General features: G+C 61.1%; 204 protein-coding genes, 2 tRNA genes, 1 other RNA gene and 3 pseudogenes (2 of these 210 cut by a window edge). 114 read left to right on the plus strand and 96 right to left on the minus strand.

Annotated elements, in window-relative coordinates:
* The 7 genes from folK to KDB76_RS24675 all read left to right on the plus strand — a co-directional run.
* Positions 1-436, plus strand: the 3' portion of a protein-coding gene (gene folK, locus KDB76_RS24645; RefSeq protein WP_013974273.1) for a 2-amino-4-hydroxy-6-hydroxymethyldihydropteridine diphosphokinase. Its footprint begins 44 nt before the window's first position; the window shows 436 of its 480 coding nt (coding positions 45-480); the start codon falls outside the window, past its left edge; the stop codon is at positions 434-436.
* A gap of 262 nt (positions 437-698) precedes the next feature.
* Positions 699-1499, plus strand: coding sequence for a 3-methyl-2-oxobutanoate hydroxymethyltransferase (gene panB, locus KDB76_RS24650; protein WP_023661348.1), 801 nt, complete (start codon positions 699-701; stop codon positions 1497-1499).
* Positions 1496-2359: a pantoate--beta-alanine ligase gene (gene panC / locus KDB76_RS24655; RefSeq protein ID WP_013974275.1), complete on the plus strand. Its 864-nt coding sequence runs from the start codon at positions 1496-1498 to the stop codon at positions 2357-2359. Before panB ends, panC begins: the two co-directional genes overlap by 4 nt.
* A gap of 263 nt (positions 2360-2622) precedes the next feature.
* Positions 2623-4287, plus strand: a complete 1665-nt coding sequence (gene pgi / locus KDB76_RS24660; protein WP_024087758.1) for a glucose-6-phosphate isomerase — start codon at positions 2623-2625, stop codon at positions 4285-4287.
* Positions 4288-4423: 136 nt separating this feature from the next.
* Complete coding sequence (gene acs / locus KDB76_RS24665; RefSeq protein WP_013974278.1) at positions 4424-6358, plus strand: acetate--CoA ligase; 1935 nt, start codon at positions 4424-4426, stop codon at positions 6356-6358.
* A 42-nt stretch (positions 6359-6400) separates the two neighbouring features.
* Positions 6401-7270 carry an oxygenase MpaB family protein gene (locus tag KDB76_RS24670; RefSeq protein WP_013974279.1) on the plus strand — a complete coding sequence of 290 codons (870 nt, stop codon included), beginning with the start codon at positions 6401-6403 and terminating at the stop codon, positions 7268-7270.
* A gap of 78 nt (positions 7271-7348) precedes the next feature.
* Positions 7349-10285 (plus strand): DUF748 domain-containing protein, encoded by a 2937-nt coding sequence (locus KDB76_RS24675; RefSeq protein WP_013974280.1) that lies wholly within the window; start codon positions 7349-7351, stop codon positions 10283-10285.
* Positions 10286-10406: 121 nt separating this feature from the next.
* Here KDB76_RS24675 and KDB76_RS24680 read toward each other — a convergent pair whose 3' ends face one another.
* Complete coding sequence (locus KDB76_RS24680; RefSeq protein ID WP_010955354.1) at positions 10407-10820, minus strand: VOC family protein; 414 nt, start codon at positions 10818-10820, stop codon at positions 10407-10409.
* Positions 10821-10880: 60 nt separating this feature from the next.
* Here KDB76_RS24680 and KDB76_RS24685 point away from each other — a divergent pair.
* Positions 10881-11185: pseudogene (locus tag KDB76_RS24685) on the plus strand (putative quinol monooxygenase).
* Positions 11186-11263: 78 nt separating this feature from the next.
* Here KDB76_RS24685 and KDB76_RS24690 read toward each other — a convergent pair.
* From KDB76_RS24690 to rlmE, 16 genes are all read right to left on the minus strand, one after another.
* Positions 11264-11614, minus strand: a complete 351-nt coding sequence (locus KDB76_RS24690; RefSeq protein WP_013974282.1) for a BON domain-containing protein — start codon at positions 11612-11614, stop codon at positions 11264-11266.
* 263 nt (positions 11615-11877) lie between these two features.
* Entirely contained in the window at positions 11878-13983 is a 2106-nt protein-coding gene (pnp, locus tag KDB76_RS24695) for a polyribonucleotide nucleotidyltransferase (protein ID WP_013974283.1), read from the minus strand.
* Between the two features lie 250 nt (positions 13984-14233).
* The gene (gene rpsO / locus KDB76_RS24700; RefSeq protein WP_003249971.1) at positions 14234-14503 is read right to left on the minus strand and encodes a 30S ribosomal protein S15; all 270 of its coding nucleotides are present in this window, start codon (positions 14501-14503) and stop codon (positions 14234-14236) included.
* A 147-nt stretch (positions 14504-14650) separates the two neighbouring features.
* On the minus strand, positions 14651-15568 hold the full coding sequence (truB, locus tag KDB76_RS24705; protein ID WP_013974284.1) for a tRNA pseudouridine(55) synthase TruB: 918 nt from the start codon (positions 15566-15568) through the stop codon (positions 14651-14653).
* Positions 15569-15571: 3 nt separating this feature from the next.
* Positions 15572-15970, minus strand: coding sequence for a 30S ribosome-binding factor RbfA (gene rbfA, locus KDB76_RS24710; RefSeq protein WP_003258061.1), 399 nt, complete (start codon positions 15968-15970; stop codon positions 15572-15574).
* 116 nt (positions 15971-16086) lie between these two features.
* On the minus strand, positions 16087-18627 hold the full coding sequence (infB, locus tag KDB76_RS24715) for a translation initiation factor IF-2 (RefSeq protein WP_024087764.1): 2541 nt from the start codon (positions 18625-18627) through the stop codon (positions 16087-16089).
* 27 nt (positions 18628-18654) lie between these two features.
* A complete protein-coding gene (nusA, locus tag KDB76_RS24720) occupies positions 18655-20136 on the minus strand; it encodes a transcription termination factor NusA (RefSeq protein WP_003258062.1) in 1482 nt (493 codons plus the stop codon).
* A 59-nt stretch (positions 20137-20195) separates the two neighbouring features.
* Positions 20196-20654 carry a ribosome maturation factor RimP gene (rimP, locus tag KDB76_RS24725; protein ID WP_003249960.1) on the minus strand — a complete coding sequence of 153 codons (459 nt, stop codon included), beginning with the start codon at positions 20652-20654 and terminating at the stop codon, positions 20196-20198.
* Positions 20655-20784: 130 nt separating this feature from the next.
* Positions 20785-20861: transfer RNA gene (locus KDB76_RS24730), tRNA-Met, on the minus strand.
* 100 nt (positions 20862-20961) lie between these two features.
* Positions 20962-21047, minus strand: a tRNA-Leu gene (locus tag KDB76_RS24735).
* Between the two features lie 21 nt (positions 21048-21068).
* Positions 21069-21467: a preprotein translocase subunit SecG gene (gene secG / locus KDB76_RS24740; protein ID WP_015271857.1), complete on the minus strand. Its 399-nt coding sequence runs from the start codon at positions 21465-21467 to the stop codon at positions 21069-21071.
* Positions 21468-21471: 4 nt separating this feature from the next.
* Positions 21472-22227 carry a triose-phosphate isomerase gene (tpiA, locus tag KDB76_RS24745; protein ID WP_023661275.1) on the minus strand — a complete coding sequence of 252 codons (756 nt, stop codon included), beginning with the start codon at positions 22225-22227 and terminating at the stop codon, positions 21472-21474.
* A gap of 65 nt (positions 22228-22292) precedes the next feature.
* A complete protein-coding gene (glmM, locus tag KDB76_RS24750) occupies positions 22293-23633 on the minus strand; it encodes a phosphoglucosamine mutase (protein ID WP_038410155.1) in 1341 nt (446 codons plus the stop codon).
* 16 nt (positions 23634-23649) lie between these two features.
* Positions 23650-24501, minus strand: coding sequence for a dihydropteroate synthase (gene folP / locus KDB76_RS24755; protein ID WP_024087765.1), 852 nt, complete (start codon positions 24499-24501; stop codon positions 23650-23652).
* 8 nt (positions 24502-24509) lie between these two features.
* Entirely contained in the window at positions 24510-26414 is a 1905-nt protein-coding gene (gene ftsH / locus KDB76_RS24760; RefSeq protein ID WP_015271861.1) for an ATP-dependent zinc metalloprotease FtsH, read from the minus strand.
* Between the two features lie 203 nt (positions 26415-26617).
* Positions 26618-27244: a 23S rRNA (uridine(2552)-2'-O)-methyltransferase RlmE gene (rlmE, locus tag KDB76_RS24765; RefSeq protein ID WP_024087766.1), complete on the minus strand. Its 627-nt coding sequence runs from the start codon at positions 27242-27244 to the stop codon at positions 26618-26620.
* Between the two features lie 102 nt (positions 27245-27346).
* Here rlmE and yhbY point away from each other — a divergent pair, with 102 nt between their 5' ends.
* On the plus strand, positions 27347-27655 hold the full coding sequence (gene yhbY, locus KDB76_RS24770; protein WP_003249945.1) for a ribosome assembly RNA-binding protein YhbY: 309 nt from the start codon (positions 27347-27349) through the stop codon (positions 27653-27655).
* Positions 27656-27796: 141 nt separating this feature from the next.
* Here the strand turns inward: yhbY and KDB76_RS24775 are convergent, their stop codons facing one another.
* The 8 genes from KDB76_RS24775 to grpE form a co-directional block, all read right to left on the minus strand.
* A complete protein-coding gene (locus KDB76_RS24775) occupies positions 27797-28237 on the minus strand; it encodes a hypothetical protein (RefSeq protein ID WP_049798463.1) in 441 nt (146 codons plus the stop codon).
* Positions 28215-28697, minus strand: coding sequence for a transcription elongation factor GreA (gene greA, locus KDB76_RS24780; RefSeq protein ID WP_013974292.1), 483 nt, complete (start codon positions 28695-28697; stop codon positions 28215-28217). Before greA ends, KDB76_RS24775 begins: the two co-directional genes overlap by 23 nt.
* Positions 28694-31915 (minus strand): carbamoyl-phosphate synthase large subunit, encoded by a 3222-nt coding sequence (carB, locus tag KDB76_RS24785; RefSeq protein WP_024087768.1) that lies wholly within the window; start codon positions 31913-31915, stop codon positions 28694-28696. The genes greA and carB overlap by 4 nt, the downstream gene beginning before the upstream one ends.
* Positions 31916-32020: 105 nt before the next feature.
* Positions 32021-33157 carry a glutamine-hydrolyzing carbamoyl-phosphate synthase small subunit gene (carA, locus tag KDB76_RS24790; RefSeq protein WP_013974294.1) on the minus strand — a complete coding sequence of 379 codons (1137 nt, stop codon included), beginning with the start codon at positions 33155-33157 and terminating at the stop codon, positions 32021-32023.
* Positions 33158-33482: 325 nt separating this feature from the next.
* A complete protein-coding gene (gene dapB / locus KDB76_RS24795) occupies positions 33483-34289 on the minus strand; it encodes a 4-hydroxy-tetrahydrodipicolinate reductase (RefSeq protein WP_013974295.1) in 807 nt (268 codons plus the stop codon).
* 13 nt (positions 34290-34302) lie between these two features.
* Positions 34303-35427 carry a molecular chaperone DnaJ gene (gene dnaJ, locus KDB76_RS24800; protein WP_013974296.1) on the minus strand — a complete coding sequence of 375 codons (1125 nt, stop codon included), beginning with the start codon at positions 35425-35427 and terminating at the stop codon, positions 34303-34305.
* Positions 35428-35624: 197 nt separating this feature from the next.
* Entirely contained in the window at positions 35625-37550 is a 1926-nt protein-coding gene (dnaK, locus tag KDB76_RS24805; protein WP_015271867.1) for a molecular chaperone DnaK, read from the minus strand.
* Between the two features lie 101 nt (positions 37551-37651).
* Complete coding sequence (grpE, locus tag KDB76_RS24810; protein WP_003258073.1) at positions 37652-38209, minus strand: nucleotide exchange factor GrpE; 558 nt, start codon at positions 38207-38209, stop codon at positions 37652-37654.
* Positions 38210-38400: 191 nt separating this feature from the next.
* Between grpE and recN the strand changes: the two genes are divergently transcribed.
* Positions 38401-40074: a DNA repair protein RecN gene (recN, locus tag KDB76_RS24815; RefSeq protein ID WP_024087769.1), complete on the plus strand. Its 1674-nt coding sequence runs from the start codon at positions 38401-38403 to the stop codon at positions 40072-40074.
* A 188-nt stretch (positions 40075-40262) separates the two neighbouring features.
* Here the strand turns inward: recN and fur are convergent, their stop codons facing one another.
* Complete coding sequence (gene fur / locus KDB76_RS24820) at positions 40263-40667, minus strand: ferric iron uptake transcriptional regulator (RefSeq protein WP_015271870.1); 405 nt, start codon at positions 40665-40667, stop codon at positions 40263-40265.
* Positions 40668-40764: 97 nt separating this feature from the next.
* On the opposite strand from fur, the gene bamE reads away from it, so the two are divergent.
* Positions 40765-41298 (plus strand): outer membrane protein assembly factor BamE, encoded by a 534-nt coding sequence (bamE, locus tag KDB76_RS24825; RefSeq protein ID WP_015271871.1) that lies wholly within the window; start codon positions 40765-40767, stop codon positions 41296-41298.
* Between the two features lie 61 nt (positions 41299-41359).
* Here bamE and KDB76_RS24830 read toward each other — a convergent pair whose 3' ends face one another.
* Positions 41360-41794 (minus strand): type II toxin-antitoxin system RatA family toxin, encoded by a 435-nt coding sequence (locus tag KDB76_RS24830; RefSeq protein WP_003258078.1) that lies wholly within the window; start codon positions 41792-41794, stop codon positions 41360-41362.
* 162 nt (positions 41795-41956) lie between these two features.
* Here KDB76_RS24830 and smpB point away from each other — a divergent pair, with 162 nt between their 5' ends.
* The gene (gene smpB, locus KDB76_RS24835) at positions 41957-42439 is read left to right on the plus strand and encodes an SsrA-binding protein SmpB (protein ID WP_013974300.1); all 483 of its coding nucleotides are present in this window, start codon (positions 41957-41959) and stop codon (positions 42437-42439) included.
* 135 nt (positions 42440-42574) lie between these two features.
* On the opposite strand, the gene KDB76_RS24840 is transcribed toward smpB, so the two are convergent.
* Positions 42575-43342 (minus strand): FCD domain-containing protein, encoded by a 768-nt coding sequence (locus KDB76_RS24840; RefSeq protein ID WP_013974301.1) that lies wholly within the window; start codon positions 43340-43342, stop codon positions 42575-42577.
* Positions 43343-43598: 256 nt separating this feature from the next.
* Between KDB76_RS24840 and KDB76_RS24845 the strand changes: the two genes are divergently transcribed.
* The 13 genes and pseudogenes from KDB76_RS24845 to KDB76_RS24905 form a co-directional block, all read left to right on the plus strand.
* Positions 43599-45269 carry a lactate permease LctP family transporter gene (locus KDB76_RS24845; RefSeq protein WP_024087770.1) on the plus strand — a complete coding sequence of 557 codons (1671 nt, stop codon included), beginning with the start codon at positions 43599-43601 and terminating at the stop codon, positions 45267-45269.
* Between the two features lie 62 nt (positions 45270-45331).
* A complete protein-coding gene (lldD, locus tag KDB76_RS24850) occupies positions 45332-46477 on the plus strand; it encodes an FMN-dependent L-lactate dehydrogenase LldD (RefSeq protein WP_013974303.1) in 1146 nt (381 codons plus the stop codon).
* A gap of 75 nt (positions 46478-46552) precedes the next feature.
* Positions 46553-49363 carry an FAD-binding and (Fe-S)-binding domain-containing protein gene (locus KDB76_RS24855; protein WP_024087771.1) on the plus strand — a complete coding sequence of 937 codons (2811 nt, stop codon included), beginning with the start codon at positions 46553-46555 and terminating at the stop codon, positions 49361-49363.
* Between the two features lie 275 nt (positions 49364-49638).
* A complete protein-coding gene (locus KDB76_RS24860) occupies positions 49639-49935 on the plus strand; it encodes a hypothetical protein (protein WP_013974305.1) in 297 nt (98 codons plus the stop codon).
* Positions 49936-50034: 99 nt separating this feature from the next.
* Positions 50035-50429: a transfer-messenger RNA gene (ssrA, locus tag KDB76_RS24865) on the plus strand.
* 184 nt (positions 50430-50613) lie between these two features.
* A complete protein-coding gene (locus tag KDB76_RS24870) occupies positions 50614-51870 on the plus strand; it encodes an integrase domain-containing protein (RefSeq protein ID WP_024947374.1) in 1257 nt (418 codons plus the stop codon).
* A gap of 352 nt (positions 51871-52222) precedes the next feature.
* A complete protein-coding gene (locus KDB76_RS24875) occupies positions 52223-52552 on the plus strand; it encodes a hypothetical protein (protein WP_024947375.1) in 330 nt (109 codons plus the stop codon).
* 71 nt (positions 52553-52623) lie between these two features.
* Complete coding sequence (locus KDB76_RS24880; protein WP_024947376.1) at positions 52624-53592, plus strand: DUF932 domain-containing protein; 969 nt, start codon at positions 52624-52626, stop codon at positions 53590-53592.
* A 79-nt stretch (positions 53593-53671) separates the two neighbouring features.
* Positions 53672-54676, plus strand: coding sequence for a lambda-exonuclease family protein (locus tag KDB76_RS24885; protein ID WP_212632200.1), 1005 nt, complete (start codon positions 53672-53674; stop codon positions 54674-54676).
* Between the two features lie 89 nt (positions 54677-54765).
* The gene (locus KDB76_RS24890) at positions 54766-55722 is read left to right on the plus strand and encodes a hydrolase or metal-binding protein (RefSeq protein WP_212632201.1); all 957 of its coding nucleotides are present in this window, start codon (positions 54766-54768) and stop codon (positions 55720-55722) included.
* The gene (gene radC / locus KDB76_RS24895; protein ID WP_181126754.1) at positions 55719-56216 is read left to right on the plus strand and encodes a DNA repair protein RadC; all 498 of its coding nucleotides are present in this window, start codon (positions 55719-55721) and stop codon (positions 56214-56216) included. The genes KDB76_RS24890 and radC (KDB76_RS24895) overlap by 4 nt, the downstream gene beginning before the upstream one ends.
* A gap of 16 nt (positions 56217-56232) precedes the next feature.
* The gene (locus KDB76_RS24900; protein ID WP_181126753.1) at positions 56233-56415 is read left to right on the plus strand and encodes a hypothetical protein; all 183 of its coding nucleotides are present in this window, start codon (positions 56233-56235) and stop codon (positions 56413-56415) included.
* A 1338-nt stretch (positions 56416-57753) separates the two neighbouring features.
* Positions 57754-58017: pseudogene (locus tag KDB76_RS24905) on the plus strand (IS5/IS1182 family transposase); the annotation flags it as partial.
* Between the two features lie 332 nt (positions 58018-58349).
* On the opposite strand, the gene KDB76_RS24910 reads toward KDB76_RS24905, so the two are convergent.
* Genes KDB76_RS24910 through KDB76_RS24920 form a run of 3 tightly spaced genes read right to left on the minus strand, consistent with a single transcriptional unit; the run spans position 58350 to position 61494 of the window.
* Positions 58350-58496 (minus strand): hypothetical protein, encoded by a 147-nt coding sequence (locus KDB76_RS24910; protein WP_181126752.1) that lies wholly within the window; start codon positions 58494-58496, stop codon positions 58350-58352.
* A gap of 17 nt (positions 58497-58513) precedes the next feature.
* Positions 58514-59548, minus strand: coding sequence for a DUF4105 domain-containing protein (locus tag KDB76_RS24915; RefSeq protein WP_181126751.1), 1035 nt, complete (start codon positions 59546-59548; stop codon positions 58514-58516).
* Positions 59545-61494: an alpha/beta fold hydrolase gene (locus KDB76_RS24920; RefSeq protein WP_249206209.1), complete on the minus strand. Its 1950-nt coding sequence runs from the start codon at positions 61492-61494 to the stop codon at positions 59545-59547. The genes KDB76_RS24915 and KDB76_RS24920 overlap by 4 nt, the downstream gene beginning before the upstream one ends.
* 201 nt (positions 61495-61695) lie before the next feature.
* On the opposite strand from KDB76_RS24920, the gene phaR reads away from it, so the two are divergent.
* Positions 61696-62226 carry a polyhydroxyalkanoate synthesis repressor PhaR gene (phaR, locus tag KDB76_RS24925; protein ID WP_181126750.1) on the plus strand — a complete coding sequence of 177 codons (531 nt, stop codon included), beginning with the start codon at positions 61696-61698 and terminating at the stop codon, positions 62224-62226.
* Positions 62227-62290: 64 nt separating this feature from the next.
* Here phaR and KDB76_RS24930 read toward each other — a convergent pair.
* Together KDB76_RS24930 and phaP are read right to left on the minus strand one after the other, a co-directional pair.
* Positions 62291-62806 (minus strand): annotated as a pseudogene (locus KDB76_RS24930) (acyloxyacyl hydrolase).
* Positions 62807-62887: 81 nt separating this feature from the next.
* The gene (gene phaP, locus KDB76_RS24935) at positions 62888-63454 is read right to left on the minus strand and encodes a TIGR01841 family phasin (protein ID WP_181126749.1); all 567 of its coding nucleotides are present in this window, start codon (positions 63452-63454) and stop codon (positions 62888-62890) included.
* 258 nt (positions 63455-63712) lie between these two features.
* Here phaP and KDB76_RS24940 point away from each other — a divergent pair, with 258 nt between their 5' ends.
* From KDB76_RS24940 to gltS, 5 genes are all read left to right on the plus strand, one after another.
* A complete protein-coding gene (locus KDB76_RS24940; protein ID WP_181126759.1) occupies positions 63713-66187 on the plus strand; it encodes a DUF3141 domain-containing protein in 2475 nt (824 codons plus the stop codon).
* On the plus strand, positions 66184-67107 hold the full coding sequence (locus KDB76_RS24945) for a bifunctional enoyl-CoA hydratase/phosphate acetyltransferase (protein WP_181126748.1): 924 nt from the start codon (positions 66184-66186) through the stop codon (positions 67105-67107). The genes KDB76_RS24940 and KDB76_RS24945 overlap by 4 nt, the downstream gene beginning before the upstream one ends.
* Positions 67104-68312: an acetate/propionate family kinase gene (locus tag KDB76_RS24950; protein WP_181126747.1), complete on the plus strand. Its 1209-nt coding sequence runs from the start codon at positions 67104-67106 to the stop codon at positions 68310-68312. The genes KDB76_RS24945 and KDB76_RS24950 overlap by 4 nt, the downstream gene beginning before the upstream one ends.
* Positions 68309-69088, plus strand: coding sequence for an enoyl-ACP reductase FabI (gene fabI / locus KDB76_RS24955; protein ID WP_181126746.1), 780 nt, complete (start codon positions 68309-68311; stop codon positions 69086-69088). The genes KDB76_RS24950 and fabI overlap by 4 nt, the downstream gene beginning before the upstream one ends.
* A gap of 170 nt (positions 69089-69258) precedes the next feature.
* A complete protein-coding gene (gene gltS, locus KDB76_RS24960) occupies positions 69259-70479 on the plus strand; it encodes a sodium/glutamate symporter (RefSeq protein WP_181126745.1) in 1221 nt (406 codons plus the stop codon).
* A gap of 10 nt (positions 70480-70489) precedes the next feature.
* Here gltS and KDB76_RS24965 read toward each other — a convergent pair whose 3' ends face one another.
* A complete protein-coding gene (locus tag KDB76_RS24965) occupies positions 70490-71515 on the minus strand; it encodes an AraC family transcriptional regulator (protein WP_249206210.1) in 1026 nt (341 codons plus the stop codon).
* 230 nt (positions 71516-71745) lie between these two features.
* Here KDB76_RS24965 and phbB point away from each other — a divergent pair, with 230 nt between their 5' ends.
* From phbB to KDB76_RS25015, 10 genes are all read left to right on the plus strand, one after another.
* Complete coding sequence (gene phbB, locus KDB76_RS24970) at positions 71746-72489, plus strand: acetoacetyl-CoA reductase (protein WP_181126744.1); 744 nt, start codon at positions 71746-71748, stop codon at positions 72487-72489.
* Positions 72490-72750: 261 nt separating this feature from the next.
* Positions 72751-74466, plus strand: coding sequence for a class I poly(R)-hydroxyalkanoic acid synthase (phaC, locus tag KDB76_RS24975; RefSeq protein WP_181126743.1), 1716 nt, complete (start codon positions 72751-72753; stop codon positions 74464-74466).
* A 58-nt stretch (positions 74467-74524) separates the two neighbouring features.
* The gene (locus KDB76_RS24980; protein WP_181126742.1) at positions 74525-75454 is read left to right on the plus strand and encodes a ketoacyl-ACP synthase III; all 930 of its coding nucleotides are present in this window, start codon (positions 74525-74527) and stop codon (positions 75452-75454) included.
* A 240-nt stretch (positions 75455-75694) separates the two neighbouring features.
* Positions 75695-77149, plus strand: coding sequence for an efflux transporter outer membrane subunit (locus KDB76_RS24985; protein ID WP_181126741.1), 1455 nt, complete (start codon positions 75695-75697; stop codon positions 77147-77149).
* 11 nt (positions 77150-77160) lie between these two features.
* Entirely contained in the window at positions 77161-78240 is a 1080-nt protein-coding gene (locus KDB76_RS24990; RefSeq protein WP_181126740.1) for an efflux RND transporter periplasmic adaptor subunit, read from the plus strand.
* A gap of 3 nt (positions 78241-78243) precedes the next feature.
* Positions 78244-80991, plus strand: coding sequence for a ribosome-associated ATPase/putative transporter RbbA (gene rbbA / locus KDB76_RS24995; protein ID WP_212632202.1), 2748 nt, complete (start codon positions 78244-78246; stop codon positions 80989-80991).
* 1 nt (position 80992) lies between these two features.
* Positions 80993-82117, plus strand: coding sequence for an ABC transporter permease (locus tag KDB76_RS25000; protein WP_181126738.1), 1125 nt, complete (start codon positions 80993-80995; stop codon positions 82115-82117).
* A 99-nt stretch (positions 82118-82216) separates the two neighbouring features.
* Entirely contained in the window at positions 82217-82432 is a 216-nt protein-coding gene (locus tag KDB76_RS25005; RefSeq protein ID WP_181126737.1) for a YgdI/YgdR family lipoprotein, read from the plus strand.
* Between the two features lie 109 nt (positions 82433-82541).
* The gene (locus tag KDB76_RS25010; RefSeq protein WP_181126736.1) at positions 82542-82955 is read left to right on the plus strand and encodes a DUF4398 domain-containing protein; all 414 of its coding nucleotides are present in this window, start codon (positions 82542-82544) and stop codon (positions 82953-82955) included.
* 50 nt (positions 82956-83005) lie between these two features.
* Positions 83006-83785 carry an OmpA family protein gene (locus KDB76_RS25015; RefSeq protein WP_181126735.1) on the plus strand — a complete coding sequence of 260 codons (780 nt, stop codon included), beginning with the start codon at positions 83006-83008 and terminating at the stop codon, positions 83783-83785.
* Positions 83786-84109: 324 nt separating this feature from the next.
* On the opposite strand, the gene KDB76_RS25020 is transcribed toward KDB76_RS25015, so the two are convergent.
* Positions 84110-84766, minus strand: coding sequence for an inovirus Gp2 family protein (locus KDB76_RS25020; protein ID WP_181126734.1), 657 nt, complete (start codon positions 84764-84766; stop codon positions 84110-84112).
* Positions 84767-85241: 475 nt separating this feature from the next.
* Positions 85242-85442, minus strand: a complete 201-nt coding sequence (locus KDB76_RS25025; RefSeq protein WP_181126733.1) for an AlpA family transcriptional regulator — start codon at positions 85440-85442, stop codon at positions 85242-85244.
* A 322-nt stretch (positions 85443-85764) separates the two neighbouring features.
* On the opposite strand from KDB76_RS25025, the gene KDB76_RS25030 reads away from it, so the two are divergent.
* The 8 genes from KDB76_RS25030 (at position 85765) to KDB76_RS25065 (ending at position 95865) form a co-directional block, all read left to right on the plus strand.
* Positions 85765-86613: a hypothetical protein gene (locus KDB76_RS25030; RefSeq protein ID WP_181126732.1), complete on the plus strand. Its 849-nt coding sequence runs from the start codon at positions 85765-85767 to the stop codon at positions 86611-86613.
* A 190-nt stretch (positions 86614-86803) separates the two neighbouring features.
* On the plus strand, positions 86804-87127 hold the full coding sequence (locus KDB76_RS25035) for a hypothetical protein (protein ID WP_181126731.1): 324 nt from the start codon (positions 86804-86806) through the stop codon (positions 87125-87127).
* Positions 87128-87238: 111 nt separating this feature from the next.
* Positions 87239-88207, plus strand: a complete 969-nt coding sequence (locus KDB76_RS25040; RefSeq protein ID WP_212632203.1) for a DUF932 domain-containing protein — start codon at positions 87239-87241, stop codon at positions 88205-88207.
* 75 nt (positions 88208-88282) lie between these two features.
* Entirely contained in the window at positions 88283-89287 is a 1005-nt protein-coding gene (locus tag KDB76_RS25045) for a lambda-exonuclease family protein (RefSeq protein ID WP_024947259.1), read from the plus strand.
* A 77-nt stretch (positions 89288-89364) separates the two neighbouring features.
* Complete coding sequence (locus tag KDB76_RS25050) at positions 89365-90279, plus strand: hypothetical protein (protein WP_024947258.1); 915 nt, start codon at positions 89365-89367, stop codon at positions 90277-90279.
* A 49-nt stretch (positions 90280-90328) separates the two neighbouring features.
* Positions 90329-90826 (plus strand): DNA repair protein RadC, encoded by a 498-nt coding sequence (gene radC, locus KDB76_RS25055; protein ID WP_024947257.1) that lies wholly within the window; start codon positions 90329-90331, stop codon positions 90824-90826.
* Between the two features lie 282 nt (positions 90827-91108).
* Positions 91109-91411: a hypothetical protein gene (locus tag KDB76_RS25060; protein ID WP_060489792.1), complete on the plus strand. Its 303-nt coding sequence runs from the start codon at positions 91109-91111 to the stop codon at positions 91409-91411.
* Between the two features lie 623 nt (positions 91412-92034).
* A complete protein-coding gene (locus KDB76_RS25065; RefSeq protein ID WP_049887274.1) occupies positions 92035-95865 on the plus strand; it encodes a DNA methyltransferase in 3831 nt (1276 codons plus the stop codon).
* Here the strand turns inward: KDB76_RS25065 and KDB76_RS25070 are convergent.
* A complete protein-coding gene (locus KDB76_RS25070) occupies positions 95848-97350 on the minus strand; it encodes a DUF2357 domain-containing protein (protein WP_212632204.1) in 1503 nt (500 codons plus the stop codon). The two genes, KDB76_RS25065 and KDB76_RS25070, sit on opposite strands and share 18 nt — an antisense overlap.
* Positions 97351-97424: 74 nt before the next feature.
* Positions 97425-99308 (minus strand): hypothetical protein, encoded by a 1884-nt coding sequence (locus tag KDB76_RS25075; RefSeq protein WP_024947255.1) that lies wholly within the window; start codon positions 99306-99308, stop codon positions 97425-97427.
* A 41-nt stretch (positions 99309-99349) separates the two neighbouring features.
* Between KDB76_RS25075 and KDB76_RS25080 the strand changes: the two genes are divergently transcribed.
* Positions 99350-99781 carry a GTPase domain-containing protein gene (locus KDB76_RS25080; RefSeq protein WP_170870245.1) on the plus strand — a complete coding sequence of 144 codons (432 nt, stop codon included), beginning with the start codon at positions 99350-99352 and terminating at the stop codon, positions 99779-99781.
* A 6-nt stretch (positions 99782-99787) separates the two neighbouring features.
* Positions 99788-100042: a hypothetical protein gene (locus KDB76_RS25085; protein ID WP_024947253.1), complete on the plus strand. Its 255-nt coding sequence runs from the start codon at positions 99788-99790 to the stop codon at positions 100040-100042.
* Positions 100043-100315: 273 nt separating this feature from the next.
* Here the strand turns inward: KDB76_RS25085 and KDB76_RS25090 are convergent, their stop codons facing one another.
* Genes KDB76_RS25090 through KDB76_RS25100 form a run of 3 tightly spaced genes read right to left on the minus strand, consistent with a single transcriptional unit; the run spans position 100316 to position 101882 of the window.
* Positions 100316-100516 (minus strand): hypothetical protein, encoded by a 201-nt coding sequence (locus tag KDB76_RS25090; RefSeq protein WP_024947252.1) that lies wholly within the window; start codon positions 100514-100516, stop codon positions 100316-100318.
* 46 nt (positions 100517-100562) lie between these two features.
* Positions 100563-101615: an ADP-ribosylglycohydrolase family protein gene (locus tag KDB76_RS25095; protein ID WP_024947251.1), complete on the minus strand. Its 1053-nt coding sequence runs from the start codon at positions 101613-101615 to the stop codon at positions 100563-100565.
* Positions 101616-101624: 9 nt separating this feature from the next.
* Positions 101625-101882 carry a hypothetical protein gene (locus KDB76_RS25100; RefSeq protein WP_024947250.1) on the minus strand — a complete coding sequence of 86 codons (258 nt, stop codon included), beginning with the start codon at positions 101880-101882 and terminating at the stop codon, positions 101625-101627.
* A 119-nt stretch (positions 101883-102001) separates the two neighbouring features.
* Between KDB76_RS25100 and KDB76_RS25105 the strand changes: the two genes are divergently transcribed.
* A complete protein-coding gene (locus KDB76_RS25105; protein ID WP_024947249.1) occupies positions 102002-102877 on the plus strand; it encodes a WYL domain-containing protein in 876 nt (291 codons plus the stop codon).
* Positions 102878-103072: 195 nt separating this feature from the next.
* On the opposite strand, the gene KDB76_RS25110 is transcribed toward KDB76_RS25105, so the two are convergent.
* The 3 genes from KDB76_RS25110 to KDB76_RS25120 all read right to left on the minus strand — a co-directional run bounded on the left by KDB76_RS25110 (position 103073) and on the right by KDB76_RS25120 (position 108646).
* On the minus strand, positions 103073-103285 hold the full coding sequence (locus tag KDB76_RS25110) for a hypothetical protein (RefSeq protein ID WP_212632205.1): 213 nt from the start codon (positions 103283-103285) through the stop codon (positions 103073-103075).
* Between the two features lie 229 nt (positions 103286-103514).
* On the minus strand, positions 103515-106925 hold the full coding sequence (locus tag KDB76_RS25115) for a TM0106 family RecB-like putative nuclease (RefSeq protein WP_024947247.1): 3411 nt from the start codon (positions 106923-106925) through the stop codon (positions 103515-103517).
* Between the two features lie 65 nt (positions 106926-106990).
* The gene (locus KDB76_RS25120) at positions 106991-108646 is read right to left on the minus strand and encodes a hypothetical protein (protein ID WP_230852925.1); all 1656 of its coding nucleotides are present in this window, start codon (positions 108644-108646) and stop codon (positions 106991-106993) included.
* Positions 108647-108691: 45 nt separating this feature from the next.
* On the opposite strand from KDB76_RS25120, the gene KDB76_RS25125 reads away from it, so the two are divergent.
* Complete coding sequence (locus KDB76_RS25125; RefSeq protein ID WP_033968774.1) at positions 108692-109339, plus strand: HEPN domain-containing protein; 648 nt, start codon at positions 108692-108694, stop codon at positions 109337-109339.
* Between the two features lie 239 nt (positions 109340-109578).
* Here KDB76_RS25125 and KDB76_RS25130 read toward each other — a convergent pair whose 3' ends face one another.
* Both KDB76_RS25130 and KDB76_RS25135 read right to left on the minus strand, forming a co-directional pair.
* Positions 109579-110247, minus strand: a complete 669-nt coding sequence (locus KDB76_RS25130) for an inovirus Gp2 family protein (RefSeq protein ID WP_024947928.1) — start codon at positions 110245-110247, stop codon at positions 109579-109581.
* 489 nt (positions 110248-110736) lie between these two features.
* Positions 110737-110916: an AlpA family transcriptional regulator gene (locus KDB76_RS25135; RefSeq protein ID WP_023442851.1), complete on the minus strand. Its 180-nt coding sequence runs from the start codon at positions 110914-110916 to the stop codon at positions 110737-110739.
* A 628-nt stretch (positions 110917-111544) separates the two neighbouring features.
* Here KDB76_RS25135 and istA point away from each other — a divergent pair.
* Positions 111545-113059 carry an IS21 family transposase gene (gene istA, locus KDB76_RS25140; protein WP_038410324.1) on the plus strand — a complete coding sequence of 505 codons (1515 nt, stop codon included), beginning with the start codon at positions 111545-111547 and terminating at the stop codon, positions 113057-113059.
* Positions 113060-113079: 20 nt separating this feature from the next.
* Entirely contained in the window at positions 113080-113835 is a 756-nt protein-coding gene (istB, locus tag KDB76_RS25145; RefSeq protein ID WP_038410325.1) for an IS21-like element ISPre4 family helper ATPase IstB, read from the plus strand.
* On the opposite strand, the gene KDB76_RS25150 is transcribed toward istB, so the two are convergent.
* A complete protein-coding gene (locus tag KDB76_RS25150; protein WP_212632288.1) occupies positions 113827-114504 on the minus strand; it encodes a hypothetical protein in 678 nt (225 codons plus the stop codon). The genes istB and KDB76_RS25150 overlap by 9 nt on opposite strands.
* Before the next feature lie 661 nt (positions 114505-115165).
* On the opposite strand from KDB76_RS25150, the gene KDB76_RS25155 reads away from it, so the two are divergent.
* A complete protein-coding gene (locus KDB76_RS25155) occupies positions 115166-115846 on the plus strand; it encodes a hypothetical protein (protein ID WP_125940083.1) in 681 nt (226 codons plus the stop codon).
* Between the two features lie 1639 nt (positions 115847-117485).
* Here the strand turns inward: KDB76_RS25155 and KDB76_RS25160 are convergent.
* The gene (locus KDB76_RS25160; protein WP_038410157.1) at positions 117486-119024 is read right to left on the minus strand and encodes an MFS transporter; all 1539 of its coding nucleotides are present in this window, start codon (positions 119022-119024) and stop codon (positions 117486-117488) included.
* 271 nt (positions 119025-119295) lie between these two features.
* On the opposite strand from KDB76_RS25160, the gene KDB76_RS25165 reads away from it, so the two are divergent.
* The gene (locus KDB76_RS25165; RefSeq protein WP_024087774.1) at positions 119296-120159 is read left to right on the plus strand and encodes a LysR family transcriptional regulator; all 864 of its coding nucleotides are present in this window, start codon (positions 119296-119298) and stop codon (positions 120157-120159) included.
* Positions 120160-120216: 57 nt separating this feature from the next.
* On the opposite strand, the gene gabP is transcribed toward KDB76_RS25165, so the two are convergent.
* From gabP to KDB76_RS25180, 3 genes are all read right to left on the minus strand, one after another.
* Positions 120217-121608: a GABA permease gene (gabP, locus tag KDB76_RS25170; protein ID WP_024087775.1), complete on the minus strand. Its 1392-nt coding sequence runs from the start codon at positions 121606-121608 to the stop codon at positions 120217-120219.
* 417 nt (positions 121609-122025) lie between these two features.
* Positions 122026-123372 carry a glucarate dehydratase gene (gene gudD, locus KDB76_RS25175; protein WP_024087776.1) on the minus strand — a complete coding sequence of 449 codons (1347 nt, stop codon included), beginning with the start codon at positions 123370-123372 and terminating at the stop codon, positions 122026-122028.
* Positions 123373-123391: 19 nt separating this feature from the next.
* Entirely contained in the window at positions 123392-124744 is a 1353-nt protein-coding gene (locus tag KDB76_RS25180) for an MFS transporter (protein WP_024087777.1), read from the minus strand.
* 261 nt (positions 124745-125005) lie between these two features.
* Here KDB76_RS25180 and KDB76_RS25185 point away from each other — a divergent pair, with 261 nt between their 5' ends.
* Positions 125006-125707, plus strand: coding sequence for a FadR/GntR family transcriptional regulator (locus KDB76_RS25185; protein ID WP_013974312.1), 702 nt, complete (start codon positions 125006-125008; stop codon positions 125705-125707).
* Between the two features lie 24 nt (positions 125708-125731).
* On the opposite strand, the gene KDB76_RS25190 is transcribed toward KDB76_RS25185, so the two are convergent.
* From KDB76_RS25190 to KDB76_RS25205, 4 genes are all read right to left on the minus strand, one after another.
* Entirely contained in the window at positions 125732-126742 is a 1011-nt protein-coding gene (locus KDB76_RS25190) for an NAD(P)-dependent alcohol dehydrogenase (protein ID WP_013974313.1), read from the minus strand.
* A gap of 164 nt (positions 126743-126906) precedes the next feature.
* Positions 126907-127497 (minus strand): HAD family hydrolase, encoded by a 591-nt coding sequence (locus tag KDB76_RS25195; RefSeq protein ID WP_013974314.1) that lies wholly within the window; start codon positions 127495-127497, stop codon positions 126907-126909.
* Complete coding sequence (gene tesB / locus KDB76_RS25200) at positions 127494-128363, minus strand: acyl-CoA thioesterase II (protein WP_015271912.1); 870 nt, start codon at positions 128361-128363, stop codon at positions 127494-127496. The genes KDB76_RS25195 and tesB overlap by 4 nt, the downstream gene beginning before the upstream one ends.
* Before the next feature lie 147 nt (positions 128364-128510).
* Positions 128511-129080, minus strand: a complete 570-nt coding sequence (locus KDB76_RS25205) for a GNAT family N-acetyltransferase (protein ID WP_013974316.1) — start codon at positions 129078-129080, stop codon at positions 128511-128513.
* A 179-nt stretch (positions 129081-129259) separates the two neighbouring features.
* On the opposite strand from KDB76_RS25205, the gene KDB76_RS25210 reads away from it, so the two are divergent.
* The 3 genes from KDB76_RS25210 to KDB76_RS25220 all read left to right on the plus strand — a co-directional run bounded on the left by KDB76_RS25210 (position 129260) and on the right by KDB76_RS25220 (position 132490).
* A complete protein-coding gene (locus tag KDB76_RS25210) occupies positions 129260-129946 on the plus strand; it encodes a phosphohistidine phosphatase (protein WP_013974317.1) in 687 nt (228 codons plus the stop codon).
* A 239-nt stretch (positions 129947-130185) separates the two neighbouring features.
* Positions 130186-131100 carry a histone deacetylase gene (locus tag KDB76_RS25215; protein WP_013974318.1) on the plus strand — a complete coding sequence of 305 codons (915 nt, stop codon included), beginning with the start codon at positions 130186-130188 and terminating at the stop codon, positions 131098-131100.
* A 148-nt stretch (positions 131101-131248) separates the two neighbouring features.
* Positions 131249-132490 carry a TIGR03862 family flavoprotein gene (locus KDB76_RS25220; RefSeq protein ID WP_023662019.1) on the plus strand — a complete coding sequence of 414 codons (1242 nt, stop codon included), beginning with the start codon at positions 131249-131251 and terminating at the stop codon, positions 132488-132490.
* A 116-nt stretch (positions 132491-132606) separates the two neighbouring features.
* Here the strand turns inward: KDB76_RS25220 and KDB76_RS25225 are convergent, their stop codons facing one another.
* Positions 132607-133938 carry a DEAD/DEAH box helicase gene (locus KDB76_RS25225; protein WP_013974320.1) on the minus strand — a complete coding sequence of 444 codons (1332 nt, stop codon included), beginning with the start codon at positions 133936-133938 and terminating at the stop codon, positions 132607-132609.
* A 55-nt stretch (positions 133939-133993) separates the two neighbouring features.
* Positions 133994-134914, minus strand: a complete 921-nt coding sequence (yedA, locus tag KDB76_RS25230; RefSeq protein WP_013974321.1) for a drug/metabolite exporter YedA — start codon at positions 134912-134914, stop codon at positions 133994-133996.
* Between the two features lie 154 nt (positions 134915-135068).
* Between yedA and KDB76_RS25235 the strand changes: the two genes are divergently transcribed.
* Positions 135069-135518, plus strand: a complete 450-nt coding sequence (locus KDB76_RS25235) for an Lrp/AsnC family transcriptional regulator (protein ID WP_013974322.1) — start codon at positions 135069-135071, stop codon at positions 135516-135518.
* On the opposite strand, the gene KDB76_RS25240 is transcribed toward KDB76_RS25235, so the two are convergent.
* From KDB76_RS25240 to KDB76_RS25250, 3 genes are all read right to left on the minus strand, one after another.
* On the minus strand, positions 135515-136120 hold the full coding sequence (locus KDB76_RS25240) for a 3'-5' exonuclease (RefSeq protein WP_013974323.1): 606 nt from the start codon (positions 136118-136120) through the stop codon (positions 135515-135517). The genes KDB76_RS25235 and KDB76_RS25240 overlap by 4 nt on opposite strands.
* An 8-nt stretch (positions 136121-136128) precedes the next feature.
* Positions 136129-136608, minus strand: coding sequence for an NYN domain-containing protein (locus KDB76_RS25245; RefSeq protein ID WP_004576858.1), 480 nt, complete (start codon positions 136606-136608; stop codon positions 136129-136131).
* Between the two features lie 162 nt (positions 136609-136770).
* A complete protein-coding gene (locus tag KDB76_RS25250) occupies positions 136771-137526 on the minus strand; it encodes a DUF2076 domain-containing protein (protein WP_013974324.1) in 756 nt (251 codons plus the stop codon).
* A 166-nt stretch (positions 137527-137692) separates the two neighbouring features.
* On the opposite strand from KDB76_RS25250, the gene KDB76_RS25255 reads away from it, so the two are divergent.
* The 3 genes from KDB76_RS25255 (at position 137693) to KDB76_RS25265 (ending at position 140128) form a co-directional block, all read left to right on the plus strand.
* Positions 137693-138349, plus strand: coding sequence for a YciC family protein (locus tag KDB76_RS25255; RefSeq protein ID WP_013974325.1), 657 nt, complete (start codon positions 137693-137695; stop codon positions 138347-138349).
* Positions 138350-138492: 143 nt separating this feature from the next.
* Positions 138493-139473 (plus strand): IS5-like element ISPa26 family transposase, encoded by a 981-nt coding sequence (locus tag KDB76_RS25260; RefSeq protein WP_024086516.1) that lies wholly within the window; start codon positions 138493-138495, stop codon positions 139471-139473.
* A 160-nt stretch (positions 139474-139633) separates the two neighbouring features.
* Positions 139634-140128, plus strand: a complete 495-nt coding sequence (locus tag KDB76_RS25265; protein WP_023662659.1) for a hypothetical protein — start codon at positions 139634-139636, stop codon at positions 140126-140128.
* Positions 140129-140279: 151 nt separating this feature from the next.
* Here KDB76_RS25265 and hrpB read toward each other — a convergent pair whose 3' ends face one another.
* The gene (gene hrpB / locus KDB76_RS25270; protein WP_013974327.1) at positions 140280-142808 is read right to left on the minus strand and encodes an ATP-dependent helicase HrpB; all 2529 of its coding nucleotides are present in this window, start codon (positions 142806-142808) and stop codon (positions 140280-140282) included.
* A 116-nt stretch (positions 142809-142924) separates the two neighbouring features.
* Here hrpB and KDB76_RS25275 point away from each other — a divergent pair, with 116 nt between their 5' ends.
* A complete protein-coding gene (locus KDB76_RS25275; protein ID WP_013974328.1) occupies positions 142925-143344 on the plus strand; it encodes a hypothetical protein in 420 nt (139 codons plus the stop codon).
* Between the two features lie 29 nt (positions 143345-143373).
* Positions 143374-144246, plus strand: a complete 873-nt coding sequence (locus KDB76_RS25280) for a cation diffusion facilitator family transporter (RefSeq protein ID WP_013974329.1) — start codon at positions 143374-143376, stop codon at positions 144244-144246.
* Between the two features lie 77 nt (positions 144247-144323).
* Here KDB76_RS25280 and KDB76_RS25285 read toward each other — a convergent pair whose 3' ends face one another.
* Positions 144324-145109: a DUF6515 family protein gene (locus KDB76_RS25285; protein WP_023662474.1), complete on the minus strand. Its 786-nt coding sequence runs from the start codon at positions 145107-145109 to the stop codon at positions 144324-144326.
* A 395-nt stretch (positions 145110-145504) separates the two neighbouring features.
* Here KDB76_RS25285 and KDB76_RS25290 point away from each other — a divergent pair, with 395 nt between their 5' ends.
* The gene (locus KDB76_RS25290) at positions 145505-145981 is read left to right on the plus strand and encodes an Lrp/AsnC family transcriptional regulator (protein WP_003249795.1); all 477 of its coding nucleotides are present in this window, start codon (positions 145505-145507) and stop codon (positions 145979-145981) included.
* Positions 145982-146035: 54 nt separating this feature from the next.
* The gene (locus KDB76_RS25295; protein ID WP_013974331.1) at positions 146036-146239 is read left to right on the plus strand and encodes a DUF2788 domain-containing protein; all 204 of its coding nucleotides are present in this window, start codon (positions 146036-146038) and stop codon (positions 146237-146239) included.
* A gap of 112 nt (positions 146240-146351) precedes the next feature.
* On the opposite strand, the gene KDB76_RS25300 is transcribed toward KDB76_RS25295, so the two are convergent.
* The 3 genes from KDB76_RS25300 to KDB76_RS25310 form a co-directional block, all read right to left on the minus strand.
* On the minus strand, positions 146352-146984 hold the full coding sequence (locus KDB76_RS25300; RefSeq protein WP_013974332.1) for a pseudouridine synthase: 633 nt from the start codon (positions 146982-146984) through the stop codon (positions 146352-146354).
* A gap of 6 nt (positions 146985-146990) precedes the next feature.
* Positions 146991-148454, minus strand: coding sequence for an AMP nucleosidase (amn, locus tag KDB76_RS25305; protein ID WP_015271928.1), 1464 nt, complete (start codon positions 148452-148454; stop codon positions 146991-146993).
* 177 nt (positions 148455-148631) lie between these two features.
* Positions 148632-150284: an acyl-CoA dehydrogenase family protein gene (locus KDB76_RS25310; protein ID WP_013974334.1), complete on the minus strand. Its 1653-nt coding sequence runs from the start codon at positions 150282-150284 to the stop codon at positions 148632-148634.
* Positions 150285-150538: 254 nt separating this feature from the next.
* Here KDB76_RS25310 and KDB76_RS25315 point away from each other — a divergent pair, with 254 nt between their 5' ends.
* Positions 150539-151945: a PAAR domain-containing protein gene (locus KDB76_RS25315; RefSeq protein ID WP_080708192.1), complete on the plus strand. Its 1407-nt coding sequence runs from the start codon at positions 150539-150541 to the stop codon at positions 151943-151945.
* A 591-nt stretch (positions 151946-152536) separates the two neighbouring features.
* Here the strand turns inward: KDB76_RS25315 and KDB76_RS25320 are convergent.
* Positions 152537-152797 (minus strand): DUF3077 domain-containing protein, encoded by a 261-nt coding sequence (locus KDB76_RS25320; protein ID WP_003257593.1) that lies wholly within the window; start codon positions 152795-152797, stop codon positions 152537-152539.
* A 488-nt stretch (positions 152798-153285) separates the two neighbouring features.
* Entirely contained in the window at positions 153286-155274 is a 1989-nt protein-coding gene (locus KDB76_RS25325; protein WP_038410158.1) for a hybrid sensor histidine kinase/response regulator, read from the minus strand.
* A gap of 265 nt (positions 155275-155539) precedes the next feature.
* Here KDB76_RS25325 and KDB76_RS25330 point away from each other — a divergent pair, with 265 nt between their 5' ends.
* The 4 genes from KDB76_RS25330 (at position 155540) to KDB76_RS25345 (ending at position 159074) form a co-directional block, all read left to right on the plus strand.
* Positions 155540-156337 (plus strand): hydroxymethylpyrimidine/phosphomethylpyrimidine kinase, encoded by a 798-nt coding sequence (locus tag KDB76_RS25330; RefSeq protein WP_024087784.1) that lies wholly within the window; start codon positions 155540-155542, stop codon positions 156335-156337.
* Positions 156338-156350: 13 nt separating this feature from the next.
* Positions 156351-156974: a thiamine phosphate synthase gene (gene thiE, locus KDB76_RS25335; protein ID WP_013974338.1), complete on the plus strand. Its 624-nt coding sequence runs from the start codon at positions 156351-156353 to the stop codon at positions 156972-156974.
* A gap of 14 nt (positions 156975-156988) precedes the next feature.
* The gene (gene hemL, locus KDB76_RS25340) at positions 156989-158272 is read left to right on the plus strand and encodes a glutamate-1-semialdehyde 2,1-aminomutase (RefSeq protein ID WP_013974339.1); all 1284 of its coding nucleotides are present in this window, start codon (positions 156989-156991) and stop codon (positions 158270-158272) included.
* A gap of 256 nt (positions 158273-158528) precedes the next feature.
* On the plus strand, positions 158529-159074 hold the full coding sequence (locus KDB76_RS25345) for a sel1 repeat family protein (RefSeq protein ID WP_003257587.1): 546 nt from the start codon (positions 158529-158531) through the stop codon (positions 159072-159074).
* Between the two features lie 3 nt (positions 159075-159077).
* Here KDB76_RS25345 and KDB76_RS25350 read toward each other — a convergent pair whose 3' ends face one another.
* Entirely contained in the window at positions 159078-159404 is a 327-nt protein-coding gene (locus KDB76_RS25350; protein WP_013974341.1) for a DUF1820 family protein, read from the minus strand.
* Positions 159405-159572: 168 nt separating this feature from the next.
* Here KDB76_RS25350 and KDB76_RS25355 point away from each other — a divergent pair, with 168 nt between their 5' ends.
* The 4 genes from KDB76_RS25355 to lnt are packed head-to-tail and all read left to right on the plus strand — an operon-like array spanning position 159573 to position 163428.
* Positions 159573-160571: a PhoH family protein gene (locus tag KDB76_RS25355; RefSeq protein WP_013974342.1), complete on the plus strand. Its 999-nt coding sequence runs from the start codon at positions 159573-159575 to the stop codon at positions 160569-160571.
* A complete protein-coding gene (ybeY, locus tag KDB76_RS25360) occupies positions 160564-161037 on the plus strand; it encodes an rRNA maturation RNase YbeY (RefSeq protein ID WP_013974343.1) in 474 nt (157 codons plus the stop codon). Before KDB76_RS25355 ends, ybeY begins: the two co-directional genes overlap by 8 nt.
* Before the next feature lie 25 nt (positions 161038-161062).
* A complete protein-coding gene (locus tag KDB76_RS25365; RefSeq protein WP_003257584.1) occupies positions 161063-161902 on the plus strand; it encodes an HlyC/CorC family transporter in 840 nt (279 codons plus the stop codon).
* A gap of 8 nt (positions 161903-161910) precedes the next feature.
* A complete protein-coding gene (gene lnt, locus KDB76_RS25370) occupies positions 161911-163428 on the plus strand; it encodes an apolipoprotein N-acyltransferase (protein ID WP_038410159.1) in 1518 nt (505 codons plus the stop codon).
* A 125-nt stretch (positions 163429-163553) separates the two neighbouring features.
* Here the strand turns inward: lnt and KDB76_RS25375 are convergent, their stop codons facing one another.
* Both KDB76_RS25375 and KDB76_RS25380 read right to left on the minus strand, forming a co-directional pair.
* Complete coding sequence (locus KDB76_RS25375) at positions 163554-164315, minus strand: ElyC/SanA/YdcF family protein (RefSeq protein ID WP_013974345.1); 762 nt, start codon at positions 164313-164315, stop codon at positions 163554-163556.
* Positions 164316-164450: 135 nt separating this feature from the next.
* Complete coding sequence (locus tag KDB76_RS25380) at positions 164451-164765, minus strand: hypothetical protein (RefSeq protein ID WP_003257582.1); 315 nt, start codon at positions 164763-164765, stop codon at positions 164451-164453.
* A gap of 227 nt (positions 164766-164992) precedes the next feature.
* On the opposite strand from KDB76_RS25380, the gene leuS reads away from it, so the two are divergent.
* From leuS to KDB76_RS25405, 5 genes are all read left to right on the plus strand, one after another.
* Entirely contained in the window at positions 164993-167599 is a 2607-nt protein-coding gene (gene leuS, locus KDB76_RS25385; RefSeq protein ID WP_038410160.1) for a leucine--tRNA ligase, read from the plus strand.
* 60 nt (positions 167600-167659) lie between these two features.
* The gene (gene lptE / locus KDB76_RS25390) at positions 167660-168265 is read left to right on the plus strand and encodes an LPS assembly lipoprotein LptE (protein WP_024087788.1); all 606 of its coding nucleotides are present in this window, start codon (positions 167660-167662) and stop codon (positions 168263-168265) included.
* 39 nt (positions 168266-168304) lie between these two features.
* The gene (holA, locus tag KDB76_RS25395; RefSeq protein ID WP_013974348.1) at positions 168305-169342 is read left to right on the plus strand and encodes a DNA polymerase III subunit delta; all 1038 of its coding nucleotides are present in this window, start codon (positions 168305-168307) and stop codon (positions 169340-169342) included.
* A gap of 204 nt (positions 169343-169546) precedes the next feature.
* Positions 169547-169711 carry an alternative ribosome rescue factor ArfA gene (gene arfA / locus KDB76_RS25400; protein WP_003257578.1) on the plus strand — a complete coding sequence of 55 codons (165 nt, stop codon included), beginning with the start codon at positions 169547-169549 and terminating at the stop codon, positions 169709-169711.
* Between the two features lie 60 nt (positions 169712-169771).
* A complete protein-coding gene (locus tag KDB76_RS25405) occupies positions 169772-171085 on the plus strand; it encodes a lytic murein transglycosylase (protein ID WP_013974349.1) in 1314 nt (437 codons plus the stop codon).
* Between the two features lie 121 nt (positions 171086-171206).
* Here the strand turns inward: KDB76_RS25405 and KDB76_RS25410 are convergent, their stop codons facing one another.
* The 13 genes from KDB76_RS25410 to KDB76_RS25470 form a co-directional block, all read right to left on the minus strand.
* Positions 171207-172145 carry an LD-carboxypeptidase gene (locus tag KDB76_RS25410; protein WP_013974350.1) on the minus strand — a complete coding sequence of 313 codons (939 nt, stop codon included), beginning with the start codon at positions 172143-172145 and terminating at the stop codon, positions 171207-171209.
* An 87-nt stretch (positions 172146-172232) separates the two neighbouring features.
* Positions 172233-173249: a lipoyl synthase gene (lipA, locus tag KDB76_RS25415; RefSeq protein WP_003257574.1), complete on the minus strand. Its 1017-nt coding sequence runs from the start codon at positions 173247-173249 to the stop codon at positions 172233-172235.
* Positions 173250-173251: 2 nt separating this feature from the next.
* A complete protein-coding gene (gene lipB, locus KDB76_RS25420) occupies positions 173252-173899 on the minus strand; it encodes a lipoyl(octanoyl) transferase LipB (RefSeq protein WP_013974352.1) in 648 nt (215 codons plus the stop codon).
* Entirely contained in the window at positions 173899-174174 is a 276-nt protein-coding gene (locus tag KDB76_RS25425; protein ID WP_003249736.1) for a DUF493 domain-containing protein, read from the minus strand. Before KDB76_RS25425 ends, lipB begins: the two co-directional genes overlap by 1 nt.
* 73 nt (positions 174175-174247) lie before the next feature.
* On the minus strand, positions 174248-175408 hold the full coding sequence (locus tag KDB76_RS25430; RefSeq protein WP_013974353.1) for a D-alanyl-D-alanine carboxypeptidase family protein: 1161 nt from the start codon (positions 175406-175408) through the stop codon (positions 174248-174250).
* A 269-nt stretch (positions 175409-175677) separates the two neighbouring features.
* Positions 175678-176679: a septal ring lytic transglycosylase RlpA family protein gene (locus KDB76_RS25435; protein WP_013974354.1), complete on the minus strand. Its 1002-nt coding sequence runs from the start codon at positions 176677-176679 to the stop codon at positions 175678-175680.
* Positions 176679-177689 carry a lytic murein transglycosylase B gene (gene mltB / locus KDB76_RS25440; RefSeq protein ID WP_038410161.1) on the minus strand — a complete coding sequence of 337 codons (1011 nt, stop codon included), beginning with the start codon at positions 177687-177689 and terminating at the stop codon, positions 176679-176681. The genes KDB76_RS25435 and mltB overlap by 1 nt, the downstream gene beginning before the upstream one ends.
* Before the next feature lie 17 nt (positions 177690-177706).
* Positions 177707-178810, minus strand: coding sequence for a rod shape-determining protein RodA (gene rodA, locus KDB76_RS25445; protein ID WP_015271941.1), 1104 nt, complete (start codon positions 178808-178810; stop codon positions 177707-177709).
* A 38-nt stretch (positions 178811-178848) separates the two neighbouring features.
* Positions 178849-180738 (minus strand): penicillin-binding protein 2, encoded by a 1890-nt coding sequence (gene mrdA / locus KDB76_RS25450; protein WP_015271942.1) that lies wholly within the window; start codon positions 180736-180738, stop codon positions 178849-178851.
* A gap of 16 nt (positions 180739-180754) precedes the next feature.
* Entirely contained in the window at positions 180755-181222 is a 468-nt protein-coding gene (gene rlmH / locus KDB76_RS25455) for a 23S rRNA (pseudouridine(1915)-N(3))-methyltransferase RlmH (RefSeq protein WP_003249722.1), read from the minus strand.
* 10 nt (positions 181223-181232) lie between these two features.
* Positions 181233-181652, minus strand: a complete 420-nt coding sequence (gene rsfS, locus KDB76_RS25460; protein ID WP_013974359.1) for a ribosome silencing factor — start codon at positions 181650-181652, stop codon at positions 181233-181235.
* Between the two features lie 43 nt (positions 181653-181695).
* Entirely contained in the window at positions 181696-182355 is a 660-nt protein-coding gene (nadD, locus tag KDB76_RS25465) for a nicotinate-nucleotide adenylyltransferase (RefSeq protein ID WP_013974360.1), read from the minus strand.
* A gap of 1 nt (position 182356) precedes the next feature.
* Positions 182357-183628 (minus strand): glutamate-5-semialdehyde dehydrogenase, encoded by a 1272-nt coding sequence (locus KDB76_RS25470; protein WP_003257568.1) that lies wholly within the window; start codon positions 183626-183628, stop codon positions 182357-182359.
* Between the two features lie 330 nt (positions 183629-183958).
* On the opposite strand from KDB76_RS25470, the gene KDB76_RS25475 reads away from it, so the two are divergent.
* Positions 183959-184627: a DNA-3-methyladenine glycosylase gene (locus tag KDB76_RS25475; protein ID WP_013974362.1), complete on the plus strand. Its 669-nt coding sequence runs from the start codon at positions 183959-183961 to the stop codon at positions 184625-184627.
* Positions 184628-184630: 3 nt separating this feature from the next.
* Positions 184631-185947, plus strand: a complete 1317-nt coding sequence (locus KDB76_RS25480) for a bifunctional DedA family/phosphatase PAP2 family protein (protein ID WP_013974363.1) — start codon at positions 184631-184633, stop codon at positions 185945-185947.
* 128 nt (positions 185948-186075) lie between these two features.
* Here KDB76_RS25480 and KDB76_RS25485 read toward each other — a convergent pair whose 3' ends face one another.
* Genes KDB76_RS25485 through KDB76_RS25495 form a run of 3 tightly spaced genes read right to left on the minus strand, consistent with a single transcriptional unit; the run spans position 186076 to position 187751 of the window.
* A complete protein-coding gene (locus tag KDB76_RS25485) occupies positions 186076-186666 on the minus strand; it encodes an LON peptidase substrate-binding domain-containing protein (protein WP_013974364.1) in 591 nt (196 codons plus the stop codon).
* Between the two features lie 9 nt (positions 186667-186675).
* Entirely contained in the window at positions 186676-187392 is a 717-nt protein-coding gene (locus tag KDB76_RS25490) for an LrgB family protein (protein WP_013974365.1), read from the minus strand.
* A complete protein-coding gene (locus KDB76_RS25495; RefSeq protein ID WP_003257558.1) occupies positions 187389-187751 on the minus strand; it encodes a CidA/LrgA family protein in 363 nt (120 codons plus the stop codon). Before KDB76_RS25495 ends, KDB76_RS25490 begins: the two co-directional genes overlap by 4 nt.
* Before the next feature lie 143 nt (positions 187752-187894).
* On the opposite strand from KDB76_RS25495, the gene KDB76_RS25500 reads away from it, so the two are divergent.
* The 9 genes from KDB76_RS25500 to KDB76_RS25540 all read left to right on the plus strand — a co-directional run bounded on the left by KDB76_RS25500 (position 187895) and on the right by KDB76_RS25540 (position 199280).
* A complete protein-coding gene (locus KDB76_RS25500; RefSeq protein WP_024087792.1) occupies positions 187895-188350 on the plus strand; it encodes a MaoC family dehydratase in 456 nt (151 codons plus the stop codon).
* A 252-nt stretch (positions 188351-188602) separates the two neighbouring features.
* Positions 188603-189481 carry a 50S ribosomal protein L11 methyltransferase gene (gene prmA, locus KDB76_RS25505; protein ID WP_024087793.1) on the plus strand — a complete coding sequence of 293 codons (879 nt, stop codon included), beginning with the start codon at positions 188603-188605 and terminating at the stop codon, positions 189479-189481.
* A 42-nt stretch (positions 189482-189523) separates the two neighbouring features.
* Positions 189524-190885 carry a DUF3426 domain-containing protein gene (locus tag KDB76_RS25510; protein WP_038410162.1) on the plus strand — a complete coding sequence of 454 codons (1362 nt, stop codon included), beginning with the start codon at positions 189524-189526 and terminating at the stop codon, positions 190883-190885.
* A 254-nt stretch (positions 190886-191139) separates the two neighbouring features.
* Positions 191140-192153 (plus strand): tRNA dihydrouridine synthase DusB, encoded by a 1014-nt coding sequence (gene dusB, locus KDB76_RS25515; protein WP_013974369.1) that lies wholly within the window; start codon positions 191140-191142, stop codon positions 192151-192153.
* A complete protein-coding gene (gene fis / locus KDB76_RS25520; RefSeq protein ID WP_012274390.1) occupies positions 192150-192470 on the plus strand; it encodes a DNA-binding transcriptional regulator Fis in 321 nt (106 codons plus the stop codon). Before dusB ends, fis begins: the two co-directional genes overlap by 4 nt.
* A gap of 81 nt (positions 192471-192551) precedes the next feature.
* Positions 192552-194159, plus strand: coding sequence for a bifunctional phosphoribosylaminoimidazolecarboxamide formyltransferase/IMP cyclohydrolase (gene purH / locus KDB76_RS25525; RefSeq protein ID WP_013974371.1), 1608 nt, complete (start codon positions 192552-192554; stop codon positions 194157-194159).
* Positions 194160-194294: 135 nt separating this feature from the next.
* Positions 194295-195590, plus strand: a complete 1296-nt coding sequence (gene purD, locus KDB76_RS25530; RefSeq protein ID WP_013974372.1) for a phosphoribosylamine--glycine ligase — start codon at positions 194295-194297, stop codon at positions 195588-195590.
* A 144-nt stretch (positions 195591-195734) separates the two neighbouring features.
* Positions 195735-198506 (plus strand): hybrid sensor histidine kinase/response regulator, encoded by a 2772-nt coding sequence (locus KDB76_RS25535; protein ID WP_038410163.1) that lies wholly within the window; start codon positions 195735-195737, stop codon positions 198504-198506.
* A 177-nt stretch (positions 198507-198683) separates the two neighbouring features.
* On the plus strand, positions 198684-199280 hold the full coding sequence (locus KDB76_RS25540; protein WP_013974374.1) for a MarC family protein: 597 nt from the start codon (positions 198684-198686) through the stop codon (positions 199278-199280).
* A 7-nt stretch (positions 199281-199287) separates the two neighbouring features.
* Here KDB76_RS25540 and KDB76_RS25545 read toward each other — a convergent pair whose 3' ends face one another.
* From KDB76_RS25545 to cobG, 6 genes are all read right to left on the minus strand, one after another.
* Complete coding sequence (locus KDB76_RS25545; protein ID WP_049798464.1) at positions 199288-199917, minus strand: hypothetical protein; 630 nt, start codon at positions 199915-199917, stop codon at positions 199288-199290.
* 83 nt (positions 199918-200000) lie between these two features.
* A complete protein-coding gene (locus tag KDB76_RS25550) occupies positions 200001-200681 on the minus strand; it encodes a hypothetical protein (protein ID WP_023662437.1) in 681 nt (226 codons plus the stop codon).
* Between the two features lie 93 nt (positions 200682-200774).
* Complete coding sequence (gene cobJ / locus KDB76_RS25555; RefSeq protein ID WP_080708194.1) at positions 200775-202472, minus strand: precorrin-3B C(17)-methyltransferase; 1698 nt, start codon at positions 202470-202472, stop codon at positions 200775-200777.
* Positions 202460-203194, minus strand: a complete 735-nt coding sequence (locus tag KDB76_RS25560; RefSeq protein ID WP_013974378.1) for a precorrin-2 C(20)-methyltransferase — start codon at positions 203192-203194, stop codon at positions 202460-202462. Before KDB76_RS25560 ends, cobJ begins: the two co-directional genes overlap by 13 nt.
* A complete protein-coding gene (locus tag KDB76_RS25565) occupies positions 203191-203817 on the minus strand; it encodes a precorrin-8X methylmutase (RefSeq protein WP_003257545.1) in 627 nt (208 codons plus the stop codon). The genes KDB76_RS25560 and KDB76_RS25565 overlap by 4 nt, the downstream gene beginning before the upstream one ends.
* The gene (cobG, locus tag KDB76_RS25570; RefSeq protein WP_024087797.1) at positions 203810-205141 is read right to left on the minus strand and encodes a precorrin-3B synthase; all 1332 of its coding nucleotides are present in this window, start codon (positions 205139-205141) and stop codon (positions 203810-203812) included. The genes KDB76_RS25565 and cobG overlap by 8 nt, the downstream gene beginning before the upstream one ends.
* Positions 205142-205385: 244 nt before the next feature.
* Between cobG and KDB76_RS25575 the strand changes: the two genes are divergently transcribed.
* From KDB76_RS25575 to KDB76_RS25665, 19 genes are all read left to right on the plus strand, one after another.
* Positions 205386-206597, plus strand: coding sequence for a bifunctional cobalt-precorrin-7 (C(5))-methyltransferase/cobalt-precorrin-6B (C(15))-methyltransferase (locus KDB76_RS25575; protein ID WP_038410165.1), 1212 nt, complete (start codon positions 205386-205388; stop codon positions 206595-206597).
* Positions 206590-207684, plus strand: a complete 1095-nt coding sequence (locus tag KDB76_RS25580) for a cobalt-precorrin-5B (C(1))-methyltransferase (RefSeq protein WP_013974382.1) — start codon at positions 206590-206592, stop codon at positions 207682-207684. Before KDB76_RS25575 ends, KDB76_RS25580 begins: the two co-directional genes overlap by 8 nt.
* A complete protein-coding gene (locus KDB76_RS25585) occupies positions 207681-208406 on the plus strand; it encodes a cobalt-precorrin-6A reductase (protein ID WP_013974383.1) in 726 nt (241 codons plus the stop codon). The genes KDB76_RS25580 and KDB76_RS25585 overlap by 4 nt, the downstream gene beginning before the upstream one ends.
* 253 nt (positions 208407-208659) lie before the next feature.
* Positions 208660-209097: an NfeD family protein gene (locus KDB76_RS25590; protein ID WP_003257542.1), complete on the plus strand. Its 438-nt coding sequence runs from the start codon at positions 208660-208662 to the stop codon at positions 209095-209097.
* A gap of 26 nt (positions 209098-209123) precedes the next feature.
* Positions 209124-209978 (plus strand): SPFH domain-containing protein, encoded by an 855-nt coding sequence (locus KDB76_RS25595; RefSeq protein WP_013974384.1) that lies wholly within the window; start codon positions 209124-209126, stop codon positions 209976-209978.
* A 239-nt stretch (positions 209979-210217) separates the two neighbouring features.
* Positions 210218-211165 (plus strand): IS110 family transposase, encoded by a 948-nt coding sequence (locus tag KDB76_RS25600; RefSeq protein WP_038408539.1) that lies wholly within the window; start codon positions 210218-210220, stop codon positions 211163-211165.
* 114 nt (positions 211166-211279) lie between these two features.
* A protein-coding gene (locus KDB76_RS25605) for an IS3 family transposase (protein ID WP_249206211.1) occupies positions 211280-212631 on the plus strand; the annotation gives its coding sequence in 2 pieces (ribosomal slippage) (positions 211280-211757 and positions 211757-212631; 1353 coding nt in all).
* 170 nt (positions 212632-212801) lie between these two features.
* A complete protein-coding gene (locus KDB76_RS25610; RefSeq protein WP_024087799.1) occupies positions 212802-213191 on the plus strand; it encodes a DUF2946 domain-containing protein in 390 nt (129 codons plus the stop codon).
* A gap of 47 nt (positions 213192-213238) precedes the next feature.
* Complete coding sequence (locus KDB76_RS25615) at positions 213239-213724, plus strand: copper chaperone PCu(A)C (RefSeq protein ID WP_003257539.1); 486 nt, start codon at positions 213239-213241, stop codon at positions 213722-213724.
* Positions 213725-213747: 23 nt separating this feature from the next.
* Positions 213748-214179 (plus strand): DUF2946 domain-containing protein, encoded by a 432-nt coding sequence (locus KDB76_RS25620; RefSeq protein WP_024087800.1) that lies wholly within the window; start codon positions 213748-213750, stop codon positions 214177-214179.
* A gap of 68 nt (positions 214180-214247) precedes the next feature.
* Positions 214248-216299, plus strand: a complete 2052-nt coding sequence (locus KDB76_RS25625; RefSeq protein WP_024087801.1) for a TonB-dependent copper receptor — start codon at positions 214248-214250, stop codon at positions 216297-216299.
* Positions 216300-216357: 58 nt separating this feature from the next.
* Positions 216358-217725, plus strand: a complete 1368-nt coding sequence (locus tag KDB76_RS25630) for a PepSY domain-containing protein (protein ID WP_013974388.1) — start codon at positions 216358-216360, stop codon at positions 217723-217725.
* A 225-nt stretch (positions 217726-217950) separates the two neighbouring features.
* The gene (gene cycA, locus KDB76_RS25635) at positions 217951-219357 is read left to right on the plus strand and encodes a D-serine/D-alanine/glycine transporter (RefSeq protein WP_013974389.1); all 1407 of its coding nucleotides are present in this window, start codon (positions 217951-217953) and stop codon (positions 219355-219357) included.
* Positions 219358-219543: 186 nt separating this feature from the next.
* Positions 219544-220809 (plus strand): urea ABC transporter substrate-binding protein, encoded by a 1266-nt coding sequence (gene urtA / locus KDB76_RS25640; RefSeq protein WP_013974390.1) that lies wholly within the window; start codon positions 219544-219546, stop codon positions 220807-220809.
* Between the two features lie 173 nt (positions 220810-220982).
* Complete coding sequence (urtB, locus tag KDB76_RS25645) at positions 220983-222437, plus strand: urea ABC transporter permease subunit UrtB (protein WP_230396941.1); 1455 nt, start codon at positions 220983-220985, stop codon at positions 222435-222437.
* Entirely contained in the window at positions 222437-223516 is a 1080-nt protein-coding gene (urtC, locus tag KDB76_RS25650; protein WP_013974392.1) for an urea ABC transporter permease subunit UrtC, read from the plus strand. The genes urtB and urtC overlap by 1 nt, the downstream gene beginning before the upstream one ends.
* The gene (urtD, locus tag KDB76_RS25655; protein WP_025340801.1) at positions 223513-224370 is read left to right on the plus strand and encodes an urea ABC transporter ATP-binding protein UrtD; all 858 of its coding nucleotides are present in this window, start codon (positions 223513-223515) and stop codon (positions 224368-224370) included. The genes urtC and urtD overlap by 4 nt, the downstream gene beginning before the upstream one ends.
* Before the next feature lie 137 nt (positions 224371-224507).
* Positions 224508-225206: an urea ABC transporter ATP-binding subunit UrtE gene (gene urtE / locus KDB76_RS25660; protein ID WP_023660838.1), complete on the plus strand. Its 699-nt coding sequence runs from the start codon at positions 224508-224510 to the stop codon at positions 225204-225206.
* Between the two features lie 31 nt (positions 225207-225237).
* Positions 225238-225753: a GNAT family N-acetyltransferase gene (locus KDB76_RS25665; RefSeq protein ID WP_023660837.1), complete on the plus strand. Its 516-nt coding sequence runs from the start codon at positions 225238-225240 to the stop codon at positions 225751-225753.
* A 126-nt stretch (positions 225754-225879) separates the two neighbouring features.
* On the opposite strand, the gene KDB76_RS25670 is transcribed toward KDB76_RS25665, so the two are convergent.
* Both KDB76_RS25670 and cbpA read right to left on the minus strand, forming a co-directional pair.
* The gene (locus KDB76_RS25670) at positions 225880-226185 is read right to left on the minus strand and encodes a chaperone modulator CbpM (RefSeq protein ID WP_023660836.1); all 306 of its coding nucleotides are present in this window, start codon (positions 226183-226185) and stop codon (positions 225880-225882) included.
* A gap of 2 nt (positions 226186-226187) precedes the next feature.
* Positions 226188-227141, minus strand: a complete 954-nt coding sequence (cbpA, locus tag KDB76_RS25675) for a curved DNA-binding protein (RefSeq protein WP_013974397.1) — start codon at positions 227139-227141, stop codon at positions 226188-226190.
* A gap of 164 nt (positions 227142-227305) precedes the next feature.
* Between cbpA and KDB76_RS25680 the strand changes: the two genes are divergently transcribed.
* Complete coding sequence (locus KDB76_RS25680; RefSeq protein ID WP_013974398.1) at positions 227306-228577, plus strand: Hsp70 family protein; 1272 nt, start codon at positions 227306-227308, stop codon at positions 228575-228577.
* 135 nt (positions 228578-228712) lie between these two features.
* On the opposite strand, the gene KDB76_RS25685 is transcribed toward KDB76_RS25680, so the two are convergent.
* The gene (locus KDB76_RS25685) at positions 228713-229720 is read right to left on the minus strand and encodes a membrane protein (RefSeq protein ID WP_013974399.1); all 1008 of its coding nucleotides are present in this window, start codon (positions 229718-229720) and stop codon (positions 228713-228715) included.
* A 71-nt stretch (positions 229721-229791) separates the two neighbouring features.
* On the minus strand, positions 229792-230037 hold the 3' portion of the coding sequence (locus tag KDB76_RS25690) for a PsiF family protein (protein ID WP_003258250.1). Its footprint extends 42 nt past the window's final position; the window shows 246 of its 288 coding nt (coding positions 43-288); the start codon falls outside the window, past its right edge; the stop codon is at positions 229792-229794.

The following is a 230037-nucleotide window of genomic DNA, read 5'->3' on the forward strand; positions in this document are numbered from 1 at the left end:
ACCTGCCGAGCAGCTGCGCAGCGCCTTGCAGGCCCTCGACCAGGTCGAAGCCACACGCCTGGTGGCGGCCTCGGCCCTGTATACCAGCGATTCGCTGCTGCCCGGCCAGCCGCGCTACACCAACGCCGTCGCCGCCCTGGACACCGCCCTGCCACCGCTGGCCCTGCTCGATGCACTGCAGGCCATCGAGAACGATCAGGGCCGCGTGCGCAAGGAACGCTGGGGCCCGCGCACACTGGACCTGGACATCCTGCTGTTCGGCGACCAGGTGCTCGATGAGCCGCGCCTGAAAGTGCCGCATTACCACATGCATGCCCGGCCTTTTGTGCTGTACCCGCTGGCGGAACTGGTACCGGGCGATTTTCGCCTGGCCGACGGCCGCGCCCTTGCGCAACTGCTTGACGACTGCCCGTTCGTCGGCCTGGAACGCCTGTAAACCGGGCGTTCCAGCCTTGCACACTGGCGCGGTAACGCCAGTAACACCCTGATCGTAACAATGCGGTAACAGGGTGATTGACTTCCCCCACCTCGCTCACGACTATAGGCGTCCCGTGTGGCACCAAAGTGCCGCATACCCGTATTTAGGCCCGGACGGACCTGTGCCCGAACATCACGCGCGATGATGTGCCGCTCCGGAAAATGACTACACGCGTTGAATGCAGTCGTTTCTTACAGCGCCTGAACGAGGAATTTCCTACATGCCTGAAGTAACCCTGACCACCCTCAATGGCCTCAAGGCCAAGGGTGAAAAAATCACCATGCTGACCTGCTACGACGCGACCTTCGCCAAGGCTGCCAGCCAGGCCGGTGTCGAAGTGTTGCTGGTGGGCGACTCGCTGGGCATGGTCCTGCAAGGCCACGACAGCACACTGCCGGTGACCACCGCAGACATGGCCTACCATACAGCCAGCGTTAAACGTGGCAACGACGGTGCGCTGATCCTTGCCGACCTGCCGTTCATGGCGCACGCTACACCAGAGCTGGCCTTTGCCAACAGCGCCACGCTGATGCAGGCCGGCGCCCACATGATCAAGATCGAAGGCGCTGCCTGGCTGGCCGAGACCATCCGCCTGCTGGCCGAGCGTGGCGTGCCAGTATGCGCGCACATGGGCCTGACACCGCAGACTGTCAACGTGATGGGCGGCTACAAGGTCCAGGGCCGCCAGGAAGCCCAGGCCCGGCAGATGCGCGCCGACGCGATCGCCCTGGAACAGGCCGGTGCAGCCATGCTGCTGCTCGAATGCGTGCCCAGCGAACTGGCGGCGGAAATCACCAGTGCCGTATCCATCCCGGTGATCGGCATTGGGGCTGGCAACGGCACCGATGGCCAGGTCCTGGTCCTGCACGACATGCTCGGCCTGTCGCTGAGCGGTCGCGTACCGAAGTTCGTGAAGAACTTCATGCAAGGCCAGCCGGATATCCACAGCGCCCTCGTCGCTTACGTCGAGGCGGTCAAGCAAGTCAGCTTCCCAGGCAGCGAACACGGGTTCAGTGCATGAATACAGTCAAGACCGTCCGTGAACTGCGCGCCGCAGTCGCCCGCGCCCGCGGTGAAGGCAAGCGCATCGGCTTCGTGCCTACCATGGGCAACCTGCACAGCGGCCATGCCGCCCTGGTGACCAAGGCTGCACAGCGCGCCGATTTCGTGGTCGCCAGCATCTTCGTCAACCCGCTGCAGTTCGGCGCCAACGAAGACCTCGACAAGTACCCGCGCACCCTGGCCGCCGACCAGGAGCGCCTGCTCCAGGCTGGCTGCAATCTGCTGTTCGCGCCCAGCGTCGAAGAGATGTACCCCGACGGCATGAGCGTGCAAACCCGCGTCAGCGTACCCCACCTTTCCGAAGGCCTGTGCGGCGCCAGCCGGCCCGGTCATTTCGAAGGCGTAGCCACCGTGGTCAGCAAGCTGTTCAACATGGTCCAGCCCGACCTTGCCGTGTTCGGTGAAAAGGACTTCCAGCAGCTGGCGGTGATCCGCGCCATGGTGCGCGACCTGAACATGCCGATCCAGATCATCGGCGAGCCCACCGTGCGGGCCGAGGACGGCCTGGCGCTGTCGTCGCGTAACGGCTACCTCACGCCGGAGCAGCGTGCTACGGCACCTGCGCTGTACCGCACGCTGCAGCATATCGCTGGAGCCATCCGCCATGGCCAGCGGGACTTTGCCGCACTGGTTGCCGAAGGCAAGGCGCAGTTGACCGCCGCGGGTTTCCGCCCGGATTACCTTGAGGTGCGTCATGCGGTAAGCCTGCGACCCGCGATGATCGATGATCGTGATCTGGTGGTGATTGCGGCGGCTTACCTGGGTAACACACGGTTGATCGACAACCTGTACCTTCATCTGGAAGAGAAGACCGCGTAACGGCCCGGGGCTGCCTTGCAGCCCATTCGCCGGCAAGCCAGCTCCCACCCCGACCGCATCGGCCTCGAGCCATGCGCTATCCCTGTGGGAGCTGGCTTGCCGGCGATGAGGCCAGTACAGGCAATACAAGACAGTTGCTTCCCCCAAATTCCCCCGCCTTACCCATTCCCTGCAAGTGGCCTTTGCCTATAATGGTGCCAGCCTGAACCCGGCAATGAGTGCCGTGTCCAAGGTCTCATCACGCACCAAGGGAACCCCGCGCAATGGCGTATTACCGTACACCCCACGATGTCACGGCCCTGCCCGCCTGGCAGGCGCTTCAGCAACACCGCGACGCCATGCAAGGTTTCAGCATGCGCGAAGCCTTCGCCGCCGATACCAAGCGCTTCGAGCAGTTTTCCTTGAGCTGCTGCGGCCTGTTCCTCGACTACTCGAAAAACCTGATCACCGAACAAAGCCGCGACCTGCTCGTGAACCTGGCCAACGAAGTGGGCCTGCAGGACGCCATCAAGTCGATGTTCAGTGGCGAAATCATCAACGCCTCCGAAGGTCGCCCGGTGCTGCACACCGCCCTGCGCCGGCCGGTAGGCGACAAGCTCAGCGTCAACGGCGTGAACGTCATGCCGGAAGTACACAAGGTACTCAACCAGATCACCGAACTGGTCGGCCGCATTCACGACGGGCTGTGGCGCGGCTACAGCGAAAAACCGATCACCGACGTGGTCAACATCGGCATCGGCGGCTCGTTCCTCGGCCCCGAACTGGTGTCCGAGGCGCTGCTGCCCTACGCCCAGCGCGGCGTGCGCTGCCACTACCTGGCGAACATCGACGGCAGTGAGTTCCACGAGCTGTCGGCCAACCTGCGCGCCGAAACCACCCTGTTCATCGTCTCGTCGAAGTCGTTCAACACCCTCGAGACCTTGAAGAACGCAATGGCCGCGCGTACCTGGTACCTGGCCCAGGGCGGCTCGGAAGCCGAGCTGTATCGCCACTTCATCGCCGTTTCCAGTAACAAGGCCGCCGCCGTGGCCTTCGGCATCCGCGAAGAAAACATCTTCCCGATGTGGGACTGGGTGGGCGGGCGCTACTCGCTGTGGTCGGCCATCGGCCTGCCGATCGCCCTGGCCATCGGTACCGCCAACTTCAAGGAACTGCTGTCCGGTGCCTACACCATGGACCAGCACTTCCAGACCGCGCCGTTCGACAAGAACATGCCGGTGCTGCTGGCCCTGCTGGGCGTGTGGTACGGCAACTTCTGGGGCGCCCAGAGTCACGCGATCCTGCCGTACGACCACTACCTGCGCAACATCACCAAGCACCTGCAACAGCTGGACATGGAGTCCAACGGCAAGAGCGTGCTGCAGGACGGCACCCCGGTGAAGACCGACACCGGTCCGGTTATCTGGGGCGGCGTCGGCTGCAACGGCCAGCATGCCTACCACCAGCTGCTGCACCAGGGCACTCAGCTGATTCCGGCCGACTTCATCGTGCCGGTGGTGAGCTTCAACCCGGTGGCCGACCATCATCAGTGGCTGTACGCCAACTGCCTGTCGCAGAGCCAGGCGCTGATGTTGGGCAAAACCCGCGAGGAAGCCGAGGCAGAGCTGCGTGGCAAAGGCCTGAACGAAGCGGACATCGAAAAGCTGGCCCCGCACAAGGTGATCCCGGGCAACCGCCCGAGCAACACCCTGGTGGTGGAACGCATCAGCCCGCGCCGCCTGGGCGCGCTGGTGGCGATGTACGAGCACAAGGTGTTCGTGCAGAGCGTGATCTGGGGCATCAACGCTTTCGACCAGTGGGGCGTGGAGCTGGGCAAAGAATTGGGCAAGGGCGTTTACCAACGCCTGGTCGGCAGCCTGGAAGACAGCGCCGAAGATGGTTCCACCCAAGGCCTGATCAACTACTTCCGCGGCCGTCACCGCGGTTGATCTGAAACCTTCGCCAACTTCTTCGCGGGCTCGCCCGCGAAGAGGCCGGCTCAGGTTGAACACCTCTCCCAGCTACACTGTCCTATCGAATAGCCGTTGCAGTCCATCGCCCCTTACAAGAGCAGGACCACCCGCCATGTTCGATATCCGCAACTACCCCCAGGCCCTGGCCGTCAGCCAGTCCGCCGCCCTCACCCCCGACGAGTACCGCCGCCTCTACCGCCAGTCGGTGGATGACCCCGACACCTTCTGGGCCGAACAGGCCAAGCGCCTGGAATGGATCAAACCCTGGTCGAGCGTGCAGCAATGCGACCTGAAGACCGGCAGCGCCCGCTGGTTCGACGGCGCCCAGCTCAACGTCAGCTACAACTGCATCGACCGCCACCTGGCCCGACGCGGCGAACAGACCGCCCTGCTGTGGGAAGGCGATGACCCCAAGGATTCCAAGGCCATCACCTACCGCGAACTGCACCGCCAGGTCTGCCGCCTGGCCAATGCACTGAAAGCACGCGGGGTGAAGAAAGGCGACAGGGTGTGCATCTACATGCCGATGATCCCCGAGGCCGCCTTCGCCATGCTTGCCTGCACCCGCATCGGTGCCATCCACTCGGTGGTGTTCGGCGGCTTCTCGCCCGATGCCTTGCGCGACCGTATCCTCGATGCCGACTGCCGTACGGTGATCACCGCCGATGAAGGTGTGCGCGGCGGCAAACGCATCCCACTGAAACAGAACGTCGACAAGGCCCTGGCCAGCTGCCCCGCGGTCAGCAGCGTATTCGTGGTGCGCCGTACCGGCGGCGATGTCGTCTGGGCCGAAGGCCGTGACCTCTGGTACCACGAGGCAACGGAAAAAGCCGGCGACGACTGCGTTCCCGAGCCGATGGGTGCAGAAGACCCGCTGTTCATCCTCTACACCTCCGGCAGCACCGGCAAACCCAAAGGCGTGCTGCACACTACCGGCGGCTACCTGCTGCAGGCCACCCTCACCTTCAAGGTGGTGTTCGACTACCGTGATGGCGAGGTGTTCTGGTGCACCGCCGATGTCGGCTGGGTGACCGGCCACAGCTACATCGTCTATGGTCCGCTGGCCAATGGCGCGATCTCGCTGATGTTCGAAGGCGTGCCCAACTACCCGGACACCTCGCGCTTCTGGCAAGTGGTGGACAAACACAAGGTGAACATCTTCTACACCGCCCCGACCGCCCTGCGCGCGCTGATGCGCGAGGGCTCCGCGCCGCTGCAGAGTACTTCACGCCAGAGCCTGCGCCTGCTGGGCAGCGTCGGCGAGCCGATCAACCCGGAAGCCTGGGAGTGGTATTTCGAAGAAGTCGGGCAAAAGCGCTGCCCCATCGTCGATACCTGGTGGCAGACCGAGACAGGCGGCATCATGCTCACCCCGCTGCCCGGCTCGCAGTCGCTCAAGCCCGGCTGTGCCACCCAGCCCATGTTCGGCGTACAACCAGTGCTGCTGGACGAAAAGGGCAAGCTCATCGAGGGCCCCGGTGCCGGCCTGCTGGCGATCAAGGCCAGCTGGCCCGGGCAGATCCGAAGTGTCTATGGCGACCATCAGCGCATGGTCGACACCTACTTCAAGCCGATGCCCGGCTATTACTTCACCGGCGACGGTGCCCGCCGCGATGCCGATGGAGACTACTGGATCACCGGGCGTATCGATGACGTGATCAACGTTTCCGGTCACCGTATCGGTACCGCCGAAGTGGAAAGCGCGCTGGTGCTGCATGACAGCGTTGCCGAAGCGGCGGTGGTCGGTTACCCCCACGACCTCAAGGGCCAAGGCGTTTACGCTTTCGTCACACCGATGAATGGTGTAACGCCGGACGACGCGCTCAAGGCCGAGCTACTGGCCCTGGTCAGCAAGGAAATCGGCAGTTTCGCCAAACCCGAGCTGATCCAGTGGGCTCCGGCGCTGCCCAAGACACGCTCAGGCAAGATCATGCGGCGTATACTGCGCAAGATCGCCTGCAACGAACTCGACAACCTGGGCGATACCTCGACCCTGGCCGACCCCAGCGTGGTGCAGGGCCTGATCGACAAACGCCTCAACCAGTAACCGGCGGCCGTTGCCCATGGCCGCCCTGAACCACAGGTCGCCATGGAAGCCCTTCGCCGCCGCATCGAAACCCAGGTCATGAGCCTTACAGGGCTGGCCCTCGGCCAGCTCGACCTGGAATCGCCCAAAGGCGACCCCGGCCTGTTCGGCCCGCACAGCATCAGCTGGCGGGTACATGGCGACTTCCCGAGCATGCTGGTCGGTGGCATCAGTGCCCTCATGCTGCAGTTGCTGCACCCACTGGCCCTGGCCGGGGTGTGGGACCATTCCAACTTCCGTGAAGACCTGCTCGGCCGCCTGCGCCGCACCAGCCAATTCATCTCCGGCACCACCTTCGGCGCCACCCGCGATGCCGAGTGGCTGATCGACAAGGTGCGCACCATCCACCTGCAGGTGACAGGCACCGCGCCGGATGGCCGCCCATATGCGGCCAGCGACCCTGACCTGCTGACCTGGGTGCACGTGGCGGAAGTCAGCAGCTTTCTCGCCGCCCACCTGCGTTACCGCAACCCGCAACTAGCGCGCGCCGAGCAGGATGCCTACTACGCAGAGATCGCATTGATTGCCGAGCGCCTTGGCGCCCGCGACGTGCCGCGCTCGTGCCAGCAGGTCGAGGACTATCTGCAGCACATGCGCCCACAGTTGCACTGCGACGCCCGCAGCCATGAGGTGGTCGGCATCCTGCTCGATGCCCCCGCCCCCAGCCGCCTGGCACAGCCGGTGGGCAAGCTGATGCTACACGCCGGCATCGACCTGCTGCCGGCCTGGGCCCAGACCATGCTCGGGCTACAGCACGGTCCGTTGCAGCGGCGCATGATCCGCCTGGGCCTGCAACGCACTGCGCCAGTACTGCGCTGGGCGATGCGCGACGGCTCGGCGCACCGGGCCAAACGGCGCATGGGTATCGAATGAGGTCAACTGGTCGCCTCAGCGGAACTGATTTAACGTGCCATACTCCAAGCTCTCCTGCTTAGACAGACGAAGCGACACATGTACAAAGGATTGACTCGCGCCGCTGGCGCACTGCTGGCCCTGGTAGCCCTCTACAGCCTTCTTGGCTTTTTCGTTCTCCCCGGTGTCGCGCTGCGCATCGCCAACCAACAGTTGGCCCAGTACGCAACCGTGCCTGCCCACCTCGATCGGATCGAACTCAACCCCTTCAGCCTCGAGCTGACACTGTGGGGCCTGCAGATCGGCGAGCCTGGCAAGGAGCAGGTCGGCTTCGACCGGCTGTACGCCAATCTTTCGCTCGACAGTCTATGGAGCGGTGCCCTGCACCTGGACGCAGTGGAACTGGTCAAACCGCGCAACGAAGTGCTGTTCGCCAAGGACGGTACTCTCAACCTGACCCGCCTGTTCAAACTGCCAGCCAGCGAAGCCAAGCCTGACGAGCCACCCAGCGACCCGTTCCCGCTACGCATCGGCAGCATCAAGCTCAGCGATGGTTACCTGCACTTCGAGGACCTGCGCCCGAGCGAGCCGATCGAGTTCCTCTACGACAACATGAACCTGGAGCTGAAAAACCTCAGCACCCTGCCCAACGACAATGCCGACATGACCCTGGTGGCCATCGGCCCCAACGGCGGGCGCATCGACTGGAAAGGCACCCTTAGCCTGGCGCCAATCGCCTCTGAAGGCACACTGAAGATCACCGAAGGCAAGATGAAGGCATTCTGGCCCTATGTGCGCGATGCCGTGCCACTGGTGCTGGAAGACGGCGTGGTCAGCCTCGACACCCACTACAAGCTCAACCTCGCCAAGCAGACCGAACTGTTGCTGGACAACGCGTCGGTGCGCATCGCCCCGTTTGCCATCAAGGCCCCGGATGGCCGCCCGCTGGCACGCCTGGCCAGCCTGGAAGTAAGCGAAACCTCGGTCGATCTGGTCAAGCAGCTGGTCACCGTGGGCAAGATCCGCAGCGAAAAACTGGAAACCTGGGCCGCGCTGGAAAAGGACGGCCAGCTCGACTGGCAGAAACTGTTCGCCAGCCAGCCGGCCAAGGCTACGCCGAAGGAAAAGGCCGAACCGGCCGCCGCCGAGCCCACGCCCGAACAGCAAGCCGCCAAGGAGCCGAGCAAACCCTGGCAGGTGCTGCTCAAGGACGTGCAACTGCGTAACTACCTGGTGCACCTGGCAGACCGTACTCAGAAGGAGCCGGTGGCCCTCGACGTCGGCCCGCTCAACGCCGACCTGCAAGGTTTCGACAGTCTCAACAAGTCGCCCTTCAACCTCAAGCTCGATACCGGCGTGGGCAAGCAAGGCAAGCTTCAGGCGGCCGGCCAGGTCAACCTGGCGCCCATCTGGGCCAAGCTGGACGTGAGCACCCGCGATATCGACCTGCGAGTGGCCCAGGCCTATATCAGCCCGTTCATCCTGCTGGAGCTGCGCAGCGGCATGCTCGCCAGCGACCTCAAGGTCGACCTGAAGAACACCGCACCACTGGCCTTCAGTGTCACCGGCAAGGCACAGGTCAGCCAGCTGCACACCCTCGACACCATCAAGAGCCGTGACTTCGTCAAATGGCAACAGGTGAACGTCGACGGCCTGTCCTACGTGCACGGCGATGCGCTGTCGATCGACAAAGTGACCCTGCTGCAACCCTATGCGCGTTTCATCATCAACGAAGACCGCACGACCAACATCAACGACCTGCTGATCCCGCAGCCGGCCGGCGCCCCGGCGACCAGCCAGTCCAAGCCGGCCTCCGCCGGCAACGACAAGCCGCTAGGCATCCACATCGGCCAGATCGACATCAACGACGGCTCGGCCAACTTCGCCGACCTGTCCCTCACCCCCAACTTCGCCACGGCCATCCAGCAGCTGAGCGGCCGGATCGGCACCATCGACAATCGCAAGCCGGTGCCGGCCAAGGTCGACGTCAAGGGTAAGGTCGACCGCTACGCGCCGGTCACCATCAAAGGCGCCCTCAACCCGTTCAACCCGCTGGCCAGCCTGGATATCGCCACCAGCTTCAAGCGGGTCGAGCTGACCACACTCACACCCTACTCCGGCAAGTTCGCCGGCTTCCGTATCCGCAAGGGCCGGCTCAACCTCGACCTGCATTACCTGATCACCAATGGCCAGCTGAAGGCCGAGAACAAGGTGGTGGTTGAGCAGTTGCAGTTGGGCGAGAAGGTCGACAGCCCGGACGCAGTGGACCTCCCTATCCGCCTGGCGGTGGCACTGCTGAAGGATACCGAAGGCAAGATCTCGATCGAGCTGCCAGTATCTGGAGACCTCAACAACCCGCAGTTCAGCGTGATGCCGATCGTCTGGCAAACCCTGCGCAACCTGGTGTTGCGTGCGGCGCAAGCGCCGTTCAAGTTCATTGGCGGGCTAGTTGCCGGCGGTGGCTCGGAAGATCTGGGCAATGTGTCCTTCGCCCCGGGCTCCAGCGAGCTTAGTGGCGACGCCCAGGCATCGTTGGACAAATTGGCGTCGGCCCTGAAGGAACGCCCGGAGCTGCGCCTGGAAATCGAAGGCACCAGCGCCCAGGCCAGCGACGGCCCGCTGATCGCCCAGCAGCGCCTGGAGCGTGAGTACCAGGCCACCTGGTACAAGATCCTGCAGCGCCGCGGTGACAAGGTGCCGGCCAATGCCTCGATGCTGGTGGTCGACGACAGCGAAAAACCGGCGATGCTCGAAGGCATCTACCGTAACCGCCTGAAGCAACAGCCGCCTGCGGAATGGGAGCAACTGGGCCGCGACGAGCGCACCGCCAAGCTGCGCGAGGCGGTGATCAAGTCCTGGGCCGAAAGTACTGCGCTGCTGCGCACACTTGGCCAGGAGCGGGCCAGCAGCATCAAGGATTACCTGGTAGACAAAGGCCAGCTGGAAGATGACCGGGTGTACTTCATCGATACCAGTCTGGGCCAGGCCGAGAGCGATGGTCGGGTGGTGACGCCGATGCATCTGGATGCCGAATAACTTCTACTAGCAGGTCTGGCCTCTTCGCGGGCTTGCCCGCTCCCACAGGTACTGCACAGGCCTTGAACTGTGTACGGTCCTTGTGGGAGCGGGCAAGCCCGCGAAGAGGCCGGTACAGGCTTCACACCAACCGCTGCCCCGACACCGCCGGGTGGTACAACGGCTGCACCTTGTTCCCTGCCGGGTCCAGCAGGTGGAAGCTGCGCGCCCCGTCACCATGGTTGAACGGCCGGTCCAGCAGGGTCACGCCATGGGCCTTGAAATACTGGTACCAGGCCTCCAGCTCCTCCACGCTATCGACGATGAACCCATAGTGGTCCAGGGTCTGCAAACCATTGGCCGCCCCTGCCCCGCGCCCCAGCGACAGGTTGTCGTTACCACAAGTGAGATATACCAGGTCTTCGTTGGCGCGGTTCAGCACCTCCATGCCCAGCACATCGACGTAGAAGCGTTCGCACTCCTCCAGGTTGGGCACCAACAAGGCAATATGGCGCAGGCCGTTCAGGCGACCAGGGCGTGCAGGCAATTCGGACATTGGCGAAGCTCCATTTTTGTATACAATTCAGTTGAGAATTTAAAACAAAAGGAGAGCCTTGTGTATAGCCTGTTCATCAAGACCCGAGTGAAGCCCGGTTGCGCCGAGGATTTTCTCACTGCGATCAAGGTCAATGCCGCAGCCTCTCAGTCGCCACTGAACCTGGTTGCCTGGCATTCGATGTGTCGCAAGACCGGGTCGACCCGGAGTTGATCTACCTGTACGAGATCTACCGCGACGATGCAGCCTATGAAGCGCATACCCAGACCGCGCACTTTCGCGATAGCCGGCCATTGGTCGAGCCGCTGATCGTCGAGCAAGAATGCTTCGAGAGTGATGTGATCGCGCGTAACCCGGTGTACTAGCCGCCAATGAAAAGCCCCGGCAAATAGCCGGGGCTCGGAGCGAAGGTGGCCAAATCCGTTTGGCCGACGGGACATTCCTTATTCGGCTTTCAGGCCGTCAGACATGACGCTTTTTACGCCTTTGATGTTCTTGGTGATGCGTACTGCTTCTTCTTTCTGGGATTGAGTGATCGCCACGTCAGACGACAGCGAGACGACGCCTTGGCTGGTCTCGACTTTGATGTCGCTGCCTGGAATACCTTTTTCAGTCAGCAGGTCCGCTTTCACCTTGGTAGTGATCCAGGTGTCGGAACCTTCCTGCTTGGCGTTATCCACGGTGTTGGCAGCCAACATGACTGGAGCCTGGGTTGGCTCCGCAGCGAATGCGCCGTTAGCCATGGTCAGGGTCAGGGCGGTAGCAGTAGCGGCAGCAATGGCGAACTTCTTCATGTGAGTCACTCCTGTTTTTCGAAAGGTCTGCGCCGTATGTCCTGGCGTCAGATATGGAGGTAGTTGCATGCGCTGTGCCAGCTTTTCCGTCTCGCTTGTTTCCTTTCAAATCAATAAGTTAGCGAAAAACCAGCATTCCCGTCGTCGTGCATTTTGCAATCTGCACGGTAAACCTGCATGCAAGATGCAAGTCCGCAAAAGGTTCCCTTTCGCCCATGAAAAAAGGGCCCCGAAGGGCCCTTTTCCTGTTGCGTGGCGGTCGCTTAGACGCCCGAGGCCTTCGCCGCGGCAACGTCCTTGATCGACAGCTTGATACGGCCGCGGTTATCCACGTCCAGTACCAGTACTTCGACTTCCTGGCCTTCTTTCAGGATGTCGGTGACTTTCTCGACGCGAGCATCGCTCAGCATGGAGATGTGCACCAGGCCGTCCTTGCCAGGCAGGATGTTTACGAACGCACCGAAGTCGACGATGCGCTCGACCTTGCCGACGTAGATCTTGCCGATCTCGGCTTCGGCGGTAATGCCCAGGATGCGTTGCTTGGCAGCATCTGCCGCTTCCTTGGTTTCGCCGAAGATCTTGATCGAGCCATCGTCTTCGATGTCGATCGAAGCCTTGGTCTCTTCGCAGATGGCGCGAATGGTGGCGCCGCCTTTACCGATGACGTCACGGATCTTGTCGGTGTCGATCTTCATCGCGATCATGGTCGGGGCGTTGGCCGACAGCTCGCTACGCGACTGGGCGATGATCTGGTTCATCTGGCCGAGGATATTCAGGCGCGCTTCCAGGGCCTGGCCCAGGGCGATCTCCATGATCTCTTCGGTGATACCGTTGATCTTGATGTCCATCTGCAGCGCGGTAACACCCTTGGCGGTACCGGCTACCTTGAAGTCCATGTCGCCCAGGTGGTCTTCGTCACCCAGGATGTCGGTCAGGACGGCGAACTTGTCACCTTCCTTGACCAGGCCCATGGCGATACCGGCAACCGGTGCCTTCATCGGTACACCAGCGTCCATCAGGGCCAGGGAAGCACCACAGACCGAAGCCATGGAGCTGGAACCATTGGATTCGGTGATTTCCGATACCACGCGGATGGTGTACGGGAACTCGCTGTCGCTCGGCAGCATGGCCTGCACGCCACGACGGGCCAGGCGGCCGTGGCCGATTTCACGACGGCCAGCGCCGCCCATGCGACCGCACTCACCCACCGAGAATGGCGGGAAGTTGTAGTGCAGCATGAACGGGTCTTTTTTCTCGCCTTCCAGGGTGTCCAGCAGCTGGGCGTCACGGGCAGTACCCAGGGTCGCAACGACCAGGGCCTGGGTTTCGCCACGGGTGAACAGCGCCGAACCGTGAGTCTTTGGCAAGACGCCGACTTCGATGTTCAGCGGGCGCACGGTGCGGGTGTCACGGCCGTCGATACGCGGTTTGCCGTTGACGATGTTCTCACGGACGGTGCGGTATTCCAGCTCGCCGAAGATTTCCTTGATGGCGCCGGCGGACGGGCCGGTCTCTTCGTTGCTCAGACGGGCAACAGCCTCGTCGCGCAGCTGGCCCAGGCGATTGTAGCGGTCAGCCTTCTGGGTGATGGTGTAGGCCTGCGAAACGGCTTCGCCGAACTCGGCGCGTACCAGGTTCATCAGCTCGACGTTGGCCGGGGCTGGCTGCCAGTCCCAGGTCGGCTTGCCGGCTTCGGCAGCCAGTTCCTTGACGGCCTGGATCACGGCCTGGAATTCGTCGTGGGCGAACAGCACGGCGCCCAGCATCTGGTCTTCGGTCAGCTCTTTGGCTTCCGACTCAACCATCAGTACAGCCGATTCGGTACCGGCAACGACCATGTCCAGGCTCGAGGCAGCCAGTTGCTCGTAGGTCGGGTTCAGCAGGTAGCCGGTGCTTTCGTGGAAGGCAACGCGAGCGGCGCCGATCGGGCCTTCGAAAGGAATGCCGGAGATGGCCAGGGCGGCCGAGGTACCGATCATCGCAGCGATGTCCGGGTCGGTCTTCTTGCTGGTGGAAACCACGGTGCAGACAACCTGCACTTCGTTCATGAAGCCTTCCGGGAACAGCGGACGGATCGGACGGTCGATCAGGCGCGAGGTCAGGGTCTCTTTCTCGGAAGGACGGCCTTCACGCTTGAAGAAGCCACCCGGGATCTTGCCGGCGGCGTAGGTCTTTTCCTGGTAGTGGACCGACAGCGGGAAGAAGCCCTTGCCTGGATCGGCCTGTTTGGCACCGACCACGGTCACCAGCACGGTGACGTCGTTGTCGACGGTAACCAGCACGGCGCCGGTTGCCTGACGGGCAATACGGCCCGTTTCGAGAGTAACGGTCGACTGACCGAACTGGAATGTCTTGATTACCGGGTTCACGGTTTCCTACCTTTTTTCAGTGGCTCTGGGGGAACTGGTTTCTTGCGAATTCTTGGGCAGAACGGGGAATCGGCCCCATTGACCGTCCAGATACAACACGAGGCTGGGAGCCTGGCACCAAGCGGAAAATCCGCTCAGCATTGCCAGGCTGCCAACCTCGGAGATACGCGTGGCGTGTCCAACGGCAGCACTGCAAAACAGCCCTGCCGAAGCCTGCGACACGCCATGCACACCACTGGCCAGGCCGCTATTAGCGACGCAGACCCAGGCGACCGATCAGGGCGCTGTAACGAGTGGTGTCTTTGCCCTTCAGGTAGTCCAGCAGCTTACGACGCTGGTTGACCATACGGATCAGACCACGACGGGAGTGGTGGTCTTTATCGTTGGCCTTGAAGTGGCCTTGCAGCTTGTTGATGTTGGCGGTCAGCAGAGCAACCTGCACTTCCGGGCTACCGGTATCGCCGGCGGCTTGCTGGTATTCGGCAACGATCTGAGCTTTTTCTTCAACGCTGAGGGCCATTTGGCTTCTCCTGATAACGGATCCCGCATGCGGGGTCCAATAGGCCAGGGACAAATCCCTGTATTAATAAAAAAGGTGTGACCGTGCCTACTGACAGCCACCCTTGGTGCCGTGGGGCCTGGCAATTGCCCGACCCCGCGGTTTCGGTCATTCCGACCGAATCAGCCGACGCGGCGCAATGCGCCCGTCTTCGCTCACTTCACCGATACCGATGAAGCGCGCATTGTGATCCTGTACCCGGACCATGCCAAATTGCGGCGCGTCCGGCGCGCGTACCGCCTGCCCATGCAGCCAGTAAAACGCACTGTGCTCGGACAGGCACACCAGTGGCCAGTCCTGCAGGCCGCTGTCCGAAGGCATCAGGAAGCGGTCGAGCGCTTCGTTGCCACCTTCGGCGTGGGCCTGTTCGAGTTCCTCGAGGGTGACCGTCTGTGCCAGCGCGAAAGGCCCGGCCTGGGTCCTGCGCAGCTCGGCGACATAGGCGCCACAGCCAAGGGCCTCACCGATATCCTCCACCAGGGTGCGGATATAGGTGCCTTTGCTGCATCCTACGCTCAGCCTTGCACGGGTGCCTTCGCACTCGAGCAACTCCAAGCGGCCAATAGTAACAGAACGCGCCTCGCGCTCCACTACCTCTCCTGCACGTGCCAGCTTGTAAAGCGGCTGGCCATCACGCTTGAGCGCCGAGTACATCGGCGGTATCTGGCTGATCTGGCCACGAAAACGCGGCAGCAGGGCCTCGATGTCGGCGCGACCAACGGTCACCTCACGGGTCTGCAGCACTTCACCTTCGGCATCGCCGGTGTTGGTAGTCTGCCCCATCTGCATGACCGTTTCGTAGCCCTTGTCGGAATCGAGCAGGTACTGCGAAAACTTGGTCGCTTCGCCAAAGCACAGCGGCAGCACGCCGGTTGCCAGCGGATCGAGGCTGCCGGTGTGACCGGCCTTTTCCGCATTGAGCAGCCAGCGCACCTTTTGCAGGGCGGCGTTGGAGGTGAAGCCCAGCGGCTTGTCGAGCAGGATGATGCCGCTGACGTTGCGGCGGATACGTTTGACCTGGGCCACCGCTTACTCCTCGGCGTCCAGCTTGTCGGCATCCTTGTGCAGACGGTCTTCGGCGACCGCGCGCTCGATCAGTGCCGACAGGTGGGCACCACGGCTGACGCTTTCGTCGAAGTGGAAGTGCAGTTGCGGCACGCTGCGCAGTTGCATCACACGGCCCAGGTGCAGGCGCAGGAAGCTCGCGGCGCTGGTCAGGGCCTTGAGGGTCTGCGGTACGGCGTCGGCGCCGTCCTGGCCCATCACGGTGATGAACACCTTGGCGTGGCCAAGATCACGGCTGACATCGACGGCAGTGATGGTCACCAGGCCGACGCGCGGGTCTTTGACTTCACGGCGGATCAGCTCCGACAGCTCGCGCTGCATCTGGTCGCCGATGCGTTGGGTACGGCTATATTCTTTTGCCATTCTTGCTACCTGTAACTTAAAGCGGCAAACGCCCGGTCAGGCTGAAGCCTGACCGGGCGCTACCTACTGAGGCGCTGCCCACCGCCCTGCGGCGGGGGCTGGCGCCCTGCTCACCCTTAAAGGGTACGAGCAACCTGGACTTTCTCGAAGACTTCGATCTTGTCGCCGACCTTGACGTCGTTGTAGCTCTTCACGCCAATACCGCACTCCATGCCGTTACGTACTTCGGAGGCGTCGTCCTTGAAGCGACGCAGCGACTCCAGCTCGCCTTCGAAGATCACAACGTCTTCGCGCAGTACGCGGATCGGACGGTTGCGGTACACGGTACCCTCGATGACCATACAGCCAGCGATGGCGCCGAACTTCGGCGAACGGAACACGTCACGTACTTCGGCGACACCCAGGATGTTCTCGCGAACATCGCTGCCGAGCATGCCGGTCAGGGCCTTCTTGACGTCTTCGATGATGTCGTAGATCACGTTGTAGTAACGCATATCCAGACCTTCCTGCTCGACGATCTTGCGCGCGCCGGCATCGGCACGCACGTTGAAGCCGAACAGTACTGCATTCGAAGCCAGCGCCAGGTTGGCGTCGCTTTCGGTGATACCACCGACGCCGCCACCGATCACGCGCACCTGAACTTCGTCGTTGCCCAGGCCCGACAGCGAACCCTGCAGTGCTTCCAGGGAACCACGCACGTCGGTCTTGAGGACGATGTTGAGGGTCTTCTTCTCTTCCTGACCCATGGTCTCGAAGATGTTTTCCAGCTTGCCGGCGTGAGCACGGGCCAGCTTGACCTCGCGGTACTTGCCTTGACGGAACAGGGCAACTTCACGGGCCTTCTTCTCGTCGGCAACCACGGACAGCTCGTCACCGGCTTCCGGGGTACCGTCCAGGCCGAGGATTTCGACCGGGATCGAAGGGCCGGCTTCCTTCACAGGCTTGCCGTTCTCGTCGAGCATGGCGCGCACGCGGCCATAGTTGGATCCGCACAGGACCATGTCGCCCTGACGCAGGGTACCGTCCTGAACCAGGATGGTCGCCACCGGGCCACGGCCCTTGTCCAGGCGAGATTCGACAACCACACCACGACCTGGAGCGGTCGGGGTAGCGGTCAGTTCCAGGATCTCGGCCTGCAGCAGTACAGCCTCGAGCAGTTCGTCGACGCCGGTACCCATCTTGGCCGAAACCTTGACGAACGGAGTATCACCACCCCAGTCCTCGGAGGTCACGCCTTCGACAGCAAGCTCGTTGCGGATGCGATCGATATCGGCACCCGGCTTGTCGATCTTGTTCACTGCAACCACCAGCGGAACGCCAGCTGCCTTGGCATGCTGAACGGCTTCGCGGGTTTGCGGCATCACGCCGTCGTCCGCCGCCACCACCAGGATGACGATGTCGGTAGCCTTGGCACCACGGGCACGCATTGCGGTGAACGCAGCGTGGCCTGGGGTATCGAGGAAGGTGACCATGCCGCGGTCGGTTTCCACGTGGTAGGCACCGATGTGCTGGGTAATACCACCGGCTTCGCCAGCGGCAACCTTGGCACGACGGATGTAGTCGAGCAGCGAGGTCTTACCGTGGTCAACGTGACCCATGACGGTAACGACCGGCGCACGCGATTCGACTTCACCTTCGAACTTCAGCGATTCGGCCAGGGAGTCTTCCAGGGCGGTATCGCTGACCAGGGTCACTTTGTGGCCCAGTTCTTCGGCGACCAGCTGAGCGGTTTCCTGGTCGAGCACCTGGTTGATGGTGACCGGGGTACCCAGCTTGAACATGAACTTGACCACTTCAGCGGCCTTGACCGACATCTGTTGGGCCAGTTCCGAGACGGTGATGGTCTCGCCGATGGTCACGTCACGGATGACTGGACCGGTCGGGTTCTGGAAGCCGTGCTGGTTGCGCTTCTTCAGCTTGCTCTTGCCACCGCGGCCACGGCGTACGCCATCGCTCTCTTCATCGGTGGTGCGCGGCGCGGCACGAGGAGTAGGAGCCTTTTCCTTCTCCTTGACCTTGACCTTGATCGACACGCGCGGGGCCTCGCCACGACGCTCGCCACCACGACGGTCTTCGTCACGGGTGCGGCCTTCGTTGCGACGAGCTTCGTCCTTCTTGCGCTCGGCAGCACGGGCTGCGGCGTCTTCGGACGCCGGGGCGTCGGCAACTACCGGGGCCGGGGCAGCGGCAGGTGCCGCCTCTGGCTTGGCGGCAGGCGCAGGGGCTGCAGCAGCGGTTTCGGCGGCCTGACGGCGAGCCTGCTCTTCGTTGCGCTGGCGAACTTCGGCCTCGACCTTCTCGCGAGCGGCGTTTTCAGCCGCGCGGCGCTCTTCCAGCTCACGCTTCTGCTCAGCCTGGATTTCTTCCGGGCTGCGCTGCACGAATACTTTCTTCTTGCGTACTTCTACGCTGATGCTCTTGCTACCGGCGACACGCAGGGTGCTGGTGGTTTTGCGCTGCAAGGTAATCTTGCGAGGCTCTTCCGCCTTGCTCTTGTGGCTGCTCTTCAAATGAGTCAGCAAGGTCTGCTTCTCATTGTCGGTCACTACCTGACCGGCGTCGGTGTGCGGCAGACCTGCCTCACGCATCTGCTGCAGCAGGCGCTCTACCGGTGCCTCGACCTCTTGGGCCAGTTCTTTCACCGTGACTTGCGTCATGCACTTCTCTCCTCAGGCCGCGCCTAATTACTCGAACCAGTGGGCTCGGGCGGCCATGATCAACTTGCCGGCACGCTCTTCGTCGATGCCGTCGATGTCGAGCAGATCGTCGATCGACTGCTCGGCCAGGTCTTCGCGGTTAACCACGCCGCGCACCGCCAGTTCCGCCGCCAGGTCCTTGTCCATACCCTCGAGGGAGAGCAGGTCGTCAGCCGGATGGGCGTCTGCCAGTTTTTCTTCGGTAGCGATGGCCTTGGTCAACAAACGGTCCTTGGCTCGAGCGCGGAGCTCGTTGACGATATCTTCGTCAAAGCCATCGATGTTGAGCATTTCTTCCAACGGTACGTAGGCAATTTCTTCGAGGCTGGTGAAGCCTTCGTCGACCAGCACTTGGGCCAGCTCCTCGTCGACTTCCAGTTCATCGATGAAATTGCGCAGGATGTCACCGGTTTCGGCCTGCTGCTTGGCCTGGATGTCCTTCTCGGTCATCACGTTCAGGGTCCAGCCGGTCAGCTGACTGGCCAGGCGAACGTTCTGACCGCCACGACCAATGGCCTGGGCCAGGTTGTCCTCGGCAACGGCGATGTCCATGGCATGGGCATCTTCATCAACGATGATCGCCGCGACTTCAGCCGGCGACATGGCGTTGATGACGAACTGCGCCGGGTTATCGTCCCACAGGACGATATCCACACGCTCACCACCCAACTCCCCGGATACGGCCTGGACGCGCGAACCACGCATGCCGATACAGGCGCCTTGCGGGTCGATGCGCTTGTCCTTGGAGCGGACGGCGATCTTGGCTCGCGAACCCGGATCACGGGATGCAGCCATGACTTCGATGAGGCCCTCGGCAATTTCCGGCACTTCGATGCGGAAAAGCTCGATCAGCATCTGTGGCGCGGTGCGCGACAGGATCAGCTGTGGGCCACGGTTCTCGGTGCGAATTTCCTTGAGCAGCGCACGCAGGCGCACGCCAACACGGAAGGTCTCGCGCGGAATGATGTCTTCGCGGGCCAGCAGGGCCTCGGCGTTGTTGCCCAGGTCAACGATGACGTTGTCGCGGGTAACCTTTTTGACGGTACCGGAGATGATCTCGCCAACGCGCTCGCGGTAGGCATCGACCACCTGGGCACGCTCGGCCTCACGGACCTTCTGCACGATGACCTGCTTGGCGGTCTGGGCGGCAATACGACCGAATTCGATGGACTCGATCTTCTCTTCGATCACGTCACCAACCTTGGCTTCAGGGTGGGTTTCGTGAATCTTGCTCAACCAGGTCTCGATCGCCGGATCATCAAGATCGGCTTCGTCGACCACGGTCCAGCGACGGAAGGTCTCGTAGCTACCGGTGTGGCGGTTGATTTCCACACGCAGGTCGACTTCGTCTTCAAAACGTTTTTTGGTTGCAGTGGCCAGTGCCACTTCCAGCGCTTCGAAAATGACGCCGGGCGGTACACCTTTTTCGTTGGATACCGATTCAACAACCAGCAGTACTTCTTTGCTCATCGTACGCCTCGCCTTGCGCAAGCCATTGGGCCCGGATAGTCCGCCGGGCCCGGCACGTCTCAGTCAAAACTGGGAATAATATTGGCCTTGTCGATCGAGTCGATCGGCAACAGGAATTCTTGATTGTCCACCTGGACCACCACATCCTGCTCCTCCACACCGCGGAGAAGGCCCTGGAAGTTACGACGACCCTCGAAGGGTGAGCGCAGCTTGATCTTCACTTGTTCGCCGGCATGCGAGGCAAACTGTTCCAGAGTGAACAGTGGGCGATCCATGCCTGGAGAAGACACCTCGAGGGTGTATTCACTGCTGATCGGATCTTCCACATCGAGAATTGCGCTGGCCTGACGGCTGACCGCTTCGCAGTCGTCCACCAGGATGCCGCCTTCCTTGTCGATGTAGATGCGCAGTACCGAATGCTTACCCTGGGAAACGTATTCGATCCCCCAGCATTGATAGCCCAGACCCTCGACAACCGGGGCCAACAAGGCCTGCAACTGTTCTAGCTTGCTCGACACCTGAACCCCCTCGTGCATGCTGTGCAAATAAAAAATGGGCGAAGCGCCCATCCCTGAAAGCGCCGTTGGACAACGACGCCGAAAACTGTTCGGTTAGCAAAAAGCCCCTGAAAAGGGGCTCCGCTGAAGCTGGTTGCGGGGGCTGGATTTGAACCAACGACCTTCGGGTTATGAGCCCGACGAGCTACCAAGCTGCTCCACCCCGCGACAAAGCTGGGGCAAAAGTATAAGACCGAACCCTCTTGAGGGTCAAATCCGAACCTTCACCTGCAAGAAAGCCCGCTAAAGCGGGCTCTCAAGCTTTAATTGGTACCGAGAAGGGGACTCGAACCCCTACACCCTATGGGCACAACCACCTCAAGGTTGCGTGTCTACCAATTCCACCACCTCGGCAATACTACTACTTGAAACCCGTTACTTCTGCTCTTGTGCCGGAGGAGGTACATCACCCGTGTTAGGAGTGGTTTCGCTCTTCTGCTGCTGGAGCACCGGTACATCATCATTAACTGCCGGTTTCTGCGGCTCTTTCACTTCTAGCACTGCTGGATCTGGAAGACCTGCTTGGCTAAGCTGGTGAGCTTGTTGCTTCGCGAAGTATCCTAACCCAAGTGCTGTCAAAAAGAAAGTGGCAGCGAGTATAGCAGTTAATTTACTCAGAAACGTTGCAGAACCCTGGCTCCCGAACACGGTATTTGAAGCACCCGCGCCGAAAGATGCACCTGCTTCCGCACCTTTACCCTGTTGCAACAGAACCAGCACTACAAGCGACAGCGCTGCCAACAGATGAAAAACAACGATGACTGTTTCCAGCATTTGTTCAGTTTCCTGCGGCGCGACAAATTGCACCGAATTCGTCTGCGTTCAGGGAAGCTCCACCAATGAGCCCCCCATCGATATCCGGCATGCCGAACAGTTCGGCCGCATTGGCCGCCTTCACGCTGCCGCCGTAGAGCAACTGCACCTTCGCAGCCACTTCAGCATCTTTTGCCGCCAACTGGCTACGGATGGCTGCGTGCACATCCTGGGCCTGCTGTGGCGTGGCCGTAAGGCCGGTACCGATGGCCCATACAGGCTCATAGGCAATTACTGCATTGGCAAAAGCCTTAACACCGAATGCCTCGATGATACTGCTTAGTTGACGCCCGACAACTTCGAGCGTTTTGCCAGCCTCACGCTCTTCAAGGGTTTCCCCGATGCAAAGCACTGGCTTCAAACCTTTGGCCTGGGCCGCTGCAAACTTGCGATTGAGCACTTCGTCGGTTTCACCAATGATCTGGCGACGCTCCGAATGACCAATCAACACCAACTTGCAGCCTGCTTCAACCAGCTGTTCCGGAGCAACTTCTCCGGTCAGCGCACCCTGTTCGGGTTGTACTGCAGAATTCTGTGCGCCGACAGTAATTTCCTTACCTGCCAGGCCATCGATCACTTGATTGATGAACAAGGCCGGTGGAAATACAACGACTTCCACTCCGCTCGGCAAGGCCAGATTTCTCAAGCCTTCGGTCAGCTCAGCGACGCTAGCGCGGGTACCGTGCATCTTCCAGTTACCAGCTACCATAGGGCGACGCATGCTTTACCTCGTCGGTCAAAGTGGGCGCAGATAGTACCCAACCCTATCTGCGCTGGCAAGCGCCTTCAGACACAAACTTCGCCGACCAGTTTGGCCAACGCTTCTGCGTGCGCACGCACCTGGCTTTCGTCCTCGCCCTCGACCATCACCCGCACCAACGGCTCGGTACCGGATTTTCGCAGCAGCACGCGGCCGCGGCCTGCCAAAGCCTCGGTCACCTTGGCGCTGGCCTCCTTGACCGCCGGGTGCTCCAGCGGGTCGACCTTGCTGGCGCCATAGCGCACGTTGATAAGCACCTGCGGGCACTTGCGCAGGGCCTGACGAGCCTGCGCCAGAGTTTCGCCACGGCGCTTGAATGCCATCAATACCTGCAGCGCTGCGATGATCGCATCACCGGTGGTGGTGTGGTTGCAGCAAACGACGTGCCCGGAGTTTTCGCCACCGACCAGCCACTCACGCTCCAGCAGCTCTGCCATGACGTAACGGTCACCGACCTTCGCCCGCACGAACGGAACATCCAGTTCCTTCAGCGCAAGCTCCAGGCCCAGGTTGCTCATCAGCGTGCCCACCACCCCGCCCTGCAGCTTTCCACGCTCCTGCAGGTCGCGAGCAATGATGAACAGCAGTTCGTCACCATCAACGATGGCGCCGGTGTGGTCGACCATCAGCACGCGGTCGCCATCACCGTCGAAGGCGATGCCCAGGTCGGCATGACCGACCAGCACGGCAGCCTGCAGCGATTCGATGTGAGTCGAGCCACAGCCTTCGTTGATGTTCAGGCCGTCTGGCTGGGCATGCAGCACGGTCACTTCGGCACCCAGCTCGCGGAAAACGCTTGGCGCGACCTTGTAGGTGGCACCGTGGGCGCAATCGACAACCAGCTTGAGGCCGTCGAAGCTGGTGCTGGTCGGCACACTGCTCTTGCAGAACTCGATGTAGCGGCCGGCTGCATCGTTGATGCGCGAAACCTTGCCCAGCTTGCCCGACTCGACAACGGTCATCGGCTGATCGAGCAATTCCTCGATCATCAACTCGACTTCGTCCGGTAGCTTGGTCCCTTGGCCCGAGAAGAACTTGATGCCATTGTCATCGTGCGGGTTGTGCGAGGCGCTGATGACGATGCCGGCTTCGGCGTGGAAGGTACGCGTCAGGTAGGCGATGGCCGGCGTAGGCATCGGCCCGAGCAGCATCACATCGGCACCTGCCGCGGACAGGCCGGCTTCGAGTGCGGACTCGAACATGTAGCCGGAGATACGCGTGTCCTTGCCAACCAGCACTCGGCAGTGGCCTTGCTTGCGGAAGGCCATGCCGGCCGCCCAGCCAAGCTTCAGCATGAAGTCAGGCGTGATCGGGTATTCGCCGACGCGGCCACGAATGCCGTCGGTACCAAAGTATTTTCTGCTCATAGGGACTCCAATGTTCTTATTCGGCGTTTTGCACCGCAGCGATCATGCGCACCACATCAACGGTTTCGGCTACGTCATGGACACGAAGGATGCTCGCCCCCTTGGTCATGGCCAACGCCGCCAGCGCAAGGCTGCCATACAACCGCTCGCCAACCGGACGTTCCAGCGTCAGGCCGATCATGCTCTTGCGTGAAACACCCACCAGCAGCGGGCGCCCAAGGCGATAGAGCGCTTCCATGTGCTTGAACAGGCTCAGATTGTGCGCCAGTGTCTTGGCGAAACCGAAGCCCGGATCAAGGATGATTCTGTTTGCGTCGATGCCCGCCGCGGCGCAGGCGACCATTCGCTGTTCAAGGTAGCGCGTAACATCGGCGGTCACATCTTCGTAATGCGGGTCGTCCTGCATGTTACCCGGCTCGCCACGCATGTGCATGAGGCACACCGGCAGGCCGGTATCCGCGGCTGCGTCCAGGGCGCCATCGCGCTCCAGGGCACGCACGTCGTTGATCAACCCTGCACCGAGGCGCGCCGATTCACGCATGACGGCTGGCGTGGAGGTATCGACCGAGATGACCACGTCGAGTCGGCTGTTGATCGCCTCGACCATGGGGGCCACCCGCTCCAGCTCCTCGGTCACCGATACCGCGCGCGCACCCGGCCGCGTGGACTCTCCGCCGATGTCGATCAGCGTGGCGCCTGCGGCAACCATCGCTTCGGCATGACGCAACGCCTCATCACGCTGGTTGAAGCGCCCGCCATCGGAGAAGGAATCAGGGGTGATATTGAGAATACCCATGACATGGGTACGCGACAAATCAAGAACCCGATTGCCGCAAGGCAACCGGGTCGGGTACTGCACTGAGCTCATAGATGCCCTTAGTGTTGAGCCGCTGGACCGCCGATCGGCGATTCCGGGCGATCACCCTGGGCAGCTGGTTTGCCCGAAGCCGAGTCATCATCCCAGTCGCGCGGTTCGCGGGGGGTACGGCCAGCCATGATATCGTCAATCTGCTCGGCGTCGATGGTCTCGTACTTCATCAGCGCTTCGGCCATGGCATCGAGCTTGTCACGGTTGTCGGTGAGCAGCTGCTTGGCCGTGGCGTAGCACTGGTCGATGATGCTGCGCACTTCCGAGTCGATCAGCTTGGCGGTTTCGCCGGAAACGCTGGCGTGCTGGCTCGCAGCACTGCGACCCAGGAACACCTCGCCTTCTTCCTCGGCGTACATCAGCGGCCCGAGTTTTTCGGAAAGGCCCCACTTGGTCACCATGTTGCGGGCGATCTGGCTGGCACGCATGATGTCGTTGGACGCACCGGTAGTGACGCCGTCGAAGCCCAAGGTCATTTCCTCGGCAATACGGCCCCCGTACAGCGAGCAGATCTGGCTGATCAGTGCGCGCTTGGACAGGCTGTAGCGGTCTTCTTCCGGCAAGAACATGGTCACGCCCAGGGCACGGCCACGCGGAATGATCGAAACCTTGTAGACCGGATCGTGCTCAGGCACCAGGCGACCGACAATGGCGTGGCCAGCCTCGTGGTAGGCAGTGTTCTGCTTTTCTTTCTCGGACATGACCATGGTCTTGCGCTCGGCGCCCATCATGATCTTGTCCTTGGCCAGTTCGAACTCTTTCATTTCGACCAAGCGCTTGTTGGCGCGCGCGGCAAACAGCGAGGCCTCGTTGACCAGGTTGGCCAGGTCCGCACCGGAGAAGCCAGGGGTACCACGGGCAATGACCGCCGGGTTGACGTTCTCGCCGACCGGCACCTTGCGCATGTGTACCTTGAGGATCTGTTCGCGACCACGAATGTCCGGCAGGCCCACCACCACCTGACGGTCGAAGCGGCCGGGGCGCAGCAGCGCCGGGTCGAGCACGTCCGGACGGTTGGTAGCGGCGATGACGATGATGCCATCGTTCATCTCGAAGCCGTCCATCTCCACCAGCAACTGGTTGAGGGTTTGCTCACGTTCGTCGTGACCGCCACCCATACCAGCGCCACGGTGGCGACCAACGGCGTCGATCTCGTCGATGAAGATGATGCACGGGGCGTGCTTCTTGGCCTGTTCGAACATGTCGCGCACACGGCTGGCACCGACACCGACGAACATTTCCACGAAGTCCGAACCGGAAATGGTGAAGAAAGGCACCTTCGCCTCGCCGGCGATGGCCTTGGCTAGCAAGGTCTTACCGGTACCGGGCGGGCCTACCATCAGCACGCCACGCGGGATACGGCCGCCCAGGCGCTGGAACTTGCCCGGGTCGCGCAGGAACTCGACCAGCTCGCCGACTTCTTCCTTGGCTTCGTCGCAACCTGCAACGTCGGCCAGGGTGGTCTTGACCTGGTCTTCGGACAACAGGCGCGCCTTGCTCTTGCCGAAGCTCATCGGCCCGCCCTTGCCCCCCGCTCCGCCCTGCATCTGGCGCATGAAGAACATGAACACGGCGATGATCACCAGGATCGGGAAGCTCGCTACCAGCAGCTGTGTCCAGATGCTCTGCTGCTCAGGCTGCTTGCCTTCGATGATGACGTGATTGTCGACCAGGTCGCCGATCAGGCCGTTGTCAGTAATGGCCGGACGCACGGTCTTGAAATTGTCGCCATCGGCGCGCTTGCCGGTGATGATGTAGCCGTCGACGGTCACACGCTCGACCTTGCCATCCTTGACCTGCTGGATGAAGTCGGAATAGTTGAGGGTCTGCGGCTCGTTAGGGCTGGAGAAGTTGTTCATCACTGTCACCAGGACAGCTGCGATGATCAACCACAGGATCAGATTCTTTGCCATGTCGTTCAATTCGCTACCCTCTGAGGTCGGCGCACGACGCAGCCGTTCCTCGCATGATATTCATCGCCCTAACTTACTACATTACCTACGCAGCCGCAGGCACCGTCTGTAACCCTTTGTGAAAGCTAGACTACACGAAGTTCGGACGATCCTGACGCGGCGGCCGATTGGAAATAACTATCGGCCACCACGCTTCACGCCTTTCATGCCCCTTTGAAACCCCTGGCCAGCAGGTACTGCTCGCGGGAACGGTCACGCGACGACGACGGCTTGCGCATCTGTACCTTGTCGAACTTGCTGCGCACGTCCTTGAGGTACACGTCAAAACCTTCGCCCTGGAAAATCTTGATCAGGAAATCGCCGCCGGGCTTTAGCACGCGGGTTGCCAGATCGAGGGCCAGCTCGCAGAGGAACATGGCACGCGGCATGTCCACCGCAGGCGTACCACTCATATTGGGGGCCATGTCTGAAATCACAAGGTCTACGTGCGAATCGCCGACGGCCTCGAGAATGCGCTGCAGCACTTCATCCTGGGTGAAATCGCCCTGGATGAAGGTCACATCAGGGATCGAGTCCATCTCCAGGATGTCGGACGCGATCAGGCGGCCCTGGCCACCAATCAGACGACTGGTCACCTGCGACCAGCCACCAGGAGCAGCGCCGAGATCGATCACGCTCATACCTGGGCGGATCAGCCGGTCCTTTTCCTGGATCTCCAGCAGTTTGTAGCTCGCACGCGAGCGGTAGCCGTCCTTTTGTGCCTGTTTCACAAAAGGATCGTTGAAATGCTCTCGCAGCCAGTTTGCGCTGCTTTTGGAACGTTGTACCACGGGGCACCTCGATGATATGCGTCGTGATTGACTGGGCGGAGCCGGTGGCCCTCGGGTAAAATGCCGGTCAATTTTACAGAATCAGACGGAAAGGGTCAGATTATGCCGCTCAATAACGAGCAGAAGAAGCAATACAAGTCCATTGGTCATGACCTAAAGCCGGTCCTGATCGTCGCTGGCAACGGTTTGAATGAAGGCGTCATCGCCGAACTGGAGCGCGCCTTGGTCGACCATGAGCTGATCAAGGTCGAAATTCGCTCGGAAGACCGCGAAGAGCGCGCCGAGACCATTGCCGAACTGTGCAAGGCCGGCCGTGCCGAACTGGTGCAGACCATCGGCAAGAAAGCGCTGATCTACCGCAAGAACCCACAGCCGAACAAGCAACTGTCCAATATCCACCGTTACAAGTAACGGCAAAGGGGCTGCTGCGCAGCCCATCGCCGGCAAGCCAGCTCCCACAGGTACGGCGCATGGCCTGAATTCGATGCGGTCGGTGTGGGCGCCGGCTTCCCGGCGATGGGCCGCTAAGCGGCCCCAGCGATCTCGAGCCGCTTAGCGGCGCACCTTGACCGGAACCGGCTGGGCCACCAGCACGATGCCGGAAAAGCCCAGCACCAGGAAACAGAGCAGCTGCCAGCGCTCGCCAACGGAAATACCGTAGCGCAAGGTGTAATACCCCACGCAGGCACCGAAGCCGAGCAACAGCATCTGGCCACGGAACTGCTGCCACCAGGCCGACAGGCCGTCCACCCTTGCCAGCACCGCCAGCTGGGTCAACAAGCCAAGCAGCGCCACACCGATCAACCAGCGGTCGATCTGCCCGGCGATATCCTGCACCAGCAGCGGCGCCAGGCCACTGACCTTGAGCGCGGGCACCAACCCCACGTGAAACACCCACAAGCCACCGACCCAGAAAACCTGGGCCAGCTGCCATAGGATCCCCTCGAGTGATGGCGCCCGCAGGCGCCGGTCAGATGTGCTTGACTTCGACAATCTCGTACTCGACCGTGCCGCTAGGCGTCTTGACGACGACAGTATCACCTTCTTCCTTGCCGATGATGGCACGGGCAATCGGCGCTCCGCTCGAGAGCTTGCCCTGTTTAACGTCGGCTTCATCCTCGCCGACGATCTGGTAGGACACCTCTTCATCGGTTTCGGTGTTGGCCAGTACCACGGTGGTACCGAAAATCACCTTGCCGGTGTGAGGGATGGTAGTCACGTCGATCACCACCGAGTTCTGCAGGCGGCCTTCGATATCGCGGATACGTGCCTCGACCATGCCCTGCTCTTCACGGGCGGCATGGTATTCGGCGTTTTCCTTGAGGTCGCCCAGTTCACGTGCTTCGCCGATGGCCTGGCTCAGGCGCGGGCGCTCGGTCTTGCTCAGGAACAGGTGCTCCTCTTCCAGGGCGCGAGCGCCCTGGACGGTCATCGGGTACTTGGTAATGCTCATGCTTTCAGTCCTGCATGCAGATCCTGCAGACGACGAACGGTCTTTTCCGGACCGAATTTCAGCGCCTCGCAGATGGCTTCACCGGCCGCAATGGTAGTGGTGCAGTAAATCTTGTGCTGCAGCGCATTGCGACGAATCGAGTAGGAATCGGCGATCGACTGGCGGCCTTCGGTGGTGTTGATGATCAGCGACACTTCGTCGTTCTTGATCATGTCGACCACGTGCGGGCGACCTTCGGTCACCTTGTTCACACGGCGCACTTTCAGGCCAGCCGCTTCGATAACCTTGGCAGTGCCGGCAGTTGCAACCACTTCGAAGCCCAGGGTGATCAGGTCGCGGGCAACGCCAGCCACTTGCGGCTTGTCGTCGTCACGCACGCTGATGAATGCGGTACCGCCGGTCGGCAGTACTTCGCTGGCACCCATCTGGGCCTTGGCGAAGGCTTCACCGAAGCTGTCACCGACACCCATGACTTCACCGGTCGATTTCATCTCAGGGCCGAGGATCGGGTCAACCCCCGGGAACTTGGCGAACGGGAAGACGGCTTCCTTGACGCTGTAGAAGTTCGGGATGATTTCCTGGGTGAAGCCCAGCTCTTTCAGGGTTTTGCCGGCCATGACGCGGGCCGCGATCATCGCCAGGGAGGTGCCGATGCACTTGGAGACGAACGGCACGGTACGCGAGGCGCGCGGGTTGACTTCAATCACGTAGATCTTGTCGCCCTGCAGGGCCAGTTGCACGTTCATCAGGCCGACCACGCCCAGCTCCAGGGCCATTTTCTTGACCTGTACGCGGACTTCGTCCTGCACTTCCTTGCTCAGCGAGTACGGTGGCAGGGAGCATGCCGAGTCGCCGGAGTGAACGCCGGCCTGCTCGATGTGCTGCATGATGGCGCCGATCACCACATCGGTGCCGTCGCACACCGCATCCACGTCCATCTCGATGGCGCAGTTGAGGAAGTGGTCGAGCAGTACCGGGCTGTCGTTGGACACCTGCACAGCTTCGCGCAGGTAGCGCTTGAGCTCGTCCAGCTCGTAGACGATTTCCATGGCACGGCCGCCCAGTACGTAGGACGGGCGCACTACCAGCGGATAGCCGATGCCGCCAGCAGCGCTGATGGCTTCTTCTTCGCTGCGCACGGTGGCGTTTGGCGGCTGCAGCAGGCTCAGGCGCTGAACCATCTGCTGGAAGCGCTCGCGGTCTTCAGCGCGGTCGATGGCATCCGGGCTGGTACCGATGATCGGTACGCCAGCTTCTTCCAGGGCGCGGGCCAGTTTCAGCGGGGTCTGGCCACCGTAGTGGACAATCACGCCTTTCGGCTTTTCGACGCGGCACACTTCCAGCACGTCTTCCAGGGTCAGCGGCTCGAAGTACAGGCGGTCGGAAGTGTCGTAGTCGGTGGAGACGGTTTCCGGGTTGCAGTTGACCATGATGGTCTCGTAACCGTCTTCACGCAGCGCCAGTGCGGCGTGTACGCAGCAGTAGTCGAACTCGATACCCTGGCCGATACGGTTAGGGCCGCCACCCAGGATCATGATCTTGTCGCGGGTCGACGGGTTGGCCTCGCACTCTTCCTCATAGGTGGAGTACAGGTAGGCGGTGTCGGTAGCGAATTCGGCAGCGCAGGTGTCGACGCGCTTGTACACCGGGAACACTTCCAGCTTGTGGCGGTGACGGCGCAGGTTCTTGTCGGTGATACCCAACAGCTTGGCCAGGCGCTGGTCAGAGAAGCCCTTGCGCTTGAGGCGCAGCATGTAGTCCTTGTCGATCGACGACAGGGCCAGGGTCTTGACCTTCTCTTCTTCCTTGATCAGGTCTTCCATCTGCACCAGGAACCACATGTCGATGCCGGTCAGGTCGAAGATCTGCTCGCAGGTCATGCCGGCACGCATGGCGTCAGCCACGTACCAGATACGCTCGGCGCCCGGTACGGTCAGCTCGCGCTTGAGGATGCTGCTGGCTTCAGGGTTGGCCAGGTCGACTTTCGGGTCGAGGCCGCAGGCGCCGACTTCCAGGCCGCGCAGAGCTTTCTGCAGAGACTCCTGGAAGGTACGGCCGATGGCCATGACTTCACCCACGGACTTCATCTGGGTGGTCAGGCGGGCGTCGGCTTTCGGGAATTTCTCGAAGGCGAAGCGCGGCAGCTTGGTGACGACGTAGTCGATCGACGGCTCGAAGGAGGCCGGGGTGCGGCCGCCGGTGATGTCGTTCTGCAGTTCGTCGAGGGTGTAACCGACAGCCAGCTTGGCAGCGATCTTGGCGATCGGGAAGCCAGTGGCCTTGGAGGCCAGCGCCGAGGAACGCGAAACGCGCGGGTTCATCTCGATCACGACCATGCGGCCTGTGTTCGGGCAGATACCGAACTGAACGTTGGAGCCGCCGGTTTCAACACCGATTTCACGCAGCACCGCCAGGGAGGCGTTGCGCATGATCTGGTATTCCTTGTCGGTCAGGGTCTGTGCCGGGGCGACAGTGATCGAGTCACCGGTGTGCACACCCATCGGATCGAAGTTCTCGATCGAGCAGACGATGATGCAGTTGTCCTTCTTGTCGCGGACAACCTCCATCTCGTATTCCTTCCAGCCGATCAGCGATTCGTCGATCAGCAGTTCCTTGGTCGGCGACAGGTCCAGGCCACGGGCGCAGATTTCTTCGAATTCTTCACGGTTGTAGGCGATACCACCACCGGTGCCGCCCATGGTGAACGACGGACGGATGATGCACGGGAAGCCCAGGCGCTCGAGGACGGCGTTGGCTTCTTCCATGCTGTGGGCGATACCGGAGCGCGGGCACTCCAGGCCGATGTCCTTCATGGCCTTGTCGAAGCGCGAGCGGTCTTCGGCCTTGTCGATGGTGTCGGCATTGGCACCGATCATTTCCACGCCGAACTTTTCCAGAACGCCGTGGCGCTCCAGGTCCAGGGCGCAGTTCAGTGCAGTCTGGCCACCCATGGTCGGCAACAGTGCGTCCGGGCGCTCTTTCTCGATGATCTTGGCCACCGACTGCCACTTGATCGGCTCGATGTAGGTGGCGTCGGCCATGGCCGGGTCGGTCATGATGGTGGCTGGGTTGGAGTTCACCAGGATGACGCGGAAACCTTCCTCGCGCAGGGCTTTACAGGCCTGGGCGCCGGAGTAGTCGAATTCGCAGGCCTGGCCGATCACGATCGGGCCAGCGCCAAGAATCAGGATGCTTTTGATGTCTGTACGTTTTGGCATGGTTGTCACTCAAATCCGGGGTCAGTCGGCAAGCCGCTTTGAACAATCTGGGTCAGGCGCTTCCGGGCGCGGCGCAAGCCGGCCCGGGGCCTTGAAGCAGGATGCTCAGCGGCGCTTGGCCATGGCATCGATGAAACGATCGAACAGTGGCGCGACGTCGGTCGGGCCTGGGCTCGCTTCAGGGTGGCCCTGGAAGCTGAACGCGCTCTTGTCGGTGCGCTCGATACCCTGCAGGGTGCCGTCGAACAGCGACTTGTGGATGGCGCGGACGTTACCCGGCAGGGTGGCCTCGTCAACGGCAAAGCCGTGGTTCTGGCTGGTGATCATGACCACACCGGTGTCCAGATCCTGGACCGGATGGTTGGCACCGTGGTGGCCATGGCCCATTTTCACGGTCTTGGCGCCAGAAGCCAGGGCCAGCAGCTGGTGGCCCAGGCAGATACCGAATACCGGGATCTCGGTCTCGAGGATTTCCTTGATCGCCTGGATGGCGTAGTCGCAAGGCTCGGGGTCACCAGGGCCGTTGGACAGGAAAACGCCGTCCGGGTTGAGTGCCAGCACTTCGCTGGCCGGAGTCTGGGCCGGCACCACGGTCACGCGGCAGCCACGGGCAACCAGCATGCGCAGGATGTTCAGCTTGACGCCGTAGTCGAAGGCGACCACGTGGTAAGGCAGGTCAGCGGCTTCGATGGTCGGATGGCTGTCGGTCTTCAGCTCCCACACGCTGGAGCGCCACTCGTAGCGTTCCTTGGTGGAAACGACCTTGGCCAGATCCATGCCCTTCAGGCCCGGGAAGGCGCGGGCAGCGGCGATGGCGGCTTCTTCGCTGATGTTGTCACCGGCGAGGATGCAACCGTTCTGAGCGCCCTTTTCACGCAGGATTCGGGTCAGGCGACGGGTGTCGATGCCGGCGATGGCGACGACGTTGTTGGCCTTGAGGTACTCAGGCAGCGACTGGGTGTTACGCCAGTTGCTGGCCAGCAGCGGCAGGTCACGAATGACCAGGCCAGCGGACCAGACGCGGTTCGACTCGGCGTCTTCCGGGGTAGTACCGGTATTGCCGATGTGCGGGTAGGTCAGGGTAACGATTTGCTGCGCATAGGAAGGGTCTGTAAGGATTTCCTGGTAGCCGGTCATAGCGGTGTTGAATACCACCTCACCAACGGTCTGACCGTCGGCACCGATAGCTTCACCGCGGAAAATACTGCCGTCGGCAAGGGCGAGTATGGCTGGCTTTGTCAAGAAGACCTCCCGTAAATCAAGCATGAAAGGGCGATCGCAGGTTGCAAAAAAGCGGAGTGACGTATGGACACGTCACCCCGCTTTCATGTGCTGAATTCAATTCGCTGCGCGCTTTTAGTGGACACACTAAAGCTGTAGCTTACAGAAAAGTGCGTTTTCGGTCTACCGCGGATGTGCCTCTAAAACACATCAATGCGACAGGCTGACATCTGTGCCGGCTTCTTCGCGGGTAAACCCGCTCCTACAGGGATAGAGCCATGCCTGGGCAACGCTGTACCTGTAGGAGCGGGTTTACCCGCGAAGAAGCCAACACAGTTCAAACTGCTTAACGCAGCTCGAGCACATCCTGCATGTCGTACAGGCCAGGCTCGCGCCCGTCCAGCCACAGCGCCGCACGCACGGCGCCCTTGGCAAAGGTCATGCGGCTGGAAGCCTTGTGGGTAATCTCGACGCGCTCGCCTTCAGCGGCGAACAGCACGGTATGATCACCCACCACATCTCCAGCACGCACGGTGGCGAAGCCGATGGTCTGACGCTCACGTGCACCGGTCTGCCCTTCACGGCCATACACGGCCACTTCCTGCAGGTTGCGACCCAGCGCCTGGGCAACCACTTCACCCATGCGCAGCGCGGTGCCCGACGGCGCATCGACCTTGTGCCGGTGGTGCGCTTCGAGGATTTCGATATCCACATCGTCACCCAGCACGCGCGCTGCGGTATCCAGCAGCTTAAGGCACAGGTTGACGCCGACGCTGAAGTTGGCGGCAAAAACGATCGGGATTTCCTTGCCGGCTTCGGCCAACTGCTGCTTCTCTTCCGGCGTGAAGCCAGTAGTGCCAATGACCATGGCCTTGCCCGCCTTGCGGCAGAACGCCAGGTTCTTAAGGGTCACCGAAGGGTGTGTGAAATCGATCAGCACGTCGAACTCGTCGACCACCTTGGACAGGTCGTCGGAAATCGGCACACCAATACGACCCAGGGCCGCCAACTCACCGGCATCAGCCCCAACCAGCGAGCTGTCCGGGCGGTCTATCGCCGCCGTCAGGCCCGCTTGGGGGGCCTGTTGCTGCACGGCCTCGACGAGGGTCTTGCCCATCCGCCCTGCCGCGCCCATCACTGCAATACGTCGCATAGCCATTTCCTTGTCAGAGATCGCCGAAGAAGCGCTTCACGCCATCGAACCAGCCACTGGCCTTGGGCGAGTGAGAGCTATCGCCTTCCAGCGAATCACGCAGCTCTTCGAGCAACTCGCGCTGACGACGGCTGAGATTGACCGGGGTTTCCACCGCTACACGACAGAGCAGGTCGCCCGCACCACCACCGCGCACCGGAGCAACACCCTTGCCGCGCAGGCGGAACTGCTTGCCGGTCTGGGTACCCTCCGGGATCTTCAGCTTCACCCGACCATCGAGGGTCGGCACCTCCAGTTCGCCACCCAAGGCAGCATCGGTGTAGCTGATTGGCACTTCGCAGTACAGGTGCTTGCCATCACGCTGGAAGATCTCGTGCTCACGCACGTTGATCACTACATACAGGTCGCCGGTCGGGCCACCATGGGTACCAGCCTCGCCCTCGCCCGACAGGCGGATGCGGTCGCCAGTATCGACACCTGCCGGCACCTTGACCGACAGCGTCTTGTATTCCTCGACACGGCCTTCGCCGTGGCACGAGGTGCATGGGTCGGTAATGATCTTGCCCTGGCCATGGCAGCGCGGGCAGGTCTGCTGTACCGAGAAGAAGCCTTGCTGCATGCGCACCTGGCCGATACCGCCACAAGTCGGGCAGGTAGATGGGGTCGAGCCCTTCTTGGCACCGGAGCCGTCGCACGGCTGGCAGTTGACCAGCGTGGGCACACGGATGCTGACCGTGGTGCCACGTACCGCTTCTTCCAGGTTCAGTTCCAGGGTGTAGCGCAGGTCACTGCCGCGCTGAGCACCACCACGCGAGCCGCCACGGCCACCCCCGAAGAAGTCGCTGAACACATCACCGAAGATGTCGGAGAAGTTGGCACCACCGAAACCGGCGCCACCACCACCCATGCTTGGATCCACACCCGCATGACCGTACTGGTCGAACGCAGCACGCTTGCTGGCGTCAGACAGCACTTCGTAGGCCTCGTTGGCCTCCTTGAACTTGTCTTCCGACTCTTTGTCGCCTGGGTTGCGGTCCGGATGGTACTTCATCGCCAGGCGACGGTAAGCCTTCTTGAGGTCTGATTCGCTGGCGCCGCGCTCGACACCCAATACCTCATAATAATCACGCTTGGACATAGGTCATTTGCACCTTGTTGGGCGTCTGGCATCTACGCCGCGCCATCAGCACCCGCCATTTGCCCACCAGGGCCACTGACAGATGCTGTAAAAATTCTCGAATTCCAGATACGCCAACGCGGGAGCAAGCCCCCGCGCGGCGACATCCTACCAGCTCACCACCAAACGGCGGTGAACTGGCCGACAACATGCAGGGATTACTGCTTGTTGTTGTCTTTCACTTCTTCGAACTCAGCGTCAACCACGTCATCGTGCTTGGCTTCCGGCTCGGCCTGCTGTGCGCCGCCCTGAGGCTGTTCGGCCGACTGCTCGGCGTACATCTTCTGGGCAACCGGCGCCGAAACCTTGGACAGCTCCTCGACCTTGGCGTCGATGGCAGCCTTGTCGTCGCCTTTGACAGCGGCTTCCAGGGCAACAACGGCAGCCTCGATGGCGGCTTTCTCTTCAGCGGTAACCTTGTCACCAGCGTCAGCGACCATCTTGCGGGTCGAGTGAACCAGCGCGTCACCCTGGTTACGGGCAGCGGCCAGCTCTTCGAACTTGCGGTCTTCCTCGGCGTTGGCCTCGGCGTCACGCACCATGCGCTCGATCTCTTCGTCCGACAGGCCGGAGTTGGCCTTGATCACGATCGACTGCGACTTGCCAGTGGCCTTGTCCTTGGCACTGACGTGCAGGATGCCGTTGGCGTCGATGTCGAAGGTTACTTCGATCTGTGGAACGCCACGTGGAGCCGGCGGAATGTCAGCCAGGTCGAACTTGCCCAGCGACTTGTTCTGTGCAGCCTGCTTGCGCTCACCCTGCAGCACGTGAATGGTCACGGCACCCTGGTTGTCGTCGGCAGTCGAGAACACCTGCGACTTCTTGGTCGGGATGGTGGTGTTCTTCTCGATCAGCGAAGTCATCACGCCACCCATGGTTTCGATACCAAGGGTCAGCGGGCTGACGTCCAGCAGCAGTACGTCTTTGACGTCACCAGCCAGCACCGCGCCCTGGATAGCAGCACCCATGGCCACGGCTTCGTCCGGGTTGACGTCCTTGCGCGCTTCTTTACCGAAGAAGTCGGCAACGGCTTTCTGCACCAGCGGCATACGGGTCTGGCCACCGACCAGGATCACGTCGTCGATCTTGCTTGCATCGATACCGGCGTCCTTCAGGGCGATACGGCAAGGCTCGATGGTACGGGCAACCAGGTCTTCGACCAGCGATTCCAGCTTGGCGCGGGAAATCTTCACGTTCAGGTGCTTCGGACCGGTAGCGTCTGCAGTGATGTACGGCAGGTTTACGTCGGTCGACTGAGCGGAGGACAGTTCGATCTTGGCCTTTTCAGCGGCTTCTTTCAGGCGCTGCAGTGCCAGCGGATCGTTCTTCAGGTCCATGCCGGACTCTTTCTTGAACTCGTCGACGAGGTAGTCGATCAGGCGCATGTCGAAGTCTTCGCCACCCAGGAAGGTGTCGCCATTGGTAGCCAGTACTTCGAACTGATGCTCACCATCGACTTCGGCAATCTCGATGACCGAAACGTCGAAGGTACCACCACCCAGGTCATAAACGATGACGGTGTGGTCGCCCTTGGCCTTGTCCATGCCGTAAGCCAGTGCAGCGGCAGTCGGCTCGTTGATGATGCGTTTTACATCCAGGCCAGCGATGCGACCGGCATCCTTGGTGGCCTGACGCTGACTGTCATTGAAGTAGGCCGGAACGGTGATGACCGCTTCGGTAACTGGCTCGCCGAGGTAGTCTTCGGCGGTTTTCTTCATTTTTTTCAGGACTTCGGCGCTAATCTGCGGCGGAGCCATGTCCTTGCCACTGGCCTGTACCCAGGCGTCGCCATTGCTGGCCTTGACGATCTTGTAAGGCACCAGCTTGATGTCTTTCTGTACAACATCTTCTTCGAAGCGGCGGCCGATCAGGCGCTTCACTGCGAACAGAGTGTTGTGCGGGTTGGTGACCGCCTGACGCTTGGCCGACTGACCAACCAGGATTTCGCCGTCATTGGCGTAGGCCACGATCGAAGGGGTGGTACGCGCACCTTCGGCGTTTTCGATGACCTTGACGTTACCGTTTTCCAGAACAGAGACGCACGAGTTGGTGGTCCCCAGGTCGATACCGATGATTTTACCCATGTTAACTCTCCCGAAACTTGAATTTGGTAGCAGCGACTACTTTGGCCAACTGCGGTAATACTTGAAGGCTTGACACCTAGATGGGGATGCCCGGATGGATTTCAAGCCTTTTCATTGATCGAGGGTTGCGCCGCGCTTGGCGCCTTGCTGACCACCACCATGGCGGGGCGCAGCAGGCGACCGTTGAGCAGATAGCCCTTCTGGAACACGTTCAGCACGCTGTTCGGCTCCACTTCGGCGTTTTCCTGCATGGCCATGGCCTGGTGGTGCTCAGGGTTGAACGGCTGGCCGTGCGGGTCGACTGCTTCGAGGTTGTAGCGCTTGAGAGTGTCCTGGAACATCTTCAGGGTCAGCTCGACACCCTCGCGGATCTGCTTGACGTGCTCATCGTCGGCACTGGAGTGCGCCAGGGCCAGTTCCAGGCTGTCGATCACCGGCAGCAGGTCGCCCGAGAACTTCTCGAGGGCAAACTTGTGGGCTTTCTCGACATCCTGCTCGGCACGACGACGAGCGTTCTGCACGTCGGCAACGGCGCGCAGCGCCTGGTCCTTGGCGGCGGCCAGCTGCTCTTCGAGTTCCAGGACGCGGGCATCGGCAGCATTACCTGCACCGGTCTCTTCGACGTTAAGGTCTTTCTCGTTCAGCTGTTCGTCAGCCATGGGGTCTCTCCTGCGCAATTTTGTGGACTGCGAGCCAGGCTCGCCTTTGATGTCGGCTATATGGGGCCGGAAAAACCAGCTTCAAGGGGCAAGGTCGTTTTCCCGGCTGCAACACAATCTGCCAAGGGGCATTGGCAGGCCTGAAAAAAGTACTGTATAAATAACCAGACCTGACTTTCGGGAGCCGCCCCATGCTGGTGCACCTGTCCATTCACAACTACGCCATCGTCGAGCACCTCGACCTCGAGATCGCCCGAGGCATGTCCGTCATCACCGGTGAGACCGGTGCAGGCAAATCGATCATGCTCGATGCCCTCGGTCTGGCCCTGGGCGACCGGGCCGACAGTGGCGTGGTGCGCCCCGGCACGGACAAGGCAGACATCCTCGCCACCTTCGACCTGGTGGACATCCCCGAGGCGCATGCCTGGTTGGCCGAGCGTGACCTGGACAACGACGGCCTGTGCATCCTGCGCCGGGTGATCACCGCCGAAGGCCGCAGCCGCGGCTACATCAATGGCACCCCCTGCCCGCTCGGCGACCTCAAGGCACTGGGCGAGCTGCTGATCGATATCCACAGCCAGCACGAGCACCAGTCACTACTCAAGACCGACACCCATCGCCGCCTGCTCGACGAGTACGCCGGCGCCATCGACCTGGCCCGTCAGGTACAGCTGGCGGCCAAGCGCTGGAACCAGACCCGCCTGGAGCTGGAGCGCCTGTCCAACTCCGGCGATGAGCAGCGCGCCCGCCATCAGCTGCTGAGCTACCAGCTGGAGGAACTGGACAACCTCGGCCTGGGTGAATACGAACTGGAGCAGTTGGAGCAGGAACACAAGAACCTGACCAGCGCCGAAGCCTTGTTCGGCATCTGCCGCCAGGTCATCGACCAGTGCAGCGAAAGCGATTCGGGCAACGTGCTCAGCGCCCTCACCTCCAGCCTCAACCGCCTGGGTGCCGCCCCCAACTCGCCAAAGGCACTGGGCGAAGCGGCCAACCTGATCGCCAGCGCGCAGATTCAGGTCGAGGAAGCCGTGGGCGAGCTCAATCGTTTCCTCGACAACTTCGACGCCGATCCCATACGCCTGCAGGCATTGGAAGAACGCCTCGACACTATCTATACGCTGGCACGCAAACACCGAGTGCACCCAACCGAACTGCCCCACCTGCAGCAGCAACTGATGGAAGAGCTGGAGGGCCTGAACGCTAGTGATGAGTCGATCGAGCGATTGGGTGAAGAACTGGCCGCTTTTGCCCAGCATTATAAAGAGAAGGCGCTCGAGCTCAGCGCGCTGCGCCAGCAGGCCGCCCAACAGTTGGCGGTGGCCGTCGAGCAGGAGATCCAGCGCCTGGGCATGCCTGGCGGGCGCTTCTGTATCGCACTCACACCCAATGAAGGAGCAGACCTTTCGCCCCATGGCCTGGAGCAGATCGAGCTACTGGTCAGCGCCAACCCTGGCCAACCGCTCAAGGGCCTGGCCAAGGTGGCCTCAGGCGGTGAACTGTCCCGCATCAGCCTGGCGATCCAGGTGATTACCGCGCAGACCTCGCGCATTCCCACCCTGGTGTTCGACGAAGTCGACGTCGGTATCGGCGGGCCTACTGCCGAAATCGTCGGCCAATTGCTGCGCCGCCTGGGCGAGCGAGGCCAGGTGCTGACCGTAACCCACCTGCCGCAAGTAGCAGCACAAGGTCATCACCACCTGTTCGTACACAAGGTGCGCAATAGCGACACTACCCACACCGCCGTGGCCAACCTGGGCAAGCGCGAGCGGGTCGAGGAAGTGGCAAGGATGCTGGGCGGCATAGACCTGACCAAGGAATCCCTGGCGCATGCGCGCAAGATGGTGGTGAGCGGCAAGGCTTGAACCCTTTTTCAGGCCCATTCGCGGGTAAACCCGCTCCCACAGGATATTCACCGGACCTGAGCCTGCGCAGTACCTGTGGGAGCGGGTTTACCCGCGAAGAGGCCGGCACAAACGACACCGCTCTCTGCCTCAGAAAGCACAAAGACGACCCGAAGGTCGCCTTTGCCATTCATAACGATAAGAAATCGTTACTTCTTTTTACGCACATACAGGACCAGATTGTGGTCCACCAGCTCGTAGCCATGCTCGGCCACGATTTCGCGCTGGCGTTTCTCGATCTCGGCATCCATGAACTCGATGACTTCACTGGTCTCCACGTTGACCATATGGTCGTGATGACCGCCATCGGCCAGTTCGAACACCGCATGACCGCCGTCGAAGTTGTGGCGAACCACCAGACCCGCCGCTTCGAACTGGGTCAGTACGCGGTAGACGGTGGCCAGGCCTACGTCCTCGCCAGCCTCCATCAGCGCCTTGTAGACATCCTCGGCGCTCATGTGACGCTGCTCGGTGGAGTCGAGCATCTGAAGGATCTTGACTCGAGGCAGGGTCACCTTGAGACCGGCTTTGCGCAATTCGCTATTTTCAACCATGGTCAGCTTTCTCGCCGATGCTGCTTCGCAGCTTCTCTTAATACGGGTATGATCGGGGTTTACGTTGTCCAGCCAAGATAGTGGAAGTCGCCCACCGATGCAAAACACCAAGCTCTTGCTAACCAGCCTCACCCTAGTGGGACTGCTCGCACTCGCCGGTTGCTCGTTTCCCGGGGTTTACAAAATCGACATCCAGCAGGGCAATGTCGTTACGCAAGACATGATAGACCAATTGCGCCCCGGAATGACCCGCCGGCAAGTAAGGTTTATCATGGGTAACCCGCTAATCCAGGACACCTTCAACACCAACCGCTGGGATTACCTGTACAGCCTGCAGCCAGGCGGCGGCAAACGCCAGCAAGAACGCATGAGCGTGTTCTTCAACGAAAGCGACCAGTTGGTGAGCCTGTCCGGCGACTTCATGCCAGGCGTCAGCCGCGACCAGGAAATCCTCGGCGGCAGCAGCGACACCACGGTCAGCCCGGCCAACCAGCCAGAGCAGCCAACCGCGCAGCCTGAAGAAAAACCGGCCAAGCCAGGTTCGGTGGAAGAATCCATCCAGCGCGAAATCGACACCATCGAGACCACCCCGGTCCCGACTCCAGCGCCGCTGGAAACCTCGCCTCAATAAGCGGCGAGCAGATACAAAAAAGCCCGGACCTGGTCCGGGCTTTTTGTTGCCGCTGTTTCAGTCAGGCATTCAGTTGCTTGGCACGCTGGCAAAACGCATCCACCAGCGTATTTGCCGCCTGGTTGAACAGCGGCCCCAAAGTCGCACGCACCAGCGGGCCAGCATAGTCGAACGAAAGGTCCAGGCTGATCTTGCAGGCCTTTTCACCCAGCGGCTTGAACACCCAAAGGCCATGCAACTGGGTGAACGGCCCCTCCTCTAGGTTCATCTCGATAGACTGCCCCGGCACCAGTACATTGCGCGTGACGAAGTGCTGGCTCATGCCGCCCTTGGCCACTTCGAGCTTGGCACGCATGTGCGTGTCGCTGGCTTCGATCACCGTCGAGGCCGAGCACCAAGGCAGAAACTGCGGGTAGCTGGCCACATCGTTGACCAGATCGTAGAGCGCCTGGGCGGGATACGGCAGCAGGGCGGAGCGTTGAATATGGGTAGTCATCCAGGCATCACTTCCAAGGCTGGGTGGCGGCGCTTCGCAGCGTGCCGAAAACAAGTTCTGTCGCAAAGACAGCGGCTGTATTGTCCGGTATTCATTGCAGTGGCTCAAGCACACCGAAATCCCATAGCCGACGACGCGGCGACTGCCTATAATGCCGCCCCTATGGCTAAACAAAAGAAACATCCGACCGGGACCATCGCGCAGAACAAGAAGGCGCGACACGATTACTTCATCGAACACAAGTTCGAGGCCGGGCTGGTCCTGTCCGGCTGGGAAGTAAAAAGCCTGCGAGCCGGCAAGGCGCACCTGACTGACAGCTATGTGCTGCTGAAGGACGGTGAGGCCTGGCTGTTCGGCAGCCACATCACCCCGCTGACCACGGCCAGCACCCACGTCATCGCCGACCCCATCCGCACTCGCAAGCTGCTGCTGAACAAGCGCGAACTCGAGCGCCTGGAAGCGGCCGTGGCGCAAAAAGGCTACACCTGCGTGGCCCTGGCGCTGTACTGGAGCAAGCACCTGATCAAGTGCGAAATCGCACTGGGCAAGGGCAAGAAGGAATTCGACAAGCGCGACACCATGCGCGAGCGCGATTCCAACCGCGAGCTGCAGCGGGCTGTGCGGAACAAGGGCAAGGAAGAGTAATACCTCTTCTTCAGCCTGCTCCGGCCTCTTCGCGGGTAAACCCGCTCCCACAGGATTCACACTGAGTTCAGATTCGGTGCGGTCTCTGTGGGAGCGGGTTTACCCGCGAAGAGGCCAGCACTGCCAGTACAAATCTCAACGCCCGCTACGCCGCTCCGCCCGCGCCACTCGCTGCGCTTCTTCATGCGCCTCTTCCAGTACCTCCTGCACATACAGAATGTGCCGGCTGGACACTTCCCGCGCATCCTCCGCCCTGCCCTCGACTATCGCCAGGTACAGCTCCCGGTGCTGGCTGATCAGCATGTCCCGAGTCTCGGTCCGTTGCTGGTACATGCCGCCGATGTTGGTCACCACGTTGCGCTTGAGCAGGTCGAACAAGCCCCGAATGGTGTGCAGCAACACGGCATTATGGCTAGCCTCGGCAATCGCCAGGTGGAAGCGCGCATCGGCCGCGCCTTCCTCCGCCCGAGTCACTTCGTCGGCCCTGGCATAACAGTCCTGCAGCGCATCGAAGGCCGCCTTGAGGCGTGCCCGGTCCGGCTGGGTGGCGCGCTGGGCCGCGTAGTAGGCGCAGGACGCCTCCAGGGTATGGCGGAATTCGAGCAGGTCACGCTGCGCCTCGGCACTGTGTTCAAGCAGTTGCAGCAATGGGTCGCTGAAAGTGGACCCCAGAGACTCGGCGACAAAATTGCCCCCACCCTGGCGGCTGACCAGCAGCCCCTTGGCCACCAGCTTCTGGATCGCCTCACGCAGTGATGGGCGGGACACGCCGAACTGCTCGGCAAGGACGCGCTCGGCCGGCAGCCGCTGACCAGACGTCAGCGTACCTTCCAGAATCATCCCTTCCAACCGATCGACGATGTCGTCGGACAGGCGCCGTTGGCGGACCTGATCAAAAACCATCACATGCTCTCCACAAACCCCCGGCAGATTTCAGGGGGCGCCTATTCTCGCCGATCCGGGCCTTGCAAACACCCACCAGCCGACGATTTTCCCCGCCCATCAGATGCCCACTCATCGACACACGACCAAAGTTTTGCACGGGACAAATTGACACACCCACGAAGACGCTTTTAACCTAGCGCCCAGCCATTGTAAATTGGTCTTACCAATTATCCAATGCCAGTGCCTGACCAACAACAATTAGGGGCCACCCCATATGCAAACCTGGCAACAAATCTATAGTCCGCTTGGTAGTCTTGGCCTGTCCGCACTGGCGGCGGTCATTCCCATCGTCTTCTTCTTCCTTGCCCTCGCCGTGTTCCGCCTCAAAGGCCACGTGGCCGGCAGCATCACCCTCGCATTGTCGATCCTGGTGGCGATCTTCGCCTTCCAGATGCCTGTCGACATGGCATTCGCCGCTGCAGGTTATGGCTTCCTCTACGGCCTCTGGCCGATTGCCTGGATCATCGTTGCCGCGGTGTTCCTGTACAAACTCACGGTCAAGAGCGGCCAGTTCGAAGTGATCCGCAGCTCGGTGCTGTCGATTACCGACGACCAGCGCCTGCAAGTGCTGCTGATCGGTTTCTGCTTCGGTGCCTTCCTGGAAGGTGCGGCGGGCTTTGGTGCACCGGTGGCAATCACTGCCGCGCTGCTGGTGGGCCTGGGCTTCAACCCGCTGTACGCCGCCGGCCTGTGCCTGATCGCCAACACCGCGCCAGTGGCCTTTGGCGCCCTGGGCATCCCGATCATCGTGGCCGGCCAGGTTACCGGTATCGACGCCTTCCACATTGGCGCCATGACCGGTCGCCAGCTGCCGCTGCTGTCGCTGTTCGTACCGTTCTGGCTGGTATTCATGATGGACGGCCTGCGTGGCGTGAAGGAAACCTGGCCTGCCGCCCTGGTCGCCGGCTTGAGCTTCGCCGTCACCCAGTACTTCACCTCGAACTTCATCGGCCCGGAGCTTCCGGACATCACCTCGGCCCTGGCCAGCCTGATCGCCCTGACCCTGTTCCTGAAAGTCTGGCAGCCAAAGCGTTCGTTCGCCGAAGCCAAGGGCAGCGTCGGTGCCGCCGTGGTCCAGCCAAGCGGCAGCAAACCAAGCCCCTACAGCTTTGGCGAGATCTTCAAGGCCTGGTCGCCGTTCCTGATCCTCACTGTGCTGGTCACCATCTGGACCCTGAAACCGTTCAAGGCGGCCTTCGCCCCGGGCGGCGCGATGTACAACTTCGTGTTCAACTTCGCTATCCCGCACCTCGACCAACTGGTGATCAAGTCCGCACCGATCGTCGCCGCGCCAACCGCCATGCCAGCGGTGTTCAAGCTCGACCCGATCTCTGCCACCGGCACCGCGATCTTCCTCTCGGCGCTGATCTCCATGGCCGTGCTGAAGATCAACTTCAAAACTGGTCTGACCACTTTCAAGGAAACCTTCTGGGAGCTGCGCTGGCCAATCCTGTCGATCGGCATGGTGCTGGCCTTCGCCTTCGTCACCAACTACTCGGGCATGTCCTCGACCATGGCCCTGGTGCTGGCCGGTACCGGTGCCGCGTTCCCGTTCTTCTCGCCGTTCCTCGGCTGGCTGGGTGTGTTCCTGACCGGTTCCGACACCTCGTCCAACGCCCTGTTCAGCTCGTTGCAGGCCACCACCGCGCACCAGATCGGGGTCAACGACACTCTGCTGGTAGCGGCCAACACCAGCGGCGGCGTGACCGGCAAGATGATCTCGCCGCAGTCGATCGCCGTGGCTTGCGCCGCCACCGGCCTGGTTGGCAAGGAATCCGACCTGTTCCGCTTTACCGTCAAGCACAGCCTGTTCTTCGCCACCATCGTCGGCCTGATCACCCTGATCCAGGCCTATTGGCTGACCGGCATGCTGGTTCATCACTAAAGTGAAAGGGGCCGGGCGCCATCGCGCGCCCGGCGATCCCACACGCAACGCTGCGAGAATCCATGATCATTTCTGCCTCTACCGACTATCGCGCCGCGGCCCAACGCAAGCTGCCTCCCTTCCTGTTCCACTATGCCGACGGCGGCGCCTACGCCGAGCACACCCTGCGCCACAACGTCTCGGACCTGGCCAGCATTGCCCTGCGTCAGCGCGTGCTGAAGAACATGTCCGAGCTCAGCCTGCAGACCAAGCTGTTCGACGAAACCCTGAGCATGCCGGTGGCCCTGGCCCCGGTCGGCCTCACCGGCATGTACGCCCGCCGTGGTGAAGTGCAGGCGGCACGTGCGGCGGCGGCCCACGGCATTCCGTTCACCATGTCCACGGTGTCGGTGTGCCCGATCGAAGAAGTGGCCCCGGCCATCGACCGGCCGATGTGGTTCCAGCTGTACGTTCTCAAGGACCGCGGCTTCATGCGCAACGCCCTGGAGCGGGCCAAGGCCGCCGGGGTCAAGACCCTGGTGTTCACTGTCGACATGCCGACACCCGGCGCCCGCTACCGCGACGCCCATTCTGGCATGAGCGGCAAGAACGGCCCGCTGCGCCGCGTGCTACAAGCCATGACCCACCCCGAGTGGGCATGGGATGTCGGCGTGATGGGGCGCCCACACGACCTGGGCAACATTTCCACCTACCGTGGCAACCCCACCGGCCTTGCCGACTACATCGGCTGGCTGGCCAACAACTTCGACCCGTCGATCTCCTGGAAAGACCTGGAGTGGATCCGCGAGTTCTGGGACGGCCCGATGATCATCAAAGGCATTCTCGATGCCGATGACGCCCGCGATGCGGTCAGGTTCGGTGCCGACGGCATCGTCGTGTCCAACCACGGCGGCCGCCAGCTCGACGGCGTGCTGTCCAGCGCCCGCGCCCTGCCGGCAATTGCCGATGCGGTCAAAGGTGACCTGAAGATCCTCGCCGATTCCGGCATCCGCAGCGGCCTCGACGTGGTGCGCATGATCGCCCTGGGCGCCGATACCGTACTGATCGGCCGCGCCTTCCTCTACGCCCTTGCCGTGCACGGCCAGGCCGGGGTGAAAAACCTGCTGGAGCTGTTCGAAAAGGAAATGCGCGTAGCGATGGTGCTGACCGGCGCCAAGTCGATCAGCGAGATCACCCGCGACTCGCTGGTACGCGAACTGGGCGCCTGACCGCCCGCAAGAACGACCGCCTGATTGACCCGGGGCATGTGGCGCACAGACGCCACGGCCCCGCGAGGAGACTGCATGAGCCTGCCCGCCGCGTTCCTGCGTGATGCCGAGCGCCTGATCCCCGCCGAACGCCGCTTCGACGACCCCACCTCCACCCTGGCCTTCGGCACCGATGCCAGCTTCTACCGGCTGATCCCCAAGCTGGTGGTGCGCGTCGAGTCAGAAGACGAAGTGGTCGGCCTGATCAAACTGGCCCAGCGCGAGCGGGTGCCGGTCACCTTCCGCGCCGCCGGCACCAGCCTGTCCGGCCAGGCCATCAGCGACTCGGTGCTGATCGTGCTGGGCGATAACTGGAACGGCCGCGAAATCCGCGGCCAAGGCGAGCAGATCCGCTTGCAGCCCGGCGTCATCGGCGCCCAGGCCAATGCCTGGCTGGCTCCCTTCGGGCGCAAGATCGGCCCCGACCCGGCGTCGATCAACGCCTGCAAGATTGGCGGCATCGTCGCCAACAACGCCAGCGGCATGTGCTGCGGCACCGCGCAGAACACCTACCACACCCTGGCCGGCCTGCGCCTGGTGCTGGCCGACGGCACGCGCCTGGACAGCGAAGACCCGGCCAGCGTCGCCGCGTTCGAGGCCAGCCACGCCGGCCTGCTGGAAGCACTGGCCCGCCTGGGCCGCGAGACCCGCGCCAACACTGCGCTCGCCGAGCGCATCCGGCACAAATACCGGCTGAAGAACACCACTGGCCTATCGCTGAACGCATTGGTGGACTACGACCAACCGCTGGATATCCTGCAGCACCTGTTGGTCGGCTCCGAAGGCACCCTGGGCTTCATCAGTGCCGTCACCTACGACACCGTGCCCGACCACCCGCACAAAGCCAGCGCACTGCTGGTTTTCCCCAGCGTGGAAAGCTGCTGCCGCGCGGTGACCGTTCTCAAGCGCCAGCCGGTCTCGGCCGTTGAACTGCTCGACCGCCGCAGCCTTCGCTCGGTGCAGAACATGCCCGGCATGCCTCTGTGGGTAAAAGGCCTGTCGGACAACGCCTGCGCCCTGCTGATCGAGTCCCGTGCCGCCAGCCAGAGCCTGCTGCATGAACAGCTGCAACAGGTGATGGCCTCGATCGCCGACTTCCCACTGGAACAGCAGGTGGACTTCAGCGAAGACCCCGCCGTGTACAACCAGCTGTGGAAGATCCGCAAGGACACCTTCCCCGCCGTCGGCGCCGTACGCCAGACCGGCACCACCGTCATCATCGAAGACGTCACCTTCCCCATCGAGCAACTGGCCGAAGGCGTCAACCGACTGATCCAGCTGTTCGACAAGCATCGCTACGATGAAGCGATCATTTTCGGCCACGCCCTGGAAGGCAACCTGCACTTCGTCTTCACCCAGGGTTTCAACAGCGCCGAGGAAGTCGCCCGCTACCAGGCCTTCATGGACGATGTGGCGCAACTGGTGGCGGTGGAGTTCGGCGGCTCGCTCAAGGCCGAGCACGGCACCGGGCGCAACATGGCACCGTTCGTGGAGCTGGAGTGGGGCCACGACGCCTACCAACTGATGTGGAAGCTCAAGCGCCTGCTCGACCCCAACGGCATCCTCAACCCCGACGTGGTGCTCAGTGAAGACCCGGACATCCACCTGAAAAACCTCAAGCCGCTGCCCGCTGCCGACGAGATCGTCGACAAGTGCATCGAGTGCGGCTTCTGCGAACCGGTGTGCCCTTCCAAAGGCCTGACCCTCAGCCCACGTCAGCGCATCGTCATGTGGCGTGACATCCAGGCCAAACAGCGCGCCGGCATCGACACCCGGGAATTGCGCCAGACCTACCAGTACCAGGGCATCGACACCTGCGCCGCCACCGGCCTGTGCGCCCAGCGCTGCCCGGTTGGCATCAACACCGGCGAACTGGTGAAGAAACTGCGCAGCCAGGCCGCCGAACACGAAAAAACCGCCGACTGGCTAGCCGAACACTTCCACACCGCCCTGGGCGGCGCGCGCCTGACCCTGACCGCCGCCAATACCGCACGCAAGCTGCTCGGCGCCCCACGCCTGGGCCGCCTGAGCGCCTCGCTGAACAAAGCCAGCAAAGGCCGCCTGCCAAAGTGGACCCCGGCGATGCCACAACCACTGCGCCCACTGGACTTTGGCCCGGCCAGCAACGACGCCCGCCCTCGCGTGGTGTACCTGGCTGCCTGCGTCTCGCGGGTGATGGGCCCGGCCTATGCCGACCGCGAGCAGAGTTCGCTGCTGGACAAGACCCGCGCCCTGCTGGAAAAGGCCGGCTACCAGGTGGTGTTCCCTGACAACGCCGACAGCCTGTGCTGCGGCCAACCGTTCGCCTCGAAGGGCTACCCCGAGCAGGCCGAGCACAAACGCCAGGAACTGATTGCCGCCCTGCTGCACGCCAGCCGCGGCGGCCTCGACCCTATCTACTGCGATACAAGCCCCTGCACCCTGCGCCTGGTGCAGGACCTGGGCGACACCCGGCTGGACCTGTACGACCCAGTGCGCTTCATCCGCACCCACCTGCTCGAACGCCTGGAGTTCACCCCCCAGGACGAACCAGTGGCCGTGCATGTGACCTGCAGCACCCAGCACCTGGGCGAAAGCCAGGCGCTGATCGACCTGGCGCGGCGTTGCAGCAAACAGGTGGTGATCCCGGAGGGCATACACTGCTGCGGCTTTGCCGGTGACAAAGGCTTCACCACCCCCGAGCTCAACGCCCACTCGCTGCGCAGCCTGAAGGATGCGGTGCAATATTGCAGCGAAGGCATCTCCACCAGCCGCACCTGCGAGATCGGCCTGTCCAGCCATAGTGGCATCGATTACCACGGGCTGGTCTACCTGGTAGACCGCGTCACCCGGCCGCGTAGCATATGACCGTTTAACGCAAAACCTGATAGCTGCCGCAATCCCTGTGGGAGCGGGCAAGCCCGCGAACACCGGCGCAGCCGGTGCCATACACCGCGCAGCCTGCTTCGCGGGCATGCCCGCTCCCACAGGTACCGCGCCGGCTTTGGGCACACGCTGTACCTGTAGGAGCGGCTTCAGCCGCGAACACCGGCAAAGCCGGTGCCATCCCGATTGAACCCCCGCCAATCCCCCGCAGTCCATCCTTACAGGCCCACCTTCCAGAGGCCCAGAAGGAGACTCCCATGAAAGGTACCGCGCTTTCGGCCCTGTTCGCGGCCGCCACCCTGCTGGCTTCGCCGGTATTCGCCGCCGAAGACCTCTGCACCGCCAACCTGCAAAAGATCGACGACAGCATGGCCACCGCCGGCGCTACCTCCGAAGGCCTGGACAAGGCCATCACCGAGCACGTCGACAAAGCCAAGGCTGCCCAGGCATCGGGGGACACCAAGGAATGCATCGCCATCACCAGCAAAGTCCTGGAGCGGTTGGAAAAAACGGAGAAAGGCAGCGGCACCAGCGGCGGCGGTAGCGGCGCGTGAGCCCAAAAGCGGGCGACCGGACCGGCTGTCGACGTCGCCCGCGCAATGGCGTATACTCCGCCTCACGTACCGTAAGGTGCGTTAGCCAAGAGCTAGTGTGGGGCCGATCAGGATTCGACGCCGGTAGCGAAACTCTAGGTGCATGCCGAGTTGGTAACAGAACTCGTAAATCCACTGTTGCAACTTTCTATAGTTGCCAATGACGAAAACTTCGAGGCGGAGTACGCTCTCGCTGCGTAAGCAGCCGAGCCCGACCTTCTGGTAGCTTCGGCTCCAGCAATCATCAGGGGATGCCTGTAAACCCGAAATGATTGTCATACAGAACAGGATCGTCGTGTAGCACGTTGGGGGCAAAGCGACTAAAACTTACCCAACTCGTCCAAAGCACCCTGCCCGTCGGGCGGCTGCGGATTAACTCAGTAGACACGGCTAAGCATGTAGTACCGACAGCGGAGTACTGGCGGACGGGGGTTCAAATCCCCCCGGCTCCACCACATTTACATCTAAAGACGTCCACGGACGTCTTTTTTTGTGCCTGAAAGACAGTGAATACGCGGCTTTCAAGGCGATGGGTGTCCACGGACGTCCATGAGCAGCTACACCTTTTGGCATTCCAAATGGCATTCCAAGCCCGTAGGTGCTAATTTTTGGAATGCCAAAATCAAGTCTGGAATGCCAATGTGCGCACAAGCTACCCGCCTCTCTGAACTCAAAGTCAAATCTGCCAAGCCTGCTGAAAAGGACTACGTCCTATTTGATGGCGGCGGACTTCAAATGCGAGTGAGAAGCAATGGCTCTAAGCTATGGAACTTCAACTATCGACACCCTGTGACGAAGAAGCGGATCAACATGGGACTGGGAACCTTCCCCGAAGTCTCGTTAGCGCAAGCACGCAAGGGTTCCGTTGAAGCGAGGGAAGCACTTGCCCACGGCATCGACCCTAAAGAGAGGCGGGATGCTGTGCTGCAAGCTAAACAAGCTGCGACTGAGCACACATTCCAGAATGTGGCGACGTCCTGGTATGAATTGAAGAAGGATGCTGTGACGCCGGCCTACGCTGAGGACATCTGGCGCTCGCTAACATTGCACATATTCCCGGACTTGGGCTCCACACCGATCTCAGCCATAAGCGCACCGCAAGTCATCAATCTACTCCGGCCACTCGAAACCAAGGGCAGCCTTGAAACCGTGAAGCGGCTGACGCAGCGGCTCAACGAGATCATGACCTACGGGGTCAACTCGGGACTGATTCACGCGAACCCACTCAGCGGTATCCGCGCCGTCTTCAAGAAACCGAAAAAGAAAAACATGGCGGCACTCCCCCCCGATGAGCTGAAAGAGCTAATGGTGGCAATCGCCAATGCCAGCATAAAAAGAACAACCCGCTGCCTGATCGAGTGGCAGCTCCACACCATGACCCGGCCAGCCGAGGCAGCAACCACCCGCTGGGCAGATATCGACATCGAGAAGAAGATCTGGACGATTCCTGCGGAGCGCATGAAGAAGCGCCGTGCGCACATTATCCCGCTCACGGAGCAGGCTCTTGCACTTTTAGAGGCGATCACGCCCTACAGTGGACATCGGGAATTTGTGTTCCCCGCAGACCGAAACCCTCGTACCCACTGCAACAGCCAAACCGCCAACATGGCACTAAAGCGCATGGGTTTTGAAGGGCGCTTGGTAAGCCATGGGATGCGCTCAATGGCGAGCACCATCCTCAACGAGCACGGCTGGGATCCTGAATTGATCGAGGTTGCACTTGCCCACGTCGATAAAGACGAGGTACGTAGCGCGTACAACCGAGCAGATTACATAGAACGCAGACGCCCTCTGATGGCATGGTGGAGCAACCACATTCAGGAAGCGGCAACAGGCAACCTGTCGGTGTCAGCTACCAGAGAACATCAAGATAAAAAGGTCGTCTCGATACGTTGACCTAACGTCAGATCCTCGCCAAAAGCGGGCTACGGACATGACGCTATCTCACAGGGTACCTGCTCAAAACTGAACCACAGACCCATGTGCTGTGGTTCACCTGGATCAGTTTTCGCTCAGAACCGCCAGCGCTCCACTTCTTCAGAATTTCATTTTCTACTTTCCTCGCCCTTCTCAAGGCCTGAGGGACCAATATCCGATTACCTCTACAGCGCTAGATTAATCGAGATTGGATCCAAAAATATTTCAAACCTATATCACCTCAATGAACGCCCCGCAGTATCGACTGCTGCTGGGGATTTGGCCTGCCAGCTTCTACCTCGGCACGCTCATCACTTGAGAGGATCTACATATGTATACCCCTTGCCCAAGCTGTAATTCAGGACGTGTCATCACGAAAAATCTCGGTAAACAAACGGGCGGATTAATTGGCGCTGCAGGCGGTGCAGCCAGTGGTGCCGCCGGTGCCCTGTCAGGTGCGGAAGCCGGCGCGGTACTGGGTGTAGTCGGTGGGCCGGTGGGCATTGCGATCGGCAGCATCGCCGGGGCGATTTTGGGTGGTCTGTTTGGCGGGGTCGCGGGGGGCATTGCCGGGGCCACGCTGGGCGAGCAGATCGACGACAAGGTGCTGGCCAATTACCAATGTCTGGAGTGCGGTTACAGCTTTAGCGTCAACCGTTAAGCCGTTGTGAACAGGCGTCGTTCGTTGATGAAACGACGCTCTTTCCCCTTCATTCGTAAGGAATCATTCTCATGGCTCATCTCGTTGAAACCATGGCCTACGCTGGCGCTACTCCCTGGCATGGCCTGGGCAACAACCTGCCCCGTAAACAACCGATTGAGGTATGGCAGCGTGAAGCCGGCATGGACTGGCAGATTCTAGAAAGCCCAGTGCACTTCAAGTCAGACGCGGTCGGCCACCTGGGCGCCATCCACTCCTTTCCCGAGCAGAAGGTGCTTTACCGTTCCGACACCAAGGCCCCTCTGTCGGTCGTCTCGCAGCGCTATCACACCGTGCAACCGCGCGAGGTACTGGAGTTCTACCGCGATCTCACCGAAGTCTCCGGCTACGAGTTGGAAACCGCAGGTGTACTCAAAGGTGGGCGCAAGTTCTGGGCACTGGCACGTACCGGGCAAGGTGCAGAGCTGAAGGGCAACGACCAGGTCAACGGCTACCTCCTGCTGGCCACCTCCTGCGATGGCACCCTGGCCACCACTGCAACGCCAACCACCGTGCGCGTGGTATGCAACAACACCCTGACCATCGCCTTGGATGGCAGCAGCCGCGCAATCAAAGTACCGCACAACACTCGCTTTGACCCGAAGACAGTGAAGAGGCAACTGGGCATCGCAGTCTCGCAATGGGACGAGTTTATGTACCGTATGCGCGTGCTGTCCGAGCGCAAGGTGCAGTGGCATGAGGCATTGGGCTACTTCATGAACGTGATGTGTGAGACCAGCCCGACCGGCGCTCTGCCGGAGCAACTGCCCAACGAGCGCGCTCTGCGAAAGATACAGGAGCTTTATGAAGGCCGTGGTCGCGGTAGCCAGCTGGACTCGGCACGCGGCACCGCCTGGGGCTTGCTCAATGCCGTGACCGAGTACGTCGATCACGAGCGCCGGGCACGCAGCACGGAGTATCGCCTCGACTCTGCATGGTTCGGCCAAGGCGCCCAGATCAAGCAACGCGCCTTGGATACAGCCCTGCAACTGGTTGCCTGACCTTTTACCAACCCCACCCCATAACGCCCGACCCGCTTCGTTGCAGGTCGGGCGTTTCTATTTCTGCAAGGTGAATGCTATGAAAGCCACTTCATTGAATCGCAACATCAGCAAGCCTCGTCCGGCTCTGCGCTTGGTAAGCACCAAGGAACTGCCACGCGAGGACTGGCTGCAGATCCGCAAGCAAGGCATCGGCAGCTCTGATGCGGCCGCTGCCGTGGGTCTCAACCCCTATAAATCGCAGCTGGAACTCTGGATGGAGAAGACAGGCCGCGATGCCGGTATGCCCAAGGCTGATCCTCTGGATGAGGAAAGCCCGATGTACTGGGGCAACGTGCTGGAGCCCATCGTGGCCTGGCATTACAGCAAGCGCACGAAGAACAAGGTACGGCGCATAAACGCTGTGCTGCAGCATCCTGATCCGGAGTTGCCCTGGATGCTGGCCAACATCGACCGTGAGATTATCGGGGCCGACGATGTGCAGATCCTCGAATGCAAGACAGCCGGCATAAACGGGGCACGCCTCTGGAAAGAGGGCGTGCCGGAGTATGTGCAGCTGCAGGTGATGCACCAGCTCGCGGTCACCGGCAAGCAGGCGGCAGATGTGGCAGTACTGCTCGGCGGCCAGACGCTGGAGATCCATCGCATCGAGCGGGACGAGCAGATGATTGCCCGCCTGATCGAGCTGGAACGCCAGTTCTGGCAGCACGTGGAAACCGACACACCCCCGCCGGCCGATGGCACCGCTTCCGCCGAATCGGCCCTGCGCTGCCTCTACCCGGAAGACAACAGCCTGGTCGCCGACTTCAGCAACCATGCCGGACTGACCGCTGCCTTCATCGAGCTCAAGGCCGTTCGCCAGTCGATTGCCAACATGGAGAAGCGCGAGGCCGAGCTCAAGCAGATGCTGCAGCAGGCCATGGGCAGTGCCAGCCGGGCAGATTTCTCCAGCGGCTACGTCAGTTGGCGCAAAGCCAAGGACAGTGTTGGCCTCGATGTCGCTCAGTTGCTCCAGGACAAGCCCTACCTGCAGGCCAGGTACCCACTGCTGAAGCCCGGTGCGCGGCGCTTCCTGGTCGGCTGATTTTCACTTCCCTCACTCCCTTCCCCCTTGGCCAGTCCATGCAGTTCGCGCTGCGTGGCTGGCCTTTTTTCATTTCCAGGAGAACCTCCATGCTGAAAGGCTTAGCCCTGACGCCCCCAGTGCTCGGGCGGATTTCCATCGGCAAGATCATCGAGAAGAACGGCAAGCGCCTGCCGGAAAAGGATGACCAGTTCACCATCACCTCCCAGGTACAAGGCAAGGACGGCTGGCTGCTGCACCCGCTAAACGACGAGCTGCGTCAGGGTAAGGACGACAAGCCGCGCAGCATCCCGGTGCGCCTGCTGTTCAACGAGCCGGAGTTGAACTTTCGTGCCGACTACACCCTGTTTGATCGGCAGTCCGGACGACCGCTGTGCGTGGGCAACGGTGAGACCTGCAAGCGCATCACCCAAGACGGTATGCAGTCGCTACCCTGCCCTTCGCCGGATGCCTGCCCATTGGCCAAGGGTAATGCCTGCAGGCCCTTCGGACGGCTGAACGTGGTCATTGGCGATGAGGATCCGCTCGGGAGCTTTGTATTTCGCACCACCGGCTTCAACAGCATCCGCACCCTCGCCGCCCGGCTGCATTACTTCCAGGCCATCTCCGGAGACCGGCTGGCGTATTTGCCATTAGAGCTACGCCTGCGCGGTAAATCCACCCGCCAGAGCCATAGCACGCCGATCTTCTACGTCGACATCACCGTGCGAACGGGTATGACAGTGGAGGAAGCCTTGCAGGCAGCCCGCCAACTGGAGGAGAGCCGCCTGGCCGCTGGTTTCGACCAGGCCGCACTGGATGCGGCTGCTCGGCAAGGATTCGGCAATGGCGCTTTCGAGGAAGACATCGAGGAAGGTGGCAGCGTCTTTGAAGAGTTCTACCCCGAAACGATCACGCCCACAGATAAACCGAAAGCCTCCGCTACACGCCCTTCTCTCGCCGAGAAACTGGAGTCCCAAGCCAGGCTCAACGCCCAGCCACCCCCTCCCAATAACCATTCGGTAGAGGTCGCTTGCGACTCACTGCTCGAAGGAGTGCGCCTATGAAATTCCAGAAAATAAAAGCTGGTGAAGACGCCGGTAGCTACATCGTTAACTCACCGGTGACCGAAACAGAGATTCTCCGCTTAGCCCTACAACTGACAGCGCGAAGAATGTCCAAAGGAAAACCACTTACTGATCCGCTGCAAGTGGCTGAACATTTGCAAATGTTATTACAGGATTACGAGCATGAAGTGTTTGCAGTTTTGATGCTCGATACCAAATATCGCGTCATCGCGTTTGAAGAGGTGTTCCGCGGCACAGTTGACAGCGCCCGTATTTACCCTCGAGAAGTCGTCAAGTTAGTGCTGAGCCACAATAGCTCCGCCGTCATCCTCGTCCACAATCACCCCTCAGGTGATCCGACGCCTAGCTCAGAGGACCGGTTAATCACTCAGACACTAAAGACCGCGCTCGACCTGATTGGCACTCGCACGCTGGATCATATTGTCGTTGGCAGTGAAGGTTATGTATCTCTCGCCCAGTTAGGTTGGATCTAGAAAAAGGCTATTACTGATGAACCTGATCCGTTTCCTAGGACTTCTCTTCGTATTCATTTGCATTCTGGCCGGAAGCGCCATCGTCATCGCGCTATCGGTGCTCGCTATACGGTTCTGGCTCATCCTGCTGATCTTGGCGTTAGCCCTAGCGATGTTCAATTGGCTACTTAGACGAATCGGAATCAAAATTCGCTCTTGATACGAACCTTAACTTCTGGCTACCAATGCGACTTAAAGGAATCTCTGCATGATTACACGATGCTTGATCTGCAACTCATCCGTAGTCCTCACCAGAGAAACAGCCGAAACCCTGCTACGCACCTTGGAAATGCGGAAAATCTTTATTCAAGGAATTCAGCATGCATCTACCGAAGCGAAAACACCACCCTCTGATCTCCACTGCGAGAGTCCATTGAGCCACCTCCTACAACTCCTTCAGAAGGGATTATCCAAGATCGATATATCGGAAAAATCTACCAACGATTTCATTACAGACGTCCATCGCTTTCACTTTTTAGGCAACGATTGCCTTTGCCTACGCTGCGGATCGAAATACGATAACCAACCGTTACCAACGTCATAATGTCCATCCTTTCCACGGCCACTAGGTCGTGGAAAGGATGGACATATTATTTTTCAACTTTAATCGTCTAGCTTGTTCCTGACCTAATATTGCTCCAAGTGCGGACCAACCCTGAAAATCAGAAATCTACTCGCTTTTTATCACTGTCACACGTATTTCTCAACACACCCAAAACCTTCCGCGCACCTGCAATAGGTTAGCAAATTTAATTTAACGCTTTATTCTTTCTCTGGCAGAGTCCTGGGCTGACGCCTTATCTGCGGAGGGACTATCACTATGATTAATAAATAACTTATCTAGAAACACCACATTCAAAGCCATCTCTTGACCTCCGAAGCTGTACTTGCGATTTCTTTCTGCCCCTCCACGCCAAAGTCTCCTCTATCCCATGCTGGTGGACTTACGAGAATCCCTAGGAAAACTCCGATCAAGTCAGCACCGGCAGCCTGACCTATGCTGAAAAAGCGCTCCGTTCATCCACGCCAACAAGCCTTGCCCATGAGTCAGATGAGCTTCTCAGGTTTCGAATATCCCGGTAAGCGCAAGCAAACCCGTCGCGAGCGTTTCCTGGCCGAGATGGAACAGGTCGTATGATCTGTGATGCTGTACCGAAGATGGGATTAGACCTTCCGGAGTCGGATTGCAGGAGCAGGCCTCAAACCACCCGGTGCTGCTGCATTCAAAGGTGCGGTGGCGAGCGACCGATGAAAAGTCACCCTATGATGATGGCAAGTGAGTATGGAGAAGATGAGCGAAAGCAAACCTTCCGATAACGCATCGTTATTCCCTAAGAGGGTGTAGACAAAATAAAGTAAGCTGCTTGTCCCTCGCCTACGCAGCATTGCACCATGCCTAAAACCGGACGCCCGCCCGTAATCGCTGCGGAGCATTACCCTCTGCTGACCAGACTCGCTCATGCGCAGCCCTATTCCAGCCAAGCCGAACTGGCGAAAGCATTCCATGCTGATCCAAGTCATACGAGGCCCGAACAATCGGCGCACCGGGAAATGGCATTCAGAACAAGGCGATTTGTTCACGGCAGCACCGTCTCCAAGCGGTTTTGTGGTGATGCCCAAGCGCTGGGTAGTACAACGGACTCACGCCTGGAATGAGCGCGCGAGGCGGTTGATCATGCACCACGATCGGTTGATGGATGTGAGTGCGGCATGGGTGTGGCTGGCCGAGGCTCGGATGCTTGCTCGTCGACTTACTACTTGATTTTGTCTACACCCTCCTAGGAGTTGAGCCGCGCCAGTGATGCCACAAACTCGATATGAGCTACCCGCCTCCACTGACTGGCCTAGTAAAGATCTGAGGTTCTCCAGCGCAGTGTGGAGCGGTAACTCACCGGCTTGCAACTGACGCGTGCAGTTTACATTGCGTTAGCAACGCATGAGCGCTGCCAAGAGCTTCTCCTCTGGCAGCGTTTCCAATAATTCCAGGCGCAAAACCTGGAGTGCCATTTCCAGCAGTGATGCTCCGTCGGGTTGGATATACATACGCTAGTCTAGAAGTCCACCGCAACGGAAGATATACACAGATTGGTTCAATCAGCTGAGCTCGAGGTAAAATTTGTAGCCGAGAGTCGCGAACATGATGCCGATACCCACAGCCATCATTACAATACCGTAATCTCTATTTCGGCGGCTGTAGCCAATCACCAGAAACACGAACCCCAGACAAATCAGGCCGATCATTATTTCAAGCTCTCGCATCAGTCTCTACTCTCATTGTTGTGGTTAGCACCATTCAGAGCCGCCCAGCCGGGCACATCACTGCGGATCTTCCAGGAGAAATCCGCTGCATCATTGGCAATGCGGGCACGTTCAGTGAACCGTCCGCGCTGGCGAAGTTCATCGAGGCTGTAGCCGTCCTGCAGGCCATGGACAGACATGACGTATGCTGGCAGATAGCCTGTCAGTAGCAGGCGATAGTCGACCGGCAGGCCACCGATGATCGTCTGTAGCATGTCGAAGACGATGGTGGTGCAATTGGCCGTGATCGTATTGTAGAAGCGAGGCTGCTCGACCAGGGTGTTAGCCTGCTGCATGTAGGAAAGCAGCAACGCCCGCATCGCCTCGGGGGGCATGTCGATACGGTACAAATAGCTTTCTTCATCGCGCACATTTGTACGCACGCGCAAGGCATCACGCTCATCCGCGGCCACGATGCTCAGCTCGAACTGCTTGAAGAAGCCGCCAATCTCCGAATACGCCTCGCCCTTTTCCTTGCGCACCTCCACGGTAAACGTCAGAAAACGACCATCGTCGAAACCGAAGGAAACCAGCACATGGGCAATGGCCGACATGCCCCAGTAGGACGTGATCAGATCGACTGAAACGAGACGGTCGAGGTCGTAGCGGCGCGTTTCCCAGGCTATGCCATAGTCCGCATCGCTGCGCCAGTCGAAATTGCGCACGTTATGCAGAGTCAACTGGCCACCCGCGATCTCGCCATGGGTCATCTGGGCAACATCATCCGCCCAAATGCGCTGGTTCGACGGTTCCAGGCCGTTCCACCAGATCAACAGTAGCGCAAAGGACAACGCACAACCGCCGAGCGCCAGAACAACTCGACCGCGCCATAGCATGACCTGCAGGATGCCGCCGAGCAGGCACCAACCCGCGATCAACATCCAGGCAACGCCGCCCGGGGCCTGATAGGCCAGCGCTAGCGCGCCCCAGGCACTGATCAACAACAGGGCCAGCGACAGCACCCCGCGTACCAGAATACGCAGCAGACGGCTCATGGTGCGCGCATCTCGGCCACTTTGGGTGCGGCCAGTCCATCGAGGTGCTCATGCAGCACCCGGCGGATCTCGATGATCGCCTGCGGTGTTTCCTGCACGCTGTGCCAGGACGGCACGACCAGCTCCGAGTCGGCATCGACCAGGTGGGAGCTGGCATAGGGCACCACGCCATCGCTGGAGAGCAGCACATCCAGATCCGGGGTATAGTTGCCGATGATCGAGTGGTAGTGCACCCGCGGCGAAATGGGCAGCTCCGCTGCTGCCTTGACGAAGGGGTCCTGGTTGCTCAGGTTGTCGATACTGTTGAGCGGTCGCACCAGCGCCACCGGGGCGGCGGAATTGGGATCGACCAGCAACTGGGTGACCTCCTTGAAGCGGGTAAGCATCGACACCGGCATTTTCACCAGGCCCGCCGCCCAACGTGACACGCGGTTCTCGGCGAACGGAGTACCACGGTGCGGGGCTGCGGCGAAAATGGCCCGGCTTACCTGGGGCAACGGCTCGAAGTACAGGTAAGGGCCGAGGCTCGCCTTGGCCTTTTTCAGGCGTGCCCCCTTGATCTCGTAGCTACTCAGCATGGCATCCCACATCTGGTCACCCGACGAGGATAGCATCAACCGCGACAACACCCCGCCCATGCTGTGCCCCACCAGCACCATCTCGTGGCTGGCCTTGGCCGTGCCTTCGGGATCGAAATTCGCCAGGGTCTGCTCGATGGCCTGGCGAATGGCCTTGTTGTTGACGGCCAGCGGCAGATTGGTCGGATAGTAGACCTGCCAGATCTGGTAATTGCGGCGCAGCCCCTCATCGCCCAACACTTCGTTGGCCACGTTGATCCAGGCTTCCGGGCTACTGGCCAGGCCGTGCAGCATGACAACGACGCGCCGGTCCGGATCGAAGGGCTGCAGCAGGTAGACATGGGGCTTCTCCAGTACCTCGCCGCGTCCCACCAAGGTCAACAACGACTGTCTGGCAAAGCCCGAACGGGCCAGCCACAGGCCATAGCCCGAGGTGAAATTGGCCGCCAGCGGTGCCTGCATGCCAGCCATTTCCACGCTATCCTGGCGATAGGGGTCGTAACCGATTACCTCCACCTGATAGGTGCTCAAGACCTGCTCCAGCGTTTCCCCGGGGAAACGGGCCACAGCAGTGATCGCCGGAAACGGTGTTTCGCTCCACGACAGCTCGTCGCTGCTCTTGTTCACCACACGCTTGGCGGTCACCGCCACCAGCTCGGCTCCCAGACCGTCACGGCGGTACTGGTTGCGCAACCCGCCGAAGGATAGGGAGGCAGCGGGAATCAGCTCCTTGGGCAGGAGGCGGTCATCGGCCAGCCTCACGTCGGTCATATGGCCACTGATCGTCCAGCGTCCGGGTTTGAGGCGGAAATTACCCCGTGTGTCCTCGGGTGAAGGCGGGTGGCCGCGATAGCGCTCGAATACCTCGGTCAATGCCTGCTGTACGGAAAAGTTGTAATAATCACGCACCTGGGTCTGCCGGTCCTCCAACGCACGCTGGCTCGGGGTTCGGCGGGTCAGAAAGAGATAGGCATAGGCGTAACGGGCGCTCTCCAGATAGGCATCGATACGGGTCTCGGCCGCCATCACCTTGCTGCCGTCCTGGGCCTCCTTGAGCCACAGCTCAGCCAGAGAGGAAAGCCGCTGCTCGTCGCCCAGGCCCCTGGTGCCATCCAACGCCTGGCGACAGGCCGGCAGGTCCGCAAGGCAGCCCTTCTCGTCGGAGCCAACCACCTGCAAGGCAGCCACCGCCGACGCGCTGAGGTTGCCGGTCGTCAACACATCGCCACGGCGGAGGGCCAGGTAGTCGTTATTGCTGACCGCAGTCACCTTGACCCCGGCACAGCCAGCCAGTACCGCAGCCGACAAGACAAGCGACACCAGGCGCCGCGCCTGGTGGATGATGGAAAAAACGATCAGGGTATTCACAGTCAACTCATCACTTAAAATGGAGATTTAGCGGGCCACACGCTGCAACGAAACACTCGGCGCGCATCATGTATGTCACCATAATGATAATGTTCAAAGCATGTCCGGACTGACCAGGGAACGCTCGAGCATCCATCCTTGGCACCGGGTTACCCTCATTGAGTTACACTAAATACGATCGTTGCTTTGTTTGAGAACACCATGTCAAACCAGAACCGCCCGCGCCTGATCAAGAAGTACCCCAATCGCCGCTTGTACGATACTCACAGCAGCTGCCATGTGACCCTGGCCGATCTCCGGCAAATGGTCATTGACGAAATCCCCTTCCTGATCGTCGATGCGAAAAGCGGTGAAGACCTGACCCGCAGCATTCTGATGCAAATCATCCAGGAAGCAGAAAGCGGCGGTGAGCCAATTTTCTCCAGCGACATGCTCAAAAGCATCATTCGCTTCTACGGTCCGCTTCAGGGCATGTTCGGCGGTTACCTGGAAACAAGCATCCAGGCTATCATCGATATTCAAACGCAGACCGGTGCGCAATCCTCTCAGGCATGGAGTGAATTCATGCATAAACAGATGCCTGTGATGCAGGACATGATGCAGAAGTACATCGACCAGTCGAAGAGTCTCTATCTGAACACCCAAAATCTGTTCGGCCTATTCGGCAATATGTCTGCCGGAAGAAAAGCCGATAACAGCGAGTCAGATAACAACAATGACGACAAGGAGTAGCCTGGCTGCCCTTACTCAGGTGCCCGGATCAGTCTCGCCCACGCCGCGGCATGCCATGCACCAATCAGAATGACAAGCGGTAGTGCAGTGAATAGTTTTCCACACCGTTATTGGGCTTCTTGATACTGGCGTTGGAATAGTGGATGCCACGAATACCAACCTAGTGGCCACCATTGAAACGCAGCCCCAAACCAAGACGATCTTCAAACTGAAATGCAGAGCCCAGCTTGTTATCTTCGATGCGCGCATGCTCGAACGCAGCAATACCAATGCCCGCCTCGATGTAACGCCTGACCGCTTGCCCTGCGAACTCGTATACAAATACCGGCGCCAACGATAGGCTGTGATTGCCCGATGTCTCGTCGCCTTCCCAGTAGGTCTAACCGGCATCCCAGTAGCCGCTCAAACTGCCAACCAAACTCTCAAACCAACGGCTCGCGAAATTCCACTGGGCACTGACGCGATAAGTCATGGTCGACTCGCCCGTTTGCCCGACCGCCGCACTGAAATCGGCAGCCCTGGCCTCAGCCAGAGAGCATGCAAGGACTAAGGCGGCAACCACCGCACAACCTTTTTTCATAGACAGCCCTCTCTAGTTCTATAAGGCGCAACATGAAACGGGAGCGCCGATTCATCATCGGTAGCCCCCTAAAGAACTAATTCAGGACTGTTCGCGAGTACCAGCCGATGCCTTGCCAGTTGCCTGGCCGGCAGCGGAAGCTGCAGCAGCAACGCCGCTTTCGGCTATTTCACTGGCCTGTTTGGCTGCTTTCTGCGCGCTTTCATAGACGCTGCCTGCAGTTTGCAGTGCCGACTTGAACGCAGCGACCAGAGATTCCGAACCCGCGGGTGCGTTCTTGGCAACCGCCTCTACCAACTCCTGAGCCTGCTTGGTACCGGCCTCGACCTGACGCTCGACCAGTTTGGCGATTTCCGCCTGAGTACCGGACACCAGCTCATACACCTGGCGGCTCAATTCCTGTACGCGCTCGGCCTGATGCGTCGGCTGGGCGAGGGCTGCCTGCCACTCCATGAAAGCCTGCGGGTCACGCGCCGCCGAAAACTTGCGCAGGCTTTCGAACTGCGCGTCGCTGCTGGCCCGTAGCGTCTTGACCTGCAACTGGCCGAGCTGCTCGGCGCCTTCAAACAATTTTCCAGCAATCTGCTGCAGCAGATCAAGGCTGGACTTCTGAGACTGAGCCAGTTTTTCAGTATCGAACAAGGACATGTCGAGCCTCCTGGGCTTTGCTGATATCGACTCGATCACACTCATCTTTTGACCAAGCCTATTGGGCGCCCCTGCCACTCAGCGACGCACACCGATTATTGCATCGCAAAAAATATACCACAAGAAAATTTTGTGCACCGCAAAAATTCTTTGCCCGAGCTCACTGATTTGGTTATAAAAGCCTCAGCGAATCGCTTGCTCTCAACCGTAAACCCGGTGTTGGCAGCTGAGGATAGTGACCAGATACGGGAGACTACCATGATCAAGACTAATGATTTTGCGACGCACGAGGAGAGATTTTCCTCCTTCACCAATCTGTTTACCCACATAACGCGACTGCAAGAAATACACTTGGATGCGTTTCTAAAGTCTCTTACGCAGCGCAACAAGGAACTGCTTGCTCCGATCCGCGATGGCGACCTGACGCTGCCAAACATCAACCAGTGGTGGGAGTATCAGCAAGACCTTGGCCAACGCACCTTGCTGCTCTGGGACACCCTGCGTCAAAGGGGAGACAACACGTTGGCCCACGAGCGCGCCGGCTACCCACTGCTTCTCAAATTTGATTACGAGATCGTGATCGACGGTCACGACTTGCCTCATCCAGTCAACTATTCCCTGTTGCGGATACTACCTGGGGCGGACCATGTAATAGACGAACAACGTCGCCCAGTCGTCATCATTGATCCTCGCGGTGGGCACGGAGCCGGAATAGGTGGTTTCAAGGAGGACTCGGAAGTCGGCGAGAGCCTGCGCGCTGGGCACCCAACCTATTTCATCGCCTTCAGCCATATGCCCGAACCAGCACAAACCCTGCTCGACATTGGTGAGGCCGAAGCACGCTTCATCGAAAAAGTCAGAACCCTCCACCCTGAGTCAGATAAGCCCGTAGTAATCGGTAACTGCCAAGCCGGCTGGGCACTGATGGGCCTGGCAGCATCCCGCCCGGAACTACCAGGCCTGGTGATCATCAACGGAGCGCCGCTTTCCTACTGGGCAGGGGTCAACGGACGTAACCCGATGCGTTATGCCGGCGGCCTGCTTGGCGGTGCTTGGATGACCCGGCTCGGCAGTGATATGGGCAATGGGCGCTTCGACGGTACCTGGCTGGTCAGCAACTTCGAAAACCTCAACCCAGCCAATACGCTGTGGAGCAAGTACTATAACCTGTTCAGCAATATCGACAGCGAAGCACCGCGTTTTCTTGAGTTCGAGCGCTGGTGGGGTAGCCCCAGCATGTTCAACAGCGAGGAAATCGAAACCATCGTCGACGACCTGTTTATCGGCAACCGTCTGGCCAACGGGTTGTCGCGCCCCAGCACCGGTATCGATTTACGCCGTATCGAAGCGCCAGTCGTCGTGTTCTGCTCCTACGGCGACAACATCACCCCACCCCAGCAGGCGCTCAACTGGATTGCCGACGTCTACCCCAGCGATCTGGCTCTGCGTAGCGCCGGGCGCACCATCGTCTACCTACGCCATGCCAGCATCGGTCACCTGGGTATCTTTGTCTCCGGCAAGGTAGCGCGACGCGAGCATCGCCAACTGCTCGGGGCGATTGAGGCCATCGGATCGCTGCCACCAGGCCTGTTCGAGCTGATCATCGACGACCTGCCGCAACAAGACTCAGACGAGATGCGCTTCGCCGTGCACTTCGAGCAACGCAGCATCGCCGACATTCTGAACGATGATAGCGATGGTCGTGACGACGAACGCGAGTTCGCACTTGCACAGCGTGTATCTGAGGTCAACAGCGCATTTTATGACTGGATGGTGCGTCCATGGATCCGCCAACTGATTAACGAGCCAGTTGCCGAGGCCCTGCGCCGTCTGCACCCCTTCCATCTACAGCAGGTAGGCTGGAGCAGTCTCAACCCGGCGCTCTGGTGGTTGGCCGGAAGCGCTGCACTGATACGCGAAAACCGTCGACCAAGCGCCCAGGACAACCCCTTGCTCGCCTGGCAACAAGGTTTCTCCCGTCTACTGGAAGCACAACTGGATACCTATCGCGATGGCCGTGACGCAGGCCAGGAACTGCTCTTTCATAGCGTCTATGGTGGCCTAAGCACCCTGACCGGCGGCAAACAGCCAGCAACCCTGGAGGATCGTGCTCCGCAATGGGATAAGACGCTGACCACCCGCCTGCTTGACGAACTCCCCCATGGTAGCAGCCTGGAAGGGCTGATTCGCATCCTGTTCCTGGTTGGCCAGAGCGATCCCAGGGTCAGCAAAGAGCGTATCGAACAACTCGTCCATCAGGGCCGGGCATTGATCGAGGCGCTCAATGTGGATCCAGTGCGACTGCACAATAGCTACAACCTCCAGGGATTACTGACTTTCGCCCATCCCAAGGAAAGCCTGGAAACCCTGCCGCTGCTGATCCCCGTGCCCGAGCGCCAGCACGTTCTAGACGCCACCTTGTACTTGCTACCGGAACTAACAGACGGTGCAGGCCCAGCAGCGGCACAGTGGCGCGAGCTGCACCGCGTACTGAAATGCCCTGAGCCACAGTTCAAGCAAGTGGCTACACAGCCGAGCAGCAGCAAGGATGTCGCGACCCAGGCTGCATTGCCTGCACTCGAACCGGAAAGCGTCACCCGTGCAGCCGCGACAGCAGAGAAGGCCGCCGTGAAGGCAGCGGTCAAGCGCAGAACAACCAGCACCAAGAGTAATCCGCAAGAGAATACGACAGCGGCGCAGAAACGCGCGAAAGGCCAGGGTGAACAGCCATGAACCAAGACCATTTTGCCGGACTGCTGCAGCGCTGCGATGACCTGCCAGCACGCCCCACCGCCGTCATTCATCCGTGTGAGGCCGGCGCACTGCAAGGCGCACTGGAAGCCGCCCGCCTGGGCCTGATCGAGCCCATCCTGGTTGGCCCCCGAAACAGGATCGAGGCCACCGCCACAGCGGCAGGCCTAGATCTCGGCGGAATACCCGTGGAAGATGTACCGCATAGCCACGCCGCCGCCGAACGCGGCGTGGCTCTGGTACGCGAAGGCCGCGCCGAAATGCTGATGAAAGGCAGCCTGCACAGCGACGAACTACTTCATGCCGTGCTCGCTAGGGACTCGGGGCTGCGTACCGATCGACGCCTAGGTCACGTGTTCGCTATGAATGTACCCAGCTACCACAAGCCGCTATTCATCACCGATGCTGCGGTCAACATCCTCCCCAATCTGTACGAAAAAGCTGACTTGTGCCGCAACGCGATCGATCTGCTGCATGCCCTGGGCATCGAGCGGCCCAAGGTCGCTCTGATCTCGGCGGTGGAGACGATCACACCACAGCTGACATCGACGCTGGACGCCGCCGCACTGGTACTGATGTCCTTGCGTGGACAAATCAACGGTGCCCTGCTCGACGGACCGCTGGCCTTCGACAACGCCATCAGCGCACAGGCGGCCCAGACCAAGGGCATCCGTTCTGAGGTTTCCGGCGACCCGGACATCCTCTTGGTACCGAATATGGAGGCAGGCAATATCCTGGCCAAGCAACTGATTTATCTGAGTGCTGCCGAGGCTGCCGGGCTGGTGCTTGGTGCCCAGGTCCCGATCGTCTTCACCAGCCGTTCCGACAGCCCGCGCTCGCGCATCGCCAGTTGCGCACTGGCTCTGCTGCTAGCCAGCACGCAATCAGGGGCATCAACATGAGAGCGGCCGACACAGAACGCATCCTCACCATCAATGCCGGCTCGTCGAGCTTGCGCATCGGCTTGTTCGCTGCTCAGTACGGACAGGATCAGCCAACGCTGCTGGCTCGCGGAAAGCTGGACGGCATCGGCACCCGCCCATGCCTGCAGGCCAGCCGCGCCGACGGCAGCCAGCTGCTCGAACAGGAGTTTCCGGTCGCACAGGTTGCGAACATGCCCGCAGCATTCCGTCTTGTTGCCCTGGAACTGACTAAGAACTTGAGCGATGAGCCGCCGAGCCTGATCAGCCACCGTGTAGTACATGGCGGTGCAAGGTTCAGTGCGCCACAACGAGTAGATTCCGCACTGTTGGCGCAACTGCGAGAACTTGAACCTCTGGCTCCCCTGCACCAGCCCTACAACCTGGCACCGATCCAGGCCATCCTCGACGACAGTCCCGGCCTGGTCCAGATCGCCTGCTTCGACACCGCCTTTCATAGCGGACGCTCCCAGCTCAGCCAGTTGTTCGCCCTGCCCTACCCGCTGTATCAGCAAGGCATACGCCGTTATGGCTTCCATGGACTGTCATTCGAGTACGTCAGCCGACGCCTGAAAGAGGTGGCACCGGAACTCGCCAACGGCAAGGTGGTGATCGCCCACCTAGGCAATGGCGCCAGCCTGTGCGCCATCGAAGGCGGACGCAGCATCGAAGTGACCACCAGTTTCAGCGCCCTGGACGGCCTGCCCATGGGTAGCCGCTGCGGCGCGCTTGATCCAGGGGTGCTGCTTCACTTGCTGGCCAATGGCGAAGACGCCCAGAGCCTGGAGCAGTTGCTCTACCAGCGTTCCGGGCTGCTCGGTATTTCCGGTGTCAGCAGCGACATGCGCACTCTACGCGCCAGCCAGGCGCCCCAGGCCTTCCTGGCCATCGACTACTACGCCTACCGCATCGTCCAGGAGGTCGGGCGTCTGGCCGCCAGCCTCGGCGGGCTGGACGCGCTGGTGTTTACCGCCGGCATTGGTGAGAAAGATGCCGAGCTGCGCACCCAGGTGATCACGCGCCTGGCCCCGCTGTTCGACCTGCACCTCGATGAGCAGGCCAACCGCCAACATGCTGAACGCATCTCAAGCACGAGGAGCGCCAGAGCGGTGCTGGTAATACCCACCGACGAGGAAAGCATGCTCGCCAGGCATGCCTGGCAACTGCACTGTAAGGAACAATCATGAGCCTGATTGAAAATCTGTCCCTGCGCGGCAAACGCGGCTTGGTGGTCGGCATAGCCAACTCACAATCAATTGCCTGGGGCTGCGCCCAAGCATTGCACGAGCTAGGCGCGGAACTGGCGATAACCTGGCTAAACGACAAGGCTCAAGCTCATGTCGAGCCTTTAGCTAGCCAAGTTAACGCTTCGTTGACACAGGCCCTAGATGTCACCCACCCAGGAGAGCTTGAAGCCCTTTTCAAGCGTATTAGTGAGCAGTGGGGCAGGCTGGATTTCATCGTCCATTCTCTGGCCAGCGCGCCCAAAGATGAAATTCACGGACGCTTACTGGACAGCTCTAGCGCTGGATTCCAGCAGGCCATGGATATTTCCTGCCACTCCTTTATCCGCATGGCACGCCTGGCTGAGCCTCTGATGGAAAATGGCGGCAGCCTGATAACCATGAGTTATCTAGGCGCCCAGGAGACAGTCGAGGGCTACGCACTGATGGGGCCGATCAAGGCCGCTCTGGAATCTAGCGTCCGCTACCTGGCCGACGAACTGGGGTCTCGTAGTATCCGTGTTCACGCCATCTCACCCGGACCTATGCCGACCCGTGCAGCATCCGGCTTAAGAGATTTCGACAATCTGTTAAAGACATCGGCCCTTCGCGCGCCGCTACGTCGCTTGGTTAGTCTTGAGGAGGTCGGTGGCCTGTGTGCCTGGCTGATCAGCAATGCTAGCCGGGGACAGACTGGCGGCGTCCACTTCGTCGATGGTGGACTCAATATTCGCGCCTGATACGCGAATATCGAGTCCGTCCCCTTACCTTAAAAACCGGGATTTGTAGGAGCAATTTGGCTTCTACAAAAAGCCGCTACACCGTAGCTGACTAGCACTTGCCTTAGATGCCGCTCTCATTGCCGCATTATCAATGCAGATAGCTTTCAACGGCCTGACAAGGACTCCACATGCAGGGCACTGCTCTTTCGATTGATGGAATGGTCAGCTTCACCCTGGCGATCATGCTGCTGTTTCTGGGCAAAAGTCTCACCCAGCGCCACGAGCTATTGCGCCGTTACAGCATCCCTGAACCGGTGATCGGCGGCTTTTGCTGTGCAGCGGTCACCGCACTGCTGTACTTCACACTGGATATCGAAGTGAACTTCGAGCTGGAAGTGCGAGATGTGCTGCTGCTCTATTTCTTCGCTGCCATAGGTCTAAAGTCGGATATCCGCAATCTGGTCAAAGGCGGGCGACCACTGCTGATTCTGGTTCTGCTCGCCAGCCTGTTTATTGTCTTGCAAAATCTGCTGGGCATGGGCGTAGCAAGTGCCTTCGGCATGCCAGCCACCGCAGGACTGATGCTGGGCTCAGTCTCGCTGACCGGAGGGGTTGGGACAACTCTAGCCTGGGCACCGATTTTCAGCGAACGCTTGGGCGTCGAGAACGCGATGGAGCTGGGTATTGCGAGCAACACCGTTGGCCTGATCGCGGCCTGCTGTATTGGCGGCCCCATCGCCAAGTACCTCATTTCTCGCCACAAACTAATCCCCTCTCACAATCCGAATCTGGACGTCGGGGTACCGATGAGCCAAGCATCTAGCGTCAGCCCCATGAGCTATTACGATGTGCTATGGGCATGGATGTGGTTGAACTTGGCACTGATGCTGGGCCAAGGTATCAATCTGCTATTGCTCAATAGCGGCATCATTCTTCCAACCTTCGTCAGTTGCCTGATGGCCGGCATCCTGATCCATAACCTCATGCTTGGTGTCATTGGCAGCGAAAAGATGAAAAGCTGGAGCGGAGCCAGCCAAGGCATGGCACTCATTTCCGATATCTGCCTGGGCATGTTCCTGACCATGGCGCTGATGGGGCTGCAAATCTGGCAACTGAGTGGTGTGCTGGTCTTTGTACTCACCGTTCTGACTCTGCAGGTGCTGCTGACCATCCTCTACACGACGCTGGTGGTGTTCCGCTGCATGGGGCACAACTACGAGTCTAGCGTGATCGCCTCCGGTTTTGGTGGCATCGCTCTGGGTTCCACCGCCACGGCTGTAGCCAACATGACCGCAGTTACTCTGCGATACGGTGCAGCACATCAGGCATTCATCATCGTGCCGCTGGTTTGCGGTTTCTTCATCGATATCGTCAACGCGGTGATCATCGGCCTCATGAGCGGAGCCTGAACACTCGGGATCAACTCACAGCCGAATCCCTGACCAATTGCGTCCGATAGCGACCCGGCGGCATACCGTACCAACGCAGACAGGCCTTGTGGAAACTGCTCGATTCCTTGAAGCCCAGAAGCTCACCCACCCGCGACAGGTTGTAGGTATTGTTCCGCAAGTAGTACTCAGCCAGTTGCTGGCGCACCTCATCCAGTATGTCCTTGAAGTGAGTCCCTTCACCGAGCAAGCCCCGTTGCAGGGTACGCTTGCTGATGTTCATACAGACAGCCACCGCTTCCATGTCACAGGACCCCAGGTTGAGACGTTCGAGGAGCAGTCCGCGCACACGGGCGCTATAGGCGGTAAGTCGTAGTTGTGCCATCCGATGCCTGGCGAGATCGCCATGAAGCAAGGCCAGCGCCTCATTGCTGCTGCTCAGGGGACGTTGTAACGCCTTGCGGTCAAACAGAAGACTGACGCGCGGCGCCCCAAATTTAAGTTCACAAGCGAACAACCGCTGGTGCTCGGTAATATCCAGGGGTTGAGGATACGTGAATTCGACTTCCAGCAATTTCGGCAAGTTTTTGCCCGTAAGCCAGCGGCAGAAGCCAAGCACCGAAGCCAACCCGGCATCCTCTAATGACCTGGGTTTGCTTAACTCGGAATCGGGCTGCTCGATGTGCCAAAAACGCAGACCATCGCCCTCCTCCGAGAGTCCAAGCGTAACACTGTTGCTCAACAGGGGGGCAAACTGCACCATGTGCTCTATCGCCTGCCGCAGGTTCGCACTGGACATCATCACGTAACCAACCAGTTGGAAGCTACCCGGAAGAAAATGCCGGTAAGCACTCAGGCCGATATCCACATTCCTGGATACCTCCGCAACCAATGCCATCAATCGATAGACATCTGCCCGACGCACGAGACTGTCCAGCCCCGTCAGCCCCCCCACATTGATGCCCACACGTTGGCACAGAGAAGTGGAGTCGAGACCTTCGCCCTCCATGAGGTTCACCAGTTGAGCAACGAACCCGGCATTGATCTTGTATGTCACCCATGAATCTCCATCCAACATCCTGAAGGCGGCAGGCTAAAGCTCTAAAACAATTGCTCTTATGATACAGATCAACATCTGCAACTCTCCACGAAAAATAGCCTGAGAAGCCTCTAGCTGGAAGCTAAGGACATTTAGCTGGCACCTCGGGACGTTGCCGGAAGTACGCCGGCACCCGATGATTGTAGCCGCCTGCCTTAAGCCCGGTTCAATCAACGAGGAATTCTGCAATGACAGTTGAGCGCGTCGCCCTTATCACGGGGGGAATGGGTGGTATCGGTACTGCGATCAGCCAGCGCCTACACAAAGATGGTTTTACCGTAATCGTCGGCTGCAACCCCGACTCCAGCCGCAAGAGTGCCTGGATTGCCCAGCAACTCGAAGCTGGTTATCACTTTCATTGCTTGGACTTCAATATATGTGACTGGGATAGTACCCATACGGCCCTGGAAGCCGTACGCCAGAATATCGGCCCAGTCGATGTACTGGTGAACAATGCCGGCATCACTCGCGACGCCTCCTTCCGCAAGCTGACTTTGGAAAACTGGAAGGCTGTGATCGACACAAATCTCAATGGCCTGTTCAACACGACCAAGCAGGTTATCGAGAGCATGCTGGAGCGTCGCTGGGGACGGATCATCAACATCGCCTCGATCAACGGCCAGCGCGGCCAGTTCGGGCAAACCAACTATTCGGCGGCCAAGGCCGGTGTCCATGGTTTCAGCATGGCCCTGGCACGCGAGGTAAGTGGCAAGGGCGTGACCGTCAACACCGTCTCCCCCGGCTACATCGAAACCAACATGACCGCCGCCATCCGCCCTGACATTCTTGCGGACATGATCGCCGCCACCCCAGTCGGACGCCTGGGTCATCCGGAAGAAATTGCTTCCCTGGTGGCCTGGCTAGCTTCGGATGAGTCTGCCTACGCAACCGGTGCTGATTTCTCGGTCAACGGCGGCATGAACATGCAATGAAGGACTCATGCTGCAGACACCGCTTTGTGCTCTCGACTATCGGGAACTGGCTTGTTGCTGCTACGAGAAATAGTCAGACGTAACGCACATAAGGGCCAACCCAGCGCAGCATTAGCGACTATGTAACATAGCCCTAAATTTCGAATATCAACGCTTTATCGCCCCGGGGAAACCACCACCCCCTCATTTCCCCCTGCTTGGGCGTCCCGCGTTTGCTTGCGAATGCGGTTTTATTTTCAGTAACAGGACATCTGGCAGCCCATGGACAGCAATGCACATACCTTCAGTAGTTACTGGTCTGGACAAGCCCCATTCATTGCTAGCCTTGGCCTCCAGCAACTGCGGTTGTGGCTGGCGAAAAACCCCTGGTTCAGCGACTACGACCAGAGTACCTGGTTCGAGGTCCCTGCCGAGCAGCTCGAACGTCTGCAACTCGACTACCAGCAGGAATGTCTCGCCCTGACCCAGAGCCTGTTTGCGGCCCAGCCTTTCAATTTCAGCGACCCACGCTTCGCCAGCGAGAGTTGGAGTGAACCCCTGTTTGGTGCCTTGGCCGCTGCCTATTTGCTCAATTCTAGCTACCTAACTCGCCTGGTAGCACTACTGCCCATAAAGGCGAAAAAACCCCGTCGGCGGCTGGACTATCTAGTCGAGCAAGCGATTGCTGCCAGCGCCCCCAGCAATTTCTTGGCAAGCAACCCAGATGCTCTGAAGAGACTAGTGGAAACCTCGGGTGCCAGCCTGCAAGCCGGCGCTCTCCACCTGCTCGGCGATGTTCAGGAAGGCAAATTGCGCCAGTGCGACGCGGGCGACTTTGAAGTAGGCGTCAACCTGGCGATCACCCCTGGCGAAGTAGTCTTTGAAAACACTATCTTCCAGTTGATCCAGTACCGTCCTGCAGGCGACAGCCAGTATCAGACGCCGTTATTTATCGTTCCTCCGGCAATCAATAAGTACTACATTCTCGACATGCGGCCAGAGAACTCGCTGGTGCGCCACCTGGTGGAACAAGGCCACTCGGTGTTCCTTATGTCCTGGCGTAACTTCGGCCAGGAACAAGCCAATCTGGGCTGGGGTGACTTGGTCCAGGATGGCGTCATCAGTGCACTGCGGGTGAGCCGGGCGATCAGCGGGGTACGCTGTCTCAACTGCCTAGGCTTTTGCGTCGGCGGCACCCTGCTAAGCAGCGCCCTCGCAGTGCTCGCCGACCGCGGCGACCAGGATGTGGCCAGCTTGAGCTTGCTGGCAACCTTTCTCGATTACCAGGATACCGGACCGATCGATGTATTCGTCGATGAGCAATTGGTGGCTTACCGGGAGCGTACCATCGGTGGCCTGAACGGCAGCGTGGGTCTATTTCGTGGAGAAGACATGGGCAACACCTTCTCCCTGCTACGCCCTAACGACCTGTGGTGGAACTACCATGTCAACAAATACCTCAAGGGTCAGAAACCCCGAGCGCTCGACCTGCTGTTCTGGAACAACGACAGCACCAACCTGCCCGGCCCCATGTATTGCTGGTACCTGCGCCACACCTATCTGCAGAACGACTTGAAGTCCGGCGATCTGCAAATCTGTGGCAGCCGACTGGATCTGAGCCAGATCAAGGCCCCCGCCTACCTGCTCGGCACCAAGGAAGACCATATCGTTCCCTGGCGCAGCGCCTACGCCAGCTCTGCCCTGCTTGCCGGCCCCTGCCGCTTCGTGCTCGCCGCTTCGGGGCATATTGCCGGCGTGATCAACCCGCCCGCCCAAAACAAACGCCACTACTGGATCAACGAAGACACTCCGGCCAGCCCGGACGACTGGTTCGCCAGTACCACCCAGCAGCCGGGCAGTTGGTGGAATGACTGGTTCGACTGGCTCGCCGGTCACTCAGGAGAGCGCCAGAGTGCAACGAGCAGCCTCGGGAGTGCCGAGTACCCCCCTTTGGAACCTGCGCCGGGTCGCTACGTCATGACCAAGAGCCAGCAATAGAGCGCACTCTCGACAGCCCCAAAACCTGCCATCAAAACCCGACACCCTTGGAACTTCTATGATCGGAATAAAAGGTATTGCCAGCTATATCCCGTCTGGGCGGGTCGATAACATCGCCCAAGCAGCATCTTTCGAGCGTGACGAAGCGTTCGTCATGTCCAAGATCGGAACAAGCACGCTCGCGCTGAAGGCAGCGCACGAAGAGACCTCAGACCTCGGTGCCGCAGCTTTGCGCAACCTGTTGGCTCGCAATCCCGGACTCAAGGCCAGCGATATCGACGCGCTGGTTGTCGTGACCCAGAACGGCGACGGTGAGGGACTGCCACACACCTCTACCATAGTCCAGCACAAGGCGGGGCTGCCCACAACGACCGCTTGCTTCGATATCGCCCTGGGCTGCTCCGGTTTCGTCTACGGGCTTTATGCACTCAAGGGCTTCATGCAGGCGGCAAACCTGAAAAATAGCGTGCTGATCACCGCCGACCCCTACTCGAAGCAAATCGACCATGCAGACCGCGCTACAGCCTTGTTATTTGGCGACGCAGCGACCGCGACCTGGATCGGCGAAGACCCGATCTGGAACCTTGGCCCAGTCCGTTTTGGCAGCGACGGCGGCGGTGCCGAATACCTGATGCGCAAGGATGGCCTGTTCCGCATGAATGGCCGTCAGGTGCTGGAGTTCGCCGATGCCAATGTCGTTGCACAGATCGACGAGGTGCTGGAACTGGACGGCCTGACACTGGATGCGGTGGACGCCGTTCTGTTGCATCAGGGCAGCGCCACCATCGTCGACCTGCTCACCCAGCGCCTGGGCAAGCAAGGCCACAAGGTCATCAAAGATCTGAGCGACGTGGGTAATACCGTGTCCTCAAGCATTCCGCTGCTAATAACACGTCACGTCGAGGACTCGGACTGGAGCACCCTGCTGATCAGCGGCTTTGGCGTCGGTCTGTCGTGGGGCTCCGCCGTACTGCATCGCAACCGGTGAAGACGAGAACCGATCAGCAACGCTCATCTGAAAACCGAATCATCAACGTGGGGCTGGACCAATGAGGCCGGCACTCCGGCGAGCAGGCTCAGGCATCAATCCACCCTTACGAACTCAGCGATTAGCAGTGGCAAACTTATGAAATCACCACAATCAGCCCAGATGCACTCCACAGGATTGGCGAGCCCCTCTGATCGATCACCGCGCTCGACACTGGCCACGCCCAGCGTTTGCCTGCGCATGGGCATCTCTGGTCTGCTCGCTACCGCTCTCAGCGGCTGCCTCTCGCTGAGCCCCGAACTACAGACGCCACCGGCACCGGTGCCACAAAGCTGGCAGGCGAGCCGGCTGGATGGAGCCGACGTCGCACGCGAGGAGCACAACCAGCCCTGGCGCAGTTATTTCACCGACCCGGTTCTGCAACGTTTGATCGAAACCGCACTCGACAACAACCGCGATCTACGCAGCGCCATACTGCGCGTCGAAGAGTCCCGGACTGCCTTCGCCATCCAGCGTAGTGAGCGCTTTCCGGAAATTACCATCGACGCTCAAGGCGCTCGCTCGCGTCTGCCCGGAGACCTCAACCTCACGGAGCGCACACGGGTTGCCGGTGACTACCGTGCGCAAGTGGGTCTGAACAGTTGGGAGCTGGATCTCTGGGGTCGCGTGCGCAGCCTCGAAGATGCCGCCCTGCAGAGCTGGCTGGCCACCGAAGCGGCGCAGCAGGCCGTGCGCATCGCCCTGATCACCGAGGTCGCCGACATCTACCTTGGCCTGCGCGAACTGGACGAACGCATTAGCAAGGCACACCAAAGCGTCATCAGCCGCGAAGAGTCATATCGCATCTTCAGCCGTCGCTATCAGGTCGGTGCCACTGCCAAGCTGGAGCTGACCCAGGTACAAACCCTGCTGACCCAGGCCCAGTCCCTGCTCGCCCAACTGGAACAGGCACGTGATAACCAGATAAATGCCCTGCGCCTGCTGGTCGGTGGCGATCCTGGGGCTCTGCCACAGCAAGGCGTGTTTGACGAAACCACCGTTCTGGCCGAACTGGCTCCCGGCCTGTCCTCGGATCTGTTGGAGAACCGACCCGACATCATCGCTGCCGAACATCGCCTGCGTGCAGCCAATGCCAATATCGGCGCGGCCCGTGCGGCGTTCTTTCCACGCATCGCGCTGACCGGCGGCTGGGGTACGGCGAGTGCCGATCTCGACGGTCTGTTCGACTCTGGTAGCCGTGCCTGGAGCTTCGTGCCCACACTTTCCCTACCAATCTTCGACGGTGGCCGCCGGCGCGCCAACCTTGAATTAAGCGAAGTGCGCCGTGATCTTGCCATCGCATCGTATGAACAAAGCATCCAGACCGCCTTCCGCGAGGTGGCTGATGCGCTCTCGGCGCGGCACTGGCAAACCCGTCAACTGGCAATCCAGCGGACCGCCCAGGAGGCCCAAGCCGAACGCGCACGCCTTGCCCAGTTGCGTTACGACAACGGTTCGGCAGCTTATCTGGAAGTCCTCGATGCCCAGCGTGACCTGCTGGATAGCGAACAACAACTAGTGAGCTCGCGGCGCGCCCTGCTTTCCAGCCAGATCGAACTGTACAGCGCCCTGGGCGGCGATACCCGTGCCGGGGACGCCAGCGCCGCGCAAAGCCCTAGGCGCCCCTCGGCACCCGCCCCCATTGAACAAGACTGATCGAGCGAACCATGAACAACCCATCCCCCCTGAAAAACAAAATCGTGCTCGGTCTGCTGGCCGCTGGTGTCATCACTCTGGCCTGGTGGGGCTGGCAGAAGTTTGCGGACGATGGTCCGGGTGAAGGCTTCGTCAGCGGCAACGGGCGCATCGAAGCCACAGAGATCGATATCGCCAGCAAACTGGCCGGGCGCATCGAAGATATCCAGGTCTATGAAGGCGACTTCGTCAAAGCCGGGCAGCCGCTGGTACGGATGCAACTCGATGTCCTGCAGGCCCAGCGCGACGAGGCGATGGCAGCCCTGCGCCAGGCCGAGCAGTCCGTTGCGGCGACTGAAGCACAGGTCGCGCTGAAGGAAAGCGATGTGCTTGCCGCTGAGGCACTGGTGGTCCAGCGCGAGGCTGAATTGGTCGCCGCACAACGGCGCCTGACGCGCTCGCAAACACTCTCGAAGGAAGGAGCTGCCTCGCTTCAGGAGCTGGACGATGACCTCGCCTCGGTACGTGCCGCGCAGGCCGTACTGGCAGCCGCCAAAGCACAGACCAAGGCAGCCGGCGCTGCAGTGAATGCCGCCAAGGCGCAGCAGGTCGGGGCCCAATTCTCGGTCACTGCCGCCGCGGCCAGCGTGGCCCGCATCGAGGCAGACATCCGCGACAGTGAACTCAAGGCCCCGCGTGACGGTCGCGTGCAGTTCCGCGTAGCCCAGCCCGGTGAGGTGCTTCCTGCTGGCGGTCGTGTGCTCAACGTCATCGACCTGTCTGACGTGTACATGACCTTCTTCTTGCCCAATGAGATCGCTGGGAGGGTCGCTCTGGGCACACAGGTGCGCATCGTCCTCGATGCTGCACCCGACATGCCCATCCCGGCTACGGTCTCCTTTGTCGCCAGTCAGGCCCAGTTCACCCCCAAGACCGTGGAAACAGCCTCTGAGCGGCAAAAGCTGATGTTCCGCGTCAAGGCGCAGATTGCTCCAGAACTCCTGCGTCAGCACCTGGAACAGGTCAAGACCGGACTCCCTGGCGTCGCCTGGGTCAAGCTTGACGCCACCACTGCCTGGCCTGCCTTCCTGTCCACACAACTGGTGCAATGACCGATGACCCAGGCACAAGAGTCTCGCGCCAGCGTCGCGCGCGTCAGTCAGGTCAGCCTGCACTATGGCAAAACCCTGGCACTCGACGCCCTCGACCTGGACCTACCGGCCGGCGGCATGATCGGCCTGATCGGCCCCGATGGCGTAGGTAAATCCAGCCTGATGTCACTGTTGGCAGGTGCCCGCGTAATCCAGGATGGGCAAATCGAGGTGCTGGGCGGTAACATGGCCGACAAGCGTCATCGTGACGCCGCTTGCCCACGAATCGCCTACATGCCGCAAGGCTTGGGCAAGAACCTCTACCCAACGCTGTCGGTCGAGGAAAACCTGCAGTTTTTCGCACGCCTGTTTGGTCACGGCGTGGATGAACGGCGCCGACGTATTGATGACCTTACAAACAGCACCGGCCTGCAATCATTCCTCAATCGGCCAGCCGGGAAACTCTCCGGTGGCATGAAGCAAAAGCTCGGACTGTGTTGTGCGTTGATCCATGATCCAGACTTCCTGCTACTGGACGAGCCGACCACCGGTGTCGACCCACTTGCCCGAGCGCAATTCTGGGAACTGATTGAGCGCATTCGCGGCGAACGTCCCAGCATGAGCGTACTGGTTGCCACTGCTTACATGGATGAGGCGCAGCGCTTCGACTGGCTGGTAGCAATGGACGACGGCCGCGTTCTGGCCACCGGCACACCCACGCAGATGTTGGAGCGCACCCAAAGTGCAAGCCTCGAAGAAGCCTTCATCCGCCTGCTCCCCGAGCACAAGACGCGCGGTCACCAACCCGTGGTGATCCCGCCACTGGAAAGTAGCGAGAATGACATCGCGATTGAGGCGCAGGGGCTGACCATGCGCTTCGGTGACTTCATTGCCGTCGATAATGTGTCCTTCCGCATCCGCCGTGGTGAAATCTTCGGTTTCCTCGGCTCCAACGGCTGCGGTAAATCCACCACCATGAAGATGCTGACCGGCCTGTTGCCGGCCAGCGCCGGACAGGCCTGGTTGTTCGGCCAGGAAATCGACCCCAGGGACATAGACACGCGCCGGCGCGTGGGCTATATGTCGCAGGCCTTTTCACTCTATGGCGAACTGACCGTACAGCAGAACCTGGAGCTGCATGCGCAGCTCTTTCACGTCCCCGATACCGAGGTCGCCGGGCGCGTGGACGAGATGGTCGAGCGCTTCGGCCTGCAAGACATTCTTGACCGACTGCCCGATGCAATCCCTCTGGGTATGCGCCAACGCCTGTCACTCGCGGTCGCCATGGTGCACAAGCCTGAGCTGCTGATCCTCGATGAGCCGACCTCCGGCGTGGACCCGGTGGCGCGTGACAATTTCTGGCGCCTGCTGGTGGAGCTGTCGCGCCGCGACAAAGTCACCATCTTCATCTCCACCCATTTCATGAACGAGGCCGAGCGTTGCGATCGCATGTCGATGATGCATGCGGGCAAGGTACTCGACAGCGACGTCCCTGCACGATTGGTAGAAAAGCGCGGTGCCCGAAACCTGGAGGAAGCCTTCATCGGCTACCTGATCGAGGCCAGCGGCACCACTCAGGCCGCCGAACCAAGCCAGGTGCCAGCACCACCAACGGCAGCGCCGCAGCCACCGCCAAAACAACGGGCATTCAGCCTCCAGCGGCTGCTCAGCTACAGTTGGCGCGAAGCGCTGGAACTGCAACGTGACCCAGTACGCGCGACCCTGGCGCTGGGGGGCTCCCTGCTGCTGATGCTGGTGATGGGCTTCGGCATCACCATGGATGTCGAAGACTTGAACTATGCAGTGCTTGATCGTGACCAGACCACTTTCAGCCAGAACTACGCGCTGAGTCTATCCGGCTCCTCGCGCTACTTTGTCGAACAACCGCCACTGAGCGACTATGAAGACCTGGATCGGCGCATGCGTCGTGGCGAGATATCCCTCGCTGTGGAAATCCCCCCCGGCTTCGGTCGTGATCTGCTGCGCGGTCGCCAGGTCGAGATCGGTGCCTGGATCGACGGTTCCATGCCGCAACGCGCCGAGACCATTCAGGGTTACGTAAAGGGTATTCATCAGCACTGGCTGCAGGCACAGGCCGCGGAGCAGCTGGGCGGCCCTGCTCGTGGTTCTGCGATAATCGAAAATCGCTACCGCTACAACCCGGACATCGAAAGCTTGAAAGCAATGGTCCCGGCGGTCATACCGCTGCTGCTGCTCATGCTGCCAGCGATGCTCACCGCACTGGCCGTCGTGCGGGAGAAGGAGCTGGGATCGATCATCAACCTGTACGTCAGTCCGATCACCCGCACCGAGTTTCTGCTCGGCAAGCAACTGCCCTATGTACTGCTGGCCATGATCAACTTCCTGTGCATGAGTCTGCTTGCCGTCACGCTGTTCGGGGTTCCGATTACCGGCAGCTTTGCCACATTGACGCTGGCAACGCTGCTATTTGTGGTGATCGCAACCGGCATGGGATTACTCGCCTCAACGATCACCAGCAGCCAGATTGCCGCGATGTTCTTCGCCATGATTGGTACGATGCTGCCGGCAACACAACTGTCCGGACTGATCAACCCGGTTGCGTCCATGGAAGGCGTGAGCCGCCTGTTTGGCGAAATCTACCCGGCCACGCATATCTTCACCATCAGCCGTGGCGTGTTCAGTAAAGCACTGGGCTACGCAGACCTGCGCGGCGCGTTTGTGCCATTGCTGGTGGCGGTTCCAGTCATACTGGGGCTGTCCGTGGCCCTTCTGAAAAAGCAGGAACGCTGACATGAGGAAGCTGAGAAACGTCCTGCGTCTGGGCCGTAAGGAATTATGGAGCCTGCGGCGCGACCCAATGATGCTGTTGCTGATCGTCTATGTGTTCACCGTCTCCATCTACACCTCGGCCACCGCGCTGCCCGATACCCTGAGCAACGCGTCCATCGCCATCGTCGATGAGGACCAGTCGCCGCTGTCACAACGCATCGCCTCGGCGTTCTACCCGCCTAAATTCCTGTCCCCCCAGATAATCACACTAGATGAGATGGACAGCGGCATGGACAGCGGCGAGTTCACCTTCGTGCTCAACATTCCGGTGGGTTTTCAGCGCGACGTTTTGGCCGGGCGCACTCCGGCAATCCAGCTCAACGTCGATGCCACGCGCATGAGCCAGGCCTTCTCAGGCAACGGCTACATCCAGCAGATGGTCATGGAAGAGATCGAGGAGTTCGTGCAGCGCTACCGAGACAAGACGACCCTGCCCGTGGAGTTGAGCTTGCGCGCGCGCTTTAACCCAACACTGGAAAAGTCCTGGTTCGGCGGTATTGTCGAGATCATCAACACCGTGGCCATGCTCTCCATCATCCTGGTTGGCGCGGCCCTGATCCGCGAGCGCGAGCACGGTACCATCGAACACCTGCTGGTCATGCCCGTCACGCCTGGCGAGATCATGATCTCAAAGGTCTGGTCGATGAGCCTAGTAGTCCTGCTGGCCACCTTTCTATCACTCACACTGGTCATTCGGGGCTTCCTGCATGTGCCGATCGAAGGCTCGATTGCACTGTTCCTTATCGGAGTATTCCTGTGCCTATTCGCCATGACCTCGCTGGGCATCTATATGGCAACACTGGCCCGCAGCATGCCGCAGTTCGGCCTGTTGCTGATGCTCACCCTGATGCCGCTTAACATGCTATCGGGCGGCAGCACACCGCGCGAAAGCATGCCGCAACTGGTGCAGGACATAATGCTAATTGCACCGACCACCCATTTCGTCGACATAGGCCAATCTATCCTGTTCCGCGGCGCAGGCCTGGAAGTGGTCTGGAAACCCTTCATGGCACTGTTTTTCATAGGTGTTACATTGTTCATGCTAGCACTACAACGCTTTCAAAAGACAATTAGCCAAATGGCATAATTGATCGTGTGTTCCTCCTCGCAAAACTGGCTAATTCACAATTCGCATGCTGAAAATTTCATTGTATATTCCCATTATCTTTAACCCTGGAGTTTCATCATGAAGAAATCGCTCTTAGTGACCTGCGCTATTAGTTTTGGGCTGCTTGCGGGGTGCTCAACCCCCTCACTCATCGTGCTTAACGACGGCAAAGAGATTCAAACCCTGTCTACGCCCCGATATGATCAAAAAACTGGTTTCTATGAGTTCAAACAACCTGATGGCAAGCTTCAGCGCTTAAACAAAGAACAGGTGCGCACCATCAAGGACCTTTGACGCTACACACTTCCCCAAACAACTTGAATACTCAAAACTTAACTTTCATCCAGAAAGCTGGCCAGGCCTAGCCCCCAGTTCGAGAGCAATAACTTTAGGAGTGCTTCATATGGATCTAATTACACCCACACCTCTGGCATCCACTACCTCCATTAAATTCCTCAAAGGGCTCAAGCGAGCAACGATGGTACTGACTGTCGCAATAGCAGTTTCTGGCTGTGCTGGTAATCCGCCAACAGCCCAGTATGCCGTAACTCAATCCTCTGTGAGTTCCGCTGTGAGTGCTGGCGGTACCGAGTTCGCCGCCGTGGAAATGAAAGCGGCTCAGGACAAGTTCAAGCAGGCCGAAATCGCCATGCATGACAAGAAATACGACGACGCCAAGCGTCTGGCCGAGCAGGCTGAATGGGACGCACGCCTAGCCGAACGCAAGGCCCAGGCGGCCAAGGCCCAGAAGGCCGTGCAGGATGCCAGCCAGGGCGTTCAGGACGTACGTGAGGAAGGCCTGCGCAGCGCTCAGTGAGCCCTGCCCCGCCACCCTTAGACTTCGCACACGATCAAAGGATGAACACTATGCGCAATTACGTCATGATTCCCGCCCTGCTGGCCCTGAGCGTCGGCCTTGCTGCCTGCTCGCACGATCCTAACGCCAATCTGGAAGCGGCCCGCACCAACTTCTCCGCGCTGCAAAGCGACCCGCAGTCGAGCAAGGTTGCGGCACTGGAAACCAAAGACGCCCAGGACTGGCTGAACAAGGCCGACAAGGCCTACATGGACCGTGAAGACCAGAAGAAGGTCGACCAGTTGGCCTACCTGACCAACCAGCGTGTCGAAGTGGCCAAGCAGACCATTGCCCTGCGCACCGCTGAAGGTGAGCTGAAAAACGCCTCGGCCCAGCGCGCCCAGGCCAAACTGGACGCTCGCGACGCACAGATCGCGAAGCTGCAGGACAGCCTCAACGCCAAGCAGACCGATCGCGGTACGCTGGTAACCTTCGGCGACGTGCTGTTCGACTTCAACAAGGCCGAACTCAAGAGCAACGCCTACCCGAACATCACCAAGCTGGCCCAGTTCCTCCAGGAAAACCCGGAGCGCAAGGTGATTGTCGAGGGCTACACCGACAGCGTCGGCTCGGCCAACTACAATCAGACCCTGTCCGAGCGCCGCGCCGGTGCCGTACGTTTGGCGCTGGTACGTGCAGGAGTCCACGCAGCCCGCATCGTGTCACAGGGTCATGGTAAGGAATACCCGGTTGCAGACAACAGCAGCGACTCAGGCCGTGCACAAAACCGCCGGGTCGAAGTAACGATCTCCAACGACAGTCAACCAGTAACACCGCGCGAGCCCAAATAGTCCTAAATCTACTCACAGCACGCCTCCCTTAGCGTTCGGAAGTTAATGGTGTTCACCAATGTTTAAGTGAACACCACTTCCATCCCTACAAACGCACCTTTTAACTGCGCCGGTAGTTCGAACCGTCTGGTTAGTAAAAAGTGGGCAGTCCTGAACTAGTAATAGTTACACCGTACTGACTCTATCCGTATTAGCCTGTGGAAGCCGGAAATCGGTCCCGAGCGTGCCCCCAGTGCTCTCACGAGTTCATAGCGAAATCGTCAACTGAAACAAATCCGACATCTATCCTCTGTCTTTAAAGTCCTTCGACTTTCAAGACTGCTATCAACCTCGACTGCATCCGAAACCATGCTGGCCATTTCCATAAGCCTTGGAAGCAACCTTGCAAAGATAACTGGCACGGTGGAACAAGTCGGCCAATGCTCCGTTGTCCTCATGATCCACTCTGTACACCGGGTTGTCTGGTATCTCCACCAAACCTGCCACCTGATTGACCTGAAGCCCCAAAGCACTGGCCCAAGCCTCCTGCAAGCGACTGATCATGTTGGGATTGTCTGACTGCAGCTTACCAACCGTGTAGAAGGCGTCTCGATTGAGCAGAATCAGAACGTGATAATGCGGGCGTTGCCTTGTCCCCTCCTCCCTGACCCATACGTAACGGACCTTACTTCCATGAGCATACGGATTCCGCTCACAAGCCTTCAGTCGGTTGTGCTCGATCTTAGCCTTGAACGACTCAATAAACCTGCTGATGACCTGGTTGGTGTATGCATAATCAGGCAAGTCGATACCGATTGGCAGACGTAGATCGATTCTAAAGGCTAACAGCCTCGGATACTGGCTAAGCGTGTTTTCAACGGTGCGTTTCAATGCAGCCAAGTACTCAGCTACAAATGGCCCCTTCTCGATCATGACTGGAAGACCTTCAAACAGATCGCCAGCGTGAATGTGAAGGTTGGTGTTATCGGGATGACGCAGCATGGTAACCACTCTCTTTGCTAAGACTCATATACTCAGCAAGCGTGGTATTTATTTACGAGTTACACGGTGCCAACCATCCCTACCCAAACATCCTGCACATCACCTAGCCTGAAGAGAGAATCACTAGGGAGATAAGTGCTTGGGTAGCATGTGAAGCAATGGGTAGATTCTAGCCACCAAGGTGTTTGCCAGGAGGTAGATAAACTTCAGATAGCCAACACCATGCTAGGCATTGGATAGATACAGATATTCAGTAGTATGAGCAGGCACTAGCCACTCCCACATCATGATGGATAGTTATATATAAAAGCATATTACCCATACCGAAAACAAAACGACACCATACTCCCCGTTAATGCCCGCCAAACCATTATAAAAATCAGCAAACACCTCATTCATTCAACTCCAGTAAAAAACCATCATGATCCGACATCAACCGGATCATGATGGCGACTATGCTCGTCAACGCAAATTATCAGCTAGCCAGGCCTAAAGCTTTATCACGCTCAGCCACCTTAGCGAGAATCCAGTCGTGAACTTCGCTTTCTAGCCAGCCGACGCATCGATCCCCTAACGGCACCGGAATTGGAAACTGACCTTCTGCGATGTACTTATAAATCGTGGATCGGGAAAGACCAGTAAGATCCATGACCTCTTTCAGGCGGATTATCCTCATGAACGTAGCTCCTGTATTCGTCCAGAGGATTGGCAAGGCCAGTAAAATTTGACGGACGACGAACCCACCCCACACCTTGTCGGCACGCCGCCCTCTCGCCATCCGTCCATTGCCTCCTACCCTCAACACCCTTCTGGGGGATAATGCTCGTCTCAGAGGACTTGCCTTTTTCAAACGTAAATAGCCACAAACACACCTACAGACCCAGTGAAATCGTGTACTTAAGAAAATTTTGTACTACTAGAGTGCACCTAGATTGACTCAATAATCACGATAGGGTAAATCTAGCTTCACCCTTGAGCTTGCATAGAGTGATCCTAGTATGGCGATACGTTACAACGATGAGTTAAGCCAGGTTCTCGGCGATTCCGAGTACAGCGAGCGCCATGACATATGGCTTTGGTACACACTCGTTTTCTTCGAACAAAGTTTCAATAAAGAAGCACTCCCAGACTATGGAATGCGAGATAAGATGGCTCGATACCTCCAAGCAAACCAATGGAAGGTCGATCCACTATTGCAGAGAAGACGAGAGCAACTCACCCCCAAGAAACACCTAGAGTGGATCACGAATGAACGCCGACTAGTGGAATGGCTAACAAAAGAAATTCAAAACTCAACCAAGCACAGCCAACTTAACTTCCCATTCAATCTTTCTGGAAGGGATCTCCCTATAGCAATACTTGACGTCTGGGAACGAGACCTTACCGAAAAGACATCTCTAATCAAAAATCTGGAGCAGCGGTGGCGCGAGCACAAAGCCCACGACAAAAAATACTCATGGTTTAAAGACGACAGTCAAAAATGCTCACTCGCTTACGAGTGGCTACAAAAGAACACATACCTCTCCATCTTCCGCACGCCCATCGAAACATATGAGGACCTACTGATCTTTTTCGACAACGCGAACTACACTTCCGAACAAGAAGAACTTTATATTGGGAAAATTAAAAAACTATGGAACCAAAGAAAATACAGAAGCACATTAAAGGGAAAGTCACAGTATAACTTTGTCCTGTCAGACAAGACCGTGGAGATGCTAGACAAAATTTCAGAACAACACGAAATCAGTCGAGCACGAGCACTAGAAATACTCGTAGAGATAGAGGCTAAAAAAGGCTTATACATCTCAGAAAAGCTGCAAAACTCTAAACTGCTTCGCAACACTTAGCCCAAACCATGCATAACGACCGAAAACATACCAACGCCAAGTCTATCAATGCTAAGAAGGCAACCACTCCAGCCAGAAACCACCAGCAAATTAGATTCAAATAATTTTCAAACCTATATCATTAATTTGAAGGCCTAGCAGTAGGCCTTCTCCCGCGGTTAAATCGGCCTGATATAGGAAAATTTCTCTCATGAACTGTCCCGTATGTAGTTCTGCACGCATTGCAACGAAGTATCTCGGCAAAAAGGCCGGTGGTGTCATCGGATCGATTGGTGGTGCCGCCAGTGGCGTGTCCAGCGTACTAGCAGGTGCCGAGGCTGGCGCGACTGTCGGTGCTTTTGCCGGCCCTGTCGGCATTGCCCTGGGCGGTATCACCGGAGCCATCTTCGGAGGGCTCGTAGGTGGCGCCACCGGAGCGGTAGCTGGTGCAGCGATTGGCTCTCAAATCGATGAGAGAGTGTTGAACAATCACCAGTGCCTGGAATGCGGGCACGAGTTCAGCCTCTACGACTGACGCCCCACGATCCCTATTCCGCTTATTCGCCCCCTTTCCACTCCCTATTTCTGCCGGTGCTGTGCAATGCGCAGCGCTTTATGCCGGCTATTGCTCAAAGGAATATCTCCCATGGCTCATCAAATCGAACAAATGGCTTATGTTGGGACTACCCCCTGGCACGGCCTGGGCAACAATCTGCCGCGTAAACAATCCATTGAAGTCTGGCAGCGCGAAGCCGGTATGAACTGGCAAATCTTGGAAAGCCCTGTGCACTTCAAGTCGGATGCCGTCGGCCACCTGGGGGCCATTCACTCCTTCCCTGAACAAAAGGTCCTCTACCGCTCAGACACCAAGGCACCGTTGTCGGTGGTTTCCCAGCGCTATCACACGGTACAACCTCGGGAGGTCTTGGAATTCTACCGCGACCTGACCGAGGTCTCCGGCTACGAGCTGGAAACAGCCGGCGTGCTCAAGGGCGGTCGTAAGTTCTGGGCGCTGGCGCGTACCGGGCAAGGTGCAGAGCTGAAGGGCAACGACCAGGTCAACGGCTACCTCCTGCTGGCCACCTCCTGCGATGGCACCCTGGCCACCACTGCAACGCCAACCACCGTGCGCGTGGTATGCAACAACACCCTGACCATCGCCTTGGATGGCAGCAGCCGCGCAATCAAAGTACCGCACAACACTCGCTTTGACCCGAAGACAGTGAAGAGGCAACTGGGCATCGCAGTCTCGCAATGGGACGAGTTTATGTACCGTATGCGCGTGCTGTCCGAGCGCAAGGTGCAGTGGCATGAGGCATTGGGCTACTTCATGAACGTGATGTGTGAGACCAGCCCGACCGGCGCTCTGCCGGAGCAACTGCCCAACGAGCGCGCTCTGCGAAAGATACAGGAGCTTTATGAAGGCCGTGGTCGCGGTAGCCAGCTGGACTCGGCGCGCGGCACCGCCTGGGGCCTGCTCAACGCCGTGACCGAATACGTCGACCACGAGCGCCGTGCGCGCAGCAACGAGTACCGCATGGACTCGGCCTGGTTCGGCCAAGGCGCGCAGATCAAGCAACGCGCCCTGGATGCCGCGCTGCAGCTCGCCGCTTAACCCTTACTCACATCAACCCTCACGCCCGGTCAGCCTTGTGCTGGTCGGGCGTTTTTATGTCTGCAGGTGAATCCCATGAAAGCAACGTCATTGAACGGCAGCACCGGCAAGAAACGCCCTGCCCTGCGCCTGGTCAGCACCAAGGAGCTGCCGCGCGAGGACTGGCTGCAGATCCGCAAGCAGGGCATCGGCAGTTCGGATGCCGCCTCTGCGGTGGGACTGAATCCCTACAAGTCGCAGTTGGAGCTGTGGCTAGAGAAGACCGGTCGCGATGCTGGGCTACCGAAGGCCGATCCTCACGATGAGGAAAGCCCGCTGTACTGGGGCAATGTGCTGGAGCCCATCGTGGCTTGGCACTACAGCAAGCGCAGCCAACACAAGGTTCGACGGATCAACGCTGTACTACAGCATCCCGATCCGGCGCTCCCCTGGATGCTCGCCAATATCGACCGCGAGGTGATAGGTGCCGACGATGTTCAGATCCTTGAATGCAAGACTGCCGGCATAAACGGGGCACGCCTCTGGAAAGAGGGCGTGCCCGAATATGTGCAATTACAAGTCATGCACCAGCTCGCAGTCACTGGCAAGCAGGCCGCTGATGTGGCCGTGCTGCTCGGTGGCCAGCATCTGGAAATCCATCGCATCACACGCGACGAGGCGCTGATTGCTCGACTGATTGACCTAGAACGGCTGTTCTGGGATTACGTCGTCAGCGACACCCCTCCACCGGCAGATGGCACAGCGTCTGCGGAAGCGGCATTGCGCTGCCTCTACCCCGAGGATAACGGACAGACCCTGGACTTCAGCCAGCACACGGCGCTGACCAGCACCTTCCTGGAACTCAAGTCTGTTCGTCAGCACATTGCTCAGCAGGAAACGCGTGAGGCGCAGCTCAAGCAGGTTCTGCAGCAGGCTATGGGGGAAGCCACCCGTGCAGAGTTTGCCGAGGGCTACATCAGCTGGAAGAAATCCAAGGACAGCATTGGTCTGGATGTCGAACAGATGCTCAAAGACAAGCCCTACCTGCAGGTTCGCTACCCCAAGGCCAAAGCAGGCACTCGTCGCTTCCTGCTCGCCTGAAACAACCTGCTCACCCTAGCCACCCGGACCGTTCACGTCCCGGTGGCTTTTTTATTTTCAGATCAAGGAGCACCACCATGCTCAAAGGTTTAGCAATCACTCCGCCGGTACTCGGGCGCATTTCCATCGGTAAGGTCGTCGAGAAAAACGGCAAGCGCCTGCCCGAGAAAGATGATCAGTTCACCATCACCTCGCAAGTCCAGAGCCGTGACGGCTGGTTACTGCATCCACTCAATGAGGAACTGCGCAATGGCCAGGATGGCAAGCTGCGCAGCATTCCGATCCGATTGCTGTTCAACGAACCGGACCTCAACTTTCGCGCGGACTACAGCCTGTTCGACCGTACCACCGGCAGACCGCTATGCGTCGGCAACGGTGAAACGTGCAAGCGTTTGACCAAGGACGGCATTCAGTCGCTGCCCTGCCCTTCACCCGATGGCTGCCCAATGGCCCAAGGCAATGCCTGTAAGCCTTACGGTCGGCTGAACGTGGTGATTGGCGATGACGACCCACTGGGCAGTTTTGTCTTCCGGACCACTGGATTCAACAGCATCCGCACCTTGGCAGCGCGCCTGCATTACCTGCAAGCCATCTCTGGCAATCGCCTGGCCTGCCTGCCATTGGATCTGCGTCTGCGTGGCAAATCCACCCGTCAGAGCCACGGCACGCCGATATTCTACGTCGATATCACGGTGCGCAGTGGACTGCCCCTAGAAGAGGCCTTGCTCGCCGCCAAGCAACTGGAGAAAACCCGGCAAGCCTCGGGCTTTGACCAGAGCTCCTTGGATCACGCAGCCCGGCAAGGTTTTAACAATGGCGCGTTTGAAGACAGCGAGGAGGACAGTGGCGCCATTGTCGAAGAGTTCTTTCCCGCTGCTGAAACCCCACCCAGCAACGCAGAGGCCAAACCGGCGGCGCCGTCAAAGCCCTCACTGGCTCAGAAGCTGGAGGCTCAGGCTATCGAGCCCAGCACTAGGCCTTCCGTTCAGTAACGCTCTGCTCAACCTCCCCAGCCTTCCCCATTCTTACAGGAATACCGTCATGAAATATCACAAGCTCAAAGCCGGTGAAGCGAGTGGCACCTACGTCATGGAGTCCCCCGTCACCGAGGCCGACATCCTGCAGATGGCGCAACAACTGGCCATGAGTCGTCTGTCTAAAGGCCGGGCACTGACTGAGCCGAAGCAGGTGTTCAGTCACCTGCAAACACTGCTGCAGTACCACGAGTATGAAGTCTTTGCCCTAGTGCTGCTCGACTCCAAACACCGGGTCATAGGCTTTAGAGAACTGTTCAGAGGTACGCTGGATGGGGCTAGCGTGTACCCACGAGAAGTGGTCAAGATCGCCTTGGAGCACAACGCTGCGGCCATCATTATGGTGCACAATCACCCCTCCGGCGACCCAGAACCCAGCCAAGCCGATCATACGCTGACCACCACCCTCAAGAACGCTCTGAACATGGTCGGCATTCGCATCCTGGATCATGTGGTGGTGGGCCATGACGGTTGTGTCTCGTTGGCTGAGCGAGGGTACCTGTAACCGAAGAGCTAATCATTCCGACCGATGGACTACCCTTGGCCAGGGTAGCCCTCGGTGCAGTATTCCCTCACATCCTGCTTTTTATTTTTTATGCTGCCCGCTTTGTAATGGGTCAAGCTGACCAACCGCGCGGTTAGCGTGGCGGAGGATTCGCACCTGTCCCCCCAGAGCAATCGCATCACAGAGGCGGCTTTTCATCACCGCAATTGGCTCCAGTTTCTATCCAAACACCGACGACTCAGGCAAAATCCATTTCCCGCTCTTAATTGCATCCTGCAAAACATGAAACTCCTCAACACCTATGACGACCGTGATGAAGCCGAAGATGCAGCGGAGAAGCTGACTGGCAACAAGCGCCTAGCCAGTGAGCGCGATGGTACTGTTGTGATTTACAACCTATTCGGTATCCCTACCTGGGGGAATTTCCTTCGCCTTGGAATGTATAACTTAGATGAGTTAAAAGCACTCCTGGACCGCCGTGACAGTTGGCAAGCGACTCATCAGGCACGCCACGCTGAGATTATCGCAACGCTGCAGACGGTGGCGAAGAATTACGGAGTGGGTATTCCAAAGCACTGGCTTTAATAGCCCCCTTGGCCAAGGTATACCGACAATCAGCGATGCGCCAAGCCCTGAGACAGCAGATTGAGAGATCGCTGGCCTGCTGCTCAGGCAGCATAATCCGTAGGTATTCAGGAAGGCTAACGGATCATTCTTTCCTCAGATGAATGATCGAGACTATCAGCGCAGCCGAGTACTGGACACTACGTAGCGCGCCGACGAACAGACATCCATTCCGAACACCTTTGATCCTAGACTACCGGCTGCAACCGGCGAACCAAGACCGCCGCGACCGGCCTCCTCGCACCTCGCCTTGTCGTAGCACATCTGCTGGTCGATGCTTTCGACGCTCTACATTAGCTGTGCTGCCCTATTCACTGAACTCCAGCTGAGTACCGCCTCACCACCTGGGACGAAGGCAAGCACGCGAAGCCGCTGCCGGCGTATCCCTCTACCCTTTCGTTCAGAGGGAGCATCCCCGCCACCACCTGCGAGATACCCGCGCATAGACAGGCCTTTCAGCTACATGGCAAAGGTTGACAAGATTTGTTAACCTCTAGCCCATGGATTCTCAAATTCTCGGTAGCAACCACATGAAGCCTTGGTCAGCAGGAAATGCAATAAAATCTAGACGCAAGTCTTTGAATATGTCCCTGGAAAGCCTGGGAGAGAAGCTAGGCGTTAGCAAGTCCTTCATGAGTTACGTCGAGTCAGACGAGCGCTCCCTTAGTGAGGAGCAGGCGTCGATTCTGTCGGGCATCGTAGGCATCCCCGCAGACCTCCTCCTCCTTAGCGCGGGCCGACTTCCAACGGATGTAAGAGAGGCAATCTCATCTGATGCCGCTGAGGTGACGGCGTCCGTACGGCAGCATTTTGAGCAACACGCGATCGAATATCCCGACCGCCCAACACGCCCACTTCCCTCCGTGTCGACCTTGAAGGAAAATATCTCCACTTCAGACATCCCCGAGCGCGTCGCAGTCAGCAAATCCACGACCGAGTACCGGGCTCACAGCTATCACACCAAGGTTCCCCCCGAGGCGATCCGCCCCTTCATTCGAGCCCTTTCCAAGCCTGGGGACCTTGTTCTTGACCCTTTCTCGGGATCAGGGATGACCGGTGTCGCAGCACTGATGGAAGGCCGCAATGCACTTCTCTCCGATTTATCCCCTGCTGCAGTCCATATATCCAGAAACTATACGACGCCTTGCGATCCAAAAGAGTTCTCCAGCGCCCTACAAAAAGTGGCGGAGCAAGTCGATCCGACCATGCGCTGGCTGTACCAGCCCATAATGCAGCCTGGTCAGACCATCGAATACACAACCTGGAGTGATGTTTTCTGTTGTGGTGAATGCCAGAAAGATATCCTCTATTGGGACGTCGTCCATACAGCGGGCGGGACCGACGCGCGCGGGCTTACCTGCCCACACTGCGACACCTATCTGCGAAAAAGCGATCTCGTCTGGGTATCGGAAATACCCGTGCAGACTCATGTATCCGCCGGAAGCACTCGAATCTCCTCCCACGTGCCGACTCAGCATGAAATGGAATTGATAGAGGAGGCAAATGAAGCTCCTATTCCCCATTGGATACCCCGAGTGCCGTTCGGGTCCGACCGTGAGATGTGGAGAGCTTCCCACACTGGCATGGGCATATCCGAGGTCAGTCATTTCTTCACCAAGCGAAACCTGCATGCCCTTGCTGCGCTTCGCCATGCGATTGTCACCACCTCAGAAGGACGTATCCGCGAGGCCTTGATGTTCGCTTTCACGGCTTGCATCAACCGGGCTTCTCGCCGTTATCAATGGAACGCAAAGCGACCAACGAATGTCATGACGGGGACCCTGTATATCTCCTCGCTACGATACGAGTGGAATGTCTGGAGTCTGTTCCGGAGAAAAGCTGCTGACGTAAAAAGGTACTTTGAACGTTTCCCCAAAACATCGACCACCGCTCAGGTTATGCACAGGTCAGCAACAGACCTCTCATGCTTGCCCGATGGTTCAGTGTCCATGGTCTTCATGGACCCGCCATTTGGATCCAACATTTTCTACGCGGACAGTTCCCTGTTATGGGAAGCATGGCTTGGCTCCCTAACCGACAACACCGAGGAGATAGTGGTCAATAAGAGCCGTGGCAGAGTGGGTGGCGGAAAGACCATGGACGATTACGGCCACTTGATGACGAAAGCCTTTTCCGAAGTGGCGAGGGTTTTGAAGCCGGGCGGCTACGCAGTGCTCGCCTTCTCGAACTCCGACGACCAAATATGGATGGAAATACAAAAAGCTATGGCCGCGGCAAAGCTCGAAACTGACACGGTGCATATCCTAGATAAGGGGCAGCCGTCGATCAAAGGCGTGAAAGGGGTTACGGGCAAAGAGAGCGTCACAACGCTCGATCTTCTCATCACCATGAGAAAGCCTGCATACACCGTCGAGGACATAAGCAACAATACGGCCTCGTCGGCCTTCGTTGACAGCGCCGTCAAGAACGCCCTCCTTAGTGGTGGCAGTCGAACAGACGATATTTATTCATCCGTGATCCAAGCACTACTCGCAGGCAACTACAGCCTCTCCGGTATTACAATGCCAAACATTGCGAAACGGTGCGCTCGTCTAGGAGCAAGGGAAGTCGCGGGCAAGTGGACGCTGGAAAACACGCAGTCCCTGGAGCAACGCGACTTTGTTAAAGAGTACCTTTCGATAAAGGACAGTCTTCCCATCGCGACGCTAAGCACAACCCCTAAGAAGGCGCCTGCTGCGCCTCTCGTTCCTGGCGGACGCAATAGCGCGCTCTACACGGCTCACAGTTACCACACGAAGGTTCCGCCCGAAGCGATAATCCCTTTCATCGAACACTTCACAAAACCGGGGGATGTGGTCTTGGACCCGTTTTGCGGTTCAGGCATGACTGGAGTCGCAGCAGCCCTGACTAGTCGTCAGGCGATCCTCAACGATTTATCTCCAGCCGCCACCCACCTTGCCTGGAACCACACTCACCCGTGCGATCCGTCGGACCTCGAAGTCGCATTCGCCGAAATCGAGGCCAAAGTGGGCGAGCGGATGGGTGAGATCTATGGCACCACGGATGAGAACGGAGCGCCAGCGCTGCTCCATTGGACCATGTGGAGCAGCCGACACAAGTGCCCCCATTGCGGAAAGATTTTTGCACTCTGGGATGCCATTGATCGTTCGGAAGGCCGCATAGGGTCAACCATCACCTGCCCTCTTTGCGAACATGAAGTGGTGCGAAAAAAGCTCCCCACGATCGACTCCGTGCCCGCCTGGCTTGCTTATAAAACGAAAGACGGCCGGAGACTGGAGCGCAAGGCTGAGAAAAAGGACATCGCGAAGGCTCTCGCGTTTTCAAGAGGTGATATCGAGGACTGGTTCCCCTCAGTTGACATCGGCCCGGACAGGGAAATGTATATCCGCTGCGCACTTCAAAACAAAAATGTTCGGGAGATAGCGGATTTCTACACGGATCGGAACCTACTCGCATTGTCACTGATTTGGAAGGCCATTGGTGAGATCACAGATAAGCGCAAGCGTCTGGCTATGGCCTTCGCCTTCACCAACACGGCATGGCACGGGACGCGCATGCGCCGCTACAACGCACGCGGAGGCCAACGCCCACTTACTGGAACGCTATACATTCCGCAGCTTTCCTCAGAGTGCAATGTTTTTGAAGTTATGCGAAACAAGATCGCACAATTGAAAAAATACTATGCAGCCTTCCAACCGACGGCAAAGCAAATGCCGTTCGTCTTAAATGGAAGCGCCACGAATCTCTCGGCCCTACAGGACGGGAGTATCGATTATGTATTCACTGACCCACCTTTCGGCTCAAATCTTTTTTACGCCGACTGCAACCTGATCTGGGAGTCCTGGCTGGGCAGAATCACAGACCCCACCAACGAAGCGGTTGTGAACAAGTCACTGACAGAATCTGCTGGCGGTAAAAGCTTGGAGGGGTACGAAGCCTTGATGACGGGCGCGATGCGCGAGATCGCACGAGTGCTCAAACCGGGCGGCTGGGCCACCGTAGTTTTTCACAATACCGACGGGGGGGTCTGGGCAGCTCTTCAGAGCGCCGCAAAAGAAGCTGGTTTTGAATTTCACGAGGCCGCATCTTTAGACCGCAAACAACAGAGCCACAAGGGCTACAAGGGACGGAGTGGGCAGGAAGATGTAGCCCATTTCGACGTGGTAATGAACCTACGCAAACCTGAGAGGGTCAAGGCGGCCCCAGCGAATAAGACGACCAAGGCCTTTAACCTGCAGGAGCTAGTTGCCGAGCTTGCAGCTGACCCCGTGTTTGCTGCCCGAGGCGTTCAGGGGATCCATGCTGAAGTGATGCGCCGCATGGCCTCCACGGATGCCAGCAACTTTGTCGACTTCTCGGAAATTCGGGAAATGCTGGAGAAATCGTCCCAACCAGGAACGGCGCCAAAGGGACAACTATCCTTGATCGACTAGCACCTGCACCAAGTCCATTAACGTCGATGAATCAGCGCCTTCCGGCCTCGCCGGAATGGCGCCAACACCGTCAAATACCGCAATCCCTCCAGGGCTTTGTCGTCGGCCTCCGCCCCTCTCATAAAACATGAACTCGCTGCCTGGATAAACAATGAAAGCTGCCTTCAAGTCCGAGATCGCATCCCTGTACGTGTGCATTTTGTAGAGGTCGGCGCGGACGAATGTTGCATCTTCATCCTGCGAATCTTCTAGTGAAGGTAACCACTCCAGGCGGTACTTCGCATCGAAAGCGTAGCGAGCCCCATTCAGGATAACAACAACGTCAGGGCGTAGAGGGGTAGAGTAGGCAGAGCCTGCCGACCGGGTGTAGGACGGATTGAAGGCAACGCTTACACCGTCCGACAGCGACACTGTAAGGCTACGAGCAAGGCCTTCGCCCAAGTCATTGCGCGAAACCGCCACTTCTCTGGATGAACTCCCAGTTGCCGCACAAACGGCTTGTAGCACCTTGAGAAATACCCAATATTCGTATAACAGCGCGATATCTTTGCCTTGTATAAATCGCTCAACCTCACCCTCCGCACCGGGCAATGCCTGGTGCACTCCCAGTTGCAACCAAAGGTCCAGTATATCCTTGTAGCCATCCCCTTTACCGAGTGCCTGGGTAGGACCAGCGAATGCCGTTAGAACTCCTACCTCAGAGAGAAATGGTGATCTTACGGCGGCCTCTAGGATGGAGGCCATTACCCGGCAATCTGCTCGCATCTGGGCATGAATATTGGATTCATCAAGAAACCGGTAAACGATGACCAAACACTCTCCGATAAAGTGCTTGATAAAGCGGTTCTCGGGAGTGTCATAGGACAGGCGCCGTGATGATATCGATACTCTAGTTGGGTAGTGCTCAACTGGGGGCTCACCGATCCCGAGCGCCTGAGCCAACGGACTGCCGGAAACAGCGTCAAAGCGGCGTACCGCAACGAGCCGTTCAGGATGAGTGAATATGTCCGTGACAGAGCGTGAATCGAAATTTCGTGCCCGCTCAATGGGCACTACCGGCCGCTCAAGCAAAAACCTCCGAGTGGGGCTCCGCTCTACGATTGCAAAGAAATCCTGTAAGCGCTGCCCTGGCTCCCGCCTAATGATGACATCCCGAAGAAGCTGCAACTGGTGAAACGGAACGGACGGCTGTTGTTCGCCAGATGCGGCTGCGGAAAATCCCGAGGGCGATCGCCAGCCAAACACCAAACTTGAGGATAAACGGGAAACCTCCTCAAGCAAGCCAGAAACTCCGCTGTCGCCGAGTTTGGTTGAAATCACTCGAAGCTTAACACCAGCCAGGAAGGCCGTCCCCACAAAGTTTTTAAAGGCTAGAACGCCTGTCCTGTCAGTAATGGGGTCATAGCCGACTTCAACCAGCGCCCCGACCTCCAAGGAGGAGCCGGGCTCCGGGAACTCGATAACGTACTCGACATTCTCCAACAAGACGACCACATCACCGGCAAATGCCTGGGCCGCCTCCTTGCCGCGTCGAGGTCGATAGATAAATGCTATCTTAGTCACTTGAAGAAGGTCACAAAGCCGAATTCCCGCAAGCGCTCCAGCATTTCAAATCCCCGGCTGTACGAGTTCGGCAGCCTAGCGACGTCCTCGCGCGTGATCGTTCGAGTATCCTGGGCGGGGCCCGGCATGGATAAGTCGCGCAGATACCAGAGAAGCGTGCAAAGGGTTGCCTCCAGCCGTGCGCGGTTACCCTGAATACGCGGAAGGACCTTCTGCAGAAGAGCACCGTCCAGCGCCCTTAGCATCATAGTGTCTTCATCATCCTCGGGAAGAATACGGTTATAGATCTCCATGAAAAGGCTGATTTCAGCGGCGGATCTATAGCCAAAGTGAAGCTGGGCTCTTTCCATTATCCGATTGATTGCAACTAGATGATCGTGCGTCTCTTGCGGCAGAGCCTGAAATGTCTCGGTTGTGGCCAGCCGGAAGAGCGGAAGCGTGTCCGGGAAGCGGTAGCCATGTTCTTCAGTCGCAGCAATACCGCGGCGCATGCCATCCAAATCAACGTCATTGAATTCAATGACCATCGAGCGGTCCAGTACCTTGGGACTGAAACCAAAAGTTGTTTCATCGACGTTCACCGTGCCCGTCACGATTAGATTAGTCGGTATGGCAAGCGCGCTCGGAACGCTAATATCCGAGGAGTCGCTATCGCCCCCACCAAGTAAGCTGGCTTTTGCTTCAGCGTGACGATGCAATGGGATCGGTTGCTGGCTGATCGTTCCGTCCGGCTGGAGCCGCCTGCTTTCCGAGCACGCCAACCAATCGCTGAAATAGTGCTCTACACGCGCTAGGTTCATTTCGTCAAGGAGCATGAAAAAGCGCGGCGCCGCTGCTTTGACAGTAGACTCTTCCAGAGAAGCAGAGGCTCTAAGCATAAGGTCTAGAGCCAACGTGGACTCGTATCGACCCGAAATGGGGTTCACGAAGCCCATAATCGACTGATTATCGATCCAGTCTGGCCTAACAGGAACCAGGGCAAAACGATCTCTCTCGGGCTCGACACTACCGGCTACGAAAACAAACTCATTTCCAACCTCTGGGTCAGAGACCACCGATGTAGCCGTTCGAGTGGTCCTTGACACAGAGTAAAATTCAGCTACCAACTCTGCCATCTTTGATTTCCCCGTGCCGCTGACTCCAGCAAGGATCACGAACGGCTTGGCGGCAATGGAGGCGACATACCTTGCCAACAGGTCTGGCTCAAAGTGAAACCCTCTGTCTAGACAGAACTGCCAAAGTGAGACATTGCCATTTACGTTAGTGTCGGACACCCTGGCTGCCCCCATCGCACCTGATAGCAATGCATTGTGGTTGGTTAGATACTCGGGAAAAAACTCTGGTTTGAGGGTCAAAATGTTGGCTGTTCCGAAAGCGACCCCGCTCTTAGTAATGTGATGCATCCCTTCGACAAGCGCTGCTTGGATGTCCTGTTCACTCACCTGAACGGAGGGGGATCCTTTCCCCTTTTCCATACGTTTTTCGAGCCATCTCCTGTCGTAAGCCACCAGAACCCGCCGACTTGGAGAATAACCCATTACTAGATCGATGAAGCCACCATGATCCATTCCCTCCTCACTAGAGGGGGCGTTGGTGATTTGGATTCGGAACTCCTTGTCGTCCCTCCCTCCTCCACCGTGAGTGATATCGAACACCCACAGGCGAACCCTCCGTTCAATGCCCGCGATATCCGTCCACTTCAGCTTCACCGGATTTTTCGGCGAACTGGGGCGCTGGATGCAGGCATATCCGGAAGCGGCAAAGCCACTGGTCATTTCCTGTAGCTGTTGTATTGAGAGGGACATCAATCTCGTCTTTTTTAGCTGGAAGTCGATGGTGCCGATACTCTCAGCTCTGAATCTTCGGGTAAAGGCACCCATGAAGGCATAACGCCACTTTACCTACCTTCTCTTGCTATGTGTTGAGCAGAGGGAGCCCGCTGTGGCATCCCACCCTCCAGCAAGGACGAGCAGCGAAGTCTCCACACGCACTGAGCCGATGGTGTATCAACCGCTGCCTGTTCCGTTATGTTGATAACCACTGCGCTGACCCGGAGCTGTTCGGCAACCTGTGCATCATCGATACGCCCGGCTACAATCCGGGTACCACGGGTGGGGCCGCAGCCTCCGACCGTAGCACTGCAGCCTCCCTGGTCAATCAGGCCTCGGCGCTGGTCTGGGTCATCGGCCTTGACCCGGCCGGGACCATCGACCAGTCCGACATCGAGTCCACGCCGTTCCGCGCAGAGTCGCTGTATATCGTGTTGAACAAGGCGGATGTGAAGTCTCAGGACGATATTCTTGAGATCATGCAGCAAGTAGCCGACGACCTGAGTTTCGCGGGTATCGAGTAGGCCGGCATGTACGCCTATTCGTCCACGCGCAAGAAAGACTACCCCTCCAGCGGCCTGGCGTTCGAGCAGTTCCTGCACTCGATCAACCGTAAAGTGGATGTAGTCGGTAAGGTTAACAGCAAGCTCGATACCGTATTCGATGCCTACAAGCAGGCCATCCAGGCCGATATTGCGCAACTGGAAGGCCGCAAGGGCGAGTTCAATGCGTTCAAGCTCGATGCGCTGGAAATAGGCGGAACGGCGCTGTTTGACAGAAATTGATCGAGCATTCCCCATCTCTGAGCAAATGTTCGATTCTTCCGGGCTGGAAAAACTCGTTGATGAATGCGAAGGCCTTCGTCGAACGCTCAAGCCGGCCGCTCGAAAAGCCCTGGAGGTTTGCGAACTCGTTCGCACCAGAACCTCTGTCGAGTCTGATGACTTCCTTCGCAACTCGAATACGCCGGTAAACGCCGGCACACAGAGTGTTAATAACCCAGGCCTGCCTGCTGGCAGCCCGTTGCTGGCCAGGGCGCTGAACCCTGGCCTGTGCGCTCAAAATCGCCGCCGCGCCAGCAACTCCGCCAACGCCCCTTCAAGCCACCCTGCGGTGCGCATCTTCAGTGCCTTGCTCCCGCACCTCGGGCACTGGTCAAACCACTCGCCGGGCATCAGCGCATCACTTTGCAGTGCCACTGTCTTTGTCCAACCGCATCCTTCACATTCAAAGGTGAAGGGCCTGGGTTTGATGGGCATTCTAAAGCTCCTTGGTCTCTTCGCTGATGTATTGCCATCGGTGCATTCAACTGCCCGGATAAGCCAATTCGATCTGCTCGTCGAACGCGCCACCCAACCCGCAGTAATCACGTGGAACACGCTCAAGATCCTCGGCTACCTGCACGATCACCTGGCGCAGTTCCAGGCGTTCGAACCAGCGGGCAGGAATGGCAGCAGCACCATACTGGGCACCCAACAAGTGCCCGGCGACAAGCCCTGTGCTGTTGCTATCGCCACTGTGATTCACCGCCGTGATCACCCCTTCTTCGAGTGATCGTGCTGTCAGCGCACACCACAGTCCAATCGCCAGCGCCTGCTCGGCAACCCACCCACCGCCAAGGTCGCCAATGCGTTGCGGGGTGGGTGTATAGCCCTCGTAGTAGAAAAACAGCACGCGCTCGATGAGGCTGCGCGTTTCTTCCATACCAGGTACTTGCCCATATTTGGCCAAGCTTTGAGTTACCGCGTGTTCCAGGCTGTCTTGTCTTTCGACAACACGCTGAAGAATGTCGGCGAATAGCCCTGCCGCCAGGTAGCCCGTCGGATGCCCGTGCGTCAGGCGTCCAGACTGCGCCGCGTAGTCAAATGCATTGGCAAAGAATGCACAGGGTGCAACACGTACCAAGGCGCCGCAGCCCTTGCTGTTGTTCTCGGCAACCGCTCCCAACCGCGCGCTGGCCTTTAGTGCATTCAGGCAAGTTGTGCCTGGGGAGCGACGAGACCAGAGTTCGACTTGCTTGATCAGCCAGCCATCTGTGACGATCGGTATCGCAGAGGGGTAATCCTGGGTCATCAGCCAGCGCAGCAACGCTTGGTGAACAATGCTCGGGACATGGCACGCCTGCCGTAAACTGCCAAGCACAAAAGCGCGCAGCAAACCTTCTGCGGTGAACAGCATCATCTGCGTTTCGTCGCTGATGGCGCCGGTGTTGCCGTAAGCCGGGGCAAAATCAATGATGCCCTGCGGACCGAACTTGGCTTCGATGGCAGGCCACTCAAGAAACTCCACGGGGGCGCCAAGCGCGTCTCCGACAGCACCACCCAGCAGGCAGCCTTTGATCCGTTCAAGTCTGTTCATGCACTTCCCTTATCGCTCTGCAGAGATCAAGTTCTGCAAAATCACCAGCTTGCTTTGCAACTGCTCGATGTGCGCTTTCTCAGCACGCAGTGCCGAACGTAGCTCCCGGTTTTCCATCTCCCAGATCCGCGCCCAACGTGCGTCCTGGCGGCAGGCAAGCGCCACGTGCCAGATTTCTCGCAACCTCAGGTACTGCATCAGGAGCACCGTCAGGATCACCCCGATCAACACCAACGCCCCTGTCGAAACCGCTTCAGACATAGTCATGTCCACATCCTTTCGTGACTTCAATTTATTTCGAAGACAGACACACGATATGTAGTGATCAACGACAGGTCTATAATGTAGACCTATACAGGTAAAGTATTCGCGCACATGGAGAGGGTATGAAACGCAAGCAATCTGTTGAACAGGTACGCTGGGACCTGGCACTTCGCTATCGTTTGATCGAGACCGTTGCCTGGTGGGAAGGCAGGCTGACCACGGGGCACTTGATGCAGAGCTTTGGCATCAGCCGCCAGCAGGCATCCAAGGACATCAATACCTACATCACCGAGCATGCGCCCAAAAACTTGACATATGACAAGCAGCTCAAGGGGTATGTGCCGAGCAAGCAGTTCAAACCCCTGTTCATCGACGACAGTGCCAGCGCCTATTTGCACCTGCTCTATCAGAACAATGAGCGTGCCCCGCACATTGATGGATTGGCACTGGCCTATGCGCACACCAAGGTGTTGGAAGTGCCCGATCGCCCCATTCGACCGGAGATTCTGCGCCCCTTGCTCAAGGCCTGCCGCGAAGGCCTGCGCCTGGAAACCGAGTACGTGTCGTTCAATACCCCGAACGTAGAGGTTCGCCTCATCGCCCCTCACACGCTGGTGTACACCGGCATGCGCTGGCATGTGCGGGCCTACTGCGAAAAGAATGGCCAGTACCGCGACTTCGTGCTAAGCCGTCTGCGCGGGCAGCCGGACCTGCTAGACGAATCGCCGAATACACGGGAGCTGGATGAAGACTGGAATGTCGAGATTCCGGTTATCTTCGAGCCCGATGGGCGATTGAACGAGGCGCAGAAGGCAATCATCGAAACCGACTTCGGGATGACGCAAGGACAATTGGTGGTGCCCAGCCGCAGGGCCTTGGTGAAGTATGTGTTGCAGCGTTATCAGATCGACCCGCGCAACCTGGCGACGAGCCCTGAAGCCCAGCAAGTTGTAGTGAGCAACCTCAAGGAATTGAGGCCGTGGCTGATGAATGACTGACGCTCAAATCTCCGAGACGAGGGGCATGACGCCCCTCGTCGATGGCCGGCTCGTGCTCGTTCAGCCGCAGGTGTATCTGCTCAACCCTATTCGGAGAACGACTCACTAGCGGCCAGCCAAGAAGAGATCCAGCCGTCGAGGATTTCAGCCAAACCGGCTGACGACATCTGTATCAACAGTCAGGTTTGTCCCCAGTCACTGTAGTTTCCGCACCACGCCTTGGGCCTCGATGATCATGCGGTCGAGCAGAGCGAGCATGTCATCGACATCAATTTCCTGAAAGCAGCCCTTCGCCTCCTGCTCCAGGATCATGGCGGCGAATTCCTCGCTGTATTCGACCTCATCCTCGGTTCTAACTTGCGCGGGACCTGGGTCATCCGAGTGACCATCCCCTTGGTCATTACACATCACGAACCTCGCATTGAAATGGGACCTTAGCTGAACGGTCGCGCCAACTTGGCCCAAGCAGACACCCGTTGGAAGCAGAAAAAGGACGGAGTTGTCGACGTTATCGGCGTTTGTCAGGCCGAATCGGAAGCACGTCGGTCCAACTCCTGTTTCATCTCCATGTATTCACGGACAAACTCGTAGCCCTTCTTGGCAACGACGATAACACCGATAATTGCGAACAGATTTTTCATAGCAAAACCTCTTGGTATTGACGGGTTTCGTCGAGCGTTCCGTACCTGACCGCCATGCACAAGCCGTTGACCAAGTTCATGTCTTGCGGCGTCTGGCAACGAATGGCCGTCAGATCAGGACTGGCGACAATACAAGCTAGCGACTTCGCCCGGCTGACCGCTACATTCAAACGGTTTTTCGAGTACAGGAAGCCGATGTCCCTGGGCAGGTAGTCTTCATTCGACGTCGCCATCGAGACGATGACAATCTCTGCCTCTTGCCCCTGAAACTTATCCACAGTGCCGACGCGCGCACCCGCCGGCAGCACCTGCTTCAACAGCTGTACCTGCAAATTATAGGGCGCCACGACCAGGATGTTTTCGAGAGACACAGCGTGCTCCTCGCCGGTGTTATCCACATAGCGCTGCTGCAGAAAGTACGTGTACAGCGCTTTGATGTACGCGGCTTCTTCATCGGAACTCTGGCCGTTGCCGTCGTGCTCCACAGAGCAAAACATCAGTCCGCTGCCCGGTACATCTGGCCGCTGGCCATCCAGTCGCAACACCTGCCGCTCGGTTCCTGGTGCCGACGACAGTTGACCTTCGTACACCGCATGAGAAATGAATGAGCAAACGTGCGGATGCATCCGCCAGGTTTGCGCCAGAAACACCCCACGATCAGGCGCAATGGTGGGCGTGCCATCCAGCAGATAATCGAGGATAGAGTCACCGGAACGGCCAGGGTGCACGCCTTGCACTGGTTGCGACAATTGCATCTGGTCGCCCATCAAGACGATGTTGCGTGCCGCAATGCCCATGGTAACCAGGTTCGCCACGCTCACTTGACCGGCCTCGTCGATGAAGAGGTAATCCAACGCCTCGGTGAAGGTCTCGTCGGCAAATAGCCAGGCAGTACCCGCAGTCAGGTCAATTCCCGGCCCCCAGGCATCAAGGAAATCCTTTTTGTCTTCGATGGAGCGAATGCAGCAACCAGTGAACTCAGTGCCCTCTCCCTCCGATGACTTTTTCAACCCCTTGAATGCAACGCCCTCTGCTTGTGCACGAGACTCAACAGCAGACAACAGGTTGTTGATGGCATAGTGCGAATTGGAGGTCACACCGATGCGCTTGCCTGCTTTGAGCAGGTCAACAATCACGTGCGAGCCCGTGTAGGTCTTGCCGGCACCCGGCGGCCCTTGAATAAACAGCACGCTGTTCTCAAGATTGCGTACCACCTGCTTGATGGCATCCGTCGTCGTCAGGCGTGGATCCAGTAGTGGCGCACCCGGCTGGACGTCTTTCACCCGCGGAGCGCATCGATGGAGAAAGTCCGACACCGCCTGGAAGCGCTGCTCACCGGCCAGGACGCTGTCGGCATAGCGAAACAGTGCCTCGCGCAGCGAAGTCGATGGAATCGGCCTGCCGGGAATCATGTCGAAGTCATCCGGTGGCGCTTTGTTCGCGGTGGCTTTGAACATCGCCAGACACGCGTTACTGTCCAGGTTAACCAACTGCACATTGGCCAGGGACTCGGTGATGACGCCTTGGGAACCCGTGCGCATCTTGCTTTCTTGAGGTTCGAAACTGTATTCAAACAGAAATGATTTCTTGATCGGTTCGGGCGGCGTTTTTGTACGCCGCAAACCGGCCAGGCTCTCGATATCCTCCAGCAGCTCCTCAGTGGTCATGTCCTGACGGCTGAACAACTGCCACCATGTCGGCTTGTCTGCCCGACGGTGGAAGTCGAGCAGCTGGAAGGTGAGCAACCTGACTTGATCCGCTTCGCTCAGGGCACATTCGGCGGCGGGCAAGCCAGCGAGCAAGCGATCGCGATAGCTTTCCAGACGAACCTCAATCTCCTTTTGTTCCGCTACAGCTTTCTCGCTTTCTGTTTCAGGCTCGGAGAGAGCGCTCGCATCCGACGGTTTAATGCTCAAAAGCCAGTTGCGCAGAAGATAGGTGGATAGCACGTCGTCTTCGTTGTACCGCTCGATCTGCTTGAGCAACGCCGACTCGCCAGTCTCTTTCCAACGCTCATAAAACACGATGCTCGCACCGGCATTGGTAACGTCGCCGTCTCGCTGCCCCATGTAAAAATGCTCGATGTTCTTGATCGAGTAGCTGGGCTCAGACACCCGGATCGCTTCGCGCACAACCTTGTAGAGGTCGATCAGCTTGCCGTTGCGCAGCAACCAGTCCACTTGTGCCTCGCGTGTACCGTGCTGGCTCATCAGGCGCTTGATGGCCGTCTCTTCATAGCTGGCATAGTGGTAGATATGTGCGCTGGGGTAACGCTTGAGGTGAGCGATGACCCAGTCGATGAACTGCTCGAACGCGATCTTTTCTGCCTCTCGGCTATGGGCCCAGAAAGGTTTGAAGGATTGCTGGCCACCTTCGTCGATATACAGACCGAAGAGATATTCCAGGCCGCCCTCCTCCAGCGGATTGCCCTCCATGTCGAAGAACAGATCGCCCTCAACCGCCGTGGGCATTCGGTTAAAACCCCGCCTCTTCCCCACGACCGGCAGAAACTCGAACAACGGGCCATCGCTGGAGCGCCCCTGGAACTGCAAACGTGCCTGATGGCGCAACTTGCCCAGCGACTCCACTTGCAACTTGGGGATGCGCAAGTCATCGGTACTGTTCGCCAACTGCTGCAATGTGGTCACACCACCAGCCTGCAATTTCTTGATTTGCGATCGGCTGATGCCGGCGACTGCCGAGAGGTGATCGTCTTGCAGCCGTTGTTCGTCACAGCGATCGCGCCACACACAAAACCCGCAATGCCCGCATGGCTCCGGGTACGTCACAGGTTGTCCGTGACTGTTCACGAACGCCGTGAAACGCTGCAGCACTTGCTCCAGATAATCGGCGTAGTCAGCGACCCGAAACGCCTGCTCCGTACGCGCAGAATCACCCAGTACGACATACATGAACTGCGGCTGTATGCCCTGGATCGCAATCAGCATTCGCGAGTAAAGCGCAACCTGTACAAGGAACTTGGCCTTTGCAGACTTGGCCAGCTTGGTGTCGATCACCTCATAGCTATGATCGCCCAGCGTCGACGCCCGCGGCACCTTACGCAGGAAGTCGGCATGCCCAATAAAGGCACCTTCCTGGAGCGAAGCCTGGAAGATGATGTCCGCACCAGCCTTCATGGCCTCAATGGTCAGTTCCACCCGCCGCGCGAAACTCGGATTGCCCTCGGCAATGTCGACTACGTGAGCATTTTCGCGTTTGAGTCGTTCAAGAAACGTCGCTTCATGAGCGAGCCCCTTGCCCTGGATCAGGCGGTTCTGCTCGCTTGCCGGCGCTTTTTCCATAGGGGCAACAAGATGCTGAAGGTCCAGTGCCGTTAGGTGCTGGCACTCCAGAAAACCACAGATGTCTGAGGCGGAATACAACTGAACGCCGTTCCGGGTTTGCATGGTTGTATTCCACCCTGTGAAAGGCCAAGGGGCACATGGTGCTGCGCAAATGTTGCGTGTGTTGCTCAGGCGTCGAGCGAGCAGTCCTGGTAAAACTGCTCGAACAGACTCGTTGGCGAGTGCTGCGCATCAAGCAGGCCGAAGTGTGTGCCCACGTTACGCCCCAGGGCCATGAGTGTCCTTGCAGAGTTCTCGGTACCGGCATAGCCGGCACTCACGATGTAGTCGACACGATCCTTGTCGGTCGTCGCTCGCGCATACGCGTTGCCCGTGATCAACACATCCACCAAGCAGACACTGACGCGCTCATCACCGACTGTGAACGGCTCGAGGGCCTCGGTAGCCAGGGCCGCACGCAATCCGTCCTCACCACCGGCAACGATGCGCTCAAGCTGTGCAAGCGGTCGGCCGAACAAGTCGAACTCTTCAATGGAAAACGGGAAACAGTAGCCCTGTGCAGTGGTACGCGTGAGCGGCTTCTCGTCACGCGGCTGGGCCACCAGCCATTCAACAAACGAGGTTTTGTTATCGAGAGCACCGCTGTAGCGGAAGGCCAGATAATCCTTGAGAACCTGGCTGAAAGGATGCCCCGTGGGCACCCAATTATTGCCTCCACGCTCGCAGTCCTGCGCCTCGACTTCTGGCTTACCCGCTATGGAATTAGACGCCAGCGCCAGACCAAAGCAGCGAAGGTCATAGCCAAGCATGAACAGGCTGGCCTCGAAGGCATGGCAACGCGCGGGGAGAGTCCCTTGCCCAGCAAACCAATTGGTACGCTCGAGCAGCGCTCGAATAATCCAGCCCAAGCGCACTTGCCAACGCGCCCACTCGGCATAGTCGATCGTCGAAAACTGCGGCGCCGCCACGCTGTTCAAGAACGCTCCTGGGTTGCGGATCTGGCTGCCTCGCGCGCCGCCGGACGGGAACATCAGCAAGGGTTTACCACGCCCCGCCCACTGCTGGCGAAACAGCGAATACAACATGGCAATCGCAGCGCCCACACGGCTGTCATAGATTGGAGAACCAGACAAATCGAGCAAGGCGTGAATCTTGGTCAGGCCAGAATCGAAACGCTCGACACTGCTAGCGTCGAGGTCATCCAGGTCATTGTCACCGTCGAGCGTCATGAGTCCGGCCATCTTTTTCAGGTAGCCCGACAACTCGTCTTTGGCCTCCAACCGGTGCAAGAACGGAATGGCGCCCCGCACGCCGCCCCAACGAAGAATCTGCAAACACGCCTGAAGCGCTTGTTGCTCATCACCAGCGTTGACCGCACTCGTCAGCCACTCACGCAGTTTCCCCAAAGAGCGTTGGGTTTCAGCCCAGGTTTCAGACTCAACCACACTCTGGTTGGAGTCGTGCCAGCTTGCCTTCCAGCGATAGTGCTCAAGTACCCGCTCAATCCCCTGGACTTCAACCGTCAAACCGCCAGGTACAAACTTGCTGGACTTGAAGCGCAGCTTGAACGTGAGCGCCGGCAAGTTGGCTGCCAGCCATGCAACGAAAGATTCCACTTCGGGTTGTGCCAGGAACTGTTCACGCTTCATGCAGGTCGCCTTGCGGGCAATGTCGAATGGCCATACCCTAAGCAAAATGGCAGACCACGTCCACGTTGTCTGTTCATACAGGTAAACAAATTGAGCAGGTTCTAATGCCCTGAATAGACGCTTTTCAACGCCAGCGGCGATTGGCCCGGCCACCTGTAAAGTTTTCAGGCACACGCTACCTCTTTACCGACCGCCCACGACTTCAAGGATCGGCACTTAATGGACCATCAAGCACTCAAAGCCCGTCACCGCCAGGAACGTGAAGGCCACCATCCCAACCTCACCTTGCGCGTTCATCGCGCATTAAGCTGGCTGAATCGCGCCGAGCAGGCGGATGATCTTGATGGGCGCTTTATCTTTCTGTGGATCGCCTTCAACTCTGCCTATGCCACGGACATTGATGAGCAGTTCCGACTTTCCGAGCAGTCCACGTTCAAGGCGTTCCTGGACAAACTCTGTGCGCTAGACACAGCCAACCTGATCGAGAACCTGGTCTGGTCCGAGTTCTCAGGCAGTATCCGCGCATTGCTGGACAACCCCTACGTATTTCAGAGTTTCTGGGACAACCAGAACGGCAAGATCAGCGAGCAACAGTGGACCGAGCGGTTTGCCAGCGGTCGACGAGCAGCGCAGCAAGCGTTAGCCAACCGCAATACCCCAGCAGTACTCGGTGTTCTGTTCAATCGAATCTATACATTGCGTAACCAGGTAATGCATGGGGGCGCAACCTGGAACAGCAGTGTGAACCGGGATCAACTGCGCGACTGCTCGAACCTCCTCGGCAAGCTGGTGCCTGTGATTATTTTGCTGATGTTGGATAACCCGGAAACGCTATGGGGTGATGCTTGTTATCCGGTTGTTGCTTAGGCAGACCACATTCCAATCCCGCGATGACCGGTGACAAACCAAGTGATTCCGCTTGCTGCTTACACTGAGTGGAAGGCGTTCACACGCGTTTGAATATGCGCGAATGCTTTGCCTGTAGGAAGTCAACGCAACAAGAATTTGAATTCGGGGCTCGAATTTGTCCTCAGTGACAAAGCCCTCCAAGCCCTCAGGTCAGTTTGCCTTCCTGAGGGCTGGACTGGGAACAAGCTACTTACCCTCTATCCTCGGCTGAATCCGAAGCCATGAGCGCCCTCCCCATAACGCTTCGTCGCAGCTTTACAAAGGTAGCTGGCACGATGAAACAGATCAGGTAAGTAATCCACATTCCCTGGCCGGACCTCCCGGTCTACTCGGTATTCCGCATTAGACGGGATATGTACCAAGCCCCTCACTTGCTCAACCTCGCACTTCAACGCACTGGCCCAAGCCTCCTGCATGCGGCTGATCATGTTCGGCCTCTGTGGCTGCAACCGCCCGATTGTGTAGTAGGCGTCCCTGTTGAGCAGGATCAGCAGGTGGTAATGCTGTCGCCCTGCCTCGCTCCTCTCTCTCGCCCATACGTAACGTACCCTGCAGTCATGGGCGTACTTGTTCTGCTCACGTGCTTTCTCACGATTGTGCTCAATTTTTGCTTTGAACGACTCGATGAACCTACTAATCACACGGTTTGACAACGCATCATCCGGAATACCCCCAAAACGCGGAAGACGCAGGTCCACCCTGAACGCAATCACCCTAGGATACTGATCAAGTGCAAGTTTGATGGTGCGACTCAGGGCTTCAAGGTATCCAAGTATAAAAGGGCCTTTTTCACCCATTATCGGCAGGCCCTGAAAAGTATCTGCTGAGTACAAACGAAGATTACGGTTCTCTGAAAAACGACGCATGGTTACTACCTACTCTACTGAAGTTCATATCTTCAGTCGGCTTGATAGTTATTTACACGTTCACCGCAACCCATTGAGCTAGACCTCAACGAGCTCATCACGCAGATACCAAAGTTCAATATCGATCACCTAAACCATACTGCCAACCGCAAGGTATAAAGTAGACATTCATGATAGATACCAGTTAGAGGGACATCTATGACCTTAACCTAATGATTCAATATCAGGCCCTACATGAGTGATAGGCAGGAGTTATTAAACAGTAGTGCTTAGAACACTAAAGCATACTACCCGCACCGAAAGCTCCAAAAGCATAAACCCTAGAGAAAGTTAAAGCATTCCTGTTCAGAGCCAGAAAAACAACGCCACCAAAAGGTCCGGCAAAAAAACATCATGTCCGGGAGTCAACCGGACATGATGTTTTCATTGAAAGAAAATAAAGCAAACAAGAAGCAGACCAGCTGCCAAGAACAAGCCCATCAAGACCTACTAATTTCGCTCAACTAGCCTAGACTGAATCCAGGAATGAACCTCTGACTCCAACCAGCCAACAGAGCGCCCGCCTAACGAAATAGGCTTCGGAAATATCCCTTCAGCAACGTACTTATACACCGTAGATCGGGCCAGACCAGTAATTTCAATAACTGTTTTCATTCGAAGTATGCGCATGACCAACTCCTCAAATCCGTACACAGGATCTAGGAGGCCGGTAAAGAGTTACTGACCATTACTGGCATACAGAGCGATTTACCCCCGATACCGATAGCGCGTGGGAGTATGAACCTGAAAAAGAAGGCCAAAACGATAACGGTCAATCTCAGGCATCTCCTCCTCACTTGAAAACCTCTCACACGTAGGCTCGCCAAGATTGCTCTCATTCATGACATAGCACTCTCCTGCTCGAAAACTATTACCAGGAACAATCAACAGAGACCGGCCAACAGCAAACCGCCCAAAGTATGTACCGGGCTCAAAACTCGGCAGGATCTGCAACCCGGCAATTTCGTACGCAAAACCCTTAGCACTTAAAACCAAACTCTGCACACGCCGAGCCATCAAAACAGCGACTACATGGGGATTCCACGCGCACTTGGACACCCATTCCACGAACACTTGGACAGTGATTCCACGCTGACTTGGACACCCATTCCACGGTCACTTGGACACTGATTCCACGAGCACTTGGACAGTGAGCGCTCACTGATCAGCCCCAAGCTCAGGCAGGCAGCAACGCAGGACTATTCACTACCATCGACCTCTTTTTCGAAGCGAAGAGGTCGTCGTGGAGCGTTTATCCATGCGTAAAATCCGAGAGGTACTACGCCTAAAGTTCGACGCCGGCCTGTCCGTGCGCAAGATCGCCGCAAGCCTGCAAATCAGTAGCGGCAGTGCTGGCAATTACCTGCACCGGTTCAACGCCTGCGGGCTGACTTGGCCAACGTCATTGTCGGATGCCGAGCTAGAACGGCTTCTGTTCCCACCGGCCCCAACAGTACCCAGCGATCAACGCCCGATACCAGACTGGGCATGGGTGCACACCGAACTACGCCGCCCCGGCGTAACCCTGGCCCTGCTCTGGCAGGAGTACCGGCTCAGCCACCCGCAAGGCTTCCAATACAGCTGGTTCTGCGAGCACTACCGCTTGTGGGCCGCCAAGGTCGACGTGGCCATGCGCCAGGAGCACCGCGCCGGCGAGAAGTTGTTCGTCGATTACGCGGGCCAAACCGTACCGGTCATCGACCGGCAGACCGGTGAAATCCGCCAGGCCCAGGTTTTCGTCGCTGTTCTCGGAGCATCCAGTTACACCTTCGCCGAAGCCACCTGGTCACAAACGCTGCCTGACTGGCTGGGCTCGCACGCGCGCTGCTTAGCGTTTCTCGGAGCGGCCCCGCAGATCCTGGTGCCCGACAACTTGCGCAGCGGCGTCAGCAAGGCGCATCGCTACGAGCCCGACATCAACCCCAGCTACCGCGACCTGGCCGAGCATTACGGCATCGCCGTCGTGCCTGCCCGTGCGCGTAAGCCCAAGGACAAAGCCAAGGTCGAGGTCGGCGTCCAGGTGGTTGAACGCTGGATCCTCGCGGCATTGCGCAACCGCCAGTTCTTCTCGCTGGGCGAACTCAACACCGCTATCGCACTGCTGCTGGATCGGCTCAACCACAAGCCCTTCAAAAAGCTGCCCGGCTCACGCCGGTCGGCCTTCGAAGCCATCGACCAACCTGCGTTGCAGGCCTTACCGGAACAGCCCTACGTCTACGCTGAATGGAAAAAGGTACGCGTCCACATCGACTACCACGTCGAAGTGGACGGCCACTTCTACTCGGTGCCGTACCAACTGGTGAAGCACCAGCTCGAAGTGCGCCTGACCGCCCAGACCGTCGAGTGCTTCCACGCGAACCAGCGTGTGGCCAGCCACCGCCGCTCGCCGCACAAAGGCCGCCACACCACGCAAACCGAGCACATGCCCAAGAGCCATCGCGAGCATGCCGAATGGACACCGCAGCGACTGATCCGCTGGGCCGAGCAGACAGGGCCCAACACCGCTGGCGTCATCGCCTACATCCTCGAACGCCGAATCCACCCGCAGCATGGCTTCCGCGCATGCCTGGGCATCCTGCGCCTGAGCAAACAGCACGGCGAAGCGCGGCTGGAGGCCGCTTGCCAGCGTGCGCTGGCACTGGGCGCGTGCAGCTACAAAAGCCTTGAATCGATCCTGCGCCAAGGGCTGGAACGGCTGCCGCTGGCCCAGCAAAACCTGCCCCTGCTGCCCGACGAACACACCAACCTGCGCGGCCCCGGCTACTACCACTGACCTGCAAAAGGAACCTTGAAATGCTACCGAACCCCACCCTGGACAAGCTGCAAACCCTGCGCCTGCACGGCATGATCAAAGCGCTGAGCGAGCAACAGGCGACGCCCGACATCAACGACCTGAGCTTCGACGAACGCCTCGGCCTGATGGTCGACCGCGAGCTGACCGAGCGTGAAAACACACGCCTCACGACCCGCCTCAAGGCTGCTCGGCTGCGCCACAACGCCTGCCTGGAGGACATCGACTACCGCAGCCCTCGTGGGCTGGACAAGTCGCTGATCCTGCAACTGGGCAGCGGCCAATGGCTGCGCGATGGCCTGAACCTGATCATCGGCGGCCCCACCGGCGTGGGCAAAACCTGGCTTGCCTGCGCCCTGGCCCACAAGGCCTGCCGCGATGGTTACAGCGTGCGCTACCTACGCCTGCCACGCCTGATGGAAGAGCTGGGCTTAGCCCACGGTGATGGGCGCTTCGCCAAACTGATGACGGGGTATGCCAAGACGGACTTGCTGATCCTGGACGACTGGGGCCTGGCGCCGTTTACCGCAGCGCAACGGCGCGACATGCTCGAGCTGCTGGACGACCGCTACGGCAGCCGCTCGACGTTGGTGACCAGCCAGATGCCGGTGGACAAATGGCATGCACTGATCGGCGATCCGACCCTGGGCGATGCAATCCTCGACCGGCTGGTGCACAACGCTTATCGGATCGAACTGAAGGGTGAATCGATGCGTAAGCGCACGACGAAATTGACGGTGGCAGGGGCTTCAGACTAACAATGCAACCCTGCGTCGCTGCGCTCCGACTGCCTGTCCAAGTGGACGTGGATCAGGTGTCCAAGTGCGCGTGGAACGAGTGTCCAAATGAGCGCGGGCTGGGTGTCCAAGTGTCGTGGAATCCGCAACTACATAAACGAACTCAAAAAACAGCTCGCTTCGAAGGACATCATCCTTGAAATCTCGCCCTGTGCCCGTTCCTTTACTGAAATCTTTCTTGATTCGCAGTTGCAATTCATCATCAGAATTAAACTGACCTAGTTCCAAGGCTTTCCAATGCTTGGACAGTAGCCCTGACGCGTACTCCTCCAATCTAACCTGAAGCGCCCTCGACGAGCTTCTATCCTTGGCTAAAGAAGAAAACAACCCCGCCAGCGCATTAAATCTATCGCTATCAGGCAGTATTCCAGAAAACTTTTTATGCCTCTCGAATTCCAGCCCTTTGCCAAGCCCCGCAGAGCCAATGATGGCTGCAACCTCACTCATCTCCCCCGAATCCCCACTGGATTTCGAGACGAAAGTTAGCACGATCGCTCCCGAACTACCTTTTTGAAAAAACCCATGATGAAAATTAATAAAGTAAACTGACTTTGAAACGCCCAATACAACAGATGTTGCAACACCCGGAATCACCCCTCTCATGACCCTCAGAGCGATCAGCTTGTGCACCTGGGCCTTTATTCGATCTCGATTCAGACCAGTAGCCTGGGACAACCTGGATACTCCGATTCCCCGTACAATCCCAAATTGATCGGCGTATAGAAGCAGAGTGGACAGTAGCAACCGATTACAAACACTCAAGCCACCCTTACAATTTTCCGCAGAAGGGTTCAGTACGTGATCAATTCTCGGTCTATTTATCACATTGAGCTTTTTGTTTTCGTCTTCTAACAACCTAGACAACTTACTTGACGCCCGATACCCACTCTTGGGGCGTCCCCGCCCGCAGACGATAGGTGTGCGTATCAAAAGATCTTCGGCCACCAATTCAGCCAGAGCGCTAGATACCACACGATCCGTAGCACCTGAGGCCTTGGCTAACTCCTTAACCCCGATTGTGATCGACTCCCACAGCCCGTACAGCTGCACGAACCTTACAAGGACAAGCTTCGTCTCAGGGCTGATCCCAGCCAATTCCATCCCCAACAGAACGCAGTGCATCACCCACCCTCACCTTTTCAGGAAGGCAGCTATTAAATCGCAGAATAACACCCTGTTTCAAGAGCATAAAAAATAGACTACGCTACTACGTAACGTCACTCCGTAACGCAACATTAAAAATCATTCTATATAACCTTTAGTTCTAATAAACGCATTAGCGAGGGATTCATTGAAAAAAGCACAAAACAGACTTGGATGGATAGAAAAAGACAACCCAAACATGCTGAAGTGGGCCATCCGATACCTAAACAACCACAGAGCAAATATTCCCGAGCAAACCACCTACGACGGGCTTATAAGGGAATCTGAGAAATGGCCTGAAAGCAGTGAAATACGAGAGCTTTTAAGAAAAATGAAAGGCGCCTGGCGCCAAAAGAAACTGAGAGAAAGCCTAAATGGGAAAAAGCCCAGCAACTTCATACTTTCGACTTCAGCAAAAAAATGCCTGGAAAATTTAGCCAAATCAAGACGCAGCAACATAACTGAAACACTGGAATGGTTAATTAAAAATGGACTTGAAGTAAAAAGCCAATACCGCGACCAACTCAACGAATTAAACAAGTCCCACCGCAAACAACTCGACAGTTATCAAGTAGCAGCTGTCACTCTCACTGAAAAACTAAGCGAAGCCCTAACCGAAAGCTGCAAATTAACGCTTCAAATTGAAACACTAACCCCTTCCCCAGAAAGTCTCCCAACCCCACAAAAGGACCAGATCGAAAAACTTTTCAGAAAGAAAAAATCAACACTCTTGAAATCAAATACAATCATCAAAAGAGACGCCATACGAACACACGAAAGACAGATACAACCAACAACCCATTACCTTGAGCAGGAGCAGGAGCAATGAAGAGATCATAGAAATCACCCGACCAGTTTTGCAACCGAAAAATCATCAATAACCAGGACGATAGGCGCGCCCTGCGCTCAGCATTTTATATCCGTTTTATAGTTATCCTGTGATCGTTTTTTATTTCGGCACAGCACTGTAATTACACCGGCAATTTTCAATAAAACTCACTTGCCAGCCCGATGCTTCCTACTTCTGAAGATACGACTTGGAGAAGCACCAAGACCAATCTTTAGCATGTCATCCACCACCTTCTTACGGACTTCCCTAGCCTGACCACTGGTACCAAATCACACCCATACTGGGAAAGCACCCCTGCCATAACCAAGTTTTCAGAAGTATTCCCTCAAGTCTATTACGGGAGATGCTGTGCTATCACTTTAGGTAGTCTTGAAGGAAGCTCCGCCAGTTTAGCAGCACTAGTTAGATCCATTTTTTAGTAATTTCAAAATCCTCAAGGACCATCTTCATATAGACGACAAGAAAACACTTAAAAGCTAAACCTCGATCAAAGTTTTCCGAGCCTGCTCTTCATTGATTGGCCATTTCAGCCAAGATACCCCCAACACCTGAGCGTTTGGACCGACAGAAAAATTCCGAGGTAGCAGCTAATAGAAAATACAAATTCTTTATGCCTCGCAAGGTGGGTGCCTTCAGGGTGAAGACTGACCCATCGCATATATTCGTAAGCGTCAAGAAAGGTCATACTAATCGCATGACTAGCTCATTACAGTCGGGCGAAAGCCAATTTCCTGCTAGAAATTGAGTGATCAACCACCAAGGACATCCTTATACAACCAAAAACGAAGACATCAATCACGCTTTATCATTCATGACCATAGCGTCGGCCATGTAAGCCTAAGACTTCATCATCTGACGAAACTCGGCGAGATATCCAGCCTGATTATAACTTGTCCGGATTTTTTGCTTCTCTCGGCATGCGCCAATTCACGCTCGATCACGTCCGAGCGAGATCCCATCTAGTTGAGCATGGTCCAGGCGCTGGCGCGAATGCCATGGGCTGAAAAGCCGATGCGGTCCTTACCATTCAATGCGTTCGGGTGTTCGACTCAATGCCGTTGCTGTCATGCACTCGTTCGGCTTGCGATAGTTAGGAAATAGCAGCCGACGCCCTACATACAGGTGGGCAGCTCACGTAGCAACTCGACCGCCGGAAGACGTCATTCGACAGGATCCAGATCAAACCCCGGTCACTGCGCGCATCAGCCAGGCCGATCTCCAGGTAAGTGGTAAAGGAACGATATAGCAAAAGCACCACATCAAGACGCCCCAGGGTACCAAGCAAATCCTATCGGCATTCCAAATGGCATTCCAACGAAAAAAATCAACCTATATTATTTATTAAAATCAATATCTTAAACAATCTGTTCAGATTACCCCGGCCCACCAAATTCCAAAGAAGAAGACGCCCTCGGGCGTCTTTTTTTGTGCCTGGATTTTGGGTTGTGCGAGCCCACAAAGTCAGAATCAGGCTTTTCCGCATAGGGCGTTTCCCAAAGATACTCCCTGCGCCGGTTTGCTCTTCACCGGTCTCTCAACCCAAACACGGCTTCCACCACGTGAGTGACAGCAAGCGCTGGTCGCCCCAGTCGCCAGGTCGTGATGCCCGCCGCCAGCTTCATGATTGCCTCTCAGCCAGCAACACTTCCGGCACGGCCGGCAGCGGCCGGCTCAGCAACACGCCAACCAGCATCGCGAACAGCAGCGCCGCCACACCGGCGACCTGCAACACGGCTTCGAAGCCCCCGACGAACGCCTGGCGGGCCAAGGGTGCCACCGTTTCCCGCAACCTGGGCTCAAGCAACGCCAACGCCGCCTGCAAATCACCCGGGGCAACCCGGGTAGCCATCGCGGAAACCTGGCCCGATTGCCCAGGCGCCACGGCAGCCATGGCCTCATACAGCAACTGCCCACTACGTGCAGCCAGCACACCACCCAACCCACCGATGGCCAGCACGATCGCCCCGAACCGCGTGGTTGTACTCAACCCCGAAGCCATGCCGGTACGCTCACGCGGTACGCAAGCCATGATGTTCTTCTGCGTATCGCCATTCAGCAGCCCGGCACCGGCACCCAGCACCAGGCTTGCCAGGGCGAATGTACCGTAACCGCCTTGCTGAGTGGCCCAGGCACACAGCAGGTTACCCGCCCCGACCAAAACCAGGCCGAGTGCGAATACCTGCGCCGGGCTCAAGTGTGCAGCCAGACGCATGCCCAGGCGTGGCGTCAGCAGCATGGCCACGGCAAACGGCAGCATGCCCGCCCCTGCGGCCAGGGCCGACAGCTGCAGGCCGTTCTGCAAGTAAAGCGGCAGCAGGGTCATCATCACCTGGGCGCAGGCAGCATAGGCAAACATCCCCAGCAAGGCGCCAACGAAGCGCCCGCTGCGCATCAGCCGCAGGTCGATCATCGGCCGTTCCTGGCTGCGCTCGACCATGACGAACAGGCCGAACAGGAAGGCGCTGATCACCAGCCGTCCCAGGGTTTGCGCACTGCCCCAGCCCACCTGGTTGGCATCGATCATTGCCCAGATCAGGTAACCCAGGCTGCCGGCGAAAGTCAGGCTGCCCCATGGGTCGAGCCGGGCCGCAGCGCTGTCACGGGACTCTTCGACACTGCGCAGCACCATCACTGCGAGCACTGCCACCAACGGCAGGTTGATGTAGAAGATCCAGCGCCAGCCAAGGGTGCTGGCGATCAACCCGCCCAGCAGCGGCGCAAAGGTGATGGTGGCGCCCATGCAGGCGCCCCAGAAGGCCCAGGCGCGCATGCGTTCCTGGGGTTGGTGGAAGCGATTGCCGATCGCGGCCAGGGCCGAGGTCAGCAGCAATGCCGCGCCAACGCCCTTGGCTGCCCTGGCCAGGTCGAGGAACAGCAGGTTGGGCGCCGCGCCACAGGCCAGCGAGGCGAGGCCGAACAGGGCCAGGCCGAGCAGCAGCATGCGGCGGCGACCAAAGCGGTCGGCCAGGCTGCCAGCGGGCAGCAGGCAGGCGGCAAAGGCCAGCAGGTAGGCGCTGACCACCCATTCGATATCGGCAAACGAGCCGGACAGGTCGCGGGCGATGCTGGGCAGGCTGACCGCGACGATGTTGGTGTCGAGGATGATCAGGGCACAGACCAGGGAGGCGGTGAGCAGGGTGAAACGCGCAGAGGGCATGGTGAGGCTCCGGATGCAGGGCTGGTTGGTCAAATCGCCGGGGCTGCCCTGCAGCCCATCGCAGGCAAGCCAGCTCCTACAGGGACCGCACCGCCTTCGAGGATTGCGCAATACCTGTACCTGCGATGGACTGCAAAGCGGTCCCCTGCAATTCCCAGGCAGCCTTTGCCGCCAAGCCACCAGCCTTGTAGTGTTGGCCTCACCATAACGCCAACAGCCCCCGGGCTTGTTAGCCACGGCGGCTTGCGTCATTACCCTGCAGGTAACACCCATGGAAATCCGCCATTTCCGCTACTTCCTCTGCGTCGCCCGCCACGGTCATTTCACCCGTGCCGCCGAACAGCTGGGCATCGCCCCGCCCACGCTCAGCCGGCAGATCCAGGACATGGAGCGCGAACTGGGCGTGCGCCTGTTCGAGCGCAACCAGCGCGAGGTCAACCTCACCGCAGCGGGCCAGGCGCTTTTGATCGAGGCCGAACATGCCGTGCGCCAGTTCGATGCTGCACAACTGGGCGCGCAACGGGCCGCCCGAGGCGAAAGCGGGCGCATCGAACTGGGCTATGTGGCTTCGGCCGCGTACTCGGGCATGCTCCAACAGCAAGTCAGCCGCTACAGCGAAACCTGCCCCGGCGTACGCCTGAACATTCGCGAACTGCCCATGGCCGAACTGCCCGGTATGGTCCGCGACGGCCTGCTTGACCTTGCCTATGTGCGCTCGCCGATGGAGCTGCCCGAGGAACTCGAAGCTATCGCCTTGCACCAGGAAGGTTTCGTCCTCGCCCTGCCCGCCAGCTCACGGATAAATGAAGTGCCGCAGATCCCGGCCTCGCGCCTGGCCAATGAAACCTTCATCCTGCCCGAACAGATCTCCGGCACGCTGGAAGTGGCAGCACAAGGTGGTTTCGTCCCGAGGCTCGGCCCTCAGCCGGGCAGCCTGGTGGCGGTGATCACCCTGGTGTCACTCGGCCAAGGCATCGCAGTGGTGCCGGAATCGGTGGTGCAGCGCATCAGCCTGCCGCAGGTGCACTACCGGCGTATTGTCGACTGCCAGGCCAGCTCGTGGCTTAGCCTGATCCACCGGCGCTTCGAGAAAGCGCCGGCGGCAATCAGATACATCAAGATGATGAAAGGCTGAAAAAACAAAGGGCACCCATCCACTGGTGCCCTTTGCCCTACCGCCAGGTGAACTCAATCACCCCATCGAACGCACCCCCACAGGTTGCGCATTGCCCCGCGTGGTCACGATCCCCAGGAAGGAAATCACGATCGCCAGGCCCAATGTCGAGCTCACCTCTGCCCGGTGTTCAGGCGTGAACATCATGACCGCCAGTGCGCCGCCAATGAACAGGATCACCGCCCAGGTCAGGTACGGGAACAGCCACATGCGGAACTTCAGCTCGGTTTTTTCCCGCTCCAGGCGACGACGCATGCGCAGCTGCGAAATCGCGATGACCATGTACACCAGCAAGGCAATAGCACCGGAGCTGGCCAGCAGGAACTCGAACACACCCTTCGGCGCGAAGTAATTGAGGATGGCAATGGCCGCGCCGATCAACGTGCTGCCGAATACCGCAGCGCGTGGCACACCGACCTTGGAGGTCTTGTTGAGCATGGCCGGTGCGTCACCGCGCTTGGCCAGCGAGTACATCATCCGCGAGGCAATGTAGATCGAAGAGTTCATGCAGCTGGTCACTGCCACTAGCACCACCAGGTCGACCATGAAGGCCGCGTTGGGGATGTTCATGATCTCCAGCGCACGCTGGTAGGAGCCCACCACCGCCAGTTGCGGGTCGTTCCACGGCACTACCGAAATGATCACGAAGATCGACAGGATGTAGAAGGTACTGATGCGCCAGATCACCGAGCGAGTGGCCTTGGCGATGTTGCGCGACGGGTCGCTCGATTCGGACGCGGCGATGGTCACCGCTTCGGTGCCGATGAAGCTGAACATCACGGTGATGAACGCACCAACCACGGCCGACCAGCCCTTCGGCGCGAAGCCGCCGTGCTCGGCCATCAAGCTGCTCAGGCCACTGACCTCGCGGTTGGGCAGCCAGCCCATAAGTGCGGCGAAACCCAGGCCGATGAAACCGAGAATGGCCGTGACCTTGAGAATGGCGAACCAGAACTCGAACTCACCGTACTTGGCCACGCTGAACAGGTTGGTACCAGCCAGCAGCAGCACCGAAGCCAGGGCGAATATCCAGCTGTCCACCTGCGGGAACCAGGCGTTCAGCACATGCCCGGCGGCCAGCGCTTCGATCGGGATTACCAGTACCCAGAACCACCAGTACAGCCAACCGATGGTGTAGCCGGCCCAGCGGCCGATGGCCTGCTCGGCGTAGGTGGAAAACGATCCGGTGTCCGGGTGTGCCACGGCCATTTCGCCGAGCATGCGCATGACCAGTACCACCAAGGTCCCGGCCACGAAATAGGAAATTATGGTAGCTGGCCCGGCTGCCGCGATGGCGTGGCCAGAACCGACGAAAAGTCCGGCGCCGATGATGCCGGCGATGGACAGCATCGTTACGTGACGTGGCTTGAAACCTTGTGCAAGGTTGCCATCAGATCCCACGGTGTTCATTGATGTTGTTCTCTTTTTACTGACACAAGGATGGACGGGCAGGTGTAGGCGAAAATATCTCCTTTGAAATCAATAAGTCGACACGTTACTCGCGCTCTGTTGTTGATATTTGGCACGCGTCACAGAGCAACGTGTCAGTGCAGGTCGGGCTTCATTTAAGCCCCGCAGGGCTGTGGGAAATTACACCAGAACGCCCCGGAACTGTTCGATCACGACAGGCATCCCCATTAACGTCAGAAGTCGCGAATGGCATACCCGATCCCGTCACCAGGCCGTCTGGAGCTTTTGTATTTCATTTGGGAGTGTTGTGGCTGTACTGGCCCTTTCGCGGGCTCGCCCGCTCCCACAGGTACTCCACCCCCTCAAACCTGTGGCGTACCTGTGGGAGCGGGCAAGCCCGCGAAGAGGCCAGCAGCCTCAACGCACCAGGCAAGGCCGCTTGTTATCGAAGCTCCACCCCGGAATCAGGAACTGCATTGCCACGCTGTCATCCCGCGCGCCCAACCCCATGTTGCGGTAGCACTCATGCGCCTTGGCCAACTGGTCTTCATCCAGCTCCACCCCAAGCCCCGGCCGCGCCGGCACGTGCACATGCCCGTCGACGATGCGCAGTGGTTCGCGGGTCAGGCGCTGGCCGTCCTGCCAGATCCAGTGAGTGTCGATGGCAGTGATTTCACCCGGTGCCGCAGCCGCCACCTGGGTGAACATTGCCAGCGAGATGTCGAAGTGGTTGTTGGAATGCGAACCCCAGGTCAGCCCCCAGTCGTTGCACATCTGCGCCACCCGTACCGAACCCTGCAAGGTCCAGAAGTGCGGGTCGGCCAGCGGAATGTCCACCGACTGCAACTGGATCGCATGGCCCATCTGCCGCCAGTCGGTAGCGATCATGTTGGTGGCGGTGGGCAGGCCGGTGGCACGGCGGAACTCGGCCATCACCTCACGGCCCGAGTAGCCGTTCTCGGCACCGCACGGGTCTTCGGCGTAGGCCAGCACATCGTGCTTGTCGCGGCACAGGGCAATGGCCTCCTTCAATGACCAGGCACCATTCGGGTCGAGGGTGATGCGGGCTTCGGGGAACCGTTCGGCCAGCGCCGTTACCGCTTCCATCTCCTCCTCCCCGCGCAACACCCCGCCCTTGAGCTTGAAGTCGCTGAAGCCATAGCGCGCCTTGGCGGCCTCGGCCAGGCGCACTACCGCGTCCGGGGTCAGGGCCTTTTCGTGGCGCAGGCGGAACCAGTCGTCCTCGGCATCGGCTTCGTTGCGGTATGCCAGGTCGGTCTGCTGGCGGTCGCCGATGTAGAACAGGTAACCGAGCATCTTCACCGCCTCGCGTTGCTGCCCCTCCCCCAGCAGTGCCGCCATCGGCACGTTCAGGTGCTGGCCGAGCAGGTCGAGCAGCGCAGACTCGATGGCCGTGACCGCATGCACGGTGATGCGCAGGTCGAAGGTCTGCAGGCCGCGACCAGCCGAGTCAAGGTTGGCGAAGGTCTGGCGCATGGCATTGAGCACGCGCTGGTAATGGCCGATCGGCTGGCCGACCACCAGGCTGCGGGCGTCCTCCAGTGTCTGGCGGATCTTCTCGCCGCCGGGCACCTCGCCCAACCCGGTATTGCCGGCGCTGTCACGCAGCACCACCACGTTGCGGGTGAAGAACGGGCCATGGGCACCACTGAGGTTGAGCAGCATGCTGTCGTGCCCGGCGACAGGGATCACGCGCAGATCAGTGACCACGGGGGTGCTGGTGTGAAGGGTCTGCATGTTCATGGTTGTTGTCTCGCAATCATCAATGGCTCTGACCCAGGGCCGAAGGGGCCTTGAGGTCATCGGAAGGGACGCCCTTTGGGCGAGTGCGTACGAAAAAGATGGCAATGGCCGCCAGCACCGAGGTCACTGCCAGGCCGTACAGGCCGCCCTGGATCGAACCGGTCTGCTGCTCCAGCAGGCCGAAGGTGGTAGGGGCGACGAAGCCGCCGAGGTTGCCGACCGAGTTGATCAACGCGATCACCGCTGCGGCGATGCGGGCATCCAGGTAGCCCTGCGGGATCGGCCAGAACAGCGACGATGCCGACTTGAAACCGATGGCCGCGAAGCACACCGCGACAAAGGCGAACACCGGCCCACCCGTGGTGGACATGAACATGCCGATGGCAGCGATCACCAGCGCACCTGCGACCCAGGCCTGCTGGAACTTCCAGCGCGCCGAGCCGGCGGCGAAGGCATACATGGCCAGGATCGAGATCAACCACGGGATCGAGTTGAAGAAGCCGACCTGCAGGTCGCTGAGGTCACCCATGCGCTTGATGATGCTCGGCAGCCAGAAGGTGGCGGCGTAAATGGTCAGCTGGATGCAGAAGTAGATCAGGCAGAACAGCAGGATCTGGCGGTCCTTGAGCAGGCTCCAGGCCGATGGCCTGACCGCGCCGACCGCTTCGCGCTCAAGTTGCTCGCGATCGATGGCGGCCACCAGTGCTTCCTGCTCGGCCTGGCTCAGCCACTTGGCGTCCTGCGGCCTGGAGTCGAGCCAGAAGAACACGAAGAAGCACAGCGCCACCGAGGCCATGCCTTCGATGAACAGCATCCACTGCCAGCCATGCATGCCCAGGCCCTGGATCTGCATCAGCGCGCCGGCCAGCGGCCCGGAAATCAGCGACGCCAATGCCGAGCCGCTGAGGAAGATGGCAATCGCCTTGCCACGCTCGGCGGCCGGCAACCAGCGGGTGAAGTAGTAGATCACCCCGGGGAAGAAGCCCGCTTCGGCAACGCCCAGCAGAAAGCGCAGCACGTAGAACTGGGTTTCGTTCTGCACGAAGGCCATGGCCGTGGCCACCAGCCCCCAGGTGAACATGATGCGGGTCAGCCACAACCGTGCGCCGACCTTCTGCAGCAGCATGTTCGAGGGCACCTCGAACAGCGCGTAGCCGATGAAGAACAGGCCGGCGCCAAAGCCATAGGCGGCGGCGCTGATGCCCAGGTCGCTTTCCAGATGGGGGCGGACGAAGCCGATGTTGACGCGGTCCAGGTAGTTGACGATGAACATGATGACGAACAGCGGCAGGACGTGGCGCTTGACCTTGGACACGGCGCTGGCCAGGGCGTCGCCTTCATTCCGGGCAGACGGAGCGAGGGTATCGTTCACTTGCGGATCTCCCACTAATTGTTTTTGTGCGGGTCGAGGTTGTCTGACATGACAGTGGGGAGGAGCATATGCGCAGCGAAGTTGTACGACAAGATCAGCAACATCGGTAAAATCACAAAATACAAGCTACCGCAAAGCCTATATGCGTCGATCTTGCAAAAACAGACAAACTACTCGCTGACTTGACCACAGGAAAAATCGACAAAAAATATTTATATCGATTAACTTGTCGTACAAGTACAACAACAATCGGATCACACCATGGCCACCGAACAAGCCCACAAACGCGGCCACAGCCGTGCCCATGACCTGGTCTCCAGCCTGACCCAACAGATCTTGCTGGGTACCTTCAAGCCAGGCGACAAGTTGCCCTCGGAAAACAGCCTGGTGCGCGAGCATGGGGTCAGCCGCACCGTGGTCCGCGAGGCCCTGTCGAAATTGCAGGCCTCGGGGCTGGTTGAGCCACGCCACGGTATCGGTACGTTCGTGATGGAGCGCCAGGCCCAGGCCGGCCTGCGCATCGCTGCGGAAAGCGCGGCGAATGTGCGCGACCTGCTGGAGCTGCGCATCGGCCTCGAAGGCCAGGCCGCCGCCTTGGCCGCGCTACGCCGTGACGAGGGGCACCTGAGGCGCATGCGCCAGGCGCTGGATGACTACCAGGACCTGGCCGCCGCCGGCGACAGCTGTATCGAGGCCGACCGGCGCTTTCACCTGCTGATTGCCGAGGCCACTGGCAACCTGTACTTCACTGAAATGCTGTTGCAGCTGGGCAACGGCCTGATACCGCGCAACCGCATGGCTCTGGCCGAACGCAGCGGGGCGAAGCTGGCGCGGCAGGCGTACCTGGCCAACCTCGAGCATGATGCGATCCTCAATGCCATCCGCCGGCAGGACCCGGACGCGGCGCGGGCGGCGGTGTGCCTGCACCTGTCCAATAGCCGCGACCGGTTGTTGCCGGACTAGGGACCGCTACGCGGCCCCCAGCCATTACCAGGTCAGGCAGATCTTGCCGAAATGCCGGTTGCTCTCCTGATAACGGAACGCCTCGACGATCTGCTCCAGCTCGAAATGCTTGTCCACCACCGGCCGCAGGCCGTTGGCATCGATCGCCCGCACCATCGCCTGCTGCTGGGCGCGGCTGCCCACCAGCACGCCTTGCAGGCGTATCTGCCGCACCAGCGCCTGCACCAGCGGCAACTGCCCGGCCACGCCGGTGAGGATGCCGATCAACGACACATGCCCACCAATGCGCGCGGCGATCATCGATTGCTCCAGCGTCGCCGGGCCACCCACTTCGATCACATGGTCGACGCCGCGGTTGCCGGTCAGCTCGCGCACTTTCTCACCCCACGCCGGAGTGCTCTTGTAGTTGATCAGGTGGTCGGCACCCAGGGCCTTCAGGCGCTCCAGCTTGGCGTCGCTGGACGAGGTAGCGATCACCGTCGCGCCGGCCAGCTTGGCAAACTGCAGGGCGAAGATCGATACACCGCCGGTGCCCTGCACCAGCACCGTATCGCCGGGTTTGAGGTGGTCGTCGCACATCAGCGCGCGCCAGGCCGTGAGACCGGCCGTGGTCAGAGTGGAAGCTTCGGCATGGCTGAAGCCCTTGGGCGCCAAGGTGAAGGCACTGGCACGAGCAGTGACCTGTTCACGGGCGTAACCATCGATACCGTCGCCGGGCACCTTGGCGAAGCCTTCCACATTTGCCTGGCCGTCGAGCCAGTCGGGGAAGAAGGTACTGACCACATTGTCACCGACCTGGAACTCGGTGACGCCGCTACCCACCGCGACCACTTCGCCAGCGCCATCGGCCATGGGGATGCGCCGCTCGCTCGGGCCCCACATGCCGCTGACAACGGCGAAATCGTGGTAGTTGAGAGAGCTGGCGTGCAGGCGCACGGTGATTTCACCGGCCTGGGGTGCGAGAGCCTCGCTGGTACCGACCTCGACCTTGTCGTAGCCGCCGCCGGGTTTTACGTAGATGGCCTTGCTGGTCATGGGTAGGTCTCCGTTCAGGGAATAGATTGGGGTTCAGCATAGACAGGTCCGGCCTCTTCGCGGGTGAACCCGCTCCCACAGGTTGAGTGCTGGACTTGAGCTCGGCGCGGTCCCTGTGGGAGCGGGTTTACCCGCGAAGAGGCCCGCACAGGCGACACAAAAACTCAGCCCAGCATCACCTTCAATGCCCGGCAATCGGCCGCATGCCAATCCACCAGTTCCGGCCACGGATTGTCCGGCAGGTTCACCAGCACCGTGCGCGCCCCTGCGGCACGCCCACAGTCCAAATCAAACCGGTAATCCCCCACCATCACCAGCTCACCCGGTGTCACACCCCAGGCATTGGCAATCTTCAGCAGCCCATCCGGGCTTGGCTTGGGCGCCGCTTCGTCACGCCCCAGAATGTGCTCCACCGGGAAGCAGTCCGCCAGGCCGATGGCCTCCAGCGTCACATGCGCCAACTCACGGGCATTGCGGGTCAGAATGCCCAGCCGGCAACCACGCTGGGCCAGTTCGCGCACCAGTTCCACCGCCCCGGTGGCCGCCGTGGAGGCAATCGCCAGGTCACGCTCGTGCTCCAGCAGCCAGGCATGCTTGGCCGCCGCCTCGTCCGCCGGCAAGGCTGCCAGGTGGGTGAGGATGTCGTGCTCGGCCGGGATATCCAGCGCTACGCGGATGGCGGCAAAATCGTGCACGGCCACGGTCAGGGTGCCGTCCATGTCGAACACCCAGTTGCGCACCTCGCCCAGGCTCATGCCCAGTCCTTGCGGTGGCGAATCAGGCCTTCCTGGCACGACGACGCCACCAGTTGCCCGGCCTGGTTGAAAATGCTGCCGCGGCAGAAGCCACGGGCATTGCCCGCCCAGGGGCTGTCGGTGGCATACAGCAGCCACTCGTCGGCACGCAGGTTGCCATGGAACCACAGCGAATGGTCGAGGCTGGCGATCTGCATGTCACGCTGCCACACCGATTTGCCATGGGGCAGCAACGAAGTGGTCAGCAGGCCGAAGTCCGAGGCGTAGGCCAGCAGGTATTTGTGCAGGGCGGGGATATCAGGCAGGTTGCCGTCGGCGCGGAACCAGGCGTACTTCACCGGGTCGCCAGCCTGGGGGTTGAATGGGTCGCGCTCGGTGACCGGGCGAATCTCGATCGGCTTGGCGCACAGCACCTTGTCGCGAATGCGCTCGGGCAACTGGTCAGCCATGGCCCGGGCCAGCTCGACTTCAGTGGGCAGGTTCTCCGGGCCGACCACATCGGGCATCTGCGCCTGGTGCTCGAAGCCTTCCTCGTCGTACTGGAACGAGGCGCTGCAGGTGAAGATTGGCTGGCCCTTCTGAATAGCCGTCACCCGCCGGGTGCTGAAGCTGCCACCATCGCGCACGCGGTCCACCGAATACACCACCGGCAGGCTGGCATCGCCAGGGCGCAGGAAGTAGCCGTGCAACGAATGCACATGGCGTGCATCCTCGACCGTCTGGCTGGCCGCCGACAACGATTGGCCCAGTACCTGCCCGCCGTAAAGCTGGCGAAAGCCCAGGTCCTGGCTGCGTCCACGGAACAGGTTCTCCTCGATGGACTCGAGGCTCAACAGGTCGACCAGGTCGTCCAACACATGACTCATCGGGGGTTCTCCGTAGGAGCGAGTCTTGCTCGCGATGCGCCGCCCAGGCGGCGCTCGATCTCATAGGCGCTGAACATCTTGCGGCAAGCGCCCTCCATTAGGGAAATGATACAGGGTTTGTCATTCGCGCCGGGCATTGCCATGCATTCAGGCGCGCAGGGTACGCTCCCAGTGAGCGCGGTCGATGCGGTACAGCACATGCGGGCGCAGCGGATGGCCCACGGGCAGGCGCGGGTGTTCGAAACTGCCATTCAGGTCCTGCTGCATACCGATGGCCTGCATGACCTTCTGCGAGGGCAGGTTGCTCTCGCTAGTGAACGACACCACTTCCTCCAGGCGCAATTGGGCGAAAGCACAGCGCAGGCATGTCCACGCCGCCTCGCTGGCGAAACCCAGGCCCCAGTGGCGGCGTGCCAGGCGCCAGCCGATCTCCACCGCCGGCGCAAAATCGGCATCGAAGCCCACGTGCAGCAACCCGGTCATGCCGATGAAGGCACCACTGTCCTTGCGCTCCAGAGCCCACAGACCAAAGCCGTACTCATTGAAATGCCCGCGCACGCGGCCGATCAGCGCGGCTGCCTCCAGGCGTGTCAGCGGCGCCGGGAAGTAGCGCATCACCTGCGGGTCGGCACACAGGGCGGCGAACTCGCGCAGGTCGTCGTCGTGCCATTGGCGCAGTACCAGCCGCGCGCTTTCCAGTTGCAGGATAGGGGTCATCGGGCGTGCTCCGGTTTTACCGTCTTGCAGTTTACAGCGTAGGCGCGGGTGCAGGTTTCACCCAACCGGCGCGCCCGAATGCAATTTTCACACGCCCTTCACCGCCGCCCGACAGGCCAGTTGGCAGGATGCCAGCCAACACCGCCGCGCCAGCCGCGACCATGCCAACGGAGCAACGCATGCTATCGAGCAACACCCTTGGACACCCTACCATCCACGCCCGGCGCAAGCGACGCCTGACCCGCAAAGCCCTCGGTGCCGCCCTTGGCCTGTGCATGGTCGTGGCGGCGTTGAGCACCTGGCTGGCGACGAGGACGCATATCGTGGACCTTGGCAACGAACGGCAATTGAGTGACAGCGGCCTGCTGCAGGACTGGGCCGACGGTGCGGTGATCGTGATGATCCGCCACGCCGAGCGCTGCGACAGCGCCCCCGGCCCGTGCCTGGACGACCCCACCGGCATAACGGTGGCCGGCAGCCAGGCTGCCGGGCGTGTTGGCCAAGGGATGCACCAGTTGGGCCTTAACAACGCCGATATGCTCAGCAGCCCGAAACTGCGCACACGGCAAACCGCGCATTTCATCCTTGGCCAGGCGGTGGCCAGTGAGGGCTGGCTGGAAAGCTGTGACAGCCAGTTCGCCAGCGAAGCGCTGGCACACAAACGACCGGGGCATAACCTGGTACTGGTGACCCACAACGGCTGCATCGACCATTTTGCCCGCCAGCAGAAAGTTGCGGGGGGTGAGCGTGAGAGCGGCTATGCCAGTGCGCTGTTCGTTTCGGTGGATGGCAATGGCAAAACACGCATCCTCGGCCGCCTGAACGAGCCGGACTGGCAACGGGTGCTGGCCAGTACCACGAAATAACGCCCCTCGTGGCATACACGCCCTGTAGGAGCGGCCTTGCGTCGCGAAAGGGCTGCGTAGCAGGCCCGGCAATTTGTGCATTTGCGCTGATACCCCGGGGCTGCTGCGCAGCCCTTTCGCGACGCGAGGCCGCTCCTACAAAGGCCGGTGCTGGCCAGGAGATTGATGCCTGGCAGGTTCTCCCACAGCAGTCTCCAGCCATGGCAAGATCAGCACTGGCCCCGATTGCGACCCCACCCATGCCGTTGCCGCTGATCTACCACGAAGACTACAGCCCGGAGTTCCCTGCCGAACACCGCTTCCCCATGGACAAGTTCCGCCTGCTGCACGACCACTTGATCGACAGCGGGCTGACCACCGACCAAGCCCTGCTGCGCCCGGACATCTGCCCCAACGACATCCTCGCCCTGGCCCACGACCGCAGCTACATCGAGCGCTACATGAACGGTGACCTGTCACGCGAGGACCAGCGCCGCCTCGGCCTGCCCTGGAGCGAGGCCCTGGCCCGGCGTACCGTGCGCGCCGTAGGCGGCTCGCTGCTGAGCGCCGAGATGGCGCTGCAGCAAGGCATCGCCTGCCACCTTGCCGGCGGCACCCACCACGCCCATTACGACCATCCTGCCGGCTTCTGCATCTTCAACGACCTGGCCGTGATCAGCCGCTACCTGCTGGAGGCTGGCCGGGTACACCGGGTGCTGATCTTCGACTGCGATGTGCATCAGGGTGACGGCACCGCGCGCATCCTGCACGACACACCAGACGCCATCACCGTGTCGCTGCACTGCGAACAGAACTTCCCGGCGCGCAAGGCGCAAAGCGATTGGGACATCCCCCTGCCCCGTGGCATGGGCGACATGGCCTACCTGAAGGTGGTGGACGACGCCCTCAACTACCTGCTGCCACTCTATCGACCCGACCTGGTGCTGTACGACGCCGGGGTCGATGTGCACAAGGACGACGCCCTGGGCTATCTGCAACTGACCGATGCAGGCGTTGCCGCCCGTGACGAAGCGGTGCTGCGCCACTGCCTGGGCCGCGACATCCCGGTGGTGGGCGTGATCGGCGGTGGCTACAGCAAGGACCGCGCAGCCCTGGCCAGGCGCCATGGCATCCTTCATCACAGTGCGGCACGCGTAATCGGTTGTTCACAATGACTGTGGAACCGCTTGTGGATAACCTGCGGGAAAGGCGCTGCAGCCCTTTACAGGCAAGGCCTGCAAAGCTCTGATCATTTTTTGAGCAGTGCTTCCACAGGCCGCGCTGCGCTAGAATGCGCCTCTTTTCCACAGCCTGCTTCCCACCATGCCTGATCTGAGCCCCGCCTCCCCTCCCCTCGCAGTCGTCATCGGCGGCGGCCCAGCCGGCCTGATGGCCGCCGAAGCACTGGCCCAGGCGGGCCTGGCGGTCGAGGTGTTCGATGCCATGCCTTCGGTGGGTCGCAAGTTCCTGCTGGCGGGTGTCGGTGGCATGAACATCACCCATTCCGAGCCCTACCCGGCGTTCGTCAGCCGGTATGCCGAGCGCCAGGGCGAAATCGCCGCGCTGCTGCACGACTTCGATGCCGACGCCTTGCGCCAGTGGATTCACGGCCTGGGCATCGAAACCTTCGTCGGCACCTCGGGCCGGGTGTTCCCCACCGACATGAAAGCCGCGCCACTGCTGCGCGCCTGGCTCAAGCGACTGCGCGACAACGGAGTAGTTATCCACACCCGTCACCGCTGGCTGGGCTGGAATGCCGAAGGTGCATTGCGGATTGCTTATCCACAAGGCGAGAGGCTGGTGAAGGCCGCCGTGGTGGTGCTGGCGCTGGGTGGCGGCAGCTGGGCGCGACTAGGCTCGGACGGTAGTTGGCAGCCGCTGCTCGCCGAACGGGCTGTGGATATCTCGCCCTTGCAGCCCAGCAACTGTGGTTTTGAAGTGGCAGGCTGGAGCCCGCTGCTCAAGGACAAGTTCGCCGGTGCGCCGTTGAAGAACATTGCCCTTAGCGTTCCTGGCAGCGTGCCGCGCAAGGGCGAGTTCATCCTCACCGCGCAGGGTGTGGAAGGCAGCCTGGTGTATGCATGGTCAGCGCCGGTGCGCGAGGCCATCAACCGTGAGGGCCACGGGGTGTTGCTGCTCGACCTGTTGCCGGACAAGCCTGTGGACAAGATTGCCCAGGCGCTGGCCAAACCACGGGGTTCGCGCTCCATGGCCAAGCACCTGCACAGCCAGCTGGGTATCGATGGGGTCAAGGCTGCGCTGCTGCGCGAGCTGACCGATCAGGCGACCTTTGCCGATCCTGGGGCCTTGGCGAGGGCGATCAAGGCATTGCCGATCACGCTGGTGCGCACGCGGCCGCTGGATGAAGCGATCAGCAGCGCGGGTGGGGTGCGTTTCGAGGGGCTGGATGAAGGCTTGATGGTCAAGGGCATGCCGGGGGTGTTCTGTGCAGGCGAGATGCTGGACTGGGAGGCGCCGACTGGGGGGTATCTGCTGACAGCGTGCTTTGCCAGCGGCTTGCGCGCCGGGCGGGCGGCGGCGGATTGGCTTAAATCCAAAGGTTGACACTGTCCCCTGTGGGAGCGGGTTTACCCGCGAACACGGGCGAAGCCCGTGCCATGCACCGAGTCGCATTCTTCGCGGGTAAACCCGCTCCCACAGAGTCCGCGTACACTGCAAATCTACGGCTTACGCTTGCGCGCCCCACCATTGAAGCTCGGCACCTTGCGCACTGCCTTCACCGCCGGCTCCGCACTGCCTGATTCAGCGCTGTCCATCCAGCGCCCCAAGCCGCGCTTGGCGCTGTTTTCCTTCGGCTTCTTGGGCTTCTTCGGCTTCTTGATCACCTGGCCACTGGCGTCGGTCATCGGCACCCGGTGGTCAGGGATGAAGTCCGGCTCTTCATGACGCGGCAGGGTCTGCCGCGTCAGCACTTCGATCGCCGCCAGCAGCTGCACTTCATCGGCACACACCAGCGAGATAGCCTCGCCCTTGTTGCCCGCCCGCCCGGTACGCCCGATGCGGTGCACGTAATCCTCAGCAACGATCGGCAGGTCAAGGTTGACCACCAGCGGCAAGTCATCGATATCCAGGCCGCGGGCCGCCACATCGGTCGCCACCAGCACCTGGATTTCGCGGGCCTTGAAGCTGTCCAGCGCGCGCTGGCGAGTGGCCTGCGGGCGGTCACCGTGGATACCGTCGGCATTCACACCCTCGGCCAGCAAGCGCTCCACCAGTTGATCGACGCCATTACGGGTCTTGGCGAACACCAGCACCTGCTTCCAGCGCTGCTTGCGCAGCAGGTGGCAGAACAGGTCGACCTTGCGTTTTTTATCCACAGGCACCAGCCACTGCTTGACGCTGGTGGCCGTGGCATTGCGCGGGCTGACTTCGATGCTCAGCGGGTCGTTCAGGGCTAGCCCCGCCAGCATGCGGATCTGGTCGGAAAAAGTGGCGGAGAACAGCAACGTCTGGCGCTTGCGTGGCAGCGCGGCGTACACCGACTGCAGCTCTTCGGCAAAGCCCAGGTCGAGCATGCGGTCGGCTTCGTCCAGCACCAGGGTCTGCACCTGGTTGAACTTCACGGCGTTCTGCCGGAACAGGTCGAGCAAGCGCCCCGGGGTGGCCACCAGCAGGTCGACGCCACGGCGCAGGCGCATCATCTGCGGGTTGATGCTGACCCCGCCATACACCGCGTAGGTGCTCAGCGGCAGGTTCTCGGCATACTCGCGCACATTGTTGTGCACCTGCTCGGCCAACTCACGAGTGGGCACCAGCACCAGCGCGCGGATCGAGTTGCTGGCCACCTTTTCGCCTTCCAGCGCCAGGCGCTGCAGCACAGGCAGGGCAAAGCCCGCGGTCTTGCCGGTGCCGGTCTGGGCCGCGGCCATCAGGTCGCGGCCGGCCAGCACAGCGGGGATGGCCTTGGCCTGCACCGGGGTCGGGGTGGTGTAGTCCAGTTGCTGCAGGGTGCGCAGCAGCGGTTCGATCAGGCCGAGTTTGGCGAAATTCATGGCAATACCGTCAGGGGGTTCAGCGAAGGCGGCAAGTTTACCGCATCACCCCTGCCTACTTGCAGATTTCGCCTTTCAACGGCTGCGACGGCTCAGGTGCCTTGCGCCACTGCGGCAGGCCGATCAGCACCACCGCGCCGATGATCACCGCCATGGCCACACATTCTTCGGCACCAATCTGCTCACCGGCAAAGACGATGCCCAGCAGCACGGCCACCGCCGGGTTGACGTAGGCATAGCTGGTGGCAGCTGCGGGGCGCACGTGCTTGAGCAAGTACATGTAGGCACTGAACGCCAGGATCGAACCGAAGAACACCAGGTAGGCCAGTGCCCCCCAGCCGGCAGCGGTCGGCATCTGCGTCATGCGCTCGCCAGACAGCGCGCTGCCGAGCAGCAACACAGCGCCACCAACGAGCATTTCCGCGGCGCTGGCCATGGGCCCCTGGGGCAGCGGCAAGGTCTTGCTCCACACCGAGCCGAACGCCCACGACGCCGCCGCAAAGATGATCAGCGCCGCGCCAATCGGGCTTGCCTGAAGGTTGGAGCCCAGGTTCAGCAGGCCGATACCCACCAACCCGAGGGCGATCCCCGCCCACTCCAGCTTCGAATTGCGGTGCCCGAACAGCAGGCCGAACAGCAACGTGAACAGCGGCACCGTCGCCACCGCCAGCGCAGCGACGCCAGAGGCCACACCGGCATGCTCGGCCACGGTCACGCCGCCGTTACCACAGCTGAGCAGCAGGAAACCGATCGCCCCCGCAGCCCGCCACTGCGGCCAGGTCGGTGCCGGCACACCGCGCCAGCGCAAGAAGCCATACAGCAGGCCCCCGGCAATCAGGAAGCGCACCCCGGCCATGAGCATCGGTGGCCAGCTCTCGACGCCTATGCGAATGAACAGGTAGGTGGAGCCCCAGACCAGGTACAAGGCCAGGAAAGCGCCAATGAGCAACAACGGGAAGCGACGGGAGGCAGGCATGGGAAACACTCGAAATCCGTTTACGGGTGGCTTAGTTTAGAAAGGCCATCGTGTAAACTTAAGTTACAAAACAGCTTTAAATTACCCGAACACTTTGCATTGCATGGTTATTCGGATGCTTTTCAATCGAATCGAAACCAGGCAGGAATAACCCATGGACAAGTACGACCGCATGCTGCTCGCCGCCCTGCTCGACAATGGCCGCGCCACCTTCGCGCAACTGGCGCGCCAGGTGAACCTGTCGGCGCCGGCGGTGGCCGAGCGGGTGGCCAAGCTCGAGGCCAGCGGGGTTATCACCGGCTACCAGGCCAAGGTCGACATGAGCAAGATCGGCCTGCCGATCCAGTGCGTGATCGAACTGCGCCTGGCCAGCCACGGCAACCAGCAGGCCTACGAAGCGTTGACCCAGATCCCCCAATTGACCGAATGCCATCGGGTAACCGGCGACCCCTGCGTCATCATGCAGGCAGCGGTGGGTTCGATGCCGGAGCTGGAAGAGCTGATCAACCGGGTCGCGCAGTTCGGCTTCAGCAAGACCTCGATCATTCTCTCAAGCGCTGTGGAGCGGCGGGTACCGCTGGGGCAACTGGAGAAGAAGCCCTAACAGTACCTGGCCAGAGCTTCACGAACCTTGGCGGCCGGGGTTTTCTGCAGGCGGCAGAGCAGGTCGTGCGAAAGCTGCTGTACACCGTGGCTCTGGCGCAGCACGCCAGCCAAGTGTTGCAGCAGGTTGGCGGCCATTTCGGCATCGGCCATGGCACGGTGCGCGGTACCGGTATCCGGCAGCCCGGCCCAGCGGGTCAAGGTGCCCAGCTTGTGGTTCGGTGCCGCCGGCAAAAGGCGCCGTGACAGCAGCAGGGAACAGGCGAAGGCCTGGCTGCGGCTACGGCCGATGCGGCTCAGTTCGTAGTCCCAAAACTTCTGGTCGAAGGCGGCATTGTGTGCCAGCAGCGGGGTACCACCAACGAACTCGGCCACTTCGTTCATCACCTTGTCCACCGGCGGCGCACTGCGCAGCATGGCGGTGGTGATGCCAGTGAGCCCGGCGACGAAGGCCGGTACCGGCACGCCCGCGTTCATCAAGCTCTGATAGCGCTCGACGATGCGCCCGCCCTCCAGCATCACCACCGCCACCTCAGTGGCGCGGCAGCCGGCGCCGGGGCTGATGCCGGTGGTTTCAAAGTCGATGACAGCGATACGTTCCATGAAAAATCTCAGTGTTTTAGCAACAGCGCACCCTCGATGGGCACATAACGGGTGGCGGCACGGATCAGCGACAGTGCGGTAAGCCCGGGCACACCATACACCACTGCCTCGGTGCCATGGCGCTGTATCACCCGCTCCAGCAGCAGATCGAAATCGCCGTCGCCGGAGGCCAGTACCACTTGGTCGACGCGGCTGGCGGCGTCGATCACATCCAGGGTAATACCCACATCCCAGTCACCTTTGGCCGAGCCATCGCTGCGCTGGATGAAGGGCTTGAGGCGCACATCGAAACCGAGATTGCGCAGGATCTGCTGGAACTGCTGCTGCTTGCTGTCGCCCCGGTCGATGGCATAGGCCACGGCCTCGACGATCTGGCCTTCGCGGCTGACATCGGCCCACAGGGCGGTGTAGTTGAAATGGCAGCCGTGGGCCTGGCGCACGGTGTAGTAGAGGTTCTGCACATCGGCGAACAGCGCGATCTTTTTCACCTTGGAACCCCTTGGTCGGCCTGGAATGCTGGGGGCTGCCTTGCAGCCCTTTCGCGACACAAGGCCGCTCCTACAGGGGTTCGCGTACCCTTGCAGGAGCGGCCTTGCGTCGCGAAAGGGGCGCAAAGCGCCCCTAAAATTGCCAGCAGTATGCCAGACCTGTCAGACGTACGAATCGTCGTCCGAGAAGAACCCGCCATCATCGCTGCCATAATCGCTGTCGGCATAACCACCCTGGTCGCTGCCCCAACCACTGTTGTCAGCCACCTGCTGCTGCGCCCCCGAGTCGTTCCAGCCTCCGCTGTCGCTGGCAGGCGCCGGCTCTTCCTTGATCACCTCTACCACCTCCTCCGGCTGCGAGTTGTGGTTGAACAGGCTGCTGATGCCCTGCGCCAGCAACACACCACCCGCCACACCGGCCGCAGTCTGCATCGCACCGCCGAGGAAGCTGCTGGCACCACTGCGTGCCGGCGCAGCACCGAAGCCAGGCTGCTGCACTTGCGGCTGGGAAAAGCCCGGCGCCAACGGCTCACGCCAGCCACCGCCAGATGCCACGGGGGCTGCAGCGGGACGCTGCGGTTGCACGGCCGGGGCCGCATTGCGCCCAGACGAACCAAAGATGCTGGACAGGAAACCACCACCGCCATTGCTCGGCGCGCTGCCGGCACGGGCGGCCTCGGCCTGGGCACGGGCCTGCTTCAGTTCGGCTTCCAGTTGCTTGTTCTGCTCGTCGAGGCGCTTGATCGCAGCCTCCTGCACCAGGATCGCCTGGGCCATGTAATAAGGCGCCGCCGGCTGCTGACGCACATGTTCCTCGATGCATGCCTGGGCCTGCGCATCACGTGGCTGGCTCGGGTCTTCGGCTTGCTTGAGGCGGCCGAACAGGCCGTCGATCAGGGTTTGTTCTTCAGTATTCATGGGGCGACCTCGTGGGGTAGCGGACAACGGACAGCGTCAAAGATGGGGCGTACAGGCGTGGGATTCAATCACCGGCGGCGTGAAACTTTTTTCAGCAAGTGACAGCCCCAGGCCTGCTTTGGGCTAAAGTTATGCCCCTGTTTTTACTGCCATGCGATGTAGACCGATGAACCCGCTGAGCGTCCTGCGCGACTCCCTGTACTTCTTCCGCCGCCACCTGCCGAACATCCTCCAGCTGTGCCTGCCGCTGGTGGTGCTGGAAGCCTTGCTCACCCAGCTGCTGTACCGGCAGATGGGCGACCAGGCATCGCCGGCCTACGGCATGCTGATCAGCCTGCTGTTCTACCCGCTGTACAGCGCCGCGCTGATCTTGTACCTCGACACCCGCAGCAACGGCCAGGAAATCGCCAAGCGAGACCTGTTCGCCCGCGCCGTGCAACTGTGGCCGCAGCTGGCCCTGCTGATCCTGATCAGCTCGCTGCTGATCATGGCCGGCCTGGCGCTGTTCATCTTCCCGGGCGTGTGGATCATGATCAACCTGGTGTTCGCCGAGTACCTGCTGGTACTGCGCGGCCTGCCGGTGGTGCAGTCGATGCGCGAGAGCGCACGCATGACCACCGGACACTTCATGCGCATCATGATCTGCGTGCTGGGGGTGCTGGCACCGATCTGGCTGATCGACGGGCTATTGCTGATGGCTTTTCCCGAACCCGCAGCGGGTGCCCAACTGGCCATGGACAGCCTGAGCGGCTTCCTGCAGCTGTTCAGTACCGTGGTGCTGTATCGCCTGTTCATGCTGCTGGAAGGTGAAGCCGGGGCTTGAGGCGTCTGGGAAAATCTTCATTCTGCTCGCACGCCCGACGGTGGCATTAGTGTAAACACACCTTCAATGCCATTAGGGAAATCCTGAAAAAGACTTCCTGATTTGGCAAAATCCCCGGACACCAATCGCCGAGCTTTTCGATGATGAAACAAATGACCTTCGCCGATGCCGAGTACGCCGGTAAGCGCAAGCAGACCCGCAAGGAGCTGTTCCTGATAGAGATGGATCGGGTCGTACCCTGGGAGGGTTTGATTGCTCTGATCAAACCTCATTACCCAAAGGGCGAAGGGGGCCGTCCAGCCTATCCGCTGATGGCGATGCTGCGGATTCATCTAATGCAGAACTGGTTCGGTTACAGCGATCCGGCGATGGAAGAGGCGCTGTACGAGACGACGATCCTGCGCCAGTTTTCCGGTCTGAGCCTGGAGCGAATCCCGGATGAAACCACCATCCTCAACTTCCGTCGCCTGCTGGAAAAGCATGAGTTGGCCACCGGTATTCTCGGCGTGATCAATGGCTATTTGGGCGACCGTGGCTTGTCACTGCGACAAGGCACCATCGTCGATGCCACTCTGATTCATGCGCCCAGTTCGACCAAGAACAAGGACGGCAAACGCGACCCGGAAATGCATCAGACCAAGAAGGGCAACCAGTATTACTTCGGTGCCAAAGCTCACATTGGTGTCGACGATGAGTCCGGGCTTGTGCACAGCGTGGTGGTCACTGCGGCCAACGTCGCGGACGTAACCCAAGTCGACAAACTGCTGCACGGTGGTGAGAACGTGGTCTGCGCTGATGCGGGCTATACCGGTGTAGAGAAGCGTGAAGAGCATGAGGGGCGCCAAGTCATCTGGCAGATTGCAGCCCGGCGCAGCACTTACAAAAAGCACGGTAACCGCAGCGCGTTATACAAAGCGATACGTAAGATCGAAAGAGCCAAGGCCCAGGTTCGCTCCAAGGTTGAGCATCCATTTCGGGTGATCAAGCGCCAGTTTGGTTATACGAAAGTGCGCTTCCGAGGCTTGGTGAAAAACACTGCTCAGATGGTGACGCTGTTCGCCCTGTCGAACATTTGGATGGCGCGTCGACATTTGCTCTCCAATGCAGGAGAGGTGCGTCCGTGAAGAGTGAAGTGACTGCTGCGAGGTGCTTGCAGCGGCAAAAAAGGCTGAAATAGACGGCAGGTTTGACCGGGATTTGAGCGGCTACCGTTTTTTGAAAGTGTCGATGGCGAAGTAGCCGGAAAACAGGGGCTACTTCAGACCATCCTTAGAGGAAAACGTCATGGAGCAAACAATCAGCACTCAATATGCCGAATCGTTTCGAGGCCGGCTTTTAATGCGCCTCGACGATAGTTATGCCAATACTCGGCTTAGTCGTAGTGGCGACAAAACTGATGATAGTTTCTTTGATTTCTCCCCTGGGGATGATTGGTTAATATTGGGCGGACGCACGCTGCCGCCACTGTTGGAGTTCCGTTATATCTCCAAAACCGAAGATCGCCTGCATTATCACATCCACCTTTGGGGACAACCAGACAAGAAGTTGGGTGTCAGCCGCAATGGCTACCTCGGCTTCTACAAGTATGCCGAAGTCACCGATTACTGGGTGATCGAGCCACTGCACCTGCTCAATGGATCTCTCATCTGTCATCTGCGAGACCAAAGCGGGCAGAGCGTGGGCGCCATTGACTACAAACGAGACGAGTACCAAGAAACGTTAGCCCCGCTGAATGTCAAGAAAGGTCAGATCGTCACCTTCGACCTGACGAAATATTAATTCATAGGGAGCACATCGATGAAGCGCACATATATTTGGGCTTCTTAGCCTTCACAAATTTTCTTTGGCCGAATCACATGATTCATGAAGACAGCCAGATCTCTAACCCTCTGAACAAGGCAACCGATCTGGCTACCGCTCTGCGTCACATTCAAGTGCCGCGCGGCTTCGCCCGCGCGGTCGCATCGGCCACCAAGGGGTCATCCGGCCAATAGTGCTTGGGATAACGCCCTTTCAAATCCTTCTTAACCTCGGTATACGTCGTGCGCCAGAAGTTGGCCAGATCCTGGGTCACTTGTACCGGCCGCCGTGCCGGTGACAACAAATGCAACTTCACTTGCTGACGGCCTTGGGCAATACGCGGAGTATCGGCAAGGCCGAAGAGTTCCTGCAGACGCACGGCGAGAATCGGTGGGTTTTCACTGTAGTCCAGGCGAATGTTCGAGCCGGAGGGCACCGCCAGATGCGCCGGTGCCCATTCGTCCAGGCGCTGGGGCAATGGCCAAGGCAGCAGATTGCGCAAGATCGAGGACACATCCAGGGCGGCGAAATGGCTCAGCCGCGAGACCTTGCCCAAGTATGGCTGCAGCCAGTCTTCCAGGGTCGCCAGCAGCGCTTCGTCCCCCAGGTCAGGCCATTCGCTTTGCCCCTCTTTGTCCAGATCAAGCTGACGTAACAGCGCCACCCGCGCTTGCCATTGGCGAAGTTCCGGGGTCCAGGTCAACAGGTTCAGGCCCTTGCGCCGCACCAGGCCAAGCAACGCTTTGGCGCGGGCATCGTCATCCAGGTTGGGTAACGGTTCACGACCCAGCACCAGCTCGCCGACCTTGGTCTGGCGTTCGGCACGCAGCACCTGCTCACGCTCGTCCCAATCAAGAATATCGACTCGCTCGACCTGTTCGGCCAGCACGCCCTCGAACAGCGCCGGATCGAACTCGGCGGCCAGATAGATGCGTTCTTCGCGCTGGCCCTGGCGGCTGCCCAGGTCGGCGATCACCAGCCACGGGCACTTCATCAGTGCATCGACTTCGGCAAACAGCGCCGCCCGGCCGTTCGCCAGCCGATATTCCGCCCCCCCTTCGCGGCGCTGCTGAGCGACGCGGTCGGGATAGGCCAGCGCCAGCAGCGCGCCCAGCCAGCGCGGGTGATCAGGGTCCACAACCGGCGCGCCTGGTTTGCCACGCAGCAGACCACGGTACTGGCGGGCCAATTGGCGCGCACGCTGCACACCACCGTGGCTGCCACGGGCGGCCCTGCTCTCGCCACTGACCAGCGCCAGCCGGCTGTGCAAGTCGGCGCCACCGCCGCGCTGGATATCCCGCTCGCCCAGCAGCGCAGCCACATCACAGGCCATCTGTGCCAGGCCCAGGGCCTGGCCGCGCAACAGCAAATGCGCAATACGTGGATGCGCGGGCAGCTCGGCCATGGCCAGGCCGTGTTCGCTGAGGTTGTCACGGCTGCCGGGCTTGAAGGCATTGAGCCGTGCCAGCAGGTCCTGGGCCTGGGTGAAGGCAGCAGTGGGGGGCTGGTCGAGCCAGCGCAGCTGCTCGGGCGTAACGCCCCAGCGTGCCAGTTGCAGGGCCAGGCCGGCCAGGTCGGCCTGCAGGATCTCGGCGCTGCCGTGTGCGGCCAGCTGGTCATGCTGGGCCTCGGACCACAGGCGATAGCACACGCCGGGCTCCAGGCGGCCAGCACGGCCAGCGCGCTGAGTGGCACTGGCGCGAGAGATACGTTGGGTGTCCAGACGAGTCATGCCGCTGCCGGGGTCGAAACGCGGTACCCGGGCCAGGCCTGTGTCGATCACCACGCGCACGCCGTCGATGGTCAGGCTGGTCTCGGCAATGTTTGTGGCCAGCACCACCTTGCGCAGGCCCTTGGGCGCCGGGTCGATGGCCGCACGTTGGGCGTCGAGATCGAGCTCGCCATGCAGCGGGCAGAGCAGGACCTCGGGACGCTCGCCCAACGCTTCCTGCAGGCTCTGGTGAACCCGGCGGATCTCGGCCTGACCCGGCAGGAATACCAGCAAACTGCCGGTCTGGTCAGCCAGTGCCTGCAACACGCTGTCCACTACCCGAGGCTCGATGAACTCACCCGCCTGGAAAGGCCGCCCCCAACGGATGTCGACGGGGTGCATGCGGCCTTCGCTGCTTACCACCGGGGCATCATTCAGCAGCCGCGAAAGTCGCTCGCCCTCCAGGGTCGCGGACATCAGCAAAACCTTCAGCGGCGGATCGTCCCGCAGCAATTCCCGGCCATTCAGGCTCAATGCCAAGGCCAGGTCGGCATCAAGGCTGCGCTCGTGAAATTCGTCGAAGATCACCAGCCCCACACCCTCCAGCGCCGGGTCGGCCTGCAGGCGGCGGGTGAGGATGCCTTCGGTCACTACCTCGATGCGGGTTTTCGGCCCGACCTTGCTGTCCAGGCGGATGCGATAGCCAACGGTCTCGCCGACCTTTTCGCCCAGTTCGCTGGCCAGGCGCTCGGCCGCAGCCCGCGCTGCCAGGCGGCGGGGCTCGAGCATTAGAATGCTCTGCCCGGCCAGCCACGGCTCGTTGAGCAGCGCCAGCGGCACGCGGGTGGTCTTGCCCGCACCAGGTGGCGCCTCGAGCACCGCTTCGTCACGGTTATCCAGGGCCTGGCGCAGGGCGGGCAAGACAGCATCGATCGGTAATGAAATCATGGTGGTCCTCGAACAGTCCCGCGAGTATAACGGCGAACCCACCCTGCTCTATCATGGTCTTAGCTTCAGGTGCAGGCGCTTCGCTTGCCCTGCTGGATACCTTTTCGGAGATTTACATGCGCATCCCAACCCGCGTCATTGGTGGCGCCCTCATCGTCACCTTGCTGACCCAACTGACCGCCTGCGGCACCATTCTCTACCCGGAACGGCGCGGCCAGATCGGCGGCAAGATCGACCCAGTGGTTGCCGCAATGGATGCCATCGGCATCCTGTTCTACGTGATCCCGGGGCTGATCGCCTTCGGTATCGACTTTGCCACGGGCGCCATCTATTACTCAGGCGGGCGATCCGCCCAGGTTGACCCGGTCAAGCTGCGTGAAGCCGTGAGCCCCGATGGCAAGGTCGACAACCTGAAGTTGCAGGCCATTCTGGAAAGCGAACTGGGCCAGCGCCTGCCGCTGAACGACCCACGGCTGATCCAGCATCGCGGCAGCATCGAGCAGTTGGCCAGCCTGGGCCTGGTGCCTGCAGCCTGAAGCCTGAAGCACAAGGACACTACCCACGGATGATGACCACCCCGGCTGAACACCAGCGCCTGTTACGCCTGGCCACGCGCGCATCGCTGGCGGTGGCCAGTATCCTGGTCCTGAGCAAGGCGCTGGCCTGGTGGCTGAGCGGCTCGGTCAGCCTGCTGGCCGGGCTGACCGACTCGGCACTGGATGCCGTTGCCTCGTTCCTCAACCTGCTCGCCGTGCACTATGCCCTGCGCCCGGCCGACGACGACCACCGATTCGGCCATGGCAAGGCCGAAGCCCTGGCCGGTATGGCGCAGGCGCTGTTCATCGGGGTCAGTGCGGTGCTGATCGGTGTGCAGGCGGTTGAACGCCTGCACACCCCGCAACCCTTGGGCGATACCGCCGTCGGTATCGGGGTAATGCTGCTGTCGCTGGTGCTGACCCTTGCGCTGTTGGCACTGCAACACAAGGTCATCCGCCTGACCGGCTCCACGGCGGTGCGGGCCGACTCCCTGCACTACCGCTCGGACCTGCTGCTCAACGGCAGCATCCTGCTGGCCCTGCTGCTGGCACGCTTTGGCTGGCCGCAACTGGATGCGCTGTTCGGCCTGGGCATCGCTGTCTATATCCTTTGGAGCGCGCTGCAGATCGCCCGGGAAAGCACGGCCATCCTGATGGATCAGGAACTGCCCGGCGATGTCGGCGAGGCCATGGCTGCGCTGGTGCTGGCCATTCCCGGGGTCAAAGGCGTGCACGACCTGCGTACACGGGTGTCGGGCAACCAGTGGTTCGTGCAGTTGCATCTGGAGATGCCGGGGCAGTTGCCGCTGCATGAGGCGCATGCCTTGTGCGTGGAGGCCTCGAAGGTGATCCGCCAGCGTTATCCACAGGCGGATGTGATGGTGCATGCGGATCCGGTGTGAATCAGTGAGCGTAACTGTAGGAGCGGGTTTACCCGCGAACACCGGCACAGCCGGTGCCATGCACCGCATGTCTTGCTTTAGTTGATGCTGTAGCCTCGGCCACTGAAGCACGCGCCCAGCGCCCGCCGGTAGTTGTCCGCCACATTGGCCGGCGGCGCATAAGTCGCCGTCGCCGGGTCGAACCCTGACTGGCTCACCGCCCAACGGTGGCACTGGTAACGGTCCTGGTCCTGCTGTTCCTGCCCTTGCCCATACATGGGGTAGGCCACCACATCATACCGACCACTTACAGGTGCGGGCGCGGCTAGCGGCGGATTGACCACCACGTACTCGCGGCTGTCGGCCAGGTACTGGTAATAGGTATCGGCCACCAGGAAGAACAGCGCCCCGCCCAACCAGACTTCCCGCGCATAAGGCGGCAGGTAGTCGACCCGCACGCCGTAGGGCGGGCTCACCACGACATAACGGCCACCATGGGGGCGATACCAGTAACCACCGGAGTAGAAATAGTCATCCCCACGGTAGGGCACTTTCCAGTAGCGGTCCGGGAAATGATCGATGGTGTACCCCGGGCGATAATGCGGCCCCGGCCCCCAGCCATTGCCATGACCATCAGGGCGCCCCTGCCAGTCACCGCCAGGCCGTTGCCCCGGGCCACCGGCTTCCCAGTGGCGGTTGTCGCCATGGCGGCGGGGAATATCCTGGTAATAGCCCTGCCGTGGCGGCTGGGTCTGCTGCACTTCGTCACGCGAATTGAGCGAGCGGCCCGGCGCCCCCTCGCCCGGCCCTTCGGCCATGGCCCCGAGACTGATGCTCACCCCCAACACACCAACACCTGCCAACTGCCAGATGCGCGACTTCATGCTGTTCCTCTCGGTAGAAAATACGGCAACCACAGCCAGTCTACCGCGCCTGTCACGCAGGCCAATTAAATTTCCGGACATGAAAAAAGGGAGGCCGCTGGGCCTCCCTTCAGGAATTGTCGTCCGTGCTCGGCACTTGTGGCGCCGGCTCACCTCACACCGTCTTCTGGAAGGTGTGTAGCCCGGGGGCCTGCAGATCCTGTTGGATGGCTGGCCGCGACCGCCCGCCTAGGGCGCGTCGCCGTGGACTGATGTCCGGGCAGTGATTCTGTGGATAAAGATACCGGACAGGATGCGACAGATGATTGCGAAGATTGCTCAGATAAATAGCACTTGCGCAATTTTTCACCCTGGATTGATAATTCATCGCAATCTGAACAGAAAAGGCATAACCCATGAGCAAACTTGACCGCTACGACCTGAGTATCCTCGCCGAATTGCAGCGCGATGCGCGCATTTCCAACCAGGAACTGGCCGAACGCATCGGCTTGTCGCCTTCGCCATGCTCGCGTCGGGTCAAGCAACTGGAGGACGATGGCTACATCTCGCGCCAGGTAGCCCTGCTCGACCGCAAGAAGCTGGGCCTGAGCCTGACTGCCTATGTGCTGATCGGCATGGACCGCCACACCCCGGAGCGTTTCGAAACCTTCGAGGCGGCCATCCGCAACCTGCCACAGGTGCTTGAATGCAGCCTGGTCACCGGCATGGATGCCGACTACCAGCTGAAGGTGGTTGTGCCCGACATGGACCACTACCAGAAACTGCTGCTAGGCAGCCTGACCCGCATTGAAGGCGTCACCAGCGTGCGTTCGAGCTTCGTGCTGAACCAGGTGCTGGCCAGCACCGAGCTGCCCTTGACCCACCTGCGTTAATTGCCTGCGCCAGCAGGCGTATAATCGGACGCTCAACCCGCCTGGAGAACACCGATGGATCCCGCCGTATTCGAAGAGTGGATGATGATCATCCTGGTCACCGTGCTGATCGGTTTCATGGGTTTCATCGTCTGGGACCTGGCGAAAAAGTCCAAGGCCGGGCGGTTCGGGACGCTGATCCTGTTCTTCGTGCTGGGGCTGGGGGTGTTGGCCTTTATCATCAAGAGCGTGGTGGTGGGGTTTCTCGAAGGGGTGTAGAAAATTCAAGGCCATTCGCGGGCACGCCCGCTCCCACAGGTCTGGCGCTGCACTTGAGGGCTGCACTATACCTGTGGGAGCGGGCGTGCCCGCGAATGGCCCTTGAACTGGACTAAAGCTTGGCGGCCACTTCGCGCCAGCACCCCTGCTCCAACCCATCCAGCGCCCAGTCGCCAATCCGCACCCGCACCAGGCGCAAGGTCGGCAACCCCACCGCAGCCGTCATCCGCCGCACCTGGCGGTTACGCCCTTCGCGAATCACCAGCTCCAGCCAGCTGGTCGGCACGCTCTTGCGAAAACGCACCGGCGGGTTGCGCGGCCACAGCGCCGGCTCGTCCAGGCGCCGCGCCTCGGCCGGCAAGGTCGGCCCATCGTTCAGTTCCACGCCATCGCGCAAGCGCCGCAACTGCTCCTCGCTCGGCTCCCCCTCCACCTGAACCCAATAAGTCTTGGCCAGCTTGTGCTTCGGGTCGGCAATGCGCGCCTGCAGGCCGCCATCGTTGGTTAGCAGCAACAGGCCTTCACTATCGCGGTCCAGCCGCCCGGCCGGGTACACACCGGGGATGTCGATGTAGTCCTTGAGCGTCGCGCGCCCGTCGCCGTCGCTGAACTGGGTCAGCACGTCGAACGGTTTGTTGAACAGGATCAGGCGCGGCTCGGCCGGTGGCGCCTTGGGCTGGCGACGCGGGCCGGTGGCAGGCCGCGCCTGGGGGCGGCGCGGCTTGGAACGGGGTGGCAGTGACATGGATCCTCAGCGGAACGGCGGCTCATCAAAGCTGCGCAGTTTACGCGAGTGCAGCGAGTTGAGCTCGGTGCGCAGCAGGTCGAGGGCGGCAATGCCGATCTTCAGATGCTGGCTGACCGCCCGGTTATAGAAGGCGTTGGCCGAACCCGGCAGTTTGATCTCGCTGTGCAGCGGCTTGTCGGACACACACAGCAAGGTGCCGTACGGCACGCGCAAGCGGTAACCCTGGGCGGCAATCGTACCGCTTTCCATGTCCACCGCCACGGCACGCGAGAGGTTGATCAGCGGCCGCTCCTGGGCCCAGCGCAGCTCCCAGTTGCGGTCGTCGTAGGTCAGCACAGTGCCGGTGCGCAGGCGCTTCTTCAGCTGTTCACCACGCTCGCCGGTGACCTGCGCAGCGGCTTCCTGCAAGGCCAACTGCACCTCAGCCAGGGCCGGAATCGGAATGTTCGGCGGCACTACCCGGTCGAGAATACCGTCACGGCGCATGTAGGCGTGTGCCAGCACATAATCGCCAATAGTCTGCGACTGCCGCAGGCCGCCGCAGTGGCCGATCATCAGCCAGCAGTGCGGGCGCAGCACGGCCAGGTGGTCGGTGATGTTCTTGGCATTGGACGGGCCGACACCGATGTTGACCAGCGTGACGCCGTCGCCGTCGGCGGCGATCAGGTGATAAGCCGGCATCTGGTAACGGTGCCAGACCACGCTGGCCACCAGGGCCTGGGTTTCACCGTGGTCCATGCCCTTTTCGATCACCACATTGCCTGGCAGGACCATGCGCACGAAGCGAGGGTCGTCACGCAATTGGTCGAGGCCGTGGCTGATGAACTGGTCAACATAGCGATGGTAGTTGGTCAGCAGGATCCACGGCTGTACATGGCGCCAGTCGCTGCCGGTGTAGTGCACCAGGCGGCGCAGCGAGAAGTCGACCCGCGCGGCATCGAACAGCGCCAGCGGCAGAGTCTCGGCACTGCCCCAGTCATACAGGCCGTCGGCGATGTTGTCGGTCGCAGCCGACAGGTCGGTGCTGGGGAACACCCGCGCCAGCTGCGCGGCGGTGATGCCGCTGCCGGCCAGTTCGTCGCCCTGGTCGACCACGTAGGGGTAAGGGATGTTCTGTTCACTGACGCCGACCTCTACCGTGACGGTGTAGTCGTGCATCAGCGGGCGCAGTTGCTCCAGCAGGTAGCCACGAAAAGCAGCCGGCTGGGTGATGGTGACGCTGTAGGTACCTGCCACCTGAACCTTGGCGTAGGCCCGCGTGGTGGCGGCGACTTCACCATGGCTGTAATAGGTCAGGCGCAGCGCCGGGTAGCGGAACAGGTCGCGCTCTTCGGCGCCCGGCTCGGTACGGTCCTTCAGGTAACGCTTGAGGGCCTGGCTAAGGGCCCCGGTGGCCTGGTCATGCAGGGCCGCCAGACGGTCGACGGCCTGTTCGGGGGTATCAACGACTACAAAAGCTTGGCTCACACTGTGCTTCCTGTCTGGACATGCATGTGAACCATCTTGCCTGCCTTCTTGGCTAAATACACCCCCATTGATCGGTGTTGCATCCATTCGCGGGCACGCCCGCTCCCACAGGATCTTCACTGCCCTCAAGTACGACGCAGTACCTGTGGGAGCGGGCGGGCCCGCGAAGAAGCCAGCTCAGTTCGCCCAGGCTGGCGTAGCCCTGGCCACCAATGCCTCCACATCCACACCCCGCGGCAACGCCCCGTACACGCGCCCGCCCCCCGTCAAGCGGCTGTCGATAAACGCATCACTGACCACCGCATTGCCCGCCTCCAGCAGCAGCTTGGCCTGCAGCGCCAGGGCAATATCCTCGGTCAGCTGCCGCGCGCGGTACTGCATGTCGCCAGTGTCGGCAAACGCCCCCTTGAGGTTGCCGATGTGCGCCGCCAGGCGCGGGTCCCCGTGCCCATCGCCCAGCTCGGCGAACAGCGCATCGAGCACGCCCGGCTCCTTGGACAAGGCCCGCAGTACGTCCAGGCATTGCACATTGCCCGAACCTTCCCAGGTCGAGTTGACCGGCGCTTCGCGGTACAGCCGTGGCAGGATGCTGTCTTCCACATAACCCGCCCCGCCCAGGCACTCGGCGGCCTCGTTGATCATGGCCGGCGCGCGCTTGCAGATCCAGTACTTGCCCACCGCCGTGACCAGCCGGGCGAAATGCGCCTGCTGCGGGTCTTCCAGCTGCTCCAGCGCCTGCCCCATGCGCAGGCTCAGGGCCAGCGCGGCCTCGCTTTCCAACGCCAGGTCGGCCAGCACGTTCTGCATCAACGGCTGCTCGCTCAGCAGCCGCCCGCCGACCTTGCGGTGCGCGCAATGGTGGGTCGCCTGGGTCAGCGCCTGGCGCATCAAGGCGCTGGAGCCGACCATGCAGTCGAAGCGGGTCATGGCCACCATTTCGATGATGGTCGGCACGCCCCGCCCTTCTTCCCCGACCATCCACGCCAGGGCACCGCGGAACTCCACCTCGCTGGAGGCGTTGGAACTGTTGCCCAGCTTGTTCTTCAGGCGCTGGATATAGAACTGGTTACGGCTGTCATCCGGACGGTGACGCGGCAGCAGGAAGCAGCTCAGGCCTTTTTCGGTCTGGGCCAGGGTCAGGAAGGCATCGCACATCGGCGCCGAGCAGAACCACTTGTGGCCGATCAGCTCGTAGGGCTGCCCCGGGCCCGCGGCGCCGACCGGATAAGCCCGGGTGGTGTTGGCGCGTACATCGGTGCCACCCTGCTTCTCGGTCATGGCCATGCCCAGGGTGACACCGGCCTTGTGACGGTCGCCGACGTTACGCGGGTCGTACTCGCAGGCGAGGATTTTCGGCAGCCAGTATTCGGCCAGTTCGGGTTGCAGCCGCAGCGCTGGCACGGCGGCGAAGGTCATGGTCAGCGGGCAGCCGGTACCGGCCTCGGCCTGGCTGTGCAGGTAGGTCATCGAAGCCCGCGCCACATGGGCGCCTGCGCGGGGTTCGGCCCATGGCAGCGACGGCAGGCCGTGCTCGACGGCGGTGCGCATCAGCTCGTGGTAGGCGGGGTGGAATTCGACCAGGTCGATGCGATGGCCGTAGCGGTCGTGGCTGCTGAACTCCGGCTTGTGCGCATTGGCCAGGAAGCCCGCCTGCATCAGCGGGCCACCGGCCAGGGCACCGTAGGCATCGATCCGCGATTCGGCCCAACCCGCACCGAAACGCCGCGACCATTCCTGTAGCGGCAGGTCGAGGCGGTAAAGGTTGGCTCCGTCGAGGGGCGGTGGCTGGTTGGTGACTTCGTGGGTTTCAGCGTACTGGTGCAGGTTCATCGAGGGCTCCTGGATCCGGGTAGCTTGAGAGCCCCAGTGAAGCACTCCCCGCGGGTCAGTCAAAGTGACATTAATGACTAAACATGTGGTGGGGGGCGCATGTCAGCCCTAACCCGATTCCCGCACCGTCATCAAAAAGCGCTGTAGTCCAAATCCCTATCCATTGTAGGACCCTTCCTAAAACCTCCCCTACCTGAAAATACCCGCCTACAGGCTGCTAGGTTCCTGGCTCCCACTTTAAAAAGAGGCGAGCCATGAGCATGCGCATGAACATCTTCGGCCGAGGCCAGGGCCTGGACGGGGACGAAACCACCACTGGCGCCATCTGCATTGCCGGCCAGGCCAGGGGCCGTGTACACGGCAGCGAATGGCTGCTCAAAGGCGACAAGACCACCCCCTGCCCTCTCTGCGGCCAAGAAGGCACCCTCATCGAAGGCGAGTCCCGCTGGCAGCAGGACGGCATACCTACAGCTTTGGATGGAGCGCTGGTGCAATGCGGGTGCCCATTGGGCAGCAATCGCCTGATTGCGCGTGGGCATTCAGCTCCAGCGCCGCGCAGGGCGCCTGTACCTGAGGCCGTTCATGAGGCACCGCCACAGGCTCAAGCGAGTAATCAGGTAAGAAACAGCTATCAACTTGGGGCATTCCAGCCCTCGACCGCTGCGCAAGGCATGGAACTTGGCTTCTACATCGTTCCGCGTTGCATGACGTACCAGGAAGTCTTAGCAGAGCTCGGCGCGCCGCAGGCCAATTTGCCGAGTTCGATTCTGGAGAGACTGAACCCGACGTATGAACGTGGGTTCAAGGCAGGTGAGATCTTTGTCATTGGTGACGGTTTGCGGCGGCCGATGTGCACGCGTGAAGAACTGACTGCAATGAGTGCGGCGAAACAGGCGCGGGAAGCGTTGGCAGAACTGACGCCGGAGGAAGCCGAATTCATGATGCGCCATCAGGCCGAGATCGCCGGGCTGCTCAGCGATGTGAGTCTGACGATGGGTGTGAGCGAGGCGATGATTGGCAAGTCGCTGGATGAGCTCAACGACATACTGCGAAAAATTGAAGACTTGCATAAAGATCAATTCATTAAGCATGGACATCTTAGACACCCGGAGTTCTTTGCGGAACGTCAAAAACTGTTCAAGCAATTAAGTACAAACCTGAAAGCGACTCTCCTGAACAAGCGCCTCAATCTAGGAAATTATGAAAGCTTGCGCCGGGACTTAGGAATATCGTCAAGAAGCTTGGTGCACCACTGGAGTAAAGCGGGGGGAGCGACACACATCCCTGGTTACTCGACACATTTGGACAAGCTGGCCAAGATGGCAAAATATTTAAAAAACGGAGGACGTATTGGCATTGCTATTGGTGGAGGCGGATCTGCTCTGAAAATTTCAGAGGTGTGCAAAGAGGGCAATACAAATGCTTGTAAAAAAGTAAGCGTTACTGAGGCCGGCAATTTCTCCGGTGGCTTAGCTGGTGGCTGGTTGGCAGGAAAATTTGCGGGCAAAATCTCTGCAAAGGTTTGCTGGAGAGTTGGGCCCTACGCCGTGGCATGCGGAATAGTCATCACTGGCGGAGGCGCTTTGGCCGGCAGCATCGGCGGTATGGAAGCGGGTGAGGAGTTCGGCGAATTAGTCTTCGAGGTCTTTGGAGATGATTGATCATCTTGACGTCAAACTAAGGCTATTCCTGTTAGCCACTCCTATCTGCCTCGCCTTAATCGGGCTTGCATCTGATCTTCACATTGCATGCTCTCGCCAGTATAAAGAAATGACCTCAGCACTCCAACGGAGCGCGTGCCTCCCATTTGCGACCGGCATGTGGGGAGAGAAAAGAATAGGTTCCAGAATTCTAGTTATTTCTGTAATCGCGGGTGCCATTGGATCCCCCGCCTCAAGCATTCGGAGCGGACTATTGGATGAGAAAGACCACTTACAATTCCCTAGGCATTTAAGAAGAAAAATACTTATTGCATCCTCGCTAAACACCATTGGTGTTGCCTGGGTAGCGACATATTTCCTAATGAAACTGATTAAATGAGAGCTCCCGTATCTGCTGAATGCCCATCGCCGCTCTTTTAGGCTTTTTGTCGGCTTACGCACCATTAATGCAGTAACCCGCGATGCCTGGTCTTGCCTGAGGACACACCGCGGGGGACCCGCTTCCACGGAGATAGCGCATCTTTCAGTCTATGCACAACTCCTGTGGGAGCGGGTTCACCCGCGAAAGGGCCGGTACAGCTAGTACAAGAATCAGCGCATCAAGCCCAGCTCGGCATCATCCAGCAGCGCCTTGGCCATTGCTGCGAAGTAGTGCGAAGCCCACATCATTTGCTGGTCGCCATCCATCAAACCGGTCAGCGACAAGTCCCGCGCATAGCCCATCAGCTCCGAGGCCTGCTCACGGGCGCTGCGACAGGGGATGCCCTCGGCAATGCGGAATAGTGGATGGGTTTGGCCTTCGCCTTGGTAGAAGTAGGTAACGCCAGGGGTGGTTTTGGTTTCGTCGTTCATGAGTTCGGCACCATGGAGATATATGCCACCCATCCGTTTCCACACATAGGGGTGACAGCTGCACACGGGGTGGAAAACCAGGCATGGTGCGAACCCGGTAGGCCCAAAGGCCTCCCGCGTACAGCTGTCGTAACGACACGCACCATAGGTCTTGCCAGGTTTCCACACCCGATCGCTGAACCGTCAGCGACTGGAAAAGCCTAGAGCGCGGGATTTGCAGGAACAATCAGACGCGTGTCGACAGAGGTTGTAGGGTATTTCGCAGGGGATGGAGTTGCCAGTGCTGAAGCGTAGGAAGAGTCTGGCGTTGTTGTAGGAGTGCAGGTGCGGTCAGGGCATGTCTTGGGGGCCGCTTGCGGCCCTTCGCGGGCATGCCCGCTCCCACAGGGATCGCGCATTGCTCGAACTCAGCGCCAAACCTGTGGGAGCGGGCGTGCCCGCGAAGGGCTGCAAAGCAGCCCCAACAAAGCCTGCGGAAACGAAAACCTCTAAAGCAACCGTCGCGTCTGCAGAACATTCGATGCCATCTGCACCTGCGCAATAGCCATGTTCAAACTCAACTCGAACCGGCTCCCCAACCCCCGCGTCGACTCATGCGACAACCGTGCCCCCAGCAATTCCCCCATCTGCCGGCAGATCGACAAACCAATCCCCAGCCCGCCGTAACGCCGGGTCATCGAGCCATCCACCTGGAAGAAGCGCTGGTACAGGGTCGCCTGATCGAGATCATCGAAGCCGATACCGCTGTCGCTGACCATGAAGGTCAGCGCCAAGTCGTCAGGCCCCACCCGGCGCCCGCGCACCTGGATCATCACCCCGCCCTGGTGGGTGAACTTCAAACCATTGTCCACCAGGCACCCCAGGCAGCGGGCCAGCTTCTGAGCATCGCCCAGCAACCCGTCCGGCACATCGGCCGGGATGTCCAGGCTCAGGTACAAGCCTTTGCCCAAAGCCTGCCCGGCATAACCGGCACGTACGCCCTGCAGCAGGTCACGCAGGCTGAATGGCGCCGGCTGCGCGCGCAGGCGGCCGGCCTGCAGTTCGGACAGGGTCAGGATGGCATCGACCATATCCATCATGCCCTGGGCCGAGCCCACCGCCGTGCGGTGGTACTGGGCCATCTCGGCCTCCATCGGCAGGGTATGCATCAGCTCCAGCGAGCCGATCACGCCATTCATCGGTGTGCGCAGTTCATGGGTCACGCTGGCCAGGAATTCATCTTTCAGCCGGTTGCTCCTGGCCAGTTGCAGGTTCAGTTGTTCCAGCGTGCGCCCGGTGTCGCGCAAGGTCTGCGCCTGCTGCTCGCGCAGGCTGTTGATGCGGTCAGCCAGCGCCAGCGACAGCAAGGCCACCTCAAGCGCCGACCCCAGCTGGCTGGCATACATGGTGATGAACACGTTCGGCAGGTAGCCCAACACCATCAGGGTGTTGACCAGCCCACCGAGCAGGAACGCAGTCCAGGCGATGATGAACCAGCGTGCCACGCGCAAGCCACGCCACCAGGCATACAGCCCGGCAGCGAAGATGCTCACGGTAAACAGCAACGCCAGCACCGTGGCCATGCGCAAAGCGACACCGTAGCGCATGGTCACCGCCAGCACCAAGACCAGCGCGCCACCCAGCATCAGCAACTGCAGCAGCCGATCGAAAGCACGGCTGATGCTGCCAAGTTGCAGGAAATGCCGGGCGAACTGGCAACCGAACAGGCCTGCGGAACCGATGAACAACGGCGTCGAGGCATTTGCCCACCACGGGCTGTCCGGCCAGAAGTAGGCCACACCGGCGCCATTAACCGACACCTGGTAAAAGCCGAACGAGGCGATATAGAGGATGTAATAGAGGTAGCTGACGTCGCGCACGCTGAGGTAGATGAACAGGTTGTACACCAGCATCACCAGCAGCACGCCATAGATTATCCCCAGCACATACAGGCGCGTAGGCTGCTCCTCCATGTAGGCCTGGGCGGACCACAGCGCCAGCGGCGCCTGCACCGAGCCCTGGCTGTGCAGACGCAAGTAGGCGGTGGTCACCTGGCCAGGCTGCAGCTGCAGTTCGAACAGGTAGTTGTTCTGCAGTATTTGACGGCTGTGGTAGGGCAAGGCGTCGCCGGTACGCCGGGCCAGGCGGTAACTGCCGCTGCCGTCGGGCAGGTAGAGCTCGAGGTGATCCAGCGGTGGGTAGGCCAACTCCAGCAGCCATTGCCGTGGGGCGGCGCCAGGCGCGGCTACAGGGCGCAGTTCGACCTTGAGCCAGAACACCGAGGTGGAATAACCGGCGTTCAACACGTCTTTGTGGTGGGGGCGAAAATGCTTGGCGAAATCAGGGGCACTGACCTGGGTGATGCTGGCACTGCCATCGGGGTCTTCATAAACCTGCATGGCCTTGCCCAGCGGAAGATGCCGGGTAGCTGCGTCGAAATCGACTGCCCCGGCCAGCGCGGGCAGCAAGCCCAGAAGCACAATCAGCAAATAGCGCATACAGCCCCAGCATGGCCTGTCCAGTCGAGTCGCGGTTGCCTCCCATCCGTTTGAGACGACACGATCCGGCAGAACCCGTTTGTAGAGTTATCCGAGCACTCTAGCATAGCTTCGCAACCTGGCAATCGACCATATCCAATCACAAAGAAAAGGCTCTAAATCAATGCTTTCAGAAATTAAACCGGCAAAAATCTGACCTTATGATCAACAAAACTCATTTGTAGGACGATCCGCCCAAACAGGATTGGTGGTAAGCTCGCCGACCATGAATACCTACAGCTCCCGCCCCGTTGTCCTCTGTCTCTCCGGCCACGACCCCAGTGGCGGCGCCGGCCTGCAGGCAGATATCGAAGCCCTGATCGCCCAAGGCTGTCATGCCGCACCCGCAGTGACCGCCCTGACCGTGCAGGATACCGTCAACGTTTCCGACTTCCGCGTGCTCGACCGCGAGTGGGTGCTGGCCCAGGCCAACGCCGTGCTGGCCGACTCCTCGGTGGCCGCCGTCAAACTCGGCATGCTCGGTTCGATCGAAATGGTCGACACCGTCGCCGAACTGCTGGCGGCCCACCCGCATCTGCCGCTGGTCTGCGACCCAGTGCTGCGTGCCGGTGGTGGTGGTCGCCTGGGCAAGGACGAAGTGGGCTACGCCCTGCGCGAACGCCTGCTGCCGCTGGCGACCATCGCCACGCCGAACCTGCCCGAAGCCCGCATCCTTGCCGAACTGCCCGAAGGCACCGCCGACGAGTGTGCCGAGAAACTGTTGCCGTTCTGTAGACACCTGCTGATTACCGGCGGTCACGGCGACGAAGACGAAATTCACAACCGCCTGTACAGCCGCGACGGCCAGCACCACACCTGGACCTGCCAGCGCCTGCCGGGCAGCTACCACGGTTCGGGCTGCACCCTGGCCAGTGCCCTGGCCGGCCGCCTGGCCCTTGGCGAGCAGCTGGAAAGCGCCGTCCGCAGCGCCCTGGACTACACCTGGCGCACCCTGCGTGACGCCGAACAGCTGGGCAAGGGCCAGTTCGTGCCGCGCCGCCTGCCGCTGGATTTCTGCTCCTGACACGAGGCCTCCAATGAAGCTACGCGGTCTGTACGCCATCACCGACAGCCAGCTGCTCGCTGGCCGTTTCCTGTCCCATGTCGAGGCGGCACTGGAAGGCGGCGTATGCCTGCTGCAGTACCGCGACAAAAGTGACGACGCGGCACGCCGCCTGCGCGAAGCTGAAGGGCTGATGCAGCTCTGCGAGCGCTACGGCACTCAGCTGATCATCAACGACGACGCCGAACTGGCCGCGCGCCTGGGCGTCGGCGTGCACCTGGGCCAGACCGACGGCCCGCTGACCCCGGCCCGCGCATTGCTCGGACGCCAGGCAATCATTGGCTCCACCTGCCACGCCAGCCTCGAGCTGGCCGCGCAGGCTGCCAGCGAAGGCGCCAGCTACGTGGCCTTTGGCCGCTTCTTCAATTCTGTCACCAAGCCGGGTGCACCCGCTGCCAACATCGAATTGCTGGAGCAGGCCCGCGCCCAGGTGAAACTGCCGATCGCGGTGATCGGCGGCATTACCCTCGACAACGCCGCCCCGCTGGTCGCCCATGGCGCCGACCTGCTGGCGGTGATCCACGGCCTGTTCGGTGCCGACAGCGCGCAGAAAGTCACCCGCCGCGCCCGCGCCTTCAACGCCTTGTTCGCATCCTGATTCGAGAGATCCCCATGTCCCGTTCCGAAGCCCTGTTCGCCCAAGCCCAGAAGCACATCCCCGGTGGCGTCAACTCGCCGGTCCGCGCTTTCAAGAGCGTTGGCGGCACGCCGCTGTTCTTCAAGCATGCCGAAGGCGCCTACGTCGTTGACGAGGATGACAAGCGCTACGTCGACTACGTCGGCTCCTGGGGCCCGATGATCCTCGGCCACGGCCACCCGGAGGTACTGGACTCGGTACGCAGGCAGCTGGAGCACGGCCTGTCCTATGGCGCCCCGACCGCCATGGAAACCGAGATGGCCGACCTGGTCTGCTCGCTGGTGCCATCCATGGAGATGGTGCGCATGGTCAGCTCGGGCACCGAAGCCACCATGAGCGCCATCCGCCTGGCCCGTGGCTACACCGGCCGTGACGCCATCATCAAGTTCGAAGGCTGCTACCACGGCCACTCCGACAGCCTGCTGGTAAAAGCAGGCTCCGGCCTGCTGACCCAGGGTGTGCCGAGCTCGGCGGGCGTGCCGGCGGACTTCGCCAAACACACCCTGACCCTGCCGTTCAACGACATCGCCGCCGTCGAGAAGACCCTGGCCGAAGTCGGCCAGACCGTAGCCTGCATCATCGTCGAGCCGGTAGCCGGCAACATGAACTGCGTACCGCCGGCGCCAGGCTTCCTCGAAGGCCTGCGCGAGCAGTGCGACAAGCACGGCGTGGTGTTGATCTTCGACGAAGTGATGACCGGTTTCCGCGTTTCGCTCGGCGGCGCCCAGGGCCACTATGGCATCAAGCCGGACCTGTCGACCTTCGGCAAGATCGTCGGCGGCGGCATGCCGGTCGGCTGCTTCGGCGGCAAGCGTGAAATCATGGGCTGCATTGCCCCGCTCGGCCCGGTCTACCAGGCCGGTACCCTGTCGGGTAACCCGCTGGCCATGGCCGCCGGCCTGACCACCCTGAAGCTGATCAGCCGCCCGGGCTTCCACGCCGAGCTGACCGACTACACCAGCCGCATGCTCGACGGCCTGCAACAGCGCGCCGATGCCGCTGGCGTGCCGTTCGTCACCACCCAGGCCGGTGCAATGTTCGGCCTGTACTTCAGCGGCGCCGACGACATCGTCACCTTCGAAGACGTGATGGCCAGCGATGCCGAGCGCTTCAAGCGCTTCTTCCACCTGATGCTCGATGGTGGCGTGTACCTGGCGCCGAGCGCGTTCGAGGCCGGTTTTACCTCCATCGCCCATGGGGACAAGGAGCTGCAGATCACCCTGGATGCGGCTGAAAAGGCTTTTGCAGCCCTGAAGTAATTTTCAGCCTGTACCGGGCTCTTCGCGGGTAAACCCGCTCCCACAGGGACTGCGCCCCCGTGAAAGCGGTGCGGTCCCTGTGGGAGCGGGTTTACCCGCGAAGAGGCCGGTACAGGCAACAAATACCCATGCACAATCAGCTGACTTCCCCAACCAAGCAGAAATTCGAGTAAAACTTTGTAAGGTTGGCGCTGCTTATCCCATAATGTGCCACCAGAGACATTGGCCGCAGCTTTGCAGAGGTAAGTCGATCCCCATGAACCGCACCGGCCGCGCCCTGACCCTGGGCTGCCTGTTGCTTCTTCAGCCCCTGCTGGCTCTGGCGGAGGGCGGTAACTCGTTGCTCATTCCGGCGACGGGCCGCTGCACCTTGAATGTCCAGCCTGAAGACCTGGCAAACGCCCTCAAGGCTTGTGAGCAGACGGCAACGGCGGGGGATGCCCAGGCGCAATTCGAACTGGGCGAGTACTACTACACGCAAACGCCGAAAAACCTGGGCAAAGCCCTGAACTGGTTCGAAAAGGCCTCGCTGCAAGGCCATGCCGAGGCCCAGTACCGCCTGGGCGCCATGTTCTTCCGTGGCGAAGGGGTCAAGGCCAACAATGTGCAGGCCTACATACTGCTGAAGATGGCCGCGGTCAACGGCGCCGAGGATGCGCTGGACATGGCCGACGAAGTGACCGAGCAAATGCCCCGCGACGAGCTGGAGCATGCCACCCAGGTGCTCGGCCAGATCTTCCGCAAGTACCTGCTGGAACTGCAGAACGCCGAAGGGCGCACGCCGTTCTCGCCACTCCCCTGAGGGTTACTTTTCCGGCATCGGCATGGGGAACGGCATCACGTTGCCGCCGCCCTTGGCTTCACTGATCTTAGCCGTGCCCAGTCGCTCCACCTCGTCGATGCGCACGATCGAGTGCATCGGCACGAAGCTGCGGATCACCCCATCGAACTGGCTCTTGAGCTTCTCCTCGCTCGGGTCCACCACCAGCTGCGAACGCTCGCCGAACACGAACTCCTCGATTTCCAGGAACCCCCACAGGTCGCTCTGGTAGATCTGCTTGGCATACATCTCGAAGACCTGCCCCTGGTTGAGGAAGATCACTTTATAGATGGCAGGTTCGCGTTTGCTCATGTTCGTCGGGATAACACATGCGTAAGAAAAGGCGGGCATCATACCAGTGCCCGCGAAGAGGCCGGAACAGGCCATACATACCGTTGAACGTTTCAGTGCTTTCGCCACTGCCATTCAAGGGTTATTCTTGAGTTCACATTCATTGCCGTCGAGCGGCTAAAAACGACCTTGAACGCACCCATACAACCCCATCGCTTCATCCTCGAACCTTTCGAGGCCCACCGTTTCGCCAACTTGTGCGGCCAGTTCGACGAGCACCTGCGCCTGATCGAACAGCGCCTGGCCATCGAGATCCGCAACCGCGGCAATCAGTTCGAACTGATCGGCGAACCCAAGACCACCTCCGCTGCCGAACAACTGCTGCGCCGTCTCTACCGCGAGACGAAGGCCAGCGACCTGTCACCGGAAACCGTGCATCTGTACCTGCAGGAATCGACCGTCGAGAACATCGACAACCCGGCCGTCAACGAGGTCAGCGTGTCGCTGCGCACGCGCAAGGGCAACATCCGCCCGCGCGGAGTCAACCAGCAACGCTACGTAAAAGAAATCCTGGCCAACGACATCAACTTCGGCATCGGCCCGGCCGGTACCGGCAAGACCTACCTGGCCGTGGCCTGCGCCGTGGACGCGCTGGAACGCGAACAGGTGCGCCGGATCCTGCTGGTGCGCCCGGCGGTCGAGGCGGGCGAAAAGCTCGGCTTCCTGCCCGGCGACCTTGCCCAGAAGATCGACCCGTACCTGCGCCCGCTGTACGACGCCCTGTACGAAATGCTCGGCTTCGAACATGTGGCCAAGCTGATCGAGCGCCAGGTGATCGAGATCGCGCCGCTGGCCTACATGCGTGGCCGTACCCTGAACAACAGCTTCATCATCCTCGACGAGAGCCAGAACACCACGCTGGAACAGATGAAGATGTTCCTTACCCGTATCGGCTTTGGCTCCACCGCGGTCATCACCGGTGACATCACCCAGGTTGACCTGCCCCGCGGCACCAAGTCAGGCCTGGCACACGTCATCGAGGTGCTGAAGGACGTTCCGGGGATCAGCTTCACCCACTTCCAACCCAAAGATGTGGTTCGTCACCCACTGGTGCAGCGCATTGTCGAGGCCTACGACCGCTTCGATGCCCGCCAGGCCAAGCCCGAGGCGCCCGGCAAAGATGCTTGAACTCGATATTCAACGGGCCACGGATGCTGCCGCCCCGGATGACACCGCCTTTCGCCGCTGGTGCGAACTGGCCCTGCGCCAGCGCAGCGCCGATTCGGAAATGACTATTCGCCTGGTCGACGAAGCCGAAGGCCGCGAGCTGAACCACACCTACCGGCACAAGGACTACGCGACCAATGTGCTGTCGTTCCCGGCCGACGTCCCCGACGACCTGCTCGATATCCCGTTGCTGGGCGACCTGGTGATCTGCGTGCCAGTGGTCGAGCGCGAAGCCGCCGATCAAGGCAAGTCGCTGGAAGCGCACTGGGCACACCTGGTCATACACGGTTGCCTGCACCTGCTCGGCTACGACCACATCGAGGATGAGGAAGCCGAGGAAATGGAAGGCCTGGAACGGGAATTGCTGGCAGAACTGGGTCATCCCGACCCGTACGCCGACGATGAAACCGACACCATCACACACTGAAACACGAAGGATCACGAGAACCGCCATGAGCGAAGATCGATCGAGCAACGGGCAGAAGTCCTGGCTGGGTAAACTGACCCAGGCTTTTGCCCATGAGCCGAAAAACCGCCAGCAACTCCTTGAACTGCTGCGCGAAGCCCATCAGAACAAACTGCTGGACAGCGAAGCGCTGACCATCGTCGAAGGCGCTATCCAGGTGGCCGACCTACAGGTTCGCGACATCATGGTGCCGCGTTCGCAGATGATCAGCATCAAGGCCAGCCAGTCGCCCCGCGAGTTCCTGCCGGCGGTGATCGACGCTGCGCACTCGCGCTACCCGGTGATCGGCGAAAGCCACGACGATGTGCTCGGGATCCTGCTCGCCAAGGACCTGCTGCCGCTGATCCTCAAGGAGAATGGCGACAGCTTCAACATCAAGGACCTGCTGCGCCCGGCCACTTTCGTGCCCGAGTCCAAGCGCCTGAACGTGCTGCTGCGCGAGTTCCGCGCCAACCATAACCACATGGCCATCGTCATCGACGAGTACGGCGGCGTGGCCGGCCTGGTCACCATCGAGGACGTGCTGGAGCAGATCGTCGGCGATATCGAGGACGAGCACGACGTCGAGGAAGACAGCTACATCAAACCGCTGCCCAGCGGCGACTTCCTGGTCAAGGCGCTTACCCCGATCGAAAACTTCAACGAGTTCTTCGACAGCGAATTCTCCGATGACGAGTTCGACACCGTCGGCGGCCTGGTAATGAGCGCCTTCGGTCACCTGCCCAAGCGCAACGAGACCACCGAGATCGGCCCTTACAAGTTCCGTATTCTCAATGCCGACAGCCGGCGGATACACTTGCTGCGCCTGACACCGATCACCCGTTAAGGACAAACATGCGTTGGATCACCCGCCCCGGCTGGCCCGGTAACCTGCTGGCCCTGGCGGCCGGTGCCTCCACCCTCCTGGCCCTGGCGCCTTTCGACATCTGGCCCTTGGCCGTGTTGTCCATCGCCCTGCTCTACCTCGGCCTGCGCGAGCTCAGCCCGCGCCAGGCCATGTGGCGCGGCTGGTGGCTCGGCTTCGGCCTGTACGGTGCCGGTACCTGGTGGATCTACGTCAGCATGAACACCTACGGCGGTGCCTCGCCGCTGCTGGCGATCCTGCTGCTGCTGGCCTTCTTCGCCGCCCTGGCCTGGTTCTTCGCCCTGCCCACCTGGCTGTGGGCACGCTGGCTGCGCCGCACCGAAGCACCACTGGCCGACGCCTTGTGCTTTGCCGCCCTGTGGCTGCTGCAAGAGGCCTTCCGCGGCTGGTTCCTGACCGGCTTCCCCTGGCTCTACGCCGGCTACAGCCAGCTGGACGGCCCGCTGGCCGGCCTGGCACCGCTGGGTGGCGTGTGGCTGATTTCCTTCGCACTGGCCCTGACCGCTGCCCTGTTGTGCAACGTGCACCGCCTGCGCGCCCGCCCCTCGTTCCTCGCGGTGGGCTGCCTGCTGTTGCTGGCCCCGTGGGTGCTGGGCCTGGCGCTCAAGGGCCATGCCTGGACCAAGCCGGCGGGCGACCCACTGAAAGTGGCGGCCATCCAGGGCAACGTCGAGCAGGACCTGAAATGGGACCCGGCACACATCGATGCGCAACTGGCGCTGTACCGTGACCTGAGCTTCAGCTCCAGGCCGGTAGACCTGCTGGTGTGGCCGGAAACCGCGGTCCCGGTGCTCAAGGACCAGGCCCAAGGCTATATCGACGTGATGGGCCGGTTTGCCGCCGAGCGGCATTCGGCGCTGATTACCGGCGTGCCGGTGCGTGAAGTGGTGCATCACCAGCGCCGCTACTACAACGGCATCACCGTCACTGGTGAAGGCGATGGCACCTACCTCAAGCAGAAGCTGGTGCCTTTTGGGGAGTATGTGCCGCTGCAGGACATGCTGCGTGGCCTGATCGAGTTCTTCAACCTGCCCATGTCGGACTTCGCCCGCGGGCCGGAAGACCAGCCGCTGCTGCAGGCCAAGGGCTACCAGATTGCGCCGTACATCTGCTACGAAGTGGTCTACCCCGAATTCGCCGCCGGCCTGGCGGCCCGCAGCGACCTGCTGCTGACCATCAGCAACGACACCTGGTTCGGTACCTCGATCGGCCCGTTGCAGCACCTGCAGATGGCACAGATGCGCGCGCTGGAAGCCGGGCGCTGGATGATCCGCGCCACCAACAATGGCGTGACCGCGCTGATCGACCCGTTTGGCCGCATTACCACGCAGGTACCGCAGTTCCAGCAGGCGGTGCTGTATGGCGAGGTGGTGCCGATGCAGAAGCTGACGCCGTACCTGCAATGGCGGTCGTGGCCGCTGGCGATAGTCTGCGCATTGCTGCTGGGTTGGGCGTTGCTGGCCGGGCGCATTGCCAAGACCGTTTGAGTTTTCCTGTACCGGCCTCTTCGCGGGTAAACCCGCTCCCACAGGGACCGCACAAGCCCATGGCCTGCGGTGTACCTGTGGGAGCGGGCGTGCCCGCGAAGAGGCCGGTGCAGGCAGTACAAGGCTCAGTAGAACAGCCGATACCCCACCAACCCGGCCACTTCATTGAGCAACTGCCCGCTCTGCCACATCGCCCGGCTCTCCGGCAGCAACCCGCCGAACGGCCGCGCATGATCGCGCCCGAGGAACCCGACTGGCGCCGGCACCACCTCGAACCCCGCCTGCTCGAAGCTCCAGCGCGAGCGCTGCATGTGCCAGGCCTGGGTCACCACGACCACACGGCGAATTCCCAACGGCTGCAGCACCTTGGCCGTCAGCCGGGCATTCTCCCAGGTAGTGCGGCTGCCCTCCTCTCGCCATTTCACCTCGACACCGAAATCTTCACGCAGGCGATCAGCCATCAACTGCGCCTCGCTCGGCGGCGAGCCATAGTGCAACCCGCCACTGGTCAACACCGGCAAGCCCGAAGCCTTGGCCAGCCGTGCGGCAAAGCGCATGCGCTCCAGCGCCGTGGCTGTGGGCTGGTCGCCACCACCCCAGGCCGGGTCACCTCGCTCACGCCCCGCGCCCAGCACCACGATGGCATCTGCCCGGTTTGCCAGGCCTGTCCAATCGCTTACCGCCAGTGGCGCTTCTGTCTCGAGCACACGAGCGGTTTCCTGCACCACCAGCGGCAGGCTCATCAGCCACAGGCCACCAAGGCCCAGGGCAAAGCACAGCGCTGCCAGCCGGGGCCGACGGCGGCGCAGCCACCACGCCACAAGCAGCAGCAGGAATAGGACGCCTGGCGGCATCAGCCATTGTTTGACGAAGAATCGGATCGACATTGGCCACACCTCCTTGGCAGGCGTGCAGCCTAGAGGGATCGACGCCGGTCAACAAGGGTGTGGCCGGCGCCGATCGTGAGCTGTGCAAAATTTAAGAACCGGCGCGCGATAGCCTGCGCCTGGCGTCCTGAACGGCTAGCGATGCGGCAGCGTCCTGGATCTCGCCGTGCTGGCGGGGCGTTTCTTGTCCTTGAGCCAGATGATCTTGGCCGATGTCGGCTCCGCTTGTGGGTAACTGCCGACACAGGCATTGTGGCGCTCCGGGAGGGAATCCAGGTAGGCCTTGATCAGTTCGAACTCTGCGTGGCTCAGGCCACGCAATTCCAGCTCGGCTGGCATTTCGTCGCGCAATCGCACCGAGGTCCTGGCCACTTCCAGCGCCAGGCCAAGCCGGTCGATCAGGCGTTCGTATAGCTCCGGTCTGATTGCGGGTAGCTGCGTCTCTCCCATCCGTTCACCTCATTGAAGATAAGAATATCTCCCCCCACACCTGAGCTTAGCGTCGTTCAAAAAAGCAGCCGTGTGCCGCGACCAGCGGGCATTCGCAACGAAGGTTTCCCACGATGCGCGGCGCTGCTGTATGCTACGGCGTTCACTCTAAACGACACCGGAGTGCCGGACGCAGCGAGGTTCCGCTGCCTGGAACAAGGTCTCTTCCCTCTCAGCAAAAAGTAGCCATGCACGAACAATACACGCCCCGTGATATCGAAGCCGCCGCCCAGAAGTTCTGGGACGAGCAACAATCGTTCGCTGTTACCGAACAGCCAGGCAAGGACACCTACTACTGCCTGTCGATGTTCCCGTACCCGAGCGGCAAGCTACACATGGGCCACGTGCGCAACTACACCATCGGTGACGTGATTGCCCGCTACCAGCGCATGCTGGGCAAGAACGTCCTGCAGCCGATGGGCTGGGACGCATTCGGTATGCCCGCGGAAAACGCGGCGATGAAGAACAACGTCGCCCCGGCCAAGTGGACGTACGAAAACATCGACTACATGAAGACCCAGCTCAAGAGCCTGGGTCTGGCCATCGACTGGGCACGTGAAGTCACCACCTGCAAGCCCGACTACTACCGCTGGGAGCAGTGGCTGTTCACCCGCCTGTTCGAGAAAGGCATCATCTACCGCAAGAACGGTACCGTGAACTGGGACCCGGCGGACCAGACCGTACTGGCCAACGAGCAGGTCATCGACGGCCGTGGCTGGCGTTCGGGCGCGCTGATCGAGAAGCGCGAAATCCCGATGTACTATTTCCGCATCACCGACTACGCAGACGAGCTGCTGGAAAGCCTCGACGAGCTGCCGGGCTGGCCTGAGCAGGTCAAGACCATGCAGCGCAACTGGATCGGCAAGTCGCGCGGCATGGAAGTGCAGTTCCCGTACGACCTGGCCAGCATCGGCCACGAAGGCACCCTCAAGGTCTTCACCACCCGTCCCGACACGCTGATGGGTGCCACCTACGTCGCCGTCGCCGCCGAACACCCGCTGGCCACCCAAGCCGCCCAGGGCAACCCGGCGCTGCAGGCGTTCATCGATGAGTGCAAGAGCGGCAGCGTTGCCGAAGCCGACATGGCCACCCAGGAGAAGAAGGGCATGGCCACTTCCCTGCTGGTCGAGCACCCGCTGACCGGCGAGAAGCTGCCGGTATGGGTCGCCAACTACGTGCTGATGCACTACGGCGATGGCGCCGTCATGGCCGTGCCGGCCCACGACGAGCGCGACTTCGAGTTCGCCCACAAGTACAACCTGCCGGTCAAGGCGGTGGTGCGCACCAGCGCTGGCGATGAAGTCGGCAACGAGTGGCTGGCCGCCTATGGCGAGCACGGCCAGCTGATCAACTCCGGCGAATTCGACGGCCTGGACTTCGCCGGTGCCTTCGACGCCATCGAAGCCGCCCTGATCCGCAAGGAGCTGGGCAAATCGCGTACCCAGTTCCGCCTGCGTGACTGGGGTATCAGCCGCCAGCGCTACTGGGGCTGCCCGATCCCGATCATCCACTGCCCGTCCTGCGGCGACGTACCGGTGCCGGAAGACCAGCTGCCGGTCACCCTGCCGGAGAACGTGGTGCCGGACGGTGCCGGTTCGCCACTGGCGCGCATGCCTGAATTCTACGAGTGCAACTGCCCGAAATGCGGCACCGCGGCCAAGCGCGAAACCGACACCATGGACACCTTCGTCGAGTCGTCCTGGTACTTCGCCCGCTACGCCTCGCCGAACTACGAAGGTGGCATGGTCGACCCGAAAGCGGCCAACTACTGGCTGCCGGTCGACCAGTACATCGGCGGTATCGAGCACGCCATCCTGCACCTGCTGTACGCGCGCTTCTTCCACAAGCTGATGCGTGACGAAGGCCTGGTCACCTCGAACGAGCCGTTCAAGAACCTGCTGACCCAGGGCATGGTGGTCGCCGAAACCTACTACCGTGTGGCCAGCAACGGCGGCAAGGACTGGTTCAACCCGGCCGATGTCGAAGTCGAGCGCGATGCCAAGGCCAAGATCATTGGCGCCCGTCTGAAGACCGACGGCCTGCCGGTGGAAATCGGTGGCACCGAGAAGATGTCGAAGTCGAAGAACAACGGCGTCGACCCGCAATCGATGATCGACCAGTACGGCGCCGACACCTGCCGCCTGTTCATGATGTTCGCCTCGCCGCCCGATATGAGCCTGGAATGGTCCGACTCCGGCGTCGAAGGCGCCAGCCGCTTCCTGCGCCGCGTCTGGCGCCTGGCCCAGGCCCACGTGGCCCAAGGCCTGCCGGGCAAGCTGGATGTCGCCGCCCTGGACGACGCGCAGAAGGTCATCCGCCGCGCCATCCACGCCGCCATCAAGCAGGCCAGCACCGACGTGGGTCAGTTCCACAAGTTCAACACCGCCATCGCCCAGGTGATGACCGTGATGAACGTGCTGGAAAAGGCCCCGCAAGCCACTGAACAGGACCGTGCCCTGCTGCAGGAAGGCCTGGAGGCCGTCACCCTGCTGCTAGCTCCGATCACCCCGCACATCTCCCACGAGCTGTGGCAACAGCTGGGCCACCAGCAAGCAGTCATCGACGCCAACTGGCCAACCGTCGACGAGGCAGCCTTGGTACAGGACACCGTCACCCTGGTGGTGCAGGTCAACGGCAAGCTGCGTGGACAGGTCGAAATGCCGGCCGCCGCCAGCCGCGAAGAAATCGAAGCCGCGGCGCGCAGCAACGAGAACGTCCTGCGCTTCATCGATGGCCTGACCATCCGCAAGGTCATCGTGGTTCCGGGCAAGCTGGTCAACATCGTCGCCAACTGATGGCAACGCCCGCCCGCAGGCACTGCGGGCGGGCGAACAGGCCCACAAGGGAGCAACAACATGATCAAACGCAATTTGCTGGTAATTGGCCTGGCGGTCATGCTCAGCGCCTGCGGTTTCCAGCTGCGCGGCACCGGCTCCACCGAACTGAGCGTGAAGGAAATGGACGTAAGCGCACGCAACGCCTACGGCCCGACCGTGGTCCAGCTGCGTGAAGTACTGCAGCGTAGCGGCGTCAACGTGCACGCTGGTGCACCGTACCGCCTGGTGCTGACCAACGAGCAGGAGCGCGAGCGCTCGGCGACCTACAACAGCGGCAACCGTACCGCCGAGTACGAGCTGACCACCGTGCTGAACTACAGTATCCAGGGCCTGAACAACCTGGAGCTGATGAGCGACAAGCTGGAAGTGCGCAAGATCTACTTGCGTGACGGCTCGAACATCACCGGCTCCGAGCAGGAAGCCGTCCGCGCCCGCGAAGAAATGCGTCGCGACCTGGTCAACGCCATGGTCGTTCGCCTGCAGTTGCTGACCCCGTCCCAGCTGGACGAGCTGCAGCGTCAAGCCGACGAACGTGCCAAGGCCGAAGCCGCTGCGCTGGAGGCCGCTCGCCGCCAGCAGGCCGAAACGCCTCAGCAGTCGCCACTGGAAGTACCGGGCAACTAAGCCCGAGCGGGGTACCTTCGGGTACCCCGCCTGTTTCCCATGAAGCTCGCTCCCGCCCAACTCAACAAGCACCTGCAAGGCGCCCTGGCACCGGTCTACGTGGTCAGCGGCGACGACCCGCTGCTGTGCCAGGAAGCCGCCGACGCCATCCGCAACGCCGCGCGCCAGCAGGGCTTCGACGAACGCCAGGTCTTCAGTGCCGACGCCAACTTCGACTGGGGCACCCTGCTCCAGGCTGGCGCCAGCCTGTCCCTGTTCGCCCAGCGCCGCCTGCTGGAATTGCGCTTGCCCTCGGGCAAGCCTGGTGACAAGGGCGCTGCTGCGCTGATGGAATACTGCGCCAACCCTGCCGAAGACACCTTGCTGCTGGTCAGCCTGCCCAAGCTCGACGGCAGCGCGCAGAAGACCAAGTGGGGCAAGGCGCTGATCGAAGGTGCCCACTGCCAGTTCATCCAGATCTGGCCGGTGGATGTGCACCAGCTGCCGCAGTGGATCAACCAGCGCCTGCAGCAGGCCGGCCTGTCGGCACAGCGTGACGCCGTCGACCTGATCGCCGCACGCGTGGAAGGCAACCTGCTGGCTGCAGCGCAGGAAATCGAAAAGCTCAAGCTGCTTGCCGAGGGCAACCAGATCACCGTGGAGACCGTGCAGGCCGCCGTCGCCGACAGCGCCCGCTTCGATGTCTTCGGCCTGGTCGATGCCATTCTCAACGGCGAAGCTGCGCATGCCTTGCGTATGCTCGAAGGCTTGCGCGGTGAAGGCGTGGAGCCACCAGTAATTCTCTGGGCCCTGGCCCGAGAGCTGCGCCAACTGGCGGGGCTGGCCCAGCAGTTCAGCCAGGGTGTACCGCTGGAGAAGGCTTTCAGCCAGGCCCGCCCACCGGTCTGGGACAAACGCCGGCCACTGGTCAGCAAGGCCCTGCAGCGCCTGTCGGCGCAGCGCTGGGCGCAGTTGCTGCAAGATGCCCAGCGTATCGATGCACAGATCAAGGGCCAGGCCGAGGGCTCGCCGTGGACTGGCCTGGCGCGCTTGTCGCTGCTGATGGCCGGCCAGCGCCTGGCACTCCCTCCCGAGTAACTGGGGCCGCTGTGGGAGCGGGCATGCCCGCGAATCAGGCGACGCAGTGGATGGCACCGGCTTCGCCGGTGTTCGCGGGCACGCCCGCTCCCACAGGGCTGCAATGCCCCCCCAACATCTCGACCATATACACAATCAATTGGCCCCACCCTGCCCCAAGCCCTACAGTGCGCTGCGAAACCCACCCAACCGGGGAACCCCGCCATGAGCAAAAAGCCGAAAAAGCACGGCCCCAACAAGGCCAAGTCGATCATCGCCCAACCGCTGTTCCGCTGCCGCCAGGAACAGCCGAACAAGGGCAAAGGCAGCTACCGCCGCGAAGCCTTCCAATCGAGAGATTGGGAGGCTTCCTACTTTTTGGCTGCATGAAAGCATCGAGAGCGCAGGCATGATATGGTCGTCACCTGACCTGCAATTCTGGATCTGTGAATGCTCCTCAGTCTTCTCCCCCGCTGGAAAACCCGCCAGCTGATCGCGGCCTCCAGTTTCATCCTGCTCGTGGCCTGCGCAGAAAAGCCCACCGCCGCAGATGCCTTGCCGCTGGCCCCCGCCCAGCCCACCCCTGTGGTGACCCTGCCCGGCACGACGCCCGACACCAGCACTGAAATCCAGCCTCTGCAAACCTTCGCGCAATGGCAAGCAGGCTTTCGCCAGCAAGCCCTGCAAGCCGGCATTTCGCAGGATACGTTCGACCGCGCCTTCCTCGGCGTCACCCCCGACATGGACGTGATCAAGGCCGATCGCAGCCAGCCGGAGTTCACCCGCCCCGTATGGGAATACCTCGAAGGCGCCCTGTCGCCTCTGCGCGTGCGCAACGGCAAGAAGCTGCTGGAGCAGAACGCCGAACTGCTGACCCGCATCGAGCAAAGCTATGGTGTCGATCGCCAAGTGCTGGTCGCGGTATGGGGCATGGAAAGCAACTTCGGCCAGTTTCAGGGCAACAAGTCGGTGATCCGCTCGCTGGCTACCCTGGCCTATGAGGGCCGACGCCCGCAGTTCGCCCAGGACCAGCTGATCGCCGCGCTGCAGATCATTCAGCACGGCGACATCCAGCCTGAGGCCATGCGTGGTTCGTGGGCCGGTGCCATGGGCCAGACCCAGTTCATCCCGACCACCTACAACACCCATGCCGTGGACTTCGACGGCGATGGCCGCCGCGACATCTGGAACAGCACGGCAGACGCCTTGGCCTCGACCGCGCACTATCTGCAGAGTTCGGGCTGGAAGCGTGGCCAGCCGTGGGGCTTCGAGGTACAGGTGCCGCCTGGCTTCGATTACTGGCAGGCCGATGGCGCTCTGCGCAAGCCGGTGAGCGAGTGGCTTGCGATGGGCGTGAAACTGCCTGCCGGTACCCAGTTGCCGGTGGGTAGCAACCAGCTGTCTGCCGCACTGCTGCTGCCCGCGGGCGCGCGTGGCCCGGCATTCCTGGTGCTGGACAACTTCCGCGCCATCCTCAAGTACAACAATTCGTCGTCCTACGCGCTGGCAGTAAGCCTGCTGGGTGATCGCTTCACGGGCTGGGGCTTCATTGCCGGCAGCTGGCCGAAAGAAGACCTGCCCCTCAGCCGCAGCGAGCGCATGGAGCTGCAGAACCTGCTGAACAGCAATGGGCACGAAGCCGGCAATGCCGATGGCATCATTGGCGCCAATACCCGCAAGGCGATCCGCAATGCCCAGCAGGGGCTGGGGTGGCCGGCGGATGGGTATCCGACCCACAAGCTGCTCGAGAGCCTGCGCAAATAGTAAGATTGCTGGGGGCGCGTTGCGCCCCTTTCGCGACACAAGGCCGCTCCCACAAGCGATAGCACTTCTCCTGTGGGAGCGGCCTTGTGTCGCGATGGGCTGCAAAGCAGCCCCGACAATCTCAAGCCTTGAACAAATCCTGCTCCAACACCAATGTCTGCCTCCCGCTATCCAGCATTACCTGAGCCCCCAACGGCAAGCACACATTCGGGTCACAATGCCCACTGCGCCACCCGGCCAGCACCGGTACACCCAGCGGCGCGAAGATATCCTCCAGCAGAGGCGTCAACGCCGCAGTGGTAATCCCGGCAAAGTCCCCCACCAGCACACCCTTCACCCCCTCCAGCTTGCCTGCCAGGCGCAGCTGGGTCAGCAAGCGATCCACCCGGTAAAGCGGCTCGTTGACGTCCTCGATGAACAGGATGCAGCCCTGCGTATCCAGTTCGGCAATCGTCCCCAGGGTCGCGCCCAACATCGACAGGTTGCCGCCCAGCAGCGGCCCGCTGGCCACCCCATGCAGCACGCTGCTCAATGCGAAGTCAGCAGGGTGCACGATCTGCTCCCCTGCCCGCACATGCCCACCCAGCTGCGCCAGCAACGAAGTCTCGGTTGGCGGCAACTTGGCCCCCAGCAGGTCGGCATTGAGCATCCCGCCATGAAAGGTGAGCAGCCCGGTATGCCGGTAGATCGCCGTGTGCAGCGCGGTTATGTCGCTGTAACCGATCAGCGGCTTGGGGTTGCACCGGATCAGTTCGAAATCGAGTTGGTCGAGCAGCCGCATGCTACCGTACCCCCCACGCATGCACAGAATGGCGTCGATAGCCGGGTCGGCAAAGGCATCATGCAGGTCCTGTAACCGCTGCCGGTCCGGCCCCGCCAGATAGCCCTGGGCCTGAAGGGCTCCCGGATAGATGCGGCAGCTGTAGCCTCTATCAACGAACCACTGGTTGACCTTGTGCGTATCCAGCCGCGCCGCGCCCGCCGGGGCGACAATGGCAAAACAGGCATCACGCGGCAGCGCGGCTGGCAGGCTGGGTTGGAAGGTTTCGGCGCAATTCATCGCGGCTCCTTGCAGCGCGTGTGGCACAAACAAAAATGCCGATGCGGCCCTTCGGCGCGCATCGGCATGCGTGGCTCTGTGCTTGGCTCAGAGCTTGATCTTGGCTTCGTGAGCCTGCTGGTCAGCGTGGTACGAAGAACGCACCAACGGGCCGGAAGCGACGTTCTTGAAGCCCATCTTGTAACCTTCCTCGGCGAACCAGGCGAAGGTGTCCGGGTGGACAAACCGCTGCACCGGCAGGTGGCTGCGCGACGGCTGAAGGTACTGGCCGAGGGTGAGCATGTCGATGTCATGCTCGCGCATGCGGTGCATCACTTCGATCACTTCCTCATCGGTTTCGCCCAGGCCGAGCATCAGGCCCGACTTGGTCGGTACGTGCGGCACCAGCTGCTTGAACTTCTGCAGCAGGTCCAGCGACCAGTCGTAGTCCGAACCCGGGCGTGCGGCCTTGTACAGGCGCGGCACGGTCTCGAGGTTGTGGTTGAACACATCCGGCGGCTCTTGCGCGGTGATCTCCAGGGCAATATCCATGCGCCCACGGTAGTCCGGCACCAGGGTTTCCAGCTGTACGCCCGGCGACAGCGCACGGATTTCGCGGATGCAGTCGGCAAAGTGCTGGGCACCACCGTCACGCAGGTCGTCGCGGTCCACCGAGGTGATCACCACGTACTTCAGGCGCAGGTCGGCGATGGCGATGGCCAGGTTCTTCGGCTCGTCCAGGTCCAGCGGTTTCGGCCGGCCGTGGCCAACGTCGCAGAACGGGCAACGACGGGTGCAGATGTCACCCATGATCATGAAGGTGGCGGTACCACCGGAGAAGCACTCGCCGAGGTTCGGGCAGGATGCCTCTTCGCATACGCTATGCAGCTTGTGCTTGCGCAGCAGCTGCTTGATGCGGTCTACCTCGGGCGACACCGGGATACGCACGCGGATCCAGTCGGGCTTCTTCGGCAGCTCTTCGGTGGGGATGATCTTCACCGGGATGCGCGCCACCTTTTCGGCACCACGCAGCTTGACCCCGGCTTCCACCTTCTTCGGCGCTGGGCGCGGGGTGGCATCCTGGGTAGGTATCAGGTTCGGCACGGCTTCTTGCACAGTTGTCATATTCAGTCGATTCCGCCCGTGAGGGTCGTCTGCTCAGCGTAGTCGAGGTGCTTGACCAGCTGTCCGCGCAGCCTTGTCCTGACCTCGTCGAGTTCGATCGGACCTGCCAGGTCGCGCAGCTGGGTCATCGCCAGCCCCGCATAGCCGCAGGGGTTGATTCGGCGGAATGGCGCGAGGTCCATGTCCACGTTCAGGGCAAGGCCGTGGAACGAACGGCCGTTGCGGATTCGCAGGCCGAGGGAGGCGATTTTCGCTCCGTCGACATAGACGCCCGGGGCATCGGGCTTGGCCGCGGCCTGGACATCGTAACTGGCGAGCAGGTCGATGAGGGTCTGCTCGATACGGCTGACCAGCTCACGCACGCCAAAGCCCAGCCGGCGCACATCCAGCAGCAGGTAGGCCACCAGCTGCCCGGGGCCATGGTAGGTCACCTGGCCACCGCGATCGGTCTGCACTACCGGGATGTCGCCCGGCACCAGCAGGTGCTCGGCCTTGCCGGCCTGGCCCTGGGTGAAGACCGCGGGGTGCTCGACCAGCCAGACTTCATCCTGGCTGTCCGGGCTACGCTGCTCGGTGAAGCGACGCATGGCCTCCAGCACCGGTTCGTAGGGCTGCAGGCCAAGCTCGCGAAAACCGAGGCAGGCGGACATCAGAGCACCATTTTCACGATGCCGGTAGCGCGCAGGGCGCTGTTGATATCGTGCAGCTGGTTCTCGCTTTCGGCAACGATGTGCAATTGCACGGTGGTGTACTTGCCTTCCTTGCTCTGGCGCTCGGCCAGGGTGGAAAGGTCGACCTTCGCGTGCTTGCTCAGGATCTCGATCACCGTGTCCTTGAAGCCGACAACGGTGTCACCGATGACCTTGATCGGGTAATCGTCGCAGGGGAATTCGATCTTGTGCGACTTGACGTCTGGTTCGCTCATGGCGGAAACGGCCTCGTAAGCCGTGGCAACAACAACGCCCCCGCAGGATACGCGGGGGCATGCAGGTCACGTATCAGTTGAACAACCCGTAGAAGAATAGACGGATGCTATCCCACATACGGCGGAAGAAACCACCTTCCTCGACGCCATCGAGGGCGATCAGGTCGGCGCTGTGAACCACTTTCTCGTCCAGTTTGACTTCCACTTTGCCGATCACGTCACCTTTGGCGATTGGCGCGGTGAGCTGCGGGTTCATGGTCATCGAAGCCTGCAGGCGCTTCAATTGGCCTTTAGGCATAGTCAGGGTCAGGTCGTTGGCCAGGCCAGCTTTCACTTCGCCAGTCGCGCCCTTCCAGACCGGCGACTTGGTCAGCTCGGTACCCTTCTGGTAGAAGGTCTGGGTTTCGAAGAAGCGGAAGCCATAGGTCAGCAGCTTCTGGGTCTCGGCAGCACGCGACTGCTCGCTGTTGGTGCCGAAGACCACGGCGATCAGGCGCTGGCCATCGCGAACGGCCGAAGCCACCATGCAGTAGCCGGCTTCGTCGGTGTGGCCGGTCTTCAGGCCGTCGACAGTCTTGTCACGCCACAGCAGCAGGTTGCGGTTTGGCTGCTTGATGTTGTTCCAGAAGAACTCTTTCTGCGAGTAGATGGCGTAGTGGGCCGGGTCGACGTTGATGATCGCACGGGCCAGGGTAGCCATGTCGTGGGCCGACGAGTAATGGTCCGGGTGCGGTAGGCCGGTCGGGTTCATGAAGTGGCTGTTGGCCATGCCCAGGTCGGCAGCGGTCTTGTTCATCATGTCGGCGAAGGCGTCTTCGCTGCCGGCGATGTGCTCGGCCAGGGCAACCGAGGCGTCGTTGCCGGACTGGATGATGATGCCGTGCAGCAGGTCGCTGACGGTCACCTGGCTGCCCACCTTGATGAACATGCGCGAACCGCCGGTCCGCCAGGCGTTTTCGCTGACGGTAACCGGGTCGTTTTCACCGATCTGGCCGCGACGGATGTCCAGGGTGGCGATGTAGGCCGTCATCAGCTTGGTCAGGCTGGCAGGCGGCAGGCGCTCGTCACCGTTGTTCTCGACCAGCACGTTGCCGCTGGACGCATCCATGAGTACGTAGGACTTGGCTGCCAGTTGCGGTGGCGCCGGCGTCATCTGCTCAGCCGCGAAGGCGGCAGGCGTGATCATCAGCAGTACGGGCAGGCAAAGTCGTTTGGCAAGGTTGGTGATGTTCATCCGTCTCTCGAAAATCGCTAATGGTCTGATGTTCCCTGGGCAAGATCATGTGCCCAGCGCCAGTCAGTCTAGTTTTTGCGGCCGTAGGCCTGGCTCGCAATGTGCGGCTTTATGTCGCTGCGGGCAAAAGCCGACATTGTACATGCCCGCGCCCGTCAATTCATGACAAAACCGACAGTTTGGTGTTGCCTTCTTCGCGGGCGCGCCCGCTCCCACAGGGTTTCGCATGCCCTGTGGGAGCGGGCGTGCCCGCGAAGAAGGCAACGCGGTCAGTCAGCTGTGACCAGCTTGGCCTGCCCAAGGTTCGCCAGGCGGATGCTGTCCTGCGCTTGCTGGATCTCGCCCTGGCTGTTGATCGGCCCGAGGCGCACGCGGTGCAGGGTCTGCTGGTTACGCACGATCGAGCTGATGAACACTGGCGCGCTGACCATGCTGCTGAGCTTGGAGCGCAGCAGTTCGGCGGCGTCCGGGTTGGCGAAGGCACCCACCTGCAGGAAGCTGCCGCCACTGCCGGCCGGCACGTTGTTGCCGGCCACCTGCACCGGCACCACCGGCGCCGCATGCTGCTGGGGCGGCGGGGTCCATTGCTCGACGCGCCCGGTACTGGCCGGGATCGCCTGGGTCTGGGCCACCTGGGGCTCCTTGAGCACCATCGGTGGTGTCTGGCCACGCTGGGCCCACCACTGCTGCGGGTCGATACCTTCGACGCGCACGTGCGCGGTGCCAATCTCGGCATAACCGAGTTTTTTCGCCGCGGCATAGGACAAGTCGATGATGCGGTCCGAATAGAACGGCCCACGGTCGTTCACCCGCAGGATTACGCTACGGCCGTTGGCCAGGTTGGTCACCCGCACGTAGGCCGGCAGCGGCAGGGTCTTGTGCGCCGCGCTCATGCCGTACAGGTCGTACAGCTCGCCGTTGGCGGTGTTCTGGCCGTGGAACTTGGTGCCGTACCACGACGCGGTGCCCTCCGCGCGATAGTTGCGCGAGTCCTGCATCGGGTAGTAGGTCTTGCCCAGCACCGTGTACGGGTTGGCCTTGTAGTTGCCGGTGTGCACGGTTGGCGTGGCGTCGGGGATCTTGTTCACATCCACGTCCCACCACGGCGCGCCGTCCTTGTGCGCGCGGTTGATGTCCAGGCCCGGCTGGGTGCGCACCACGTTGCCACTGCTTTGCTGGGGCGGGCGGTTGGACGAACAGCTGGCCAGCACCACGCCCACGGCGAGGCAGGTGAGCAGCTTGAAAGACTTGCCAGAGATGATTGCGCGCATTACTTGACGCCCCGTGCTTGAACCAGCTGTTCCGATAGCTGATGCACCGCCATGGCATACATCACGCTGCGGTTGTAGCGAGTGATCGCGTAGAAGTTCTTCAGGCCCATCCAGTACTCGGGGCCATTGTCGCCCTCGAGACGGAAGGCGGTAACCGGCAGATCATCGCGCAACGAATCATGGACCGACCAGCCAAGCGTGCGCAACTCCCCAACGGTTTTTACCGGCTCGATGCCGGTGGTCAGGCCTTCGTCGGCGCGCCCACCGTCCACCCAGGCGCGGCTGACCACACCTTCGCCGGCCACCCAGCCGTGGCGCTTGAAGTAGCTGGCCACGCTGCCAATGGCGTCGTCCGGGTTGTTCCAGATATTGATGTGGCCGTCGCCGTCGAAGTCCACCGCGAAGTTGCGGAAGCTGCTCGGCATGAACTGCGGCAGGCCCATTGCACCAGCATAGGAGCCTTTGAGCGTCAGCGGGTCGAGCTGTTCCTCACGGGCCAGCAGCAGGAATTCGCGCAGCTCCTTGCGGAAGAACTCCGCCCGTGGCGGGTAGTCGAAGCCCAAGGTCGACAAGGCATCGATCACCCGGTAATTACCGGTGTTGCGGCCAAAGAAGGTTTCCACGCCGATGATGGCAACGATGTACTGCGCCGGCACGCCATATTCCTGCTCGGCACGGGCCAGCACCGCCTCGTGCTGGCGCCAGAAGTCCACACCGCGGGCAATACGCGCGTCAGTGATGAACATCGGCCGGTAGTCCTTCCACGGCTTTACCCGTTCGGCCGGGCGCGAAATGGCGTCGAGGATCGACTGTTTGCGCTGCACCTCCGCGAACACACCCATCAGCTGCTCAGGGGCAAAGCCATAGTCGCGGCTCATTTCGCCAACGAACTGGGCCACCTGCGGCGAGCCCTGATAATCGCCGGCATGGGCCAGCTGTACAGCGCCGAACAGGCCCACCGCGCCGATCCACGGCGCACAACGGGCAGCCCAGTTACGCACTGCTTGCATGAAATTCTTCACCTTATTCAAACCTGAGCGATCCATTTGCGGTGCGTGTGGATCGACATCAGAACGCCAAACGCTGACAGCAGCGTCACCAACGAAGTTCCGCCATAGCTGATGAAGGGCAGCGGCACGCCCACCACGGGCAGAAGGCCGCTGACCATACCGATATTGACGAACACGTACACAAAGAAGGTCATGGTCAGGCTTCCCGCCAGCAGCTTGCCGAACAGGGTCTGCGCCTGGGCAGTGATCATCAGGCCACGACCGATCAGCAGCAGGTAGACGATCAGCAGCAGGCAGATGCCGACCAGGCCGAATTCCTCGCCGAGCACCGCGATGATGAAGTCTGTGTGGCTTTCCGGCAGGAAATCCAGATGCGACTGGGTGCCGAGCAGCCAGCCCTTGCCGAAAACACCGCCCGAGCCGATCGCCGCCTTCGACTGGATGATGTTCCAGCCAGTGCCCAACGGGTCGCTTTCCGGGTCGAGGAAGGTTAGTACCCGTTGCTTCTGGTAGTCATGCATGACGAAGAACCACATCGCCACCGCCACTGGCACCGCAGCCGCCAGTACGCTGAGGATCCAGCGCCAGCGCAGGCCGCCCATGAACAGCACGAAAGCCCCGGAGGCGAGGATCAGCAGCGCCGTACCCAGGTCGGGCTGGCGCACGATCAGGATGAACGGCACGCCGATCAGCACCAGGCTGATCGCCACATGCTTCAGATGCGGCGGCAACGTGCGCTTGGACAGGTACCAGGCGATGGTCGCCGGCATGATGATCTTCATGAACTCCGAGGGCTGGAAGCGGATCACCCCGGGGATGTTGATCCAGCGCGTGGCGCCCATGGCGTTGTGGCCCATCACGTCCACCACCACCAGCAACAGCACCCCGGCCAGGTAGGCCAGCGGCACCCAGCGAGCCATGAAGCGCGGCTCCAGCTGGGCGATGATGAACATCGACACCAGGCCGATGCCGAACGAGGTGGCCTGCTTGAGCAGCAGGTCCCAGTTCTTGCCACTGGCCGAATACAGGACGAACAGGCTGCCGGCCGCGAGGGTCAGCAGAATGATCAGCAAAGGGCCGTCGACGTGGATGCGCTGCAGAAAGCTGGCGCGCCGACGCATCACATCCTCGCTGGAGAGCATGCGATCGAAATTGTTCATCACAGGGCTGATTCCTGGGTAACGGTGGCAGGCGCGAACTCGGGCTTGAGCCGGCCGTTTTCGTCGAGCAACCAGGCGTCCATCACCTGGCGCACCACCGGGGCGGCGACGCCCGAGCCGGACTCCCCGTTCTCGACCATCACCGAAACCACGATCTTCGGGTCCTCGGCCGGGGCGAAGGCGACGAACAGGGCGTGGTCGCGGTGGCGCTCCTGAAGCTTGTTGCGGTCGTACTTCTCGCCCTGCTTGATTGCCACCACCTGGGCGGTACCACTCTTGCCGGCAATGCGATATTGCGAGCCGATGGCCGCCTTGCGTGCGGTACCGCGGGCATTGTGCATCACCTGCTCCATGCCATGAGTGACCTTGGCCCAGTCGGACTTGTCACGCAGCACGATGTTTTCCATGGGGTTGTCGTCCACCGGCGGCTGGCCTTCGATGGTCTTGGCCAGGTGCGGGCGGTTCCACACGCCCTTGTTGGCGATCAGCGCAGTGGCCTGGGCCAGTTGCAGCGGCGTGGCCTGCATGTAGCCCTGGCCGATGCCGAGGATCAGGGTTTCGCCGGGGAACCAGGCCTGGCGGCGGGTGGCGCGCTTCCATTCACGCGATGGCATCAGCCCGGCGGATTCCTCGAACATGTCGAGGGAAACCCGCTGGCCGATGCCGAACTTGTTCATGTAGCTGGACAGCCGATCGATGCCCATCTTGTGGGCAAGGTCGTAGAAGTAGGTGTCGTTGGAGCGCATGATCGCGGTGTCCAGGTCGACCCAGCCATCGCCCGAACGGTTCCAGTTACGGTATTTGTGGTCGTAGTTGGGCAGCTGGTAGTAGCCCGGGTCGAACACCCGGCTGCCGGCATTGACCACGCCGCTGTCCAGGCCGGCGATGGCCACCGCCGGCTTGATGGTCGAACCTGGCGGGTACAGGCCGCGCAGCACGCGGTTGAACAGCGGTCGGTCGATCGAGTCGCGCAGTTCGGCATAGGCTTTGAAGCCGATGCCGGTGACGAACAGGTTGGGGTCGAAGCTGGGCTGGCTGACCATCGCCAGCACCTCGCCGGTACGCGGGTCGAGCGCCACCACCGCACCACGCCGGCCACCCAGGGCAGCCTCGGCGGCCTCCTGCAGCTTGATGTCCAGGCTCAGCACGATGTCCTTGCCCGGTTTCGGGTCGGTGCGCTTGAGCACCCGCAGCACGCGGCCGCGGGCGTTGGTCTCGACTTCCTCGTAGCCCACCTGGCCATGCAGGTCGGCTTCGTAGAAGCGTTCGATGCCGGTCTTGCCGATGTGGTGGGTGCCGCTGTAGTTCACCGGGTCGAGGGTTTTCAGCTCTTTCTCGTTGATCCGCCCCACATACCCCACCGAATGGGCAAAATGCGCGCCCTGCGGGTAATGGCGCACCAACTGGGCCACCACTTCCACGCCCGGCAGGCGGAACTGGTTCACCGCCACGCGGGCGATCTGCTCTTCGTTGAGTTCGAACAGGATCGGCACCGGCTCGAACGGCCTGCGGCCCTGGCGCATGCGCTTCTCGAACAGGGCGCGGTCGTCGGGCGTCAACTCCAGCACTTCGACGATGGTATCCAGCACTTCCTGCCAGTTACCCGCACGTTCGCGGGTCATCGACAGGCTGAAGCTGGGCCGGTTGTCGGCGACGATCACCCCGTTGCGGTCAAAGATCAGCCCGCGGGTCGGCGGGATCGGCTGCACATGCACCCGGTTGTTCTCCGACAGCGTCGAGTGATAGTCGTGCTGGATGACCTGCAGGTAGTACAGACGCGCAATCAGCACGCAGATAAGCAGCATGATCGCGACTGCGCCGACCACGACGCGGTTGCGCACCAGGCGGGCGTCTTTCTCGTGGTCCTTGAGACGGATCGGCTGCGACATCGGACTGCTTACAGGCTCATTTATGGTAAGGATGCCCGGACAGCACGGTCCAGGCGCGGTAGATCTGCTCGCCGATGAGTATCCTTACCAATGGGTGCGGCAAGGTCAGCGGCGACAGCGACCAGCGTTGCTCGGCGCGCGCACAGACCTCGGGCGCCAGGCCTTCCGGGCCGCCCACCATCAAATTCACCGTGCGCGCATCCAGGCGCCAGCGGTCCAGCTCGGTCGCCAGCTGCTCGGTACTCCAGGGCTTGCCATGGACCTCGAGGGTGACGATGCGTTCCCCTGGCTGAACCTTGCTCAGCATGGCTTCGCCCTCCTGACGGATCAGGCGGGCGACGTCGGCATTCTTGCCACGAGTGTTCAGCGGGATTTCCACCAGCTCCAGCGACAGCTCGGCGGGCAGGCGCTTGGCATATTCATGCCAGCCTTCCTCGACCCACTTCGGCATGCGCGAGCCGACCGCGATCAGGCGCAGACGCACAGCGCTTTCCTTATTCCCGGTCCTTGAGCTTGTCGGAGTACTCGTGGGCATGGTCCGGGCTGTGGTGCTTGCCATCGGCGGCACGGCTTTGCTCGGCCCCCTGCCACAGGCGCTCCAGGTCGTAGAACTGGCGGGCAGCGGCGGTCATCATGTGCACGATGACGTCGTTCAGGTCCAGCAGTACCCAGTCGCTGTCGCCCTTGCCTTCTTCACCCAGCGGCTGGGCGCCCTTGGCCTTGACCGCTTCGCGGACCTTTTCCAGCATCGCGTTGATCTGGCGGTTGGAGGTACCGGTGGCAATGATCATGTAGTCGGTCAGGCTGTGCTTTTCGCGCACGTCGATGACCTGGATGTCCTGGGCCTTGACGTCTTCCAGCGCTGCCTTGGTCAGGGCGACCAGTTCTTCGCCGTGGATTTTCTGCTTGGTCATATAAAACTCGTTCAACTCGTTGGATGAGGCGCCAGAGGCACCGTCAGTTAGGTGCACGATACAGTTCGTGCGCCTCGATGTAGGCCAGTACGGCGTCCGGCACCAGGAACCTCACCGATTTGCCGCTGGCCAGCAGCTGTCGGATCTGTGTAGCCGACACCGCAAGCGGCGTCTGCCAGACGAACGAAATGTTTCCCGCCGGGCCGGACAAGGCGGTGGGATCGCTCTCCGAGCGCGCAGCCAGCAGGTTGCGCAGCTCGTCAGGGGGTTCTACGTCGGCATCCGGGCGTTGCAGCACCAGGATGTGACAGTGTTGCAGCAATTCTTCCCAACGGTGCCAGCCGGGCAGGCCACAGAAGGCATCCCAGCCCAGCACCAGGAACAACTGGTCGCCAGCGGCCAGTTCGGCGCGGATCGATTCCAGCGTGTCTATGGTGTACGACGGTTTGTCGCGCGCCAGTTCGCGGGCATCCACGCTCAGGCAGGGCACGCCCTGTACAGCGCCTTGCACCATGGCCAGGCGGTCCTGCGCGGCCACCTGCGGGGTGTCGCGGTGCGGCGGCCGGGCGTTGGGCAGCAGGCGCAGCTCGTCCAGCCCCATGAACTCGGCCACTTCCAGCGCGCTGCGCAGGTGGCCGATGTGCACGGGGTCGAAGGTGCCGCCAAGAATGCCGATGCGCCGGACTGCCTGGGCCTTGCTCAACTCAGCAGGACTCCTGGCCGCGCAGCTGGCCGTCACCGATCACCACGTACTTCTCGCAGGTCAGGCCTTCCAGGCCGACCGGGCCGCGGGCATGCAGCTTGTCGGTGGAAATGCCGATTTCCGCACCCAGGCCGTACTCGAAGCCGTCGGCGAAGCAGGTCGGGGTATTGAGCATGACCGACGCCGAGTCGACCTCGGCCATGAACTGACGGGCTTCACCCTGGTGTTCGCTGATGATCGAGTCGGTATGGTGCGAGCCATAGTGGTTGATGTGCTCGATGGCCTGGTCCAGCCCATCGACCACGCGAATCGACAGGATCGCGTCCAGGTATTCGGTGTGCCAGTCGGCCTCGGTGGCGGGCTTGGCGTCGATGATCGCCCGGGTGCGCTCGCAGCCACGCAGCTCGACGCCCTTCTCCTGGAAGCGACTGGCCATTTCCGGCAGGAAGCGCTCGGCCACCTGCTGGTCGACCAGCAGCGTTTCCATGGCACCACAGATGCCATAGCGGTAAGTCTTGGCGTTGAACGCAACGCGCCAGGCCTTGTCCAGGTCGGCGTGCTGGCTGACATAGACGTGGCAGATACCGTCCAGGTGCTTGATCACTGGCACGCGGGCATCGCGGCTGATGCGTTCGATCAGGCCACGGCCACCGCGCGGCACGATGACGTCGACGAATTCCGGCATGCTGATCAGCGCGCCCACGGCTTCGCGGTCGGTAGTCTCGACCACCTGCACCACGGCTGCCGGCAGGCCGGCGGCGGCCAGGCCACGCTGGATGCAGGTGGCGATGGCGCGGTTGGAGTGGATGGCTTCGGAGCCGCCACGCAGGATGGTCGCGTTACCCGACTTCAGGCACAGGCTGGCGGCATCGATGGTCACGTTCGGGCGCGATTCGTAGATGATCCCGATCACCCCCAGCGGCGTGCGCATCTTGCCGACCTGGATACCGGATGGGCGGTAGCTCATGTCGCGGATGGCACCGACCGGGTCCGGCAGGCCAGCCACCTGGCGCAGGCCGGTGATCATGCCGTCGATACGCGCCGGGGTCAGCGCCAGGCGGTCGAGCAGCGCGGGCTCCAGGCCGTTGGCACGGCCGGCGGCCAGGTCCAGCTCGTTGGCTGCGGTCAGCTCGGCACGAGCGGCGTCCAGTGCGTCGGCGGCAGCTTGCAGGGCGCGGTTCTTCTGCGCGGTGCTGGCACGGCCGATCACCCGGGAAGCCTCACGGGCAGCGCGACCCAGGCGGGTCATATAGTCAAGAACGGACTCAGTCATGGGTTCGGTGTCTTGGCGAAGGGGAAATCGGCTGATTATAACTGGCGCGCAAGTGTACGCCCAGCGGCGGGTGGCGGATGGTAGAAAATGGCTGGGGGCATTGTGTAGGAAAGATGTAACCGGGGTTATCGAAATTTCTATCTCCTATCAGGGCCTTTTCGCGGGTAAACCCGCTCCCACAGGGATTGCACAAGGCCTGGGACCTCCGAGGTACCTGTGGGAGCGGGCGAGCCCGCGAAAGGGCCGGCACTGCCAACATCCCACTCGATTCAGCCTCGATTAAGCTATTCATTGCTATCATCCCCGCCGTCCCAGCCACGAACCGCCCGCATGCCAGCCTTGCCCGACAGCTTTTTCGACCGCGACGCCCAGACCCTGGCCAAGGCCCTGCTGGGCAAAGTCATACGCCATCGCCACGGCGACCTGTGGCTGGCCGCGCGCATCATCGAGACCGAGGCCTACTACCTCACCGACAAAGGCAGCCACGCCTCGCTCGGCTACACCGAAAAGCGCAAGGCGCTGTTCCTCGATGGTGGGCACATCTATATGTACTACGCCCGCGGCGGCGACTCGCTGAACTTCAGCGCCCACGGGCCAGGCAACGCGGTGCTCATCAAGTCGGCCTATCCTTGGCAGGACGCCCGCTCGGGGCCGAACAGCCTGGCACAGATGCAACTGAACAACCCCGATGCCAGCGGCAACCTCCGCCCGGCCGAGCGCCTGTGCGCCGGCCAGACCTTGCTGTGCCGCGCCCTGGGCCTGAAGGTGCCGCACTGGGACGCCCAGCGTTTTGACGCCGAGCGCCTGTACGTGGAGGATTGCGGCAACTTCGTGCCACGGGTGATCCAGGCCGCCCGCCTGGGCATCCCGCATGGCCGCGACGAGCACCTGCCCTACCGTTTCGTCGATGCCGAATACGCCCGTTTCTGCACGCGGAACCCGTTACGTCGCGGCCAAGTCGAAGGCCGCGACTTCTTCATTCTGGAACAAGGAAGCTGAACCATGGGCCAATGGCTCGACAGCCTGACTGGCTGGCTCAGCGCCAACCCGCAGTGGCTTGGCCTGGCGATATTCCTGGTGGCCTGCATCGAGTGCCTGGCCATTGCCGGCATCATAGTGCCAGGCACCGTGCTGCTGTTCGCGGTCGCGGTACTGGCCGGCAGCGGCGCCTTCAGCCTGGGCGAAACGCTGCTGCTGGGCTTTCTCGGTGGCCTGGTGGGCGATGCGTTGTCGTACACGGTGGGCAAGTACTTCCACCAGAACATTCGCAGGCTGCCCCTGCTGCGCCACCATCCGGAATGGATCGGCAGCGCCGAGGCCTACTTCCAGCGCTACGGCATCGCCAGCCTGCTGGTAGGGCGCTTCATCGGGCCGCTGCGGCCTATGCTGCCAATGGTCGCCGGCATGTTCGACATGCCGCTGCCGCGGTTCATCGCCGTCAGCCTGGTGGCCGGTGCCGGCTGGGCAGTGGCCTACCTGCTGCCCGGCTGGGCTACCGGCGCAGCCATGCGCCTGCCCTTGCCGGAAGGCTTCTGGCTGGATGCCGGGATCATCGCCGGCACCCTGGCAGTCATCATCGGGCTGAGCCTGAACACCAGCATTCGTGATCAACGCCACGGTACCCGGCTGATCGCCGGCATGAGTTTCCTGGCCTTGGCCGGGGTCTTCCTCGGCTGGCCCTACCTGCACGAGTTCGACCAGGGCGTGATGACACTGGTGCAGGAGCACCGCAGCCAGGCCATCGATGGCGCCGTGGTGCTGGTGACCCGGCTGGGCGATTTCCGCACTCAGTTATTCCTCGGCGGGCTGCTGACGGGCCTGCTGCTGCTTGCCCGGCAGTGGCGGCATGCCATGTTCGCTGCGGGCGCACTGATGGGTACGGCGTTTGCCAACGGCACGCTGAAGTGGCTGTTCGCCCGGGCCCGCCCGGAAGTGCTGAGCGACCCGCTGACCAGCTACAGCATGCCCAGTGGGCACAGTTCGGCGTCGTTTGCGTTCTTCCTGGTAATGGCAGTGCTGGCCGGTCGCGGTCAGCCGCCGCGAATGCGCCTCACCTGGGTGATGCTGGGCTGCATTCCAGCGCTGGCGATTGCCCTGTCACGGGTGTACCTCGGGGCGCACTGGCCGACCGACATCCTCGCCGGGGCCTTGCTGGCGTGCTGCGTGTGCGCGCTCAGCCTGGCACTGGCGCAACGTCACCAGACACTCCCGGCCTTGCCGCTGCGGGTGTGGTGGCTGGTGTTGCCGGCGTGTGTCGCGTTGCTGGCGTTCTTTGCCATGCATGCGCTGCCACAGGCTTTGCTGCGGTATCAATATTGATGTCGCCTGTACCGGCCTCTTCGCGGGTAAACCCGCTTCCACAGAGATAGCGCCGTTCTCAGGCTTGATGCAGTACCTGTGGGAGCGGGTTTACCCGCGAAGAGGCCGGCACTGCCAACACATCACTATCAGGCAAACAATTCACCCTGAATCCGCTCCAGCAGCTTCTGGATTTCCCCCAACCGCTCCTGTGGCGAGTCGAGGGTCAGCAGATCCAGCTTGTCCTCTTCCATGAAGGGCAGCAGGTACGCCAACTGGTTGGCCAACGTCTGGCGCCCGTCCACAGGCCGCGGCATGTCCAGGGCTTCGACCATCGGGTGTTCACCCAGGGCCACCAGCAGCGCCAGCAGGTCTTCGTCCGCCTCGAGCAACGGGCTGTCCGCCTGCTCCGGCAGCCATTGCACCTGCCCCAACAGCAACTGGTCCTTCTGCACCTCGGTGCTTTCCAGGTTGAAGCGCCGCACGCCTTCGACGCGGATACCCAGCAAGCCGTTATCCTGCTGCACGAAGTCACGGATCACCGCCTCGCAGCCGATCGAGGCGACCACCGGCGGCGCCTTGCCGACCTGCTCGCCTTCGAGGATGCACACCACACCAAAACCTTCGCCCCGCTTCATGCAGCGCCCGATCATGTCCAGATAGCGTGCCTCGAAAATCTGCAAATCGAGGAAACAACCAGGAAACAGCACGGTATTGAGAGGAAACAGCGGTAGCGTCATCACAAGTCCTCAAGCCACCAGGCTGACCGCCAGCGGCAGGAACACCGCCGTGGCCACCCCCATCAGGCTCATCGCCAGCGCGGCAAAGGCGCCGCATTCGTCACTTTCCTGCAGGGCCACCGAAGTGCCCACTGCGTGCGCGGTCACGCCCAAAGACATGCCACGGGCCTCGGGGCTATGCACGCCAAAACGGCTCAGCAACGCCGGGCCGAAGATTGCCCCGATAACCCCGGTAATCAGCACGAACACCGCCGCCAAGGCAGCCACGCCGCCAATCTGCTCAGCCACCAGCATGGCGATCGGCGAAGTGACCGACTTCGGCGCCATGGTCATCAGGATCATGTGCTCGGCACCGAACCACCAGCCCAGCAACAGGCAGCACAGCGTAGCGAACAGGCCTCCGACTACCAGCGTAGTAAATGTGGGCCAGAACAGCTGTCGGATACGCCGCAGGTTGAGGTAGAGCGGCACAGCCAGGGCTACGGTGGCAGGCCCCAGCAGGATGTTCATGATTTCGGTGCTCTTGCGATATTCGCTGTAGTCGATGCCACACACCAGCAGCACGCCGATCACCAGCAGCATCGAGACCAGTACCGGCTGCAGGAAGATCCAGCGGGTTTTCTCGTAGGCCGCCAGCACCACCTGGTAGGCCCCAAGCGTGATGCCGATACCGAACAAGGGATGATGAACGACCGCATCCAGTGCGCCTTGCCAGTCGAGCATCATGGCTGCTCCTCGCTCCGGCCCTGACGGTGGATGAGCTTTTGCATCAACACGCCGACGAACACCAGGGTCACCAGGCAGGAGATCAGCAAGGCACCGGCAATGGCCCAGAAGTCGGCGGCGATATCTCTGGCATACACCATCACCCCCACCGCTGGTGGCACCAGCAACAGCGGCAGGTAACGCAGCAGGCTGCTGGCGGCCTCGTTTAGCGGCTTGCCCACCTCACCACGGGCCATGAGGAAGAACAAAAGCAGCAACAGGCCGATGATCGGCCCCGGCAGAAACGGCACCAACAGATGGTTGATTGCCGTCCCCAGCAGCTGGAATAGCACCAGCCAGGTCAAACCACGCAACAGCATAAGCATCTCCCTCGGGCATGGCCGCCATTATAAGCATGTGCCGTCATATACCGATATTCGTCGAAAAACGTGCAACTTGACTGAAACGGTTCGCCGTGCTGATCTTGCACTTTCGTACCAACTGACAATCCGGAGAGTCCGCGATGCCCCATGTACCGGTTACAGAGCTTTCGCAGTACGTTGGTAAGGAACTGGGCCGCTCGGCTTGGCTGAAGATCGACCAGCAACGCATCAACCTGTTCGCCGAAGCCACGGGCGATTTCCAGTTCATCCATGTCGACCCGGAAAAGGCGGCAAAAACCCCGTTCGGCTGCACCATCGCCCACGGTTTCCTGACATTGTCGCTGATTCCCAAGCTGATCGAGGACATCCTGGTTCTGCCGGAAGGGCTGAAGATGGTGGTGAACTATGGGCTGGACAGCGTGCGGTTCATCCAGCCGGTCAAGGTCGACAGCCAGGTACGGCTGAAGGTGGACCTGGCCGAAGTGACGGAAAAGAGACCGGGGCAATGGCTGCTAAAGGCGATTGCCACGCTGGAGATCGAGGGAGAAGAGAAGCCTGCTTATATAGCTGAGTCGCTTTCCCTCTGTTTTGTCTGATGCACCACAGTTTTTTCTGTGGGAGCGGGCATGCCCGCGAAGCAAGCACCGCGGTGAATGGCACGGGCTTCGCCCGTGTTCGCGGGCGCGCCCGCTCTCACAGGGTGCATGCCAGGATTTCAATGTTGTGCAAGGCAGTAGCCCTCACAATGTCCGTGCCCAGCCTCCTCTACAAACCCCCCGCACTCGCGTAAACTGCCAGCCTTCGCGCAGCCTAGGGCTGCCCCTGTCGATTTACCAAAGGTGCCCGCCATGCCCTGGCTGCAAGTACGCCTGGCCATCAGCCCGGAACAAGCCGAAACCTACGAAGATGCCCTGCTCGAAGTGGGTGCCGTCTCGGTCACGTTCATGGACGCCGAGGATCAACCGATCTTCGAGCCAGACCTCAACACCACTCCGCTGTGGTCGCACACCCACCTGCTGGCCCTGTTCGAGGCCGATGCCGACCCTGAGCAGGTATTCGCCCACCTGCGCCTGCTGACCGGCGCCGAGCTGCCCGAGCACCAGGCCGAGGTGATCGAGGACCAGGACTGGGAACGCAGCTGGATGGACAACTTCCAGCCGATGCGCTTCGGCCGCCGCCTGTGGATCGTGCCAAGCTGGCACGAGGCCCCGGAACAGGACGCGGTGAACCTGCTGCTCGACCCGGGCCTGGCGTTCGGCACCGGTACCCACCCCACCACCGCCCTGTGCCTGGAATGGCTCGACGGCCAGCAGCTCGAAGGCGCCCAGGTGCTGGACTTCGGCTGCGGCTCGGGCATTCTGGCCATCGCCGCGTTGCTGCTGGGCGCCCGTGAGGCGGTCGGTACCGACATCGACGTGCAGGCCATCGAGGCTTCGCGCGACAACGCCCAGCGCAACGGCATCGCCGATGAGAAGCTGGCGCTGTACCTGCCCGAGCACATGCCGGCCATGCAGGCCGACGTGCTGGTCGCCAACATCCTCGCCGGCCCACTGGTGTCGCTGGCACCGCAGCTGTCCGGCCTGGTCCGCCCAGGTGGCCTGCTGGCGCTGTCGGGCATCCTCGCCGAGCAGGGTGAGGAAGTGGCCGCGGCCTATGCCGCCGACTTCGAGCTGGACCCGATCGTCGTGCGCGACGGCTGGGTGCGCATCAGTGGTCGCCGCCGCTAAGCGGGCCTAGAATACTTTTCTGCACAGCTCCCGGATTGCCGCATGACCGACAGTTTCGTCACCCAGTGCCCGCATTGCCAGACCAGCTTTCGCGTCACCCACCACCAGTTGAGCGTGGCCCGCGGTGTAGTGCGCTGCGGCCACTGCCTGCAGGTGTTCAACGCCGCCAAGCAGCTGCTGGAGCAGAACCGCGCCGGCGGAGCCAGCGCACCTGCGGTGCCGGCACCGATGCCTGCTGCCCCTGCCGAGCCGCTGGCCGAACCGGTGATCGCACCCGAGCCTGTCGCAAGCGAATCCGGCACCACTCCGGACGAGGACTGGGCGCTCACCAGCCAGGCGCTGGACGCGCTCGACCTCGACATGGAACTGGAGCGCCTGGAGCGCCGCGGCCAACCGGCCTCGGCTCGCCCGGCAAGCCAGGATGACGGCCTGCAGGCGCGGCGTGACGAACTGCACCCGGACGAACATGCCGACGACCTGTTCGGTACGGCAACCGATGAGCCGTTCGAGCCGCAACAGGCGGTAGAACCCACGCCCGTGCTGCGGGAGCCGGAGTCCCTGGAGCTGGACCTGGAACCCGCCCCAGGCGAGCGTACCGAGCCGACGTTAGGTGGCAATCTTGACCTGGACATCGACGACGAACCACCGGTACACAGTACCGCCGCAATCGATGACCACCCCGAATTCAACGAACCGCTGCGGGCCAGCGATGATGAGGCCCCTGTACGGGGCCTGAGCGCCCGCGACGACGAGCCGCTGGAGCTGCACCTGTCGGCGCGCGCTGGCGAGCCTGTCGAGCCGCTGCCCGGCGAACGCCTGGAACCAGGCCTTGCCGGCAAAGCCGAGCGCCCGGCGCGCAAGGAGCCGCTGGTCGACGTGGTCGACGACCCGCTGCAACTGGGCTGGGAAAAACCCGCGCCCAACTGGGGCAAGCGCCTGCTGTGGGGCTTCCTGACCCTGCTGGCTGCTGGCTTGTTGGCGTTCCAGTACGTGTGGTTCCACTTCGATGAAATGGCCCGCCAGGACCAGTACCGGCCGCTCTTCCAGCAAGTCTGCCCGTTGGTCGGCTGCGAAGTGCCGACCCGCGTCGATATCGCTCGAATCAAGAGCAGCAACCTGGTAGTACGCAGCCACCCGGACTTCAAGGGCGCACTGATCGTCGATGCGATCATCTACAACCGCGCGCCGTTCGCCCAGCCGTTCCCGCTGCTGGAGCTGCGCTTCGCCGACCTCAATGGCCAGCTGATCGCCAGCCGTCGCTTCAAGCCCAGCGAATACCTGTCCGGCGAACTGGCCGGGCGCGGCGAAATGCCAAGCCAGACCCCGATCCATATCGCCCTGGACATCCTCGACCCAGGGCCGAAGGCCGTTAATTACAGCCTGAGCTTCCGTTCGCCGGAATAACCAGCAGCCCTGTGGGAGCGGGCGTGCCCGCGAACACGGGCGAAGCCCGTGCCATCCATTGCGCCGCCTGCTTCGCGGGCAGGCCCGCTCCCACAGGGGCCGCGCAAGGTCCTGGATCCTCACCCATACCAAAAGTCATAAGCCGACAACTGTTCAGATTTTATCCAAATCCATCTTTATCCGGTCACCGAGAGCGGGTATCATGCCAACCCTTTTTCGAACTCCAAGATTCGGCCCCACAACAGGGATCACCTATGTCGGCGGTACGCATCGGCCCATACACACTACGTAACAACCTGATCCTCGCGCCCATGGCCGGGGTCACGGACCAGCCTTTCCGTACACTTTGCCAGCGCTTGGGCGCCGGCATGGTGGTGTCGGAAATGGTCTCCAGCGACATGAGCCTGTGGAACAGCCGCAAGTCGAGCCTGCGCCGCATCCATGAAGGTGATCCCGAGCCACGCTCGGTACAGATCGCCGGTGGTGATGCGCAGATGATGGCAGCGGCGGCAAAGGCCAACGTCGATGCAGGCGCCCAGATCATTGATATCAACATGGGCTGCCCGGCAAAAAAAGTCTGCAACAAAGCCGCAGGCTCTGCTTTATTGAGAGATGAAGCCTTGGTCAGCGAGATTCTCCACGCCGTGGTCGGCGCCGTGGACGTCCCGGTGACCCTGAAGATCCGCACCGGCTGGGACCGGGCGAACAAGAACGGCCTGAACGTGGCGAAGATTGCCGAGCAGGCCGGCATCCAGGCGCTGGCGGTGCATGGCCGCACACGCGCCGACCTGTACACCGGCGAAGCCGAATACGACACCATCGCTGCCATCAAGCAGGCGGTGTCGATTCCGGTTTTTGCCAACGGCGATATCACCTCGCCAGAAAAGGCCCGGGCGGTGCTGGACGCCACCGGGGTCGATGGCCTGTTGATCGGCCGGGCCGCCCAGGGGCGGCCATGGATCTTTCGCGAGATCGAGCATTACTTGCGCACTGGCGAACACCTGCCAGCGCCGCAGCTGGAGGAAGTGGAACGCATCCTGCTGGAGCACCTGGCCGCGCTGCATGCCTTCTATGGCGATGTGATGGGCGTACGTATCGCCCGCAAGCACGTTGGCTGGTACCTGGCAACACGACCCGGCGGCAAGGAGTTTCGCTCCCGGTTCAACGCTTTGGAAGACACACAAGCGCAGTGCGCCAACGTTCGCGCGTTTTTCAGCGAACGTCGACAGAGCCTTGAGACAGAGGACGGACAAGGGGTGGCCGCATGACGATGATGACCGAGACATTTGTGAGTGGAACAACGCCCGTGAGCGACAACGCCAACCTGAAACAGCACCTCAACACGCCGAGCGAAGAGGGCCAGACCCTTCGCGACAGCGTCGAGAAGGCGCTGCACAACTACTTCGCCCACCTGGAAGGCGCGACCGTGACGGACGTGTACAACCTGGTGCTCTCCGAAGTCGAGGCGCCCCTGCTCGAAAGCGTGATGAACTACGTGAAGGGCAACCAGACCAAGGCCAGCGAGATGCTCGGACTGAACCGAGGCACCCTGCGCAAGAAGCTCAAGCAGTACGACTTGTTGTAAGCCAGAATCCCAACCAGAAAAGGCGGCTCCCTGAACAGAGGCGCCTTTTTTGCTGACTCCACCGCGTTATTGGAACCCGAAATGACCGACCAGACTACCCGCCTGCCAGTCCGCCGCGCCCTGATCAGCGTCTCCGACAAGACCGGTATCCTCGAATTCGCCCGTGAGCTGCAGCAGCTCGGTGTCGAGATCCTGTCCACCGGAGGCACCTACAAGCTGCTCAAGGACAACGGCGTCAATGCGGTGGAAGTGGCCGACTACACCGGCTTCGCCGAAATGATGGATGGCCGGGTCAAGACCCTGCACCCGAAAATCCACGGTGGCATCCTCGGCCGTCGCGGCACCGACGACGCCATCATGAACGAGCACGGCATCAAGCCGATCGACCTGGTAGCAGTCAACCTGTACCCGTTCGAAGCCACCATCTCCAAGCCTGGCTGTGACCTGCCGACCGCCATCGAGAACATCGATATCGGCGGCCCGACCATGGTCCGCTCGGCTGCCAAGAACCACAAGGACGTGGCCATCGTGGTCAACGCCAGCGACTACGCCGGCATCATCGAAGGCCTCAAGGCCGGTGGCCTGACCTACGCCCAGCGCTTCGACCTGATGCTCAAGGCGTTCGAGCACACTGCTGCCTACGACGGCATGATCGCCAACTACATGGGCACCATCGACCAGGCCAAAGAAACCCTGAGCACTGAAGGCCGCAGCGAGTTCCCGCGCACCTTCAACAGCCAGTTCGTCAAGGCCCAGGAAATGCGCTACGGCGAAAACCCGCACCAGAGCGCGGCGTTCTACGTAGAAGCGAAGAAAGGCGAAGCCAGCGTTTCCACCGCCGTCCAGCTGCAGGGCAAGGAACTGTCGTTCAATAACGTGGCCGACACCGATGCCGCGCTGGAGTGCGTGAAGAGCTTCGTCAAGCCGGCCTGCGTCATCGTCAAGCACGCCAACCCGTGCGGCGTGGCCGTGGTACCTGAAGACGAAGGCGGCATCCGCAAGGCCTACGACCTGGCCTATGCCACCGACACCGAGTCGGCGTTCGGCGGCATCATCGCCTTCAACCGCGAACTGGACGGCGAAACCGCCAAGGCCATCGTCGACCGCCAGTTCGTCGAAGTGATCATCGCCCCGAAAATTTCCCAGGCTGCCCGCGAAGTGGTTGCCGCCAAGCAGAACGTACGCCTGCTGGAGTGCGGCGAGTGGCCAGCCGAGCGCGCTGCCGGTTGGGACTTCAAGCGCGTCAATGGTGGCCTGCTGGTGCAGAGCCGCGATATCGGCATGATCACTGCCGATGACCTGAAGATCGTCACCAAGCGTGCGCCAACCGAGCAAGAGATCAACGACCTGGTGTTCGCCTGGAAAGTGGCCAAGTTCGTCAAGTCCAACGCCATTGTCTACGCCAAGCAGCGCCAGACCATCGGCGTCGGCGCCGGCCAGATGAGCCGCGTCAACTCCGCGCGCATTGCTGCAATCAAGGCCGAGCATGCCGGCCTGCAGGTCCAGGGTGCAGTCATGGCGTCGGATGCGTTCTTCCCGTTCCGTGATGGCATCGACAATGCGGCTAAAGTGGGTATCAGCGCCGTGATCCAGCCAGGTGGTTCGATGCGTGATGCCGAGGTGATTGCTGCCGCTGACGAAGCCGGCATCGCAATGGTCTTCACCGGTATGCGCCACTTCCGCCACTAATCAAGATGGCCGGCCGATCCTCGTCCGCTGTGGGAGCGGGTTCACCCGCAAATGCGATGTTGGATTCACCGCCGCATTCGCGGGTGAACCCGCTCCCACAGGGTACGAGGATTGCCGCCAAACAGAGGTTTTGACATGAAAGTTTTGATCATCGGCAGCGGCGGCCGTGAGCACGCCCTGGCCTGGAAAGTCGCCCAGGACCCACGCGTCGAGAAAGTCTTCGTTGCCCCGGGCAACGCCGGCACCGCCATTGAAGCCAAGTGCGAGAACGTCGCCATCGACGTGTGCGCCCTGGAGCAACTGGCTGACTTCGCCGAGAAGAACGTCGACCTGACCATCGTCGGTCCGGAAGCACCGCTGGTCATCGGCGTGGTCGACCTGTTCCGCAGCCGCGGCCTGGACTGCTTCGGTCCGACCAAGGGCGCGGCCCAGCTGGAAGGCTCCAAGGCCTTCACCAAGGACTTCCTGGCGCGTCACAAGATCCCGACCGCCGACTACCAGAACTTCACCGAAATCGAGCCGGCGCTGGCCTACCTGCAGGAAAAAGGCGCGCCGATCGTGATCAAGGCCGACGGCCTGGCCGCGGGCAAGGGCGTGATCGTCGCCATGACCCTGGAAGAAGCCGAAGCCGCCGTGCGTGACATGCTGGCCGGCAACGCCTTCGGCGATGCGGGCTCCCGCGTGGTGATCGAGGAGTTCCTCGACGGCGAGGAAGCCAGCTTCATCGTCATGGTCGACGGCCAGAACGTGCTGCCCATGGCCACCAGCCAGGACCACAAGCGTGTCGGCGACCAGGACACCGGCCCGAACACCGGCGGCATGGGTGCCTACTCCCCTGCCCCGGTAGTCACCGCCGAAGTTCACCAGCGCGTGATGGACCAGGTGATCTGGCCGACCGTGCGCGGCATGGCCGAGGAAGGCAACGTCTACACCGGCTTCCTCTACGCCGGCCTGATGATCGACAAGGCGGGCAACCCCAAGGTCATCGAGTTCAACTGCCGCTTCGGCGACCCAGAAACCCAGCCGGTCATGCTGCGCCTGGAGTCGAGCCTGGTGCTGCTGGTCGAGGCCGCCTTCGCCAAGGCGCTGGACAAGGTCGAAGCACAGTGGGACCCGCGCCCGAGCCTGGGCGTGGTACTGGCTGCCGGCGGCTACCCGGGCGACTACGCCAAGGGTGACGTGATCAACGGCCTGGACGCTGCCGCGAAGATCGAAGGCAAGGTGTTCCATGCCGGTACCGCACTGAAGGATGGCAAGGTGACCACCAACGGCGGGCGCGTGCTGTGTGCCACCGCCATGGGCAGCACCGTTGCCGACGCACAGCAGCAGGCTTACCGCCTGGCCAAGGAAATCAGCTGGAACGGCAGTTTCTACCGCACCGATATCGGCTACCGGGCCATCGCCCGCGAACGCGGTGAGCACCAGCAGTAAGTTGTACCGGACGTCCGCAGCGCGCCCCAGCACCTTGCGCCTGCGGCATCCGGCTCGTCGACAGGGCCCCAAGGGGCCTTGCCTTCGACTTGGCGCGCCGCGCATAGTTAGTACCCGGCACCTAGGCTAAGAAGGGATTTCGTATTGCGTCGGCTTCGGATTGCCTCAGCTCTGATCGTCAGCTTGCTGACCTTGCTCTGCATGTTCCCGGCGGCGGCCGAACATGACGGAGGCTGGGCCGTTATGCTCGACAAACAGGCCAACCTGCAACTGAGCGACGTGCGCTCCGATCGTTACCGCAACCAGTTCAGCCCGCTGGTACTTGCCGACCTGGATGCCGCTCCTGCGGAACAGGCCCTGTGGCTGCACTACCGCCTGGAGCCCGGCGAGCAGGAAAAACTGCTGCGGGTTTTCGCCCCAGACCTTTCTGGCCTGGACCTCTACGCCCTCGAGGGCGACAAGCTTCTGCGTCAGCTGCACCACGGGCGCCAGGCAGGCAATGCCAGCCCGACCCTGCGTGGCAGCGACCATGTACTACCCCTGCCCAACAGCAAGCAACCCCTGGATATCTACCTGCGCCTGGTTTCCGAGCACCAGTTGCGCCCGGCCATCAGCCTGGAGCCTGCGGCCGTGGCAGCCTCCGACCAGCGCCAGCCACTGCTGTTCGGCATGCTGTTCGGCGGCCTGGTGATGCTGATCATGCACAACCTGATCCGCTTCATCTACAGCCGCTCCAGCACCACCCTGATCCTGGCGCTGTACCACGGCCTGATGCTGCTCAGCGGCCTGATCCTGCTGAACCTCAGCGGCCCCTGGTGGCACGTTTGGCATAGCGCGCAAACACCCGCCGCATACCTGACGCTGGTCCTGGCCGGCCTGGCTGGGCTGGGTTTCACCCAGCACTTCTTCTCGCCATGCAACTCGCCACGGCTAAACCGCCTGCTGCAGGGCGAGATGCTGCTGGTCGGGGTGAGCGGGTTGGTGCTGCTGTTCGTCGACACCCTGCCCCTCAACCTGATGACCTACGCCCTGATGGCCCTGGGCAGCGTGAGCATGCTGTTGGTCAGCAGTTACCACTGGTACAAGGGCTATGCGCCCGCACGTCTGTTCAGCCTGGCCATGGTGGTGTTCAACCTCGGTGGCCTGGTGCTGCTGCCAGCGCTACTGGGCCTGACCCGTACCTCGACGCCCTGGCTGCTGTGCATCCTGCTGGGCCTGACCGTGGCCAGCGGCCTGCTGCTCAACCTGGCCGTCAGTGAACGCCTGCGGCGCATTAGCGAGGAGCGCTTCAGCGCCAGCCGCGCACTGGCCGCCAGCGATGCCGAAATCAACGCCAAGGCCGAGTTCCTGGCCAAGATCAGCCACGAAATCCGTACCCCCATGAACGGTGTGCTGGGCATGACCGAGCTGCTTCTGGGCACGCCGCTGTCGGTCAAGCAACGCGACTACGTGCAGACCATTCACAGCGCCGGCAACGAACTGCTGACGCTGATCAACGAGATTCTCGACATTTCCAAGCTGGAATCCCGGCAGATCGAACTCGATGACGTGCAGTTCGACCTCAACGCGCTGATCGAAGATTGCCTGAACATCTTCCGCGCCAAGGCCGAACAGCAGAACATCGAACTGATCAGCTTCACCCAACCGCAGGTACCACGGGTGATCAGCGGCGACCCGACGCGCCTGCGCCAGGCCTTGTCGAGCCTGCTGGAGAATGCCCTGAAAAACACCGACCAGGGCGAGATCCTGCTGGTAGTGGCGCTGGACCAGCGCGGCGAAGTACCGCGCCTGCGCATCGCCGTCCAGGACAGCGGCGAACCGTTGCCGGCCGCTGACCGCGAAGCCTTGCTGCAGGCCGAGTTGCACAGCCACCACTTCCTGTCCAGCAACAAGCTGGGCGGCCACCTGGGGCTGGTCATCGCCAAGCAGCTGATCGGGCTGATGCAGGGCGAGTTCGGCATCAAGAGCAGCACCGGCATGGGCAATACCCTGTGGCTGACCCTGCCGCTGGACCCTTCGCGCCTGGAACAGCCACCGGCCGACCTCGACAGCCCGCTGCGTGATGCTCGCGTACTGGTGGTGGACGACAACGACACCTGCCGCAAGGTGCTGGTACAGCAGTGCAGCGCCTGGGGCATGAACGTCAGCGCGGTCCCGTCGGGCAAGGAAGCACTGGCCCTGCTGCGCACCAAGGCCCACCTGCGCGACTACTTCGATGCCGTGCTGCTGGACCAGAACATGCCAGGCATGACCGGCATGCAGCTGGCCGCCAAGATCAAGGAAGACCCGAGCCTGAACCACGACATCCTGGTAGTGATGCTCACCGGCATCAGCAACGCGCCGAGCAAGGTCATTGCGCGCAACGCAGGGGTCAAGCGGATCCTCGCCAAGCCGGTGGCCGGCTATACGCTGAAAACCACCCTGGCCGAAGAACTGGCCCAGCGCGGCCGCGAGCAAGCCGTACCAGCCAGTTTGCCCGGCATCCCCCAGGCACTGGACCTGCCCGGCGATTTCCGCGTGCTGGTCGCCGAGGACAACAGCATCTCGACCAAGGTGATCCGCGGGATGCTTGGCAAGCTCAACCTCGAGCCCGACACCGCCAGCAATGGTGAAGAGGCCTTGCAGGCGATGAAGGCGCAGCGCTATGACCTGGTGCTGATGGACTGCGAAATGCCGATACTTGACGGTTTCTCGGCCACCCAGCAGCTGCGCGCCTGGGAAGCCGCCAACCAGCGCCAGCGCACCCCGGTGGTGGCGCTGACCGCGCACATACTTGCCGAACACAAGGAACGCGCCCGCCTGGCGGGCATGGACGGGCACATGGCCAAACCGGTGGAACTGTCGCAGTTGCGAGAGCTGATCCAGTACTGGGCCAATCACCGGGAAGCCAAGGTGGATCCTGTGCATAGTTCCTGATCTGAGGCGCCTGTGCCGGCCTTTTCGCGGGTGAACCCGCTCCCACAGGTACTGCATAAGGCCTGAAGGCAATGCTATCCCTGTGGGAGCGGGTTCACCCGCGAAAGGGCCGGTACAGGCTATCAACAGAATCTGCTGATAAACTCTGCCCAGCCATAACTGCCTGGACTAGCCCCCATGCTCCATGAGTTGTTCAGCGTCTACCTGAAAATGCTCGTGCTCTACAGCCCGTTCTTCGTGCTGTCGTGCTTCATCAGCCTGACCCGCGGCCATTCCAGCAAGGAGCGCAAGCAGCTGGCATGGAAGGTGGCCATCGCCGCACTCATCGCCAGTGTCCTGCTGTACCTGTTCGGTCGGGCGATCTTCGGCATCTTCGGCATCACCGCCGACGCCTTCCGCATCGGCGCTGGCAGTGTGCTGTTCATTTCGGCACTGGGCATGGCCCAAGGCAAGTCTGCGGTACAGGCCGACAACGTGCAGCAGGATGTCACCATCGTGCCGCTGACCATCCCGCTCACCGTCGGCCCGGGCACCATCGGTGCACTGCTGGTAATGGGCGTCGGTCACCCGCACTGGGACGACAAGCTGTTGGCCATCATCAGCATCGCCCTGGCCAGCTTCACCGTCGGCCTGGTGCTGTACCTGTCACACCGTATCGAGCGCATCCTCGGCGACCAGGGCCTGCAGATCGTCAGCCGGCTGATGGGGCTGTTCGTCTGCGCCCTGGCTGCGCAAATTATCTTTACCGGTATCAAAGGCTACCTGGCGCCATAGCCATTGCCTAATGCAGGTCGAACCGATACTCCCCTTGTGCATCCTTGGTTTTCATCAATGCCTCCAGCTCATCTCGCTGGTGTTGGAAACGCCCGTTATCCAGCTGCAAGGAAACGCCATTGAACCCGGCTTCCCCCTCCAGCGCCTTTTCGACCAGCAGCATGTCCTGGGGTATGCCGGCGATCGGTGCGTCGAATTGGAAGGTGATACTGCAAAGATCGAGGGTCGGGCCCGGCTTGAGCAAGCCAAGCTCGATCACCAGTTGCGAACCCTGCGTGCTGAACTTCAACTGGTGACGAAAACCTTCGATCGATCGGCCCAGGCCACTTCTTACTGCAGCCAGCACAGCCTCATGACCGATCGAGCGCATCTTCAGCCACGCCTCGAGTGGCTGTATCTGCGCGCTGCGCGCGGGCTGCCCCAGCTGTTTCAAGTCATGCGTACTGGCCAGCTTGATCCAGCCCAGTTGCCGGTATGCCTCGCGATAGGCGTCATACCAGGCTTCATAGTTGTCAAAGCGTGACCCCGCATTCCTGTTGGCCACCAACTGGGCGTAAAGGATGGAGTCGAAGGCAGCCTGGCGTTGAATCTGGCCAGCGTCCGCGCGATACAGTAATGCAGTCCCGCCAATCAACATCAGTTGTTCAGCTGTTCTGTCCATTGCATTGCCTCGTCACAAAGAGCCGAACAAGGCGGCGTTGCAACAACGCCGCCCTGCAATCAGAAGTCGTACTGGAGAACGTTCTCGACGCTGCGCACGCCGAGTTTGTTTTCCACGGTTTCGCGGACCTTGTCGTAGACGAAAGTGTTGAGGGTGAGCACAGCCATGCCGGCGTAGTACTCGGTCTTTTCCAGCTTCCACTGGATACCCAGGATGTCATCCTCCAGTTTGGGGGCAGAGGCCTGGATGCAGCTCACCACCATGACCACATCGTTGTTGTCGGTTTCGACGCAGGCGGCCATCCCGACCATGCCCCTGACCTTGTTCTTGCGCTTGTGATCGACCACCTTGACGTCATTTTCGACGGTGGTGAGTTTGTCGAAAGCCGCCTTGGCCAGCACACCCAACTTGGTACCACCCAGCACTGCATTGCCGACCGCACCGATCGCCCGTATAGCGACAGCGCCTACGGTGACAGACAACTCGGCAGAGGTTTCCAGCTCGAAGGTGCGACGAGGGATGGTAAAGCCAAGATCACGCATGACATCGATGAACCGGTCGTACCACTCCCTGCTCTGTTTTTCGGCATCGAAGGACTTGTCAGCCACCAAGGTGGCAAAGTGGAAGGCGTTCTTTACGTCATGACGGCTTTGCGAAGACATGCCTGCGCCGCAGGCCAGCAGGTTGCCTTCGACCAGGATGGCTGTGTCGGTCGCAGTGACTTGTGTTTCTGTGGACATGTGGAAACTCCTAGATGGTTGCCCCCCGAGTCAGGGGCGACCACCTTAGCCAGCGCGCCCAGGATGCAGCGCGCTGAAGGGTTTCCGGTGCAACTAGTCGGCCGACGGGTACCAACGCGGGGTGTAGGCCCACACCCCGCCCGACAAGCGAGGAAACACGCAGGTTGTAGATGAGCCGACAAGCACCATGGTGCGCATGTCGACCATTTCCGGCAGCAGTTCGGCCAATGTGACGACCTTCAGCGTCTGCCCCGGCCTACCGATGTCACGGCCAAGGACTACAGGCGTGTTACCCTCGCGGTGCCGACGCACGACCTCCAGCGCTGCCCCAAGCTGGTGCGGCCTGGCCTTGGAAATCGGGTTGTAGAATGCCAGCACCAGGTCGGCCTGGGCCGCCAGGTCCAGGCGCTTTTCAATGATCGACCACGGCTTGAGGTTGTCGGACAGCGACATCACACAGAAGTCATGCCCCAGCGGCGCGCCCGCCTGTGCGGCCGTCGCGAGCGAGGCCGACACCCCTGGCAGGATCTCGAGATCCACCCGGTGCCAAGCCGGGTCCGTGGACTCGTGCAGCGCTTCAAGTACCGCAGCCGCCATGGCGAACACCCCCGGGTCGCCCGACGAAACCACCACCACCGAACGGCCCTGAGCCGCGAGTTCGAAGGCATGCCGGGCACGCTGCATCTCTTCACGGTTGTCGGTGCAGTGCAGTACCTGGTCGTCACGGAACGGGCCGGCCATGCGCACGTAGGTTTCGTAACCGAGCACATCCTCGGCCCGCGCCAGCTCGGCCTTGACCGCCGGCACCATCAGCTCGGCTGCACCGGGCCCCAGGCCGATGACCGCCAGGCGACCCCGACGGCGACCGATCTGCGCCACCTCGACCGGGGCAGGCGCCACCGCGATGACCACGTCTGCCACCTCGATCAGCTGCGCAGCAGGCAATGCCGCAGCAACCATCCCGGCCAGATCATGCGTCCTGGCAGCAAAGCGCAAGGCAACCCCCAGGGCCTGTGCGGCCTCGTGCAGGGCGCTGTCGGCCATGGCTTGCTCGTCAGCCAGCAGGCAGGCCACTGCAGGCTCGGCGATGCCGGCCTGCTGTAATGCCGCCCGGATACTGGCCAGGCTGCCGCCAGCAACACCCACTACCACCGAACGCGGGTGGATCAGCAGCTCGTCGCGGCTGGCCGGGCGCGCCTGGTGCCCCACATGGATGGTACGCCGGGCCGCCTCGCTGGCAGGCAACTGCGCCTGCTGCAGCCACGGCGCATCACCTTCGATGCGCACCGCCTCGCCAGCCAGCAGGTCGGAGACAAAGCGCTTGCCTTGCTCGATATCCGCCAGAGCATAGCCTTGCGGCGGGTTCAGCAGACAGGTGCCAAAACGCAACTCGCCGCTGGTGGTAATTGCCGCAGCAACGCCCAGTGCTTCAGCGATTTCGCGCGCCATCACGTTCACACCGCCAAGGCCACCGAGCAACGGCACTACGGCACTGCCGTCTTCGGCCACGGCCAGTACCGGCGGCTCGACACCTTTCTCGCTGAGCAGGCTGGCCAGGCTGCGGATGACGATACCCGCGGCGCACAGGGCGATGATCGGCGTGTTCTGCTGGTACAGCCCACGCAGGGTATCGCCAAACGCGGTGTAGCAAAGGTCGGCACCCTCGACCCGGCCTTCCAGGCCATGGATCGATGCTTGTGGATAACACTGCTGGATACGCTGCGCCGTGGCCAGGCTGCCCTGGCCAAGGATGACGATCGCCGGTGCCTGGTGCATGTTCAGCCCTGCCATTTTTCACCCGGCACGATGATCAGCGAGAAGTACGGCGACGACTGTGGGTCGACCTGGTCCAGCGGCACGATTTTCTGGTTGGCCATGGTCGCCCGCTCCACATACAGCGCACGCCCGTCCAGGCCCAGTTCGGCCAGCACTTCGCGCACCTTGGGGAAGTTGCGCCCCAGCTTCATGATCACCGCCGCGTCGGCGTCGGCCAGGCGACGCTTGAGTTCTTCGGCCGGCAACACGCCAGACAGCACCGACAGGCTCTGGTTGCGATACACCAGCGGCGCGCCCAGTACCGAGGCGCCACCAAGCATCGAGCAGACGCCGGGGATCACTTCGGCCTCGTAGCGCTGCGCCAGGCGGTCGTGCAGGTACATGTAGGAACCATAGAAGAACGGGTCGCCTTCACAGATCACCGCCACGTCGCGGCCGGCATCCAGGTGCTCGGCTACCTGCACGCTGGCCTCGTCGTAGAAGTCGCTGATCACCTGTTCATAGGACAGCGGCGCTGGCAGCGCTTCGGTGGTTACCGGGTAGACCAGCGGCAGCAAGGTCTGCTCGGGCTGCAGGTGCGCCTCGATGATGCCGAAGGCGTTGCCGCGCTTGCCCTTGGCCACGAAGTAGCCGACCACGGGCGCTTCACGCAGCAGGCGCAAGGCCTTGAGGGTAATCAGTTCAGGGTCGCCAGGGCCCACGCCCAGGCCCAGCAGACGTCCACGCGGCACCATCATTCCACCTCCGTGGCGAGGGCGTTGACCGCGGCGGCGGCCATCGCGCTGCCGCCCAGGCGGCCCTGCATGATCACGAACGGCACGCCACGGCTGTCGGCGGCGAGCATCGCCTTGGACTCGGCGGCACCGACGAAGCCGACCGGGAAACCGAGGATCAGTGCTGGTTTCGGGGCGCCGGCGTCGAGCATTTCCAGCAGGTAGAACAGTGCGGTAGGCGCGTTGCCGATCACCACCACACTGCCTTCCAGGTGCGGTCGCCACAGTTCCAGGGCCACGGCGGAACGGGTGTTGCCGGCGTCTTTCGCCAGGCCCGGTACGCTCGGGTCGCGCAGGGTGCAGATGACCTTGTTGTCGGCGGGCAGCCGGGCGCGGGTAATACCTTCGGCGACCATGTGCGCATCACACAGGATCGGCGCGCCGTTCAGCAACGCCTCGCGCCCGGCCCGGCCGGCACCTTCGGAGAACTGCAGGCCATCGATGGCGTCGACCATGCCACAGGCGTGGATCACGCGCACGGCGAGCTTTTCGAGGTCTGCGGGGATCCGCTCGAGTCGGGCTTCCTCGCGGATGATCCGGAAGGAATTGCGATAGATCTCCTGACCATCGCGGATGTAGTCAATCATCAAGGTGCTCCGTCGGCAGGTCGAGCATGGCGCCTGCTTCATTCAAGGTAAGGTCGGTGGCGCGCAGGGCGCCGAAGCCCGGCAAGCGCGCATCACGCAGGTACAGGTCGTAACGGCCCGGCGCACGGGCCAGCAGGGTGGCCGGGGCAACATGGGCCACGGCACAGGATCGGGGGCAACCGGACAAGTGCACGCTGCCGGGCACGCCAGGGCCGAGCAGTGCAGCCAGGGTGACGGCGTCGGCCTTGGTCTCGCCCAGGGCCTTGGCACAGCCACTGGCGCCGGTACAGGCGCTTATGCGGGCCAGTGGCTCATGGTCATGGCATAGCAGGCCCAGTGCGGACAACCCGGCCTGGGCGTGGTCAATGTGTTGCGCTTGCAGGTTGGTCAGCACCAGGCTTTGCCAGGGGCTCAGGCGCAGGCTGCCATCGCCATGTTCACGGGCAACGCGCGCAGCGCCACGCAGCATGGCCGGGGTCAGGCGCCCCTGCGGCGGGGCAACGCCCAAGGCGACGCTCTGCGCCTGGGGCAGGACGCCCAGCCACGAGACGCTGCGCGGTTCACGCCGCCATGCGAGCACGGCGGCGTCGCGGCGGATGGCCAGGCCGAGTCCGTCGATGAAATCGGTTGCCGAACACACCTCGAGCAACTGGCGCATGCGCGACTGTGCCGGGGTGGCCAGGTCGAGGAAGCGCTCCAGCACCGCACGCACCAGTGCCAGGCCTTGGTCCGCCGGGACCGCACCGAGCACCTGGCCGTCTGCCGGGCAACCCGCCAGGCCAAACGCCAGCCAGGTCTGCTGCCCCAGGCGCAGGGCCGACAGCCACAGGTCATGGGGGTGTTCGAGCATGGCCAGGTTTTCGCCGGCATCCAGCTGCACGGCGAACTTGGCCGACAACTGGTGAAAACGCGGAGTGCCTTCCAGCAGGTCGAGGATCTGCCCGGCCAGCGGCCGAGCGTCCAGCAGCATCGCCGGGTCATGCCCGGCCAGCGGGCTGAGCATCAGGTTGCGCACATCGTCACCGGCGGCATCACGTGGGCCCAGGCCGGCAGCGAGCAGTGTCTCGACCAGGCCGCGATGCTCGCTGCCGATGCCGCGAATCTGCAGGTTGCCGCGGTTGGTGGCCTCGATCACGCCACCAGCGAAACGCTCGGCAGCCGCCGCCACTGCGTCGGCCTGGTCGGCCAGCAGCAGGCCGCCCGGCAGCTTGATGCGGCAGATGCCGCCATCACGGGCACTGACGATGCGCCACAACCCCGGGCAGGCCGAGGGACGGGGCGATACATGGGAGGCATGGGCCTGGGTCAAAGGGGCGTCCGGCAATCTGTGAAAATGCGCTTGAGTGTAGAAGGCGCGGTATTATGCCTGCTTTGTCCGGCGGCATGAAAAGCCGGTGGTCGAGCATCATCGACGATCGAGTAGAAATTAAGGACCGCGTCGCCTTCCTTCGCGGGCATGCCCGCTCCCACAGGATCACCGCTGCCCTCAACGGCTGCGCTGTACCTGTGGGAGCGGGCGAGCCCGCGAAGGGGCGCGCAGCGGCCCCAAAAATGGCGGAATGAGATACATGGCACCCTGGCTGACAGTAGTAGGTATCGGCGAAGACGGCTTCAGCGGCCTGGGCAAGCAGGCCCGGCGCGCGCTGCTGGGCGCTGCGCGGATCTTCGGCAGCCCGCGCCAGCTGGCCTTGCTGCCACGCTGCGTGGCCGGCGAACGGCTGGGCTGGCCAAGCCCGTTCTCGCTGGCCCCGGTCCTGGCTCTGCGCGGTGAGCCAGTATGCGTGCTGGCCAGCGGCGACCCGATGTTCTACGGCGTCGGTGCCAGCCTGGCGCGCCAACTGCCCGCCGCTGAAATACGCGTGCTGTCGATGCCCTCCTCCTGCGCCCTGGCCGCCGCCCGCCTGGGCTGGCCACTGCAGGACGTGCAGGTGGTATCGCTGGTCGCTCGGCCCCTGGCAGCGCTCAATGCCCATCTGCACAGCGGTGTGCGCCTGCTGGTGCTGAGCAACGACGGCGACAGCCCGGCAGCAATTGCCACGCAGCTGCGCGAGCGGGGCTTCGGGCCAAGCCGCCTGCGAGTCTTCGAACACTTGGGTGGCGTGGACGAACGTGAGTTGGCCGGCACCGCCCAGGGCTGGCCGCACAGCGACGTCGCCGCGCTCAACCTGGTAGCCATCGAGTGCCTGGCCACGCCCGAGGCGCCGCGCCTGCACCGGCTGGCCGGGCTGCCGGACAGCGCCTTCCGGCATGACGGCCAGCTGACCAAGCGCGACGTCCGCGCCATTACCCTGGCCCGCCTGGCACCACAGCCCGGCGAACTGCTGTGGGACGTGGGCGCCGGCTGCGGCTCGATCGGCATCGAATGGATGCGCGCCCACCCGGCCTGCCGCGCCTTGGCCATCGAGGCCGACGAAGGCCGCCAGGGCTTCATCGAACACAACCGCGATGCGTTGGGTGTACCCGGTCTGCACCTGGTCCGCGGCAAGGCACCGGCGGCGCTGGAGGGCCTGGAGCAACCGGATGCGATCTTCATCGGTGGCGGCGTCACCCGCGAAGGTGTGCTCGACCTGTGCTGGGCAAACCTGCGCCCCGGCGGCCGACTGGTAGCCAATGCGGTGACCTTGCAAAGCGAACTGGCCCTGGCGCATTTCCGTGAACGCCACGGCGGCGAGCTGACCCGCGTCCATGTCGCCCATGCCCAGCCATTGGGCGCGTTCGACACTTGGCGCCAGGCGCTGCCGATCACCTTGCTGGACGTGGTGAAACCCGCCGATGCGTGAAGAAACCCGCGAACAGCCCGCCCCCCTGCGCAGCGGCCTGACCACCGGCAGCTGCGCCACCGCCACCAGCCTGGCGGCAGCACGCTTGCTGCTCGGTGGCGAGAGCAACGACGCCGTCAGCATCACCCTGCCCAAGGGCAAGGTGGTGCAGATGCGCCTGGAGTTCTGCCGCCTCACCAGCCAAGGTGCCGAAGCGGGCACGCTCAAGGACGCCGGCGACGACCCGGACGTGACCCACGGCGCCCTGCTCTATAGCCAGGTTCGCCTGCTGGCCGAACCTGGCATCCGTTTTGTCGCCGGCACCGGCGTCGGCACCGTGACCCGCCCGGGGCTGGTGCTGGCGGTGGGTGAGCCGGCCATCAACCCGGTGCCACGGCGCATGATCAGCGAACACCTGCAACGCCTGGCGGACGAATGCAGCTATCCCGGTGGCTTCGAGGTAACGGTCAATGTGCAGGGTGGCGAGCAACTGGCCCTGAAGACCATGAACCCGCGGCTGGGCATCCTCGGCGGTCTGTCGATCCTCGGCACCAGCGGCATCGTGCGGCCGTTTTCCTGCGCGGCCTACATTGCCTCGATCCACCAGGGCATCGACGTCGCCCACACCAACGGCTACACGCATATCGCTGCATGCACTGGCAACGCCAGCGAAGACACCATGCGCCGCGTCTATGGCCTGCCAGAAATAGCCCTGATCGAAATGGGCGACTTCGTCGGTGCGGTGCTCAAGCACCTGCGCAAAGTACCGGTGCCACGCCTGACCCTGTGCGGCGGTTTCGGCAAGATCAGCAAGCTGGCTGCCGGGCACATGGACCTGCACAGCCGTCATTCCAGCATCGACCTGCCGCAACTGGCCGGCTGGGCGGCGGACATCGGCGCCGACGCTGCGCTGCAGGCATCGATCATTACTGCCAACACCAGCCAACAGGCCCTGGCACTGGCCCATGCAGCCGGCATTCCCTTGGGTGACGCGGTGTGCGCCCACGCCCTGGCCTTCGCCCGCAGCGTGGTGCCGGCGCAGGTGCAGGTGGAGGTGTTCGCCATCGATCGCCAGGGTGGCATCGTCGGCCGGGCGGGTGTGCAATGAACGGGCGCATCCTGCTGCTGGGCGGCGTCACCGAAGCCCTGGCCATCGCTCGCCGCCTGGGCCCGCAGCATGTCTACAGCCTGGCGGGCATCGGCCGGGTGCCGCAGGACCTGCAATGCCAGGTTCGGGTCGGCGGCTTTGGCGGTGCCGAAGGGCTGGCGAACTACCTGCACGATGCAGGCATCACGTTGCTGATCGATGCTACCCATCCCTATGCCGCGCAGATCAGCCGCAACGCGGCCAACGCCGCACGCTTGGCCGGTATTCCGTGCTGGGCCTTGCGCCGCCCGGCCTGGCAGACACAAGCGGGGGACGACTGGCGCGAGGTCGAGGACTGGGCGGGGTTGATCGAGGCACTCAAGCCGTTTCGCAGGCCATTGTTCACGCTGGGGCGTGAGCCGCTGCAACATCTGGACGAGATACCGCTGGAGCAGTTCTGGACCTTGCGTGCGTTGGAAACGTGCCCTGGCAACGATCGCTGCGAAGTGATTGGCGCGCGCGGGCCGTTCCATATCGAGGAGGAGCGGGCGTTGTTCCAGCGCCGCAAGATCGATGTGCTGATCAGCAAGAACAGTGGCAGCGTAGCGACCGAACCGAAGCTGGAGGTGGCGCGGGAGCTGGGGATACCTGTGCTGATCCTGAAGCGACCGGCTTTGCCGGATGTGAACCGGGCATTCGATTCGCCAGCCGACCTGGCTGCGGCGCTCGACCTGCGCGGATAACAAATTCCGTAAGCGCACCGCAGATCCCTGTGGGAGCGGGTTTACCCGCGAAGAAATCAACGCGGTGCATGGCACCGGCTTCGCCGGTGTTCGCGGGTGAACCCGCTCCCACAGGGGACGCGGCAACTTTCATGTATTTGCACAAGACAGTTGCTCCTACAGCCATTTCGGACTTTTCTTGCAAACCATGAAGTGGCCATGTGCCGCACTGCTACCTTAAACTCGGCACTCCCCCCCGGAAGGCGCTACCCATATGGAAATGCAATGGTGGATCTGGCTGGTCTTCGGCATCGCGCTGATCCTGCTCGAACTGGTCCTGCCGACGTTCTTCATCCTCTGGTTCGGCATCGGCGCCGTGCTGGTATCGCTCATTTCGCTGGCCGCCCCCAGCCTGCAACTGGACATGCAGGTGCTGCTGTGGGTGCTGATGTCGTCAGTCACCACGGCACTGTGGTTCAAGCTGTTCCGGCGCAAGCAACCCGACGTGCGCTGGACCGCCGAAAGCGTGATCGGTGAAGTGGGGCTGCTGACTGCTGGTGTATCGGAGTTTCAAAAAGGCCGTGTGCGCTTCCAGAAGCCTATCCTCGGCAACGAGGAATGGACCTGCATCGCCGATAGCGAGATCGCGGCCGGCGAGCGGGTACGCCTGACCGCCATCGAAGGGAACACCGCCCGGGTCATTCGGGCCTGAATCCGCACTAAAAGGAATTTCGCATCATGACCAGCCTCATCGTCGTCGTCGCCATCGCGCTGTTCGTCCTGATCACCGTGTTCAAGGGGGTGCGCATCGTGCCCCAGGGCGAAGAATGGGTCGTCGAGCGCCTGGGCCGCTACCAGAGCACGCTCAAGCCCGGCCTGAACATCGTCATCCCGTACATGGACGTGGTCGCCTACCGCCTGCCCACCAAGGACATCATCCTCGATGTGCAGCAGCAGGAAATCATCACCCGGGACAACGCCGTAATCGTGGCCAACGCCCTGTGCTTCGCAAAGGTGGTCGACCCACAGAAGGCCTCCTATGGCGTGCAGGACTTCTCGTTCGCCGTCACCAGCCTGACCATGACCTCGCTGCGCGCCATCGTCGGGGCCATGGACCTGGACGAAGCGCTGTCCAGCCGCGAGCAGATCAAGGCGCGCCTGCGCGAGGCGATGTCCGAGCAGACCGAAGACTGGGGTGTGACCGTACGCTCGGTGGAAATCCAGGACATCAAGCCCTCGGAAAACATGCAACTGGCCATGGAGCGCCAGGCGGCAGCCGAGCGTGAACGCAAGGCCGACGTAACCCGTGCCGAAGGAGCCAAGCAGGCGGCGATCCTGGAAGCAGAAGCACGCTTGCAGGCTGCCAGGCTGGATGCCGAAGCGCAGATCAGCCTGGCCGAGGCCTCGGCGCGGGCGATTTCGCTGGTCAAGGACGCGGTCGGCAACGAGACCGTACCGGCGATGTACCTGCTGGGCGAGCGCTATGTGGGGGCCATGGAGAACCTGGCGGGCAGCAGCAATGCCAAGGTGGTGGTGCTGCCGGCGGACCTGCAGGAGACCGTGCGAGGGTTGATGGGCCGCAACAAGGCTTGAGGGTACCTTGATCTTCATCGCCGGCAAGCCAGCTTGTATGGTTAGACTTGAAGGGAGGAGGAGGGACAAAGCCAGCTTCTGACTGTTAGCGCAGTACAGACCGTGGGAGATCTCGCCCCTCCTCCCTTTTCACCCAAGCGCCGATAAAGAATGCTTCCGGGCTCAGACCGACGAAAGACACAAGCCAGCGCCTCTGGGTGACCCTTCAAGTGCTTCAACACTATCGAGGAGAGTTGCTCATGGCAATGGTGGTTGCTGATTCAAAGCGGCTGATTGGCGTGGATGTGGCCAAAGCGGAACTGGTCATCTGGGACGATGAATCAGCAGAGCTCATAGCAATCCCCAATACCAAAGCAGCTATTAAGAAATGGCTCAAAGGCCTCTCGGGTGCGATGTCCGTGGCCATCGAGGCGACCAACATTTATCACGTTCTGTTTACGGATCTGGCCTTTGAGTTTGGGCATACGATCTACGTGGTAGATGGTTACGCCCTGAGCCATTACCGCAAAGGCGTCAACGTACGCGCTAAGACAGATGCAATTGATGCCCAGCTGTTGGCCCGCTATCTGAAGAACGAAGGACAGGACCTTACGCCTTGGGCGCCGCCACCGGCTATCTATCGACAACTTCTGAGCCTGTTTCGGCGACGTGCGGGACTGGTCCAGGCACGAACCAGCCTGTCTCAGGGATGGGCTAATGAACCGCTACTTAGAGCCGCCTTCAAGACACATCTGCGTGCGATGCAGCGGCTTGAGCTGCTGGTGGAGAAGATGATCAAGGGTCTGCTGGAAAAGGCCGGACTGATGCCTCAGGTAAAGCGCTGCATGAAGGTCGAGGGGATTGGTTTTCTAACGGCTGCACGCCTGACTGCGACGTTTCAGCGTGGCAACTTCAGCGGGGGTGATGCGTTTATCGCCTTTTTGGGTATGGATCTGAGGATTGCGCAGTCGGGGCAGAAAAAAGGGCAATCCAAGCTCACGAAGCGAGGAGACCCCGAAGCTCGACGCCTCCTTCACAACGCAGCCATGTCGGCATGCCGCACGGCAGTATGGAAATCGTACTACGAAGAGCGCCTGGCACGTGGTTTTAGCACGACAGCATCGCTTGTCATGCTCGCACGCAAATTGGCGCGAGTAGTATTTGCCCTACTGAAAAGCGGAGATGAGTATCGGTCAAAAGCCGCTTAAAAAACTTCCCTAAAACCATAGAATCTCCCACAGGTTTACCACAGGCCCTGAAATCTGTGCGGTCCCTGGACTGCCCCCAAGAAGTTGGACACCAATCCAACCCTTGGGGGATCTATGGGTAAATACACAGAGCAGTTCAAGCTCACGGCTATCACCGCTTACCTAGAGGGCAGCCGGGGCTTTCGCAAGGTGGCACAACACTTTGGCATCGATTTCAGCCTGCTTCGGCGCTGGGTTGCTGGCTACCAAGTCGATGCCAGCCTCGGCCCTCGCTCGCATGGTCGCCGCTACACCGAGGAATTCAAGCGGCGGGTGCTCAAGTACATGCTTGAGCATCGCCTGTCCCTGCGCCAAACAGCGGCGCACTTTGACCTTGGACAGTCCTCACAGATAGGCATTTGGCTGCGGCAGCACTACAGTGGCAGTCCTGAAGCCACTCTCGCCAAACAAACAAAATCAGCCGTGCCGAAGAAAATTAAGCCCATCAAGCCGACAGATACCAATGACGCAGAGAAATCTCGTGAGCAGTTGTTGAGCGAGCTCGAGTATCTGCGCATGGAGAATGATGTCCTAAAGGAGTTAAAGGCTCTGCGAGAGGAGAAGGAGCGAACACGGACGAAAAAGCCCTGATCGTCTGTAAATTCAGACATAAATATCCGCTGCCTGACCTCTTGCAGATGGTGGGGTTGGCACGCAGTACCTTTTATTACCAGATCAAGTGCCAGCAAAAGCCGGACAGGCACGCCTCGCTCAAGGAGTTGGTGCAGCGTGTCTATCACGAGGAGAAAGGGCTGTATGGCTACCGCCGCATTGCCCTTGCCATCAGGAATCAGGGGACCTTGGTCAACAAGAAGGTCATTGAACGGTTGATGGCTGAGCTTGGTTTGCAGTCCGTTGTACGCCCGAAGAAGTATCGATCCTATCGCGGCATTGTCGGCAAGGTGGCAATGAATTTGCTGGAGCGTAATTTCGTCGCGCAACGCCCCAACCAGAAGTGGGCGACCGATGTCACTGAGTTCAAAGTGGCCCAACAAAAGCTCTACCTGTCGCCCGTGATGGACTTGTACAACGGTGAGATCATCGCCTATGAAACAGCTTGCCGGCCTACTTATGGCTTGGTCGGGAACATGCTGGAAAAGGCGCTCGATGGGTTGGGTGAAAAGCCCAAGCTAGTGATCCACTCAGACCAAGGATGGCATTACCAGCAGCCCCAATACCGCCATAAGCTCGCAGCGCGCGGTGTGAAGCAGAGCATGTCTCGCAAGGGCAATTGTCTGGATAATGCAGCGATGGAAAGCTTCTTCGGCACACTGAAGTCAGAGTTCTTCTACCTGAAGCGCTTTGAAAGCGTCGAACAGCTGAAGGCGGGCCTGGAGGAGTACATCCATTACTACAACCATGACCGCATCAGGCTGAAACTCAATGGCCTGAGCCCTGTCAGCTACAGGACTCAGGCCACTGGCTAAAACTGTCCAACTTTTCGGGGGCAGTCCACCCTGTGGGAGCTGGCTTGCCGGCGATCGGGCTGCAAAGCTGCCCCTCGAAGGGCCCGGCCTGCGTCACTTCACCGCACCCCGCCATTTTTACCTATACTCCGCCTTACAATACCCACCACGATTCCTGACCGGATCTCTCCATGCCCCCACGTCGGCACATCGCCTGGATAGCCTGCCTTGCAGTGCTGTTCAACCTGCTGGCCATGCCGCTGTCTTCCGCCGCGCCCAAGGGCCCGGCCGAGCAGCTGCTGTGGGGGGCCTTCTGTTCCAGCATGGCCAACAAGGCCAAGGTCGACGTCCAGGCCCTGGCCAAGATCGACCTCGGCCCGCAAAGCGACGACAGCGCCAGCATGATGAATTGCTGGTGCTGCTCCGGTGCCGCGCCACTGCTGGCCTTGCCCGGCTACCCGCCGCAGCTGCACAACCCGCCGATACTGCTGGCCGGCCTGCTGCCGCCACCCGCCGACTACCACGCCACGCCGCGCCAACTCTGGCCGGCGCTCAACCCCCGTGCCTCTCCGCTGGCCTGAGTTCATCACGCTGTCTGCCTGAACCTGAACAGAAACGGAGATTCACCATGCTCAAGCACGCCCTCGTCATGGCCGCCCTGTTGCTGCCCGGCGCCTTTGCCAATGCCCACGAATACAGCGTGGGTGACCTGCACATCGCCCACCCCTGGTCACTGCAGCTGCCCCCCAACGCCCCCAACGTCGCGGCGTATTTCGTGGTGCACAACAATGGCCAGGCCGACGACCGCCTGCTCGGTGTCGACAGCCCCATCAGCGATGACGCACAACTGCACGAGCATGCCATGAGCGCCAGCGGTGCCATGAAGATGCAGCAGGTGCCCAGCGTGGTGGTACCCGCAGGCAAGGACCTGACCTTCGCCCCCAGCGCCTACCATGTGATGCTGATGCAGCCCAAGGACCGCAGCCTGCTCAGCGACGGCAAGCGCTTCCCGTTGACCCTGCACTTCGAAAAGGCCGGCGATATCACCGTCGATGTGGCCGTGCAGAAGCAGGCGCCGACGGACCAGCCGCAAGCCCACGAACACGCGCACTGATCACCCGCTGAAAGGCACTCGTCATGAGCCTGCCGCGCAACAGCATCAGCCGTACCACCCGCCCTGACCGCAGGCGCGCCGGTGGCGGATGGCTGAGCCTGTTCGCCATGTGGATGATCTTCATCGGCCCGCTGATTTCCCAGTCGATGCCGATGGACCACCACGCCGGCATGAGCATGCCGATGGACATGCCGATGGCCACCGCCCATCAGCATGGCGGCGACGCCCATCACGGCCAGGCTGGCGATGGCCAGCTGCATGTGATGTGGGAAAAGTGCGGTTACTGCAGCCTGTTGTTCAACTGCCCGGCCCTGCCCCAGGCCCTCAGCCCGCTCAGTGCCAGCAGCGTCGTACCCACCACCCACCTGTTCGCACCCACGCGCCAGGGCCATGCCCGGCAGGCTGTATTCCCCGGCGCGCGCAGCCGCGCCCCACCTTCCTCGATCAACGTCTGAACCCACATTTTTCGCGCACGAAGCCAGGAGGCTTCGCGCTGACTCATGACTGATCGACTGGAATCATTATGTCTGGCTGCACCCCTGTTTTTGCCTTGTCCCTGCGTGGGACCATCGCCGCCGTGTGCGGCTCGCTGCTCGCGCCCGTGGCCATGGCCGCCGACCCAGGCCATGAAGGCCATACACACGACGCCCCCGAGCTGAGCCCGACGGTGATCACCGCCGTGGCCCCGAGCTCGCCGCTGACCGTGGTCACCAACCCGAAAGACCCGCGCCAGCCGGTGCCGGCCAGCGACGGCGCCGACTACCTGAAGACTATCCCCGGCTTCTCGGCCATCCGCGCTGGCGGCACCAACGGCGACCCGGTACTGCGCGGCATGTTCGGCTCGCGCCTGAACATCCTCACCAATGGCGGCCTGATGCTGGGCGCCTGCCCCAACCGCATGGACGCCCCCACGTCGTACATTTCGCCGGAAACCTACGACCGCCTGACCGTGATCAAAGGCCCGCAAAGCGTGATCTGGGGCCCGGGCGGCTCGGCGGGCACCATCCTCTTCGAGCGCGAGCCGGAGAAGTTCGGCACCCTCGGCAGCCGGGTCAACGCCAGCCTGCTGGCCGGCTCCAACGGCCGCTTCGACAAGGTGCTGGACACCGCCGCCGGCAACGACCAAGCCTACGCCCGCTTCGTCGGCAACCAGTCGCGCTCGGACGACTACCATGACGGCGATGACAACACCGTGCCGTCACGCTGGGACAAGTGGAATGGCGATGTCGCCCTCGGCTGGACCCCCGACCAGGACACCCTGCTGGAACTCACCGCCGGCAAGGGCGATGGTGAGGCCCGCTATGCCGGGCGTGGCATGGACGGCTCGCAGTTCAAGCGCGAAAGCCTGGGCCTGCGTTTCGAAAAATCCAACCTCGGCGAGGTGCTCGACAAGGTCGAGGCGCAGGTCTACTACAACTACGCCGACCACGTGATGGACAACTACAGCCTGCGCACGCCTTCGGGCAGCGGCATGATGGGCATGCCGATGGTCAGCAACGTCGACCGTCGCACCATGGGCGCACGCATCAAGGCCACTTGGCGCTGGGCCGATGTGCAACTGATCGGCGGCATCGACGCGCAGACCAACGAACATCGCAAACGCGGCGGCATGGGTGTGGACGCGCACAAAGGCCAGGCCTGGACCAAGGACGCCGACTTCCACAACTACGGTGCCTTCGGCGAGCTGACCTGGTACGTCAGCGGTGAGGACCGCATGATTACCGGTGCCCGCCTGGACCGCGCCTCCGCCCGCGACTTCCGCGCAACCAGCGCCACCAACGGCGACACCCGCGCCGATACCCTGCCCAGCGGTTTCGTCCGCTACGAGCACGACCTGGCAGCCATCCCGGCCACCACGTACATCGGCCTTGGTCATGCCCAGCGTTTCCCCGACTACTGGGAGCTGTTCTCGCCCAAGCTGGCACCACCCGGTGCGGCCAATGCTTTCGACGGTATCAAACCAGAGAAGACCACCCAACTCGACTTCGGTGTCCAGTACCGCGACGAGCGCATGGAAGCCTGGGCGTCTGGCTACATCGGGCAGATCCGCGACTACATCCTGTTCGACTACCAGGCAATGAGCTCCCAGGCTCGCAACATCGACGCCCGCATCATGGGCGGCGAACTGGGCGCGGCCTACCAGCTGACGGAAAACTGGAAGGCCGACGCCACGCTGGCCTACGCCTGGGGCAAGAACAGCAGTGACGGCACAGCACTGCCGCAAATGCCGCCTCTGGAAAGCCGCCTGGGCCTGACCTACAGCCGCGATGTGTGGAGCGTCGGCGCACTGTGGCGGTTGGTGGCGGCGCAGAACCGCATCGCCGAGAACCAGGGCAACGTGGTCGGCAAGGACTACGACAACAGCGCCGGCTTCGGCGTGTTCTCGCTCAATGGTGCCTACAAGGTGAGCAACCACCTCAAGCTCAGCGCGGGGGTCGACAACCTGTTCGACAAGACCTACGCCGAGCACTTGAACCTGGCCGGGAACGCCGGGTTCGGCTACCCGGCTAGCGATCCACAGCCGGTCAACGAGCCAGGCAGGACCTTCTGGACCAAGGTCGACTTCAGCTTCTGACAACAACAACGGGCGCGGCGCAGGTCGCGCCCATCTGCTGGTCAAACAGGAGGTTCCCATGAGAGGAACACGCATCAACTTCTACAACCTGGCCTGGCGTTGGCACTTCTATGCGGGGCTGTTCGTGGCCCCGTTCATGATCCTGCTGGCAATTACCGGGATCATCTACCTGTTCAAGCCGCAGCTCGACCCGCTGCTGTACCGCGAGCTGATGGTGGTCGAAGCCGGCCACCACCGACAGGGCGCGGACACGATGCTGGCCGAAGTGCGCAAGGCCTACCCCGAAGGCCACGTTGGCCAGTACCTGCCGCCGCTGGACGCCGAACGCAGCGCACAATTCGTGGTGCATGACGCCGGGCGCGAACTGAACGTTTTCGTCGACCCCTACAGCGGCAAAGTCCTCGGCGAACAGGATGGCAAGCAGAACCTGCAGGCCATCGCCCGCGCCCTGCATGGCGAACTGATGGTCGGCACGGTCGGTGACCGTCTGGTAGAACTGGCCGCGGGCTGGGGCATCGTGCTGGTGGTGTCGGGCCTGTACTTGTGGTGGCCACGCGGGCGCAATGGCGCTGGCGTGCTGTGGCCACGGCTCTCGGCACGCGGCCGAATGTTCTGGCGCGACCTGCATGCGGTAACCGGCTTCTGGGGCTCGGCCTTGTTGCTGCTGATGCTGCTCAGCGGCATGACCTGGACCGGCCTGTGGGGCAAGCAGTACGCCGACTTGTGGAACCGCTTTCCGGCGGCCATGTGGAACGACGTACCCAAGTCGGACCAGCAGGCGGGTGAACTCAACAGCGCGCACCGCCAGACCGTGCCCTGGGCGATGGAAAACACGCCGATGCCACAGTCCGGTGCACACGCCGAACATGCCGGGCATCACATGACGTCGAGCGCGCCGGCAGCGCCACAGATAAGCCTGCAGCAGGTCGAAGACATCGCTACCGCGCGCCAGGTCGAGCCGGGTTACAGCATTACCGCGCCGACTACGGCCGATGGCGTGTTCACCATCGCCGTATTCGCCGACGACCCGCGCAACGACGCCACCCTGCATGTCGACCAGTACACCGGCAAGGTGCTGGCCGATGTGCGCTGGCAGGACTACAGCCCGGTCGCCCGTGCCACCGAGCTTGGTGTGATGCTGCATGAAGGCAAGATGTTCGGGGCGTTCAACCAGATCATCATCCTGCTGGTGTGCCTGATGATCTTGCTGGGCTCGGTGAGCGGGCTGGTGATGTGGTGGAAGCGCAGGCCGGCCGGCGGGCTGGGTGTGCCGCCGCTGCGCCATGACTTGCCGCGCTGGAAGGTAGCGGTGGGGGTGATGCTGGTGCTGGGGTTGATGTTCCCGCTGGTGGGGGTGTCGATGGTGGTGATGTGGCTGGTGGATAGCTTGGTGGTGAGGCGCGGCCGAGTGCTGGTCAGCGCTTGAGCCTTGCTTCGTCTGTGCCGGCCCTTTCGCGGGTAAACCCGCTCCTACAGTTTCTGCGCCAGCGCGGTCCCTGTGGGAGCAGGCAAGCCCGCGAAGAGGCCGGCACAGGCACAACACTGCTACCCAAAAGTCGAGTCGATCTGTCGCGCCCCGAACTGGAACGCGCGTGTTAGCCTAGCCGGCTACCTCTGACAAGACGACCGACCGTCCAACGGAATGCAGCCTATGACGCAAACCTCACCCACAGCGCCAGATGAACAGCATCTGCAGCGCAACCTGACCAACCGCCACATCCAGCTGATCGCCATTGGCGGCGCAATCGGTACCGGCCTGTTCATGGGCTCGGGCAAGACCATCAGCCTGGCCGGGCCGTCGATCATCTTCGTCTACATGATCATCGGCTTCATGCTGTTCTTCGTCATGCGCGCCATGGGCGAACTGCTGCTGTCGAACCTCAACTACAAGTCGTTCATCGATTTTTCCGCAGACCTGCTCGGCCCCTGGGCAGGCTACTTCACCGGCTGGACCTACTGGTTCTGCTGGGTGGTCACCGGCATCGCCGACGTGGTCGCGATCGCGGCCTATACGCAGTTCTGGTTCCCCGAACTGCCGCAGTGGATACCGGCGCTGACCTGCGTAGGGCTGCTGCTGTCGCTGAACCTGGTGACGGTGAAGATGTTCGGTGAAATGGAGTTCTGGTTCGCCCTGATCAAGATCGTCGCCATCATCGGCCTGGTCGCCACCGGCCTGTACATGGTCATCACCGGCTTCACCTCGCCCAGCGGGCGCACCGCGCAACTGGCCAACCTGTGGAATGACGGCGGCATGTTCCCCAATGGCCTGATGGGCTTCTTCGCTGGCTTCCAGATCGCCGTGTTCGCTTTCGTCGGCATCGAGTTGGTGGGTACAACCGCCGCCGAAGCGAAGAACCCGGAGCGCACCCTGCCGCGGGCGATCAACTCGATCCCGGTACGCATCATCGTGTTCTATGTGCTGGCGCTGATCGCGATCATGGCCGTGACCCCATGGCGCGACGTAGTGCCGGGCAAGAGCCCGTTCGTGGAGTTGTTCGTGCTGGCCGGCCTGCCGGCGGCGGCGAGCATCATCAACTTCGTGGTGCTGACCTCGGCGGCCTCCTCTGCCAACAGCGGCGTTTTCTCCACCAGCCGCATGCTCTACGGCCTGAGCCAGGAGGGTGACGCACCCAAGGCATTCGAGAAACTGTCGAGCCGCTCGGTACCTGCCAACGGCTTGTACTTCTCCTGCACCTGCCTGCTGCTGGGCGCAGTGCTGATCTACCTGGTGCCGAACGTGGTCGAGGCATTCACCCTGGTCACCACCGTTTCGGCGGTGCTGTTCATGTTCGTCTGGACACTGATCCTGCTGTCGTACCTGAACTACCGCAAACACCGCGCGGCGTTGCACCAGGCCTCGAAGTACAAGATGCCGGGCGGGCGCTTCATGTGCTACGTGTGCCTGGTGTTCTTTGCTTTCATCCTGGTGTTGCTGAGCCTGGAGGACGATACCCGCGCGGCGTTGCTGGTGACGCCGATCTGGTTCGTGCTGCTGGCGGTGACCTATCAGGGGGTGCGTAGCAAGCGCCATCCGCGCACGGCAGTGCGTAACGGCTGATGACCCTGGGGGCTGCTCTGCAGCCCCAATCCTGTGCACACAAATCCATCAGGCACCAACCTGGATCCAACCAACGCCCCAACACCTCGCACAACCCCTCTATTGCGCACCTTCCGCCGTTAGGCACACCCCTTGCAACACCCCTCCCCGCTTGCCCAACACATAAAAACTCAGCGGAGAGAGCACATGAAGCGACGCAGTCTGATCAAGGCCTTCACCCTTAGCGCATCGATTGCCGCGATGGGCCTGAGTTGGAGCATCCAGGCCGCCGAAACCATCAAGGTCGGCATCCTGCATTCGCTGTCGGGGACCATGGCCATTTCCGAGACTTCGCTCAAGGACATGGCGCTGATGACCATCGAGCAGATCAACGCCAAGGGCGGCGTGAACGGCAAGCTGCTCGAGCCGGTGGTGGTCGACCCGGCCTCCAACTGGCCGCTGTTCGCCGAAAAGAGCCGACAGCTGCTGACCCAGGACAAGGTGGCAGTGGTGTTCGGCTGCTGGACCTCGGTGTCGCGCAAATCGGTGCTGCCAGTGTTCGAGGAACTGAACGGCCTTCTGTTCTACCCGGTGCAGTACGAGGGTGAAGAGATGTCGCCGAACGTGTTCTACACCGGCGCCGCGCCCAACCAGCAGGCGATCCCGGCCGTGGAGTACCTGATGAGCGAGGACGGCGGCAGCGCCAAGCGCTTCTTCCTGCTGGGCACCGACTACGTCTACCCGCGCACCACCAACAAGATCTTGCGCGCCTTCCTGCACAGCAAGGGTGTGGCCGACAAGGACATCGAAGAGGTGTACACGCCGTTCGGCCACAGCGATTACCAGACCATCGTCGCCAACATCAAGAAGTTCTCTGCTGGCGGCAAGACAGCCGTCATTTCCACCGTCAACGGCGATTCCAATGTGCCGTTCTACAAGGAGCTGGCCAACCAGGGCCTGAAGGCCACCGATGTGCCAGTGGTGGCCTTCTCGGTGGGCGAGGAAGAACTGCGCGGCATCGACACCAAGCCGCTGGTGGGCCATCTGGCGGCGTGGAACTACTTCGAGTCTGTGGATAACCCGGTCAACCAGAAGTTCGTCGCCGACTGGAAGGCCTATGCCAAGGCCAAGGGCCTACCAGGCGCCGACAAGGCGGTGACCAACGACCCGATGGAGGCCACCTACGTGGGCATCCACATGTGGGCGCAGGCGGTGGAAAAAGCCAAGTCCACCGATGTCGACAAAGTACGCGAGGCGCTGGCCGGGCAAAGTTTCGAGGCGCCGTCCGGCTTCACCCTGACCATGGACAAGACCAACCACCACCTGCACAAGCCGGTGATGATCGGCGAGATCCAGGATGACGGGCAGTTCAGCGTGGTGTGGGAGACCGAGCAACCGCTGCGGGCGCAGCCATGGAGCCCGTTTATTCCCGGCAACGACAAGCGCCCTGATTACGCCGTGAAAGGTAACTGAGAGCCGTTAGGGCCGCCTTGCGGCCCATTCGCGGGTGAACCCGCTCCCACAGGTTCGGTGCCAGGTTCGAAACCTGTGCGGTCCCTGTGGGAGCGGGTTTACCCGCGAAGAATCCACCGCTGTATTCCAGGATTGCTCGCATGCTTAGACTCCTGCTAACTCTTCTCCTGCTGATGCCCTTGGCAACCCAGGCCAGCGAGGGCGAATTCTTCCTCGCTGCCAAGCCCGCCGAGCAAGCCCGCCTGCTCGAAGGCTGGGCTGCACAACCCGATACCGCGCGCCTGGCGCTGCTGGACAACCTGCGCCAGGGCCGCATCGCCGCCGACGACACGCGCAAGGTACGCCTGAACAACCGCCTGCGCGGCCTGATCGACAATGCCCTGGCCAGTCACCAGTTGCTCAGCGACAACAGCGACATCCGCCTGGCCGCTGCCCAACAACTTCAGAAAAGCGCGCAACCGGCGCAAATGGCTTTCCTCGACCGGCGCTTCGCCAGCGAACCGGATGCCGCCGTGCATGCCGCCCTCGGCTTGGCCCTGGCCAACCTGCAGCTGGGCGCCAGCGAACCGGCAGTACGCCTGGCCGCCGTTCGCCTGCTCGGCGAAACCGGTGACCCGCTGGCCCGCACCCGCCTCGAAGCCTTGCTGCAACCCAACGCGGAAACCGACCCGGGCGTGCGCACCGCCGCCGAAACCAGCCTGGCCCAGGTGCAGCGCAAGCTGCTGGCCGGCGAACTGCTCGGCCAGGCCTTCAGCGGCCTGTCGCTGGGCTCGATCCTGCTGCTGGCAGCCCTTGGCCTGGCCATCACCTTCGGCCTGCTCGGGGTGATCAACATGGCCCACGGCGAAATGCTGATGCTCGGCGCCTATAGCACCTACATGGTCCAGGTACTGCTGCAGCGCTACGCCCCCGGCGCCATCGAGTTCTACCCGCTGATCGCTCTGCCAGTGGCGTTCGCCATCAGTGCCGGCGTCGGCATGGCATTGGAGCGCACGGTAATCCGCCACCTGTATGGCCGCCCACTGGAAACCCTGCTGGCGACCTGGGGCATCAGCCTGATCCTGATCCAGGCCATCCGCCTGCTGTTCGGCGCGCAGAACGTGGAAGTCAGCAACCCGGCCTGGCTGTCGGGGGGCATCCAGCTGCTGCCCAACCTGGTACTGCCATACAACCGCTTGGTGATCATCGGCTTCGCCCTGGCCGTGGTACTGCTCACCTGGCTGCTGCTCAACCGCACGCGGCTGGGCTTGAACGTGCGCGCGGTCACCCAGAACCGCAACATGGCCGCCTGCTGCGGCGTATCCACCGGGCGCGTCGACATGCTCGCCTTCGGCCTCGGCTCGGGCATCGCCGGACTTGGTGGCGTGGCCCTGAGCCAGGTCGGCAACGTCGGCCCGGACCTGGGCCAGAGCTACATCATCGACTCGTTCCTGGTGGTGGTGCTCGGCGGCGTCGGCCAATTGGCCGGCAGCCTGTGGGCAGCCTTCGGCCTTGGCATCGCCAACAAGCTGCTGGAGCCGCAGATCGGCGCCGTGCTCGGCAAGATCCTCATCCTTGCGTTGATCATTCTGTTCATCCAGAAGCGCCCGCAAGGCCTGTTCGCCCTCAAGGGACGGGTAATCGACTGATGAACCAGCCACTGCTTGTTACCGCTACGCAAAAGGCCGGGCCACGCCTGACCCTGGCCATCGGCGCCGTCGTCGTCCTGTTGCTGGTGGCCCTGCCGCTGCTGTCGCTGCTGCCGGCGGACCATGCCCTGCAAGTGTCGGCCTACACCCTGACCCTGGTCGGCAAGATCCTCTGCTACGCCATCGTCGCGCTGGCCCTGGACCTGGTCTGGGGCTACGCCGGGCTGCTGTCGCTGGGCCACGGGCTGTTCTTCGCCCTCGGTGGCTACGCCATGGGCATGTACCTGATGCGCCAGGCCGCCGGTGACGGCCTGCCAGGGTTCATGACCTTCCTGTCGTGGAGCGAGCTGCCGTGGTACTGGGCTGGCACCCAGCATTTCGCCTGGGCCTTGTGCCTGGTGGTGCTGGCGCCCGGGCTGCTGGCGCTGGTGTTCGGCTGGTTCGCCTTCCGCTCGCGGATCAAGGGCGTGTACTTCTCGATCATGACCCAGGCGCTGACCTTCGCCGGCATGTTGCTGTTCTTCCGCAACGAAACCGGCTTTGGCGGCAACAACGGCTTTACCAGCTTCCGCACCATCCTTGGCTTCGACATCGCCGCCCAAGGCACCCGCGCAATGCTGTTCCTGCTCACCGTCGGCCTGCTGCTGGCCAGCCTGTACCTGTGCAGGTGCCTGACCCGCAGCAAGTTCGGCCGCCTGCTCACCGCCGTGCGCGACGCCGAGAACCGCCTGATGTTCTGTGGCTACGACCCACGCGGCTTCAAGTTACTGGTGTGGGTGCTCAGCGCCGTACTTTGCGGCCTGGCCGGTGCGCTGTACGTACCGCAGGTGGGCATCATCAACCCCAGCGAGATGTCGCCGACCAACTCCATCGAAGCCGCCGTGTGGGTGGCCCTGGGCGGGCGCGGCACCTTGATCGGCCCGCTGCTCGGCGCCGGCCTGGTCAATGGCATGAAAAGCTGGTTCACCGTGGCCTTCCCGGAGTTCTGGCTGTTCTTCCTCGGCGCGTTGTTCATCCTCGTCACCCTGTACCTGCCCAAGGGCGTGGTCGGCCTGTTGAAGAAAAGGAGCCAGCCATGAGAGGCGTGCCCCCGGTACACCCGGAATTCATGCTCGAACCGGTGTTCGACAACCTCGGCGCCAGCCGCGACGCCATCGGCCTGGGCCACAGCCGCAAGGCCGGCCTCGATACCCGCCATGGCACGGTGCTGAGCCTGGAAGACATCAGCGTCAGCTTCGATGGCTTCAAGGCGCTGAACGCGCTGAACCTGTACATCGGCGTGGGCGAGCTGCGCTGCATCATCGGCCCCAACGGGGCCGGCAAGACCACGATGATGGATGTGATCACCGGCAAGACCCGGCCCGACAACGGTACGGCCTATTTCGGTGACACCCTCGACCTGACCCGCATGAGCGAATACCAGATTGCCCAGGCCGGCATAGGCCGCAAGTTCCAGAAGCCCACGGTGTTCGAGGCGCTGACGGTGTTCGAAAACCTGGAGCTGGCGTTGAAGACCGACAAGTCGGTATGGGCCAGCCTGGCAGCGCGCCTGGGTGGTGAACAGCGCCAGCGCATCGAGGAGGTGCTGGGCACCTTGCGCCTGCTGCCGCTGGCCCAGCGCCAGGCGGGCTTGCTGTCGCATGGCCAGAAGCAGTTCCTGGAGATCGGCATGCTGCTGGTGCAGGAGCCGCAACTGCTGTTGCTGGACGAGCCGGTGGCGGGCATGACCGATGCCGAGACCGAGTTCACCGCCGAGCTGTTCAAGGGGCTGGCTGGCAAGCATTCGCTGATGGTGGTGGAGCACGACATGGGGTTTGTCGGCAGCATTGCCGACCATGTGACCGTGCTGCACCAGGGCAGCGTGCTGGCGGAAGGGTCGCTGGAGCAGGTGCAGGCGGATGAGCGGGTGGTCGAGGTGTATCTGGGCCGCTAGACATTGAAACCTGTGCCGGCCTCTTCGCGGGTAAACCCGCTCCCACACAGGCCTGAAGAGCTGCGCGGTCCTTGTGGGAGCGGGTTTACCCGCGAAAGGGCCGGCACAGGCACAGCAACAATTTCAGGAATACACACATGCTCAAGATCGACACCCTGCACCAGTATTACGGCGGCAGCCACATCCTCCGGGGCCTGTCCTTCGAGGCCAAGGTTGGCGAAGTCACCTGCCTGCTGGGCCGCAACGGCGTGGGCAAGACCACCCTGCTGCGCTGCCTGATGGGGCTGGTACCCGCTCGCGACGGCAGCATCGAATGGGAAGGCAAGCCGATCACCAGCCTCAAGCCCCAGCAACGGGTCCACGCCGGCATCGCCTACGTGCCCCAGGGCCGCGAGATCTTCCCCCGCCTCACTGTCGAGGAAAACCTGCTGATGGGCCTGTCGCGCTTTCCCGCCCGTGAAGCGCGCGAAGTACCATCCTTCATCTACGAACTGTTTCCCGTGCTGGAACAGATGAAGCAACGCCGTGGCGGTGACCTGTCCGGCGGCCAGCAGCAACAGCTGGCCATCGGCCGCGCCCTGGCCAGCCGCCCGCGGCTGCTAATCCTCGACGAGCCCACCGAGGGCATCCAGCCTTCGGTGATCAAGGAGATAGGCGCAGTCATCCGCCGCCTGGCCGAGCGTGGCGACATGGCAATCCTGCTGGTGGAGCAGTTCTACGACTTCGCCGAGGAGCTGGCCGACCAGTACCTGGTGATGGCCCGTGGCGAGATCATCCAGCGGGGCCGCGGCGAAAACATGCAGGCCGAAGGTGTGCGCGGGCTGGTAACCATTTAATCTGCAAGCAACGACCCTGCGAGACGCTGTCATGAGTCATGAAATCCGCGACGCCCTGCCTTCCGACGTGCCGGGCATCCTCGACATCTACAACGACGCGGTGCGCAACACCACGGCGATCTGGAACGAAACCCCGGTGGACCTGGCCAACCGCCTGGCCTGGTTTGCCGCACGTGCGCAGCAGGGTTACCCGATCCTGGTGGCGGTGGATGAGAGCGGTGTGCTGGGCTATGCGTCGTTTGGCGACTGGCGGCCGTTCGAGGGCTTTCGCCTTACCGTTGAGCATTCGGTGTATATCCGCGGCGACCAGCGAGGCAAGGGGCTGGGGCCGGTGCTGATGGCAGCGCTGGTCGAGCGTGCGCGCGCGTGTGGCAAGCATGTGATGGTGGCGGCCATCGAGAGCGGCAATGCAGCGTCGGTGCGCCTGCACGAGCGGCTGGGCTTCGTGGTGACCGGGCAGATGCCGCAGGTGGGGGTGAAGTTTGGCCGGTGGCTGGACTTGACCTTCATGCAGCTGGTGCTGAACCCGGGGGCAGAACCAAGCTGAATTTGATTTTGCCTGTACTGGCCTCTTCGCGGATAAACCCGCTCCCACAGGTACTGCACACATCTCAGGAATCGTGCGATCCCTGTGGGAGCGGGTTCACCCGCGAAGAGGCCGGGCCTGCAAACCTCACATCTGGATAAACCTGCCCAACCGCTGCCTCAGCATGCTGTTCTCGCTGCGCAGCTGCTGCACTTCCTGCAATAACTCCAGCGCCAGCGCCACACCTTCCCACTCCAGTTCCAGCTCCTGATGCAGCTTCGCCGCGCGTTTGGCCAGCAACGGCGCCTGATCGTCGAACAACCAGTCCTCCGGCGTTCGCCCGGAAGGTTCGACAATGCCGTGCTCGACGATTTCGATCACGCAGTCAGCCGTGAGATCGGCCTCCTGACACAAGGTACGCATGTCCAGTTGAACGATCAGGGTGCTGCTCATGATCACTTACTCCATTGTGTCCTCGGGTTGAACGCAGCCTTCTCGGAAAGCTTGGTCCACAGTTCGCGGGCAGACTCGTCGGATGCTGGTGGCATGACCACTTTCAGTTGCGCGTAAAGGTTGCCACGCTCGCCACTCTTGTTGGCCAGGCCCTTGCCCGGTACGCGCAGGCGCTGGCCGCTCTGGCTGTCGGGGCGGATGGTGAGGTTGATCTTGCCGTCCAGGGTCGGCACGGCCACCTTGGCGCCCAGTGCTGCCTCCCACGGTGCCAGCGGCACGGTGATGATCAGGTCATGACCTTCGACATCGAACAGCGGGTGCGGTGCCATGCGAATGGTCAGGAACAGGTCGCCATTGGCCCCGCCACCACTACCCGGCGCACCCTGGCCCTTTAGGCGGATACGCTCGCCGTCGGTCACACCGGCCGGGATCTTCACGTTGAGGGTCTTGGTAGTGAAGCCGGTGCGCTGGCCCATGGCATTGGTCTGCGGCACCTGGAAGCTGATCTGCTTGGACTCCTTGCTCAGGGTCTCTTCAAGGAATACCGCCAGTTCTAGCTCCACGTCCTGCCCCCGCCTGCCAGCGCTGCGTTGCTGCTGCCGGGCACCACCGAACGGGTTGCCCCCCCGGCCACCAAAGATCGAGCTGAAAAAGTCGGAGAAATCGCCGCCTTCGAAGCCGCCACCACCGCCACGGTTCTCCCAGCCCGGTGGCGCCTGGAACGGCCGGCCATGCTGGCCACCGTACTTGCGAATTTCATCGTACTCGGCACGTTTCTGCGCGTCGCCCAGCACTTCGTAGGCCTCGTTGGCCTCCTTGAATTTTTCCTCGGCGTCGCGCTCCTTGCTGACATCGGGGTGATACTTGCGCGCCAGCTTGCGGTACGCGGCCTTGATCGCCTTTTCGTCCGCCGCGGGCTCTACGCCGAGTATCTTGTAATAGTCTTTGAAGTCCATCTATGGATCACCAATGTGAATGTGCGTGTTGCAAGAGAAGATAGGGGTCAAGCATAGCCTTTCAAGACCACCTTGGGGTTGCTCCATGGCAGACGATCGGTCTTGATTCTGTAGCCAACTGGCATACACTGCGCGGCCGTTTTGCCTCCGGAAGCTCATTCCCCATGTCTGACGTATCCCCGGCCCGCGCCCTGGGCATCGACTTTGGCACCTCCAACTCCACGGTCGGCTGGCACCGCCCAGGCGCCGAGTCGCTGATTGCCCTGGAAGACGGCAAGATCACGTTGCCCTCGGTGGTGTTCTTCAACATCGAGGAGCGTCGCCCGGTATATGGCCGCCTGGCACTGCACGAGTACCTGGAAGGCTACGAAGGCCGCCTGATGCGTTCGCTGAAAAGCCTGCTGGGCTCCAAGCTGATCAAGCACGATACCAGCGTGCTGGGCAGCGCCCTGCCGTTCAAGGACCTGCTGGGCATGTTCATCGGCGAGCTGAAAAAACGCGCAGAGGCCGCTGCTGGGCGGGAGTTCGAGCAGGTGGTGCTGGGCCGTCCGGTGTTCTTCGTCGACGAAGACCCTGCCGCCGACCAGGAGGCCGAGGACACCCTGGCCGAAGTGGCGCGCAAGATCGGCTTCAAGGATGTGTCCTTCCAGTACGAGCCGATTGCCGCGGCCTTCGACTACGAGTCGAGCATTAGCCGCGAAGAGCTGGTGCTGATCGTCGACATCGGCGGTGGTACCTCGGACTTCACCCTGATCCGCCTGTCGCCCGAGCGCCACCTGGTCGCCGAGCGCCAGAGCGACATCCTCGCCACCGGCGGTGTGCACATTGGCGGTACCGACTTCGACAAGCAGCTGAGCCTGCAGGGCGTGATGCCGCTGTTCGGCTACGGCAGCCGCATGAAGAGCGGCGCGCTGATGCCGACCAGCTATCACCTCAATCTCGCCACCTGGCACACCATCAACGCCCTGTACTCGCAGAAGTCGCAGCTGGCGCTGGGCAGCATGCGCTATGACATCGAGGACACGTTGGGCATCGACCGCCTGTTCAAACTGATCGAAGAGCGTGCCGGCCACTGGTTGGCGATGGAAGTGGAGGCCAGCAAGATCGAGCTGACCGAACAGCAGAGCCGCCACGTCGACCTAGGCCGCATCGAGCGCGATCTGGGCGTGGACCTGTCCCGAGCGCTGTTCGAGGGGGCTATCGAAGGGTTGCTGGAACGGGTGCGTGGTAGCGTGAGCGAACTGCTGGCCAAGGCTGGAGTGAGCGAGACCCAGGTCGATACGGTGTTCTTCACCGGCGGTTCCAGCGGGATTCCGGCGCTGCGCAACAGCGTGTCGGCGATGCTGCCGAATGCGCGGCATGTGGAAGGCAACATCTTTGGCAGCATTGGTAGCGGGTTGGCCATCGAGGCGCGCAAGCGCTACGGCGTAGCCTGAGCCATCCCTTTCACCTGTGCCGACCTCTTCGCGGGTAAACCCGCTCCCACAGGGTCCCCGCAAGTCTTGAGAGAAGTGGCATACCTGTGGGAGCGGGTTTACCCGCGAAGAGGCCGGTACTGGTCAATCAAAGAATCAGACCAGTTCGGCCCGCTTCAGCTCACTCTTCAGGTAGGCATAGTAGATCGGCCCCGCCACCACCCCCGGCAGCCCGAATGCCGCTTCGAACACCAGCATCGCCAGCAGCAGCTCCCAAGACTTGGCACTGATCTGCCCGCCCACGATCCGCGCGTTGAGGAAGTACTCGACCTTGTGGATGACGATCAGGTAACCCAGCGCCGCCGCCGCCACCCAGATCGACAGCGACAGGCCGACGATAGTGATCAGGGTATTCGACATCAGGTTGCCGATCACCGGCAGCAGGCCCAGCAGGAAGGTCAGCACGATCAGCGTCTTGGTCAGCGGCAGGTGCACGTCGAACATCGGCAGCACCACGGCCAGGAAGATGCCCGTGAACGTAGTGTTGAGCAGCGAAATCTTGATCTGCGCGAAGACGATGTTGCGAAACGCCTTCACCAGCAGGCTCAGGCGCTCGAACAGCGCCGCTGCCAGCGGCTTGCGCCGGGATATGTCGGGGATGCGCTGCAAGGCGACGATGGCACCGAGGATCATGCCGATCAACAAGGTGACGAACATGTGCGCCATACCCTTGCCCACCAGTTGCAGGTCGCTCAGGTGGCTCTTGATCCAGTCACCGATGGCCACCTTGAACTCCGCCGCACTGGCCGGCAGGTAGCCTTCGATGAACGGCGGCAGCTGGCTACGGGCGCGCTCCACCAAGGCCATGAACTTGTCCAGCGAGGCCCCGGGGTTTTCCGCCTCGTGCAGCAAAAAGCTGAAAGCACCGGCAAACAGCAGGGTCAGGGTGCTGACCACCAGCGTGCCGAGCAGCGCTACAGCCAGCCAGCGGGCGCGCTGCCCGGCAATCAGCGGCTGCAGCCGCGGCGTGAGCATGTTGACCAGCTCGAACACCAGCAGGCCGGCCAGCAGGCTTGGCAGCAATTTCAGGGGCAACGCCAGCAACAGGCCGGCAAATACGATGATCCAGCTGGCCAGGGTGACCTGGCGGGGGGTGAAGGTCATACAGCCTCAACGGCAGACAACGGGAAAGACCCGCAGTCTGCCAGCCTTACGTCTGCAGGCATAGGCGCAGGTCATTTCTTCTTCAGGCAGTCGCTCATGAACGCTTTGCGTTCGTCACCCTTGAGGGCCTTGGTGGTGGCGTCGGCGTTGCAGGTTTTCATCTTCTCTTGCTGGGTTTGTGGCACATCCTTCTTCAGGCAGGTGCTCATGAAGGCTTTGCGCTCATCGCCCTTGAGGGCCTTGGCGGTGGCGTCGGCGTTGCAGGTTTTCATCTTTTCCTGCTGCGCGGTATTGGCGGCGAAGCCTTGTGCGCTGAA

Source organism: Pseudomonas sp. JS425, assembly GCF_018223845.1.
GTDB lineage: Bacteria > Pseudomonadota > Gammaproteobacteria > Pseudomonadales > Pseudomonadaceae > Aquipseudomonas > Aquipseudomonas asiatica.

Excerpts from the sequence above, each read along its gene's own strand:
- panB (WP_023661348.1), top strand. The coding sequence starts at position 699 with ATGCCTGAAGTAACCCTGACCACCCTCAATGGCCTCAAGGCCAAGGGT.
- panC (WP_013974275.1), top strand. The coding sequence starts at position 1,496 with ATGAATACAGTCAAGACCGTCCGTGAACTGCGCGCCGCAGTCGCCCGC.
- pgi (WP_024087758.1), top strand. The coding sequence starts at position 2,623 with ATGGCGTATTACCGTACACCCCACGATGTCACGGCCCTGCCCGCCTGG.
- acs (WP_013974278.1), top strand. The coding sequence starts at position 4,424 with ATGTTCGATATCCGCAACTACCCCCAGGCCCTGGCCGTCAGCCAGTCC.
- KDB76_RS24670 (WP_013974279.1), top strand. The coding sequence starts at position 6,401 with ATGGAAGCCCTTCGCCGCCGCATCGAAACCCAGGTCATGAGCCTTACA.
- KDB76_RS24675 (WP_013974280.1), top strand. The coding sequence starts at position 7,349 with ATGTACAAAGGATTGACTCGCGCCGCTGGCGCACTGCTGGCCCTGGTA.
- KDB76_RS24680 (WP_010955354.1), bottom strand. The coding sequence starts at position 10,820 with ATGTCCGAATTGCCTGCACGCCCTGGTCGCCTGAACGGCCTGCGCCAT.
- KDB76_RS24690 (WP_013974282.1), bottom strand. The coding sequence starts at position 11,614 with ATGAAGAAGTTCGCCATTGCTGCCGCTACTGCTACCGCCCTGACCCTG.
- rpsO (WP_003249971.1), bottom strand. The coding sequence starts at position 14,503 with ATGGCCCTCAGCGTTGAAGAAAAAGCTCAGATCGTTGCCGAATACCAG.
- rbfA (WP_003258061.1), bottom strand. The coding sequence starts at position 15,970 with ATGGCAAAAGAATATAGCCGTACCCAACGCATCGGCGACCAGATGCAG.
- infB (WP_024087764.1), bottom strand. The coding sequence starts at position 18,627 with ATGACGCAAGTCACGGTGAAAGAACTGGCCCAAGAGGTCGAGGCACCG.
- nusA (WP_003258062.1), bottom strand. The coding sequence starts at position 20,136 with ATGAGCAAAGAAGTACTGCTGGTTGTTGAATCGGTATCCAACGAAAAA.
- secG (WP_015271857.1), bottom strand. The coding sequence starts at position 21,467 with ATGCTGGAAACAGTCATCGTTGTTTTTCATCTGTTGGCAGCGCTGTCG.
- tpiA (WP_023661275.1), bottom strand. The coding sequence starts at position 22,227 with ATGCGTCGCCCTATGGTAGCTGGTAACTGGAAGATGCACGGTACCCGC.
- glmM (WP_038410155.1), bottom strand. The coding sequence starts at position 23,633 with ATGAGCAGAAAATACTTTGGTACCGACGGCATTCGTGGCCGCGTCGGC.
- folP (WP_024087765.1), bottom strand. The coding sequence starts at position 24,501 with ATGAGCTCAGTGCAGTACCCGACCCGGTTGCCTTGCGGCAATCGGGTT.
- ftsH (WP_015271861.1), bottom strand. The coding sequence starts at position 26,414 with ATGGCAAAGAATCTGATCCTGTGGTTGATCATCGCAGCTGTCCTGGTG.
- yhbY (WP_003249945.1), top strand. The coding sequence starts at position 27,347 with ATGCCGCTCAATAACGAGCAGAAGAAGCAATACAAGTCCATTGGTCAT.
- greA (WP_013974292.1), bottom strand. The coding sequence starts at position 28,697 with ATGAGCATTACCAAGTACCCGATGACCGTCCAGGGCGCTCGCGCCCTG.
- carB (WP_024087768.1), bottom strand. The coding sequence starts at position 31,915 with ATGCCAAAACGTACAGACATCAAAAGCATCCTGATTCTTGGCGCTGGC.
- dapB (WP_013974295.1), bottom strand. The coding sequence starts at position 34,289 with ATGCGACGTATTGCAGTGATGGGCGCGGCAGGGCGGATGGGCAAGACC.
- dnaJ (WP_013974296.1), bottom strand. The coding sequence starts at position 35,427 with ATGTCCAAGCGTGATTATTATGAGGTATTGGGTGTCGAGCGCGGCGCC.
- dnaK (WP_015271867.1), bottom strand. The coding sequence starts at position 37,550 with ATGGGTAAAATCATCGGTATCGACCTGGGGACCACCAACTCGTGCGTC.
- grpE (WP_003258073.1), bottom strand. The coding sequence starts at position 38,209 with ATGGCTGACGAACAGCTGAACGAGAAAGACCTTAACGTCGAAGAGACC.
- recN (WP_024087769.1), top strand. The coding sequence starts at position 38,401 with ATGCTGGTGCACCTGTCCATTCACAACTACGCCATCGTCGAGCACCTC.
- fur (WP_015271870.1), bottom strand. The coding sequence starts at position 40,667 with ATGGTTGAAAATAGCGAATTGCGCAAAGCCGGTCTCAAGGTGACCCTG.
- bamE (WP_015271871.1), top strand. The coding sequence starts at position 40,765 with ATGCAAAACACCAAGCTCTTGCTAACCAGCCTCACCCTAGTGGGACTG.
- KDB76_RS24830 (WP_003258078.1), bottom strand. The coding sequence starts at position 41,794 with ATGACTACCCATATTCAACGCTCCGCCCTGCTGCCGTATCCCGCCCAG.
- smpB (WP_013974300.1), top strand. The coding sequence starts at position 41,957 with ATGGCTAAACAAAAGAAACATCCGACCGGGACCATCGCGCAGAACAAG.
- KDB76_RS24840 (WP_013974301.1), bottom strand. The coding sequence starts at position 43,342 with ATGGTTTTTGATCAGGTCCGCCAACGGCGCCTGTCCGACGACATCGTC.
- KDB76_RS24845 (WP_024087770.1), top strand. The coding sequence starts at position 43,599 with ATGCAAACCTGGCAACAAATCTATAGTCCGCTTGGTAGTCTTGGCCTG.
- lldD (WP_013974303.1), top strand. The coding sequence starts at position 45,332 with ATGATCATTTCTGCCTCTACCGACTATCGCGCCGCGGCCCAACGCAAG.
- KDB76_RS24855 (WP_024087771.1), top strand. The coding sequence starts at position 46,553 with ATGAGCCTGCCCGCCGCGTTCCTGCGTGATGCCGAGCGCCTGATCCCC.
- KDB76_RS24860 (WP_013974305.1), top strand. The coding sequence starts at position 49,639 with ATGAAAGGTACCGCGCTTTCGGCCCTGTTCGCGGCCGCCACCCTGCTG.
- KDB76_RS24870 (WP_024947374.1), top strand. The coding sequence starts at position 50,614 with ATGTGCGCACAAGCTACCCGCCTCTCTGAACTCAAAGTCAAATCTGCC.
- KDB76_RS24875 (WP_024947375.1), top strand. The coding sequence starts at position 52,223 with ATGTATACCCCTTGCCCAAGCTGTAATTCAGGACGTGTCATCACGAAA.
- KDB76_RS24880 (WP_024947376.1), top strand. The coding sequence starts at position 52,624 with ATGGCTCATCTCGTTGAAACCATGGCCTACGCTGGCGCTACTCCCTGG.
- KDB76_RS24885 (WP_212632200.1), top strand. The coding sequence starts at position 53,672 with ATGAAAGCCACTTCATTGAATCGCAACATCAGCAAGCCTCGTCCGGCT.
- KDB76_RS24890 (WP_212632201.1), top strand. The coding sequence starts at position 54,766 with ATGCTGAAAGGCTTAGCCCTGACGCCCCCAGTGCTCGGGCGGATTTCC.
- radC (WP_181126754.1), top strand. The coding sequence starts at position 55,719 with ATGAAATTCCAGAAAATAAAAGCTGGTGAAGACGCCGGTAGCTACATC.
- KDB76_RS24900 (WP_181126753.1), top strand. The coding sequence starts at position 56,233 with ATGAACCTGATCCGTTTCCTAGGACTTCTCTTCGTATTCATTTGCATT.
- KDB76_RS24910 (WP_181126752.1), bottom strand. The coding sequence starts at position 58,496 with ATGATCGGCCTGATTTGTCTGGGGTTCGTGTTTCTGGTGATTGGCTAC.
- KDB76_RS24915 (WP_181126751.1), bottom strand. The coding sequence starts at position 59,548 with ATGAGCCGTCTGCTGCGTATTCTGGTACGCGGGGTGCTGTCGCTGGCC.
- phaR (WP_181126750.1), top strand. The coding sequence starts at position 61,696 with ATGTCAAACCAGAACCGCCCGCGCCTGATCAAGAAGTACCCCAATCGC.
- phaP (WP_181126749.1), bottom strand. The coding sequence starts at position 63,454 with ATGTCCTTGTTCGATACTGAAAAACTGGCTCAGTCTCAGAAGTCCAGC.
- KDB76_RS24940 (WP_181126759.1), top strand. The coding sequence starts at position 63,713 with ATGATCAAGACTAATGATTTTGCGACGCACGAGGAGAGATTTTCCTCC.
- KDB76_RS24945 (WP_181126748.1), top strand. The coding sequence starts at position 66,184 with ATGAACCAAGACCATTTTGCCGGACTGCTGCAGCGCTGCGATGACCTG.
- KDB76_RS24950 (WP_181126747.1), top strand. The coding sequence starts at position 67,104 with ATGAGAGCGGCCGACACAGAACGCATCCTCACCATCAATGCCGGCTCG.
- fabI (WP_181126746.1), top strand. The coding sequence starts at position 68,309 with ATGAGCCTGATTGAAAATCTGTCCCTGCGCGGCAAACGCGGCTTGGTG.
- gltS (WP_181126745.1), top strand. The coding sequence starts at position 69,259 with ATGCAGGGCACTGCTCTTTCGATTGATGGAATGGTCAGCTTCACCCTG.
- phbB (WP_181126744.1), top strand. The coding sequence starts at position 71,746 with ATGACAGTTGAGCGCGTCGCCCTTATCACGGGGGGAATGGGTGGTATC.
- phaC (WP_181126743.1), top strand. The coding sequence starts at position 72,751 with ATGGACAGCAATGCACATACCTTCAGTAGTTACTGGTCTGGACAAGCC.
- KDB76_RS24980 (WP_181126742.1), top strand. The coding sequence starts at position 74,525 with ATGATCGGAATAAAAGGTATTGCCAGCTATATCCCGTCTGGGCGGGTC.
- KDB76_RS24985 (WP_181126741.1), top strand. The coding sequence starts at position 75,695 with ATGGGCATCTCTGGTCTGCTCGCTACCGCTCTCAGCGGCTGCCTCTCG.
- KDB76_RS24990 (WP_181126740.1), top strand. The coding sequence starts at position 77,161 with ATGAACAACCCATCCCCCCTGAAAAACAAAATCGTGCTCGGTCTGCTG.
- rbbA (WP_212632202.1), top strand. The coding sequence starts at position 78,244 with ATGACCCAGGCACAAGAGTCTCGCGCCAGCGTCGCGCGCGTCAGTCAG.
- KDB76_RS25000 (WP_181126738.1), top strand. The coding sequence starts at position 80,993 with ATGAGGAAGCTGAGAAACGTCCTGCGTCTGGGCCGTAAGGAATTATGG.
- KDB76_RS25005 (WP_181126737.1), top strand. The coding sequence starts at position 82,217 with ATGAAGAAATCGCTCTTAGTGACCTGCGCTATTAGTTTTGGGCTGCTT.
- KDB76_RS25010 (WP_181126736.1), top strand. The coding sequence starts at position 82,542 with ATGGATCTAATTACACCCACACCTCTGGCATCCACTACCTCCATTAAA.
- KDB76_RS25015 (WP_181126735.1), top strand. The coding sequence starts at position 83,006 with ATGCGCAATTACGTCATGATTCCCGCCCTGCTGGCCCTGAGCGTCGGC.
- KDB76_RS25020 (WP_181126734.1), bottom strand. The coding sequence starts at position 84,766 with ATGCTGCGTCATCCCGATAACACCAACCTTCACATTCACGCTGGCGAT.
- KDB76_RS25025 (WP_181126733.1), bottom strand. The coding sequence starts at position 85,442 with ATGAGGATAATCCGCCTGAAAGAGGTCATGGATCTTACTGGTCTTTCC.
- KDB76_RS25030 (WP_181126732.1), top strand. The coding sequence starts at position 85,765 with ATGGCGATACGTTACAACGATGAGTTAAGCCAGGTTCTCGGCGATTCC.
- KDB76_RS25035 (WP_181126731.1), top strand. The coding sequence starts at position 86,804 with ATGAACTGTCCCGTATGTAGTTCTGCACGCATTGCAACGAAGTATCTC.
- KDB76_RS25040 (WP_212632203.1), top strand. The coding sequence starts at position 87,239 with ATGGCTCATCAAATCGAACAAATGGCTTATGTTGGGACTACCCCCTGG.
- KDB76_RS25045 (WP_024947259.1), top strand. The coding sequence starts at position 88,283 with ATGAAAGCAACGTCATTGAACGGCAGCACCGGCAAGAAACGCCCTGCC.
- KDB76_RS25050 (WP_024947258.1), top strand. The coding sequence starts at position 89,365 with ATGCTCAAAGGTTTAGCAATCACTCCGCCGGTACTCGGGCGCATTTCC.
- radC (WP_024947257.1), top strand. The coding sequence starts at position 90,329 with ATGAAATATCACAAGCTCAAAGCCGGTGAAGCGAGTGGCACCTACGTC.
- KDB76_RS25060 (WP_060489792.1), top strand. The coding sequence starts at position 91,109 with ATGAAACTCCTCAACACCTATGACGACCGTGATGAAGCCGAAGATGCA.
- KDB76_RS25065 (WP_049887274.1), top strand. The coding sequence starts at position 92,035 with ATGTCCCTGGAAAGCCTGGGAGAGAAGCTAGGCGTTAGCAAGTCCTTC.
- KDB76_RS25075 (WP_024947255.1), bottom strand. The coding sequence starts at position 99,308 with ATGGGTGCCTTTACCCGAAGATTCAGAGCTGAGAGTATCGGCACCATC.
- KDB76_RS25085 (WP_024947253.1), top strand. The coding sequence starts at position 99,788 with ATGTACGCCTATTCGTCCACGCGCAAGAAAGACTACCCCTCCAGCGGC.
- KDB76_RS25090 (WP_024947252.1), bottom strand. The coding sequence starts at position 100,516 with ATGCCCATCAAACCCAGGCCCTTCACCTTTGAATGTGAAGGATGCGGT.
- KDB76_RS25095 (WP_024947251.1), bottom strand. The coding sequence starts at position 101,615 with ATGAACAGACTTGAACGGATCAAAGGCTGCCTGCTGGGTGGTGCTGTC.
- KDB76_RS25100 (WP_024947250.1), bottom strand. The coding sequence starts at position 101,882 with ATGACTATGTCTGAAGCGGTTTCGACAGGGGCGTTGGTGTTGATCGGG.
- KDB76_RS25105 (WP_024947249.1), top strand. The coding sequence starts at position 102,002 with ATGAAACGCAAGCAATCTGTTGAACAGGTACGCTGGGACCTGGCACTT.
- KDB76_RS25110 (WP_212632205.1), bottom strand. The coding sequence starts at position 103,285 with ATGTGTAATGACCAAGGGGATGGTCACTCGGATGACCCAGGTCCCGCG.
- KDB76_RS25115 (WP_024947247.1), bottom strand. The coding sequence starts at position 106,925 with ATGCAAACCCGGAACGGCGTTCAGTTGTATTCCGCCTCAGACATCTGT.
- KDB76_RS25125 (WP_033968774.1), top strand. The coding sequence starts at position 108,692 with ATGGACCATCAAGCACTCAAAGCCCGTCACCGCCAGGAACGTGAAGGC.
- KDB76_RS25130 (WP_024947928.1), bottom strand. The coding sequence starts at position 110,247 with ATGCGTCGTTTTTCAGAGAACCGTAATCTTCGTTTGTACTCAGCAGAT.
- KDB76_RS25135 (WP_023442851.1), bottom strand. The coding sequence starts at position 110,916 with ATGCGCATACTTCGAATGAAAACAGTTATTGAAATTACTGGTCTGGCC.
- istA (WP_038410324.1), top strand. The coding sequence starts at position 111,545 with ATGCGTAAAATCCGAGAGGTACTACGCCTAAAGTTCGACGCCGGCCTG.
- istB (WP_038410325.1), top strand. The coding sequence starts at position 113,080 with ATGCTACCGAACCCCACCCTGGACAAGCTGCAAACCCTGCGCCTGCAC.
- KDB76_RS25160 (WP_038410157.1), bottom strand. The coding sequence starts at position 119,024 with ATGCCCTCTGCGCGTTTCACCCTGCTCACCGCCTCCCTGGTCTGTGCC.
- KDB76_RS25165 (WP_024087774.1), top strand. The coding sequence starts at position 119,296 with ATGGAAATCCGCCATTTCCGCTACTTCCTCTGCGTCGCCCGCCACGGT.
- gabP (WP_024087775.1), bottom strand. The coding sequence starts at position 121,608 with ATGAACACCGTGGGATCTGATGGCAACCTTGCACAAGGTTTCAAGCCA.
- gudD (WP_024087776.1), bottom strand. The coding sequence starts at position 123,372 with ATGAACATGCAGACCCTTCACACCAGCACCCCCGTGGTCACTGATCTG.
- KDB76_RS25185 (WP_013974312.1), top strand. The coding sequence starts at position 125,006 with ATGGCCACCGAACAAGCCCACAAACGCGGCCACAGCCGTGCCCATGAC.
- KDB76_RS25190 (WP_013974313.1), bottom strand. The coding sequence starts at position 126,742 with ATGACCAGCAAGGCCATCTACGTAAAACCCGGCGGCGGCTACGACAAG.
- KDB76_RS25195 (WP_013974314.1), bottom strand. The coding sequence starts at position 127,497 with ATGAGCCTGGGCGAGGTGCGCAACTGGGTGTTCGACATGGACGGCACC.
- tesB (WP_015271912.1), bottom strand. The coding sequence starts at position 128,363 with ATGAGTCATGTGTTGGACGACCTGGTCGACCTGTTGAGCCTCGAGTCC.
- KDB76_RS25205 (WP_013974316.1), bottom strand. The coding sequence starts at position 129,080 with ATGACCCCTATCCTGCAACTGGAAAGCGCGCGGCTGGTACTGCGCCAA.
- KDB76_RS25210 (WP_013974317.1), top strand. The coding sequence starts at position 129,260 with ATGCTATCGAGCAACACCCTTGGACACCCTACCATCCACGCCCGGCGC.
- KDB76_RS25215 (WP_013974318.1), top strand. The coding sequence starts at position 130,186 with ATGCCGTTGCCGCTGATCTACCACGAAGACTACAGCCCGGAGTTCCCT.
- KDB76_RS25220 (WP_023662019.1), top strand. The coding sequence starts at position 131,249 with ATGCCTGATCTGAGCCCCGCCTCCCCTCCCCTCGCAGTCGTCATCGGC.
- KDB76_RS25225 (WP_013974320.1), bottom strand. The coding sequence starts at position 133,938 with ATGAATTTCGCCAAACTCGGCCTGATCGAACCGCTGCTGCGCACCCTG.
- yedA (WP_013974321.1), bottom strand. The coding sequence starts at position 134,914 with ATGCCTGCCTCCCGTCGCTTCCCGTTGTTGCTCATTGGCGCTTTCCTG.
- KDB76_RS25235 (WP_013974322.1), top strand. The coding sequence starts at position 135,069 with ATGGACAAGTACGACCGCATGCTGCTCGCCGCCCTGCTCGACAATGGC.
- KDB76_RS25240 (WP_013974323.1), bottom strand. The coding sequence starts at position 136,120 with ATGGAACGTATCGCTGTCATCGACTTTGAAACCACCGGCATCAGCCCC.
- KDB76_RS25250 (WP_013974324.1), bottom strand. The coding sequence starts at position 137,526 with ATGAATACTGAAGAACAAACCCTGATCGACGGCCTGTTCGGCCGCCTC.
- KDB76_RS25255 (WP_013974325.1), top strand. The coding sequence starts at position 137,693 with ATGAACCCGCTGAGCGTCCTGCGCGACTCCCTGTACTTCTTCCGCCGC.
- KDB76_RS25260 (WP_024086516.1), top strand. The coding sequence starts at position 138,493 with ATGAAACAAATGACCTTCGCCGATGCCGAGTACGCCGGTAAGCGCAAG.
- KDB76_RS25265 (WP_023662659.1), top strand. The coding sequence starts at position 139,634 with ATGGAGCAAACAATCAGCACTCAATATGCCGAATCGTTTCGAGGCCGG.
- hrpB (WP_013974327.1), bottom strand. The coding sequence starts at position 142,808 with ATGATTTCATTACCGATCGATGCTGTCTTGCCCGCCCTGCGCCAGGCC.
- KDB76_RS25275 (WP_013974328.1), top strand. The coding sequence starts at position 142,925 with ATGCGCATCCCAACCCGCGTCATTGGTGGCGCCCTCATCGTCACCTTG.
- KDB76_RS25280 (WP_013974329.1), top strand. The coding sequence starts at position 143,374 with ATGATGACCACCCCGGCTGAACACCAGCGCCTGTTACGCCTGGCCACG.
- KDB76_RS25285 (WP_023662474.1), bottom strand. The coding sequence starts at position 145,109 with ATGAAGTCGCGCATCTGGCAGTTGGCAGGTGTTGGTGTGTTGGGGGTG.
- KDB76_RS25290 (WP_003249795.1), top strand. The coding sequence starts at position 145,505 with ATGAGCAAACTTGACCGCTACGACCTGAGTATCCTCGCCGAATTGCAG.
- KDB76_RS25295 (WP_013974331.1), top strand. The coding sequence starts at position 146,036 with ATGGATCCCGCCGTATTCGAAGAGTGGATGATGATCATCCTGGTCACC.
- KDB76_RS25300 (WP_013974332.1), bottom strand. The coding sequence starts at position 146,984 with ATGTCACTGCCACCCCGTTCCAAGCCGCGCCGCCCCCAGGCGCGGCCT.
- KDB76_RS25310 (WP_013974334.1), bottom strand. The coding sequence starts at position 150,284 with ATGAACCTGCACCAGTACGCTGAAACCCACGAAGTCACCAACCAGCCA.
- KDB76_RS25315 (WP_080708192.1), top strand. The coding sequence starts at position 150,539 with ATGAGCATGCGCATGAACATCTTCGGCCGAGGCCAGGGCCTGGACGGG.
- KDB76_RS25320 (WP_003257593.1), bottom strand. The coding sequence starts at position 152,797 with ATGAACGACGAAACCAAAACCACCCCTGGCGTTACCTACTTCTACCAA.
- KDB76_RS25325 (WP_038410158.1), bottom strand. The coding sequence starts at position 155,274 with ATGCGCTATTTGCTGATTGTGCTTCTGGGCTTGCTGCCCGCGCTGGCC.
- KDB76_RS25330 (WP_024087784.1), top strand. The coding sequence starts at position 155,540 with ATGAATACCTACAGCTCCCGCCCCGTTGTCCTCTGTCTCTCCGGCCAC.
- thiE (WP_013974338.1), top strand. The coding sequence starts at position 156,351 with ATGAAGCTACGCGGTCTGTACGCCATCACCGACAGCCAGCTGCTCGCT.
- hemL (WP_013974339.1), top strand. The coding sequence starts at position 156,989 with ATGTCCCGTTCCGAAGCCCTGTTCGCCCAAGCCCAGAAGCACATCCCC.
- KDB76_RS25345 (WP_003257587.1), top strand. The coding sequence starts at position 158,529 with ATGAACCGCACCGGCCGCGCCCTGACCCTGGGCTGCCTGTTGCTTCTT.
- KDB76_RS25350 (WP_013974341.1), bottom strand. The coding sequence starts at position 159,404 with ATGAGCAAACGCGAACCTGCCATCTATAAAGTGATCTTCCTCAACCAG.
- ybeY (WP_013974343.1), top strand. The coding sequence starts at position 160,564 with ATGCTTGAACTCGATATTCAACGGGCCACGGATGCTGCCGCCCCGGAT.
- KDB76_RS25365 (WP_003257584.1), top strand. The coding sequence starts at position 161,063 with ATGAGCGAAGATCGATCGAGCAACGGGCAGAAGTCCTGGCTGGGTAAA.
- lnt (WP_038410159.1), top strand. The coding sequence starts at position 161,911 with ATGCGTTGGATCACCCGCCCCGGCTGGCCCGGTAACCTGCTGGCCCTG.
- KDB76_RS25375 (WP_013974345.1), bottom strand. The coding sequence starts at position 164,315 with ATGTCGATCCGATTCTTCGTCAAACAATGGCTGATGCCGCCAGGCGTC.
- KDB76_RS25380 (WP_003257582.1), bottom strand. The coding sequence starts at position 164,765 with ATGGGAGAGACGCAGCTACCCGCAATCAGACCGGAGCTATACGAACGC.
- leuS (WP_038410160.1), top strand. The coding sequence starts at position 164,993 with ATGCACGAACAATACACGCCCCGTGATATCGAAGCCGCCGCCCAGAAG.
- lptE (WP_024087788.1), top strand. The coding sequence starts at position 167,660 with ATGATCAAACGCAATTTGCTGGTAATTGGCCTGGCGGTCATGCTCAGC.
- holA (WP_013974348.1), top strand. The coding sequence starts at position 168,305 with ATGAAGCTCGCTCCCGCCCAACTCAACAAGCACCTGCAAGGCGCCCTG.
- arfA (WP_003257578.1), top strand. The coding sequence starts at position 169,547 with ATGAGCAAAAAGCCGAAAAAGCACGGCCCCAACAAGGCCAAGTCGATC.
- KDB76_RS25405 (WP_013974349.1), top strand. The coding sequence starts at position 169,772 with ATGCTCCTCAGTCTTCTCCCCCGCTGGAAAACCCGCCAGCTGATCGCG.
- KDB76_RS25410 (WP_013974350.1), bottom strand. The coding sequence starts at position 172,145 with ATGAATTGCGCCGAAACCTTCCAACCCAGCCTGCCAGCCGCGCTGCCG.
- lipA (WP_003257574.1), bottom strand. The coding sequence starts at position 173,249 with ATGACAACTGTGCAAGAAGCCGTGCCGAACCTGATACCTACCCAGGAT.
- lipB (WP_013974352.1), bottom strand. The coding sequence starts at position 173,899 with ATGTCCGCCTGCCTCGGTTTTCGCGAGCTTGGCCTGCAGCCCTACGAA.
- KDB76_RS25425 (WP_003249736.1), bottom strand. The coding sequence starts at position 174,174 with ATGAGCGAACCAGACGTCAAGTCGCACAAGATCGAATTCCCCTGCGAC.
- KDB76_RS25430 (WP_013974353.1), bottom strand. The coding sequence starts at position 175,408 with ATGAACATCACCAACCTTGCCAAACGACTTTGCCTGCCCGTACTGCTG.
- KDB76_RS25435 (WP_013974354.1), bottom strand. The coding sequence starts at position 176,679 with ATGCGCGCAATCATCTCTGGCAAGTCTTTCAAGCTGCTCACCTGCCTC.
- mltB (WP_038410161.1), bottom strand. The coding sequence starts at position 177,689 with ATGCAAGCAGTGCGTAACTGGGCTGCCCGTTGTGCGCCGTGGATCGGC.
- rodA (WP_015271941.1), bottom strand. The coding sequence starts at position 178,810 with ATGCGTCGGCGCGCCAGCTTTCTGCAGCGCATCCACGTCGACGGCCCT.
- mrdA (WP_015271942.1), bottom strand. The coding sequence starts at position 180,738 with ATGTCGCAGCCGATCCGTCTCAAGGACCACGAGAAAGACGCCCGCCTG.
- rsfS (WP_013974359.1), bottom strand. The coding sequence starts at position 181,652 with ATGACCAAGCAGAAAATCCACGGCGAAGAACTGGTCGCCCTGACCAAG.
- KDB76_RS25470 (WP_003257568.1), bottom strand. The coding sequence starts at position 183,628 with ATGACTGAGTCCGTTCTTGACTATATGACCCGCCTGGGTCGCGCTGCC.
- KDB76_RS25475 (WP_013974362.1), top strand. The coding sequence starts at position 183,959 with ATGCCAGCCTTGCCCGACAGCTTTTTCGACCGCGACGCCCAGACCCTG.
- KDB76_RS25480 (WP_013974363.1), top strand. The coding sequence starts at position 184,631 with ATGGGCCAATGGCTCGACAGCCTGACTGGCTGGCTCAGCGCCAACCCG.
- KDB76_RS25485 (WP_013974364.1), bottom strand. The coding sequence starts at position 186,666 with ATGACGCTACCGCTGTTTCCTCTCAATACCGTGCTGTTTCCTGGTTGT.
- KDB76_RS25490 (WP_013974365.1), bottom strand. The coding sequence starts at position 187,392 with ATGATGCTCGACTGGCAAGGCGCACTGGATGCGGTCGTTCATCATCCC.
- KDB76_RS25495 (WP_003257558.1), bottom strand. The coding sequence starts at position 187,751 with ATGCTGTTGCGTGGTTTGACCTGGCTGGTGCTATTCCAGCTGCTGGGG.
- KDB76_RS25500 (WP_024087792.1), top strand. The coding sequence starts at position 187,895 with ATGCCCCATGTACCGGTTACAGAGCTTTCGCAGTACGTTGGTAAGGAA.
- prmA (WP_024087793.1), top strand. The coding sequence starts at position 188,603 with ATGCCCTGGCTGCAAGTACGCCTGGCCATCAGCCCGGAACAAGCCGAA.
- KDB76_RS25510 (WP_038410162.1), top strand. The coding sequence starts at position 189,524 with ATGACCGACAGTTTCGTCACCCAGTGCCCGCATTGCCAGACCAGCTTT.
- dusB (WP_013974369.1), top strand. The coding sequence starts at position 191,140 with ATGTCGGCGGTACGCATCGGCCCATACACACTACGTAACAACCTGATC.
- fis (WP_012274390.1), top strand. The coding sequence starts at position 192,150 with ATGACGATGATGACCGAGACATTTGTGAGTGGAACAACGCCCGTGAGC.
- purH (WP_013974371.1), top strand. The coding sequence starts at position 192,552 with ATGACCGACCAGACTACCCGCCTGCCAGTCCGCCGCGCCCTGATCAGC.
- purD (WP_013974372.1), top strand. The coding sequence starts at position 194,295 with ATGAAAGTTTTGATCATCGGCAGCGGCGGCCGTGAGCACGCCCTGGCC.
- KDB76_RS25540 (WP_013974374.1), top strand. The coding sequence starts at position 198,684 with ATGCTCCATGAGTTGTTCAGCGTCTACCTGAAAATGCTCGTGCTCTAC.
- KDB76_RS25545 (WP_049798464.1), bottom strand. The coding sequence starts at position 199,917 with ATGTTGATTGGCGGGACTGCATTACTGTATCGCGCGGACGCTGGCCAG.
- KDB76_RS25550 (WP_023662437.1), bottom strand. The coding sequence starts at position 200,681 with ATGTCCACAGAAACACAAGTCACTGCGACCGACACAGCCATCCTGGTC.
- cobJ (WP_080708194.1), bottom strand. The coding sequence starts at position 202,472 with ATGGCAGGGCTGAACATGCACCAGGCACCGGCGATCGTCATCCTTGGC.
- KDB76_RS25560 (WP_013974378.1), bottom strand. The coding sequence starts at position 203,194 with ATGATGGTGCCGCGTGGACGTCTGCTGGGCCTGGGCGTGGGCCCTGGC.
- KDB76_RS25565 (WP_003257545.1), bottom strand. The coding sequence starts at position 203,817 with ATGATTGACTACATCCGCGATGGTCAGGAGATCTATCGCAATTCCTTC.
- KDB76_RS25575 (WP_038410165.1), top strand. The coding sequence starts at position 205,386 with ATGGCACCCTGGCTGACAGTAGTAGGTATCGGCGAAGACGGCTTCAGC.
- KDB76_RS25580 (WP_013974382.1), top strand. The coding sequence starts at position 206,590 with ATGCGTGAAGAAACCCGCGAACAGCCCGCCCCCCTGCGCAGCGGCCTG.
- KDB76_RS25585 (WP_013974383.1), top strand. The coding sequence starts at position 207,681 with ATGAACGGGCGCATCCTGCTGCTGGGCGGCGTCACCGAAGCCCTGGCC.
- KDB76_RS25590 (WP_003257542.1), top strand. The coding sequence starts at position 208,660 with ATGGAAATGCAATGGTGGATCTGGCTGGTCTTCGGCATCGCGCTGATC.
- KDB76_RS25595 (WP_013974384.1), top strand. The coding sequence starts at position 209,124 with ATGACCAGCCTCATCGTCGTCGTCGCCATCGCGCTGTTCGTCCTGATC.
- KDB76_RS25600 (WP_038408539.1), top strand. The coding sequence starts at position 210,218 with ATGGCAATGGTGGTTGCTGATTCAAAGCGGCTGATTGGCGTGGATGTG.
- KDB76_RS25610 (WP_024087799.1), top strand. The coding sequence starts at position 212,802 with ATGCCCCCACGTCGGCACATCGCCTGGATAGCCTGCCTTGCAGTGCTG.
- KDB76_RS25615 (WP_003257539.1), top strand. The coding sequence starts at position 213,239 with ATGCTCAAGCACGCCCTCGTCATGGCCGCCCTGTTGCTGCCCGGCGCC.
- KDB76_RS25620 (WP_024087800.1), top strand. The coding sequence starts at position 213,748 with ATGAGCCTGCCGCGCAACAGCATCAGCCGTACCACCCGCCCTGACCGC.
- KDB76_RS25625 (WP_024087801.1), top strand. The coding sequence starts at position 214,248 with ATGTCTGGCTGCACCCCTGTTTTTGCCTTGTCCCTGCGTGGGACCATC.
- KDB76_RS25630 (WP_013974388.1), top strand. The coding sequence starts at position 216,358 with ATGAGAGGAACACGCATCAACTTCTACAACCTGGCCTGGCGTTGGCAC.
- cycA (WP_013974389.1), top strand. The coding sequence starts at position 217,951 with ATGACGCAAACCTCACCCACAGCGCCAGATGAACAGCATCTGCAGCGC.
- urtA (WP_013974390.1), top strand. The coding sequence starts at position 219,544 with ATGAAGCGACGCAGTCTGATCAAGGCCTTCACCCTTAGCGCATCGATT.
- urtB (WP_230396941.1), top strand. The coding sequence starts at position 220,983 with ATGCCCTTGGCAACCCAGGCCAGCGAGGGCGAATTCTTCCTCGCTGCC.
- urtC (WP_013974392.1), top strand. The coding sequence starts at position 222,437 with ATGAACCAGCCACTGCTTGTTACCGCTACGCAAAAGGCCGGGCCACGC.
- urtD (WP_025340801.1), top strand. The coding sequence starts at position 223,513 with ATGAGAGGCGTGCCCCCGGTACACCCGGAATTCATGCTCGAACCGGTG.
- urtE (WP_023660838.1), top strand. The coding sequence starts at position 224,508 with ATGCTCAAGATCGACACCCTGCACCAGTATTACGGCGGCAGCCACATC.
- KDB76_RS25665 (WP_023660837.1), top strand. The coding sequence starts at position 225,238 with ATGAGTCATGAAATCCGCGACGCCCTGCCTTCCGACGTGCCGGGCATC.
- KDB76_RS25670 (WP_023660836.1), bottom strand. The coding sequence starts at position 226,185 with ATGAGCAGCACCCTGATCGTTCAACTGGACATGCGTACCTTGTGTCAG.
- cbpA (WP_013974397.1), bottom strand. The coding sequence starts at position 227,141 with ATGGACTTCAAAGACTATTACAAGATACTCGGCGTAGAGCCCGCGGCG.
- KDB76_RS25680 (WP_013974398.1), top strand. The coding sequence starts at position 227,306 with ATGTCTGACGTATCCCCGGCCCGCGCCCTGGGCATCGACTTTGGCACC.
- KDB76_RS25685 (WP_013974399.1), bottom strand. The coding sequence starts at position 229,720 with ATGACCTTCACCCCCCGCCAGGTCACCCTGGCCAGCTGGATCATCGTA.